Annotated in this window: 220 protein-coding genes, 1 tRNA gene, 2 pseudogenes and 2 riboswitches (1 of these 225 cut by a window edge); of the genes and pseudogenes, 136 read left to right on the top strand and 87 right to left on the bottom strand. The window is 51.7% G+C overall.

The features are described 5' to 3' along the window. The 7 genes from PMI41_RS08230 to PMI41_RS08200 form a co-directional block, all read left to right on the top strand. Positions 1–110, top strand: partial view of a thymidylate synthase gene (locus tag PMI41_RS08230; protein WP_008123662.1) — the end only. It extends 685 nt beyond the left edge of the window; the window shows 110 of its 795 coding nt (coding positions 686–795); its start codon lies beyond the left edge, outside the window; it ends in the stop codon at positions 108–110. A gap of 19 nt (positions 111–129) precedes the next feature. Continuing rightward, positions 130–1,116, top strand: coding sequence for a DUF4424 domain-containing protein (locus PMI41_RS08225; protein ID WP_008123661.1), 987 nt, complete (start codon positions 130–132; stop codon positions 1,114–1,116). Further along, entirely contained in the window at positions 1,113–1,616 is a 504-nt protein-coding gene (locus PMI41_RS08220; RefSeq protein ID WP_008123660.1) for a dihydrofolate reductase, read from the top strand. The genes PMI41_RS08225 and PMI41_RS08220 overlap by 4 nt, the downstream gene beginning before the upstream one ends. A 189-nt stretch (positions 1,617–1,805) precedes the next feature. After that, positions 1,806–2,915 carry an FtsH protease activity modulator HflK gene (gene hflK, locus PMI41_RS08215; RefSeq protein ID WP_008123659.1) on the top strand — a complete coding sequence of 370 codons (1,110 nt, stop codon included), beginning with the start codon at positions 1,806–1,808 and terminating at the stop codon, positions 2,913–2,915. Further along, positions 2,915–3,859 (top strand): protease modulator HflC, encoded by a 945-nt coding sequence (locus PMI41_RS08210; RefSeq protein WP_008123658.1) that lies wholly within the window; start codon positions 2,915–2,917, stop codon positions 3,857–3,859. Before hflK ends, PMI41_RS08210 begins: the two co-directional genes overlap by 1 nt. Positions 3,860–3,874: 15 nt before the next feature. Continuing rightward, a complete protein-coding gene (locus tag PMI41_RS08205) occupies positions 3,875–4,060 on the top strand; it encodes a DUF2065 family protein (RefSeq protein ID WP_008123657.1) in 186 nt (61 codons plus the stop codon). 293 nt (positions 4,061–4,353) lie between these two features. After that, positions 4,354–5,904 (top strand): DegQ family serine endoprotease, encoded by a 1,551-nt coding sequence (locus tag PMI41_RS08200; protein ID WP_008123650.1) that lies wholly within the window; start codon positions 4,354–4,356, stop codon positions 5,902–5,904. Between the two features lie 168 nt (positions 5,905–6,072). Here PMI41_RS08200 and serB read toward each other — a convergent pair whose 3' ends face one another. Continuing rightward, positions 6,073–6,960: a phosphoserine phosphatase SerB gene (gene serB / locus PMI41_RS08195; RefSeq protein WP_008123648.1), complete on the bottom strand. Its 888-nt coding sequence runs from the start codon at positions 6,958–6,960 to the stop codon at positions 6,073–6,075. 27 nt (positions 6,961–6,987) lie between these two features. Between serB and miaA the strand changes: the two genes are divergently transcribed. Beyond that, positions 6,988–7,869 (top strand): tRNA (adenosine(37)-N6)-dimethylallyltransferase MiaA, encoded by an 882-nt coding sequence (miaA, locus tag PMI41_RS08190; RefSeq protein WP_008123646.1) that lies wholly within the window; start codon positions 6,988–6,990, stop codon positions 7,867–7,869. Positions 7,870–7,873: 4 nt separating this feature from the next. On the opposite strand, the gene PMI41_RS08185 is transcribed toward miaA, so the two are convergent. Then, on the bottom strand, positions 7,874–9,733 hold the full coding sequence (locus PMI41_RS08185; RefSeq protein ID WP_040854343.1) for an ATP-binding protein: 1,860 nt from the start codon (positions 9,731–9,733) through the stop codon (positions 7,874–7,876). A gap of 360 nt (positions 9,734–10,093) precedes the next feature. On the opposite strand from PMI41_RS08185, the gene PMI41_RS08180 reads away from it, so the two are divergent. The 28 genes from PMI41_RS08180 to PMI41_RS08045 all read left to right on the top strand — a co-directional run bounded on the left by PMI41_RS08180 (position 10,094) and on the right by PMI41_RS08045 (position 36,058). Further along, positions 10,094–11,893, top strand: a complete 1,800-nt coding sequence (locus tag PMI41_RS08180) for an acetolactate synthase 3 large subunit (RefSeq protein WP_008123643.1) — start codon at positions 10,094–10,096, stop codon at positions 11,891–11,893. 17 nt (positions 11,894–11,910) lie between these two features. After that, positions 11,911–12,483 (top strand): acetolactate synthase small subunit, encoded by a 573-nt coding sequence (gene ilvN, locus PMI41_RS08175; RefSeq protein WP_008123641.1) that lies wholly within the window; start codon positions 11,911–11,913, stop codon positions 12,481–12,483. A 119-nt stretch (positions 12,484–12,602) separates the two neighbouring features. Beyond that, positions 12,603–13,196, top strand: coding sequence for a LysE family translocator (locus PMI41_RS08170; RefSeq protein WP_008123639.1), 594 nt, complete (start codon positions 12,603–12,605; stop codon positions 13,194–13,196). Positions 13,197–13,233: 37 nt separating this feature from the next. Next, positions 13,234–13,854, top strand: a complete 621-nt coding sequence (gene nthA, locus PMI41_RS08165; RefSeq protein ID WP_008123637.1) for a nitrile hydratase subunit alpha — start codon at positions 13,234–13,236, stop codon at positions 13,852–13,854. Continuing rightward, positions 13,851–14,510 (top strand): nitrile hydratase subunit beta, encoded by a 660-nt coding sequence (nthB, locus tag PMI41_RS08160; protein ID WP_008123635.1) that lies wholly within the window; start codon positions 13,851–13,853, stop codon positions 14,508–14,510. The genes nthA and nthB overlap by 4 nt, the downstream gene beginning before the upstream one ends. Further along, positions 14,497–14,853 (top strand): nitrile hydratase accessory protein, encoded by a 357-nt coding sequence (locus PMI41_RS08155; RefSeq protein WP_008123633.1) that lies wholly within the window; start codon positions 14,497–14,499, stop codon positions 14,851–14,853. Before nthB ends, PMI41_RS08155 begins: the two co-directional genes overlap by 14 nt. 8 nt (positions 14,854–14,861) lie before the next feature. After that, entirely contained in the window at positions 14,862–15,299 is a 438-nt protein-coding gene (locus PMI41_RS08150; protein WP_008123630.1) for a hypothetical protein, read from the top strand. Positions 15,300–15,360: 61 nt separating this feature from the next. Beyond that, positions 15,361–16,488 carry an ATP-dependent RecD-like DNA helicase gene (locus PMI41_RS08145; protein ID WP_008123629.1) on the top strand — a complete coding sequence of 376 codons (1,128 nt, stop codon included), beginning with the start codon at positions 15,361–15,363 and terminating at the stop codon, positions 16,486–16,488. Positions 16,489–16,586: 98 nt separating this feature from the next. Continuing rightward, entirely contained in the window at positions 16,587–17,327 is a 741-nt protein-coding gene (locus tag PMI41_RS08140; RefSeq protein WP_008123628.1) for a pyridoxine 5'-phosphate synthase, read from the top strand. Positions 17,328–17,467: 140 nt separating this feature from the next. After that, positions 17,468–19,393: a potassium transporter Kup gene (locus tag PMI41_RS08135; protein WP_008123627.1), complete on the top strand. Its 1,926-nt coding sequence runs from the start codon at positions 17,468–17,470 to the stop codon at positions 19,391–19,393. Between the two features lie 27 nt (positions 19,394–19,420). After that, positions 19,421–20,644, top strand: coding sequence for an NAD(P)/FAD-dependent oxidoreductase (locus PMI41_RS08130; RefSeq protein WP_008123626.1), 1,224 nt, complete (start codon positions 19,421–19,423; stop codon positions 20,642–20,644). Positions 20,645–20,729: 85 nt separating this feature from the next. After that, the gene (locus tag PMI41_RS08125; protein ID WP_008123625.1) at positions 20,730–21,368 is read left to right on the top strand and encodes a TetR/AcrR family transcriptional regulator; all 639 of its coding nucleotides are present in this window, start codon (positions 20,730–20,732) and stop codon (positions 21,366–21,368) included. A gap of 62 nt (positions 21,369–21,430) precedes the next feature. Continuing rightward, positions 21,431–22,450 (top strand): ketol-acid reductoisomerase, encoded by a 1,020-nt coding sequence (gene ilvC, locus PMI41_RS08120; protein ID WP_008123624.1) that lies wholly within the window; start codon positions 21,431–21,433, stop codon positions 22,448–22,450. Between the two features lie 424 nt (positions 22,451–22,874). Beyond that, positions 22,875–23,720: an AraC family transcriptional regulator gene (locus PMI41_RS08115; RefSeq protein ID WP_008123612.1), complete on the top strand. Its 846-nt coding sequence runs from the start codon at positions 22,875–22,877 to the stop codon at positions 23,718–23,720. A gap of 74 nt (positions 23,721–23,794) precedes the next feature. Next, entirely contained in the window at positions 23,795–24,781 is a 987-nt protein-coding gene (locus PMI41_RS08110; RefSeq protein WP_008123611.1) for an alpha/beta hydrolase, read from the top strand. Positions 24,782–24,909: 128 nt separating this feature from the next. Continuing rightward, the gene (locus PMI41_RS08105; RefSeq protein WP_040854134.1) at positions 24,910–25,146 is read left to right on the top strand and encodes a DUF1127 domain-containing protein; all 237 of its coding nucleotides are present in this window, start codon (positions 24,910–24,912) and stop codon (positions 25,144–25,146) included. Between the two features lie 472 nt (positions 25,147–25,618). Then, positions 25,619–26,734: an endonuclease/exonuclease/phosphatase family protein gene (locus tag PMI41_RS08100; RefSeq protein WP_008123609.1), complete on the top strand. Its 1,116-nt coding sequence runs from the start codon at positions 25,619–25,621 to the stop codon at positions 26,732–26,734. Positions 26,735–26,737: 3 nt separating this feature from the next. Continuing rightward, positions 26,738–27,451 (top strand): hypothetical protein, encoded by a 714-nt coding sequence (locus PMI41_RS08095; protein WP_008123607.1) that lies wholly within the window; start codon positions 26,738–26,740, stop codon positions 27,449–27,451. A 71-nt stretch (positions 27,452–27,522) separates the two neighbouring features. After that, positions 27,523–28,440, top strand: a complete 918-nt coding sequence (locus tag PMI41_RS08090) for a PhzF family phenazine biosynthesis protein (RefSeq protein WP_008123605.1) — start codon at positions 27,523–27,525, stop codon at positions 28,438–28,440. Between the two features lie 112 nt (positions 28,441–28,552). Next, positions 28,553–28,628 (top strand) — tRNA-Lys (locus tag PMI41_RS08085). 87 nt (positions 28,629–28,715) lie between these two features. Continuing rightward, positions 28,716–29,060, top strand: a complete 345-nt coding sequence (locus PMI41_RS08080; protein ID WP_008123603.1) for a RidA family protein — start codon at positions 28,716–28,718, stop codon at positions 29,058–29,060. Between the two features lie 285 nt (positions 29,061–29,345). Then, positions 29,346–30,758 carry a sulfatase-like hydrolase/transferase gene (locus PMI41_RS08075; protein ID WP_008123601.1) on the top strand — a complete coding sequence of 471 codons (1,413 nt, stop codon included), beginning with the start codon at positions 29,346–29,348 and terminating at the stop codon, positions 30,756–30,758. 253 nt (positions 30,759–31,011) lie between these two features. Continuing rightward, positions 31,012–31,287 (top strand): 30S ribosomal protein S21, encoded by a 276-nt coding sequence (gene rpsU / locus PMI41_RS08070; protein WP_008123600.1) that lies wholly within the window; start codon positions 31,012–31,014, stop codon positions 31,285–31,287. Positions 31,288–31,465: 178 nt separating this feature from the next. After that, complete coding sequence (locus tag PMI41_RS08065; RefSeq protein WP_008123591.1) at positions 31,466–32,035, top strand: NAD(P)H-dependent oxidoreductase; 570 nt, start codon at positions 31,466–31,468, stop codon at positions 32,033–32,035. A 45-nt stretch (positions 32,036–32,080) separates the two neighbouring features. Then, positions 32,081–32,201, top strand: a riboswitch (TPP riboswitch). A 101-nt stretch (positions 32,202–32,302) separates the two neighbouring features. Continuing rightward, on the top strand, positions 32,303–34,120 hold the full coding sequence (gene thiC, locus PMI41_RS08060; protein WP_008123589.1) for a phosphomethylpyrimidine synthase ThiC: 1,818 nt from the start codon (positions 32,303–32,305) through the stop codon (positions 34,118–34,120). A 1-nt stretch (position 34,121) separates the two neighbouring features. After that, positions 34,122–35,117, top strand: a complete 996-nt coding sequence (thiO, locus tag PMI41_RS08055; protein ID WP_008123588.1) for a glycine oxidase ThiO — start codon at positions 34,122–34,124, stop codon at positions 35,115–35,117. Further along, on the top strand, positions 35,086–35,283 hold the full coding sequence (thiS, locus tag PMI41_RS08050; RefSeq protein WP_008123586.1) for a sulfur carrier protein ThiS: 198 nt from the start codon (positions 35,086–35,088) through the stop codon (positions 35,281–35,283). The genes thiO and thiS overlap by 32 nt, the downstream gene beginning before the upstream one ends. A gap of 1 nt (position 35,284) precedes the next feature. Beyond that, positions 35,285–36,058 (top strand): thiazole synthase, encoded by a 774-nt coding sequence (locus tag PMI41_RS08045; protein ID WP_008123584.1) that lies wholly within the window; start codon positions 35,285–35,287, stop codon positions 36,056–36,058. A 9-nt stretch (positions 36,059–36,067) separates the two neighbouring features. Here PMI41_RS08045 and PMI41_RS08040 read toward each other — a convergent pair whose 3' ends face one another. After that, a complete protein-coding gene (locus tag PMI41_RS08040) occupies positions 36,068–36,667 on the bottom strand; it encodes a class I SAM-dependent methyltransferase (RefSeq protein WP_348225797.1) in 600 nt (199 codons plus the stop codon). 9 nt (positions 36,668–36,676) lie between these two features. Further along, positions 36,677–37,126, bottom strand: coding sequence for an Rrf2 family transcriptional regulator (locus tag PMI41_RS08035; RefSeq protein WP_008123581.1), 450 nt, complete (start codon positions 37,124–37,126; stop codon positions 36,677–36,679). Positions 37,127–37,429: 303 nt separating this feature from the next. Here PMI41_RS08035 and PMI41_RS08030 point away from each other — a divergent pair, with 303 nt between their 5' ends. From PMI41_RS08030 to cysW, 4 genes are all read left to right on the top strand, one after another. Continuing rightward, positions 37,430–37,621: a hypothetical protein gene (locus PMI41_RS08030; RefSeq protein ID WP_008123579.1), complete on the top strand. Its 192-nt coding sequence runs from the start codon at positions 37,430–37,432 to the stop codon at positions 37,619–37,621. Between the two features lie 246 nt (positions 37,622–37,867). After that, positions 37,868–38,875: a sulfate ABC transporter substrate-binding protein gene (locus PMI41_RS08025; protein WP_008123577.1), complete on the top strand. Its 1,008-nt coding sequence runs from the start codon at positions 37,868–37,870 to the stop codon at positions 38,873–38,875. Between the two features lie 98 nt (positions 38,876–38,973). Further along, the gene (gene cysT / locus PMI41_RS08020) at positions 38,974–39,816 is read left to right on the top strand and encodes a sulfate ABC transporter permease subunit CysT (RefSeq protein WP_008123575.1); all 843 of its coding nucleotides are present in this window, start codon (positions 38,974–38,976) and stop codon (positions 39,814–39,816) included. Then, a complete protein-coding gene (gene cysW / locus PMI41_RS08015) occupies positions 39,800–40,666 on the top strand; it encodes a sulfate ABC transporter permease subunit CysW (protein ID WP_008123571.1) in 867 nt (288 codons plus the stop codon). The genes cysT and cysW overlap by 17 nt, the downstream gene beginning before the upstream one ends. Here cysW and PMI41_RS08010 read toward each other — a convergent pair. The 5 genes from PMI41_RS08010 to PMI41_RS07990 all read right to left on the bottom strand — a co-directional run bounded on the left by PMI41_RS08010 (position 40,663) and on the right by PMI41_RS07990 (position 47,349). Next, positions 40,663–41,223, bottom strand: a complete 561-nt coding sequence (locus PMI41_RS08010) for an alpha/beta hydrolase (RefSeq protein WP_008123569.1) — start codon at positions 41,221–41,223, stop codon at positions 40,663–40,665. The genes cysW and PMI41_RS08010 overlap by 4 nt on opposite strands. 137 nt (positions 41,224–41,360) lie before the next feature. Next, a complete protein-coding gene (locus PMI41_RS08005) occupies positions 41,361–42,305 on the bottom strand; it encodes a lysylphosphatidylglycerol synthase domain-containing protein (RefSeq protein WP_008123567.1) in 945 nt (314 codons plus the stop codon). Between the two features lie 41 nt (positions 42,306–42,346). After that, a complete protein-coding gene (gene ybaL / locus PMI41_RS08000; RefSeq protein WP_008123565.1) occupies positions 42,347–44,110 on the bottom strand; it encodes a YbaL family putative K(+) efflux transporter in 1,764 nt (587 codons plus the stop codon). 183 nt (positions 44,111–44,293) lie between these two features. Further along, positions 44,294–46,828 (bottom strand): protein translocase subunit SecD, encoded by a 2,535-nt coding sequence (secD, locus tag PMI41_RS07995; protein WP_008123564.1) that lies wholly within the window; start codon positions 46,826–46,828, stop codon positions 44,294–44,296. 95 nt (positions 46,829–46,923) lie between these two features. Further along, positions 46,924–47,349: a hypothetical protein gene (locus PMI41_RS07990; RefSeq protein WP_008123562.1), complete on the bottom strand. Its 426-nt coding sequence runs from the start codon at positions 47,347–47,349 to the stop codon at positions 46,924–46,926. Between the two features lie 271 nt (positions 47,350–47,620). On the opposite strand from PMI41_RS07990, the gene PMI41_RS07985 reads away from it, so the two are divergent. The 4 genes from PMI41_RS07985 (at position 47,621) to PMI41_RS07970 (ending at position 52,117) form a co-directional block, all read left to right on the top strand. Continuing rightward, positions 47,621–48,250 carry a 2OG-Fe(II) oxygenase gene (locus tag PMI41_RS07985; protein WP_081497121.1) on the top strand — a complete coding sequence of 210 codons (630 nt, stop codon included), beginning with the start codon at positions 47,621–47,623 and terminating at the stop codon, positions 48,248–48,250. A gap of 64 nt (positions 48,251–48,314) precedes the next feature. Then, positions 48,315–49,547 (top strand): urate hydroxylase PuuD, encoded by a 1,233-nt coding sequence (locus PMI41_RS07980; protein ID WP_008123559.1) that lies wholly within the window; start codon positions 48,315–48,317, stop codon positions 49,545–49,547. Then, a complete protein-coding gene (gene guaD, locus PMI41_RS07975) occupies positions 49,540–50,847 on the top strand; it encodes a guanine deaminase (protein ID WP_008123558.1) in 1,308 nt (435 codons plus the stop codon). Before PMI41_RS07980 ends, guaD begins: the two co-directional genes overlap by 8 nt. Before the next feature lie 58 nt (positions 50,848–50,905). Next, positions 50,906–52,117 (top strand): FAD-dependent oxidoreductase, encoded by a 1,212-nt coding sequence (locus PMI41_RS07970; protein WP_008123557.1) that lies wholly within the window; start codon positions 50,906–50,908, stop codon positions 52,115–52,117. A gap of 1 nt (position 52,118) precedes the next feature. On the opposite strand, the gene PMI41_RS07965 is transcribed toward PMI41_RS07970, so the two are convergent. From PMI41_RS07965 to PMI41_RS07955, 3 genes are read right to left on the bottom strand one after another with little or no spacing between them, the layout of a single operon-like run. Then, a complete protein-coding gene (locus PMI41_RS07965; protein WP_008123556.1) occupies positions 52,119–52,706 on the bottom strand; it encodes a sarcosine oxidase subunit gamma family protein in 588 nt (195 codons plus the stop codon). Further along, positions 52,699–55,686, bottom strand: coding sequence for a sarcosine oxidase subunit alpha family protein (locus PMI41_RS07960; RefSeq protein ID WP_008123555.1), 2,988 nt, complete (start codon positions 55,684–55,686; stop codon positions 52,699–52,701). Before PMI41_RS07960 ends, PMI41_RS07965 begins: the two co-directional genes overlap by 8 nt. Continuing rightward, positions 55,686–55,961: a sarcosine oxidase subunit delta gene (locus PMI41_RS07955; protein WP_008123554.1), complete on the bottom strand. Its 276-nt coding sequence runs from the start codon at positions 55,959–55,961 to the stop codon at positions 55,686–55,688. The genes PMI41_RS07960 and PMI41_RS07955 overlap by 1 nt, the downstream gene beginning before the upstream one ends. A 263-nt stretch (positions 55,962–56,224) precedes the next feature. Here PMI41_RS07955 and PMI41_RS07950 point away from each other — a divergent pair, with 263 nt between their 5' ends. From PMI41_RS07950 to PMI41_RS07920, 7 genes are all read left to right on the top strand, one after another. Further along, on the top strand, positions 56,225–58,687 hold the full coding sequence (locus PMI41_RS07950; protein ID WP_008123553.1) for a mechanosensitive ion channel family protein: 2,463 nt from the start codon (positions 56,225–56,227) through the stop codon (positions 58,685–58,687). A 128-nt stretch (positions 58,688–58,815) separates the two neighbouring features. After that, the gene (locus PMI41_RS07945; protein ID WP_008123552.1) at positions 58,816–59,079 is read left to right on the top strand and encodes a hypothetical protein; all 264 of its coding nucleotides are present in this window, start codon (positions 58,816–58,818) and stop codon (positions 59,077–59,079) included. Positions 59,080–59,291: 212 nt separating this feature from the next. Then, positions 59,292–60,728: a UbiA family prenyltransferase gene (locus PMI41_RS07940; protein ID WP_040854128.1), complete on the top strand. Its 1,437-nt coding sequence runs from the start codon at positions 59,292–59,294 to the stop codon at positions 60,726–60,728. Further along, positions 60,725–62,047 carry an FAD-binding oxidoreductase gene (locus tag PMI41_RS07935; RefSeq protein ID WP_008123548.1) on the top strand — a complete coding sequence of 441 codons (1,323 nt, stop codon included), beginning with the start codon at positions 60,725–60,727 and terminating at the stop codon, positions 62,045–62,047. Before PMI41_RS07940 ends, PMI41_RS07935 begins: the two co-directional genes overlap by 4 nt. Before the next feature lie 85 nt (positions 62,048–62,132). Beyond that, complete coding sequence (locus PMI41_RS07930; RefSeq protein WP_008123546.1) at positions 62,133–62,561, top strand: EamA family transporter; 429 nt, start codon at positions 62,133–62,135, stop codon at positions 62,559–62,561. Positions 62,562–62,575: 14 nt separating this feature from the next. Further along, positions 62,576–63,574 (top strand): NAD(P)-dependent oxidoreductase, encoded by a 999-nt coding sequence (locus tag PMI41_RS07925; protein ID WP_008123544.1) that lies wholly within the window; start codon positions 62,576–62,578, stop codon positions 63,572–63,574. Positions 63,575–63,587: 13 nt separating this feature from the next. Continuing rightward, positions 63,588–65,024, top strand: coding sequence for an aspartate aminotransferase family protein (locus PMI41_RS07920; RefSeq protein ID WP_008123541.1), 1,437 nt, complete (start codon positions 63,588–63,590; stop codon positions 65,022–65,024). A 49-nt stretch (positions 65,025–65,073) separates the two neighbouring features. On the opposite strand, the gene PMI41_RS07915 is transcribed toward PMI41_RS07920, so the two are convergent. After that, entirely contained in the window at positions 65,074–66,765 is a 1,692-nt protein-coding gene (locus PMI41_RS07915; RefSeq protein WP_008123536.1) for a hypothetical protein, read from the bottom strand. Positions 66,766–67,009: 244 nt separating this feature from the next. Between PMI41_RS07915 and PMI41_RS07910 the strand changes: the two genes are divergently transcribed. Together PMI41_RS07910 and PMI41_RS07905 are read left to right on the top strand one after the other, a co-directional pair. Beyond that, positions 67,010–69,523, top strand: coding sequence for an FAD-dependent oxidoreductase (locus tag PMI41_RS07910; RefSeq protein WP_008123535.1), 2,514 nt, complete (start codon positions 67,010–67,012; stop codon positions 69,521–69,523). A 121-nt stretch (positions 69,524–69,644) separates the two neighbouring features. After that, positions 69,645–70,496, top strand: a complete 852-nt coding sequence (locus PMI41_RS07905) for a DUF1194 domain-containing protein (protein WP_008123534.1) — start codon at positions 69,645–69,647, stop codon at positions 70,494–70,496. 7 nt (positions 70,497–70,503) lie between these two features. On the opposite strand, the gene PMI41_RS07900 is transcribed toward PMI41_RS07905, so the two are convergent. Continuing rightward, positions 70,504–71,502 (bottom strand): GlxA family transcriptional regulator, encoded by a 999-nt coding sequence (locus PMI41_RS07900; protein WP_008123533.1) that lies wholly within the window; start codon positions 71,500–71,502, stop codon positions 70,504–70,506. A 218-nt stretch (positions 71,503–71,720) separates the two neighbouring features. After that, a complete protein-coding gene (locus PMI41_RS07895) occupies positions 71,721–71,981 on the bottom strand; it encodes a hypothetical protein (protein ID WP_008123532.1) in 261 nt (86 codons plus the stop codon). 139 nt (positions 71,982–72,120) lie between these two features. On the opposite strand from PMI41_RS07895, the gene PMI41_RS07890 reads away from it, so the two are divergent. Then, complete coding sequence (locus PMI41_RS07890; protein ID WP_008123531.1) at positions 72,121–73,029, top strand: LysR family transcriptional regulator; 909 nt, start codon at positions 72,121–72,123, stop codon at positions 73,027–73,029. Here the strand turns inward: PMI41_RS07890 and PMI41_RS07885 are convergent. The 9 genes from PMI41_RS07885 to PMI41_RS07845 form a co-directional block, all read right to left on the bottom strand. Further along, positions 73,019–73,741: a copper homeostasis protein CutC gene (locus tag PMI41_RS07885; protein ID WP_008123529.1), complete on the bottom strand. Its 723-nt coding sequence runs from the start codon at positions 73,739–73,741 to the stop codon at positions 73,019–73,021. The two genes, PMI41_RS07890 and PMI41_RS07885, sit on opposite strands and share 11 nt — an antisense overlap. After that, complete coding sequence (locus tag PMI41_RS07880) at positions 73,738–74,652, bottom strand: ROK family protein (protein WP_008123528.1); 915 nt, start codon at positions 74,650–74,652, stop codon at positions 73,738–73,740. Before PMI41_RS07880 ends, PMI41_RS07885 begins: the two co-directional genes overlap by 4 nt. A gap of 65 nt (positions 74,653–74,717) precedes the next feature. Further along, complete coding sequence (locus tag PMI41_RS07875) at positions 74,718–76,745, bottom strand: ASKHA domain-containing protein (RefSeq protein ID WP_081497120.1); 2,028 nt, start codon at positions 76,743–76,745, stop codon at positions 74,718–74,720. Between the two features lie 141 nt (positions 76,746–76,886). Then, on the bottom strand, positions 76,887–77,846 hold the full coding sequence (locus tag PMI41_RS07870) for a methyltetrahydrofolate cobalamin methyltransferase (RefSeq protein WP_008123525.1): 960 nt from the start codon (positions 77,844–77,846) through the stop codon (positions 76,887–76,889). A 10-nt stretch (positions 77,847–77,856) separates the two neighbouring features. Continuing rightward, positions 77,857–78,729: a methylenetetrahydrofolate reductase gene (locus PMI41_RS07865; RefSeq protein WP_008123523.1), complete on the bottom strand. Its 873-nt coding sequence runs from the start codon at positions 78,727–78,729 to the stop codon at positions 77,857–77,859. Positions 78,730–78,745: 16 nt separating this feature from the next. Continuing rightward, the gene (locus PMI41_RS07860) at positions 78,746–79,048 is read right to left on the bottom strand and encodes a virulence factor (RefSeq protein ID WP_008123522.1); all 303 of its coding nucleotides are present in this window, start codon (positions 79,046–79,048) and stop codon (positions 78,746–78,748) included. 117 nt (positions 79,049–79,165) lie between these two features. Next, positions 79,166–79,837 (bottom strand): exopolysaccharide biosynthesis protein, encoded by a 672-nt coding sequence (locus PMI41_RS07855; protein ID WP_157179336.1) that lies wholly within the window; start codon positions 79,835–79,837, stop codon positions 79,166–79,168. Between the two features lie 70 nt (positions 79,838–79,907). Continuing rightward, positions 79,908–80,483 carry a DUF4893 domain-containing protein gene (locus tag PMI41_RS07850; protein WP_008123520.1) on the bottom strand — a complete coding sequence of 192 codons (576 nt, stop codon included), beginning with the start codon at positions 80,481–80,483 and terminating at the stop codon, positions 79,908–79,910. 74 nt (positions 80,484–80,557) lie between these two features. Continuing rightward, the gene (locus tag PMI41_RS07845; protein WP_008123519.1) at positions 80,558–81,181 is read right to left on the bottom strand and encodes a DUF1638 domain-containing protein; all 624 of its coding nucleotides are present in this window, start codon (positions 81,179–81,181) and stop codon (positions 80,558–80,560) included. 68 nt (positions 81,182–81,249) lie between these two features. Between PMI41_RS07845 and PMI41_RS24600 the strand changes: the two genes are divergently transcribed. Further along, positions 81,250–81,405, top strand: a complete 156-nt coding sequence (locus tag PMI41_RS24600; RefSeq protein WP_008123518.1) for a hypothetical protein — start codon at positions 81,250–81,252, stop codon at positions 81,403–81,405. Positions 81,406–81,466: 61 nt separating this feature from the next. Here the strand turns inward: PMI41_RS24600 and PMI41_RS07840 are convergent, their stop codons facing one another. Then, positions 81,467–82,165, bottom strand: coding sequence for a cobalamin-binding protein (locus PMI41_RS07840; RefSeq protein WP_008123516.1), 699 nt, complete (start codon positions 82,163–82,165; stop codon positions 81,467–81,469). Positions 82,166–82,407: 242 nt separating this feature from the next. On the opposite strand from PMI41_RS07840, the gene PMI41_RS07830 reads away from it, so the two are divergent. Both PMI41_RS07830 and PMI41_RS07825 read left to right on the top strand, forming a co-directional pair. Then, complete coding sequence (locus PMI41_RS07830; protein WP_008123514.1) at positions 82,408–83,994, top strand: trimethylamine methyltransferase family protein; 1,587 nt, start codon at positions 82,408–82,410, stop codon at positions 83,992–83,994. A gap of 89 nt (positions 83,995–84,083) precedes the next feature. After that, the gene (locus tag PMI41_RS07825; protein WP_008123512.1) at positions 84,084–84,758 is read left to right on the top strand and encodes a hypothetical protein; all 675 of its coding nucleotides are present in this window, start codon (positions 84,084–84,086) and stop codon (positions 84,756–84,758) included. Between the two features lie 3 nt (positions 84,759–84,761). On the opposite strand, the gene bmt is transcribed toward PMI41_RS07825, so the two are convergent. Both bmt and PMI41_RS07815 read right to left on the bottom strand, forming a co-directional pair. Beyond that, a complete protein-coding gene (gene bmt, locus PMI41_RS07820) occupies positions 84,762–85,775 on the bottom strand; it encodes a betaine--homocysteine S-methyltransferase (RefSeq protein ID WP_008123511.1) in 1,014 nt (337 codons plus the stop codon). 89 nt (positions 85,776–85,864) lie between these two features. Beyond that, positions 85,865–86,701 carry a helix-turn-helix transcriptional regulator gene (locus PMI41_RS07815; protein WP_008123510.1) on the bottom strand — a complete coding sequence of 279 codons (837 nt, stop codon included), beginning with the start codon at positions 86,699–86,701 and terminating at the stop codon, positions 85,865–85,867. A 118-nt stretch (positions 86,702–86,819) separates the two neighbouring features. On the opposite strand from PMI41_RS07815, the gene PMI41_RS07810 reads away from it, so the two are divergent. Beyond that, positions 86,820–87,857, top strand: a complete 1,038-nt coding sequence (locus tag PMI41_RS07810) for a fatty acid desaturase (protein ID WP_008123509.1) — start codon at positions 86,820–86,822, stop codon at positions 87,855–87,857. A 9-nt stretch (positions 87,858–87,866) separates the two neighbouring features. Then, complete coding sequence (locus PMI41_RS07805; RefSeq protein WP_008123508.1) at positions 87,867–88,634, top strand: PhnD/SsuA/transferrin family substrate-binding protein; 768 nt, start codon at positions 87,867–87,869, stop codon at positions 88,632–88,634. Here PMI41_RS07805 and PMI41_RS07800 read toward each other — a convergent pair. The 7 genes from PMI41_RS07800 to PMI41_RS07765 all read right to left on the bottom strand — a co-directional run bounded on the left by PMI41_RS07800 (position 88,611) and on the right by PMI41_RS07765 (position 99,177). Beyond that, positions 88,611–91,187 (bottom strand): FAD-dependent oxidoreductase, encoded by a 2,577-nt coding sequence (locus PMI41_RS07800; RefSeq protein WP_008123506.1) that lies wholly within the window; start codon positions 91,185–91,187, stop codon positions 88,611–88,613. The two genes, PMI41_RS07805 and PMI41_RS07800, sit on opposite strands and share 24 nt — an antisense overlap. Positions 91,188–91,245: 58 nt before the next feature. After that, a complete protein-coding gene (locus tag PMI41_RS07795) occupies positions 91,246–92,826 on the bottom strand; it encodes a trimethylamine methyltransferase family protein (protein WP_052025870.1) in 1,581 nt (526 codons plus the stop codon). 151 nt (positions 92,827–92,977) lie between these two features. Next, positions 92,978–94,045, bottom strand: a complete 1,068-nt coding sequence (locus tag PMI41_RS07790; protein ID WP_008123497.1) for a glycine betaine/L-proline ABC transporter ATP-binding protein — start codon at positions 94,043–94,045, stop codon at positions 92,978–92,980. Continuing rightward, positions 94,038–94,925, bottom strand: coding sequence for a proline/glycine betaine ABC transporter permease (locus PMI41_RS07785; RefSeq protein WP_008123496.1), 888 nt, complete (start codon positions 94,923–94,925; stop codon positions 94,038–94,040). The genes PMI41_RS07790 and PMI41_RS07785 overlap by 8 nt, the downstream gene beginning before the upstream one ends. A 126-nt stretch (positions 94,926–95,051) precedes the next feature. After that, positions 95,052–96,056, bottom strand: a complete 1,005-nt coding sequence (locus PMI41_RS07780; RefSeq protein WP_008123495.1) for an ABC transporter substrate-binding protein — start codon at positions 96,054–96,056, stop codon at positions 95,052–95,054. Between the two features lie 1,036 nt (positions 96,057–97,092). Further along, the gene (gene mmsB / locus PMI41_RS07770) at positions 97,093–97,983 is read right to left on the bottom strand and encodes a 3-hydroxyisobutyrate dehydrogenase (protein ID WP_008123488.1); all 891 of its coding nucleotides are present in this window, start codon (positions 97,981–97,983) and stop codon (positions 97,093–97,095) included. 27 nt (positions 97,984–98,010) lie between these two features. Next, complete coding sequence (locus tag PMI41_RS07765) at positions 98,011–99,177, bottom strand: isobutyryl-CoA dehydrogenase (RefSeq protein WP_008123486.1); 1,167 nt, start codon at positions 99,175–99,177, stop codon at positions 98,011–98,013. A gap of 108 nt (positions 99,178–99,285) precedes the next feature. Here PMI41_RS07765 and PMI41_RS07760 point away from each other — a divergent pair, with 108 nt between their 5' ends. The 8 genes from PMI41_RS07760 (at position 99,286) to PMI41_RS07725 (ending at position 108,533) form a co-directional block, all read left to right on the top strand. After that, positions 99,286–100,746 (top strand): cobyric acid synthase, encoded by a 1,461-nt coding sequence (locus tag PMI41_RS07760; RefSeq protein ID WP_008123484.1) that lies wholly within the window; start codon positions 99,286–99,288, stop codon positions 100,744–100,746. Positions 100,747–100,803: 57 nt separating this feature from the next. Then, positions 100,804–101,037: riboswitch (cobalamin riboswitch) on the top strand. A 48-nt stretch (positions 101,038–101,085) separates the two neighbouring features. Further along, the gene (locus PMI41_RS07755) at positions 101,086–101,265 is read left to right on the top strand and encodes a CbtB domain-containing protein (RefSeq protein ID WP_008123482.1); all 180 of its coding nucleotides are present in this window, start codon (positions 101,086–101,088) and stop codon (positions 101,263–101,265) included. Positions 101,266–101,391: 126 nt separating this feature from the next. Beyond that, complete coding sequence (locus tag PMI41_RS07750; RefSeq protein WP_008123480.1) at positions 101,392–102,117, top strand: CbtA family protein; 726 nt, start codon at positions 101,392–101,394, stop codon at positions 102,115–102,117. After that, positions 102,117–102,641 carry a bifunctional adenosylcobinamide kinase/adenosylcobinamide-phosphate guanylyltransferase gene (cobU, locus tag PMI41_RS07745; protein ID WP_008123478.1) on the top strand — a complete coding sequence of 175 codons (525 nt, stop codon included), beginning with the start codon at positions 102,117–102,119 and terminating at the stop codon, positions 102,639–102,641. Before PMI41_RS07750 ends, cobU begins: the two co-directional genes overlap by 1 nt. A 3-nt stretch (positions 102,642–102,644) precedes the next feature. Then, positions 102,645–103,697, top strand: a complete 1,053-nt coding sequence (gene cobW / locus PMI41_RS07740) for a cobalamin biosynthesis protein CobW (RefSeq protein ID WP_008123476.1) — start codon at positions 102,645–102,647, stop codon at positions 103,695–103,697. An 11-nt stretch (positions 103,698–103,708) separates the two neighbouring features. Next, positions 103,709–107,440: a cobaltochelatase subunit CobN gene (gene cobN / locus PMI41_RS07735; protein WP_008123474.1), complete on the top strand. Its 3,732-nt coding sequence runs from the start codon at positions 103,709–103,711 to the stop codon at positions 107,438–107,440. Between the two features lie 26 nt (positions 107,441–107,466). Continuing rightward, positions 107,467–108,105 carry a cob(I)yrinic acid a,c-diamide adenosyltransferase gene (gene cobO / locus PMI41_RS07730; protein WP_008123472.1) on the top strand — a complete coding sequence of 213 codons (639 nt, stop codon included), beginning with the start codon at positions 107,467–107,469 and terminating at the stop codon, positions 108,103–108,105. Further along, positions 108,105–108,533 carry an EamA family transporter gene (locus PMI41_RS07725; RefSeq protein ID WP_008123471.1) on the top strand — a complete coding sequence of 143 codons (429 nt, stop codon included), beginning with the start codon at positions 108,105–108,107 and terminating at the stop codon, positions 108,531–108,533. The genes cobO and PMI41_RS07725 overlap by 1 nt, the downstream gene beginning before the upstream one ends. Here the strand turns inward: PMI41_RS07725 and PMI41_RS07720 are convergent. After that, entirely contained in the window at positions 108,530–109,321 is a 792-nt protein-coding gene (locus PMI41_RS07720; RefSeq protein WP_008123470.1) for a TSUP family transporter, read from the bottom strand. The two genes, PMI41_RS07725 and PMI41_RS07720, sit on opposite strands and share 4 nt — an antisense overlap. Positions 109,322–109,496: 175 nt before the next feature. Between PMI41_RS07720 and PMI41_RS07715 the strand changes: the two genes are divergently transcribed. From PMI41_RS07715 to cobM, 3 genes are read left to right on the top strand one after another with little or no spacing between them, the layout of a single operon-like run. Next, positions 109,497–109,925: a TerB family tellurite resistance protein gene (locus tag PMI41_RS07715; RefSeq protein ID WP_008123468.1), complete on the top strand. Its 429-nt coding sequence runs from the start codon at positions 109,497–109,499 to the stop codon at positions 109,923–109,925. Continuing rightward, positions 109,925–110,320, top strand: coding sequence for a cobalamin biosynthesis protein (locus tag PMI41_RS07710; protein ID WP_008123467.1), 396 nt, complete (start codon positions 109,925–109,927; stop codon positions 110,318–110,320). The genes PMI41_RS07715 and PMI41_RS07710 overlap by 1 nt, the downstream gene beginning before the upstream one ends. A 9-nt stretch (positions 110,321–110,329) precedes the next feature. Then, complete coding sequence (gene cobM, locus PMI41_RS07705; protein WP_008123466.1) at positions 110,330–111,091, top strand: precorrin-4 C(11)-methyltransferase; 762 nt, start codon at positions 110,330–110,332, stop codon at positions 111,089–111,091. On the opposite strand, the gene PMI41_RS07700 is transcribed toward cobM, so the two are convergent. Together PMI41_RS07700 and PMI41_RS07695 are read right to left on the bottom strand one after the other, a co-directional pair. Further along, a complete protein-coding gene (locus PMI41_RS07700; RefSeq protein WP_008123465.1) occupies positions 111,064–111,828 on the bottom strand; it encodes a cobalt-precorrin-6A reductase in 765 nt (254 codons plus the stop codon). The two genes, cobM and PMI41_RS07700, sit on opposite strands and share 28 nt — an antisense overlap. After that, a complete protein-coding gene (locus PMI41_RS07695) occupies positions 111,821–112,936 on the bottom strand; it encodes a cobalt-precorrin-5B (C(1))-methyltransferase (protein ID WP_008123464.1) in 1,116 nt (371 codons plus the stop codon). Before PMI41_RS07695 ends, PMI41_RS07700 begins: the two co-directional genes overlap by 8 nt. Positions 112,937–113,041: 105 nt before the next feature. Between PMI41_RS07695 and cobA the strand changes: the two genes are divergently transcribed. The 4 genes from cobA to cbiB are packed head-to-tail and all read left to right on the top strand — an operon-like array spanning position 113,042 to position 117,195. Next, positions 113,042–113,881, top strand: coding sequence for a uroporphyrinogen-III C-methyltransferase (cobA, locus tag PMI41_RS07690; protein ID WP_008123463.1), 840 nt, complete (start codon positions 113,042–113,044; stop codon positions 113,879–113,881). Beyond that, positions 113,878–115,176 carry a cobyrinate a,c-diamide synthase gene (locus PMI41_RS07685; protein ID WP_008123462.1) on the top strand — a complete coding sequence of 433 codons (1,299 nt, stop codon included), beginning with the start codon at positions 113,878–113,880 and terminating at the stop codon, positions 115,174–115,176. Before cobA ends, PMI41_RS07685 begins: the two co-directional genes overlap by 4 nt. Beyond that, the gene (gene cobD / locus PMI41_RS07680) at positions 115,173–116,180 is read left to right on the top strand and encodes a threonine-phosphate decarboxylase CobD (RefSeq protein ID WP_040854115.1); all 1,008 of its coding nucleotides are present in this window, start codon (positions 115,173–115,175) and stop codon (positions 116,178–116,180) included. The genes PMI41_RS07685 and cobD overlap by 4 nt, the downstream gene beginning before the upstream one ends. A 34-nt stretch (positions 116,181–116,214) precedes the next feature. Next, the gene (gene cbiB / locus PMI41_RS07675) at positions 116,215–117,195 is read left to right on the top strand and encodes an adenosylcobinamide-phosphate synthase CbiB (protein WP_008123460.1); all 981 of its coding nucleotides are present in this window, start codon (positions 116,215–116,217) and stop codon (positions 117,193–117,195) included. Here cbiB and PMI41_RS07670 read toward each other — a convergent pair. The 4 genes from PMI41_RS07670 to PMI41_RS07655 are packed head-to-tail and all read right to left on the bottom strand — an operon-like array spanning position 117,192 to position 121,767. Beyond that, entirely contained in the window at positions 117,192–118,025 is an 834-nt protein-coding gene (locus tag PMI41_RS07670; RefSeq protein WP_008123459.1) for an ABC transporter permease, read from the bottom strand. The genes cbiB and PMI41_RS07670 overlap by 4 nt on opposite strands. After that, positions 118,022–118,969 (bottom strand): ABC transporter permease, encoded by a 948-nt coding sequence (locus PMI41_RS07665; RefSeq protein ID WP_008123449.1) that lies wholly within the window; start codon positions 118,967–118,969, stop codon positions 118,022–118,024. Before PMI41_RS07665 ends, PMI41_RS07670 begins: the two co-directional genes overlap by 4 nt. Before the next feature lie 30 nt (positions 118,970–118,999). Next, positions 119,000–120,481, bottom strand: a complete 1,482-nt coding sequence (locus tag PMI41_RS07660; RefSeq protein ID WP_008123448.1) for an ABC transporter substrate-binding protein — start codon at positions 120,479–120,481, stop codon at positions 119,000–119,002. A gap of 14 nt (positions 120,482–120,495) precedes the next feature. Continuing rightward, positions 120,496–121,767, bottom strand: coding sequence for an acetylornithine deacetylase/succinyl-diaminopimelate desuccinylase family protein (locus PMI41_RS07655; RefSeq protein ID WP_008123438.1), 1,272 nt, complete (start codon positions 121,765–121,767; stop codon positions 120,496–120,498). 161 nt (positions 121,768–121,928) lie between these two features. Between PMI41_RS07655 and PMI41_RS07650 the strand changes: the two genes are divergently transcribed. The 3 genes from PMI41_RS07650 to PMI41_RS07640 are packed head-to-tail and all read left to right on the top strand — an operon-like array spanning position 121,929 to position 126,444. Next, the gene (locus PMI41_RS07650; RefSeq protein ID WP_008123437.1) at positions 121,929–124,781 is read left to right on the top strand and encodes a molybdopterin oxidoreductase family protein; all 2,853 of its coding nucleotides are present in this window, start codon (positions 121,929–121,931) and stop codon (positions 124,779–124,781) included. Next, positions 124,778–125,545 carry a 4Fe-4S dicluster domain-containing protein gene (locus PMI41_RS07645; RefSeq protein WP_008123436.1) on the top strand — a complete coding sequence of 256 codons (768 nt, stop codon included), beginning with the start codon at positions 124,778–124,780 and terminating at the stop codon, positions 125,543–125,545. Before PMI41_RS07650 ends, PMI41_RS07645 begins: the two co-directional genes overlap by 4 nt. Continuing rightward, on the top strand, positions 125,545–126,444 hold the full coding sequence (locus PMI41_RS07640) for a DmsC/YnfH family molybdoenzyme membrane anchor subunit (protein ID WP_008123435.1): 900 nt from the start codon (positions 125,545–125,547) through the stop codon (positions 126,442–126,444). The genes PMI41_RS07645 and PMI41_RS07640 overlap by 1 nt, the downstream gene beginning before the upstream one ends. Here the strand turns inward: PMI41_RS07640 and PMI41_RS07635 are convergent, their stop codons facing one another. The 6 genes from PMI41_RS07635 to PMI41_RS07610 all read right to left on the bottom strand — a co-directional run bounded on the left by PMI41_RS07635 (position 126,445) and on the right by PMI41_RS07610 (position 132,059). Then, positions 126,445–127,380 (bottom strand): lipid A biosynthesis lauroyl acyltransferase, encoded by a 936-nt coding sequence (locus PMI41_RS07635; RefSeq protein ID WP_040854108.1) that lies wholly within the window; start codon positions 127,378–127,380, stop codon positions 126,445–126,447. Positions 127,381–127,386: 6 nt separating this feature from the next. Beyond that, the gene (locus tag PMI41_RS07630) at positions 127,387–128,415 is read right to left on the bottom strand and encodes a zinc-binding dehydrogenase (RefSeq protein WP_008123433.1); all 1,029 of its coding nucleotides are present in this window, start codon (positions 128,413–128,415) and stop codon (positions 127,387–127,389) included. Positions 128,416–128,541: 126 nt separating this feature from the next. Beyond that, complete coding sequence (locus tag PMI41_RS07625) at positions 128,542–129,819, bottom strand: beta-ketoacyl-ACP synthase (RefSeq protein WP_008123432.1); 1,278 nt, start codon at positions 129,817–129,819, stop codon at positions 128,542–128,544. 11 nt (positions 129,820–129,830) lie between these two features. Next, a complete protein-coding gene (locus tag PMI41_RS07620; protein WP_008123431.1) occupies positions 129,831–131,015 on the bottom strand; it encodes a beta-ketoacyl-ACP synthase in 1,185 nt (394 codons plus the stop codon). 71 nt (positions 131,016–131,086) lie between these two features. Continuing rightward, positions 131,087–131,368, bottom strand: a complete 282-nt coding sequence (locus PMI41_RS07615) for an acyl carrier protein (RefSeq protein WP_008123430.1) — start codon at positions 131,366–131,368, stop codon at positions 131,087–131,089. 106 nt (positions 131,369–131,474) lie between these two features. After that, positions 131,475–132,059: a hypothetical protein gene (locus tag PMI41_RS07610; protein ID WP_008123429.1), complete on the bottom strand. Its 585-nt coding sequence runs from the start codon at positions 132,057–132,059 to the stop codon at positions 131,475–131,477. A 100-nt stretch (positions 132,060–132,159) separates the two neighbouring features. On the opposite strand from PMI41_RS07610, the gene PMI41_RS07605 reads away from it, so the two are divergent. The 3 genes from PMI41_RS07605 (at position 132,160) to PMI41_RS07595 (ending at position 135,823) form a co-directional block, all read left to right on the top strand. After that, complete coding sequence (locus PMI41_RS07605; RefSeq protein WP_008123428.1) at positions 132,160–133,116, top strand: AEC family transporter; 957 nt, start codon at positions 132,160–132,162, stop codon at positions 133,114–133,116. Between the two features lie 140 nt (positions 133,117–133,256). Then, positions 133,257–134,714, top strand: a complete 1,458-nt coding sequence (locus tag PMI41_RS07600) for an NAD-dependent succinate-semialdehyde dehydrogenase (protein ID WP_008123419.1) — start codon at positions 133,257–133,259, stop codon at positions 134,712–134,714. A gap of 89 nt (positions 134,715–134,803) precedes the next feature. Continuing rightward, positions 134,804–135,823: an aldose epimerase family protein gene (locus tag PMI41_RS07595; protein WP_008123417.1), complete on the top strand. Its 1,020-nt coding sequence runs from the start codon at positions 134,804–134,806 to the stop codon at positions 135,821–135,823. Here the strand turns inward: PMI41_RS07595 and PMI41_RS07590 are convergent. Continuing rightward, entirely contained in the window at positions 135,820–136,737 is a 918-nt protein-coding gene (locus tag PMI41_RS07590) for a sugar kinase (protein ID WP_008123415.1), read from the bottom strand. The two genes, PMI41_RS07595 and PMI41_RS07590, sit on opposite strands and share 4 nt — an antisense overlap. Before the next feature lie 131 nt (positions 136,738–136,868). Between PMI41_RS07590 and PMI41_RS07585 the strand changes: the two genes are divergently transcribed. Then, the gene (locus tag PMI41_RS07585; RefSeq protein WP_008123412.1) at positions 136,869–137,480 is read left to right on the top strand and encodes a pyridoxamine 5'-phosphate oxidase family protein; all 612 of its coding nucleotides are present in this window, start codon (positions 136,869–136,871) and stop codon (positions 137,478–137,480) included. A gap of 1 nt (position 137,481) precedes the next feature. Here PMI41_RS07585 and phnF read toward each other — a convergent pair whose 3' ends face one another. After that, positions 137,482–138,225: a phosphonate metabolism transcriptional regulator PhnF gene (gene phnF, locus PMI41_RS07580; protein ID WP_008123410.1), complete on the bottom strand. Its 744-nt coding sequence runs from the start codon at positions 138,223–138,225 to the stop codon at positions 137,482–137,484. A gap of 90 nt (positions 138,226–138,315) precedes the next feature. Between phnF and phnG the strand changes: the two genes are divergently transcribed. The 14 genes from phnG to phnN all read left to right on the top strand — a co-directional run bounded on the left by phnG (position 138,316) and on the right by phnN (position 150,339). After that, on the top strand, positions 138,316–138,810 hold the full coding sequence (gene phnG, locus PMI41_RS07575) for a phosphonate C-P lyase system protein PhnG (RefSeq protein WP_008123408.1): 495 nt from the start codon (positions 138,316–138,318) through the stop codon (positions 138,808–138,810). Continuing rightward, positions 138,810–139,421, top strand: coding sequence for a phosphonate C-P lyase system protein PhnH (gene phnH, locus PMI41_RS07570; protein ID WP_008123407.1), 612 nt, complete (start codon positions 138,810–138,812; stop codon positions 139,419–139,421). The genes phnG and phnH overlap by 1 nt, the downstream gene beginning before the upstream one ends. Before the next feature lie 3 nt (positions 139,422–139,424). Further along, positions 139,425–140,522 carry a carbon-phosphorus lyase complex subunit PhnI gene (locus tag PMI41_RS07565; protein ID WP_008123406.1) on the top strand — a complete coding sequence of 366 codons (1,098 nt, stop codon included), beginning with the start codon at positions 139,425–139,427 and terminating at the stop codon, positions 140,520–140,522. Next, a complete protein-coding gene (locus tag PMI41_RS07560) occupies positions 140,519–141,400 on the top strand; it encodes an alpha-D-ribose 1-methylphosphonate 5-phosphate C-P-lyase PhnJ (RefSeq protein ID WP_008123405.1) in 882 nt (293 codons plus the stop codon). Before PMI41_RS07565 ends, PMI41_RS07560 begins: the two co-directional genes overlap by 4 nt. Continuing rightward, positions 141,397–142,173: a phosphonate C-P lyase system protein PhnK gene (phnK, locus tag PMI41_RS07555; RefSeq protein WP_008123404.1), complete on the top strand. Its 777-nt coding sequence runs from the start codon at positions 141,397–141,399 to the stop codon at positions 142,171–142,173. The genes PMI41_RS07560 and phnK overlap by 4 nt, the downstream gene beginning before the upstream one ends. A gap of 2 nt (positions 142,174–142,175) precedes the next feature. After that, on the top strand, positions 142,176–142,886 hold the full coding sequence (gene phnL / locus PMI41_RS07550; protein WP_008123403.1) for a phosphonate C-P lyase system protein PhnL: 711 nt from the start codon (positions 142,176–142,178) through the stop codon (positions 142,884–142,886). Next, on the top strand, positions 142,883–143,497 hold the full coding sequence (locus PMI41_RS07545) for a DapH/DapD/GlmU-related protein (RefSeq protein ID WP_008123402.1): 615 nt from the start codon (positions 142,883–142,885) through the stop codon (positions 143,495–143,497). Before phnL ends, PMI41_RS07545 begins: the two co-directional genes overlap by 4 nt. Before the next feature lie 96 nt (positions 143,498–143,593). Next, positions 143,594–144,427: a phosphonate ABC transporter ATP-binding protein gene (phnC, locus tag PMI41_RS07540; protein ID WP_008123401.1), complete on the top strand. Its 834-nt coding sequence runs from the start codon at positions 143,594–143,596 to the stop codon at positions 144,425–144,427. Positions 144,428–144,507: 80 nt separating this feature from the next. Further along, a complete protein-coding gene (gene phnD / locus PMI41_RS07535) occupies positions 144,508–145,419 on the top strand; it encodes a phosphonate ABC transporter substrate-binding protein (protein WP_040854318.1) in 912 nt (303 codons plus the stop codon). Between the two features lie 70 nt (positions 145,420–145,489). Then, positions 145,490–146,458 (top strand): phosphonate ABC transporter, permease protein PhnE, encoded by a 969-nt coding sequence (gene phnE / locus PMI41_RS07530; protein WP_008123399.1) that lies wholly within the window; start codon positions 145,490–145,492, stop codon positions 146,456–146,458. Beyond that, positions 146,455–147,786: a phosphonate ABC transporter, permease protein PhnE gene (gene phnE, locus PMI41_RS07525; RefSeq protein ID WP_008123397.1), complete on the top strand. Its 1,332-nt coding sequence runs from the start codon at positions 146,455–146,457 to the stop codon at positions 147,784–147,786. The genes phnE (PMI41_RS07530) and phnE (PMI41_RS07525) overlap by 4 nt, the downstream gene beginning before the upstream one ends. A gap of 75 nt (positions 147,787–147,861) precedes the next feature. After that, positions 147,862–148,569, top strand: coding sequence for a DUF1045 domain-containing protein (locus PMI41_RS07520; protein ID WP_008123395.1), 708 nt, complete (start codon positions 147,862–147,864; stop codon positions 148,567–148,569). Between the two features lies 1 nt (position 148,570). After that, on the top strand, positions 148,571–149,713 hold the full coding sequence (locus tag PMI41_RS07515; protein ID WP_008123393.1) for an alpha-D-ribose 1-methylphosphonate 5-triphosphate diphosphatase: 1,143 nt from the start codon (positions 148,571–148,573) through the stop codon (positions 149,711–149,713). Further along, positions 149,713–150,339 (top strand): phosphonate metabolism protein/1,5-bisphosphokinase (PRPP-forming) PhnN, encoded by a 627-nt coding sequence (gene phnN, locus PMI41_RS07510; RefSeq protein ID WP_008123392.1) that lies wholly within the window; start codon positions 149,713–149,715, stop codon positions 150,337–150,339. Before PMI41_RS07515 ends, phnN begins: the two co-directional genes overlap by 1 nt. A gap of 82 nt (positions 150,340–150,421) precedes the next feature. Here phnN and PMI41_RS07505 read toward each other — a convergent pair whose 3' ends face one another. After that, a complete protein-coding gene (locus PMI41_RS07505; RefSeq protein ID WP_008123390.1) occupies positions 150,422–151,516 on the bottom strand; it encodes a porin in 1,095 nt (364 codons plus the stop codon). Positions 151,517–151,729: 213 nt separating this feature from the next. Between PMI41_RS07505 and dusA the strand changes: the two genes are divergently transcribed. Then, positions 151,730–152,743, top strand: coding sequence for a tRNA dihydrouridine(20/20a) synthase DusA (gene dusA / locus PMI41_RS07500; protein WP_162130119.1), 1,014 nt, complete (start codon positions 151,730–151,732; stop codon positions 152,741–152,743). On the opposite strand, the gene PMI41_RS07495 is transcribed toward dusA, so the two are convergent. From PMI41_RS07495 to PMI41_RS07485, 3 genes are read right to left on the bottom strand one after another with little or no spacing between them, the layout of a single operon-like run. Then, positions 152,740–153,441: a TIGR02281 family clan AA aspartic protease gene (locus tag PMI41_RS07495; protein WP_008123386.1), complete on the bottom strand. Its 702-nt coding sequence runs from the start codon at positions 153,439–153,441 to the stop codon at positions 152,740–152,742. The two genes, dusA and PMI41_RS07495, sit on opposite strands and share 4 nt — an antisense overlap. A 2-nt stretch (positions 153,442–153,443) precedes the next feature. Next, positions 153,444–153,671 carry a DUF1289 domain-containing protein gene (locus PMI41_RS07490; protein ID WP_040854102.1) on the bottom strand — a complete coding sequence of 76 codons (228 nt, stop codon included), beginning with the start codon at positions 153,669–153,671 and terminating at the stop codon, positions 153,444–153,446. 18 nt (positions 153,672–153,689) lie between these two features. Then, complete coding sequence (locus PMI41_RS07485; protein WP_008123382.1) at positions 153,690–154,463, bottom strand: adenosylcobinamide-GDP ribazoletransferase; 774 nt, start codon at positions 154,461–154,463, stop codon at positions 153,690–153,692. A gap of 122 nt (positions 154,464–154,585) precedes the next feature. On the opposite strand from PMI41_RS07485, the gene cobT reads away from it, so the two are divergent. Continuing rightward, entirely contained in the window at positions 154,586–155,605 is a 1,020-nt protein-coding gene (cobT, locus tag PMI41_RS07480) for a nicotinate-nucleotide--dimethylbenzimidazole phosphoribosyltransferase (protein WP_086003515.1), read from the top strand. A 41-nt stretch (positions 155,606–155,646) separates the two neighbouring features. Here the strand turns inward: cobT and PMI41_RS07475 are convergent, their stop codons facing one another. Beyond that, on the bottom strand, positions 155,647–156,087 hold the full coding sequence (locus PMI41_RS07475) for a DoxX family protein (RefSeq protein ID WP_040854099.1): 441 nt from the start codon (positions 156,085–156,087) through the stop codon (positions 155,647–155,649). A gap of 90 nt (positions 156,088–156,177) precedes the next feature. Next, positions 156,178–157,701 (bottom strand): HAMP domain-containing sensor histidine kinase, encoded by a 1,524-nt coding sequence (locus tag PMI41_RS07470; RefSeq protein ID WP_008123376.1) that lies wholly within the window; start codon positions 157,699–157,701, stop codon positions 156,178–156,180. A gap of 186 nt (positions 157,702–157,887) precedes the next feature. Here PMI41_RS07470 and PMI41_RS07465 point away from each other — a divergent pair, with 186 nt between their 5' ends. From PMI41_RS07465 to PMI41_RS07450, 4 genes are all read left to right on the top strand, one after another. Then, positions 157,888–158,502: a thermonuclease family protein gene (locus PMI41_RS07465; protein WP_052025855.1), complete on the top strand. Its 615-nt coding sequence runs from the start codon at positions 157,888–157,890 to the stop codon at positions 158,500–158,502. Then, entirely contained in the window at positions 158,499–159,110 is a 612-nt protein-coding gene (locus PMI41_RS07460; protein ID WP_008123371.1) for a glutathione S-transferase, read from the top strand. The genes PMI41_RS07465 and PMI41_RS07460 overlap by 4 nt, the downstream gene beginning before the upstream one ends. 23 nt (positions 159,111–159,133) lie before the next feature. Then, complete coding sequence (locus tag PMI41_RS07455; protein WP_040854312.1) at positions 159,134–159,745, top strand: uracil-DNA glycosylase family protein; 612 nt, start codon at positions 159,134–159,136, stop codon at positions 159,743–159,745. 107 nt (positions 159,746–159,852) lie between these two features. After that, positions 159,853–160,332, top strand: coding sequence for an Lrp/AsnC family transcriptional regulator (locus tag PMI41_RS07450; protein WP_008123367.1), 480 nt, complete (start codon positions 159,853–159,855; stop codon positions 160,330–160,332). A gap of 19 nt (positions 160,333–160,351) precedes the next feature. Here PMI41_RS07450 and PMI41_RS07445 read toward each other — a convergent pair whose 3' ends face one another. Then, entirely contained in the window at positions 160,352–161,221 is an 870-nt protein-coding gene (locus PMI41_RS07445) for an NAD(P)-dependent oxidoreductase (RefSeq protein WP_008123364.1), read from the bottom strand. A 59-nt stretch (positions 161,222–161,280) separates the two neighbouring features. Here PMI41_RS07445 and PMI41_RS07440 point away from each other — a divergent pair, with 59 nt between their 5' ends. Beyond that, positions 161,281–163,734, top strand: a complete 2,454-nt coding sequence (locus PMI41_RS07440; RefSeq protein ID WP_008123363.1) for a penicillin acylase family protein — start codon at positions 161,281–161,283, stop codon at positions 163,732–163,734. A 7-nt stretch (positions 163,735–163,741) separates the two neighbouring features. On the opposite strand, the gene PMI41_RS07435 is transcribed toward PMI41_RS07440, so the two are convergent. The 8 genes from PMI41_RS07435 to moaA all read right to left on the bottom strand — a co-directional run bounded on the left by PMI41_RS07435 (position 163,742) and on the right by moaA (position 170,201). Next, positions 163,742–164,362 carry a glutathione S-transferase gene (locus tag PMI41_RS07435; protein WP_008123360.1) on the bottom strand — a complete coding sequence of 207 codons (621 nt, stop codon included), beginning with the start codon at positions 164,360–164,362 and terminating at the stop codon, positions 163,742–163,744. A gap of 23 nt (positions 164,363–164,385) precedes the next feature. Further along, positions 164,386–165,222 carry an ABC transporter permease gene (locus PMI41_RS07430; RefSeq protein ID WP_008123358.1) on the bottom strand — a complete coding sequence of 279 codons (837 nt, stop codon included), beginning with the start codon at positions 165,220–165,222 and terminating at the stop codon, positions 164,386–164,388. Beyond that, a complete protein-coding gene (locus PMI41_RS07425) occupies positions 165,219–165,932 on the bottom strand; it encodes an ABC transporter permease (protein WP_008123356.1) in 714 nt (237 codons plus the stop codon). The genes PMI41_RS07430 and PMI41_RS07425 overlap by 4 nt, the downstream gene beginning before the upstream one ends. 103 nt (positions 165,933–166,035) lie before the next feature. Then, positions 166,036–166,827, bottom strand: a complete 792-nt coding sequence (locus tag PMI41_RS07420; protein WP_008123353.1) for an ABC transporter substrate-binding protein — start codon at positions 166,825–166,827, stop codon at positions 166,036–166,038. 234 nt (positions 166,828–167,061) lie between these two features. Further along, entirely contained in the window at positions 167,062–167,571 is a 510-nt protein-coding gene (gene mobB / locus PMI41_RS07415; protein WP_008123351.1) for a molybdopterin-guanine dinucleotide biosynthesis protein B, read from the bottom strand. After that, positions 167,564–168,196: a molybdenum cofactor guanylyltransferase MobA gene (mobA, locus tag PMI41_RS07410; protein WP_008123349.1), complete on the bottom strand. Its 633-nt coding sequence runs from the start codon at positions 168,194–168,196 to the stop codon at positions 167,564–167,566. Before mobA ends, mobB begins: the two co-directional genes overlap by 8 nt. A 2-nt stretch (positions 168,197–168,198) precedes the next feature. Next, positions 168,199–169,095, bottom strand: a complete 897-nt coding sequence (locus tag PMI41_RS07405; RefSeq protein ID WP_348225798.1) for a DMT family transporter — start codon at positions 169,093–169,095, stop codon at positions 168,199–168,201. A 116-nt stretch (positions 169,096–169,211) separates the two neighbouring features. Beyond that, complete coding sequence (moaA, locus tag PMI41_RS07400) at positions 169,212–170,201, bottom strand: GTP 3',8-cyclase MoaA (RefSeq protein ID WP_040854305.1); 990 nt, start codon at positions 170,199–170,201, stop codon at positions 169,212–169,214. 239 nt (positions 170,202–170,440) lie between these two features. Between moaA and PMI41_RS07395 the strand changes: the two genes are divergently transcribed. Continuing rightward, positions 170,441–170,818 (top strand): DUF971 domain-containing protein, encoded by a 378-nt coding sequence (locus PMI41_RS07395; RefSeq protein ID WP_008123343.1) that lies wholly within the window; start codon positions 170,441–170,443, stop codon positions 170,816–170,818. A gap of 3 nt (positions 170,819–170,821) precedes the next feature. On the opposite strand, the pseudogene PMI41_RS07390 reads toward PMI41_RS07395, so the two are convergent. Next, positions 170,822–171,229: pseudogene (locus PMI41_RS07390) on the bottom strand (L,D-transpeptidase); the annotation flags it as partial. A gap of 491 nt (positions 171,230–171,720) precedes the next feature. Here PMI41_RS07390 and PMI41_RS07385 point away from each other — a divergent pair. Both PMI41_RS07385 and PMI41_RS24195 read left to right on the top strand, forming a co-directional pair. Next, positions 171,721–173,637 carry a L,D-transpeptidase family protein gene (locus tag PMI41_RS07385; protein WP_008123339.1) on the top strand — a complete coding sequence of 639 codons (1,917 nt, stop codon included), beginning with the start codon at positions 171,721–171,723 and terminating at the stop codon, positions 173,635–173,637. Positions 173,638–173,693: 56 nt separating this feature from the next. Continuing rightward, positions 173,694–174,389: a sel1 repeat family protein gene (locus PMI41_RS24195; RefSeq protein ID WP_008123338.1), complete on the top strand. Its 696-nt coding sequence runs from the start codon at positions 173,694–173,696 to the stop codon at positions 174,387–174,389. A gap of 10 nt (positions 174,390–174,399) precedes the next feature. Here PMI41_RS24195 and PMI41_RS07375 read toward each other — a convergent pair whose 3' ends face one another. From PMI41_RS07375 to PMI41_RS07350, 6 genes are all read right to left on the bottom strand, one after another. Continuing rightward, a complete protein-coding gene (locus tag PMI41_RS07375; protein WP_008123337.1) occupies positions 174,400–175,137 on the bottom strand; it encodes a proteasome-type protease in 738 nt (245 codons plus the stop codon). Between the two features lie 30 nt (positions 175,138–175,167). Continuing rightward, positions 175,168–175,965 (bottom strand): transglutaminase family protein, encoded by a 798-nt coding sequence (locus PMI41_RS07370; RefSeq protein ID WP_008123336.1) that lies wholly within the window; start codon positions 175,963–175,965, stop codon positions 175,168–175,170. A gap of 5 nt (positions 175,966–175,970) precedes the next feature. Further along, the gene (locus PMI41_RS07365; RefSeq protein ID WP_008123335.1) at positions 175,971–176,912 is read right to left on the bottom strand and encodes an alpha-E domain-containing protein; all 942 of its coding nucleotides are present in this window, start codon (positions 176,910–176,912) and stop codon (positions 175,971–175,973) included. An 81-nt stretch (positions 176,913–176,993) separates the two neighbouring features. Further along, positions 176,994–178,406, bottom strand: a complete 1,413-nt coding sequence (locus PMI41_RS07360) for a circularly permuted type 2 ATP-grasp protein (RefSeq protein WP_008123334.1) — start codon at positions 178,404–178,406, stop codon at positions 176,994–176,996. Positions 178,407–178,633: 227 nt separating this feature from the next. Further along, positions 178,634–179,143 carry a BA14K family protein gene (locus PMI41_RS07355; RefSeq protein ID WP_008123333.1) on the bottom strand — a complete coding sequence of 170 codons (510 nt, stop codon included), beginning with the start codon at positions 179,141–179,143 and terminating at the stop codon, positions 178,634–178,636. A 134-nt stretch (positions 179,144–179,277) separates the two neighbouring features. Beyond that, positions 179,278–179,961 (bottom strand): HAD family hydrolase, encoded by a 684-nt coding sequence (locus PMI41_RS07350; protein WP_008123332.1) that lies wholly within the window; start codon positions 179,959–179,961, stop codon positions 179,278–179,280. Between the two features lie 139 nt (positions 179,962–180,100). Here PMI41_RS07350 and rpiA point away from each other — a divergent pair, with 139 nt between their 5' ends. The 3 genes from rpiA (at position 180,101) to gor (ending at position 182,966) form a co-directional block, all read left to right on the top strand. Further along, positions 180,101–180,820, top strand: coding sequence for a ribose-5-phosphate isomerase RpiA (gene rpiA / locus PMI41_RS07345; RefSeq protein WP_040854290.1), 720 nt, complete (start codon positions 180,101–180,103; stop codon positions 180,818–180,820). Between the two features lie 90 nt (positions 180,821–180,910). Further along, a complete protein-coding gene (locus tag PMI41_RS07340) occupies positions 180,911–181,456 on the top strand; it encodes a DUF2059 domain-containing protein (RefSeq protein ID WP_008123330.1) in 546 nt (181 codons plus the stop codon). Positions 181,457–181,574: 118 nt separating this feature from the next. Then, positions 181,575–182,966, top strand: a complete 1,392-nt coding sequence (gene gor / locus PMI41_RS07335; RefSeq protein ID WP_008123329.1) for a glutathione-disulfide reductase — start codon at positions 181,575–181,577, stop codon at positions 182,964–182,966. A gap of 6 nt (positions 182,967–182,972) precedes the next feature. Here gor and PMI41_RS07330 read toward each other — a convergent pair whose 3' ends face one another. The 3 genes from PMI41_RS07330 to PMI41_RS07320 all read right to left on the bottom strand — a co-directional run bounded on the left by PMI41_RS07330 (position 182,973) and on the right by PMI41_RS07320 (position 184,500). Continuing rightward, complete coding sequence (locus tag PMI41_RS07330) at positions 182,973–183,287, bottom strand: BrnA antitoxin family protein (protein ID WP_008123328.1); 315 nt, start codon at positions 183,285–183,287, stop codon at positions 182,973–182,975. Further along, positions 183,284–183,532 carry a BrnT family toxin gene (locus PMI41_RS07325; RefSeq protein WP_008123326.1) on the bottom strand — a complete coding sequence of 83 codons (249 nt, stop codon included), beginning with the start codon at positions 183,530–183,532 and terminating at the stop codon, positions 183,284–183,286. The genes PMI41_RS07330 and PMI41_RS07325 overlap by 4 nt, the downstream gene beginning before the upstream one ends. Before the next feature lie 86 nt (positions 183,533–183,618). Then, positions 183,619–184,500: an alpha/beta fold hydrolase gene (locus PMI41_RS07320; protein WP_008123323.1), complete on the bottom strand. Its 882-nt coding sequence runs from the start codon at positions 184,498–184,500 to the stop codon at positions 183,619–183,621. A 196-nt stretch (positions 184,501–184,696) separates the two neighbouring features. Here PMI41_RS07320 and PMI41_RS07315 point away from each other — a divergent pair, with 196 nt between their 5' ends. The 11 genes from PMI41_RS07315 to gltX all read left to right on the top strand — a co-directional run bounded on the left by PMI41_RS07315 (position 184,697) and on the right by gltX (position 198,404). After that, the gene (locus tag PMI41_RS07315; RefSeq protein WP_008123321.1) at positions 184,697–186,076 is read left to right on the top strand and encodes a 3-deoxy-7-phosphoheptulonate synthase class II; all 1,380 of its coding nucleotides are present in this window, start codon (positions 184,697–184,699) and stop codon (positions 186,074–186,076) included. A gap of 73 nt (positions 186,077–186,149) precedes the next feature. Next, positions 186,150–186,581, top strand: coding sequence for a GFA family protein (locus tag PMI41_RS07310; protein WP_008123319.1), 432 nt, complete (start codon positions 186,150–186,152; stop codon positions 186,579–186,581). Between the two features lie 97 nt (positions 186,582–186,678). Beyond that, positions 186,679–187,854, top strand: a complete 1,176-nt coding sequence (gene nhaA / locus PMI41_RS07305; protein WP_008123317.1) for a Na+/H+ antiporter NhaA — start codon at positions 186,679–186,681, stop codon at positions 187,852–187,854. A gap of 59 nt (positions 187,855–187,913) precedes the next feature. Then, positions 187,914–188,333, top strand: coding sequence for a GFA family protein (locus PMI41_RS07300; protein ID WP_008123315.1), 420 nt, complete (start codon positions 187,914–187,916; stop codon positions 188,331–188,333). Between the two features lie 61 nt (positions 188,334–188,394). Beyond that, positions 188,395–188,745, top strand: a complete 351-nt coding sequence (locus tag PMI41_RS07295; RefSeq protein ID WP_008123313.1) for a diacylglycerol kinase — start codon at positions 188,395–188,397, stop codon at positions 188,743–188,745. A 52-nt stretch (positions 188,746–188,797) separates the two neighbouring features. Continuing rightward, positions 188,798–190,474: an NAD+ synthase gene (locus PMI41_RS07290; protein ID WP_040854288.1), complete on the top strand. Its 1,677-nt coding sequence runs from the start codon at positions 188,798–188,800 to the stop codon at positions 190,472–190,474. Between the two features lie 281 nt (positions 190,475–190,755). Continuing rightward, positions 190,756–192,261 (top strand): DUF4173 domain-containing protein, encoded by a 1,506-nt coding sequence (locus tag PMI41_RS07285; protein ID WP_008123309.1) that lies wholly within the window; start codon positions 190,756–190,758, stop codon positions 192,259–192,261. A gap of 9 nt (positions 192,262–192,270) precedes the next feature. Further along, entirely contained in the window at positions 192,271–192,966 is a 696-nt protein-coding gene (locus PMI41_RS07280) for a response regulator transcription factor (protein WP_008123308.1), read from the top strand. Continuing rightward, positions 192,963–194,519, top strand: coding sequence for an ATP-binding protein (locus tag PMI41_RS07275; RefSeq protein ID WP_008123307.1), 1,557 nt, complete (start codon positions 192,963–192,965; stop codon positions 194,517–194,519). The genes PMI41_RS07280 and PMI41_RS07275 overlap by 4 nt, the downstream gene beginning before the upstream one ends. Before the next feature lie 403 nt (positions 194,520–194,922). Then, positions 194,923–196,737, top strand: a complete 1,815-nt coding sequence (locus PMI41_RS07270) for an ABC transporter ATP-binding protein (RefSeq protein WP_008123306.1) — start codon at positions 194,923–194,925, stop codon at positions 196,735–196,737. 293 nt (positions 196,738–197,030) lie between these two features. After that, positions 197,031–198,404 (top strand): glutamate--tRNA ligase, encoded by a 1,374-nt coding sequence (gene gltX, locus PMI41_RS07265; RefSeq protein ID WP_040854083.1) that lies wholly within the window; start codon positions 197,031–197,033, stop codon positions 198,402–198,404. On the opposite strand, the gene PMI41_RS07260 is transcribed toward gltX, so the two are convergent. Further along, positions 198,322–199,401, bottom strand: a complete 1,080-nt coding sequence (locus tag PMI41_RS07260; RefSeq protein ID WP_008123304.1) for a DUF2865 domain-containing protein — start codon at positions 199,399–199,401, stop codon at positions 198,322–198,324. The genes gltX and PMI41_RS07260 overlap by 83 nt on opposite strands. Before the next feature lie 66 nt (positions 199,402–199,467). Continuing rightward, the gene (locus PMI41_RS07255; protein ID WP_008123303.1) at positions 199,468–201,765 is read right to left on the bottom strand and encodes an NADP-dependent malic enzyme; all 2,298 of its coding nucleotides are present in this window, start codon (positions 201,763–201,765) and stop codon (positions 199,468–199,470) included. A gap of 203 nt (positions 201,766–201,968) precedes the next feature. Between PMI41_RS07255 and PMI41_RS07250 the strand changes: the two genes are divergently transcribed. Next, positions 201,969–202,790 carry a UDP-2,3-diacylglucosamine diphosphatase gene (locus PMI41_RS07250; protein WP_008123302.1) on the top strand — a complete coding sequence of 274 codons (822 nt, stop codon included), beginning with the start codon at positions 201,969–201,971 and terminating at the stop codon, positions 202,788–202,790. After that, on the top strand, positions 202,780–203,853 hold the full coding sequence (locus PMI41_RS07245) for a glycosyltransferase family 1 protein (protein ID WP_008123301.1): 1,074 nt from the start codon (positions 202,780–202,782) through the stop codon (positions 203,851–203,853). Before PMI41_RS07250 ends, PMI41_RS07245 begins: the two co-directional genes overlap by 11 nt. A 12-nt stretch (positions 203,854–203,865) precedes the next feature. Here the strand turns inward: PMI41_RS07245 and PMI41_RS07240 are convergent, their stop codons facing one another. After that, positions 203,866–204,669 carry an enhanced serine sensitivity protein SseB C-terminal domain-containing protein gene (locus tag PMI41_RS07240; protein WP_008123299.1) on the bottom strand — a complete coding sequence of 268 codons (804 nt, stop codon included), beginning with the start codon at positions 204,667–204,669 and terminating at the stop codon, positions 203,866–203,868. A 264-nt stretch (positions 204,670–204,933) separates the two neighbouring features. Between PMI41_RS07240 and PMI41_RS07235 the strand changes: the two genes are divergently transcribed. Continuing rightward, on the top strand, positions 204,934–206,136 hold the full coding sequence (locus PMI41_RS07235) for an MFS transporter (RefSeq protein ID WP_040854276.1): 1,203 nt from the start codon (positions 204,934–204,936) through the stop codon (positions 206,134–206,136). On the opposite strand, the gene dgcA is transcribed toward PMI41_RS07235, so the two are convergent. Further along, positions 206,133–207,116, bottom strand: coding sequence for an N-acetyl-D-Glu racemase DgcA (dgcA, locus tag PMI41_RS07230; protein WP_008123294.1), 984 nt, complete (start codon positions 207,114–207,116; stop codon positions 206,133–206,135). The two genes, PMI41_RS07235 and dgcA, sit on opposite strands and share 4 nt — an antisense overlap. A gap of 59 nt (positions 207,117–207,175) precedes the next feature. Between dgcA and PMI41_RS07225 the strand changes: the two genes are divergently transcribed. The 4 genes from PMI41_RS07225 to PMI41_RS07210 are packed head-to-tail and all read left to right on the top strand — an operon-like array spanning position 207,176 to position 210,910. Continuing rightward, positions 207,176–208,351, top strand: a complete 1,176-nt coding sequence (locus PMI41_RS07225; RefSeq protein WP_040854079.1) for an MlaE family lipid ABC transporter permease subunit — start codon at positions 207,176–207,178, stop codon at positions 208,349–208,351. A gap of 19 nt (positions 208,352–208,370) precedes the next feature. Then, on the top strand, positions 208,371–209,267 hold the full coding sequence (locus PMI41_RS07220) for an ABC transporter ATP-binding protein (protein WP_008123291.1): 897 nt from the start codon (positions 208,371–208,373) through the stop codon (positions 209,265–209,267). Positions 209,268–209,270: 3 nt separating this feature from the next. Continuing rightward, on the top strand, positions 209,271–210,263 hold the full coding sequence (locus PMI41_RS07215) for an MlaD family protein (RefSeq protein WP_008123289.1): 993 nt from the start codon (positions 209,271–209,273) through the stop codon (positions 210,261–210,263). 59 nt (positions 210,264–210,322) lie between these two features. Next, on the top strand, positions 210,323–210,910 hold the full coding sequence (locus tag PMI41_RS07210) for an ABC-type transport auxiliary lipoprotein family protein (RefSeq protein WP_008123287.1): 588 nt from the start codon (positions 210,323–210,325) through the stop codon (positions 210,908–210,910). Positions 210,911–210,993: 83 nt separating this feature from the next. On the opposite strand, the gene PMI41_RS07205 is transcribed toward PMI41_RS07210, so the two are convergent. Then, positions 210,994–211,416, bottom strand: coding sequence for a rhodanese-like domain-containing protein (locus tag PMI41_RS07205; protein ID WP_008123285.1), 423 nt, complete (start codon positions 211,414–211,416; stop codon positions 210,994–210,996). Between the two features lie 87 nt (positions 211,417–211,503). Between PMI41_RS07205 and ftrA the strand changes: the two genes are divergently transcribed. Next, positions 211,504–212,499: a transcriptional regulator FtrA gene (gene ftrA / locus PMI41_RS07200; RefSeq protein WP_202949290.1), complete on the top strand. Its 996-nt coding sequence runs from the start codon at positions 211,504–211,506 to the stop codon at positions 212,497–212,499. Positions 212,500–212,786: 287 nt separating this feature from the next. Here ftrA and PMI41_RS07195 read toward each other — a convergent pair whose 3' ends face one another. Beyond that, the gene (locus PMI41_RS07195; RefSeq protein WP_008123279.1) at positions 212,787–217,871 is read right to left on the bottom strand and encodes a hypothetical protein; all 5,085 of its coding nucleotides are present in this window, start codon (positions 217,869–217,871) and stop codon (positions 212,787–212,789) included. Positions 217,872–218,175: 304 nt separating this feature from the next. Here PMI41_RS07195 and PMI41_RS07190 point away from each other — a divergent pair, with 304 nt between their 5' ends. The 3 genes from PMI41_RS07190 (at position 218,176) to PMI41_RS07180 (ending at position 220,341) form a co-directional block, all read left to right on the top strand. After that, positions 218,176–218,544: an HPt domain-containing protein gene (locus tag PMI41_RS07190; RefSeq protein ID WP_008123277.1), complete on the top strand. Its 369-nt coding sequence runs from the start codon at positions 218,176–218,178 to the stop codon at positions 218,542–218,544. An 84-nt stretch (positions 218,545–218,628) separates the two neighbouring features. Further along, positions 218,629–218,949, top strand: coding sequence for a 2Fe-2S iron-sulfur cluster-binding protein (locus tag PMI41_RS07185; protein WP_008123275.1), 321 nt, complete (start codon positions 218,629–218,631; stop codon positions 218,947–218,949). A 366-nt stretch (positions 218,950–219,315) separates the two neighbouring features. Beyond that, positions 219,316–220,341 carry an NAD(P)/FAD-dependent oxidoreductase gene (locus PMI41_RS07180; protein WP_008123273.1) on the top strand — a complete coding sequence of 342 codons (1,026 nt, stop codon included), beginning with the start codon at positions 219,316–219,318 and terminating at the stop codon, positions 220,339–220,341. Between the two features lie 226 nt (positions 220,342–220,567). Here the strand turns inward: PMI41_RS07180 and PMI41_RS07175 are convergent, their stop codons facing one another. Beyond that, a complete protein-coding gene (locus PMI41_RS07175; RefSeq protein ID WP_008123272.1) occupies positions 220,568–221,194 on the bottom strand; it encodes a DUF922 domain-containing protein in 627 nt (208 codons plus the stop codon). A gap of 128 nt (positions 221,195–221,322) precedes the next feature. On the opposite strand from PMI41_RS07175, the gene folP reads away from it, so the two are divergent. Genes folP through PMI41_RS07155 form a run of 4 tightly spaced genes read left to right on the top strand, consistent with a single transcriptional unit; the run spans position 221,323 to position 223,409 of the window. Continuing rightward, a complete protein-coding gene (gene folP / locus PMI41_RS07170) occupies positions 221,323–222,162 on the top strand; it encodes a dihydropteroate synthase (protein WP_008123270.1) in 840 nt (279 codons plus the stop codon). Then, a complete protein-coding gene (gene folK / locus PMI41_RS07165; RefSeq protein ID WP_008123267.1) occupies positions 222,159–222,668 on the top strand; it encodes a 2-amino-4-hydroxy-6-hydroxymethyldihydropteridine diphosphokinase in 510 nt (169 codons plus the stop codon). The genes folP and folK overlap by 4 nt, the downstream gene beginning before the upstream one ends. A 53-nt stretch (positions 222,669–222,721) precedes the next feature. Further along, positions 222,722–223,087, top strand: coding sequence for a type II toxin-antitoxin system RelE/ParE family toxin (locus tag PMI41_RS07160; protein ID WP_008123265.1), 366 nt, complete (start codon positions 222,722–222,724; stop codon positions 223,085–223,087). After that, positions 223,077–223,409, top strand: a complete 333-nt coding sequence (locus tag PMI41_RS07155; protein WP_008123263.1) for an XRE family transcriptional regulator — start codon at positions 223,077–223,079, stop codon at positions 223,407–223,409. The genes PMI41_RS07160 and PMI41_RS07155 overlap by 11 nt, the downstream gene beginning before the upstream one ends. 3 nt (positions 223,410–223,412) lie before the next feature. Here the strand turns inward: PMI41_RS07155 and PMI41_RS07150 are convergent, their stop codons facing one another. From PMI41_RS07150 to PMI41_RS07135, 4 genes are all read right to left on the bottom strand, one after another. Beyond that, entirely contained in the window at positions 223,413–223,949 is a 537-nt protein-coding gene (locus PMI41_RS07150; RefSeq protein ID WP_008123261.1) for a hypothetical protein, read from the bottom strand. A gap of 122 nt (positions 223,950–224,071) precedes the next feature. After that, positions 224,072–225,148: a TIGR01620 family protein gene (locus PMI41_RS07145; RefSeq protein WP_008123259.1), complete on the bottom strand. Its 1,077-nt coding sequence runs from the start codon at positions 225,146–225,148 to the stop codon at positions 224,072–224,074. Next, positions 225,145–226,611, bottom strand: coding sequence for a YcjX family protein (locus tag PMI41_RS07140; protein ID WP_040854269.1), 1,467 nt, complete (start codon positions 226,609–226,611; stop codon positions 225,145–225,147). The genes PMI41_RS07145 and PMI41_RS07140 overlap by 4 nt, the downstream gene beginning before the upstream one ends. Before the next feature lie 240 nt (positions 226,612–226,851). Next, positions 226,852–227,367, bottom strand: a complete 516-nt coding sequence (locus PMI41_RS07135) for a histidine phosphatase family protein (RefSeq protein WP_008123253.1) — start codon at positions 227,365–227,367, stop codon at positions 226,852–226,854. Positions 227,368–227,750: 383 nt separating this feature from the next. Here PMI41_RS07135 and dksA point away from each other — a divergent pair, with 383 nt between their 5' ends. Beyond that, positions 227,751–228,167: an RNA polymerase-binding protein DksA gene (gene dksA / locus PMI41_RS07130; protein ID WP_040854267.1), complete on the top strand. Its 417-nt coding sequence runs from the start codon at positions 227,751–227,753 to the stop codon at positions 228,165–228,167. Positions 228,168–228,361: 194 nt separating this feature from the next. Here the strand turns inward: dksA and PMI41_RS24980 are convergent, their stop codons facing one another. Further along, on the bottom strand, positions 228,362–228,535 hold the full coding sequence (locus tag PMI41_RS24980) for a hypothetical protein (protein ID WP_008123250.1): 174 nt from the start codon (positions 228,533–228,535) through the stop codon (positions 228,362–228,364). A 34-nt stretch (positions 228,536–228,569) separates the two neighbouring features. Between PMI41_RS24980 and PMI41_RS07125 the strand changes: the two genes are divergently transcribed. Continuing rightward, entirely contained in the window at positions 228,570–229,214 is a 645-nt protein-coding gene (locus tag PMI41_RS07125) for a DUF1062 domain-containing protein (protein ID WP_008123247.1), read from the top strand. Between the two features lie 46 nt (positions 229,215–229,260). Here PMI41_RS07125 and PMI41_RS07120 read toward each other — a convergent pair. Next, positions 229,261–229,723 (bottom strand): annotated as a pseudogene (locus PMI41_RS07120) (hypothetical protein); the annotation flags it as partial.

Below are 229,723 nucleotides of genomic sequence, written 5' to 3'. Positions count from 1 at the left end.
TCATGCAGATCAATCCCGAGGTGACTGACCTTTTTGCTTTCGAGTATGACGATTTCCGTCTTGTTGATTATGTCGCCGAACCGGGTATCAAGGCGCCTATCGCAGTCTAGGCCATCGTGGAGAAGTAAGATGCTTGCCCGGTTCTGTCTCGCTGCTCTCTCGGCATTGCTGCTGTCATCGCCGGTTCTGGCAAATGATACAACGGCAGCGGTTGAAACAGGCGGGCTGGTTTACACCCGCAATTCGGTCATCTCCATGGAACAGGAAGACCTGTTCATTTCGGAAAATGAAATTCGCGTCGACTATGTTTTCAGGAACACCTCAAATGCGGATGTCGAGAATATAATTGCATTCCCGATGCCAGAGCTTCAGCCGGTCTATATGTCCGACATTGCTATTCCGGACATGGGGTCAGACAATTTTCTGGATTTCACAGTCACAATCGATGGCAAGCCAATCAAGCCGGAACTGCAACAGCGCGGCTATGTTGCAGGGCTCGATATAACCGATGTTCTTGTTGCCAATAATATCCCGATTTCCCCGCAAAATCCGTCAGTTAGGCAGGCTGTTGAAAATCTTGATTCAAGTTTGAAACAGGAGTGGGAAAATCGCGGCATTCTTCAGGATAATGATGAATATGCTCTGGCGCCCGCTTGGGTTCTGAAATCAACCTATTGGTGGGTCGGACATTTTCCTGCGGGCAAGGATGTCCGTGTTTCTCACCGCTACAAACCCAGTGTAGGTGGCACTGTAAGTCTGAATTTTGATCCTGATGATAATAGAACCCACGGGCCGAATTTTGAACACGCGCAGAAATATTGCCGTGACAAGAACTTCAATCAGAGCGTTGCGAAAATCGCCAAGAAGGCCGGACCTGAGCGAACCGCGCTTTACGAGAACTGGATATCTTACATTCTCACAACGGGCGGCAACTGGGCGGGACCAATAAAGAAATTCAAGCTCACTATCGATAAGGGCGATACGGACAATCTGATCAGCTTTTGCGGCGATAACGTGAAAAAGATCGGACCGACAACCTTTGAGATGACAGCGCAGGATTTCTGGCCGGAACGCGATCTGGAAATACTCCTGTTGAAGAGGAACAAGTTTGAATGATCAGCTTTGTGGTTGCCATTGCACAGAATGGTGTAATTGGCCGGGACAATGACCTGCCGTGGCGCCTGTCGTCGGACCTTAAACGGTTCAAGGCCATTACTATGGGAAAGCCCATCATTATGGGCCGCAAGACCTGGGATTCTCTTGGCAGGCCATTGCCGGGGCGTACCAATATCGTCGTCACCCGCGATGCTGCGTTTAACGTTGATGGCGTGATTTCGGCTCGTTCTGTTGATGAAGCATTGTTGATAGCCGGCAGTCATGCTGGCGCAGATCACGTCAATGAAATTTGCATTATCGGTGGCGGTGAGATTTTCCGGCAGAGCATTGGCCGTGCGGACAGGCTCTATGTCACATGGGTACTTTCAAACATTGAAGGCGATGTGCATTTCCCCGATATCGATCCGGCAGTCTGGTCGGAATTATCCAGCGAAGATTTCCCTGCTGGAGAAAAAGACAATTATCCGACACGTTATGTCGTCTACGAACGGCGTGCTTGATCCGGCTCTCACCGCCCATATTATGAAAATATTGTGATAACTGACGATAATTGTTCGGTTTTTCACCAAAAGGCCGAGAAAAACATCAGTGTGCGTTGAAAGCGCACCCCGCCATCCCTATAAACGGGATATTGGACTTGCGAGGGGTAGCCACAGGGTGGTGATTTTCGTTCAAATTAAGAGGTAGGAATGCCCTGGAGTAATCAGAACGGTGGCGGCGGCCCTTGGGGTGGCGGCGGTGATAATAATGGCGGCGGTGGTGGCCCATGGGGTCAAAAACCGCAAGGTGGCGGCGGCGGAGGCAAGACGCCCCCCGATCTGGAAGATATTTTCCGTCGCGGTCAGGATCGCCTGCGGCAAGCAATTCCCGGCGGTAGTGGCGGCAGCCCTGCAATATGGGGTCTGATCGGCCTTGCTGTCGTAGCCTTTTGGGTTTTCCAGTCCGTTTATACTGTGCAGCCCGATGAGCGTGCTGTTGAGTTGCGCTTTGGTCAGCCGAAGCCGGATATTTCCGAACCCGGTTTGCATTTCCACTTCTGGCCGATTGAATCCTATGAAAAGGTCGAGATCGTTGAAAAGCAGAAGAACATTGGCGGACAGGGTACACGTGGTGCCAAGGAAGGCCTGATGCTTTCCGGCGACCAGAACATCGTCGATGTTCAGTTCTCCGTGCTTTATCGCGTTTCCGACCCCGTTTCCTATCTTTTCAATGTCGAAAATCCAGAGAATCTGGTGCAGCAGGTTTCCGAAAGCGCCATGCGTGAAATCGTCGGTCGCAGTCCTGCCCAGGATATTTTCCGTGATAATCGAGCCGGCATCGCAAATGATGTTCGTAACATTATCCAGAAGACACTGGACGATTACGGCGCAGGCGTAGCCATTAATGCGCTGTCAATTGAAGATGCGGCACCGCCGCGTGAAGTTGCCGATGCTTTTGACGAAGTTCAACGTGCCGAGCAGGACGAAGACCGCTTTGTCGAGGAATCGAACCAGTATTCCAACCAGAAGCTTGGTCAGGCTCGTGGTGAGGGCGCTCAGATCCGTGAAGATGCCGCCGCCTATAAAAACCGTATCGTTCAGGAAGCAGCCGGTGAAGCCCAGCGCTTTACCTCTGTCTATGATGAATATGTGAAGGCGCCGGAAGTTACCCGTAAACGTCTTTTCCTTGAAACCATGGAGCGTGTGCTGAAAGACTCTAACAAGGTGATTGTTGATCAGAACGGGCAGGGCGTTATTCCCTATCTGCCGTTGCCGGAACTGAACAAGCAGGCGAAGCCAGCCACCGGAGGAGCACAATAATGAACCAGAATCGTCTCCCAATTTATGTCGGTGTGGTCCTTTTTGCTGCCCTTCTGATCTACGCGTCGGTGTTCGTCGTGCGTGCTGGCCAGCAGGCAATCGTGCTGCGATTTGGTGAAATCGTTGATGTCGAATCTGAACCGGGCATCTATTTTAAAATGCCTTTTGGCTTTCTTGAAGCTGACAATGTTCAGATGATCGAAAATCGTGCTCTCAGCTTCGAACTCGATAACATCCGTGTTCAGGTTTCGGGCGGCAAGTTCTACGAAGTGGACGCGTTTCTCGTTTACCGCATTACTGATCCCCGCAAGTTCCGTCAGACCGTTTCGGGTGACGTAACCTTGGCGGAGGCTCGTCTGCGTACACGTCTTGATGCTGCCCTGCGTGGTGTTTACGGTCTTCGTGGTTTCGAAGCTGCTCTGTCTGATGAGCGTGCGGGTATGATGCGTGAGGTGCGTGAACAGCTGCGTCCGGACTCAGAGTCACTAGGATTACAAATCACGGACGTGCGTATTCGCCGTACCGACCTCACACAGGAAGTTTCGCAGCAGACCTTTGCGCGTATGAGTGCAGAGCGTCTTGCTGAAGCGGAGCGCCTGCGTGCGCGTGGCCGTGAAGCTGCACAGCGTATCAAGGCTATTGCCGATCGTCAGGTTGTCGAAATCGTTGCAGAAGCCCGCAAGGAATCGGAAATAGCTCGCGGTCAGGGCGAAGGCGAACGCAGCCGTATTTTCGCGGATGTCTTCTCGAAAGATCCGGACTTCTTTGCCTTCTACAGGTCAATGTCTGCCTATGGCACTGCCTTGGAAAACACAGGAACGACGATGGTGCTATCGCCTAACTCCGAGTTCTTCCGCTATTTCCAGGATGCCGGTGGCGCATTGGCCCCGGTCAGCGGCCCAACACCGCCAGCGCCTGCCGCAACAACACCCGCCCCACAATAGGGGCGGGATTTTTCCATGATTGATTTTCTAGATGCTGTAGGGTTGTTCCTCGTTTTCGAGGGGCTACTCTACGGCTGCTTCCCGATTGTAGCCAAAAAGGTTGCCCGCGATGTCAGCGAGCAGCCTGATGGTTTTTTGCGCGTTGCAGGTGTTGCGTCTGTTGCGATTGGCGTCGCTGTTATCTGGCTTGTCCGGGGATAAAAGCCTCTGTGAATGCGCGCATAATCAGCAAAAATTGAGTTGAACTCTGGCAAAATAAACGCTGAAATGCCAGAGCAAGTTTTATCTATATACCGCCGCCAACCACTTTGTCAGGCAGCTTCGTCCGACGGATAAACGTCGATCTTGCTATCTTTCGCGAGGATCGTCTTGTCATCCGAGAAACAGAATTGGATGTATATAGACAAAATTTGCTCTACTCGGCCATACTTTCGACCATAGTGGTGGTTCTGCTGGCTCGAAATATTCCGACCTACCGAAAAAGGCCTGTTGTCATGGTTTCCAGCACTGCTCGCACCGCACTTCGTTCTGCCACAGCCGCTATTGCACTGACCGCCTTGGCAGCTACCGGATTTTCACCGGCGCTTGTTACCTCGGCCATTGCCCAGACGCAGGCACCCGCAGTTCCCAACAGTGCGCAGCCAAGGGCGCAAGGACCAGCATCAGTCGCTGACCTGGCTGAAGGCTTGCTGGGCGCTGTCGTCAATATTTCCACCTCGCAGACTGTCAAAGGACAGGATGGTGATTCCGGTCCGATACCCATGCCCAAAGTTCCTGATGGCTCGCCCTTCCAGGAATTTTTCAATGATTATTTCGGCAAGCAGAAGCCGGGTGAAAACAACCCATCAAGGCAAGTGCAGTCACTTGGTTCCGGTTTTGTCGTTGATGCCGTCGAAGGCATTATTGTAACCAATAATCATGTCATCGCAGATGCTGACGAAATTGAAGTCAACTTCAGCGACGGCTCGAAGCTGAAAGCTGAATTGGTCGGCAAGGACACCAAGACTGATCTTGCCGTTCTCAAGGTGGACCCGAAAAAGCATAAGCTTGTTGCTGTCAAATTCGGTGATTCCTCAAAGACGCGCATTGGCGATTGGGTCATGGCAATCGGTAATCCATTCGGTTTCGGTGGGACCGTGACAGTAGGTATTGTCTCGGCGCGTAATCGCGACATCAATTCCGGCCCATATGACAACTTCATCCAGACCGATGCTGCGATCAATCGTGGCAATTCCGGCGGCCCGCTTTTCGATATGTACGGTCAGGTTATTGGCATCAATACCGCCATCATTTCGCCGACCGGCGGCTCGATCGGTATCGGCTTTGCTATCCCGGCCGAACTTGCATCGGGGGTGATTGCGCAGCTTCGCGAATTTGGTGAGACCCGTCGCGGTTGGTTGGGTGTTCGCATCCAGCCCGTGACGGACGATATTGCCGAGAGCCTCGGCATGACAACCAGCAAGGGTGCGCTGGTTGCAGGTATCATTGATGGTGGCCCTGTAGCGAACGGGTCCATTCTGGCCGGTGATGTGATTATTCGTTTCGATGGCAAAGAGGTCGCTACCGTCAAGGATCTGCCGCGCGTTGTCGCCGAAAGTCCGGTTGGCAAGGAAGTTGATGTTGTTGTTGTGCGCAAGGGCAAAGAGCAGACCGTGAAAGTCACGCTCGGTCGTCTTGAAGACAGCGAGCAGGCGGCCAGCAAAAAACCAGCTGACGCCGACCAGGATGAAGATGGCGCAATTCAGGGCGTTGATGTGCTGGGCATGACCTTGGGCACATTGGATGAAGATACCCGCAAATCATTTGGTATCTCCAAAGAGGTTGAAGGTGTTCTTGTGACCGAAGTTCAGGATGACTCAGTTGCAGGTAACAAGCGAATACAAGCAGGAGATGTAATCGTCGACATCGCGCAGGAAACTGTTTCCACGCCGGAAGACGTTGCGGCGCGCATCGAAAAATTGCGGGATGAAGGTCGCAAGAATGCGCTTCTCATGCTGGCGTCGAAAACTGGTGAGTTACGATTTGTAACTCTGCAAATGGATTAAAACCCAAAAAACGGTTTGGCGGTGAAAATTAAAGCGCTTCCGGATTGAATTCCGGAAGTTTGCCGCGGCATTCTAGAGAAATTAGCAATTCTGCTAGCAAAACTTTCGATTTTGCTAGCAGAATTGCAACCTAGGCGTGAAAAATGGTTGTATCGACGCGAGTTTCGTTCAGATAACGAAATCTGTCTTCCTGTAGCCCTGTATATAGAGCAGGGCAGTCAGATCGCCGTGATCGATACGTACATTGGCCTGTTCTGCTACCACAGGTTTTGCGTGGAGTGCGACCCCTGTGCCCGCCAGTTGCAGCATGCCGAGATCGTTTGCGCCATCTCCAACCGCCATTGCCTCATTGGGAGTAAGGCCGAAACGTTCGCAAATACTGCTCAAGGCAGCCACTTTCGCAGCGCGGCCAAGAATGGGTTCCTTAACCTCGCCGGTTAGCGTTTCTCCGTTATCTATCAATATGTTGGCACTGTTTTCATTGAACCCGATCATCTCCGCAATACGCTGCGTAAACACGGTAAAACCACCGGACACCAGTGCTGTATAAGCTCCATGTTTTTTCATTGTCCGAACCAGCTCTGGGCCACCTGGCATCAAGGTAATGCGGCTGGCGATGACTTTATCAATGACCGAATAGGGCAGGCCTTTGAGCAGGGCGACACGTTCCCGAAGCGCTGGTTCGAAGTCAATTTCGCCATTCATCGCCCTTGCAGTGATAGCGGCGACTTTATCGCGTAGCCCTGCTTCTTCGGCGAGTTCGTCGATGCATTCCTGTTGGATCATGGTGGAATCCATGTCGGCAATCAGCACCTTTTTTCGCCTGCTGTCTTGATTTTGGATAACAATATCAATAGGTTCGCCATCAATTGCGTGTGCGATGAGGTGCCTTGCCGCGTTAAGATCGTCGGTATCTTTCAACGTTATATCGCAGGCAACTCCATCAGCCAGCCAATAAAGACCTGTTGCATTGACTGCTGCCGAGGCTTTAATCCCAAGCGATGGTGTCAGATTTGGCGCGGCAGGGTTTGCAATAAGTGTAGCCATCAGAGGCATGGGGGCGATTTCCATTTGGGAAGTGATTTGACGAGACAGATAATCCTGATAGCCGGACCGACGGCCAGCGGCAAGTCGGCTCTGGCGCTTCGGTTAGCCGAAGAAACCGGCGGAGTTATCATCAATACGGATTCTATGCAGGTTTATAGCGTGCTGGAACACCTAACTGCACGACCGGGCCAAGTTGAATTGAAACAGGTGCCGCACTATCTTTATGGGCACGTAGCGCCATCCATAGCCTATTCTACCGGGCGTTGGTTTGATGACGTTGAACAGGTGCTGGAAAGCCCGGAACTCTTTGAAAAGACATTAATTTTTGCCGGCGGTACGGGGCTCTATTTTCGCGCTCTCCTTGGCGGTCTTTCCACCATGCCGGCAATTCCCGACGATATTCGTTCTTTTTGGCGAATGCAGGATGCCGAGCTGGGAGCGGAAAAACTTCACGAATTACTTGTGAAGAAAGACCCTCTCGCCGCGGCATCGTTGCGCCCCACTGATAGCCAGCGGATTGTACGTGCGCTCGAGGTTTTTGACGTTTCGGGCCGCTCTATCGTCGAGTGGCAAAAGGAGAAGGGGCGTGCTCTTGTTGATTCCTCTGGCGCGAAAAAGATTGTCATTGAACCGGATCGGCAGTGGCTTGGCAAACGGATCGCAACGCGGTTTGAAACGATGATGGACGAAGGTGCGCTCGACGAGGTCAATGCATTGTTATCACTTGGTCTTTCGCATGAACTGCCTGCCATGCGCGCGATCGGTGTCAAGGAAATTGCAGAAGTATTGGCTGGGCGGTTGAAAGCGGAACAGGCCGCTGAGCTTGCGACAATTGCAACGCGGCAATATGCCAAGCGGCAGATGACATGGTTCCGCAATCAGCTTGGCGATGATTGGGAAAGATTACCATGTCCTTGATTATTCAGGTTTTATCGTTGCGGAATGTCCGGATCAGATCATTAGCCCTGAAGCCTTCGACAGTGGTCTGAGTTGGCTCCGGTCGCTGCGGTTTCGGTTCTGTACTGCGCCACTGAATCCTGTCCGGAGGTGTCTGAAGCTTCGGTGGCGAAGGTGGGGTGTTAGGGGTTTCGAATGCCATGCCTGGGTCATCCTTGGTCATGCCTTCAGCTGCATTCAGCTGGCGCATCCGCATGAGTATGACGTCTAAACTCAAATGTTGATCCCCGAGTTTTGCCAATTCCTGGTTCTTTGTCATATGGGCTGCGGGAAGATCTTCCGGGGGTATCGTTTCAAATACCATACGCATTGGCGTAGGAACTGCTTCACCAAAGGCAATCGCTTCACGGTTTGCAATTGATGAAAGAAAGCCGACAGTGCTCTGTGAAGCGCCTGTAATTGCACCACGAATAATTTCCTGATCCCGTTCATTTCCCAAGCGCATGGCAAAGACGGTACTGCATTGTGACAGGATAGTGGAATCGAGTTCACCCGGACGCTGGGTAATAACGCCCAGATAAACCCCGTATTTGCGGCCTTCCTTAGCAATTCGGGCGATAGCTTGCCGTGTCGGCCAGAAACCAGCGTTGGGGTTTGCCGGAATATAACGATGCGCTTCCTCACAGACGACCAATGTCTGTAGGCGTCCATCGCTTGATACCGCGAGATCGAACGCCATGCGGCAAAGGACAGATGCTACGGAATTGACAACTTCGGAAGGCAAGCCAGCCAGTTGGAAAACACAAATTGGCTTGTCATTGGCTGGTACGCGAAAAATATGGCCGATTATCTGCCGCATTGTATCCATAGTGGTCGGTGCGGTGAACATGAAACGATAACGCGGATCGGCAACCAGCGCCTGCAGTCGCTGTTTCAAAGCCTTCATGACTGGCCTGTCAGCTTTGCCTTCCAGTTGACCGATACGATCATCAATCAGTTTAATCAGGTCAGCTATACGATACGGTGCCGGTGTGTCAGCCGTCATTGATGAGTAATCGCGGTCTTTTCTCAGCAGTGAAGGTGATATGGACTGTTCTGAGTTGGCAAATTGATCTTTGGCGATGGGGATCAGATCACGCAGTGCGTCTACTTCTCCGGCTATAACCGGTCTTCCCCGAAATACAGCTTCCGCAAACTCTTCCAGCCGGAATAACCAGTAGGGAAGATCGAACGTATTGTAATCAATCGAGATTGCGTGTTTGGGGAATGCGCTGGCAAATTCGTTGTGCGGGTCAAGTATCAGGACACGCAGGTCTGGGCGTTGGCTGATGATTTTGCGTAAGAGCAGCGAAACTGCACTGGATTTGCCAACACCGGTGCTGCCAAGAACCGCGAAATGACGAGTGATCAAACTTTCTATGGAGATCAGAGCAGGAATTGATGAGTTCTGCGACAAATGTCCTATTGATACTGCGTTCTTGAGGCTAGCCGTGTAAATCGTCGCCAGATCGGTCGCGCGAATGCGGTGCGCGATCGCTCCCATATGAGGGTACGTAGCCACACCCGAGGCGAATGTCAGTTGATTGTTGGTTCCAACATTGACCTGCCCAACAAGCTCAACATGCACGTGCACATCCTGATCCGCACCAGAGACCCATCGGGTTTCCGGCAAATCGACCTTGAAGATCAACCCGACTATGCGCGCATTGTCGACCTGAATTGAGATGAGCTGCCCTACGGTCCAATAATCGTCGGAAGCGTTTATTGATGGGCCGGTCTGCGCGTAAATTATCGCTGTTTCGCCATTGCACTCAATGACGTGACCATCAGTTCTGTTGCGAACAAATGGTCTCGGTTCTGCTGCAGGCATGGCTTCAGCGCTCATCGGCTGTTCATTCCCAAGATTATTGCCCGTCGGATGACGAGGCGCCAATTCGCCATCATGCATAAAAGGAATTGAAAATACCTTAGCGTCCGCGATATAAATTGACTTGATCGCAATCACATACATTGATTTGCATTTTGCCCGTTGACGGATTGAAATCGCTAAATTATCGTCCGCGACCATGAAAACAGTTCTTATTGTCGTGGGACCGCGTATGGGCAGGGTGTTGTAAGCACCCGGCGAAAGCTCCCATGCGCGAAACACAGGCTCCCTCGGGGGCCTTTTTTATTTTCTACATCTCAGTTAAACGAAAGCATCTTCTGGAAGGCTACAGGCCGCAGAATAGACGGGAAGAGACCGATGACCGCAGATAAACAGGACAGCAAAACTTCGCAACGACGTGAAATGACCGGCGCTGAAATGGTTGTACAGGCCCTTATTGACCAGGGCGTGACGGACATTTTCGGCTACCCTGGCGGTGCTGTCCTTCCAATTTATGACGAGCTTTTCCAACAGGACAAGATCAACCACATTCTGGTTCGTCATGAGCAAGGTGCTGGTCACGCGGCTGAAGGCTATGCCCGCTCCACGGGCAAGGTCGGCGTTATGCTGGTAACTTCTGGTCCTGGTGCGACCAATGCAGTTACGCCCTTGCAGGACGCACTGATGGATTCAATTCCGCTGGTTTGCATCAGCGGACAGGTGCCCACCAGCTTGATTGGTTCCGATGCATTTCAGGAATGTGATACGGTTGGTATTACGCGCCCTTGCACCAAGCATAATTGGCTGGTGAAGGACGTAAACGATCTCTCGCGTATTTTGCACGAAGCATTTCACATCGCCCGCACTGGCCGTCCGGGTCCGGTGCTGGTTGACGTACCAAAGGATGTTCAATTTGCAACCGGCATTTATACACCGCCGGAAACAAGTCCCCGCACCAGCTATCGTCCTACGGTTCAGGCAGACCTCGAAGCCGTCAAGCGCGCTGTAGCTCTGATGATGACCGCAAAGCGCCCTGTCATTTATTCGGGTGGCGGCGTTATCAACTCGGGCGACGAGGCGAGCAAATTGTTGCGTGAGTTGGTGCAGTTGACCAATTTCCCTATCACATCAACATTGATGGGCCTCGGTGCTTACCCAGCTTCAGGCAAGAATTGGCTGGGAATGCTTGGCATGCACGGCACATATGAAGCCAATATGACCATGCATGATTGCGACGTCATGGTGAATATCGGTGCGCGTTTTGACGATCGTATCACTGGTCGTTTGAGCGGCTTTTCGCCGAATTCCAAGAAGATTCATATCGATATTGATCCGTCCTCAATCAACAAGGCCGTTCGAGTCGACATTCCAGTCATTGGGGATGTTGCTTCAGTGCTCGAAGATATGATCCGGCTGCTGCGTGCTTCTTCTACCAAGCCCGATGAGCGAGCTATCGATGCGTGGTGGTCACAAATCAACAGGTGGCGTGAACGAAAATCCTTGTCCTACACGCGTAACAAGGACGTCATCATGCCGCAATATGCGCTTGAGCGTCTCTATGCTTTGACCAAAGATCACGACACGTACATCACGACTGAAGTTGGCCAACATCAAATGTGGGCGGCGCAGTTCTATGGCTTTGAGAAGCCAAACCGCTGGATGACATCTGGCGGACTGGGTACTATGGGATACGGATTGCCCGCAGCGCTGGGCGTGCAGATCGCTCATCCCGGATCGCTGGTTATCGATATTGCGGGCGACGCCTCGGTCCAGATGACCATGCAGGAGATGAGTGCAGCTGTCCAGTACGAAGCACCGATCAAGATTTTCATTCTGAACAACCAGTACATGGGCATGGTGCGCCAATGGCAGCAATTACTGCATGGCAATCGCCTTTCGCACTCGTATACTGAAGCACTGCCGGACTTCGTTAAGCTGGCGGAAGCTTATGGCGGCCACGGTATTCGCTGCGAAAAGCCTGGTGATCTTGATGATGCTATCCAGGAAATGATTGACGTCAAAAAGCCGGTGCTTTTCGATTGCCGCGTTGCCAATCTCGCAAACTGCTTCCCGATGATACCATCAGGCAAAGCGCACAATGAAATGCTTTTGCCAGACGAAGCCACTGATGAAGCTGTTGCAAACGCTATCGATGCCAAGGGCAGACAGCTCGTTTAAGAACCCGGAGAATTAGAATGAATGCTCAAAACCTAGCCTCCGGATCGGCATATTTCATTGCCAAGGAGACTGAACTACCAGTCACGACTGTCCTGTCTGTGCTTGTCGACAATGAGCCGGGCGTGCTTGCCCGCGTCATCGGATTGTTTTCTGGCCGTGGCTATAACATCGAGAGCCTTACTGTGTCCGAGACAGAGCACGAGCAGCACCTGTCGCGCATCACCATTGTAACACGGGGCACCCCCCATATTCTTGATCAGATACGTCATCAGTTGGAGCGGATCGTCCCTGTACATCGCGTAGTGGACCTTTCAGTCCGTGCCGATGAGCTTGGTCAGGTCGGCCCAATCCAGCGTGAACTGGCGCTGGTGAAGGTTGCCGGGCAGGGCGAACATCGTAATGAAGCTTTGCGCCTTGCCGATGCCTTTCATGCGAAAGTCGCCGACGCCACAACGGAACATTTTATCTTTGAGATCACAGGTAAAGGCTCGAAGATTGATCAGTTCATTGCGATCATGAAGCCACTTGGCCTCGTTGAAATTTGCCGCACCGGCGTAGCTGCAATGAACCGTGGCCCTTTGGGTATGTAGGCGGAGTATTCAGATTTCAACCACATCTTGTCAGGGCAGAATTGTATCCCTGACAAGATGCGTATTGAGGGTCTGCAGCGCCAATCCTATCGTTGGATTTTCATTGGTTGGTTCTTTAAATGACGCTCGATGTTTTCTTGACGCTGCTCCTGTTCGCTTTTGTAACTTCGGTAACGCCGGGGCCCAACAATCTGATGTTGCTGACGTCAGGGGTCAATTTCGGCTTTCGCCGCTCCATACCGCATATGCTCGGAATTGGCTCAGGCTTCTTCACTCTGTTGATCGGAGTGGGTTCCGGCCTTGGCGCGTTAATTGAAACCGTACCCCTGCTTTATACGGTTCTCAAATTCGCTGGGGGTGCTTATCTTCTTTACCTCGCTTATAAAATTGCGATGTCACGATCGATCAGCAATGTTGATGACAAGGCGCGGCCAATGACATTTCTGGAAGCTGCTGCTTTTCAGTGGATCAACCCTAAAGCATGGGTGATGGCGGTGACCGCCATGGCCACCTACACATCTGCAAACGCCTATTTTACAACGATGTTTATCGTGGGGTTTGCCTTTGCCGTGGTCAACATACCGTCAGTTTCCAGCTGGGCAGCGTTTGGACAGATCATGCGCAGCTGGCTGGCAGACCCCGTTCGACTAAAGTGGTTCAACATCACAATGGCCCTGTTGTTGGTAGCGAGCCTCTGGCCAATGCTGAAGTAGGCTTGCATCAAAAGTCGTAGAGCCATAGGATTTTGCCATGCCACACGACCACGATGACCACCAGCACGATAATGAACTCGACCCGATGGCGGCGAGGGTGCGTGCGCTGGAAACTATCCTGACCGAGAAGGGGCTTATCGATCCACTGGCAATAGATGCCATAGTCGAGACCTACGAAACCAAGGTCGGCCCGCGCAATGGTGCCAAGGTTGTAGCAAAAGCGTGGAGCGATGCCGGGTTTTCCGAATGGCTTAAGCGTGATGCCACAGCGGCGATCGCTTCGCTCGGATTTTCTGGTCGGCAAGGCGAGCACATGCAGGCGGTATTCAATACAGAGGAGACGCACAATCTTGTCGTCTGCACACTCTGCTCCTGTTATCCATGGTCTGTACTCGGGTTGCCTCCGGTCTGGTACAAGTCCCCTCCTTACAGGTCGAGAGCTGTTATTGATCCTCGGGGTGTTCTGGCTGAGTTTGACGTAATTTTGCCTGAGACAACGCACATTCGCGTGTGGGACTCGACTGCAGAGCTTCGATATCTTGTCGTGCCGGTACGCCCTGAGGGCTCTGATGATCTGAATGAAGAACAGTTGACCGACTTGGTTACACGCAATTCCATGATCGGGACCGGATTTGCTTTGCCGCCGGTAAAGCCATGAATGGCCCGCAGGATCTCGGTGGGCAAATGGGTTTCGGTCCCGTTGCACCGGAAATTGACGAGCCATTGTTTCATGCGGGCTGGCAGAAGCGAGCGTTGGGTTTGACGTTGGCCGCTGGGGGAATGGGCCACTGGAACATTGATGAAAGCCGCCATGCACGTGAAAGCCTGCATCCGGCAGATTATTATTCATCAAGTTACTATGAAATCTGGATTAAAGCCCTGGAGGTCTTGCTTGAGCGGCATGGTTTTGTTTCGTTTGACGAACTCAATGCGGGGAAAAGCATCAGCAAAGGTACGACACCAAAGCGCATCCTTGGAGCAAGCAATGTAACCGCTGTTCTCGCCAAGGGCGGTCCTTGTGACAGGGAGATGGCGATCCCGCCTCGGTTCAAATCCGGGGATCGTGTCCGAACACGCAATTTAAACCCGCAGACGCATACACGTTTGCCACGATATGCGCGGAACAAGCTTGGTGTGATCGAAGCTGTTCATAATGGTTTTGTGTTTCCTGATAGCAATGCGCATGGCGAGGGTGAAAATCCCCAATATGTTTATACCGTGGTTTTTTCAGCCACAGAAATCTGGGGCAATGCCGCAGACCCCCAATTGACCGTCAGCATTGATGCTTGGGAGAGCTATCTTGAACTTGCATGATCCGGTTGATGCGCCTGCTGGTTCGGCGACTGAAACGCCTGTTTTTGCAGAGCCTTGGCAGGCAGAAGCATTTGCAATGGTGGTTGCATTGCATGAGCGAAAATTATTTACCTGGAGCGAATGGGCACAGGCTCTGTCGTCTGAAATCAAGAAAGCCGAAACGCGGGGGGAGGCGAGCAATTATTACCAATGCTGGCTTGCCGCTTTGGAATCACTCATCACGGGAATGAATATTGCACCGAAGTCTGACATAGATTTGCTGACGCGCGCTTGGCAACGTGCTGCCTTGGCAACGCCACACGGACAGCCTATCAGGCTGGAAAATGATCCTGATCGGTTATGAGACACACCATGCTGACACTGATACGACGAACCATAGTTCTTGCCTTGCTCGTGTTGGGGTTTGTGGGAACACATGCTTTTGCGCAGACTGACATCTGGCCTGCACCCAATGAGGAAGAACTGCGCAAGATCATCACAGGGGCAACCTTGACGGGAGAAGTGAAAGCGCAACCGCCGTTCAACTTCAGTGAGTACCTTGGCGCAGACGGAACGTCGCGCGGCAAGATGATTGAATGCTGCAAACCAGAGCAGCTGGCAACAAAGGGAATGTCCTATTCGGGTGAATGGGCACTCGACCAAGGTAGCCTTTGTTTTACCTACGAAGGCGAAGAAAAAAAGATCTGCTGGAAGTTGCAGGTAAAGGGCGATCGCTTCCGGATGCTCGATCAGCAATTCGGGCTAGCGGGTGAAGGACAGATACGTTCGGGCAACCCGGATAATCTATAGTCTAATGTGGTTACCGAGCATTTTCCTTGCCCTTTGACTACGAATCCTGTCTCTCAGCACAATGCAACTGTCACCACAACAGGATGAGGCCCTACAGGCCGTTTCAAAATGGCTGAAAGGCGGGCGGAGTCCGATTTTCAGGCTGTTTGGCTATGCCGGTACCGGCAAGACTACACTCGCTCGCTATTTTGCTGAACACATTGAGGGTGATGTTCAATTTGCTGCATTCACAGGCAAGGCAGCGCAAGTGCTGCGTTCAAAGGGTGCGAGAAATGCCCGCACGCTGCATTCGCTGATATATCGTCCGCGCGGTGAAGAAGCAGTTGAGAACGAGACGACCGGCAAAACTAGTATAGCGCCAACGTTTTCCCTCAATCGCCAGAGTCCTGTCGCGAAGGCGAAATTGATCGTTGTGGATGAGTGCTCAATGGTTGATGAGCAGCTCGGGCGCGATCTAATGAGTTTTGGAACACCTATCCTTGTTCTTGGAGATCCGGGGCAGTTGCCGCCAATATCTGGTGGGGGCTTCTTCACTGAGCACGAACCTGATTTCCTGTTGAGTGAGATTCACCGGCAAGCACGGGACAATCCCATTTTGCGTTTGGCACTGGATGTTCGTGAGGGACGCGACTTTGACTTGGGAGACTACGGCGCCGCAAAAGTGATTGCCAAATCGGACGTTACGCAGGAATTGGTGCTCGGTGCCGATCAAGTTCTGGTAGGTACCAACCGCACTCGTAAGCGCTATAACCAACGTTTGAGGGAGCTCAAGGGCTTCTCCGCCGCTTTTCCGCAAGCTGGCGATAAGCTGGTTTGCCTGCGGAACGACCCGGCCAAAGGACTTTTGAACGGTTCACTTTGGAAAGTAATGACTTCCTCGCGTGAGACGGTGAAACCCGGTATCAATCTCCTCATTGCACCGGAAGATGAAGAACCAGGGCGCGGCGTTGCTAAAATCAAGTTGCTGAAAGCGCAGTTCGACGATCCAGATGTGGAAATTCCCTGGCAAATGAAGAAGCGTTTCGATGATTTCGATTACGGTTACGCTTTGACGACCCATAAGGCTCAGGGCTCCCAGTGGAATGAAGTTGTTCTATTTGATGAGAGTTATGCGTTTCGAGATACGCGGGATCGTTGGCTTTATACGGCTATTACGCGTGCGGCAGAACGACTGACTGTTGTGCGGTAAGGATCACTTTGCTTTTTGTCGGTGTGGCAAGATAACCATGTCTAGCCTCGCCAAACTCATGTACAACAACGCTCTGCACACTGTTCCGGATACTGTTCATGACCGCATCATTGTCTGTTAATCTCAACGCGATTGCCATGTTGCGGAATCGTCGTGACCTGCCTTGGCCTAATGTTATAGGCATTGGCCGCATCGCCTTAGCTGCGGGAGCCGCTGGCCTGACGGTACACCCCCGTCCAGACCAAAGACATATTCGTTTCTCCGATCTGCCGCTCATCCGTGCACTTATCGATGACGAGTTTCCCGAAGCAGAGTTCAATATTGAAGGATACCCAACCAGCGGGTTTCTGGAATTAATTGCCAGGAATGAGCCCGAACAGGTTACACTGGTGCCCGACGATCCAGCACAGTCCACTTCTGATCATGGGTGGGACTTGAAACGCAATGCCGATTTTCTCGAGCCCATTATTCGGAGGCTGAAGAACCAAGGTGCCAGGGTTTCCCTGTTCATAGATCCGGACCCTGAAGCGCCCGAAGCAGCAAAGAAGCTGGGCGCGGATCGAGTTGAGCTTTATACCGGTCCCTATGGCGCTACGCATGATGACGCTAAACGTGCAGCGATTGAACTTGAAAAGCTGACCTTGACCGCCGTCGCAGCAGAAAATGCCGGTGTAGCGGTTAATGCCGGACATGATTTAACTGTCGCCAATCTACCTGCGCTGGTCGAGAAAGTGCCAAATCTGGTTGAAGTTTCAATTGGACATGGCCTCACCGCCGATGCCTTAGTGCATGGAATGGCAGGGGCTGTGGAAAGATTTCTTGATGCACTCAAAGTATAATGCTTTGATTTGGCACATTAATCTTTTGCCATGCATTTTTGCATAACATGAAGGGTAAGTTATGTTAAAATGGCGATTGATATTGCGGTGCAACACGACTAACTCGTCCGCCCACGCTGTAGGAGCGAGGGAAAACTTTTATGAATGACCACCAAACGGTCGGTGATGATTGCGACAATGGTTCGGTGAACTATGAACCGGAGCCGCATCACAAAGAAGCTTTTCCAGTATTGGTTCTGGGCGCTCTAGGTGTTGTTTATGGCGACATCGGAACGAGCCCGATCTATGCTTTTCGAGAAGCACTGCACGCCGCATCGCTGGATGGCAGTTTAAGCCGCACCGACGTTCTCGGCGTTGTTTCGATGATTTTCTGGGCACTGGCACTCATCGTTACCATCAAATACGTCATCTTTGTACTGCGCGCCGATAATGACGGTGAAGGCGGTATTCTTTCTCTCATGGCACTGGCACGGTCGAGCTTTAAATCACGACCGCAACTAATTCTCGGGCTTGGAATTATCGGAGCGTCGCTGTTCTACGGCGATGCCGTGATCACCCCGGCGATCTCCGTCCTCTCTGCAGTAGAGGGGCTTGAGATAGTAACGCCGACTCTAAAACCGTTTATCGTCCCCATTACGATTGTCATTCTTCTAACACTGTTCTCTATCCAGAGATTTGGGACGGCAAGTGTAGCGAAGATATTTGGGCCAATCACGTTGATCTGGTTTCTGGCAATCGGATTCTTCGGACTGTTACATATCGCGGATGATCTCAGCATATTTGCTGCCGTTAATCCCTATTATGCGTTCGAGTATATCATCAACAACCCGCAAACAGCCTTTCCGACGATAGGCACTGTTTTTCTTGCTGTGACCGGGGCGGAGGCACTCTATGCCGATCTTGGGCATTTTGGGCGTAAGCCGATCGCTACAGCATGGATGTGGGTGGTTTTCCCATGTTTGCTGCTGAATTATTTTGGGCAGGGTGCATTCATTCTCGCCTATCCGGATGAAGCAAAGAATCCCTTCTTTGAGATGTTCCCGCATTGGGCGCTTTTGCCGATGGTGCTACTTGCAACCATGGCAACTGTAATTGCCAGTCAGGCAGTCATCTCCGGTGCCTATTCCCTGTCTCGCCAGGCGGTGCAACTCAATCTTCTGCCACGATTGAACATAGAGCACACGTCGGAGAAGCAGTCGGGTCAAGTCTATTTGCCCAAGGTTAATGTGCTGCTCGGTATCGTTGTCGTACTGCTTGTATTGGGCTTTGAGCGCTCGTCGAACCTGGCTTCTGCCTACGGTATTGCCGTAACCGGAAATATGCTTGTTACGACGATATTGCTCTTCATTGTCATGACCCGCATCTGGAAATGGAGCCTGTGGTTGGCAGCAAGCTTGACCGGATGCTTCCTGATCATTGATCTGACATTTGTCAGTGCGAATCTGATCAAAGTGGTTGATGGTGGCTGGGCATCACTGGTGGTCGCCTTTCTGGTTGTTCTCATCATGTTTACATGGGTTCGCGGCAGCCGGAAGCTCTTCGAAAAGACTCGCAAGGGAGAAGTTCCGCTTGCTCTGATCTCGAAGAAAATGGCCGAGAATCCACCTACGCTGGTGCCGGGCACTGCCGTTTTCCTGACTGGTGACCCGAAAAGCACTCCAACCGCTCTCATGCACAGTCTCAAACACTACAAAGTTCTGCATCAGAACAATGTCATTCTGACGGTAATTACTGCGCCATCACCACTGGTCAAAAAGAGCGATCGGGTTCGGATCGAACCGATCAACGACCTATTCATGCGTGTAACATTGACGTTCGGTTACATGGAGCGTCCGAATATCCCGCGGACACTCGCTATTTGTCGTAAGCAAGGCTGGAAGTTCGACATTATGACGACCTCGTTCTTTCTTTCCCGCAGATCTTTGAAGGCATCTGCCCGCTCCGAAATGCCCCGATGGCAGGACCGCCTTTTCATTGCTCTGGCGAGAAGCGCAAGTGATGCAACGGAATATTTCCAGATTCCAACCGGTCGGGTGGTCGAGATCGGGACGCAGGTCAATATCTAGTTTGTCCTGTATTGGAGAGCCGGCCTCGTGAACAAACTCCAAATCGCGATTGTAGGCGGTGGACCAGCAGGATTGGCAGCTGCGCTCTATCTGAAGCGCGCAAACCATCACGTTACAGTATTCGAGCGTTTCGCTTCGCCATCAGCGGTAGGGTCAGGACTTATCCTGCAGCCGACAGGGCTGACAATATTGGACGATCTTGGGCTTTTTCAGAATATTCAGTTACTGGGCAACAGGATTGACCGGCTTTACGGTGCAGATGCGCACTCCGGTCGTACTGTGCTCGATGTGAGATATTCCGCGCTAAAAGGTGGAAGGTACGGAATTGCTGTCCATCGTGCAGCCTTGTTTGATGTGCTCTACAATGCAGTCAGGAAAGAAAACATCGATATTGAAACAAATGTTGATATTCTCTCTATGGAGGTTGGAGCTGGCTCAAATTCACTCATCGCCGATAATGGCCGCCGCATAGGAGCTTTTGACCTCGTTGTTGATGCAAGCGGCTCGAAATCAAAGATCAGGAGTTTTGCAAATAAAAGCTGCGAACCTAAGCCGCTTGTTTATGGCGCTTACTGGGCAACCCTCAATTGGCATTCAGAAGGTTTTCACCAGCATTCCCTGCTGCAGAGGTACCGTAAAGCGGGAGTAATGATTGGAGTATTGCCGATAGGCAAAGCAGGTGCCGACGGTCCGAACAGCGCTGCCTTCTTCTGGAGTACCAAGCCGGGAGAAGAATCAAGCCTGCGCAATGCAGGAATTGAGCAATGGAAAGATCATGTATTGTCACTTTGGCCAGAATGCTCGGCCTATGTCGATCAGATTGATGACTTTGGTGACATGACATTGGCCCGTTATGGCCACCATACATTGCCAATGCCGATTGGACGAAATCTTGCGGTAATAGGCGATGCAGCGCACTCCACCAGTCCGCAATTGGGGCAGGGAGCCAATATGGCTCTGCTGGACGCCAAAGCGCTGGCTCACGCGCTGGTCACCACAACGGATGTTACCTCAGCTTTATCCCGATATGCTCAATCCCGACGCTTACATATTCGTGGATTTCAAACCCTGTCGCGTGCGTTCACCCCATTTTACCAATCAGATTCGAGGGTTTTGCCTTTCATCCGCGATCGTGTTGTACCAGTTGTTTCACGCATTCCCCCTGCGCCGCATTTATTGGCGTCCATGGTTTCAGGAACTCTTGTCGATCCTTTTGAACCGATAGGATTGAAAGAGAAAATCTGGATATAAATTTTTCTCGGTAACGCTTGTCAAAGGACGTTACCTATAATAAAAACCAACCGTAACGTACGGTACGGTACGGTTGGAGCGCGTGTTGAAATCAGACTTGGAAATCAGCGAGACCGCATTAACAGAACGTCAAAAAGATGTTTTGGACGCTGCGCTTGCTCTTCTGGTGGAGGCTGGCGACAAGCTTACGATGACAAGCGTTGCCCGTCGCGCAAGCTGCTCAAAGGAAAGCCTTTATAAATGGTTCGGCGACCGTGATGGTTTGCTGACTGCAACAGTCCAATGGCAAGCCTCCAAGGTGAGGGGCGTTCCCGTCAGTCGGGATGCTTTTGATCGTGATGCGCTAATCATTGGCCTGGAGCGGTTTGCAGCTGATTGGCTGCGCGTTCTGTCGGGTAAAATCTCTGTTGCGTTGAATCGTGTAGCGGTGACGCATGCCGGTACCGACAAGCATGAGCTTGATCGCGATCTTGGTGGTATCGTTCTTGAGAACGGCCCGTTTGCGATGGCGCGCAGACTCGAACCCGTCCTGCTGCTCGGTCGCGAGGCGGGGCTACTTAAGTTTGAACACGCAGATGAAGCGTTCCGTACATTTTTTGGACTGGTGGTTCGCGACGTGCAAATCCGCCTGTTGCTCGGAGACCGTTACGAGTTGAGCGAAACAGCGATTGAACGTGACGCAAAGCGGGCCACTGAACAATTTCTCATTCTCTATAAACCCTGAGGAAAACCGGTCAGAAAATGATCGGAAACAATACTGATTGAAACATAGGAAGGAATAAACCAATGCGCGTATATTATGACCGGGATGCAGACATCAACCTGATCAAGTCAAAGAAGGTTGCCATCATTGGCTACGGCTCCCAAGGTCGCGCCCATGCGCTAAATCTGAAAGATTCCGGTGCAAAGGACGTGCGCATCGCTTTGCGTCCTGGCTCTGCTACTGCAAAAAAGGCTGAAGCCGATGGTTTTCAGGTCGTCAGTGTTGCAGATGCGGCAAAATGGGCCGATCTCATGATGATGGCGACGCCAGACGAATTGCAAGCCGATATCTATAAGGACCATATCGCTGATAATATTCGCGATGGTGCCGCTATCGCTTTTGCCCATGGTCTCAATGTGCATTTCGGTCTTATTGAACCGAAGAAGACTGTTGATGTTGTCATGATTGCGCCAAAAGGTCCGGGCCACACTGTGCGTGGTGAGTATCAGAAGGGCGGCGGCGTTCCTTGTCTTATCGCAATTCATCAGGATGCATCCGGGAATGCACACGATCTTGCTTTGTCTTATGCCTGCGGCGTTGGCGGCGGCCGCTCAGGCGTTATCGAAACCAATTTCCGTGAAGAATGTGAAACAGATTTGTTCGGTGAGCAAGTCGTTCTGTGCGGCGGCTTGGTAGAGCTGATCCGCGCGGGTTTCGAAACGCTGGTCGAAGGTGGATATGCGCCTGAAATGGCTTACTTTGAGTGCCTGCATGAAGTTAAGCTGATTGTTGACCTGATTTATGAAGGCGGTATCGCCAACATGAACTACTCAATCTCGAACACTGCAGAATGGGGTGAGTATGTGTCCGGTCCTCGTATTATTACAGCTGAGACAAAGGCAGAGATGAAGCGGGTTTTGACTGATATCCAGACAGGAAAGTTCACCTCCGACTGGATGCAGGAATACAAGGCTGGTGCATCGCGCTTCAAAGCGATCCGCCGCAACAATGACAAGCACCAGATTGAAGAAGTTGGTGAGAAGCTGCGCGGCATGATGCCTTGGATTGGCAGCAACAAGCTGGTCGATAAGGCAAAAAACTAAGAATATTCAAGCATGAGGAAAAAGGCCGCCGGAGAAATCTGGCGGCTTTTTCTTTGGTGAGTTTCGCAGTTGCCCGAACAGATCGCTAAAGATTTTGATAGTGCGGCCACCATAAAGATGGTTCTACAAGCGACGTTGTAAACTCTCGGGAGAGGATTGATCCAATGGTAGCAAAAACATGTGCGGCTTGCGATTGCGCGCTGGACTCCGATATCATCAAAGTAACAGTCGGCGGTAAAACGGTGGAAGTCTGCTGCGAGGAGTGCGCTGTAGCCCTCGGCGAGGCATTTAAAGCAAACGTAACTTCGGAATAAAATCGAATTCCGAAGCGTCGAGCTTTATTGTACTTCTGTATTAGCTGGATTTCTGATCCTCCCAAAGATTATTTGGTGGGATCAGATTGTTTTATGGTCAGGCAACGCACATGTCCCAACTGACTGTCAGAACTTTGCTTCAGACCGAGACGGTTACCATACGGGACGTCATATGCCGAGGCGAATGCCGTCATAAGAGCGAAGAGGAGCGTTCAGAGCTAACGCATCTCGTTTTTCCTTATCGTGGTGTTTTTGTTCGTCACGTGGGTAGCAATGACGCTGTCGCAGAAGCCAATCAGGTTCTGTTTTTCAATCAGGATGAGACCTATTCTGTCAGCCATCCCGTTCAAGGTGGGGACGCGTGCATATCACTCACCATAGACCCGAAGTTGCTGCGGGAACTTGCTCCTGCAAAACTTTTGCATGAGGGTGAAGCTGTCATATTCCGCGACAAGCATCGGCGTATCGATCCGCGAGCGCAAGCGCTTGTAGCGCTATTACGGCATAGCCTGAACAGCAAAATCATCGAACCTTTGGAGGCTGAGACGCTCGCACTTACATTGGTGCGTCGTTCATTAGGCGAACGTACTTCGCACAGTAAAGCCGCCAGTTACGGGCGTCAAAAGCTTGTTGATCGTGCCAAGCTTGTTCTTTCTTCTGATTTGGCGCGGCGATGGACATTGGCGGAAATCGCTTCCGAGACTGGCGTATCGCCTGTTTACCTTACGCAAGTGTTCCAGCAGGTGGAGGCTGTGCCGCTTTATCGTTATCAATTGCGTCTCAGATTGGCTCGTGCGCTGGATCAGCTCGCACATTATGATGATCTTACAATGCTAAGCCTTGACCTTGGTTTTTCAAGCCATAGTCATTTCAGTGCTGCGTTCAAACAAAGCTTTGGCCGTACGCCAGCTGAATTTCAACGGTCAGTTCAACCTGTCATTGCTGCAGAACGCTAAATATCTCGATAGCGATAACAGTCTGCAAAATGGTCTTTTCCACATGCCCTTGAGTGGCTGTGAAGGAGACGAAAATGACAGACCGAATTTGTGCTGCCTGTGGTGATGCACTTTACACAACGACTATTGAATTGGACATCGACAATGAAGTTGTTGAAGCGTGTTCTGATCAATGCGCTGAACAGATCATCAAGAACAATAAATCGTACAAACCACAATTTGAAGCTGCGAAGAAATATGTCGATACGTCATCCGGGCGCATCTACTATGCTGAGTCTGGAGAAGGACCCGTTGCTCTTTTCGTCCATGGTGTTCTTGTAAATAGCTATCTTTGGCGGCATCAACTGGCTGGTCTGTCGGATATTAGACGCTGTATTGCGATTGATACATTGGCCCATGGCGCAACAGAGGCAATTGCTGGGCAAGATTTATCAACAGCCGCGCAGGCAGACATGCTGGTTCAGTTTCTGGATGCATTGCAGATTGAGCAAGTAGACCTCGTTGGGAATGACGGGGGTGGGGCCGTATGTCAGATTTTTGCGGTCAATAATCCAGGCCGCGTTCGCAGCCTGACACTGACCGATTGCGATACCCACGATAATTGGCCACCTGTGGCATTTCAGGGCTTTGTCAATATGTGTGCGTCAGGTGGCTTGCGAGGAACTTTGACGGCCATGGTTTCCGATAAGAACATTTTCCGCTCGCCGGATGCTCTGGGCCCTTGCTATGAGAATACCGAAAGCATTTCGGACGACACGATTGATGCTTATCTTCAGCCCTACCTTTCAAAGCCGGGCGGTGTTGGCGGGCTGGAACGATTTGTTGCTGCATTCGATTGTTCGCAAACAGTGGCAATTGAATCAAAGCTGAGGCAACTTCAGGTCCCAACTTTGATCGTCTGGGCTACGGACGATGTCTATTTCGATAAAAAGTGGGCGCATTGGCTGGCCGAGCATATTCCCGGCACACGCAAAGTTGTTGAACTCGAAGGTGCTCGTCTGTTCTTTCCTGAAGAGCGCTTTGCATCATTCAATGACGAGCTGCGTGCGCACTGGTCATAGCATCCCGACCATTACCCGTTGTGATCGTCAAATGCGTTCACAGCGGGCGATAGGCATAAAATTCAACATTCAATTTGCTAGAAAGGACGCTTCGATTGCGGAGAACGCAATCGAGCGAAGACAAGCACATGATCAATATTGAATACAGAATTGGTTGGTTGTCACAGACAATGAAAAATCTAATAAATTCGTTTCGTATTGCCCGGACTCGCCAACACTTGGATGAACTGGATGAGTATCTCTTGAAAGATATAGGTTGGCCCATCGAATTTGATGCTCAGTTCAAACCTGAAAAGCATCGCACCCCAACGATGCGACCCTTTCAAATTATTCAGCAAACAGAAGCGTTTATTCGTGTTGTTTAACTGCAATTAAAGGTTGCAACGTTCTCTAGGGCGATTGAATGGTTTGTAGGTGTTGTCAAATGCTCGATACGACTGATAGGCAGCGCGACACTTCTCTACCTGTGATGGACCGCTGTTTCCTGTTGGGCGATTGGCACGCCCATTGTAACAATTTCCGGTAGAGCAATCACGCAGGCTATCCCGATAAGGACTGTTATTGCGTAGTATCGTCGGTGTTCGCGGCACTATATCCAGCCCCCGCGGAGCCGGTCGATATGTTTGGATTTCGCGTGCTGACGTCATCGATATGGGGCTGGCAGTAAGGACGAATAAAACACCCAAGGCAATCTTTAGAATTTTCATCTTCCCGCATTTCCCGTTTCCGTTTACCTGATATAGGCACTCGCTTTGTCGATCGCTACTGGAAGTGACGAGTTAATACAGATAGGGTTCCGGAAGAAGCTGTTTTCTTGCCACAATTTCAGGTTTTTGCATGTCCGTTCGTATTGCTACCTTCAATGTCGAAAATCTGATGAACCGTTTCGACTTTTCCGGTTTCAAGAACAATCTCAATAAAGACAGGACTTTGCAGCTTTTCCAAATTCAGGATGAGGCGCAATACAGGCAGTTGGAGCAGGCGCGTGCAATTGCCCATGCCGATGACACTCGGCAGTTGACAGCGTTGGCTATTGCAGAGACCCACGCAGATATTCTTTGCCTTCAGGAAGTCGATAATCTCGGTGCGCTGAATGCCTTTGAGTTCGGTTATCTCTTCAAGATGGTTGGAGAGGGTTACCGTCACAAATACATGGTCGAGGGAAATGACAGCCGCGGGATCGACGTGGCCGTGTTGATGCGAGATCAAACACGCGACGGCTTGCCGATCGAATTCGTTGCAATGACGAGCCATGCCCATCTCACCTATAATGATTTCGGGCTTCATAATTCTGAGCTGGCAATGCTGGGCCTCGAGTCGTACGAACGGATATTCAAGCGCGACTGCCTCGAGATCCACGTACGTATTGGCGGTAAACCGCTGACGCTTTTCGTCAGTCATTTCAAATCTATGGGTACGCCACGAAACGGTATGGATGGGCGGACAGCGTCCATGCCTGTTCGAGTAGCGGAAGCAAAAGCCGTACGCCGTATCATCGAAGATAAGTTTGCCGGGAGCGGGGGATCAGCTGACAAGAGCTGGGTTATCTGTGGTGATTTCAACGATTATCGTGAGCGCGTGCTGATAAAAGGCGATACACTTTCCGGATACAGGTTTGAACCTGTTGGAGAGGCGGAGAGCAGCGTAAACGTTTTACTGGAAGGCGGGTTCTGCGAAAATCTCGTTGAACGACGCCCTGTCATGGATCGATGGACGCTTTATCACACTCGCGGACCCGATGAGCGGCACTTGTGCCAGCTAGACTATATCCTCGCCTCTCCAGCATTGGCGCGTAACAATGCGCGATCCATTCCCGATATTGTCAGGCAAGGGCAGCCATTTCGTACAATCTTTCCGCCGGATCAAAAGACCGAGCGTTTTCCTCGCATCGGCTGGGATCGTCCCAAAGCCAGTGATCATTGCCCAGTTGCAGTTACGTTTGGCGTGGTTTGAGCATTGAAAACCTTTCCTGAAAAGACAGTGATAGAGCTTAATGAGGCTCTGGTTCGAATAGTTGACGGCAAGTTGGCTTATGAACAGGAAAACAAGCTTGAAATAGCGAGAAACTGGGAGGATGAGTGCAAGGCAAATCCTGCTCTTTTCAATGGCGATTTCTTCATGGCCGAACAGGCCGATATCAGTTCTGGCGTTTTTGAAGCTGTTTACAAACGCACACGTTTTGAAACGATGATGCACTGGAAGAAGAATCGAACATCGATAAAACCATGGCACATTTTTGCAGTAGGTGTGATCGTTTCCAGCGATAATGCGCTAATCGCGGGTAGAATGGCCCCATCGACAGCTGCGGCTGGTCGAGTCTATTTTCCTGCAGGATCCTTCGATGAAGGCGATGTGCGCGACGAGGTCATAGACATAGATCGAAACATGCAGAGAGAGGTTATGGAGGAAACCGCTATTAATCTGGCGGATGCTCACCGCTCCGACAGTAATATATATCTCGTCACAGCCGATAGCAGCATTGCGTTGTTTCGGCGTTTTTATTTTGATTTGAGTTCGCAAGAATTGTTGGCCAGCATACGCCGCCATATTGCGGATGAGGTCAACTCTGAGCTTGATGACGTGATTGCCGTGTCTAGATCTGCAGACATGAGCGATACGACGCCAGCCACATTCCGGACCTTTGGTGATTGGCATTTCAGCCAAATGTAACCGTCACAAGGTTTGACTTGAAGCACTAGAAGGTTGCTCTATTTTCACTAAGTTTAATAGGAGCATTGCCGATGACTGGTCGCCGTTATGAAATATATGACGTTTTTACCTCTGAGGTACTGAAGGGGAACCCGTTAGCAATCGTCCATGATGCGGAAGGTCTCGATGACGAGGCAATGCAGCGGATTGCTCGTGAGTTCAATTTATCTGAAACAGTTTTCGTGCTTCCAGCCAAAAACCCTGCACATACGGCGTGGGTACGAATTTTCACTCCAGATTATGAAATGCCTTTTGCAGGGCACCCAACTGTAGGAACGGCCATATCGCTCGCTCAAAACCGGTTTGGTGGAGCGGAGAGAGAGCAGGATGCATTGATCATTCTGGAAGAGCAGGTAGGGCCGGTTCGTTGTGGAGTGAGGCTTTCAGAGAAAAATGTTTTTGCCGAATTCGATCTGCCTAAACTGCCCGAGCGGGTGAGTTACAGTTACGATAAGGTAGCGATTGCAATGGCATTGCGGCTGGAGCCCAGTGAAATTGGCTTCGAGAATCATGTTCCAAGCATTTGGAATGCAGGCGTGCCATTCCTTCTGGTGCCGATCCATGGTCTTGCTGCGGCTGGCCGAATTCATATCGACCAGACTGCTATGCGCGAGATCGCACCTCGAATCGGTCATCGCCAGTTGCCGGTTTATGCCTATTGTCGTGAAACCCTTCTGCAAGGCAGTAATTTTCATGCCCGCATGTTTGTAAGTGACGATGGCACCTATGAAGACCCGGCAACCGGTTCAGCCACAGCAGCATTTGCTGGAGCTATCCATTCGTTTGATGAGCCACTTGATGGTCTGGTGCGACTAAAGATTGAGCAAGGGTATGAAATGGGCCGACCGTCAAACCTTCAACTGGAATTGGACATTCAGGATAAAAAGTTAATCGGCGCAAGGATTGGTGGCTCGGCGGTAAGAGTTGCTGAAGGAAAATTGTTCGTCTGATAGCGAAAAGCTCAGGTTCTTGCCGATCTGTGCGATAAAGTTTTGTGAAGGGCTGGACAGGCAAGATTTGCGCCGTTATAGAGCGCTCACTGTCGTCGCGGAAGCGGCTGACGGGCACATAGCTCAGTTGGTAGAGCAGCTGACTCTTAATCAGCGGGTCGTAGGTTCGATCCCTACTGTGCCCACCACTTCTTCTGAAACGAGGGCCGTATGGCCCTTTTTTCTTGCACTAAAACAAGCATTTGTTTGTCCCCACACTTCCACAGGAGATTCTCATGAGCGTTCGTCGTATTGAAGCAGGGCCCCGTATGAGCCAAGCTGTTATCCATGGCAATACAGTCTATCTGGCTGGTCAAGTCGGTGGTCCCGGCAAGAGCGTAACAGAACAGACCAAAGACGTATTGGCTTCGGTTGATCGTCTTTTGAAAGAAGCTGGTACAGACAAGTCCAAATTGTTGCAGGCGATTATCTGGCTCGATGACATGAAGGATTTCGGCGAGATGAATGCAGTCTGGGATGCTTGGGTCGATCCGGCAAACGCACCTGCACGTGCAACTGGCGAGGCCAAACTCGCAACGCCGGAATACAAGGTTGAAATTATTATCACTGCTGCAATCTAAGCAATACTCCCACTATAATCCGGATCATTCTAATTGGCGTCGGCCCACCAGCCGACGCCAATTTTGTTTATATAATAAACGTGATACGTCCAAAAAAGTAGCTGTTGATCGTGTGTGTTTTTATTGATCAGAAAACGCATTATTTTTCTTTTATTCTTCTAAATACCAGTAACCGTTTTCTTGTTAAGTGCTCAAAATTCTCGCTAATAAAGTGTGTTTGCTGCCAGTCGAGAATGAGACGTTGGCACTTAAGTATTTATTTTACTACTTTATAAGGTATTGATTGTGTTAAAGAAAATATCTCGTCGTGCTGTGCTGCAAGGTGCAGCGATCGGTACAGTATTGGCCACTGGTGCGAGCGGAAAAGCTGCAGTTAAACTCAACAAAAAACCAAATATAATTTTCATTCTTGCCGATGATCTAGGCTATGCGGACCTGTCGTCCTATGGACATCCGACGATCAGAACTCCTGCCATAGACAAGATTGGAAATGATGGTGTTCGCTTGCTGCAAGCCTATTCCAATTCCCCGGTTTGTTCGGCAACCAGGACCGCAATTATGACAGGTCAGTATCAATACCGTCTGGCTCTTGGTTTAGAAGAGCCTTTGGCTGGACGTGATATAGGGCTGCCACCTTCACAAACTACTCTACCCTCCTTACTAAAGCAGGCAGGTTACGAGACAACGTTGATCGGCAAATGGCACTTGGGGGCTTACCCCAAATATGGTCCGTTAAAGAGTGGTTACGATCATTTTTACGGCTTTCGCGGATCGGCTCTTAGTTATTACAATCACGGTAAGGATTTTTGGGAAGACGATGCGCCGGTGGAAAAGGCTGGTTATTTTACTGATCTTCTTGGCGATAAAACCGTGGAGCTGATTCAGAAAAGTGATAGCTGCGAGCGGCCATTTTTCGCCAGCGTACATTTTAATGCACCGCATTGGCCTTGGGAGGCTCCGGGCGAACAAGGGAAAAAGGAGGCTGCCCGCAAAAAGAATAGTCTGGCCGCTTTTGATGCGGGAACCCAGGACGTGTATCGTCAAATCGTTGAAAGGATGGATTTTCAAGTTGGACGAATATTGCAAGCGCTCACCGACAAGAAAATTCGTGAAAATACGATCGTTGTCTTCACAAGTGACAATGGCGGTGAGCGATTTTCAAATACGTGGCCGTTCTCCGGTAAGAAATCTGAGTTGCTCGAGGGCGGGATAAGAATTCCCTCTCTCATATGTTGGCCAGCGAAAATACCTTCTGGCCAAACAAGTGAGCAAGTCACCCTGAGCATGGATTGGCTACCCACTCTACTGGAAGCCGCGGAAACGAATGTCGACCAGAACCACCAGTCTGATGGGCTATCCATACTGCCAATGTTAAAAGGGGACGAGGGAGTTAAGTCCCGTACTGTGTTTTGGCGCTATAAGGGAAATGCTCAGCGTGCTGCGCGTATGGGAGACTATAAATACCTGAAAATTTTGACCAATGAGTTTCTTTTCAATGTCGTGGATGACCCACTAGAGCGGGCGAACCTTAAAAATCTACTGCCAGACGTTTATGATGAAGTTCGACTTAAGTGGAAAAACTGGAACAAGAACATGCTGCCAGAGAGTGCTGACAGCCAAACCTATGGTTTTACTGGGGCAAACTTTGCAGACCACATCGGCGCACAGGCAGTAACGACCACACCGAATAATAAGTAAATTCTAAGTTGAAGTAATTCCGGTTTCGATGATCATGCAATTCCAACCGACATCTTATAATTATGGATTGCGTATTTTGAATAATTGCATTGGCTACAACCAAGTTAATTGATTGGTGCACTGGATTTTTGGCGCGGGAATGAATAAAGTCCGCGCTTCTCCGGGTTGCCGTAGGGGCAATTCTTCAAACGCTTGTCTGGTTGTGGTCAGTTTCGTCTCCGCAAGACGAGGCAAGCATGGGTAAGGAAAACGATTGCAAGTTCTCGTCCGTGATAACAATGTTGAACAGGCCCTTCGGGTTCTGAAGAAGAAGATGCAACGCGAAGGTTTATTTCGCGAAATGAAGGCCCGTCAGGCTTTTGAAAAGCCATCAGAACGCCGTGTCCGTGAAAAAGCAGAAGCGGTGAGCCGCGCTCGCAAGGCTGCCCGCAAACAAGCACAACGCGAAGGCTTGTTACCTGGACCAAAGAAAAAAGAACGTGTTGCACGTCCCGGCGCGCCAGCAGGTAATGATTACAACAACCGATGATTGATGGGCATCTATAGCCCGTTGTTTTGACGATAAACCCGCATAGCTGAAGAGCTGTAGCGGGTTTCGTTATTTCCAGGTTGCACGTTTATAGCCGGTTTCAAAAAAGTGCCTTCTTGCGCGCGTTGTCGATGCATTTACTTATCGATCATTAAAGTTTTTTGGAGATATGACCGCAATGGCACTCAAGCTCAATATCATTATAGCAAGCACACGGCCCGGGCGTGGCGGCCCTGCTGTAGCAAAGTGGTTTAACGAATTTGCCAAGCAGGATGGCAATTTTGAACCAGTGCTTATTGATCTCGCCGATTTTAATTTGCCGATCTATGACGAACCGAATCATCCACGCATGAGAAAATACGAGCATGCTCACACGAAAAAATGGAGCGAGGCCATTGAGCCCGGCGATGCTTATATTTTTGTGATGCCTGAGTATGATTATAATGCGCCGCCTTCACTCATAAACGCGCTGGTGTATCTATGGAATGAGTGGAACTATAAGCCCGCGAGCTTTGTAAGTTATGGCGGTGTTTCTGGTGGTTTGCGTGCGACAGAGTCGGTGAAAGGCCTGCTAACAGCCCTTCGCATGGTGCCGCTTGGTGAAAGTGTGCCGATTCCTGCATATCAGCAATTTATCAACGATGACGGCGTGTTCACGCCGAACGAACTCATCGGCACCAGTGCTACGACTGTATTGTCTGAACTTGCCAAATGGGCTGGTGCGTTAAAGCCGCTCCGCGGTTTGTGATTTATACCACCGCTTGACAACACCGTGCTGAGCGGTTCACTTTAGGCCATTCACCAGGGGAGTCCCGACAAGGGGCTGAGATACTGCTTCAGGCATCGCCAAGCGCAGTGACCCGTTGAACCTGATCCAGTTCACACTGGCGTAGGGACGGTGCAAAGGTTGTCGCGTAGGTGCATTCGCACTGAATCCATATTTGGATTCGCGAAGCTTCTTTTCATCCTTCCGGCACAGAACTGGGTTTCCTGCAGAACGCAAAGGAACCTGACGATGACTGCTGTAACAAAAATTATCGAGGCCCCTAAAGTTTCAACGGGACCACTTCCTGCATCAATAAAAATTTATAAACCAGGGAAAATTCATACCGATATTAGCGTTCCCTTGCGCGAGATTGCGGTTCACCCCACCGCCGGCGAACCAAACCTTGCTGTTTATGATTCATCGGGTCCCTACACTGATCCAGCAGTGAGCATTGATATCAACAGGGGTATTTCGCGTGTTCGTGAAACATGGAAGGTCGGGCAACAGGCCGATAGCAATCCCTATGAAGGTCGGCAAATCCAGTCTGCTGACAACGGCTTTGCCACGGGCGAACGGCTTACACGAGAATTTCCTCATCGGCACCAGCCACGCCGAGCCCATGAGGGTAAAGCGATTACGCAGCTCGCTTATGCCCGTGCCGGCATTATCACGCCAGAAATGGAGTATGTCGCGATTCGTGAAAACCTTGGTCGGGAGGCGGCCAAAGGATTGATACGCGATGGAGAGTCGTTTGGAGCGTCAGTTCCCGATCATGTCACTCCTGAATTCGTGCGGGACGAAATCGCTCGCGGTCGAGCGATCATACCCGCAAACGTAAATCATCCTGAACTCGAGCCCATGATAATCGGCCGGAACTTTCTTGTTAAGATCAACGCCAATATCGGCAATTCCGCCGTTACTTCCTCAATGGAGGAGGAAGTGGAAAAAATGGTTTGGGCCATTCGCTGGGGTGGCGATACGGTGATGGATCTGTCGACCGGCCGCAATATCCATAACATTCGCGAATGGATTATCCGCAATTCTCCTGTACCGATCGGGACAGTTCCGCTTTATCAGGCGCTCGAAAAGGTGGGTGGCATTGCGGAAGATCTGACTTGGGAAGTTTATCGCGATACCCTGATCGAACAAGCAGAGCAGGGGGTCGACTATTTCACTATTCATGCGGGTGTCCGGCTTCATTATATTCCACTGACTGTGAACCGGGTTACAGGCATCGTTTCACGCGGTGGCTCGATCATGGCAAAGTGGTGCTTGCATCACCATCGCGAAAGTTTCCTCTATGAGCATTTTGATGAGATTTGCGACATCTGCCGCGCTTACGATGTGAGCTTCTCACTAGGCGATGGGTTGCGCCCTGGTTCAATAGCTGACGCAAATGATGCGGCACAGTTTGCAGAGCTAGAGACCTTGGGTGAACTGACGCAGATCGCCTGGGCCAAAGATTGCCAAGTCATGATCGAAGGTCCCGGTCACGTACCGATGCACAAGATCAAGGAGAATATGGACAAGCAACTGGCCGTTTGCGGGGAGGCACCATTTTACACGCTGGGGCCGCTCACTACAGATATTGCTCCCGGCTATGACCACATCACTTCCGGTATAGGCGCTGCGATGATCGGCTGGTTTGGCACAGCAATGCTTTGCTACGTCACTCCCAAAGAGCATCTGGGATTACCCAATCGCGATGACGTCAAGGTCGGGGTCATTACCTATAAGATTGCTGCGCACGCTGCGGATCTGGCAAAGGGCCACCCAGCTGCAAAATTGCGGGACGATGCCTTATCGCGGGCGCGCTTCGAGTTTCGCTGGGAAGACCAGTTCAATCTGTCTCTCGATCCAGAGACAGCAAGACTGTATCACGACGAGACCCTGCCAAAAGAAGCACATAAAGTGGCGCATTTCTGCTCCATGTGCGGACCTAAATTCTGCTCAATGCGTATATCGCATGACATTCGGGCCGAAGCGCAGAAAGAGGGCATGGCTGCAATGGCAGAGAAATTCCGCGTCGGCGGAGATCTTTATATGCCACTGAGTGCTGGGGAGTGACGTGGCGAACGTTTTAGTAAAAGGGGCCGGCGTCGCCGGCCTCACGGTCGCTTATGAGCTTCGGATGCGCGGAGCGGAAGTAACAATTGTAGATCCCTGCGAGAATGGGAATTCTACCGCTTCCTGGTATGCTGGTGGTATGCTCGCGCCATGGTGTGAGAGGGAAAGTGCTGAGCAGGCAATTGTCGATTTAGGATTGAGTGCCGCAGATTGGTGGGAAGAGGTGCTTCCTGGATTAGTGACCCGCAAGGGAACGCTGGTGATTGCTCCAGCGCGCGATGTGAAAGAGCTGGATCGGTTTGCCGCACGGACATCGGGTTTTGTGCGGATTGGAGAGGAAGCAATATCGCTTTTGGAGCCGGACCTTAATGGTCTTTTCCGTAAGGGGCTATTCTTTGAACGCGAGGCCCATCTGACACCGCGTAGGGTCTTGACCGAATTGAAGGCAGTGCTTGCTGCTTTAGGTGTTCAATTTGAAACTGAAATTAGCGCTACCAAGACTTCCGATTTTGAATGGATTATCAATTGCACAGGAATGGCAGCGGCAGACCCTGCTTTGAGAGGGGTGCGGGGTGAGATGCTTTTGCTACGTAGCAAAGACATAGCCCTATCGCGACCCTTACGCCTAATTCACCCCCGGTTTCCGCTTTATGTTGTCCCGCGTTCAGATCACATATTTATGGTCGGGGCGACTATGATCGAAAGCGATGCGAGTGGTCCGGTAACTGCTCGTTCGGTCATGGAGTTGTTGAACGCTGCGTATAGTGTTCATCCTGCATTTGGCGAAGCCGAAGTCATCGAGACCGGGGTCGGCGTTCGCCCGGCCTACCCGGATAATCTTCCACGAGTGGTTAAAACCGAAAACCATATCAGCATCAACGGGCTTTACCGGCACGGTTTCCTGCTTGCGCCAGCAATGGCGAAACAAGCTGCAGACATTGTTCGGAAAGAGAGGAGGGTAAGTCGTGAAACTGATTGTGAACGGGCAGGTCTGTGATGTGTCAGCGAAGTCGCTTGAAATGTTGTTGTTTGAACTGGGGTTTGAAGGCGATTGGCTGGCAACAGCAGTCAACAGCGAACTGGTAAGGGCGACCGAACGGAACAGTCATTCTTTAAAAAATGGTGATCGCATCGAAATACTGACCCCGAAACAGGGTGGATGATATGTTAAAACTTTATGACGTTGACATATCGTCCCGTCTTCTTCTGGGAACGGCACAATATCCATCTCCCGCAACTCTCATGGACGCTATTAAAGCATCACAAACAGAAATCATTACCGTGTCGCTACGCCGGGAAATGTCTGGATCAAAGTCCGGGGATGGATTTTGGGGTTTATTGCGCTCCCTTGAACTGCGTGTGCTGCCCAATACGGCTGGCTGCCACACCGTGAAGGAAGCTGTGTTGACCGCACAAATGGCAAGGGATGTCTTTTCAACCGACTGGATCAAACTGGAAGTTATCGGCAATCATGACACGTTGCAGCCAGACGTGTTCGCGCTAGTTGAGGCAGCGCGGATTCTTGCCAAAGATGGTTTCAAGGTGTTCCCCTATACGACCGATGATCTTGTCGTGGCAGAGAGATTGCTGGAAGCGGGGTGTGATGTTCTCATGCCTTGGTGCGCGCCAATTGGTTCGGCGATGGGCCCTCTGAATGTCCATGCATTGCGTTCAATACGTGGACATTTCCCCGGCGTTCCAATCATTGTCGATGCGGGAATTGGCCGCCCTTCTCATGCAGCGGCTGTAATGGAGCTGGGATTTGATGCAGTCCTGCTAAATACTGCCGTAGCAAAGGCCGGAAATCCGGTATCAATGGCCTCTGCTTTCGCCAAAGCTGTCGGTGCCGGGTATCAGGCTCATCATGCGGTCATGCTTGAACCACGCGATCTTGCAGTTCCATCCACCCCTGTAATAGGAAAAGCAGTCTTTACATAGTGCGCAAAGCTATAGCGATTTAGTTGCAACGACGTGAAGCCATTCGGTCGGCTCATTGTCGTAACCGCTACCCATGACGGTATTTATCTCTAACGAGCGCCAAGTTGGGCCATAGGTTTGTTTTAGCCACGCAACGGTAGGATAGTTGTAGTAGCGGCCGAACTTGTCGCGGCCCTCCTGCTTTCCGGCCTTATAGCTCGCATAAAACAGACCATCAATTTTAAGCGATCGTTCGATTCGCTTAAGAACAGTTTTAAGATCGGATCGTGGAATATGAAGTAAGCAGGCATTAGCCCAAACAGCATCAAATTTGTTTCGATACACGATTTGATCGAATTTCAACACTTCTGCCGGAACGCCAAGTCGCTTCTGCGCTTGATAGGCAAGCTCTGGGCTACCATCTGTTGGTGTAACATCAAATCCTCTCGCAAGCATGTACGCACTGTCGTCACCGCCGCCGCAACCAAGTTCAAGAATAGAGCAACCGGGCGTGAGGCGAGCCAGAAATAAATCGAGGTGTTCATAAGACCTGTCGTCATTGCGGTTCGCGTATGCTTCCGCTTCTTCAGAGTAAAATCGAAGCGTATTTTGATCCTCGCCAACCATCATAAAATCCTTTCACATGTCTAATATGGCTGGCGTTTTGCTTTTTTCACCATGCACAAGACAATCGGCGATTGTAGTTCGGTCGAGAACACCGCGCGTAACATTCGCGACTTCATTGAAAACATGACGGATTTCACAGGTTTCTTCACTCGTGCAGTCCTCGCAACGTCGATAAGCGATTTTGCTCAGACATGGTAATGAAGCTATTGGGCCATCGATCAAACGCAAGACTTCACCGAACGTGATGTCATCAGCACCTTTAAGAAGCAAGTAACCTCCCATCTTACCGCGTCGGCTCATAACAATGCCTTCGCGCTTCAAATCCAAAAGGATCTGCTCAAGAAATTTTTTCGGAATATTTTGCTCTTCCGCGATATCCGAAATGAAGAGCGCTTTTTCGGAGTTTGCGCGTGCTAGCACGACGAGTGCCCGCAGGGCATATTTAGCTTTTTGCGATATCATTTTTTATTTGCCTGACAACCGGTTGGATGCAGTCATAGTCCCTCGCCAGACATTATCTAGTGTAAAAGCGTTAAAAAATTGAGTTTTTTTGTGGCAGCGAGATGTCTTAATAATGACGTGTAAGGCTCTGAAAAATAAACATTCATTAATTTTTGGATACTTCACGGCTGTGCAAATCAAGATTTTGATACACGATTAGATCGGTAGTGATTGTTGACAAATGATTTCAACCCGTCATCATCTGGTTACAGTTGACCATAATTGGCAACTCAACTCTGCAACCGAATTGTTCAGGAGGTCGCAATGTACAGTGAAGTATCAGGCATTTTTAATCGGGCGGAGCGCTTATGGCGCGAGGTTTTCACGCCAGACGCGCTTGAATTCGACACTCGTGATCCGCAAAAGCGCGACAGCGAAGAGGCTTCTGCAAAGAAGCGCCGTAATTGGACCGAGGAAGATTTTTTGTGGTGCTGGCAGCATCGCGGGTTCTGGTAATCAGACCTCTAAGCTTCATCACACCAGGTTAAGGCAAACGGCATTGGATATCTTTTGCCGTTTGCCTTAATTTACTAGGATTGTAGTATTTGATTTCTATTTTACCCAAATCATTGGGCAAATAAATCTTTCTTATAGCTATTTTTATCGCCAATCTCGCAAAAATTATTCGTTGGGCAGAAGAGCTAGCGAATGGGTGTGGCATCGAAATTCGGGGCGCGATCGCCTTCGGCTTGGGAGAATTCTATGAAGAAATTAGTTGCCTATGCGATATTAGCGCTGGGATTTGCTTTGACTCCGGCACAAGCAGCAGACGAGCCTACGGAAATTCTCAACGTTTCCTATGACATCTCTCGTGAACTCTACGAGCAGATCAATAAAGCTTTTAGTGCGGCCTATAAGGAACAGGCCGGTAAGGACATTACAGTCAACCAATCGCATGCGGGTTCGTCAAAACAGGCTCGTTCCATTCTCGAGGGTCTCGAAGCTGATGTCGTAACGTTCAACCAAGTTACTGATGTGCAGGTCTTGCATGATAAGGGCGATTTAATCCCAGCTGACTGGCAGTCTCGCTTGCCAAATAATTCATCGCCATATTACTCACTTCCTGCATTTCTCGTGCGGGCGGGAAATCCGAAAAATATCAAGAATTGGGATGACCTTGTTCGTGAGGATGTGAAGGTGGTTTTTCCGAACCCGAAAACATCCGGAAATGGGCGTTACACTTATCTGGCTGCTTATGCCTACGCGCTTGAGGCGAACAACAAGGACGAAGCAAAGGCGCAGGAGTTTGCTAAGAAGCTGCTCGCGAACGTACCTGTGTTCGACACTGGCGGTCGTGCTGCCACCACGACTTTTGCAGAACGCGGCATCGGCGACGTGCTAGTAACATTTGAAGCCGAGGTTCTTGGTACCCGCAAACAGCTCGGTTCCGACAAATATGATGCGGTTATTCCTCCTGTGAGCCTGCTTGCTGAGTTTCCTGTTTCCGTGGTCGATAAGGTTGCTGACAAGCGAGGATCCCGTGCAATCGCCGAAAGTTACCTGAAGTTTCTTTACACTCCTGAGGGGCAGGACATCCTAGCGCAGAACTATAACCGCGTGCACGACGACACGGTCAAAGCCAAATATGCCTCCCAATTTCCTGAAACTCGGCTTTTGACTGTTGAGGACGTATTTGGAGGATGGACCAAGGTCACTAAGGAGCATCTGGCTGAAGGCGGCATTCTTGACAAGGTATTCACCAAGCGTTGAGCCGGAACTGCAAATCCCAAACGGCGCGGGCTGCTGCCCGCGCTTTTTCGTTGCATAGATCGCTTGCGTTAAAGCTCGGATGAATTAAGAACCCTGCAATGTCATTGTTTTCGAAGTCCAGCCAGCGCGGCATACTCCCCGGATTTGGTCTCACTCTTGGAGTGACGCTCCTGTACTTTGCGATCATTGTGGCACTACCTCTTCTGGCAATGCTCTATAAATCTGTTAATCTTGGTTGGTCTGACTTTTGGACAATCGTTTCATCGGACAGAGCTGTCGCTACCTATCGCATAACGATAAGCGCGGCTCTGCTGGCAACGTTGTTGAATGCACTTTTCGGAGTGTTGCTGGCTTGGGTGCTGGTACGTTACGAATTTCCGGGTAAACGTCTTCTGGATGCCGTTGTAGATTTACCGTTTGCTTTACCAACAGCCGTGGCCGGGCTTGCACTGGTGACCGTTTTTTCCGCTAATGGCTGGTTTGGTCGATTTCTTGAACCGTTTGGCGTCAAGGTGGCGTACGCCCCACTTGGCATCGCACTTGCCATGATGTTTACCAGCATTCCTTTTGTTATTAGAACAGTTCAGCCCGTGCTGGAAGATGTCGCGACAGATGTTGAAGAGGCTGCCCGTTCACTGGGTGCTACGAATTGGCAGATTTTCGCTAACATTATCTGGCCAGCCATTTTACCCGCATTCGTTGCCGGATGTAGTCTGTCTTTCGCCCGAAGCTTGGGCGAGTTCGGTGCTATCGTCTTTATCTCGGGAAACCTGCCTTTTGAAACCGAAGTCATGTCTCTCCTGGTATTCATCCGGCTTGACGAATACGACTATCCGGCAGCTGCAGCCATTGCAACGGTGATGCTGGCAATAGCGTTCGTCATGCTTTTCATTACAAATTCAATCCAGGCTTGGCAGCTCAGATATGCAGAACGTAACTGATCTCGTCCGCCCTGTATCAGGATCGAAGCCATCAAAGCGCCATGGCAGCAAGCCTGTACGGATTTCGCAACGTATTTTGATCATTTCGGCGGTGCTTTTGTCAGTGTTACTGATTGGCGTGCCGCTATTGGTAATTTTTACCTATGCCTTCCGTGAGGGCTTGGCAATTTACCTGACCCAGATAAGTCAACCTGCAACACTGCATGCAATATGGCTCACTGTGCTTACGGCTATCGTTGTTGTGCCCATAAATATGGCGTTCGGAATTTGCGTGGCATGGCTTGTAACGCGTTTCAGGTTTTTCGGACGTCGGCTGCTGATCACCTTTATCGAGATACCTTTCTCAGTGTCACCAATCGTTGCCGGTGTAACCTATCTGTTTCTTTATGGCAGCCAAGGCCTGCTAGGCCCGATACTGGAAAGCTATGACATCAAGATCATGTTCACAATACCGGCGATATTTCTGGTCAGCCTATTCGTAACAAGTCCATTTGTTGCGCGTGAGCTTATTCCGTTGATGCAAGCGCAGGGCAGCGAAGACGAAGAAGCAGCGATTACGCTGGGCGCGAACGGATTACAGACATTCTTTTATGTGACATTACCAAATATACGCTGGGCCCTTCTTTATGGTGCGGTGCTCTGCAATGCGCGTGTAATGGGGGAATTTGGTGCCGTTTCCGTTGTTTCGGGTGCGATCCGCGGACAAACCAACACTTTGCCTTTGCAGATTGAATTGTTGTTCAACGACTACAATGTTACCGGCGCATTTGCGGCATCGTCAACGCTGGCATTGATTGCCGTTGTAACTCTTGTCCTGAAGTACTTGCTGGAAAGAAAACAGTTAAGTTAGGCCGCTCGTTGTGTGCCAAACGCCTGCTGGGGTCGACGCATTGAGTCAGCAAGAATATACCCTTCAGGCCACGACCCAAAACCGCTTTCAATATTAATGTGTCCCGAATTCTTCATGTCGACGAAGCCTGACCCCCAGACATTCGCCAATGCCTGTGCCTTGTTGAACGACATGTAGGGGTCATCACGGCTTGCCACCACAATTGACGGGAAGCTTAGTTTATGGCGGGGCAGGGGCGCAAAACTTTGAAACTTTTTATCCCACGTGGCCATGCGTTCAGTGTCTGCCGGTGCGACTAGAACGGCACCCGCGACATGAGCAGCGGAAGGTCGACTAGCCAGATGCGCAACCAGTATGGACCCAAGACTATGAGCAACGAGAATGGCACCGGGCGCTTCAGCAAGAGCGGCTTCGAGTACGTGAAGCCATTGCGAGAGCACCGGGTTTTCCCAATCATCCTGTTCAAGCAGTCGTGATGTTTCATCCTCAAGCAGCCATTGACGTTGCCAATGTCCGTTTTCAGATCCACGATAGCCCGGAATAATCAATGTTGTCATTGTGTCACTCCACGTTGAAGTCTGCCCTCAAAATAGAGTGTTGAGTTCCATCCTTGAAGAAACTCATCACTAAAGACAGGGATATCTGGAAAATATTTCCTGCGTGAAAGCGTTCCAATGTGAAAATGCCGTGACGCTTAATCGTCCTTTTTGTACCAGCGCAAGAGTAATTGAGAACGCTCGAAGACGAGCACCACAACAAGTGAAAGAGCAAATGGAATCAACAAATAGAACAGTCTGAATATAATGAGGGAAGCCAGGACATCGGCTTGGTTCATGTCTGGCAGACCAGTCAGGAAAACAAGTTCAAGCACACCCAATCCACCCGGGGCGTGCGATATAAGTGCAGCGGAAAACGACACCAGAAATATGCCAAGGATGATCATGAACCCGGGATTTCCGGCTTCCGGCAGTGTGAAGTATATAATTGCTGCCGCGCCGATGAGTTCCAGCGGGCCCACAATCAACTGTTGGGAAACGACTGTCAGGCGAGGGTATTCAAGAGTGAACTGGCGAATGCGTAGAGGTTTGAAGTGAAGCCAACTCCCAAACGCATAAAGCAGGATGATAGCCAGAGCGCCAAGGCCGAGAACATAGCTGAGCGATATTGGCAGCTCAGAATTAAATCGTTGTAGAATTTCCGGCTCAATCAAAAGAACAATGGCACTCAGGGTCATAACGCCAATAAGAAAAGTGAATGAGCAAAAGGCTATGAGGAGTGCGATCTCTGGCCCGCTCATCCCTTGCGAGGAATAAGCGCGATAGCGCACGACTGCACCTGAAAGTACGGAGGCACCTATGTTGTGTGATAGCGCGTAAGTTGTGAATGAGCACAGGGCAATAAACAGCCATGAAATCCTGCGACGTAAGTGCAGGAGTGCAATTCGGTCATAGCCAGCGAGAGCGGCGTAAGCTACCAATGAGGCCAACGCTGCCAATACCCAGCGATGCATCGAGATGGCTTTAAGGCTGTCGATAACATCGTCGAGAGAAATACTGCGCAACTCCTTGTATAGGAGCCATGCGGATATACCGACCGCAGCCAATCCTACGACCGGCCATATATAATCCTTGAGCTTCATATTCTTTCCTGCCCGGCCTTTATAATCATCATTTTTTGGTTTCAGGTTTCGGTCAGTGGTCCCTCTGGCTTCGGTTCGTCCAAACTAAGTATATGCGAAACAATTCCCCGCGCTATCTCACGTTCTCCCATGATAACAGCATCGGCGCCCAAATCCTGCAAATGCTGCACTTCCGCGTCTGAATGAGCCCGAGCAAGAATACTGATAATTGGATTGGCAGCCCGGGCCTTGACTACGATCTGTCCCGCTTCGAATGCATTTGGTATAGCGAGAATTAATTGCCTTGCGCCTGACAGATTGGCCGCGGCCAGAATGTCGCCATTTGCGGCATTGCCGACGATTGTCTCTATGTTGTCGTCCCGCAATTTGGCTACAGTCTTGTCAGCGTCTTCGATAACAAGAAATGGTTTCCCTACCTCTTTTAATGCATCGCCAACCAGGCTGCCGACCCTGCCATAACCCACAAGTACCGCATGGTCAGTAAGCGAAGTGGGACGGATTTCCTCCACGTCGACTTCTTCCGTTTTCGGAGCATCAGCTTCGGTATTGGTTTCTGCCGCCGCGGGTACGCGCTTTTCAAGCCAAGGTTTAAGATAGGTTACTCCAGCGAAGACTAAAGGATTCAATAGGATTGACAGGATCGCGCCACCAAGAATGAGATCTCGCCCTTCCTCAGGTAGCATCCCCAACCCTACGCCGAGCTCTGCAAGAATGAATGAGAATTCGCCAATCTGCGCGAGGCTTGCTGAGATTATAAGGGCTGTGCCCGTTGGGTATCCAAACGCCAGCACGATAAAAAATGCCGCCAGTGATTTGCCGATCACGATAATTGCGAGCGTGGCGAGCAGGGGCAGTGGGTCGTTGACGATGGTCATTGGATCAAACAGCATGCCGACTGAAACAAAGAACAAAACTGCAAAGGCGTCGCGGAGAGGCAGAGACTCTTCTGCAGCCCGATGGCTCAGCTCAGATTCGCTCATGATCATGCCAGCGAAGAATGCACCGAGAGCAAGCGACACTCCAAAAAGTTTTGCAGCCCCGAACGCAACACCGAGGGCAATGGCTAAAACAGCTAAACGGAAAAGCTCGCGTGAGCCAGTATGAGCAATGGCATGAAGGGTCCAGGGAATAACACGACGTCCAACAATCAGCATGACTGCAACGAAAGCCGCAACCTTACCCAGCGTCAGAGCTATGACACCGCCAATGCCGAGATTAAAATAAGTTGCTATCGGGTCAGCGTTTGCGTGAATGGGGCCGCTAGGTGTCTCGCCGCCATTGAGTGCACCTGCAATTGCAGGCAGCAGAACAAGTGCGAGCACCATTGCAAGGTCTTCAACGATAAGCCAACCGACTGCAATACGGCCACGTTCGGTTTCGATTAGTCGGCGCTCTTGCATGGCACGGAGGAGAACGACCGTACTGGCAACAGAAAGTGCCAGACCGAAAACGAAGCCCGCTTGCATGTCCCATCCGAGAATCCATGCAAGACCCATACCAAGAAGTGTAGCGGCGAGGATTTGAACTATGGCGCCTGGAATGGCGATTGCTCGCACAGAAAGAAGATCTTTAAGGGAGAAATGTAGACCGACACCAAACATCAAAAGGATGACGCCGATTTCGGCGAGTTCAGCTGCCAGGTCCTGATCGGCAACGAAACCGGGAGTGTGAGAGCCAGCGAGAACACCGGCAACAAGATAACCGACAAGGGGAGGAATACGCAGGCGGTTGGCAATCGCACCAAAAATAAAGGCTAATACAAGGCCTATGACGATTGTCGCAATCAGCGGCGTTTCATGAGGCATATGTCGGCTTCTCCCCCTTAAGGCGTGTTATTTGATGTACTCGTATTTTCTAACAATCTTGTCTCATGACAGTATTGCCTACCAAGTTTGGCTTGCAAACCGTTTTCATTGGTTTGCGGCGCAAGGAAGACGATTTTTTCTATGCGCCGCAAATATTTAGCATCAAACGCTAAGTTGGAATTATCAGCCTTGAGTGACAGCCTTTTCGGTGGAACCGATGCGGTGGGCGTGGTTCTTTTCCCACCATGTTCCAAGAAGCAGCAAGATCGGAGCTGCGATGAACAGCGACGAGCTTGTCGCGATAATAACGCCGAACAACATAGGCAGTGCGAAGTTTTCTACGGCTTTGCCGCCCCAGATCGCCATCGGAAGCATGGCGAGGAAGACAGTCAAGGAAGTGTATATACAACGTGCAAGTGTCTGGTTGATCGACAGATCGATAATCTGACGCAAAGGCATCTTCTTGTGAATGCGCAAATTTTCACGCATTCGATCATAGACGACAACCTTGTCGTTCACCGAATAACCGATGATCGTCAACAATGCGGCAATGGCTGTAAGGTTGAAATCCAGGCCCAACAGCGCAAAGAAGCCGACAGTCTTAGTTGTATCAAGGATCAGGGTTGCAATGGCACCCAAAGCAAAGTGCCATTCGAATCGCCACCAAATGTAGAGCAGCATAGCCAAACTGGCGAGCACCACTGCTATAACACCGGAGCGGGCCAATTCACCACTCACCTTAGGACCCACGACCTCAGAACGTTCAATTTTCACACCAGGATCAAGCTCTTCAACAGCTGCCTTAACCTTGGTTACGGCAATGGTTTGCGCTTCTTCGCCGCCTTCCTGACGCTGTACACGGATCAGAACTTGGCTATCGCCACCAGCTTGCTGCAAGGCCACTTCACCTAACCCCAACCCCTCCAGCTTTTCGCGCATGGAAGCAAGGTCGGCAGGTTTGGACGTTGAGACTTCGACCTGGATACCTCCCTTGAAGTCGATGCCATAATTCAGGCCCGGGTGAATAAACAGTACCACTGATGCAATCGACAAGAAGATCGAAACACCGATACCGAAGAACCGTGCGTTCATGAACGAGATGTTGGTGTTTTCCGGCACAAGTTTGAATAGATGCTCGATATGGATCGTCTTCATCTTGCGACGGCGGACGATCGCCATCGTAATGATGCGAACGACTGTAACCGCGGTGAACATGGACACGAGCGCGCCAATGATCATCGTGATTGCAAAACCGCGTACCGGTCCCGTGCCGAAGAGAAAGAGCAGGAAGGTCGCAATAAGATGCGTCGCATTGGCGTCGATAATGGTCGAATAAGCCAGTTTAAAGCCGCGATCGACTGCGGCCATTGCACCAATGCCTTTACGAGCCTCTTCACGAATACGCTCGTTGATCAGGATGTTGGCATCGACGGCAAAGCCAATACCGAGAATGATAGCGGCGATACCGGGTAGTGTTAGAGTGGCCCCTATCAAACTCAGAATACCAAATGTCAGAATAACGTTAAGCGCGAGCGCGAAATTGGCAATCAATCCCCATCCGCTATAGAGAATGAAGATAAAGCCGACGACAAGCGCAAAGCCGATCAGGCCAGTTAGAAGCCCCATCTTGATGACGTCACCGCCAAGGTCAGGACCAACGGTTCGCTCTTCAATGACAGTTAGAGGTGCAGGCAGCGCACCAGCGCGTAGCAGGGCAGCGGTTGTAACCGTATCCTGAACGGTGAAGTTACCCGTTATTTGACCAGAGCCGCCGGTAATTGGAACCTGAATGACGGGTGCTGTAAGAACTTTTCCATCAAGTACGATCGCGAAGGGGCGACCAACGTTTTGACTCGTTATCTCGGCAAACTGACGTGCTCCAATATTGTCGAACCGGAAGGAAATAATTGGTTGGTTGGTCTGCTGATCGAAAGCGGCGCGTGCATCGGTGAGCCGTTCGCCGCTCAGCGCTACGCGGTCCTCGACTGGATATGTCACGCCAGGTTCTTTGGCGTCAGGCAAAATTGAGACGCCGGGAGGTGGTGCTTCGCCAGCGTTGCGATCTGCGACCATGTGGAATGTCATTTTGGCCGTACTACCGAGCAGAGCACGTAACTGGCTTGGGTCTTGCAGTCCGGGAAGCTGCACTACAATACGGTCTGAACCGACGCGTTGAATGGAAGGCTCGGCAACACCAACCTGATCGACGCGGCGACGGACAATCTCAAGGCTCTGCGTCAGTGCGTTGTCTAGCTTGTCTTTCATGCCAGCTTCGGTAAGCGTGAGCCGAATTTGATTGTCATTCGTCGAAATGTCGATATCGCTGACAGGAGCAGCAAATCCGATTTGGGCTACTTGAGTAGTCAACTCGCGAAGTGCGGTAACGGCTGCATCCCGCTGTGTTGCGTCCGCAATTGTAACCACAACGCTATCACCAGCCACTCGCACAGATTGCGGTTGAATCTTTGCCGTGCGCAAACGACCGCGTGCATCATCCAGAATAGAGCGTACACGATCTCGTTTCAGCGCAGCTGCGTCTACCTCAAGTACAAGGTAGGAGCCGCCACGAAGATCAAGGCCGAGCGCAACCTGTTTCTTTGGAAGCCAGTTCGGCATTGCGTCGAGCTGTGCCTTGGTGAACATATTCGGAAAGGCAAGAACAATGCCCGCAAGAATGATAAAAATATAGGTCCAGAGAACCCATCTCGAAGTGCGCATATCTGTGTTCCATTATGAAAAAGTGGGCACGCTGCCTTGGTGGATAGCCGCTGCCGGAATTTAGTGCCGTCGTTTCCTGCCGGGAAACGGAAGTATCAAGCTACGAAAGGTGGAGCTCGAGCGCTGAAGGATGAATTATAGGTTGGAATCAACCGGTATCCAAGCGATGACGCTGTCGTTACAAGTTTCTCGACTGCAAAGACCGCAGGTATGCTGGAAAGAAGCCCATCGTGCGGGTCAGAATCGGCACGCAATCCGCTTTTGATTTTCAGATGCAGAGTTTCAAGAGCAGCAATTCGCGTTGGTCGTTGTGCAGGTGCCGTTGAGCTATCGGCATCGCGAGCAATCCGCGTTTCGTTTTTTAGCGGGTTCCCTATATCTGTTGACGCGATATTCGCATCCCTATCGGCAAAGTAGCCAGCGCCCAACGTCGCGCTGAGAGTAGAAATGAGCCAGAAAATAGAAATCAGTAGCGGCGCCGCGCCGCGCCTTCCTGTCTTTCTATTCCTGAACAAACCCATAATCGATCCCAATATAAGCTATCGCGACGCAAAGCACCTCGTTGCGACTCTATTTATGAATTCTGATCCGCTGAGTCACTTAAAATCGTCGTGTAATATGCAAATGTCGGCAAAATATGGCTTCCGGCAGGAAACGGGTGGAAGAATACTCAGGATACGGCACGCTGGTCTCAACTAATGATTGAGGAGATGTAGCGTGTTACCCAAAATTTATAACCCTATCGATTGGACGTTTCTAACAACCGAGTTGAATGATTTTGGTTGCGCAGTAATGCCCGGATTATTGTCTGAAGCAGAATGCCAGAGGATTGCTGCTGGTTATACAAAGGATGATCAATTCCGAAAACGTATTGTCATGGCGAGACACGGCTTTGGTCGCGGCGAATACAAATATTACAGCTATCCCTTACCAGATATTATCCAGAACCTGCGCTCTGCGTTTTATCCGCCACTGGCGAAACTCGCAAACCGTTGGAATGAGTTGATGGGGATTGATGTGCGTTATCCCGACGATCATGTAAGCTTTCTTGAAAGATGCCATTTGGCAGGGCAGGACCGACCGACGCCGCTGCTTCTGCAGTATGAGGAAGGAGACTATAATTGCCTTCATCAGGACGTTTATGGAGAACACGTGTTTCCGCTGCAGGTTGCTATTCTCTTATCGCAGCCATGGGATGATTTCACTGGGGGTGAGTTTGTTCTCACAGAACAACGCCCACGGATGCAATCTCGGATTGAGGTAGTTCCGCTTCGACAGGGTGATGCGGTAGTCTTTCCGGTAAGTCAGCGACCAGTAAAAGGAGCGCGTGGATATTATCGCGTCAATATGCGTCATGGTGTGAGTCGCTTGCGCAGCGGCGTGCGAAACACATTAGGTATTATTTTCCACGACTCCAGATAACGGGACCAGTTGCATCACCATGCGAACGACCGCATTGTAACGGCGTATATCATGTGGGGCGTCGATGGATTATCTGATTTTCTGGGAATGGCTAAGTTTTGCTGCCCGCTGGTTGCACGTCATTACAGCCATTGCATGGATAGGGTCATCGTTTTATTTTATCGCTCTTGATCTTGGACTGCGTCGACACACTAACTTGCCCAAAGGGGTGAATGGTGAGGAGTGGCAGGTCCATGGCGGAGGTTTTTATCATATCCAGAAATATATGGTCGCACCGCCCAACATGCCGGAGCACTTGATCTGGTTTAAGTGGGAATCCTACGCTACCTGGCTTTCCGGATTCACGCTCCTTTGCATTGTCTATTATGCTGGTGCAGATCTCTATTTGGTCGACCCTAACGTTCTGGACGTTTCGACGCCTACCGCGATCGTAATATCTATCGTATCGCTTGCGATTGGTTGGTTGGTTTATGACCTGCTATGCAGATCGCCACTCGCATCCAATGATACTGCACTGATGATTATCCTTTACGGGGTGATCGTTTTTATGGCGTGGAGCTACACCCATCTTTTTACCGGGCGTGCTGCGTTTCTTCACCTTGGTGCATTCACCGCGACTATTATGTCTGGCAATGTTTTTCTTCTGATCATTCCCAATCAGAAGATCGTTGTTGCGGATTTAATCGCTGGAAAAACTCCAGATCCCAAACTTGGAAAGCAGGCAAAACAGCGCTCTACGCATAACAATTATCTGACGCTTCCGGTTATATTCCTGATGCTGTCAAACCATTATCCGCTTGCACACTCCACCCAATTTAACTGGATTATTGCAGCTCTGATTTTCATCATGGGGGTTCTTATCCGTCACTACTTCAACTCCCAGCATGCCGGCAAAGGCAATCCGCATTGGACATGGTTAATCACCACTATTCTTTTCATAATTATCATTTGGCTATCGACTGTTCCCAAGGTCCTGACGGGAGAAGAAAAGGTTTCCGGCGCTGCCCAACCTTTTCTTGCAGCACGAAATTTTGAGCAAGTTCGAGATACTGTTATGGGGCGTTGCTCGATGTGCCATGCTGCAGAGCCGTCTTGGGATGGCATTTTAATGCCACCGAAGGGTATCCGTCTTGATACAGCCGAGTTAATTGCTACCCATGCCAACGAAATTTACATTCAGGCCGGAGTTAGCCATGCGATGCCACCGGGTAATCTTACGAGGATTACAAATGAAGAACGTGCGCAAATTGTTGCGTGGTATCGAGATGGACAGTTGAGCAAGCCGGCCCATGACTGAGACATTACTACGCGGGCGTGTTCTGAGTTTTCACGATGAGCCTCTAGAGGGGGATGCCAGCTCAGAAGCATTTACCTATATCGAAGAGGGTGCCTTGTTAATTCGGGATGGCAAGATTGTTGCCATGGACAGTTATGAGGCTCTCCGGTTAGGCGAGGGCCGTAATGTCGAGGTGATTGATCATCGTCCTCACCTCATAATGCCTGGGTTCATCGATTGCCATATTCATTATCCGCAGATGCAGGTCGTGGGTTCCTACGCAGGCGCACTTTTAGAGTGGCTGGACAAGTACACGTTTGTCGAAGAGCAGAAGTTTTCCAATCAGGGACATCCGGAGCGGATTGCTTCAGCTTTCTTTGATGAACTGATCCGACACGGCACTACAACTGCAGCGGCATATTGCTCGGTTCATAAAGCTTCAGTCGATGCATTTTTTACAGAATCGCATAAACGCAACATGCGGATGATTGCCGGTAAAGTAATGATGGATCGCAATGCACCGCCCAATCTGCTTGATACACCGCAATCGGGCTATGAGGACAGTAAGGCGCTTGTCCAGAAATGGCATGGCAAAGGAAGACAGCTTTACGCGATAACGCCAAGGTTCGCGCCTACATCGACGCCTGAGCAATTGGAAATGAGCGGCACACTGGTGCACGAGTTTCCGCAATTGCATGTTCAAACACATCTGGGTGAAAACCCCGCGGAAATCGCTTTCGTGGCAGAACTTTTCCCATGGAGTCGCGATTACACCCACGTCTATGAACATTATGGTTTGTTGGGCTCAAAAACGCTGCTTGGTCATTGCATCCATTTGACTGATGCAGAGATTGGTTCAATTGCTGATAGCAAATCCGTTGCAGTCTTTTGTCCAACGTCAAATCTCTTCATAGGAAGCGGCTTGTTTGACCTTGGTCGATTAACAAAGTCCAATGTTAGAAACGCAATTGCCACGGACATTGGCGGAGGAACGTCCTATTCCATGCTGCGCACCCTTGATGAAGGGTACAAAATCTTGAATATCCAAGGCCAACGATATCATCCGCTAAGATCTTTCTATCAAGTGACACTTGGCAATGCCCGAGCCTTATCTCTCGATAATGTCATCGGATCATTCAAGCAGGGAGCTGAGGCTGACTGTGTTGTTCTCAATGCCGGTGCCACAGCTGCCATGCGTGTCCGCATGGAGACAGTCGAAACGCTCGTGGAGGAGTTGATGTTATTGCAGACCATGGGGGATGACCGCAGTATCGCTGAGGTTTATGTAGCAGGCAAAGCATCCAAAACCGCATTGGACTAGGGAACGAAGCTGCATTCTGACCGTTTCGGAGCGTCACTGCCTTCGATTTGGAAACTTCATGACAACACAACATCGGAATTTGAGAACCGGACAGCCAATTTGGCTGGGAAAGGCTGCAACTGGTATAAAGTTTGATGCGTTGATGGATGACATTAGCGTCGATGTAGCTATTCTCGGCGCCGGGATCAGTGGAGCGTTGGTGGCTGAGGGACTGACTGAAGCGGGCTACAGCGTGGCAATATTTGATCGACGAAAGCCTGTGATGGGGTCTACGCCTGCAAGTACTGCACTGTTGCAATTTGAAATTGATATGCCGTTACATCATTTGGCAAAACATATTGGGCTGAATAATGCCGAGCGCGCTTGGCGACGTTCCAAGCTAGCAGTGGATGCGCTGCGGGAGCGAACGAAAGATTTAGGCATCTCGTGCGAAATGAAAGATAGGGATTCACTTTATATTGCTGGTGATGTACTGGACGAGAAGGGATTGCAGAAGGAATTACTTGCGCGTCAACGTGCTGGTTTTGAGACGAGATTCCTTTCTAACGACGATCTTCAATCAAGATTTGGCATAGATCGCACGGCGGCTTTAATGAGCTTCAACAACATCGAAGCCAATCCCCGCAAGCTTGCACTTGGATATCTGAATAAGGCAATTGATCGCGGGGCCCGTATTTATGCTCCAGTGGAGGTTACTTTTGTCGAGCCGAGATCGCGAGATGTATTGGCGATAACCAAGGATGGGCGGAAAATCCGCTCCAAATATCTCGTATCAGCCACGGGTTATGAGCTACCCGATTATGTGCCGAAAAAAGGCCACAAGATCATTTCGACATGGGCACTGGCGACAGCACCACAACGCGATAAGCTTTGGCCTGAGCGCTGCCTTATCTGGGAAGCTTCCGACCCTTACCTTTACATGCGAACGACACAAGATGGTCGAATAATAGTTGGAGGCGAGGACGAGGAATTTGAGAATGAGGAAAAGCGGGACGCCAAGCTTAAATCAAAAACCAATTCTATCCTGAAAAAGCTCAAAAGGATGTTCCCCAAGATTACTGCAGAGGCCGATTATGCCTGGGCGGGAAGTTTTGGCTCAAGTTCGACGGGTTTGCCTTCCATAGGTGCTATCCCTGGTATGGATCGGTGCTACGCCATTCTCGGATATGGTGGCAATGGAATTACCTTTTCAATGGTTGCATCTCAGCTTGTACGCGGCCTGATAACCGGCACTGGCGATCCGGACGAAGACCTCTTCGCATTCAAATAAGCTATTCTACCAGATAGCCAACCTCTTCTGCTGCATGACCCAGTGTTAACCAGAACGAGCGTGCAAATGTGCGGAACACGTAGATATCAAAGGTCTGAGAGTCTATTCGTTGGATTAATGCATGGATATCATGATGTAATGTTGCCCGACCAGCCCCAACGGGAAATGCGTGTTCGGAAAAGTCGATGGCAAATAATTTTGCCAGTACCCATTCTACCTGCTCCCCACTTATACGGAAAATCGTACGACCATGCGTTAGTGCAATGACTGTACCAAGATCGGTTGAAATCGCAGCACGCAAACGCTGTTCAAGATCGGGCGTGGCTCCAACAACCATGAAGCGCCCGGGGGCAAAGCCGAAAACAGATTTCTCGCCCGCCACACGACCGCTGCCGGGCGTGTTCTGAATTATGACGCCGGTTGCGCTGCCAATCGCAGTCAGCACCGTTGAAATTGTATTGTTCCAGGCTGTCACTTGGACAAGAGAAATGCCTTTTCGCTCTTGCAGTGTTACACCAGTACCGCCCGCAGCGTTGCCATGGTTTCCCGGGATAAATGTAACGCCGAGTGGTGATTGAAGATCAGCCATGCATTCGGCTCCCGTCCTTGTCGAACATATGGTGGCTGACGATTTCCACCGCTCCATGCTTATCGCGTAGGAGGTCGGTGGCGAAGGCCCGTTTGCCGATCATCGATGTTCCATGTTTGACCAACGCCAATCCGATGTATTTTCCGAGCGCGGGGGAGTAGCATGCAGCGGTTACATGACCAAAGCTGTCCGCAGGCTCGCGAGGTGTTTTGTCCGACACTATATGGCTGCCGCCGTTGATAGACTGGTTGTCTAATGAGATCAGACCGACCAATGACAAACGGTGTTCATCCTTAAGGCCTGCCCGATTAATCATCGCTGAACCAACATAGGCCTTTTTTTTGGAAAGCATCCAGTCAAGGTGAAGATCATGCGCTGTGGTGCGCCCATCAATTTCGGCCCCAGTTACATGGCCTTTCTCAATACGCAAAGTGCCGAGTGCCTCTAGCCCGTAGGGAATTATGTTGAATTGTTTGCCTGCAGCGATCAATGCTTCCCAAAGCTGTGTTCCATATCCCGCACCGGTGTAGACTTCATAAGCAATCTCGCCGGAAAAGGAGAGGCGGCAAACCATAACGGGAATATCGTCAATTCGGCCATGGACAATGCCCATAAAAGGCAAGGTCGTATTGTCTACCTTAGTGCCAGTAACGCATGTTTCGAGAACAGCTCGCGATTTGGGGCCAGAAATGGCGGCTCCAGCCCAAACATCCGTCACTGATGTCAGGTGCACCCGCAAATCCGGCCAGACACAATCGAGATAATACTCGAGATGTTGCATGACTGGTCCGGCATTCGCCGTCGTGGTTGTCATTAAAAATTGAGTTTCGGTCAGGCGCCACGTAGTGCCGTCGTCAAAAACAATGCCGTCTTCACGCAGCATCAGGCCATAACGTGCCTTTCCGACGGGCAGGGTAGAAAACATATTGGTATAGACGCGGTCGAGAAATTCTGCGGCGTCTGGCCCCTGAATATCGATCTTGCCCAATGTGGACACATCAACGATACCAACGCTTTCACGCACTGCGCGTGCTTCACGCGTATAAGCTTGTTCAATCGTCTCGCCGGGGCTGCCATAGATCATAGGACGATGCCAAAGCCCGGCCTCATAAGTCTTGGCACCGTTCGCAATGTGCCAATCATGCATTGGCGTCAACCGGTGAGGGCGAAGATCGCCATAACGCTCTCCAGCAATGACTCCCATGGATACGGGTGTGAAAGGCGCGCGAAACCGGGTAGTGCCAGCCTCAGGAATTGAGATGCCACGTATATCGGCCATAATTGCTAGGCCAGGCACGTTGGAAGTCTTGCCTTGGTCCGTTGCCATACCAAGAGTTGTGTAGCGCTTAAGATGCTCGACCGAATGAAAGCCCTCGCGATAGGCGAGACGAATATCACTTGCAGTCACATCGTGCTGAAAGTCGACAAAAGCTTTTTGTGATTTCCCCGCGGGCTCGATCTCAAAGATTGGCGCTGGAGAGCTATCCAGCATGGATGCCTCTATAGTTGGCAAAATAAGTCTGCTATTGGCCGACCCTTTGGTGGCAGCATCCGAGAGAACGCTTACCGTATCCATGTATCCGGCAGCTGAACCGGTAACCACCCAATTCTGATTAGCCTCGGGTGCGAGGAAGGCTTGCAGATCCTCGTCCCATTCCGGCTTTCCTCCTGCTTGGCTTGCAAGGTGGATGGCCGGTGACCAGCCTCCAGACACACCCAGACAGTCGGTTTTGATTTCACGTGGAGCGCCGGATATCCGTCCGGTTTCCGCATTGAAATGCTGAACGGTGATTGAGCTCAGAGTTTTGCCGGCATGGGTGCCCGTAACAGCTGATCCCAGCAGCAACTCAGCACCAATCACATTGGCTATATCGTTGCAAGTTCCTGAAACGTCTGAGCGAACATCAATGATCGCGCTGATATTAACGCCAGCCATTGATAAGGCACGTGCCGCATCGTAGGCGCTGTCATTGTTGGTAAAGAAAGTAACGTTTTTGCCTGCGCCGACACCATATTCCACTGCAAAGCGACGCACAGCATCGGCAAGCATCACGCCGGGGCAGTCATTGCCAGGAAAGACGATAGGACGTTCAAAAGCGCCTGTTGCGAGAATGGTTTTACCCGTGCGGATCACCCAGTGACGTTGTCTGGGCTGACCTCTGGTCCGATTTGGCTTGTGATCGGATACGTGCTCGACGGCAGTTAATATGTTGCCATCGTAATATCCCCAGACAGAAGTGCGGGTGAGAAAACGAACATTCGGAAGGCTGGCAAGCGCGTCCACTTTTTCGCGAGCCCATACTGCTGGGTTGCGCCCGTCGAAAGTTTCGCCCGATGCCAGTAAGGAGCCCCCGGCTACCGGGCGCTCCTCGGCAACGATCACGCGTGCTCCAGTTGCCGCGGCGGCTTCAGCTGCAATAAGCCCTGCCGGACCGCTGCCCACTACCAGAACATCACAGAACGCATTCATGCGTTCGTAGCGGTCTGGATCTGCAACGGTGCCTGCCTTACCAAGCCCCGCAGCGCGCCTTATGAATTTTTCACAGAACATCCAGAAGCGCGTGCTCTTCAGCGGACCAATTGCTGGTCCCATAAATGTTTTATAGTAGAAGCCAGCCGAGAGAAGCGGGCCTGCCAGTTGATTGACGGCCATAAGATCATGTTCAAGCGACGGAAAACGGTTCTGGCTCTGAACGATAAGACCATCGTAAATCTCTAACTCAGTGGCGCGTACGTTAGGCTCACGCACGTCGCCAGAAATGATCGTAACAAGTGCGTTGGGCTCATCACTGCCTGCTGCTAACACCCCGCGAGGGCGGTGATACTTGAAAGAACGGCCAAAAAGCGTGATCCCGCTGGCAAGCAATGCCGAGGCAAGCGTATCGCCCTGATGTCCCCTGTAGACTTTCCCGTCAAAAGTGAATCCAACAGATTTGGCGCGTTCGATACGCCCTCCATTTGGGAGACGCCAACTGGTCATTATTTGCCACCCGCATGAATGTAGTCACGTGCATACACAACTGACGAAATTATATGAGTTGAAATATCGCGTGTAACCACCAGGTGCTGACGGCAGCCACCCCCATGCAGCCAAAACTCCCGATGGGATTTTGCAGGATTGGACCGATCATAAACATAAGCATTCCATGTATCTTGGTCGGTCGATGCCGGATTTGGTCTCGTTCGAGTTGCATCACCTTGATAGGTAAACTCAATAACGTCGCGCGGACCACAATAGGGGCATTTGATAATCATGGTGTTACTGTCCGATAAGCGAATCGATGATTTTGCGATGCGATGGTGGCGTGAATCGTGTGCAAACAGAAGACAGGATATGTAGCCTTTTGCAAAGACATGAACAGCCCTGTTAACAATATGCTATTGTCAGGCGGGCATAATCATCAGTATAGCGGCGATCACTGTCATTGAACCGACCCGGTTTTCTTGATCGCGCCTTGATTGTGCCGAGATGAGCGGGCAAGTCGACTACGAAACTCTCCTTACATGGATTTGAACCAGTGATTTCTTCATTTCGGCAGTTTATTCTAGCCTTGGCACTATTTTTTATCGTCGCAATGCAGATGCAGCCGACGAGCGCGCAGACTCCCGCTCAACCGGCCGCTCCTGTTGTTACCTCTGGGATAGTTGCCGAACAACGCCCAGTCATCGACGATCTGAAGAAACAAATCAGCGCGTATCAGCAAAAGTTCAAGGACAAGGCAGACGCAGATGCGGCCTTGGCCGACCTGCGTCTTGATCTGGAAGGGACGGCGAAGAAGCTTCTTGAAATTGGTGTATCCTTCCGCCCACGCCTCACTGAGATCAACTCGCGGCTCGAGCAATTAGGACAGCCGCCAGCGCAAGGACAACCAGCCGAAGCGCAGATTGTTACGGATGAAAGAACAAGGCTTACAACTGAAAAAGCTGAAATTAATGCTGTTCTGGGGGAAACCGAAGATCAACTTATTGCCGTCAACAAGATGGTTGATGCTATTGGCGATGCCCGGCGTGAGCTTTTTGCGAACACTTTGTCTCAACGCGTAGATATAAACTATTCACTCGGAAGCGAGGTTGCAGACGCGTACGGCCGCGAACTGCAAACCATGAACCAACGCATATCCTCATGGTGGCGCTTCGTTATCGCGTTTAAATGGCAATCGATGCTTGCAGCTGCTGCGATGGCCGCAGTAGCAGCGCTGGTTCTGCTCATTGGAGGGCAACGTGCGCTAGGACACCTTTATCTGCGTGATGCCTCAGTGGACGCACCATCCTACCTCAGCCGATTGGCCGTCGCCTTCTGGTCCACGCTTATGCGTTCGCTGACGGTGGTTGTCTTTTTGGCCACGACCTATTTCTTTCTAGACTATTTTAAAGTGCTGAGAGCGGACATTGCTTCGCTATTCTACACATTGTTCAGCGTTATCGGGATTGTTTATTTTGTTCACGCGCTCGCGCAGGCAGTTATTTGTCCTGGTGCTCCCAACTGGCGGCTTGTGCGGGTTGCTCCTCGGCCTGGCCGGATACTGATGGTACTGATAACGGCCACGGCAACGATCACGGGTCTTGATTATCTGGCTGATACAATCAACCAGATTGCAACATCGCCTTTGTCGCTGACGGTTGCCAAAAGCCTTTTCGCTACAATTTTAGTTGGCCTGCTAATCTTTTCCATCGCCTTGCTAAAGCCTTTGGAAGACCAGGAAACCGGCAAGGTAAAGCCATGGCCGAAGACGATAAGATTTTCTCTTTATGTGATAGCTTTGGTCCCTGTGGTAGCAGCATTACTTGGTTACATTGGGCTTGCCCGCTTTGTGTCCCAGCAAGTGGTGATCAATGGCGCGGTTGTTGTCACCATGTACCTTGGCTTCCTTACAGCACGTGCTGTATCGGATGAAAATGCGCTGTCGGGGACGGTGTTTGGGCGAGCAATCCAAACCCGCTTTGGGATGGATGAAACAACGCTGGATCAGCTTGGCCTCGTTGCCAGTATTGTCATCTACGTCTTTGTCCTTTTGCTCGGCATACCGGTCATATTGCTGCTTTGGGGTTTTCAATGGAGCGAAATGACGGCATGGTTTCTCAATGTCGCTATCGGCTTTCAGATCGGCTCAGTTAATATTTCGCTTGTTGCTATTGCCATCGGTATTCTGCTTTTTGCATTGTTTTATGCATTTACGCGATGGTTCCAGGGCTGGCTTGATACGAAAGTCATGGCTCGAGGCAAGCTCGATTCAGGCGTGCGCAACTCCATCCGTACTGCAGTCGGTTATCTCGGCCTTGGCGTAGCCGGAGTTATCGGCATCTCAGCCGCAGGCATTAACCTTTCAAGTCTTGCTCTGGTGGCCGGTGGTCTTTCATTGGGTATCGGTTTTGGTATGCAGGCAATCGTATCCAATTTCGTATCCGGCCTTATTCTTCTGGCAGAGCGCCCGTTCAAGGTAGGAGATTGGATCGAGACAGCGGGTGTTGGTGGTATAGTAAAGAAGATCAGTGTGCGCGCGACTGAGGTGGAAACCTTCCAACGTCAGTCCATTATCATTCCAAATTCATCGTTCATCAACGGTAACGTTGGCAATTGGACTCACCGCAACAAGCTTGGCCGCGTCGAAATACCCGTTGGTGTCTCCTACAAATCAGATCCCAAGCGCGTCTATGATGTGCTGATGGAGATCGCACGGTCGCAGCCTTTAGTTCTCAAGAACCCCGAACCGTTTATTGCTTTCAAAGCCCTGACATCTTCCACAATGGATTTTGAACTGCGTGTTCATCTTGCCGATCTTTCAAATTCGGGAACGGTCCAAAATGACATTCGCTTCGCAATAATTGATCGATTTGCAGAGGAGGGTATAGAAATTCCTTATCCTGCACGCGATGTGAAGCTCAATCTGGAAGAGGCAGATGTTCTGATCGAAGCTTTGACAAGCCGAATCAAAGCTGAAATCGCTGCGGATACAAAGAAGCCAAAACCCAAATCCGAATAGACTTTGGTTAAATGAAGGCAAAATAACGAGGTGTTCAGTTGCCGTTCAGTTTGTTACCGCTATAACTGTTTATGAAAAGGGCAGATTTGGCCCTTGATAACAGGGGCGGTGGCGACACCGGAGCGGATATGAAAAAGTTTGCTGTTGCTATTCTTATGAGTGCCATCTCTGCCGGTTCAGCGTTTGCTGCCAGTGTTACAAACGGCGATGCATCTGCTCAGACAATCGTCGTCACCGAAGGTTCCAGCAAGACGGAACTCCAAGTCGGTGCAGGCGAAACCGTGGAATTTTGCAGCAATGGTTGTTTTGTCACGTTCTCAAATGGCGATCGTGAAGCACTTACTGGTGGCGAGACTGTGGAAATCAAAGGCGGTAAGGCTACAATCAAATAAGTATTGCGACTTTCTAATCTGTGACGCTATCAACCGGCTGGTTTTTCCAGCCGGTTTTTTAATGGTTGGTTTACTGTGGTTATTACTTTCAGTATTAGCAATAATGTCGATGAGAATACGTTCATTCTTCATTTCTTCTTTTCCAGTAAGCCCTGCACTGATAAATAATGTAATACTGACCGATCGGTGCAGAACTTTAGGGATTTGTTGTGGTGGATTCTCGTTCTGGTAACAAAGTTCTGGACTTGGTGGTAGACCTTGATGGTACGTTGATAGCGACTGATCTTCTTTGGGAAAGTGCTTTTCAGCTGCTGAAGAAGAATATGCTGTACATTTTTGTTATGCCCATGTGGTTACTCAAGGGCAAAGCCAATCTCAAACACCAGATATCTCTTCGGGTTGTTGTTGATCCTGCAACGCTACCTTATCGGCATGAGTTTATTGAATATCTGAGGCAGCAACGTGATCAAGGGCGCAGACTCGTTCTTGCCACCGGTTCGGCACGTAGGTTTGCCGACAGTATCGCCGCATATTTGGGGATATTCGATGCGGTCTATGCAACGGACGATAGCCGTAATCTGACGGCTCACAAGACTGCCTTTCTGCTGGAAACTTATGGTGATGTGAAGTTTGCTTATGCGGGCAACAGCCGCGCCGATGTGCCTGTTTTCAAGGCAGCAAGTGAGGTCATTGTGGTCGCCCCCGACAGGGCAGCGCGTAAATGGCAACAAGCACATTCTGCAAAACTGTTTGAAGCACCAAAAACCAACCTCAAAACCTTTCTGAAAATGCTCCGTGTTCATCAATGGATGAAGAATACGCTAATTTTTGTTCCTGCTACTCTGGACCATCAGCTCACGGAATGGCCGATACTCTTTAATTCTGTCATCGCATTTTTTGCATTTTCCGCGGCTGCCTCGGCAATCTATATTATCAACGATCTGTTTGATCTGCCGTTGGACCGACAGCATGTTCGTAAAAAGAACCGTGCTTTCGCCAGCGGGGTTTTTTCTATACGTTTCGGTCTTTTAGTTTCGGTGTCGCTTATTCTGATCGCGGCGTTGCTTGCGGTACAATTGCATTGGACATTTGGCGTTGTACTCATTGGCTATCTTATCGCAACAACAGCTTATTCACTTTCGATCAAGCGTATGCTTCTGATAGACGTTTTGACGTTGGCTGGTCTTTATACATTACGAATTCTAGCGGGTACTGCGGCCAATCAAATTGAAGGCTCGTTTTGGTTGCTGGCGTTTTCGTCTTTTTTCTTTCTATCGCTGGCCCTCGTCAAACGTTACGTCGAGCTGCAAAACTCTGTCGCTGATGATAATAACCGTATAGCTGGAAGAGGCTATCGCCCTGCGGATCGGGAAATAATTGCGCAATGCGGCGTTGCGTCGGCGTTCGCCGCGGCCCTCGTTCTTGCGCTGTACGTCGACAGTGACGCGGTTGTGAGCTTGTATGCCTATCCTTGGATGATCTGGCCCCTCTGCCCCATTGTGCTTTATCTCAATATTCGCATCTGGATATTAGCTTACCGCGGTGAAATGCATGACGACCCAGTTGTTTTCATTATCACGGATTGGCGCAGTCAGGTCGTTATAGCCATCGGAGCGGTGCTTCTGCTTTATGGCGGCATGCGCTCGTGACCGACAGTTACAACAGTTTTGGTTTGATTGAGCGGCGTCAACGTTCCGCTATCACGCTTGAGGAAGTTCGCGAAATCTTCACTGGACCATTTCCAAATCCAGGAAGTTTTCTAGCCTTTGGCAATGGCAAATCTTACGGAGACACGTGTCATAACGACCTAGGTACATTGGTCGTTATGCGCGGCAGCGACGAACTCGTTTCGTTCGACTCCGCGACTGGCCTTCTCACTGCTAAAACAGGGATTTTGCTTTCCGAAATGATAGCCATTGGAGCGGAGCACGGCTATTTTCTGCCAGTCACGCCGGGTACACGTTTCGTGACACTCGGAGGCGCGATCGCAAATGATGTGCACGGTAAAAACCATCATCGTCGCGGAACTTTTGGCTGTCATGTCAAAAGATTTGAGCTTCTAAAATCCGATGGTCTGGTGATTGAGTGCTCACCTGTCTCAAACCCAATGCTCTTTAAAGCAACAATAGGTGGAATGGGTCTTACTGGAATCATCCTTGAGGCAACGATTCAACTCATGAAAGTCGGCTCACTTGATATAGTTGAGCGAATCCAACCGTTTGGCGATCTTGATGAGTATTTTTCTCTTGCAGAGGAAGTGGATGAAGATAACGAATATGCTGTAGCATGGGTGGATCAAATTGGTTCCGGTACCTATGCAGGAAGAGGCGTTCTTATAAGCGGTAATCATTCCGATAACGGAAATTTTGCTGTCAGAACAAAAGCTGGTCGACTGGGCGTTCCTTTCGAGCTACCGATCTCAGCACTCAATTATCCTAGTCTAAAGCTTTTCAATGCGGCTTACTACCATCTCAAAGGCCGCAAGCAGCAACCCCACCTCAGCAATTATGAAAGCTTCTTTTATCCGTTGGATCGGGTGTCCAATTGGAACAGGCTTTACGGCCGAGCGGGCCTCTATCAACATCAAAGTCTTCTTCCCGAGAAAGCAGCCCAAGCAATTATTCCACAAATGTTAAAGGTAACACGGGAAGCTGGACAAAGTTCATTTCTTACGGTGCTGAAACGTTTCGGCGATATAAAATCACCAGGAAGCTTATCGTTTCCACACGCAGGCTACACACTGACTGTGGACTTTCCAAATCGCGGAGCACGCACGCTCGCATTGCTGGGGGAATTGGATCGAATGACGATAATGAATGGGGGTAGGGTGAATCCTTATAAAGATCAACGCATGAGCGCTGAAGCTTTTAAGGCCGGTTACCCGAATTGGACAAAGCTTGAGCAAGAGCGTGACCCTGCAATCAATTCGAATTTCTGGCGACGAACTGCTTTGGCGGGATCAGTGTGATGGAAGTGTTAAATTTTACCAACTCGTTTGGGGGCTTCTTAAGACAGGGGTTGGTATTTATCGGAGAATTCAAGGGGCAATCTCAATGACTAAGTATATACCGTTTATCCTGTTTACGGTGATGACAAATGCGGCTGCACAGGTTCTTCTGAAATACGGAATGATCAATTTGGGCCCGATAAGTTTTAGTGCTGACACGATCATACAGCGTGTATTTCAGATCGTCTTCAATCCATGGGTATTTGCCGGTCTTTTCATGTTTGTAATCTCCATGGCATCACATCTTTTCGTGCTCTCCAAGGTTGACCTGTCATTTGCCTACCCATTCCTCAGTCTGGCTTACGTTGTTGTGGCGCTTGTCGCTTGGGCGCTTTTCAAGGAAGAGCTCGGGATTTACAAAATTGGTGGGATCGCCTTTATCATGATTGGCACCATCCTGATTGCTCAAAGTGGCCATGGCGATAGCTCCGCTACTGGTCCTTCGACCCCAACAACCTTGAACACACCGTCATAAGTGGACCTTAAAAGATGAGACATATTATTTTTGGTGGGGATGGATTTGTCGGGCGGCATCTAGCACCCAAGCTTGCGGCCGAAGGGGAGGAAGTAATTGTTGCGGACATCGTCAAAAGCAATCTTACACATTATGGCGATGTTCATTTCACGGAATGTGATGTTACTGAACCTGCAGCAATAGCGAATGTCGGTATCAAGCCTGATGACATGGTCTACAACCTGTCCGCCAAGATGTTATCACCGCTGCAGGTCAGAGCGAAACGCCACGACTTCTTCTTTCCAGTGAACTATTACGGAACCGAAAACATCATCAAAGCGCTAGACGATGCAGGTGCCAGCAAGCTGGTGCATTACACGACAGACATGATTTATGGCCACACATATGTTTGGCCACAAACTGAAGAGCATCCAGCTGCGCCACTGGGCGAATATGGTTTGTCGAAGTGGAAAACCGAAGAACTGGCAGCAGAGTGGCGCAAGCGTGGAATGAATATATCTCTGTTTCGCCCGCGCCTGATTATCGGCCCCGGCAGATTGGGTATTTTGGAAAAGCTCTTCAAATTGGTTGATTATAATCTGCCTGTCCCAATGATCGGTTCCGGTAAAAACCCTTACCAGTTCATTTCTGTGTTCGATTGTGCAGATGCAGCTTATGCGGGCTGGAAAGCAGGCGTTCCGAATGAGGCCTACAATCTCGGTTCGCTTAATCCGCCGCCTGTACGCAAACTCTTGGGCGATCTGGTTAAATTTGCTGGTTCAAAATCCTTGCTTCTGCCAACTCCGGCTTGGGCAGTGAAACGCACGCTTGATCTTTTTGATGTGATTAACATGCCAATCATGGATCCAGAGCAGTATCTGATAGCGGATGAAATGTGCGTGCTTGATGTGTCGAAAGCAGAGCGGCAGTTGGGTTGGATACCGAAGCACCGGGACGAAGACATGCTGATTGCGGCCTATAAAGAGTATCGGCTTGTTAAAGAAGGCAAGGTAGCGCCATCGGCAGCGCACTAAACGGGGAACGGCGATGAACAAGGTTCAAGAAATGACAAAAACCACCGCGCCGACGATCCGGCCCGATTTGCTATCGGTGGACGATGCGAAGGCAATGACTTTGCCGCGGATGACGGAAATTTTTACAAAGCATCTCAATCCAGGACAGTTGCACTTCATGAAACTGTTGGGTTTTCACAAAGTGAAAATCGAGCGAGCAGATGGCATGTACTATTACGACCAGAATGGGCGGGCAATTCTCGATTTCTTCGGGGGATTCGGATCGCTTGCTTTCGGCCATAATCATCCAAGGATTGTGGAGGCGCGGAAGAAATTTCAAGATGAGAAGCGTCAGGAAATCGCAATCGCCTTCATGTCGCAATATGCCAGCGCCCTTGCCCATAATTTGGCAGCATGTTCACCCGGCGATTTGGATATGGTGTTCCTCGGCTCCTCAGGTTCAGAAGCGATGGAAGCTGCGATCAAGGTAGCCGAGCGCGCAGCAGGTCCGAAAAAGCCCAAAATTGTCTACGCTGAAAATTCTTTCCACGGCAAGACCAAGGGCGTTCTCTCAATTACAGACGGCTCGCTTTACCGGGGCGATTTCAAATTGGTCGACAACACGATCCGCGTGCCTTTTGGCGACATTAACGCGATTGAGAGCGTGTTCAAGTCAGATCCTGAGATCGGCGTTGTTGTCCTTGAAACCATTCAAGGCGGCGGTGGAATTATTCAAGCGCCTAATGAATATTGGCAGAAATTGCGGGCGCTTTGTGATCAGTATGGTGTACTGTGGGTTGCCGACGAAGTTCAGTGCGGATTTGGGCGCTCGGGTAAATTCTACGCTTTTGAACACGCCGGTGTCGTGCCGGATGTTACTGCCTTGGCAAAGTCGCTTGGAGGCGGCAAAGCTGCGGTGGGGGCAATGATTGCTCGGCGTGAAGTCTACATGAAAGCCTACGGTACGCCGAAGACTGCGATGATCCACGCCATGGCGACTTTCGGCGGTATCGGTGAAGCATGTGTGACATCCATAGAAGCAATCAATATTCTCTATGATGAGCATCTGATTGATAACTCGGCGGAAATCGGTGAATACCTACTCGGTAAGTTGGGGGAACTTAAAGCAAAACATGCAGGAATGATAAAGGATGTGCGCGGCAAAGGCCTGATGGTCGGTCTTGAGTTCCATGATTTCTCCAAAACTGTTCCTATGGTATTACGTCCGGTTCTTGCAGTCCTTGACGACAAGCTGAAAGGGTCGCTTCCGGGCTTTATCGGAAGTCACCTGCTACGCGACCATGGTGTGTTGGTCGCCTTTACGGAGTACAATCGCAACGTGGTGCGTCTCGAGCCTCCGCTCATTTGCGGACAAGAGCATGTTGATGCGTTTATAAAGGCGCTTGATGAAGTTCTTTCACGTGGCATCGTGCGGATAGTAAAAGACTTTGTGAAAGCTCAAGTGAAGTAGCTTATCTTATTATTTCGGATAAGCCGGTTTGCTCCGGCTTATCCGTCTATCATTTTACAGCTTTTAAGTCTGGCCTGAGCAATAAATCCCAACAATCATTGAGTTTGACAACTGTGCGGTCGTCCAGTGCTTTTGCATATATATCTTGCAGATAGCGGCGCGCCGTTGTTATCGGGCAAGTTGGGCGTAAAACACCGTCTGTCGCGCGAACAGAAGCCTCCACGACTGGAGTAAGCCTCTCTACCGTTCGGAACGGATCCGCGCCAATCTGAATATGGCGCGTCGCATCCCGGTCCAATATCCACGGGAAGGGGTCGGTAAAGTCTAGGTTCATAAGGCTGTTGAGGCGAATGTTATTATCAGATTCAAACTGCTTGATCGCTTTCACGGCATTGTCGAGCGATAACAGCCAGAACATTTGATAATCAAGTTCTGCGTATAGACGCCAGCTCGGTAACTGCCCCGCTACAGCCAATTGTCGATAGGTCTCGGCGTTCTGAATATAATGGTTTTCCAAGAGAAGTACTCGTTCCATTATATCTGCCCGCGTCGAAACGAGCCCCATTGTCTTGATATCGCTGACCGGAGCAGAGACATAATGAGGGGCAACGGCGATGAAACGCAAAGTGCCGTGCACAACCTTCGTCGTCGTTGGAATGATTGTAAGGGCAACGAGACAGTAAACTATAAGGCGATGTATCTCATTCATAGCTGTTGTCTTGTACAATACAGCCAGTAAGACCGGCCAAATGAAAATGAATTCCTGACTACCGGTGTTTTGTGTTTCCAGGAAAGTCCCAGCAACCATTATAACGCCTGCCCACAGCCAATCCCTATCGAGATAAAACTTGTCTTTTCGCCACGTCGAATGATCAGAACGATCGAGCCAAAACAAGAAGAAGATCAAACTTGCAGCAGCTAACATAACGTCGAGCTTGATTGAAAATACTGTAAGAAAGCGTGGAATTAACAAGCCCTCATTCAAACTGACGAGGGTGATGATGTTTGCCATATAGGCCGATACCATACCATTATTGAGCTCGAATCCGGCGAGGATGATAACGAAAACGGCAAGCGCTAAAAGCAGGTGGCGTAATAAGAAGCGGCCTGCAATTACTGCGTAGAGGCCAATCAACCCACCAGCGAGAAAACCAGTGATTTTGGTGAAGAACAGCGCCAGCATTGTCAGGGCGGCTACGATGGCCAGAGAGCGGCCTCTAGGCAAGAATATCAGGGCGCTCGTTAATACATAAAGAAGTAGTGACGTATGCCGGTTATAAATGCCAAACCCGCTTACTCCTGGATATGAGTGGAATGTCTGGGTGTTCATCGGACAGAGTGCAAAGATCAGGAATGGTACCAGAATTGCTATTGCTGTCTTGCGATTATCTTTTTCGATGATAGCAACAACTGCTGCCATTAGCGGGGCAGAAGAAATAAGTACTGACCATTGTGCCAACAATGTCGGTTGCCCGCCCGGAAAAAGCGTTTGCAGCCAGTAGAATTGATAATATTCCAAAGCACCAACCGGGGCTGAAAAATCTACCGCGGGAATTTGGCCAAGTTTGAGCCTTTGCGCTGCATCCAAGTATATATATGTGTCCCAGTACATGGGGCCAATCGGAATAGTGAGTGGCAAGCTCAGAAGAATACACAGAACCAGAAGGACGAAAATGAGCAAGCTCAATGGTGAAAAAAGCCACGAAGCCGGTTTTTTGCTGCCAATTATCGCGTCTGCCATTTGCTTCCGTTTCAGCTAGATCGGTAATCGAGCTTCATGATTAGCCTGCACTTATCGATATTGCGTTAAATTAGACAGATAATCTTCGTGTTTTTTAGTCGAATAGATCAGTGTCTACCATGCGTCGCGGCATGTTTTGGCCATGTCGCAAACAGGCCTTAGCAAGAGGCTTGCTGAACGGCATAGTGCACGAAATTCGCAGACGCTGTTCTAACCATCGATCGATACCAAAGGATATTACGAAATGAAGACTGAGGCACGTGTTGTCGTTATCGGCGGTGGTGTGGTGGGTGTTTCTACACTCTACCACTTGGCAAAAAAAGGCTGGAGCGATGTTGTTCTGATTGAACGAAAAGAGCTGACATCCGGCTCGACCTGGCATGCTGCTGGTTTGTTGCCTCTATTCAACATGAGCTATTCCGTCGGTCAGATTCATAAATACTCAGTCAAATTCTATCAGGAACTGCAGGAAGAAACTGGCATGAATGTCGGTTTCACAAATTGCAGCAATATTCGTCTTGCTCGCACCAAAGATCGCTGGGACGAGTACATGTACTATGCGGGTGTCGCTGAAACGATTGGCGTTCCGGTCAAACTGCTGACTCCCGAACAGGTCAAGGAAATTTGGCCACTTGCAGAGATTGACGGCATTCTTGGCGCGATTCAGCACCCGGAAGATGGTTATATTCAACCCGCAGATTTGACGCAGGCACTAGCCAAGGGCGCTCGCGACCGTGGCGCGACAATTTATCGTTACACGACCGTACTTGGCATTGATCAACTGCCGACAGGTAAATGGCTGGTCAAGACAGATAAGGGCGATATTACAGCCGATCACGTAGTTTCAGCTACCGGCAATTTTGCACGTAAGACCGGCAAAATGGTGGGGCTCGATGTGCCGGTCATTCCGGTCGAACACCAGTACATCGTCACGGAACCGCATCCCGCTATCGTTGAACGTAAAGCGAAAGGCCTTCCGGAAATGGGGGTTCTGCGTGAAAGTGACAGCTCATGGTATATGCGAGAGGAAAATGGGGGACTATTGCTCGGACCTTACGAGCGCGGCGCTCCTGTTTGCTATGTCGATGGGCCATCGGACGGCAGTGAGTACGAACTTTTCCAGGAAGATCTGGATCGGCTTGAGCCTTATATTGAAACAGCGATTGCCCGTGTTCCCGCCTTTGGTGAAGTGGGTATCAAGAAAGTCTATAATGGCGCGATTGCTTATACGCCGGATGGCTCACCGATCATCGGACCAGCCCCGCGCCTGAAGAATTTCTGGCTCAATGAAGGTCACTCTTTTGGTGTTACTGCGGCTGGCGGTGCGGGCTGGCAATTGGCTGAGTGGATTGTTGAGGGTGAGCCATCCATTGATATGATGGGCGTCGATCCTCGCCGTTTTGGTCCTTATGCAACGGAAGGGTATCTGAAGGAGAAGAACGAAGAAGCCTATGCGGAAGTCTTTTCGGTTCACTATCCAGACGAAGAGCGTGGCGCCGCCCGTCCGCTGAAGCGTTCGCCAACCTATGACCGTCAAAAGGACCTCGGTGCCGTGTTTGGCACTGTCTATGGTTGGGAGCGAGCCAACTGGTTCGCACCAAAAGACTATGGCTTGGATGTATCAAAGCTTGATAAGCCCGATGTTCTGATGAACCACAACCATCCAAATCCGATAGATGGCAAGGTTAAGGAAGTCTGGTCATTCCGTCGTTCAAATTATTTCGAGCATGTGGGTAATGAAATCAAGAACGTAACCAACAATGTTGGCCTGCTTGATATGTCAGCCTTTGCCAAGATGGAAGTATCTGGCCCCGGTGCACGTCAATGGCTGGATTCAATCCTGGCGAACCGCATCCCCAAAAAACAGGGCCGCATCGCGCTGTGCCATTTGTTGACGAAAGAAGGCGGTGTGCGTTCCGAATTCACCGTTTATGAATGGGTGCCAGGTAAGTTCTATCTGGTTTCCGCAGGTGCTTATGAAAATCACGACCATGACTATCTCTACAAGCTTCTGCCAGATGACGGCTCGGTATCACTGCGTCCGATAACGTCCACTTATGGCGTTTTGGTTCTGGCTGGACCAAATAGCCGAAAAGTTCTGCAAAAGCTGACCAGGGCCGATCTGTCCAACGATGCATTCCCATGGTTATCCGGCAAGGAAATCAGTGTTGGAACCGCTACAGCGCATGCCTTGCGCGTAAATTTCGTGGGTGAACTTGGCTGGGAATTGCATCACCCTATTGAACAGCAAAGCGCCATTTATGAGATGTTGCTGGATGCCGGTGCTGAGTTTGGTATCAAACCATTTGGTATTCGTGCGATGACAGCCATGGCTGTGGAGAAGTCCTATCGCCTCATTCCTCGCGAGTTGTCGATTGAGTACAACGCTTTTGAGAGTGGTCTCGACCGCTTCGTGCATCCCAATAAGGGCGAGTTCATTGGCCGCGACGCTGTTGTCAAGGCCAAGGAAGATGGATTGAAGTGGAACTTTGTAACGCTTGAAGTGCATGTTCCGGGAGTTTCAGACGTGGATGCGCGCGGAAGTGAGCCCATTTACCTTAAAGGACAACTGGTTGGCCGCGCTACTCATGGTGGCTATGGCTGGCGATTGGGCAAAAGCCTTGCTTTGGGTATGGTTAAACCCGAACACTCAGCCTTGGGCACAGAGCTGGAAATCAAAATTCTTGGCAGGACACATAAGGCAACCGTTATTCCGGAGTCACCGTTCGATACGGACAACGAACGGCTGAAAGCCTAAAACGTCCATCAAAGAATTAAAATGGCGCTGTTTCAGCGCCATTTTCTTTGTTTTTATTCAACTGAGCGTGAACAGCTCCAAACGCACTTTGCGTTGCAGAGTTTTGCGATACACTCTTCAAATGTTATCGCGCAAGAAAGCTCTTGGAGGTTTTCTGATACTGGCGACACTGGTGGCCAGTTCCTTGGCGCGATCCCAATCTGGCGAGATGGATGTTGATGTTGAGCTTGTTCTCGCTGTCGATGCATCGCGCTCTATGCAAAGTTTCGAGCAGAGAATTCAACGGGATGGTTATGTTGCCGCCCTTCGACAGAAAGATGTGATCCGAGCTATTCGGGACGGTGCTCATGGCAAAGTTGCAATTACCTATGTCGAATGGGCTGGTTCGACTATGCAACGCGTGATCGTGCCATGGATGGTTATAGAAAGCGCAGAAACAGCTGAAAAGTTTGCTTCCTTGTTGGCGGAACCAATTCCATCAACCCAAAGTAGAACGTCGATTTCAGGCGCTATCGATTTTGGTAGCAGCCTATTTGATGGCAATGGTTTCAAAGGGTTACGCCGAGTAATAGACGTGTCGGGGGATGGAGCTAATAACAATGGACGCCCCGTCCTCGAGGCCAAAGAGCAGGCCATTGCGAAAGGCATAACCATCAACGGTCTCCCGCTCATGACAAGAGGAGATTTTTATTCTGATTGGGCGATTGAAGATCTCGACGTTTACTACACCAACTGCGTTATTGGTGGGCCAGGCGCATTTATGATCCCAGTAAACTCTTGGGATCAATTTCCCGAAGCGGTGAGACGCAAGCTTGTCCTCGAGTTAGCAGGAGATGAAGGTGAAATACAAAAAGCCGCTTATCGTTCGCCAACCGCTCCACCCGTTTTGCTAGCGCAAAACAAACAGAGCTATGATTGCTTGTCAGGCGAGCGGATATGGCAGAGGCGAATGCAGGACTGGGAGGCTCGCTAGGGCGGTATCAAGCCGCCATAAGCTGTTTGCGATCTGCACGCTCCTGCTGCGGGGAGCGCCCATATAATTCGCGGTAGCATTTCGAAAAATGAGATGCGGAAACAAATCCGCATGCTACCGCGACTTCAACGATGGGCATTGAAGACTGGATCAACAAATGCCGTGCTCTATCAAGCCGAATCTCCAGATAATATCGGGCCGGAGAACGGCCCATTTCCTGACGAAACAGGCGTTCGATCTGTCGGCGGGATAATCCGACATGATCAGCAATTTCGATCAAGGACAAGGGCTCGGACAGCCGTGCTTCCATCAGTTCGATTATTGTAAGCACTTTTGAATTCTGCACACCAAGACGCGCTCGCAATGGCAGACGCTGACGGTCATGTGGGCTGCGAACACGATCTGTAAGCGCCTGCTCACACACTCTATTGACGATGTTGTCACCAAAATCGTCACCGATGAGTTTAAGCATCATATCGAGCGCGGCAGTACCGCCAGCGCAGGTATAAATATTGCCATCGACCTCGAAGAGGTCGGCGTATACGTCAGCTTTTGGAAATGCTTCAGCAAACCCCGGCAAGTTCTCCCAGTGAATAGCACAGCGTTTACCTGAGAGTAGGCCAGCAGCAGCCAATATATGTGCACCTGTACAAAGGCCGCCGACAGCCACGCCTCGGTTGAACTCTTCACGGAGCCAAGCAAAAACAGATTTATTCTGGAATTTTTCGACATGAACGCCGGAACAGACGAAAACCATCGAGGGGCGTTCTTCACCAGTCAGATAACGCCGCTCGTCCTCCAGCGAAGAGTTGGCTGCACATTCAACACCATTGGATGCTGTTACGGGTTTCGCATCCACTGATGCTAGACGCCAGCGATAGGCTTCGTAACCCAACATGCGATTGGCAATACGCAAAGGTTCAATCGCAGTCGCAAAGGCGATCATCGAGAAATTTGGGACGAGAAAAAATACGAAAGAGCGCTTGGTGAGACCGACTTGATCCATGTTGACCTATGTTCCCGTATCTGGCTTTAAGGCCATGTCGCACCTGAAGCAGCTAGTTCAGGCAGCGGGCGTGGTCTCTAGAGCTTTTTTTCAGATACAACCATAGAATTATTCTAAATGGAAGTGGTCGTCCCTGTGTCGCAAAAGCGCAGGCGTCACTAATATTAAAGGGAGCAGACAGTTTGTTATCTGCTCCCTTTTCCAGTGTGCTCACGCATTTAATTCGACCGGTATTTCAATTCATGGCATTCCTGAACTTGGCGCTCATACAAGTCGGGCCAGCCAATATCTTCGCGAATACCTTCTGGCAGCGAATCAAGTGCGGTTTCGGTCGCATGCAGCCTACGGATGCGAACTATTGAGGCACGAACGCTAAAGACAGCGCGTGAGAGTTTTTGTACATGCTCAATCATAAAGGCTGTAATTCGCTCGGATAACCCGATTTCACGTTCTGCATAACTTTCGTTGCAAGTGCTCATTTCTCTTCTCCTTGTCTAACAAAGGCGAGTGGTGCTTAGTTGCCTCCCAATAAGGTTGACTATCGGCGCTATTTAATGTTCAATCAAACGAAATTAGATAATGGTATGATTCAGAAAAATTGATGGAGGAGGTGACGCCATGTCAGCACCAATGCATCATCCGATACCTATCCTAGACCTGGACGTTTTGCGTACATTTGCAATGATTGCTGAGACCGGAAGTTTTTCCAGCGCAGCGAATGCAGTTTTCCGCACGCCATCAGCAGTGTCTATGCAGATAAAAAAACTGGAAGAGATCCTTGGGCACGTGCTTTTGGAGCGGGATGCGAGGTCAGTGAAGCTGACACCAAGCGGTGAAATACTGCTTGGTTATGCCAAGCGTATGCTGTCTCTCAATCGCGAGACAGTGGCCAAATTCATCGCTCCTACAGTCTCGGGTGTCGTACGTCTCGGTGCTCCCGATGACGTTGGAGAAAGGGTTCTCCCGTTCGTACTGAAGCGTTTCGCTGAATCACACCCGGACGTAACCGTTGATGTCGTGATCGATCAGAGTAACAATCTTCGCAAGCGACTGGATGAACAACGCCTTGATGTCACCTTGGTGAACGTTAATGAAACACTGGCGAGGCTCGACGAAATCGAAGTCTTGATGACTGAGGATATCATCTGGGCAGGCGCTAAATGCGGCAATGCCCATGAACGTACACCTTTACCATTATCCATGTGGGAGGAAGGGTGCATCTGGCGCGCCAATGCCATTGAAGCGCTGGAGAGCATGGGTAGAGATTACCGTGTGGCCTATATGAGTGCTCACACCATGGGACAGCGTGCCGCCATTGTGGCTGATCTCGCAGTTGCCCCTTTCTCAAAATTTCTTCTGGATGAGAATATGGTGCAGCTTGGACCAGAACATGGACTGCCTGAACTTGGAGAGTCCAAACTTGGTATGCTTGTGACAAAGAACGCTGGTGCTCACATAAAGGCTGTCGCCCAGCATCTTAGGGTTTATTTTGAAGGTTATGAGCGTACTGGAAAGCTTACCTGCTAAGGCAAAAGTCCTTTAACGCCCGAACGGCATCCTTGCTGGTTTGTTTTTGCGATGCGGTTTCAAATCCGAGCCGCTTCGCAGCATCACTTGTAGCCGGCAGGGAAACTGAGCATGACGAATGGATTTCCGAGAATGGAATGCAATCAAGCAGCATCCCGGCATTGCTGATGTTAACGCCTGAGCCGGGCATGATTTTTATTTTACCCTCAGCAAGCTCAAATATCAGCTTCAGATCATCAATGCCTTCAACAGAGGTGAGCGCTCGCCCGGAGGTTAGAATTCGCTCAAAACCCAGCTCGATAGCGATGTTGATGGCTTCTGCGATATCAGGAACAAGGTCGAATGCGCGATGCAACGTAACTTTCAGTCCATCACACTGCCGGATTAAACGCCCAAGCGTTTTGTAATCCAAGGCACCGTTAGCCAGATTGGCTCCAAAAACCGCGCCCGTAAGGCCATTGGATCGGATGGTGTCTATCTCTCGCAACATCGCATCAATATCGGTTTCACTAAAAACAAAATTGCCGGGCCGCGGACGGATCATTGCATAGATCGGGATTGGCGACGCTTTGGCTTGTCCAATCAGACCAGGTGTAGGCGTCAAACCTCCAAGATCAAGTGCCGAGCAAAGCTCTACACGATCAGCACCGCCTTGAATGGCAGCAGCCAATCCTTCTGGATTGTCCACGCAAACTTCAAGTAGAACAGTCATTTTTCCAAATCCATTAACCCTAAAACCCCAGCACCGATTAGGCCGGGTTCAATTTTCAACTCTGCAGGGATTACCAGCGCTTTATCGGTTTGCCGCAAGATGCGCGCTCGAACTGCCTCGTCTAATCGCCTGATCAGTGGGAGTGAATTGGCTAGTCCTCCCCCAACCGGTACAACTGACGCTCCAACGATATTGATTGTCATCGCCAAGGGCCCGCTGACTACGTCGATATACACATCAATTGTTCGGGTAGCTTCGTTGTCGCCGGCATCCCATGCAGCTATAATCTCTGTACTGGGAAGGGAAACGCCATGGATATGTGCATGAAGCCTTTCCATGCCGCGAGCCGCACCCACCGCGTCCACGCAACCGATTTGACCGCAGCCGCAAGCATAACGAGGGATGGTGACGGGAGGATTTCCCGCGAGCGTAGCTGAAACAGGACCATGACCCCATTCACCGGCAAAACCACCAGCACCTTCATGAATTTTGCCATTTATAACCAAGCCACCACCGACGCCTGTTCCCAAAATAACACCGAAGACAATTCGATGTCCGCGTCCAGCGCCAAGCACGGCTTCGGAAAGCGCAAAACAGTCAGCATCATTTGCCACTAAGACAGGCCGGTTAAGTTTTTCGCTAAGGTCTGCAACCAATCGACGTCCATGTATGCATGGGATGTTGGCACACGTAATTCTGCCGGTATCTGAATCAACGACGCCTGCGATTGAGATGGAAATAAGACTTCCCGGATCAACCCCGCCGTCGTGTGCTATTTGTTCGATTGCTGTGGCAAAGAGGTCGAAATCATGAAGCGGAGTAGGTACTTTCGGCAATGGCCGAATATCCTCTCGAGAATAAGCTACTGCCCCCTTGATGGCCGATCCACCAATATCAAAACAGGCTATCATAAGTGATTGTTTCCAGAATCAAGCATCTCGGCTGTTTGATAGCGGAAATTCCCGAAGGTACAAAGCTAATCGCGACTTCTACGCGCGGCACGGTCTTCGCGAGAGCGGCGGCGTGGTGTGGCGTCACCCACAATGCCGTCTTCGCTAACATTTTTTCGTTGTGGCAGAGTTACAACTTTTGAAAGTTTGGGGAAGGGGTCGACCTTGTTTGGCATGGCCATTGCGTAAACGAAGTGCTCCTGAAACTTTGGTTCGAGCGCGGTTTCGATCTTTTCAATGCGCGTAACCGTATCTTCTATTTCGCGACGGTAGTTGCGATTGAGCAAAGCCATTCGAGCGCCGGTGCCTGCCGCATTGCCAACCGCTAGAACCTTATCAAGATCGCAGTCGGGGATAAGACCAAGAACCATCGCATATTTGGGATCAATAAATGACCCAAAGGCTCCAGCAAAACGGATTTGGTCGACATGATCTATTCCGAGCTTGTCCATGAGCAGCTTGACGCCAGCGTAGAGCGCCGCTTTCGCTAATTGAATAGCGCGCACATCTGTCTGAGTAATGGTTATCGTCGGCGCGCCTTCACGCAACAGATAGGAAAAGGTTCGGCCTGTAGCCATGACGCGTGAGGATCGGGCAGCAAGACTTCCATCAATCACACCATCCTCGGAGATTATTCCGGACAGGTACATTTCGGCGACCACCTCGATAATGGCTGAGCCGCATATGCCAGTAATGCCGCTGATTTGCACAGCTTCGCCAAAGCCGGGTTCGTCGGACCATTGTTCTGTACCTATAACGCGAAAACGAGGCTCCAGAGTGATGGGATCTATGCGAACACGTTCAATTGCGCCCGGCGCTGCCCGCTGACCGCCAGAAATTTCCGCACCTTCAAATGCGGGGCCGGTGGGAGACGACGCTGCGACGGTGCGATGGCGATTGCCAAGAACGATTTCCGCGTTTGTGCCAACATCGACAAGCAGCATCATCTCATCTTGACGATGAGGGCCTTCCGCAAGTGTTGCTGCGGCAGCATCGGCACCAACGTGCCCAGCAATACACGGGAGCATATAAACGCGTGTTCCCGGGTTCATGGGAAGACCAATGTCGGACGATTTGAGATGAACTGCACCGGAAACAGCAAGCGCGAATGGTGCTCCACCGAGCTCCGTAGGGTCAATACCCAGAAAAAGGTGATGCATAATGGGATTGCCCACGAAAACTGCATCGAGAATATCTTCCCTGGCTATGCCGCCTTCAGCGCAGACTCTGTCAATTAATTCGTTGATGGCTCCGCGCACGGCGCTTGTCATGCCCTCACGTCCATCGGGGTTCATCATGACATAAGAGACGCGGCTCATAAGGTCTTCGCCGAACCTGATCTGTGGATTGGAAGTACCTGCAGAAGCAATCGTGCGAACAGACAATAGCGATGACAGATGCATCGCTATTGTCGTGGACCCGATATCGCACGCAATACCATATGCTTCGTTCTTCAACCCCGGCCAAAGGCCGATCATGGTTGGGCGTGATGTCTCTTCATCGTGATGAATAGCAGCCGTGACGCCCCACTCACCCTTGCGCAATATTTTCTGAACGTCTGCGAGAAGATGAGTATCCACGTCAATGTTATGAAATCCCCACTCATTTTCGAGCGCTATTTTCAGCCGGTCCAGATCGCCAAGCGGCTTGTGCATGTCAGGCTCTTCAACCTCGACATAGCACATGCGGATTGCAGGGTTGCGTTCGATAACGCGTGTATCAACATCCTTGCGTACGACTTGAGCATTGACCTGCACATCCTGCGGAACATCAACTACAAGATCGCCAAGGATTGTTGCGGAGCAAGACAGGCGTCTGCCTTGCTTCAGGTCGCGCTTTTCGGCGTAACGCTGCTCTTTAGGTCCAAACTCTGAAATATGATCATTTGAAGAAGTTATGCCGTGTTTGGCGAAACGACCTTCCTGCACTTCAACTTGGCAACGCCCACAAATACCACGCCCGCCGCAAACACTTTCGACGTAAACGCCGAGCGTGCGTGCAGCTTCCAATACTGGTGTGCCAACAGCAAAACGGCCGCGCTTGCCAGAAGGCATAAAAAGCACAAGCGCTTCTTTTGCTGAGGCTTCAGGCGTTTTGACGGGTGCATTCACGATCGGTGCTCCAAAACTTTCGAGGTGAGGGGCGTTTCCGCCCTTCGCCTTTCTATGTTAGGCTTGATATCAGGTGCAAACCGTTCAGCTTGCGACCCCGCGTCGCGCATCACGTCCACCACGTCGACGACCACCCCCGGAATCTGCTGGAACTGAAACTGCCGGTGCAGCGCCGCCCGCCGCCGGTTGGTGGTCGCGGTATTTCTTGATCCAATAGGTACAATTGGCATCCGTGCCATTCAAAACATTGGCGGCGTGAACAGCTTCCATTTCCTGCGGACGGCAAGGGTTCATGATTGCTGACGTCATGCCCGCACCGATAACCATTGGAATAAATCCAGCATTAATGCCATGACGATGCGGCAGACCGAAAGAGATGTTTGATAGGCCGCAGGTCGTATTGACCTTCAACTCTTCGCGCAGGCGGCGAAGTAGGGCAAAGACTTGACGCCCGGCATCTCCGAGAGCCCCAATGGGCATGACTAGCGGATCAACGACAATATCATGAGCCGGAATGCCAAAATCGGCAGCCCGCTGGACGATCTTCTTGGCGACGGCGAACCGCACGTCTGGATCCATTGAAATACCGGTCTCATCGTTCGAAATAGCTACGACAGGGACATTATACTTCTTGATGAGAGGCAGAATTGCCTCAAGCTTTTCTTCTTCGCCAGTGACAGAGTTCACCAGAGGACGCCCCTTGGCAACACGCAAGGCAGCTTCGATGGCCGCCGTTACCGAACTGTCAATCGACAAAGGTACATCAACAAGATTCTGCACGATTTCTAGTGTCTTAACCAGAAGATCCGGTTCAGTTGCATTTGGATCAACTGCTGTGACGCCAGCATTTACGTCCAACATGGTTGCTCCAGCAGCAACCTGTTCCAAGGCATCCTTGATAACCGTGTCGAAGTTCCCGGCCACCATTTCAGCAGCAAGTTTCTTGCGCCCGGTTGGATTTATCCGCTCACCAATCACACAGAAGGGCTGATCAAAACCGATGATGATCTCTCTGGTCGCCGAGGCGACGATCGTACGGGTCATTCAAGAATCCTTAATTCGCGGCCGAGTTTGCAGCTTGGAAATGTCTTGTATTCAAATCCCATGAACCGCGATCCGTTAGCCATTCTGCAGATTTCTTCAAGCCGCCAAATGGAAAGACGTGTATCTGCTTGATCGCAGATGAGGGGTTAGCGATTGCATGTTGCTCGATCGGGCCCACGACCCCTTCAGGGGAATGACTTGTGGCGAGCGCAGTCAGAGAAAGAGCATTCTTTTTCAGAAAGCTGATGGAATTGCCAACACCACACATTGCAGCATATTTGATCAACGTCGTGATTTTTGCTGGTCCGGCAACTCCAAGATGTACTGGCAAATCTACTCCGTGCTCGCGTAGCGATTCTGAGTATCGAATGAAGCGGTCGGCATCAAAACCAAACTGTGTCACGACGCGCAGGTGGGCACCCGTACGTTCGCCGAAGTTCTTCTTAAGGCGGAGGGCTTCAAGAGCAACCGCTTCAGAAAATTCTGGGCTGCCCTCCGGGTGACCGGCAACACCCATTTCAGTAATGCCGTATTTGTCAAAAAAACCGGTTTCGAGCACCTGCATTGTGGAGGAGAATTCACCAGCCTGACGCTCAAGGCCACCGCCGATGACAAGCACATCCGTAACACCCGCTTCCTCTGAAGCGCGGCGGATACGGGTTTCCAACGCGGACTTGGTCGAGAGGCGGCGAGAAGCAAAATGTGGAATAGGCTTATAGCCAAGATCATGAATACGCTTTGCTGCGGATGTCAGAGTATCAACGCTGTCGCTGCCCATATCGGTAATATAGACCCTTGTACCAGCCGGAAAAAGTCCTGGAAGGTCTTGGGATTCGATAGCCTGGCGCGCTGCGACTTCAATTGATGCTGCGATTTTCGTCATTGGCTTCGCTCTCAACTCATGAATTGTCATGTCCACCTGCCTTTACAAGCGCCACAAGGCGTTCCCGGTCGTAATCATTGTCAATGCGGGCGAGGGCTGCATCAGCCTCGGTCTCAAGATCATCACTCACAGGCACTGGCGTGCCGCGGCGCCATTCCGCAAGATAGGCGTCTGAATCTTTGGCACCTATGCGCATCGCGCACATATCTATAGCTTCAGTAAAGCGAAGGGGGAGCTCGCGTTTAGCTGCCTGGCGTCCTTTTTTGACGGTTACCTGAGCAGGTATGTCCCGCCAATAAACGACAATGAGATCAGCCATGCAATCTATCCTCCGACAAGGACGGTTTTGCCGGAAAATACGGGGGAAAGCTAGCTATCTCACGACGCCCGGGCACTCAAATGCGACGTATCGGGGTGGCGTTTTTGCGACGAGCTATCAGAACGGCCAAAAACTTGCAGCATAAGTAATTACACTGGCAGCAACGAAGGCAAACCCGGCAACTATACCTATGGAGACTATGCCTATCGTGAGACCGGCAAACAACAATCTCCCATCGCGTTCGCACAAGGCTATGCCGACAATAGCAGTTGCAAGTGCCGGCAGCCAGTTTGAAAGAGGCATTGGTAGAACGACTGACATGCCCAAAATCGTGGTGAAAGCACCAAGCCAGCGATCGCCTTGTTTGCGCCCAAACGGCCAATTACGAGGTTTTATAAAGCGTTCAAGCCACTGTAACCAAGGCACAACTTTGTCTGAAACCTGTTTGAAGCGCTCAGGCGAAATTGATTTGGAGCGTAAAAAAGAAGGCAGCCAGACGGATTCTCGTCCCATGACCATTTGGACCGATACAAGGACAAGCGGTATCCCAGTTACGATACCCGTGCCTGGCGGTAATGGCAGCAAATTCAAAATTGCAAAGAACGTCAGCAGTGCAGCAAAACTGCGATCAGTAAATGCCTCTTCAAGCTCCGTGAAAGAGACGGGGGCCTTTGCCGAAAGGGAGAGATCCTTGAATACCTGCGAGAGGGGACGCGGATCGTTATCAGCTTGAACCCCGTCTACTGCATCGTCAGCGATCAGTTTTTCATTTCCATCAGTTGCAGTCATCGTTTCGTCTTTGCCCATGCTTTCGACGCATATGGCGTGAGCTTGGTGACATTGCAATGACGAAAGGGATTTAACGCTTCAACTCCAAAATGTCCAAAAGTGACTCTCGTGCTGGTGCCGGAAACTCGATCCTGAAAGAATCCTTTGATGTTCTGTAAGCATACCCCACCTCGTCAGTGTCGGCACCCGCACCATATTTTTTTGGCTGTTCTCCCGCGACATAACCACTCCCAAGATAGGTTAAGCGAGTGTCGCTATCGGTAAAGAACCGGCCCTTAGTGCGTTGTGATCCACTTATCTTTTCGAGTAGCCAACCGGCACCGTCGTCAGTAATCCGGCATTTAAACCAGCCATAAATTACGAGAGGTGTTGTCTTTCCAAGTTTGGTAGTGCGGCACTGCCAATTTCCCGTGAGATCGAAATCTTCACTAAAGCCAAGCGTCGGCGTTGAGAGAGTCTCGTTGAGTTTTGCCACATCCGCTGGCTCGCCGCCCTTTCTGGCTTCGTCCAATGCCTGCGATTTCGTTGTTTCGTAAGTTTCAAGACGCGCCTTGTCAGACGCGGTAATGATACTGTTAATCGCGCCGTCCGCATAAGCAGATCCGGCAACACAGATGATGAAGAATGTCAAAATGGGAAGGCGCATACAGAGAAATTTCCTGTTGGAATCATCTACAGCAGAAATGATTTGAACCCGCCCATATTATGGCAAGGATGTGTTTAGTGATTTGCTGCGGCCCTGAGGGCGGGTACGAGGTCACCATATCCGGTCAATCGCCGCTCATAAGCCAGTCCCAAAAACTCAGCAGCCTTTTTGGCCTTGATGCTCAATTCCGGATCATCCGTCTGCGCCATGTAGATCATCTTCCTATAGTTGCCGAAATACATTTCGCGCAGCTCAGGATGACGATCCAAGCCTAAAGGTCTAACCATGAAGGCATCGAAATGTCGCGCCAGAAAATCTGTCATGAAAAATGACGTCATGTCCTCATCCCATTGCGCCGCAAAAAGATCATTGCCCGCATAGAAAGAAAAGCAATGAGGACCAGCAATGCGCTCGACACCATGCTTTTCGCAAACACGGTCCAGAAGCCCGCCTGTTCCGCAATCCGCATAGCCGATAAAAATATTCTTTACACCTTCAGCCTTGGCCTTTTTTATCGCCTGTTCCACCGACGGCGCAATTTTGTCGGGGTAATGATGATACTCTGCCGGGAGACAGGTGAGTTGCAAATGCTCCAAGTCAAATTGTTGACGTATAGCCAAGATCTCGCGCGCAATCATGCCGCAAGCAATGACCCTAACAGTCTCAGGTCGAATTTTCTGGTTTCGGCTAACATTCATGGAACCGATGTTGCTCCATCGCGTTATGCGAACGTTGGATTTAATTTATCAGAACGGGAGACATTTCCATGAAACTATCACACCTTGCTCCGATTGCAGCTATCCTTGCTGTTGTTACACTTGCAGGCTGCGCTAACACTATCCGAGGTGTTGGAGCAGACACAGCAAATACTGTAAATGCTACCCAAAGTGCTGGTCAGCGAGTTGCCAATTCTGCCCAATAAGGGCGTATACCATCTTTCCCAAGAACCGGACGGCCACAATAAAATGTGGCCGTTTTGTTTCTCATGCTCCAGACATTTGATTGTGCTTGCGTTTCATGAATGATTTGGCGGTTTCAACAGCTACCGCCGCATCGCGACAATAGGCGTCAGCGCCAACTGCCTTGCCAAATTCTTCATTAAGAGGAGCGCCGCCGACCAAAACAACGTAGTCTTCGCGAATACCTTTTTCCTTCATCGTATCGATAACGACTTTCATGTAAGGCATTGTCGTGGTTAGAAGGGCAGACATTCCAAGGATATCCGGCTTGTGTTCTTCAATTGCCGCCAGATAATTCTCGACGGGATTGTTGATGCCCAGGTCAATGACATCAAACCCTGCACCTTCCATCATCATGCCGACAAGGTTCTTACCAATGTCGTGAATGTCCCCCTTGACGGTACCAATAACTAGCTTGCCCTGTTTGGGTGCGCCTGTAGCTGCAAGAAGGGGGCGCAGGATGAACATTCCCGCTTTCATCGCATTGGCTGATAGCAGCACTTCAGGTACGAATAGAATACCGTCGCGGAAATCCTCGCCGACAATACGCATTCCCTCCACAAGTGCCTCGGTGAGCACTCGATATGGTACCCATCCGCGCTCAAGCAGAATATTGGTGCCTTCTTCGATTTCTTCCTTTAGGCCATCGTAAAGATCGTCGTGCATTTGCTCGACAAGTTCGTCGTCTGAAAGCTCCGAAAGAATGATTTCATCGTCGGCCATTTCTATGCTTCCTTTCGCGCCTCAAGCAGATGTCAACAACGGTTCTGGCGTTTATCTATCATATCGGGCAAGTTGCTGAAAACACATTGCTTAAATGCGACCTCGTAAATGACGAAAACGACTGTTGGTTGTCTCCGATGCGCCACCCGGTGCCGCACACGGAAACGCTCTTGCAAGCTGTGCCGCTAGGATTTGATGAGTTGAAGAAAAATCTGCGCTTGTGAAGCGCTGAGGAGAAGAAAATGAGTGAGGATACGTCAGTTGATGCTTCCGCTGAAACGGAAACAGGCAGTGGCCGTCGCGGACGGGGCGCTGGTGCGGGTGCCGCTGCGCGTCGTGCAGCGCGATCCGGCGGCGGCCCTGGTAAATCGCTGACCTATATTACCCGCAAGATCAATACCTATGAAGTGCTGGATGAAGAAGGATTGGCGATCATCGAAGCCAACGCCGACACGGTGCTGGAAGAGATCGGTATTGAGTTTCGCGACGATGCAGAAGCCTTAGCGCTTTGGAGAGAAGCTGGCGCTGATATCAAAGGTGAACGTGTCCATTTCCCCAAAGGCTTGCCACGATCGCTTCTGAAAACGGCGCCTTCAATCTATACGCAGAATGCGCGTAATCCGGAACGATCAGTGCAAATTGGTGGTAAAGCGACAGTTTTTGCGCCTGTATACGGTCCCCCTTTCGTTCGCGATCTTGATGGCAATCGCCGATATGCGACAATCGCCGATTTCCAGAATTTTGTGAAACTCGCCTATATGGCTCCATCCATCCATCATTCAGGTGGTACGGTTTGCGAGCCTGTGGATGTGCCGGTAAATAAGCGTCATCTTGATATGATCTATGCTCATATCAAGTATTCTGACAAACCGTTCATGGGTTCCGTCACCGCCCCGGAGAGAGCGGAAGATACGATATCAATGTGCAAATTGGTGTTCGGTGAAGATTATCTTGACCAGAACACCGTGCTGACCAGCCTTATCAACGCAAACTCGCCTATGGTCTTCGATGAGACCATGTTGGGCGCACTAAAAGTCTACGCTCGTAACAATCAGGCCTGTATTGTCACGCCGTTCATTCTTGCCGGCGCAATGAGCCCAGTAACTGTTGCTGGGACATTGACTCAGGTCTTGGCGGAGGTTTTGGCGGGTGCTTCGTTTACACAGCTTATCCGTCCCGGTGCGCCAGTAATTTTCGGAACATTTGCCTCATCAATCTCGATGCAATCTGGAGCACCGACGTTCGGTACGCCAGAACCGTCGCTTGTGTCTTACGGTGCAGCACAACTTGCACGGCGGCTCGGCTTGCCATTCCGTACAGGTGGCTCACTTTGTGCTTCGAAAGTCTCTGACGCGCAAGCGGCATACGAAAGTGCTAATACTTTGAACTCAACACTCTTGGCAGGTACAAATTTTGTACTGCACGCAGCAGGCTGGCTGGAAGGTGGACTGGTTTCTTCCTATGAAAAGTTCATGATGGACATCGATCAGCTGGGGATGGCTCAGAAAATCGCTGAAGGCGTCGATCTTTCTGAAAATGGTCAGGCCATGGATGCAATCCGGCAGGTCGGACCCGGAAGCCACTATCTTGGGTGTGACCATACCCAAGCGAACTTTCAGACGGCCTTTTATCGGTCGAACATCGCGGATAATAATTCCTACGAGCAATGGCTCGCTGAGGGCGAGAAGCGTGCCGATCAACGCGCTAACGAGCTTGCTCGTCGCTGGTTGGAAACATATGAAGCGCCATATCTCGATCCATCAATTGATGAATCCTTGAAAGAGTTCATTGCCAAGAAGAAGGCGTCAATGCCCGACGCCTTCACCTGAAAGAAGCCCGAAGATGGCCGGGCTAAAGTGGCCGATCTTATCCATAAGGATGTCTGGGCCTCGGCAGTAAAGGGGTAGGATATCAAGGGATGAGTGCTGATGAAATGCTGAATAGAGTAGCTGCCGGATTGGGACCTTTTGGTCTCGTTCCGCGTGGCTGCTTTGTTTTTGATCAGCAAACACAAGCACCGACCATGATTGGTCACGTAGCATCAAAAAGTGTGATCATGGTAGGGCACTTCGGATCGGCGATATGGCCGCATTTCGTAGAATGGCGACGAACTCATTCAAATGTAACTGATCCGCTCGACACCTGGTCAAAAGAAGTACTGTTCAATGTCGCCAGTCAAGTTGGTGCAATCGCCGTTTTTCCTTCAGATCAGCCCTATCAACCATTCCAGCAGTGGGCGAAGCGGGCAGAAGGACTTACTGCATCACCTCTCGGATTACTGATCCATCCCCAGTACGGGCTTTGGCATGCTTTCAGAGGTGCATTGCTGTTTGATTACGAAATAGAAATGCCACAGCCAAGTTCGCTTACACATCCTTGCGATATCTGTCTGGAAAAGCCTTGTCTTTCTGCCTGCCCCGTTAATGCCTTTAGCGAAAATAGCTTTGAAGTGGGTCGTTGTCGCGATTATCTTTCAAGCCAAGGCTTTGAATGTATGGATAATGGCTGCAAGGCACGACTTGCGTGCCCTGTTGGTCAGGAACATGCTTATTTGCAGGATCAACAACGCTTCCACATGTCTGCGTTCGCTTGAAAATTAACCGCGTCTGCCACGCCGCTCACGTTTCGGCATGTCATCTGCATGGGCGGCAAGCTTGTTGCGCATTGGCCCGATGATCTCGATGATCTCTTCGACTGTCGGGCGGGCGCCTTGCTTATGCCCGTCCAGCGCCTTGCGCATTGCTGCTAAGTGTTCGAATGACGTACCGCAGCAGCCACCAATGATTTTTGCGCCGCCGTTGATCGCCAGACGTGTATAATCCGACATAAGTTCAGGAGTGCCTGAATAAAAAATCTCGGCGCCACGAAATTCAGGAATACCGCAATTTCCTTTTACTATGATCGTTGCAGATGGATCTGCTGCGGTCATGTCGAGCAGTGACGCCAAAATATCAGACGCGCCAACGCCACAATTGGCACCGACCGCTACCGGACGCTCCGCTAAACCATCAACTACACCGTGAATCTCTTTAGGTGGCAGACCCATCATGGTTTTTCCGGCCGTATCGAAAGAGCCGGTGTAAACATAAGGCAAGCCGACTTTAACAGCTGCCTCTGCCGCTGCACGTATTTCACCGGGTGCAGACATGGTCTCAATCCAAGCCACGTCGACTCCGCCAGCCTTTAATCCCTCCAGCTGCTCGGTGAAGGCTGTGACTGCTTCTTCTTCAGTAAGAGCACCAAGTGGAACGAGCAGCTCGCCCGTGGGGCCAACAGAACCCGCGACAATAACTTTTCGCCCAGCCTTATCAGCAACACTGCGTGCCAATTCTGCGGCTGCCTTGTTCAAGTCAAAAACGCGGTCCTGCGCGTGATGCAACTTTAGGCGATGACGTGTTCCACCAAATGAGTTTGTAAGTATGATATCGGCACCGGCGTCGACAAATCCTTGATGCAACGCAATGATCTTATCAGGCTGTGCCTCGTTCCAAAGTTCCGGCGCTTCACCCGCTTCGAGGCCTGTGGCGAATAAATTCGTACCTGTGGCTCCGTCTGCCAGTAGTATACCTTTTTCAGTAATCAGGTCGGCGAGCGGATTTGCAATGGTCATGAGAACGTCCTCTGGATCGATAGTATATCGATATAAAGAAGTCTTTATATGTGGTCAATTCTCATTTGCGACAAGGTTTGACGCTGGGATTATTTGATTGCCAGTGACGACACATAATCGGCAATCTCATGGGCATTAATCTTGGCAACGCGGATCAAACCATCGAAATGCCGCTGCATGGTCAAAACGGCTTCCGTGGTATTAAGCACCAAGTACATACCGCCTACGAAAAGGGCGACCCGATAAGGTCCGAAAACCGTATAGGGCACCGAGAATTTTTCTCGCCCATCAAATAGGTATAGACGGAACGAAGGATAAAGCTCGTTCAGCAAACCAGACATATGTTCAAGCTGTTCGGCTCGAACCTCTTTGGTCAGTTCATTCCAAATGCCGTATCCCGATGCAAAATCATGCAAGGTCTGGATGGGCATGCAGACTTCCATATCTGTTCCTGGCTGTCGATTATAATCGAGGCGAAAAGCAGTTTCGCTCATCTGGGCGGCAGGGTCGCGATGGACCATTGATGTTTCGTAGGCAATAACGGCTGGTGTTCTTAGCAGGTCAGGGATACGTGCAGGTACATACCGTATTTTGCTGCCGGTGGCTTCGGCATGCCAACGCACCAGAAGCGTGCGTTCGAAATTATCGGGTCCCTCTTCTATCTCCATGCTTGGACGCAGTTCGCCGGTAATTCCTTCATCTTGGCTGAGGCCAAGCAACCAATCCAGCGAAACGGAATGGCGCTCCGCAATATTAAGTAAAGTTTCTACCCTCGGCAGACGCGTCGACTGACCCGACAAAAGTTGTGAAAGTGCGGATCTGTCAATGCCAACGGAATGGGCAAAAGCCGACTGGTTATCGCCGCTGCGATTAAGGAGGCTTTTTATTCGCGCTTGAAATAGACGTGAAAGGTCGCGCTTATCCATGGTGTTGGTCGCCATTTGTTTACAATATACCACAATTGCATTATTTGGTGCGCAAAATCAACACATAGGCGCAATTGTATCATTGCTGACAGTTCCTGACAGTGAGACCATGAAAAACATGGAATCAGAAAGACATACCTCAACTGCATCATCTGTAGCTGCAAATCAGAAACGGCGCCGTACTGTTGAATGGCCTACCGTAAGCTTAATGGTTTTATGTTACGGCCTTTGGTTTTTTGCCGGACTTTACCTTTATGCACTAATGCCCGTTCTGGCACTTATATTGATGGCGGTTGCTGTCGCTTTTCATTCCTCGTTGCAACATGAAGCTCTGCATGGCCATCCGACACGCAATGGCACGATCAACGAGTTACTCGTTTCACTGCCTTTGGGTCTTTTTTATCCTTTTCGGCGGTATAAGCATCTGCATCTCAAGCACCACGCTGATGAGCGCTTGACTGACCCTTATGACGATCCTGAAAGCTATTTTCGTGCTTTAGGGGATTGGGAGAAACTGCCAAAGGCTTTGAAAATCTTGCTGAATTGGAACAATACGCTGATAGGGCGGGTGGTGATTGGCCCAGCTTTAATGGTCGTCGGATTTCTTATTAGTGAATTCAAGTTGATCAAGGGTGGGGAACGTAAGACACGCAATGCTTGGGTTCTGCATCTGCTGGGTTTAGCGCCAATGCTCGCTATAGTGTGGTTCGCATTTGGTATACCTGTCTGGATTTATGCCTTGACCGCTGCCTATTTGGGATTGTCGATCATTGCCATTCGCACCTATTGCGAACACCAATGGTCCGAACGCCCGGACGGGCGAACCATCATTGTAGAGAAGTCGCCTCTTGCTCTGCTGTTTCTCAACAATAATCTGCATTTCGTCCACCACAAACGTCCAACGGCGCCTTGGTATGATCTACCACAAATTTATGACGAACAGCGAGAAGAATGGCAGCGAATGAATGGCGGTTACGTCTTCCGCAATTACTTTGAAATCTTGCGTGCTTACGCATTTCATAAGAAGCAGGAAGTGGTCCACCCTGTATTGCGCCGCGAGCCGGCAACTGCTCGGGCATTCCGTCCCCGCCGTCATGGCATCAGCCTGCAAGGTGGCACGACTTTGCCTATTCCCGCCGAGCCGCCTAAAGACTAAGTGTAGCGCATGACACTTATAGCCGCTTTGCCAATGTATGATTGGCCCGAACGACGCGCAGAAGTTGACGCACAATGGTTCTTATTGCGGGATAGTCTACGCTCCAGCGGTTTCGATGCCCCAGCGTACCTTACAAGGCGTAATGCCGATCTCCCTGCTGTTCCGGGTGGCATCAAGGATGCAACAGGAACCATTATCGCTCCTGATCCGGAAACATTGCCACCAGAAGAATTGGATCTTTCGGTGCTTTGGAGACACCCCGCATTATTACTAGCGCAGACTTGCTGGGGGCCGATGGAACTCGGACTACAACAACATGTGTATGTTGCTGGCCAGGATGACTACTCTGCCATTGAAGGTGGTGATGGGCCACTCTATTCAAGCCCAATCGTAATGAGACGCGGAGAGGGGAGCAGCATTGCTTCACCACGTGATGGTGATCCGCGACTGCCTATCGAATTAATGAGGCGCAAACGCCTTGCATTTAACAGTCACGATTCAATGTCAGGTTATATTTCATTGAAACGCGATCTTGAGGCTGGTGGTGAAACGCTTGAACTGTTTAATGGTCATTACGAAACAGGCGGTCACCGGAACTCAATTGAAGCGGTCGCGTCTGGGCGTGCTGATGTAGCGGCCATAGACTGCAAATCATGGGAACTGGCTCAGCGATATGATGGTTTCGCCAGCGCTCTGATTGTTGTGGGTTGGACGGGCAGGCGCAAGGGCCTGCCCTTTATTTCAACGCAGAAATTACCCGCGCATCTTTTCGCCTGATGGGTCGAATGGCGGCTCGATATTAATACGGGCTGCACGGCGGCGGCCAAGGATTTCTATCTCAAACAGGCCGTGGCTTTCATTGTCTGCCAGTTCTGCAGGTACATATCCCTGCGCCATAGAGCGTTCAACATAATGGGCATAACCGCCGGACGTAACCCAACCCACGACACGCCATTCGCCTTGTACGGCACCGATATCACCAGTATTCGCAACGACTTCGCCCTTTTCGTTGAAACGAGGTGCGCCAACTCCATGGCTGGCCTGAACAACACCGTAATCCTTTAAAACTTTTGCCCATATTGGCTCATCGCCCATTACATCTGCTGCATCATCTCCTGGCGGTACATCAACGATGAGTGACACACGCCGCAATTTTGTGCTCATTCCAGAATCAAAATCGTTTTTTTCTTTCGATGCAGCATCGCGACCAATGAAATCACTCTTGGCAAGTTTGATGAAGCGATCCATAGACCCTTCATATGGACCGTAGATCGGGCGCAACTCCCGATACCATGTCGGGAAATTCTTTTCGAGACGCATGGAAAGCAGTGCACGCATGCCAAAGTCAACTATTCCATATTCTGCTCCAGCATCCTTAATCGCTCTGTACACGAGGCGCTGATAAGCTGGCTCCATCCATATTTCGTAACCAAGGTCGCCAGTATAGGAAATGCGGTTTACCTTGCAGGGCGCTCCTCCCACAGCCATTTCGCGATAATCCATGAAGCGGAATGCAGTATTCGAAACATCCTCGTCGACAAGTTTGGCAAGTACGTCCCGAGCTCGCGGCCCGGCGATTGAAAGGCCGACCAAAGTTTGGTCGAAGCGATGAATAGAAACCGAGCCATCCTTAGGCTGCTGCTTCTGGAACCAGCGCATATGATAGCGCTGAGCTGCGGATGAACCCCAAATAACGAACCGATCATGAGCGGCCTTGGCAATAGTAAAGTCACCAATCAACTTGCCTTCGTGATTAAGCATGGGTGTCAATACCAAGCGCCCGATTTTTGGCATGGTGTTAGTCATGAGGTGCGATAAAAATGCTTCAGCGCTGGTCCCCGTAATCTCATATTTAGCGAAGTTGGCAATTTCGGTAACGCCGACACGCTCACGCGTTGCCCGCACCTCATTGCCGATATGTTCGAAATCATTGGAGCGGTGATAAGAAACTACATCCTTTGCTTCTTTACCTTTCGGTGCAAACCAAAGAGGGGTTTCCAGCCCCCAGGAATCTCCCATCACGGCGTTCTGCGAAAGCATTGTTTCGTAAAGAGGAGTTGTCTGCTGAGGGCGGGCGGCGGGCAACTCTTCATTAGGAAAACGGATGGAGAAGCGGCGAGAGTAATTCTCACGTACCTTTGCGTTGGTATAACGCAGCGTTGCCCATTCACCAAAGCGGGCAACGTCCATTCCCCAGACGTCAAAGCCCGGTTCGCCGTGTACCATCCAGTTGGACAGTGCAAGGCCAACGCCGCCGCCTTGGCTGAATCCAGCCATAACAGCACAAGCCGTCCAGTAATTTGTCAGGCCGGGCACTGGGCCAACGAGCGGGTTTCCGTCGGGTGCAAATGTGAAAGGCCCGTTTATTATTTGTTTAATTCCGGCTTTTTCGATACCCGGAAAATGTTTGAAACCGACTTCAAGGGATGGAGCGATACGGTCAATATCCGGTGCGAGCAGTTCGTGACCAAAATCCCAAGGCGTATTGACGGGTGACCAGGGTTTGGCTGCCTTTTCATAAGTACCCAGCAAGATGCCATTTCGTTCTTGCCTGGTATAGATCTCACCTTTGAAATCCATGACACCAATCAGTTCACGACCTGTGCTTTGATTGAACTCCATTACCTCCGGAACATCTTCCGTCAGTAGATACATGTGCTCCATTGCAAGAACCGGAAGTTCCAGTCCTACCATCCGTCCGACTTCACGAGCCCAAAGCCCACCGCAATTAACAACGTGCTCCGCTTTCACCGTGCCTTGTTCAGTGATGACATTCCAGGTGCCATCCACTTCCTGCGTCAATTCAACAACGCGATTGCGCAGTGATATTTCGGCTCCAAGCTTGCGGGCCGCTTTAGCATAGGCGTGTGTCGTTCCAGATGGATCGAGATGGCCTTCAACTGGATCCCACATTGCGCCGACGAAATTGGTTTCATCCATCAGGGGGAACATTGCTTTCGCCTCGGAGGGAGTTATAAGCTCGGTATCCATGCCGAGATAACGCCCACGCGCATGGGCGAGGCGCAAGAAATCCATACGTTCAGGACTATCCGCCACCATGACGCCGCCAGTAAGGTGCAGGCCGCATGACTGACCAGAAAGTTCTTCGATTTCCTTGTAGAGACTAACTGTATAGGCCTGCAGTTTGGCGACGTTTGGATCACCGTTCAGAGTATGAAAACCGCCAGCGGCATGCCACGATGAGCCGGAGGTCAGCTCGGAACGTTCAATCAACAAGACATCAGTCCAGCCTGCTCGGGCAAGGTGATACAGAACGGAGCATCCGACAACACCGCCGCCGATGACAACTGCTTTAACGTGCGATTTCATGCAATTAAGCCTCTTAGATGCAGATGTGATTCAATATATTGAGAAACTGATTCAACGTTCAGAAGTCGGTTGGCGCGCCGCCTTCAGACTTACGCCTGGCTACGAAGGCATCGATTTCTTCTTCAATTGCTGGATCGATAGCGGGTTTAACATAAGTTGCCAGCCGTTCCTTCCAGATGCGATTTGCGCGCTCAATCGCTGTGGGAGAGCCAGCTTCCTGCCAGCTTTCGTAGTTACGCCAATCTGAAATTATCGGAGCGTAAAAAGCAGTTTTGTAGCGTGATTGCGTGTGGGCGGTGCCAAAGAAATGTCCCCCGGGACCAACGTCGCGCATTGCCTCAATGCCCAGTGCATCATCGGAAAGATCCAAAGGTGTCAGAAACTCCGCAACCATCTGCAACAAATCGAAGTCGAGGATCATCTTTTCGTATGAACAACACAGTCCGCCTTCGAGCCAGCCGGCGGAGTGCAGCATAAAATTTGCACCGCCCTGAATGGCACCCCACAAGGAGAAGACTGATTCATACGCGGCCTGAGCGTCGACCGTATTGGCCGCGCAAACGTTTGAAGTGCGATAGGGAATGCCATAACGACGGGCCAATTGTCCACCAACCATCTGGGCCTTCATATACTCAGGGGTACCAAAAGCAGGTGCACCGGACTTCATGTCGACATTGGAAGTGAAGCCTCCGTAGCCCACTGGTGCACCCTTTTTGACCATCTGGGTGAATGAAATGCCGGCCAATGCCTCAGCATTTTGCTGCACTAATGCACCTGCAATGGTGACTGGTGCCATGGCGCCGGCAAGTGTGAATGGCGTTACAATGACTATCTGACCATTGCCCGACATTTGGATAATGCCCTCCATCATCGGAATATCGAGCTTGAGCGGTGAGTTGGTATTTATGATCGTATAGCAGGAAGCTTCTTCCTGTAGTTGTTCGCGGCTAATCCCCCGGGCAATCCGCGCGATCTCTATGCCATCTTCATTACGCTCTTTGCCGAGAGAGTAGATGTGAAATGGTTTATCAGTGAGCGTTGCAAGATCTCGGATACATTCCAGGTGCCGCACCGAAGGGTGGATATCTATCGGCTCTACCGGATAACCACCTGTCGCATTGATGATATTGTGCATCTGCGCCAGTTTCAGGAAATTCCGGAAGTCCGCCTGATTGCCCGATCTCCGTCCATTGTCTGTATCAGAACAATTCGGAGCGGAGCCCATTTGGGCAAAGATCAGGTTATTGCCACCAAAGCGGACATTGTGTGCTGGATTACGTGCATGGAGGGTAAATTCGGATGGCGCATGCCCGACATATTCGAGGATCATATCTTTGTCGAAGTGTACGCGAGCTGTACCGGGGCGTACGTCAGCGCCTGCCTGCTTCATGATATCCCGAGCGCCATCGTGAAGAACATCAACGCCGATTTCCTGCAAAACTTTTAGCGACGCATTATGGATCGACTCCAGCTCATCGTCCGAAACCACTTTCGTGGGTGTCAAAGGGATTTTGAGTTGGCGAAAAGGTGGTTGGTCGAAAGCACCACTTTCAAAGCTGCGTGGACGGGAGCGTCCTCCGCGTCTGCCGTGATCTCGCGATGAACCAGTATTGTCTATCTCGATCGCAGGTTCGCTCATCATGCATGCCCTCTATTACACCCTTGACGGGCGATAGGGCCACTATTGCCAGAGGTTCAAAAAGGATGCGCGGCGTGAGCGACTCCTTGGGCAAAGTAAACGACATGAGGCGTTATAGAAGCGCCGTTCAAGACGCTTCTATTTATGCATTTTATTCTGCAGCAGCTGTCAGGTGACTGATTGGCGTAACCATGGCCTGAATGAGATTATTCATGGTCAGCACGCCCAATGATTTTCCGTTTTCATCAATGACCGTCGCATATTGCTGATTGGCATCTGTCATTGTCTTTGCGGCTTCCTCAAGAGTGGTTCCACTCGTAACTGTAACCTTGCCGACATCGGCGGGCACCCCGGTCTTTGTCGCAATGGTATCCACCATAATGACGCGTCCACGATTAACTTCTTTGACGAAACTGGAAATATATTCGTCCGCGGGCTGCAGAACGATATCCTGTCCGGTCCCTTGCTGCACAACTTCACCGTCGCGCAAAATGGCAATTCGGTCACCCAGACGAAGCGCTTCATCAAGGTCATGAGTAATGAAGACAATGGTTTTCTTGATTTCCTTTTGGAGATCGAGCAACACGGTCTGCATGTCCATACGGATCAATGGATCAAGCGCTGAAAACGCCTCGTCCATAAGGAGGATTGGTGCATCGTTTGTCAGTGCGCGCGCAAGACCAACGCGTTGCTGCATACCACCCGAAAGCTGATTTGGGTAATTATCCTCAAAGCCCTTGAGGCCAACACGTTCAATCCATCGGCGAGCTTGTTCTTCCTGTTTTTCACGGGAAAGTCCTTGAATTTCAAGCCCATACACTGTGTTATCCAGTACTGTACGGTGAGGCAACAGGGCAAATTTCTGGAAGACCATCGCTGTTTTATGGCGACGGAACTGACGCAGGTCGCTCTCATTCATCTGGCAGACATCGGTACCATCAATGATGACTTCGCCAGCCGTGGGATCGATCAGGCGATTAATATGCCGGATGAGCGTGGATTTTCCCGAACCGGAAAGACCCATCACAACTTGTATTCCACCCGCTGGCATGTCGATGTTGATATCGCGCAGACCTAGCACATGGTGATGCTTTTCGTTTAGCTCAGTCTTCGTCATGCCATTTTTGACGGCTTCGACGTAAGTAGAGCCGCGCTGACCGAAAATCTTGTAGAGATTCTTAATCTGGATGCCTGCGCCTTGAACGGTTTGATCAGCCATGGACGACCTCCTGATGTTTCTGAAGACGCTTGCCATAGGCCTGACTAACGCGGTCGAAGATGATGGCAATGCCGACGATAGCAAGGCCGTTGAAGAGACCAAGGGAGAAGAATTGTCCGTTAACGGACCGAAGCACGGGTTGTCCAAGTCCCTGTACCCCGATCATGGAAGCAATAACTACCATGGCCAAAGCCATCATGATTGTCTGATTTATACCTGCCATGATGGTAGGGAGGGCCAAGGGTATTTGGACGTTTTTCAAGCGCTGCCAGCTCGATGAACCGAATGCATCGGCGGCTTCAAGAACGTCCTTGTCTACCAGTCTGATACCCAGATTTGTTAGGCGGATCATCGGTGGTATGGCGTAAATCACGACCGCAATAAGACCCGGTACTTTGCCGATGCCGAGCAGCATGACCACTGGAATAAGATATACGAAGCTTGGCATTGTCTGCATGACGTCAAGGATTGGGTTGACTATTCGTTGGAATCCATCCGAACGGGCCATGATGATGCCAATGGGAATGCCCACGACGATGGAAACGACAGTGCCGACGAAGATCATGGCGATGGTTTTCATCGCATCGCTCCACATGTCGAAATAACCGATGAGAAGTAGGGTAACAACGGTGCCCGCAACGATCTTCCAATTGCGACTGGCTATCCAGGCAATGCCTGCGATCAGCAAAACCATGATAGGCCATGGCGTTCCTGTCATGAATCGCTCTGCCTGGATCAGAAAATACTGCAGGGGTTGAAAGAACGATTCAATGATATCGCCATATTCCCGCGTAAAAGCCTTGAAGCCTTCGTCCATGGCTTTCTTCAGGTTGCGCAGTGTCTCATCATTCATATTCGGGAATGAGTAGAACCAATCCATGCGTTGGTACCCCCTTCTAAAGTCAGAAAAAGCCATGCTTTTTCATACGACCTTGCTGGCTGAACGCTTCGACGCTCAACCTGTTCCAGACTACGTGCGGCGGAGCATGCCCCGCCGCAGTTTTAACTATTGGACAGCAGCCTTGATTTTCTCAGCGGCTTCTGGCGAAACCCATTTTGACCAGGTTGCTTCATTGTTTTGCAGATAGTACTTGGCACCGTCTTCGCCGGTTGCCTGATTGTCGACCATCCAAGCCAGGAGCTTATTGGCATCCTCTGTCGAAATCTGACGCTTTTTCAGATACTCGAATGCTGGGCCTGCTCTGTCAGCAAATTTCTTGGTGACGACTGTGAAGATATCGGCGATTGGCCAGCCATTTGGCTTGGGGTCCGGGCAATCAGCAATCGCATTGCAACGGTTCCACTCTTTTTCGTCCCAGGCAACGCCATTGTCCAACTTGACCATGGGATACTTGCCGAGGATAGCTGTTGGTCCCCAATAATAGCCAAGCCATGGTTCTTTGCGCTCATAGGCTTTGGCGATTGAGCCGTCGAGGCCTGCAGCCGAACCAGTGTCGACAAGCGTGAAGCCATTCTTGTCGCCTTCATAGGCCTTGTAGAAGTTGGTAGTCGTGATCTGGCAAGCCCAGCCTGATGGACAATTGTAAACGGCCCCCTTCTTAGGATCTTCCGGTGAAGGGAAAAGCTCAGGGTGCTTCATTGCATCTGCAATGGTTTTGATATCCGGGTGAGCCTCAGCGAAATACTTTGGTACCCACCAGCTTTCGGTACCGCCTTCGGTTATTGCCGGTGCCGCGTAAACCAGCTTTTCTTCCTTTACAGCTTTTTGCAAAGGTTCGCGGACAGCATTCAGCCAGCCTTCCGGAGCAACGTCGGGTTGGCCCTTTTCAATCATGGACGTAAAAGTTGGTACCGTATCGCCTGCAACCAGTTCCGCGTCGCAGCCATAGCCTTCGGACAAGATAATCTTGTCGAGGTTTGCCAATGCCTCGGCGGACTGCCAGTTCATATTTGCGATAGTAACTGTACCACAATCTTCCGCAGCGGAAGCCGATCCAGCGTAACCGAAAAGCCCTGCGGCCAGTATTGTTGAAGCAAGTAGCTTCTTCATGTTCTTAGTCTCCCACTCTCTTCGACAGTTCACCCGAATGCGAATTTACCGGAACTGCCATTACCCAGTCATTCGCTTATGTGCCATTTGGCATTGTTGTCTTGGCAGAATGCAATGGTTTGACTGAATAAATGCGGTGTATCGCGACAAGGCTTATCGATAAAACGACGCCGAAAAAATGAATGAGGTGCCAAAATAACAATGCTCATGAGGACATCGTAACAAACCAATAGATGAAAGATCAACGCTTTCAGTGATTTTCTTTCAGAAGTTGGTGTCGGCATGTGCTGATATCATCCCGATACGTTTTTTTAGCAGCAACGACATATGGCGTTAAACATAGACACCGTGGGCGGTTATTGTCTTTCCTGTTAGCGCCATGTGCGTACTAATGGATTTTCTGTTGAAAACGCCTGTGTAAAGCCATTGGCATCACAAAATTTCATGGCAGCTATGCATTTTTGCTTTGACGACTAACGCAAATGCGACAGGGTGTGACGAATTCTCATGATCAAACTTTAAGCAATAAGCGCATTTGGAGTGCAACAACAGTTACTCTTCGAGGTGCAGAAATGCTCTACATTTTTAATCGTAATAATCGCGTTCACATCGCATGGAATGCAACGGAAAAGCGCGACACACCGCGCACTAATGCCAAAAGTGGTATTGCTTCGGCCATGTCATTCATTTGGACGCGTTCTGCAGGCTGATTTCCAGTTTCACCATTTGTGAAAGTCGTCGCCTTAACCGGTGGCGGCTTTTCACGTTGAAAGGGCAGTTTGATTAGAAAGAACAAAAAAACCGCCCTGTCCGATATGGAACAGCACGGTTTTTTTGCCAAACTACAAATGGCACTGCCGATTGATAAATTCGGCAGAAGATACAGCCCCGGTACGCAGTACTTGATCCGGAGTGGTGAGCAGGGTCTTGATCTACTCACCCGCCAAGTTTTAACCGGACATCGTTACCGCTAGGTTATCGAGAACTTAAACAAATCTAAATTTTGCAAATTTTGGTATGTAATCTTGAATTTAGTTTAATCTTCGCGCCGGGCAGTTCGAAGGTGATTGATGATACCGGAAAAATCCGATCCCTCATTCCCTGCAGCACCAAACTCTTCATAAATTGCTTCTGCGTGAGCACCTAACGGAGTGGCAGCTCCGACGCTTTTTGCCGCGTCTTGGGAAAGCTTCAAATCCTTCAGCATTAATGCCGCTGCAAATCCCGGCTTGTAATCATTGTTGGCAGGAGAGGTGGCTACAGGGCCAGGGACTGGACAATATGTTGTCAATGACCAGCACTGGCCCGATGAAGTGGAGGCAACGTCAAAAAGTGACTGATGAGACAGTCCGAGTTTTTCGGCCAATGTGAAGGCTTCGCTGACACCGATCATTGAAATGCCGAGGATCATGTTGTTGCAGATCTTTGCCGCTTGGCCGTTGCCAGCATCTCCGCAGTGAACAATTCTTGCTCCCATTTTTTTTAGAACGGGTTCCGCCTTTGCAAAGGCATCAGCGCTACCACCCACCATGAATGTCAGTGTGCCCGCTGCCGCACCACCGATACCCCCGGACACGGGCGCATCTACTGAAAGCAATTGGTTCTTTTTCGCAATGTTATGCGCTTGACGTGCGGAGTCCACGTCTATGGTGGATGAGTCTATGAAAAGTGCCCCGACTTTTGCGTTTTTTATCACGGATTCATAAACGGATAGAACGTGTTTGCCGGCTGGCAGCATAGTGATGACGACATCGGCGTCTGCAACGGCCGCCTCTGCACTTGACGCCACGGATACCCCGTTTTCCGTAGCTACTGAAAGATTATCCGGCAACAGATCAAAGCCCAGAACTTTGTGTCCGGCTTTGACAAGGTTTGCGGCCATCGGATTGCCCATATGTCCCAAACCAATGAAAGCGATTGTTGTCATCGCAGCACTCTCCCTGAATATTCTACTTTATTGTTTGATCATATGCCGCGCGATGATCACTCGCATTATCTCGTTTGTGCCTTCCAGTATCTGATGCACACGCAGGTCGCGAACTATTTTTTCTACGCCGTAGTCATGCAGATAGCCATACCCGCCATGGATCTGAAGTGCATCATTGGCGATATCGAAACCCTTGTCGGTGACAAAGCGCTTGGCCATCGCTGACCATTTTGATGCATCGTGAGCCTTGGCATCAAGTTTCGAGGCAGCCGTGTACAGCAGCATGCGAGCTGCTGAAAGGTCGGTCTCCATATCAGCAAGTTTAAACTGCAATGCCTGAAACTGGTTGATTGCCTTGCCAAATGCCTTGCGCTCCGAAGCATAGGCGATCGCTTTGTCCAGTGCAGATTGGGCTCCACCTAAAGAACATGCTGCTATGTTCAGACGGCCGCCATCAAGGCCGCCCATGGCAATTTTGAACCCATCGCCTTCCGCGCCAAGTCTGTTCGCAACAGGGACTCGACAGTCATCGAAGATAACCGTGCGGGTTGATTGTGCATTCCAACCCATCTTGAATTCATTGGCACCAAACGAGAGACCGGGAGCGTCTTTGGGAATCACAAGTGCGGAAATGCCTTTCGGTCCCGATTCTCCGGTTCGTACCATGGTAACATAGATGTCGCTGTCACCCGCCCCGGAGATAAATTGCTTGGTTCCATTCAAAACATAATAGTCGCCGTCAAGGACGGCAGTTGTTTTCAGCGCTGCGGCATCGGACCCAGAGTTTGGTTCGGTTAAGCAATAGCTGCCAAGCCATTCCATGGATGTCAGCTTGGGTACAAATTGTTGTCGCTGAGCTTCTGTTCCGAACAGATCGATCATCCATGTCGACATATTGTGGATTGATACGAACGCTGAAAATGCCGGGCATGCCGCAGAGAGTGCTTCAAAAATCAGAACGGCATCAAGCCGCTTCAGACCCGATCCACCAAAATCTTCGCGAACGTAAATGCCACCCATGCCTAGCGGGCCCGTTTCCCGGATCACGTCAGCAGGAAAATGTTTGTCGCGGTCCCAAGCTAATGCTTGAGGCGTGACGCGATCAGCCGCAAAGGCACGCGCCATATCCTGAATTGCCAGTTGGTCTTCATTCAGTTCAAATTGGCTAGCCGTCGAATCTACGACTGCATCCATTATAATTCCTCCCGAATATTTCTGTCTGTCAGTGTATCGAATGCGCTCAAGCGCGCAACGGTTTGGATGGGGCTAGGAAGAGAAAGACATATCCGCTACTCAAAGCCCATGACACACGCAATCATGTTGCAAGGAACTGGCTCAGACGTTGGCAAATCCGTTTTGGTGGCGGGATTGTGCCGCCTAGCGCGAAATCGTGGTTTGAGAGTTATGCCCTTCAAGCCGCAGAATATGTCGAATAATGCGGCGGTCAGCGATGACGGGGGCGAGATCGGTCGCGCTCAATGGCTGCAGGCGCTGGCATGCGGCGTTCCATCATCAGTCCATATGAATCCAGTTCTATTGAAACCTCAATCGGAAACCGGCAGCCAGATTATCGTACAGGGAAAGGTTTGGGGACAGGCCAAAGGCAAAGATTACCAAAAGCTCAAATCCCAACTGCTGGATGCCGTTGTGCAGTCGTGGGATATTGTTCGAGCGGGTGCCGATATCGTGATTGTAGAAGGTGCAGGATCACCCGCAGAGATCAATTTGCGTGCCGGTGATATTGCTAATATGGGCTTTGCCATCAAAGCAAATGTGCCGGTTGTTCTTGTAGGAGATATTGATCGGGGCGGCGTCATCGCATCAATAGTAGGGACCCATACGATCTTGCCTGCAGAAGATCGTGATATGATCGCGGGCTATATCATCAACAAGTTTCGCGGAGACGTTTCGCTGTTTGATGACGGCCTGAAGTCAATTACGACCTTCACAGGGTGGCCCTCGTTTGGAGTGGTGCCGTGGTTGAAGGATGCGTCACGCCTGCCGGCAGAGGACTCGGTAATATTGGAACGCCTTGTCAAACATGATAGGCGGGCATTGAAAATCGCGGTGCCTATCTTGGACCGCATCGCCAATTTTGATGATTTTGATCCGTTGATAGCTGAACCTGATGTCGATGTTGTTATGGTCAGAAGCGGCGAAAGACTGCCCACCGACGCAGAATTGATCATTATTCCAGGTTCCAAGTCTACAGTTGGTGATCTTCAGCGTTTCCGTGAAAATGGTTGGGAAGTCGATCTTCAGCAGCACCGGCGTCATGGAGGCCATATTATCGGTATTTGTGGCGGGTATCAGATGTTGGGTAAAACCGTATCTGATCCTTACGGAATAGAAGGCAGTGCCCAGACTGTGGCCGGGCTCGGTTATCTGGATGTCGATACAGTTATGGAGCCGGAGAAAATTGTACGCAATGTGGAAGCGCATTCATACCAGTTTGACCTTCCGTTGAAAGGTTACGAGATTCATCTCGGTCAAACGACTGGACCAGACTGTGCTCGTCCAACGGTAAGAATTAACGGCAAGGCCGACGGAGCAATATCCGCTGACGGCAAAGTTTTCGGTACTTATATGCACGGACTTTTCAATGCAGATGCGTTTCGGACAGCATTGCTACAGTCCATGGGAATCTCGGCCTCTGCAGTTGATTATCATGCGGGTGTGGATGCGGCACTCGACTCAATAGCCGCGCAATTGGAAAGAGTTCTGGATATCGACGGGCTATTTGCCCTTAAACGCGCTGGATGACGTGGCTAGCGTTACTTGTGTCGCAGATTCGTTTGACTTTTCGGAAGCTTGGTGGATAACGTTTATATGATGATTGGTTCCCGTATTGGCCAAAGGCCAAGGGATCAAAAGGGAATGCGACGGTCGTACCCATCAGGGCGACCTAACCGCAGCCGACCCCGCGACTGTAGAGCGGTTAGGACAATGCCAATGCCGGAGCAAATGCCTGCGGCAGTCACTGGGAAACCGGGAAGACGGCATTGATCTTGTGACCCGCGAGCCAGGAGACCTGCCAGTCATAGGGTAATAGTGCCCAAAACCGAAGGGGATTGTCCCTTCCGGCCCTGCACGGAGGTTGTTATGGCTACCGCTCGTACTTCAGATACGATTTCTCTTCCACTCGCATCACGTCTGACAACCGCTGTTGTTTCGTTGCTGCTTGGCGTCTTCATTATTTATGGCGTAGGTCTTTCACATTCTGAGACACTGCATGACACAGCGCATGATACCCGCCATTCATACGGATTTCCCTGCCATTGAGTTTTCTGACGGCTGGATAAACTGATTCAGCTATCAGCGCTTAAGCATTGAAAAATTGAAGATTGTTTGGTCCGGGGACTTTCAGGTGCCCGGCGTCGCGTTTTTGCGAATGGGGGAGTGAATTCCATGTTGGTCAAATATCTTTTGGCTACTATCGTAGCTGGCCTGTTTGCCGGTATTCTTTTGACACCGGCCATGTATGTTAAAAATGTGCCGCTCATCTTACACGCTGAAGAGTATGAAAATGCAGGTGGTGAAGGCCATTCTCACGACGCTCCAGCGGCAACGACCGAAACCGTTCCTGCAGCAGTAGCGCCACATGAGCATGCTGAAGAAGCAGGTCCTGAACTGCCTTTCGGGCGTTTTGGTAATACTTTGCTTATCAATCTTGTGGCCGGAGCGGGGTTTGCCCTGATTACTGGTGCTGCCGCACTTTTCCTTGGTCGTCGCATTACAGTACAGAATGGGATCTATTGGGGGCTTGCCGGCTTTTTCATCTTTAATTTTGCGCCTGCGTTCAGTCTGGCACCGGAGCTACCCGCAATGCCAGCCGCTGATCTGGCCACGCGTCAAGCCTGGTGGCTGATTACTGTGGTTCTAACAGCAGGCGGTGTTTATCTCATCGTGCTTCGCGACCAGATATGGGCAAAATTGCTTGGTTTCGTACTGATTGTTGCCCCCCACATTTATGGTGCTCCTGAGGCGGAAGATTTGACCTCGGCAGTTCCTCCCACGCTAGCCTCGGAATTTGCAGTTTCCACGCTGACAACAAACCTTTTCTTCTGGGTTGTACTCGGCACTGCACTTGGCTGGGCGATTCAGAATTATGCCTCCTCGGAGCTAGAGGCCTGATGTATTTGCTGGAGCGTGAGGTTACCTTCATTCTGGGGGGGGCGCGTTCCGGCAAATCTTCCTTTGCCGAAAGTTTGATTGAGGCTTACGGATCGGAGGCGATTTATCTCGCCACTGGCAGAGCTTGGGATGAAGAAATGTCCGAACGGATCGGGCATCATAAATCAAGGCGTGGATCGCAATGGATAACGGTCGAAGAGCCGCTTGATCTGGTGGGTAAACTTGAAAGTCTCGCAGGTGGCGAGACAGCAATTCTGGTTGACTGCCTTACGTTATGGCTGACCAATTTGATGATGGCTGAACGCGATATCGATGCGGAAGCGAAACGCTTGACAAATATACTGGGTCACTTCGAGGGAGCCGTTATATTAGTCTCCAATGAGGTCGGGCTCGGAATTGTACCGGAAAACCGAATGGCGCGGGAGTTTCGCGATCACGCAGGCCGGTTACATCAAGCCGTGGCAGCAGTTGCGGCAAAAGTCTATTTCGTGGCAGCAGGACTGCCACTCAAAATGAAGGGATAAACAATGCAGGGTCACAAGATTCCGGCTACAGTCATCACTGGCTTTCTCGGCTCGGGCAAAACGACAATGATCCGCAACCTGCTCGAAAATGCCAATGGTAAGCGCATAGCGCTGATCATAAACGAGTTTGGTGATCTGGGCGTTGACGGTAATTTGCTTAAAGGTTGCGGTATAGAGGCCTGCCGCGATGAAGATATGATCGAACTGAACAATGGCTGTATTTGCTGTACAGTAGCCGATGATTTTATTCCGACAATGACCAAACTTCTGGATCGGCCTGAACGGTTCGACCACATTGTAATCGAGACGTCTGGCCTAGCATTGCCGCAACCGCTTGTTGCAGCCTTCAATTGGCCCGAAATCAAGACACAGGTTACCGTCGATGGTGTCGTGACAGTTATTGATGCTGCTGCCGTCTCCGAAGGCCGTTTTGCTGATGACCATGACAAGGTTGATGCTCAACGCGAGCAGGATGAATCGCTTGATCATGAAAGCCCACTTGAGGAGTTATTTGAAGATCAGATACGCGCTGCTGATCTCATTGTCCTGAATAAGACCGATCTTATCGACGATACGCAGCTTGCTGGCGTCAAGGGTGACGTGCAGAGTCGCTCATCACGTTCGCTCAATATGGTGTCGGCAAGTTTCGGTAAGCTCAGTAATGAGCTTTTGCTCGGTCTTGGCATCGGAACTGAGGAAGACATCGCAAACCGAAAGTCCCATCATGAGATGGAACACGAGGCTGGCGAAGAACATGACCATGACGAGTTCGAAAGTTTTGTTGTTGGCTTGGGGCCTGTCATCGAGCCAAAATCTTTTGTTGAGAAACTTAAAGGCGTAATCGTCGATCACGATATCCTGCGATTGAAAGGCTTCGTTGATGTGCCTGGAAAGCCAATGCGTCTGGTAGTGCAGGCCGTCGGGTCACGTATCGAACACTATTTTGATCGTAGCTGGAACGATGGTGAAGAGCGTCAGACCCGTCTGGTTGTGATAGGCTTACATGACATAGACACTGCAGCAATTACATCAGCTGTTACTGCTGCTGCCGCCTGATCGGATATTGAATGCATCTCCTGTTGGCCCAAAAAGGCACGATAGCTGAAGGTAGCGAGGCCATTGACCTCGGCCAGACGCCGGGAGACGTACTGTTCCTTTCTGCTGCGGATACCGAGCTCGCCAGCCTCGGCATGGCTCAACGGCAAGCTTCGAATGGCATGTCGTTGCGCTTGGCTAATATGATGGCGCTCGCTCATCCAATGTCTGTGGATGCCTATATTGAGCGCACAGCGCGACATTCAAAGCTCATCGTTGTCAGGATCATCGGCGGCGAGAGCTACTGGCCTTACGGACTCGAAGCGCTTCATGCGTGTGCCCTGAACTACAAGGTTCAACTCGCAGTTTTGCCCGGTGACGATAAACCGGATCCCGGCCTTGATCGATTTTCTACAGTGCCGCGCCAAGACAGGGAAGCTCTATGGCACTATTTGCTGGAGGGCGGAGCGCAAAACGCACAACGCTTCCTCGATTATTGCGCGGTAATGACAGGCGGTGGAGAAAAACCGCAGGAAGCGGCCCCACTATTGAAATCTGGCCTTTGGTGGTCGGGCAGTTCTGCTCCCTCGTTATCTGAGTTGCGCGCGCATTGGAGAGAAGAGGCACCTATCGTTGCGATCTGCTTCTATCGCGCACTTGTGCAAAGCGGGCAGACGCAGCCGGTTGATGCTCTGGTTCAGGCGTTGTTGGGCAAGGGCCTCAATCCTCTGCCAGTGTTTGTTTCCAGCCTGAAAGATCCAGTTTCGGTGGCGACGCTGACAGGAATTTTCGAAGACGCTGGACCGGCAGTCGTTTTGAACGCAACCGGTTTCGCAGTTTCGGTGCCGGGGGTATCTCGCAAGCCTACCGTGCTTGAACATGACGGTGCTATCGTCTTGCAGGTGATTTTTTCGGGATCAAGTGCGGAACAGTGGCGTAATTCGGGCCAAGGTCTGTCTGCGCGCGATCTGGCAATGAATGTCGCCTTGCCGGAAATAGACGGACGAGTTTTATCCCGGGCTGTGTCGTTCAAATCTGCCCGCCATTTTGACGAGGCTGTACAGGCGAATATCGTTACGCATGAGCCTTTGGCAGACCGCATTAATTTCGTTGCACAACTGGCAGCAAATTGGGCAAAGCTCCGCTTGACAAAACGTGCTGATCGTTCGGTCGCTTTGATCATGGCAAATTACCCTAACCGTGATGGCCGTCTTGGCAATGGCGTTGGTTTGGATACGCCCGCTGCCACGTGGCAGATACTCCAAGCTATGCGCCGACAGGGATATGCGGTTGCAGATGTACCTGTCGATGGTGACGCGCTCATAAGTCACTTGATGGCTGGTCCAACAAATGCGGCCATAGACGGGCGCGAGGTGCGTGAAACGATTTCACTGAGTCATTACAACGAGTTCTTTGGACAACTTCCGCAAACGATTCAATCGGCAATAGCAGAACGTTGGGGCACGCCAGAAGCTGATCCATACTTTATTGCTAGCGCCAGTGCTTTTGCTTTGCCGCTGGCAAGATTTGGTGAGACTCTTGTCGGCATTCAACCGGCGCGTGGTTACAATATCGATCCTAAAGAAACATATCATTCGCCCGATCTCGTTCCGCCACATGGATATCTCGCCTTCTATGCATATCTGCGGAATTCTTATTGCGCCCATGCCATTGTTCATGTCGGCAAGCATGGAAATATGGAGTGGCTACCCGGCAAATCACTTGCGCTATCTGAAACATGTTACCCTGAAGCCGTCTTGGGGCCGGTTCCGCATATCTATCCCTTTATCGTGAACGATCCGGGTGAGGGCACTCAAGCGAAGCGCCGCTCGTCTGCAGTTATAATCGACCATTTGACACCGCCGCTGACGCGTGCCGAAAGCTATGGGCCGTTAAAAGACCTCGAAGCGCTGGTCGACGAATATTACGAAGCGTCAGGCGTTGATCCACGCCGCCTTATACGTCTCAAAGCACAAATACTCGATCTGGTGCGCGATATCGGTCTCGACAATGACGCGGGTATTCATGATCACGATACGGATGATCTCGCCTTGCAGAAACTTGATGCTTATCTTTGCGATCTGAAGGAAATGCAGATCAGAGATGGGTTACACATTTTCGGGAAATCACCTGAAGGTCATCTTTTGACTGATCTGGTTGTAGCATTGGCCCGCGTTCCGCGAGGAGCGGGGCGGGACGCTGAACAGAGCCTGCAGCGGGCCATCGCGCACGATCTGAATCTTGGTGGGTTTGATCCGCTAGACTGCCAAATGGCCGAACCCTGGAATGGTTTGCGTCCAGATAGCCTTAAAGCAGTTTCCGACGAGTCTTGGCGCATTTCCGGCGATACGGTGGAGAGGATTGAGATTCTGGCTGCAAAACTGGTTGGTGGTGAAACTCCGTGTCCCGAAAACTGGATTGCGACCACAAACGTTATGGAAGGCATTCGAAAAAATCTGCTTCCGGCTGTCTCCATGTGTGGAGATGCCGAGATGAATGCGCTGCTAACAGCACTCGACGGTCGCTTCGTTGCGCCGGGACCGTCTGGTGCCCCAACACGTGGGCGACCGGACGTCTTGCCAACGGGCCGCAACTTCTTTTCCATTGATACGCGAGCCGTGCCAACTCCGGCAGCATGGGAGTTGGGCCAGAAGTCAGCCGAACTTCTGATCCGCCGCTATACCCAGGATCATGGCGAATGGCCTACTTCGTTTGGCCTTACTGCGTGGGGCACGTCGAATATGCGCACAGGAGGTGACGATGTCGCGCAAGCGCTGGCGCTGATTGGGGCAAAGCCCATTTGGGACATGGCGTCCCGCCGAGTTACTGGCTATGAAATTATCCCGGTTGCTTTGCTTGGTCGCCCGCGCGTCGATGTGACTTTGCGCATATCAGGATTTTTCCGTGATGCATTTCCCGATCAGATTGCTTTGTTTGACACTGCTATACGGGCGGTCGGCGCGTTGGAGGAAGATCAGCACGACAATCCAATCGCGGCTCGCATGCGCGCAGAACAAGCACGTATGATTAGCGAAGGAATTGGCGAAAAACTTGCCAGACAACGAGCCGGATTTCGTGTTTTCGGCTCAATGCCGGGAGCTTATGGCGCTGGTCTACAAGCACTCATGGATGAGAATGACTGGGCCAAGCGGGATGATCTGGCAGAAGCTTGGCTTGTCTGGGGTGGATATGCTTACGGGGCAGGTGAAGAAGGAAAGCCAGAGCGTGGACTTCTTGAGGAGCGACTGCGGACAGTCGATGCAGTTGTCCAAAATCAGGATAATCGCGAGCACGATCTCCTCGACTCAGACGACTATTATCAATTTGAGGGCGGAATGTCGGCGGCGATTGAGCTCGTTTCAGGCGATCGGCCAACAATTTATCACAATGATCATTCACGCCCTGAAAAACCCGTTATCCGCACCCTTGAAGAGGAAATTGCGCGAACCGTTCGAGGCAGAGTGACCAACCCGAAATGGATCGCGGGTGTTAAGCGCCATGGCTATAAGGGTGCTTCCGAAATGGCGGCTACAGTTGATTATCTGTTTGCTTTCGCTGCAACTACGGGGGCAGTGGGGAGCCATCATTTCGAAGCTGTTTATCAAGCATTCTTGGTTGATGAGGACGTACGGGCGTTTCTGACAGAAAAAAACCTACACGCGTTGAAGGATATTGCAGAAAAACTTGAAGCAGCCGTTGAGCGTGGGTTTTGGATGCCACGGTCCAATTCTGCACGATTTGAATTAAGCAAGCTCGCAGCTTGAGATCATGATTCGGGAGGACATGCCAAATGGCTGAAAAATCACAAAAATTACAGAATCTGACCGAAGAGGAAATTAACGAGCGGCACGCTGACAAGATGCGTAAGAAGAAGGCCGTTCGAGACAAGATTCAAGCAACGAAGACTGATGAGAAAGGCCTAATCATCGTCAACACTGGAAAAGGCAAAGGCAAATCCACGGCGGGTTTTGGCGTTGTTTTCCGTGCGCTTGGACATGGCATGAAAATCGGTGTTATCCAATTTGTCAAAGGTTCATGGGATACGGGTGAGCGCTGGGTACTTGAAAAATTTCCAGAACAGGTGACGATCTCTGCCATGGGAGAGGGGTTTACTTGGGAAACACAAGACCGGGCACGTGACATCGCAATGGCACGAGATGCGTGGGAACAAGCGAAAGCCATGATCCTGGACGATGAAACTGAACTGGTCCTTTGTGACGAATTAAATATCGCGCTTCGTTACGATTATCTTCCGGTGGATGAAATCATTGAGGTTCTTAAGCAGAAGCCACATATGAAACACGTCATTATCACTGGTCGTAATGCCAAGGATGAGCTTATCGAGTTTGCAGATTTGGTGACAGAGATGGAAATGATCAAGCATCCGTTCCGCGCAGGTATTAAAGCGCAAAAGGGCATCGAGTTCTAATGGCGGAAAGCTGGCAATTCTGGGCAGTCGTTTCAGCAGTTTTTGCAGCTTTGACTGCCATATTTGCCAAGGTTGGCATTGAAAACATCAACTCTGATTTTGCCACGCTGATACGCACATTTGTTATTATTGGTGCGCTCTGTCTCTTTCTCACGGTGAGCGGCCAGTGGCAGGGCCTTTCCACCATTTCTGCCAAGACGTGGACATTTCTTGTCTTGTCTGGTTTGGCGACGGGAGCGTCGTGGCTTGCCTATTTTCGGGCATTGAAAATTGGTGATGCAGCCCGCGTTGCGCCAATCGACAAACTATCCATCGTAATGGTTGCAGTATTTGGCGTAGCGTTTCTGGGTGAACGGTTATCGGCGATAAATTGGCTCGGAGTTTTATTTATTGCCGGTGGCGTTATTCTATTAAGCATCCGGCTCTAAAGAATGTCGGACAACCAGATGCGGAGGGGATTGTCAGCATCAAGCAATAGCTTGGAGGCGAGGGCAAGGCACACGATTATAAGGAGTGGCTTGATTATTTTCGCTCCGTTTTTCATTGCCATACCGGCGCCGACACGGGCACCGATAAACTGAGCTATGCCCATCAGAAGGCCGATTTTCCAGTTGATCGCACCAAGAAAAGCGAACGTTATAAAGCCGCCAAGGTTTGAAGAAAAATTGAGCAATTTTGTATGTGCTGTTGCTTTCAGCAGACCAAAACCTGCAAGTGAAACGAATGAGAGCATAAAGAATGAACCCGTGCCCGGCCCAAAAAGCCCATCGTAAAAACCGATCAAAGGAACAATTGTCAGGCCGAAAATAAACGGCGTTAAACGCTCTGCACGATCAATGTCATCCATGTTGGGCTTTACAGCAAAATAAAGCGCAATAGCTATAAGCAACAGCGGCAGGAAGGCGCGTAGAACGTCTCCAGGCAAGAAGCCTGCCAGCAATGCTCCTCCAACTGCCCCGATTGCGCCCATCAAAGCCGATGGCAGTTGTTTTTTCAGATTGACATGGCCTTTTTGCGCATAAGCAATAGTTGCAGATGCAGATCCGAAGAGGGACTGCAGCTTGTTAGTTCCGAGAGATTCTATCGGTGACATGCCCGCCAATAGCAATGCTGGAACCGTCACGAGGCCGCCGCCTCCGGCTATCGAGTCGATAAATCCGGCAGCAAAGGCGGCAGCGATCAAAACAAGATGAACATTATCGAAGAATGCGGACATTGGCGGGGAGACTCGTTGGAACGCCGCGGACAATAGTTGGATTTTGGTGTTTGGCGAGCAAATTTGCGCAAGGTTTGTACCCTTCAGTGCGATTAGCCTGCTGCTGTGTTGTTTGCGCACTTGAATTTGCAAGGTGGCGCTGCAATCAATCACTTCGAATACTTTTGGGGGTACGATGAGCGAAAGCATTTTTGATCGCATTACGGCGTTTCTGGGCACGAAAAGTGCCGTGCAAAAGGTAGCGGATGATCCGGTGCTCACAGCCGAGCTTCTCTTGCTTTTGCATGTGGCTTTGGCTGATGGGAAAACCGAGAAAGCCGAATATGCTGCAATCATGCGGATAGCTTCGACTGATTTTGGCATCTCTCCCGACGAGTTTGGAGAAGTTGCCGAATACCTCAAAGATTTTGGTTATGAGACGACAAGTAGCCAAGCCGCTTTAGCGTTTGCCGATGTTCCTTTTGAACGCAAGGTACAGTTGTTGCGCCATCTCTTGACGATTGCGAATGCAGATAATGAGCTTGATCCCAAAGAAGCCAATCTCATTCGCAAGACGGCCGAAATGTTGGGGGTGACACCGGAAGAATTGCATAAGCCGCATTGATGGTTACGAGTTACGCCCTTGGTCTTGGGTGTGAGCAAGGCTGCGACCCCGCTGAACTACAAGCTCTTGCAGAGAAAGTTTTGGGAGAAGTCTCAAAGAGTAGCTTGCTGTTAGCTGGTGTATTCACCATCGACCAACGACTAATGGAGCCAGCGGTTAATAGTGTGGCCAGATGGCTTGGTTTACCGCTAAAAGCCTTTGATGCCGACACGTTGGAGCAGGAAACACCGCGTTTGCTCAACCCCTCAAAGCAGGTTTTTGAACTTGTTGGATGCCACGGTGTAGCAGAAGCTGCAGCACTTGCCGGCGGCGGACCAAAGGCACGCCTTGTTGTAGGTAAAACAAAGTCTGCGCACGCCACTGCAGCACTTGCAATTTATGATCCAAGCCAATAGCGAGTTTTCATGGTTGTTCATTTCATAGGCGCGGGGCCAGGTTCTCCGGATTTAATAACGGTCCGCGGGTTAAAGCTCATCCAGTCCTGCCCGGTATGCCTGTATGCAGGTTCTCTTGTTCCACCGGAAATGGTTGCTGAAGTTCCGGTGGGTGCGCGGGTCATTGATACTTCTTCGCTTAATCTCGAAGAAATCATTGCAGAATTTGAGATGGCCCATGCCGAGGGCAAAGACGTGGCGCGGGTTCATTCCGGTGACCCGTCAATTTATGGGGCGGTTGCTGAGCAAATGCGGCGACTTGATGCACTCGGAATCGAGTACGATGTTACACCCGGCGTACCTGCCTTTGCTGCAGCAGCGGCTGCACTTAAAAAAGAACTTACTGTTCCCGAAGTATGCCAGACCATTATTTTGACCCGGACATCGATGAAGTCTTCTGCGATGCCGGAGGGCGAAGAGCTTGCTACGCTAGGTAAATCGGGCGCCACTTTGGTGATCCATTTATCAATCCGCAATCTGAAACACGTCGAGGAAGAGCTTCTGCCTTTATATGGCGCAGACTGTCCCGTAATCATCGCTTATCGTGTGGGATGGCCGGATGAGCAGTTTCTTCACGGTACGCTAGCTAATATTGCCGATAAAGTCGCGATTTCTGGTTTGACGCGGTCTGCAATGATTTTCATCGGGCGGGGACTGTCTGCAGACGGCTTCAGGGATTCAGCGCTATATCACAAAAGCCATAGTCACTCATTGCGTGCTGGTTCAGAATAACTCAAGGTTTTCTCGGTAAAGATTACTATGCTTTCCACATCCGGCAATGTACGGATGGTGGGGCGATGTGGCCGCTCGATCATAATGACGGGAATGCCAAGCTCGCGAGCAGCCTTTACCTTGGCATAGGAAGCTTTGCCGCCGGAGTTGCGGCACACAACATGACTAATCCGTTTGGCGATCAGGAAATTGGTTTCGCTTTCGGTTGTTCCCGGTTTAGACAATTCGAGTTCGAAGTCGACAAGCTCGAGCGGTACTTCCGGTGGATCAATCATGCGAACCACAAAATGTACCCTGTTCCGCTTGGAAAATGAAGAAATGTGCTGTTTGCCAAGCGCTAGCAGAACGCGCGCTTTTGGCGGAATAGCTTCGGCTGCTTGTGCCAGTGTGTCGACTGAAATCCATTTATCTCCGGGTTTTTTCACCCATGCAGGGCGCTCCAATCTTACGAAAGCTGTGCTGATTTCTGTCGCCGCAAAAATAGCATTGTCCGATATCTGTGTAGCGAACGGGTGTGTCGCATCAATCAGCAGATCGACGCTTTCGTTCTTGAGATATTTGGCCAATCCCTGAGCACCGCCAAAACCGCCCACGCGAACTTCACCTTGGATTGGTGCGGGGGCAAGTGTTCTGCCGGCAAGTGAGGAGATTACACGGCGATCGGGAGCTTGTAGAAGGGATGCGAGCTTTATTGCTTCGGCTGTACCACCCAGAATAAGAATTGTAGTTTTATACACGGGCAAGCACAGTCCCTTTGCGATCCGTTACGATCACTTCTAGCTCAATTGGAGTACCCCTAAGCGTGTCGTTCGCGACTTTCTTTGCTTTTAAGGCAATTGAACCAGCGAGATCAAAGCCAAGACTCTGAGTTAGTTCAAGCACTTCCTGGGCTGTGTTCGCATTTAGAATCCGGTCTCTGAAGACCGTATCAAATCCAAGTTTTTCTGCTTCATCGGCAAGGAAAGTCATGCTGACTTGACTGCGACCGGAATGGAGGTCGAGGGCGCCTTGCGCAAGTTTGGTTAGTTTTGCGAATCCACCAGCAATTGTAAGCTTGTCGATTGGATGAACACGCATATATTTGAGCAATCCACCCGCGAAATCACCCATATCCAAAAGTGCGATCTCCGGCAGATTGTAAATCGCTTGTGCGGCATCTTCGGATGTTGAGCCGGTTGCGGCGATTACGTGCTTCAATCCTGCCGCACGGGACACGTCGACGCCTCGATGAATCGAATGTATCCAAGCCGCGCAGGAAAACGGATGCACGATACCGGTCGTACCCAAAATTGAAATACCGCCGATAATGCCGAGGCGGGGGTTCCAAGTATGTTTGGCAAGTTCCTCGCCTTCCGGCACCGATATCGCGATAAGCAAATCCGCAGGTAAATCATACTGAGCGCAAATTTCTTCGCAGACTTTTTTCATCATTTCGCGGGGCACCGGATTTATTGCTGCTTCGCCGGGAGGAATGGGCAATCCGGGCAGTGTTACTGTACCGACACCTTCGCCAGCGACAAATTGTATGCCGCTTCCTGGCGGAGCTGGAAATATCGTCGAGATTATAGTCGCGCCATGAGTGACATCTGGATCGTCCCCTGCATCCTTAACGATACCCGCCATTGCGTAACCCACGCCAATCGATTCGATGGCAAGCTGGAAATGCGGAACTTCACCTTTTGGCAGAATGATTGCGACAGGATCGGGAAATTCGCCCGTTATAAGTGCGAGCAATGCTGCTTTCGTGGCCGCAGTTGCACATGCGCCAGTGGTCCAGCCACGGCGCAAAGATTGTCCGCCGGCATCATGTGGTTTGCGCAAAACTGCTTCAGGCTCGTCATTCATTTCGACCTTATAGACCAGCTTCTGCAATCATTGCATGATTTTTCCGACAGGTGCATTCTTGCAGAGAGAAAATTTGTGCTATGCGCAGATAAGTGGGGTTAATCAATGCGCGCAAAGCGGAATAAACTGCCAGAATTCGAAGCGGGACATGTCTGGCTTGTTGGAGCAGGGCCAGGTGACCCGGGGCTTTTGACGTTGCACGCAATAAACGCACTCGAGCAGGCTGATATCATCGTCTACGACGCTTTGGTAAATGAAGAGTGCCTTTCGTTCGCTGGCCCTGCCGCCGTTCTCGAATACGCAGGCAAACGTGGCGGCAAACCATCTCCCCAGCAGCGCGATATCTCTCTTCGACTGGTTGAACTGGCACGCTCAGGCAAGCGGGTGTTGCGTCTCAAAGGCGGCGATCCTTTTGTATTTGGTAGGGGCGGCGAGGAAGCTTTAACGCTCGTCGAGCACAATGTTCCTTTTCGTATCGTGCCTGGTATCACGGCGGGTATAGGCGGGCTTGCCTATGCTGGTATTCCGGTTACCCACCGGGAAACGAACCAAAGCGTGACTTTTCTGACAGGACATGACGCAACAGGTCTGGTTCCGGATTCTATGGACTGGCAAAGCATTGCAAAAAGTTCTGCCGTTATCGTCATGTATATGGCTATGAAGCACATTGATATCATTGCTTCCCGTTTGATTGAGGGCGGTCGCGAGCCCGACGAGCCTGTCGCTTTTGTTTGCAACGCCAGCACATACGACCAGAAAGTTTTGGAAACAACGCTTGGCAGGGCGGCGTTCGATGTGGGGGCGGCGAACCTGAGACCGCCAGCTATTGTTGTTGTGGGACAAGTTGTACGATTGCGTAGTGCGTTGGACTGGTTGGGCGCCTTAGAAGGTCGCGTTCTGGAAAAAGATCCGCTTGGTACGCGCCACGAAAAGGATGCGGGATGACAGGGCTTTTAATCGCTGCGCCATCTTCAGGTAGTGGCAAAACGACTTTCACGCTCGGCCTCTTGCGTGCGCTTCGCAATGCGGGGCAAGACATTGCACCAGCAAAAGCTGGACCCGATTATATTGATCCCGCATATCATGCCGTTGCAAGTGGTGTTCCCTGTATCAATCTTGATCCTTGGGCAATGCGTCCGGATCTCATCAGCGCGCTTGCGTCGCGACACATGGAAGGCGGCAGAACACTTATCGTCGAAGGGATGATGGGGCTTTTCGATGGTGCTTCGGATGGTACAGGCTCAGCGGCTGATCTGGCACAGCATTTATCCTTGCCGATAGTGTTGGTTGTTGATTGTGCACGTCAATCTCACTCAATTGCAGCATTGGTCAGCGGATTTCGTGATTTCCGGCGTAATGTCATGATTGCCGGTCTCATCCTCAATCGGGTTGGCAGCGAACGTCATGAAGCGATGTTAAAATCGGCTTTGAAATCTGTTGGAATTCCGATACTTGGGTCTTTGCCAAAGAGTGAAGAACTGCAACTGCCAGAACGGCATTTGGGGCTCGTGCAGGCTGGCGAACATCGCGACTTGGAAGGTTTTATTGAGAATGCCGGTTCGGTCGTTTCTGATCGGGTAGATATTCGCAGAGTCAGTGAAATGGCTGGGCGGTATGGTGCCAAGGAGTCAATGGCCAATGTCGGTCGCCTTCCGCCTATGGGGCAGAGGATAGCAGTTGCTCGGGATGATGCTTTTGCATTTTCCTATGTTCACCTGCTTGAAGGCTGGAGAAGACAAGGAGCTGGGATTAGGTTCTTTTCTCCACTCGCCGATGAAGCTCCTGCTGCCGATAGTGATGCTATATATCTTCCTGGTGGCTATCCCGAATTGCATGCAGGGCGATTAGCGGCGGCCGGTCACTTTGCTGAGGGGATAAGACAGGCCGCAAATAAAAGCATCCCAATCTACGGCGAATGCGGAGGCTATATGGTGCTTGGTCAAAGCATTGAGGATGGAACAGGCAAGACGCATGAGATGCTGGGCTTATTGCCAGTCGAAACAAGCTTCGCAAAACGGAAAATGCATCTCGGCTATCGCCGAATGGAGCCTCTTGAGGGATCACCATTTAAAAGCGCTCTAAGAGGCCATGAGTTTCACTACGCAAGCATTGTTCGCGAAGGAAAGGCCGAGCGCCTGTTTCACGTTCGTGATGCTTTGGGTGACAATCTAGGGAACGCTGGCCTGCGAGTGGGCTCTGTCAGCGGCTCCTACATGCATGTAATTGATTTGGTTGGATGATGCAGATTGAACATGGTGGTGCGCTTGATCGCGCAATGATGCGATTTGGTGGTAAGCCTGAAGATTGGATGGATCTTTCGACGGGTATAAATCCAGAACTTTTTCCTTTATCAGCAATACCACCTGAAATCTGGAACAGATTGCCAGACCAGAAGCTTCTGGACACAACCGTCAACGCAGCAAGACAATATTATGGCGTTGAGCGGGATGCGGGTATCGTTGCCGCTCCCGGTACTCAGGCTTTGATCCAAATACTACCGCAACTTGCGGCTGTTGGTGAGGCTGTGATTATCAGCCCGACCTATCAAGAGCACGAGCTGTCATTCAAACAGGCAGGGTGGAGTGTTTCGCACTGCCAAGATGTTAAGGAGATCTCTCAATCTGCAAAGGTTGCGGTTGTCGTCAATCCCAACAATCCGGATGGGCGCATTGTCGAAGCGAAAATCTTGCTTGATCTTGCTGAAGAATTGCATGCAAGAGGCGGTTTCCTGATCGTCGATGAAGCTTTTTCTGACCCGCATCCGGAAACAAGTATTGCTTCCCATGCGGGTATGGATGGGCTGATTATCCTCAAATCATTCGGCAAGTTTTTTGGACTTGGCGGATTACGTCTGGGTTTTGCACTGACAACTCACGCGAATGCCGAGCGATTGAAGACACGTCTGGGGCCATGGGCAGTTTCTGGTCCGGCGCTTTTCATAGCTGCGAATGCCTTTTCTGATTCACGTAGTTTAGCGGATTACAGATCACGACTGACTTTCCGGCGGAAAATGCTTGCCGATGTTCTGGTCGAGGCAAAGCTATGTGAGATTGGAGGAACCAGTTTGTTTTCTCTCGTCAAATTTGATCAAGCCACCGCGCTTTACGACAAATTGTGCGAGCAGCATGTTCTGACCCGAAAATTTGCCTATGCTCCGCAATGGTTACGGTTTGGTTTGCCATTAGATGCGAAAGCCGCTGATGTTTTAAGCAAGCGAATTGCCAAGGCCTTTGCCGCTAATTAAAGCTGATGTTCTGATTCAACAGGATAAATCTGGTATGGAAATCAATCTTTTGATCCTGTTTCTTGCCTTGTTGGCTGATCGTTATTTTGGTGACCCTGAATGGCTGTGGCGAAAGATTCCTCATCCGGTTGTCATGTTTGGCAAGGCCATCTCTTTCGTAGATCAACGCTTTAATATTCCGGGAAATTCTGACTTGCAGCGCCGCCGCGATGGATTCCTCGCTGTTCTTGCGCTGTTGTTGCTGTCAGCAGCTGCCGGTTTCTTTTTCCATCTTGCACTGCGAACGATTCCACCCTTTGGAGGGCTCGTCGAGGCGATCATTGTCGCTGTTTTGCTGGCACAAAAAAGCCTTGGCGAGCATGTGGAGCGTGTAGCAGTGGCTTTGCGTGAAGAGGGTTTGGTGGGCGCTCGCCGCGTTGTTTCGATGATCGTCGGACGTGATCCCGAGGTTCTTGATGAGCCTGCGATCAGTCGTGCTGCAATAGAAAGTCTTGCAGAAAACACCTCTGACGGCATCATCGCACCGGCGTTGTGGTATGCCCTATTGGGGCTTCCCGGTTTGTTTGCTTATAAAATGCTCAACACAGCTGACTCGATGATCGGCCATTTGAATGATCGCCACCGCGATTTTGGCAGGTTTGCTGCAAAACTGGACGACGCTGCCAATTGGATACCAGCGCGGTTGACCGGCCTCCTGATCGCTGGCAGTGCATGGTTTGTTTATGGATATGGGGCAGCCAAGCAGGCGTTTGATGTCATGATGCGGGATGCGCGTTTGCACCGGTCGCCAAACGCAGGTTGGCCTGAGTCGGCGATGGCAGGTGCAATTGATGTGGCATTGGCTGGGCCACGCATTTATGGCGGTGTTGTTGCCAATGAACCAATGTTGAATGGTGCCGGTCGGCGCGATGCAGGGCCAGAGAATATTGAGGATGCTCTCCACATATTTTGGGTTACGAATGCGATTTTTGCAGCTCTGGTTGTGTTCATTTTTATTTTGGGTCTGTTTCTTTAACGCATATGCCGCAATTTCGGATCGAGAACATCTCTTAAGCCATCGCCCAACAAGTTAAGTCCGAGCACTGTTGCTACGATGGCAAGGCCTGGAAATAGCGCCATATGTGGTGCAAGGCCGATCATCGTTTGGGCCTCAAACAGCATCCGGCCCCAACTCGGCGTTGGAGGCTGCGCACCAAGCCCCACGTAAGACAAACCAGCTTCCGCCAAAATGCCAAGTGAGAATTGGATCGTGCCTTGTATAATCAGTATGTTTGCCATGTTCGGTAAAATATGATCGAGCGTAATGCGGCCTTCGCTTTTGCCGATGGCACGGGCGGCCAGAACAAATTCCCTTACCCATAATGACAATGCCGCTCCCCGAGCGACGCGTGCGAAAACCGGTATGTTGAAAATTCCGATGGCGATGATGGCGTTAATGGCTCCGGGACCAAAAATCGCAGTTATCATAACTGCTGATAAAAGTGCCGGGAAAGCAAAAACAAGATCGTTAAAACGCATAAGCATTTCATCGACAATGCCACCTCGTGCTGCAGCCCAAAGGCCAAGTGGAATGCCAATTCCCGCTCCAATTGCTACAGAAACCAGTGCTACGAAGATTGAAGCTCGGCTGCCGACCATGATCATGGAAAGAATATCGCGGCCGAAATGATCTGTTCCCATCCAATGTGCCGGGGACGATGGCTTCAGTTTTGCCACTATATCCAATGCGGAGACGCTGTAGGGCGTCCATATGAACGATAGACCAGCCGTAAGTGCCACGATGAGCGTAATGACCGCACCGATCAGAAATGATCTGTTAGTAAACAGGCTGCTCGTACGCTTCATGAACGGCTCCACAAACGTGGATCGACAACAGCATATCCAAGATCAACCAGCAAATTGATAATGACAACGATGGCTACAAGCATAATAACAACGCCTTGTACGACGATTAGGTCGCGCTGAGTTATGGCTTGAAAGACCAGGCGTCCTAAACCCGGAAGATAGAAAACGTTCTCAATAATGATTGTACCTGCAAGCAGAAAGGAAAACTGCATGCCAAGAATGGTCAGGACTGGTATCAACGCATTGCGCAAAGCGTGATAATAAAGCACTTTCCGGCGGGACAGACCTTTAGCACGGGCAGTTCTGATATAATCTTCGCCAAGTACATCCAGTAAAGATGAGCGCGTTACACGGGCAAGAATAGACGCCTGTGGTAGCGCCAATGCGAGCGAGGGTAATATCAGTGATTTGATACTTGGCCAGAAGCCGTTTTCCCATCCTGCAAAACCGCCAGCCGGCAAGAGTCGCAGAACAATCGCGAACAGATAAACGAGAAGCAAAGCAAACCAGAAGTTCGGGATTGCCACTCCAATTTGTGCAATTCCCATTGCCGCTGTATCCGTGGCACTGCCGCGTCTTGATGCCGCAAATATTCCAACCGGTATTGCGATTATCGTGGAAATAACCAGGGAAGTCATGGCCAAAGGCAAGGACACCGCCATGCGCTCTTTAATCAGATCAAGCACCGGAACCGAATAGGTGTAGGATTTGCCAAAATCGCCTGTAAGCAAACCGCCGAGCCAATTGAAGTATCGCGTAAGCAGAGGTTGGTTGAATCCCATCTGCTCTTGCAAGGCTCGTACAGCGTCCTCGGTAGCATTCATGCCCAGCATCAATCTGGCAGGATCTCCGGGCACCACTTCTAGCACGGCAAAGACGATGATCGATGCTGCGAGCAAAGTAACCAGACCAATCAAAACGCGCTTTGACGCATAAGTCAGCATTTGAATGCTCGACCCAAACGATCAAACACCTCAATCAGTCCATTTCACAGCGGTCAGATCATTAGCCTGAATGGGGCCGTTCTCCCAGAGTCCCTCAATCTTTGAGTCCCATATTCCGGTTTTCGGCAATTGGAAAAGGAATATAGCGGGTTCGTCGGTCGCCAGCAGCTTCTGGGCTTGCTGGTACAATTCCGTACGCTTTGGCCCGTCGGACGTTGCTTCGATCTGCTTGATCAGTTCCTTGAATGGTGCACTGTCATAATTGAAATAGTAATCGTCGCGGGAAAATATATTCAGGTCGTTCGGCTCGGTATGGGAAACGATAGTCATGTCGTAGTCTTTGTTCTTAAAGACCTGATCCAGCCATTGCGCCCATTCCACAGGGATGATCTCTGCCTCAATACCGATCTCACTCAATTCCGCCGCGATTATTTCGCCGCCCCTTCGTGCGTAGGTGGGAGGTGGCAATTTGAGAGTGGTTTTGAAGCCATCCGGGTGACCTGCTTCCGTTAAAAGCTTCTTGGCAAGTTCAGGGTCGTAGGCAGTTTGAGTCGTCAAATCCAGATAAGCTGCATGATGTGGCGGAAAGAATGAACCAATAGGCGTCCCAAACCCGAACATGGCTCCATCGATGACTGTCTTGCGGTCGATTGCATGAGCGATTGCCTGCCGCACTTTGGGATTATCGAACGGTGGCTTTTTATTGTTCAAACCCATCACCGTTTCGCCCTCGGTCGAACCAATAACGACTTTGAAGCGTGGGTCCGCTTGAAATTGGGCTATGGTCTCATAACTGGGAAACACTGGAAATGCCTGAACGTCACCTGCCAGTAAAGCCGCGGTTGCTGCCGCCGGGTCTGGAATAATACGAAAAGTTGCCTTTTCCAGCGTTGCAGGTGTTCCCCAGTAATTCGGGTTTTTAGTAATGACGATCTGGGAACCTTTCGCCCAGTTGTCCAACTTGAAGGGGCCAGTACCTACAGGTTTATCCTTGTTGGTATCTGCACTCTCCGGCGCTACGATTACCGCATCACCCCAAGCCATATTGTATAGAAAGTCTCCATTTGGCTGCTTCAACGTCACCTTGACACTCAGCGGATCAAGTATCTCGACTTTATCTATTGCAGCAAACAGACCCTTTTGCGCATTGGTTGATTTATCACTGCGTGGCCGCTCCAGCGAAAATTTCACATCCTCTGCATCAAATGCCGTGCCGTCTTGAAATTTTACATCCTTATGCAGCTTGAACGTATAGGTCTTGCCATCTTCCGATTGCGCCCAACTCTCAGCCAGAGCAGGTAGAACGTCGCCTTTCGGTCCAATTCGGGTTAGTCCCTCAAATATATTGGCGTAGACAATTTCATCGATAGCGGCTGCCGCCCCGGCTGTCGGATCAAGATGCGGGGGTTCCAGCACTATCCCAAGAACGAGATCGGTTTTCGCAGCAAATGATGCAGTTGACGTGAGTAAGGCAAGCGCCGCGCCGAATAAACATGACTTCCAGATATTCATTCGACATCCCCCATTTAAATCGAACCTAATAATAACACTTTCAGACCAAGCGCCATCACCTTGGCTGACTCTACCATATCGTCAATACCCACATACTCGTCCGGTCGATGAGCAAGATCGAGTATCCCCGGGCCGTAAGCAATGCAGTCATGCAGAAGCCCGATGCGAGCAATATGCTTCTGATCATAGGTGCCGGGTGAAATCACATAATCGGGTTCTTTGCCAAAAATTGAACGAATGCCTTGTGCAACCGCTGTGACGACCGGAGCGTCGCGCTCTGTCATTAACGGCTGGACTTCCATGATGTCGCGGACTTGATAACGAAACTTGGGTCGCTCCCACTGCAGCCGGTCGAGAATGGAAACGACTTCGCGTTTGACTTCAACAATATCTTCTTCAAGCAGAAATCGCCGGTCTATCGTCAGGCGGCATGAATCCGGCACGTTGGGCGAGGGCAGTCCCGAATAATCATCCGTCTGTCCGCCGTGGATGGAATTGATATTCATGGTGGAGCGCCTTGCGCCTTCCGGCACCACAGGCATGCGCGTCTCTTTTTGGTCCAATGCAGGGAACAGTTCCCTTTCAAAGGCATCTAATACGGCACCCATGTGCCGAACCGCGCAATCACCAAGAAAAGGCATTGAGCCGTGGGCAATCTCGCCTTTAGTCTCGATTTCTGCCCACCAGACTCCGCGATGACCCAGACAAATGCGATCCTTATTCAGCGGCTCGGGAATGATCACATGATCTACACGTGGCTTGGAGAAAAAGCCCTTGCTGGCAAGATAAGCGACGCCTCCAAAGCCACCTGACTCTTCGTCTACAGTGCCGGATATCTCGATGGCACCAGCAAAGTCCGGATAGACTTCAAGAAAGGCATCCACAGCGATGATTGATGCTGCCAAGCCACCTTTCATGTCGCAAGCCCCGCGACCATAGACCTTTCCGTCTTTCACGACACCCTCAAAAGGATCAACAGTCCAACCTTCACCTGTATCTACGACATCAATATGCGAATTGAAGTGCACGGTCTGGCCAGGAGTGCGGCCATCGAAACGCGCGAGCACATTGGTCCGCGGATATTGATCGGTATCACCCGGACTACCTTCTGCGCGAATCAGTTGTGTTTCGAACCCAGTTGTCTGCAACCGCCGCGCGATAAATTCCGCGCAAGGGGTGTAGGCTTCGCCAGGTGGATTGATTGTTGGAAAACGTATGAGATCCTGCGTCAACGCGATGAGATCATCACGTCGTTTATCAATTGCGCGGGAGAGCTTTTCGTCCATTTCTCCATCAAATCAGGCGGTATCCTGATTTGGCAAGAGGCAAGTTTCTGATTGATGGCAAATTGCCGCTTTCTTGCTGAGATGTCGTTTGAGTGTTTGGTAGATTGGAATTGTTCTTATAAAACAGCAGTCGAAGCGGATATGAAGCGGGGCGACAAGATATGAACACCGAACCACGCCTTGCCTTGTCGTTGCCGGTCGGTGACGAAATCGCCAAAACCACATGTTATATGTGCGCCTGCCGCTGCGGTATTGATGTCCATCTGAAGGATGGCAAGGTTCGCTATATCGAAGGCAATCGCGATCACCCGATCAATAAAGGCGTACTCTGTGCCAAAGGTTCTGCGGGCATAATGCAGCACTATTCGCCAGCGAGATTGCGCGCACCATTATTGCGAACGGGGCCGCGCGGGTCTGGCGAGTTTAAGGAAATCAGCTGGGACGAAGCTTTGTCGCTGGCAGTTGATTGGCTGCACCCCATACGGGAAAGCGCGCCACAAAAACTGGCTTTCTTTACAGGACGTGATCAAAGTCAGGCGCTGACGAGCTTTTGGGCGCAAAATTTTGGCACGCCCAATTATGCAGCTCATGGCGGATTTTGTTCGGTCAACATGGCCGCAGCAGGTATCTATACGATCGGTGGTGCTTTCTGGGAATTTGGTGCGCCTGATTGGGACAAAACCAAGCTTTTTATCCTGTTCGGGGTGGCTGAAGACCATGATTCCAACCCGATAAAAATCGGTATCTCCAAACTCAAAAAGCGCGGCGCGCGTTTCGTGTCAGTGAACCCTGTTCGCACCGGATATTCTGCTATAGCTGATAACTGGATCGGCATTCGACCGGGAACAGATGGACTGCTCATCCTCAGCATCATTCATGAACTTTTCCGGACAGGCAGGATCGATCTTGATTATCTCGCTCGTTATACCAACGCGCCTTGGCTGGTAATCGATAACGAAGGACATGAGGATCATGGGCTGTTCCTGCGCGATGATCTCGGAAAGGCACTTATAAGAGATCGAAAGACGGGCGCCACCGCACGTTTTGACGAGCCGGGCCATGTCGCTGATCTTAACGCGGATTTCATCACAACCGATGGTTTGAAGGTGCGCAGCGTTTTGCGGCTGATGGCAGAGAAATATCTCGATCCGAAATATTCTCCTGTGTCCGTTGCTGCGGAAACAGGTATTTCTGCTGCAACGATAAGTGGGCTTGCGGCGGAAATTGCCCGTGTTGCCTTCGAAGAAGAGATTATTGTCGAGCAGCCTTGGACTGACATGAAAGGTGAGCAGCACGAGGTGATGATCGGACGCCCTGTGAGCTTTCATGCCATGCGTGGTATCTCTGCCCACTCCAACGGTTTCCAGTCTGCTCGGGCTCTACACGTCTTGCAGACGATTATAGGTTCCATCGACTGTCCGGGCGGTTATCGCTACAAGCCACCATATCCCAAGCCTGCTACGGCACATCCGCGTCCTCATGGACGCAAGGAGCATGTAACGCCGGGTAAACCGCTCGGCGGCCCTCATCTGGGGTATCCGCTTGGGCCTGAGGACTTGCTGGTAGATGCCGAGGGCAGGCCGCAACGGATTGATAAGGCATTCTCGTGGGAGGCGCCCCTTTCTGCTCATGGCATGATGCATATGGTTATCGCCAATGCTTGCGCCGGTGACCCATACCCCGTCGATGTCCTGTTCCTCTATATGGCAAATATGGCGTGGAATTCCTCAATGAATACGCGCGGCACGATCAAAATGCTGGAAGAACGCGACGAGGTAACAGGCGAATATAAAATCCCAAAAATCATATACTCCGATGCCTATTCGTCGGAGATGGTGGCTTATGCCGATCTCGTTTTGCCGGACACCACCTATCTGGAGCGTCATGACTGTATCTCATTGCTGGACAGACCGATTTCGGAGCCCGAGGCTGTATGTGATGCAATACGCTGGCCTGTCATCAAGCCTGATCGGGATGTTCGCGGTTTTCAGTCTGTATTGATCGATTTGGGTGCCCGATTGAAATTACCGGGCTTTGTCGATGATCAGGGCAATGCGCTTTACAAAGATTATGCGGATTACATTGTGAACCACCAGCGCAAGCCTGGAGTTGGCCCGTTGTCGGGTTGGCGCGGTGTCGAGGCCGAGAGTGAGGGCAGGGGTGCTCCCAATAAAGATCAAATCAAAGATTATGTCGATAATGGTGCATTCTGGAAAAAGCATATTCCGCATGAGGCCTTGTACTTTAAACATCACAATGCTGCGTATCAGCAGTTTGCCATTGATATGGGCTTTTTCGACGCGCCACAGCCTGTAACCATCCAGCTTTATGTCGAAACTCTGCAGAAATTTCGCCTATCGGCGCAGGGCGTTCGTAAGCCTGTCGCCCCGCAGCAATATCGACAACGCCTGCTTGATTGTTTTGACCCGCTGCCGGATTGGTATCGGCCGTTTGAAGAGCAGGGTATAAATACGGCCGAATTTCCATACCACGCGATTACCCAACGCCCCATGGCCATGTACCACTCATGGGGTTCACAGAACGCCTGGTTGCGCCAGATACACACAAAAAACCCGCTTTATGTGCCAGGCGTTATCTGCGATGACCTTGGCTTGCGAGATGGAGATTGGGCATGGGTCATTTCCCACCATGGCCGGATCAAATGTGAAATCGCTCGTACAGATGCGGTAAATGGCAATACCATGTGGACGTGGAATGCCATCGGCAAACGTGGTGGCGCTTGGTCACTTGCTCCCAAAGCACCTGAAGCTACGAAGGGATTTTTGCTGAATCATCTTATCCATGAACTATTGCCACCAAAGTCAGATGGCATGCGCTGGTCAAACTCTGACCCTATCACCGGGCAGGCAGCTTGGTACGATTTGCGTGTAAGGATCGAGAAAGCGGAAATAGGTGAGGGCATAACTGAACCCCATTTCAACGCTATAAAACAGCCCGGTGGCCAGAAGCAGCCTGTTGATGAAGTGCGATATGGGCAGGAGTGGGCAAAATGACCAGCCTGCCACAAACCCGCAGCTCAAAAAAGCTTGGTCTTGTCATTGATCTAGACGTTTGTGTCGGCTGCCACGCCTGCGTCATCAGTTGTAAGGAATGGAATACCGGTGGTTACGGGAATGCTTTGTCGGACCAGCACGCGTATGGCGAAGATGTATCCGGCACATTTCTAAACCGCATCCACAGCTTCGAAGTTACTCCAGAAGGCGGCCAGATCATTGGCCAAGCAGGTGATGCGCGCGTCGTGCATTTTCCAAAGTCTTGTTTGCATTGCGAAGATGCCCCTTGCGTAACCGTTTGTCCGACAGGGGCGTCTTACAAACGCTCCGAGGATGGTATCGTTCTCGTGGACGAGGATAAATGTATTGGCTGCGGGCTTTGCGCTTGGTCTTGCGCCTATGGTGCACGTGAGATGGATCTGGCGGCTGGCGTGATGAAGAAATGCACGCTTTGTGTTGATCGGATTTACAACGAGACGTTGAAGCAGGAGGATCGTGTGCCTTCATGCGTGAGAACTTGCCCGGTCAATGCGCGCCATTTCGGTGATCTGGGCAATCCGAATTCCGATGTTTCGATCATGGTTGCCGAGCGGGGTGGTTTCGATCTCATGCCGGAACAGGATACAAGACCAACGAACAAGTATCTGCCACCACGCCCCCGCAGTTCGTTGAGCGATGTCGCTCCGATAGTCCCGCTTGCAGAGAACACTGAAGGTGCCCGCGGCTTTTTCGCATGGCTTGACAAAACGCTGGATAGAATCTGATGCATCCAGCCTTTTCTATGATCATCTTCACGACTTTGTCGGGACTAGGTTATGGCCTTGCAGTTATTCTCGGCCTCGGGTTTCTTGACCCTGCACTGATTTCTACCAAGTTTGCCTATCTGGCCTCTCTGGCTCTGATTGGAACTGGTTTGATCGCCTCGCTTTTCCATTTGGGAAATCCACAACGCGCTTGGCGCGCCTTAAGCCAATGGCGTTCCAGCTGGCTTTCTCGCGAGGGCGTGATGGCAATTGCAACATTTATTCCTTTGATGTTAAGCGCTGGCCTGGCTATTTTTACGAGCAAGCATGACGTGATTTTGGGTTTGATAAGCGCATTCGGTTCGCTGCTAACAGTCTATTGCACATCAATGATTTATGGTTCGCTCAAGACCATAGACGCCTGGTATACATGGCTAACACCAGTTTGTTTCCTGCTGCTATCGCTCACAGGCGGGCTTGTATTGGCAAGCGTTTTTTCCGGTAAGCTTGTACTCCAATTGTTAGCGGTAGCCTTCTTGCTTTCGGGGCTGGTTACCAAAATGATGTGGCGCAATCGCATGTTAACTCAAGCACCTCGTTCAACACCTGAAAGTGCTACGGGTCTTGGCTTCATAGGGAAGGTGCGGCTGTTTGAACGGCCACATTCGCTTGGTAATTACCTTACGCGCGAAATGGGCTTTCGTATTGCCCGTAAACACGCAGCCAAGCTCTGGATGATTACATTGCTGAGCGGCATAGTTTTGCCAATTGTTGCCTTGCTGGGGGCTATGGCACTGGGATCTGGCTTAGCGGCACAAATTGTATCGCTCATCGCCCTTGCCGGTTACGCACTGGGTGTTTTTGTAGAGCGCTGGTTGTTTTTCGCGGAAGCAAAGCACGCGGTCATGAACTACTATTGATTACGATTTATTCCAGCGCTTGTGGAACCACATCCATTGGCCGGGATATTCACGGACCCAGCTCTCAACCTTGTCGTTTAGTGCTTGTGCTGTCGCGGCAAGGTCAATAGCGCCCTTAGCATCGCGTGGCAGTTCCATCTTTTCCTCAAGTTCCAGACGGAAGCGACCGCCCGGCAAGCGTACACAGCGCGCCGGGTAAACATCGCACTCATATTGCCGCGCAAGCTTCGCCAACAGGGGGTTGGTTTTGCACGGGCGATTAAAGAAAGTCGTTGGAATTCCCCGATGGAATTTTTGATCGACGAGCATGCCGACATTGCCGTCAGCGTTGAGAACGCTAGCTAACGACCACGCCGCGCCGGCTTTTGACGGCACGAGATGGCCCATATTCGTGCGGCGTGCACCAAGGATTTTTCTGGCAATGTAAGGATTGTTCGGTGGACGGAAGAGGGCCGTTACGTTCAATTCAAATGTGGCGGCGCAGATCGGAAGCAGTTCGAAATTGCCAGTATGGCCGGTAAAGAAAATATGCGGCCGATCTTTCTCGTCGCGGATACGTTCGAAAATTTCCCGTCCCTGTACTTCGATCAATCCCTGCTTGTCGCTGTGAGGGTCATAGTCAAAGATTGCATCCAGGAAGACATATTCTGCTGTCAGCCGTGCCATGTTGCCCCACATGTCACGGGCGATCTGCTGCAGTTCTTCTTCCGGTTTTTCCGGATAGGCTTTGCGCAGATTGGTCATCGCAACACGATGGCGACCCATCAGCGGGCCAATCTTGCGGGCAGACGCGTCGATGAAATCCATCGCTGCCCTTGCGGGCAGCTGACGTAATAACCAGAGTATGCCGAAGATAACGTTTGCCGACAGCCAGTAGTTGACTGACTTCACCTTCTGGCTCCAGCGATACAGAGCTAGCTTTCTATCGAGTTTCATCCGTGATCAGTTAACGCGCAAAATGATCTTGCCGAAAACGTCCCGCCCTTCCATCCGCTTCAGCGCGGTGTCGATATCGTCGAAACTGACCTCGGTATCGATGACGGGTTTAATCAGACCGCGCGCCATCTTCTGCATGGCATCGGCCATGTTTTCCATACGGCAGCCAAACGAACCGAGCAGCTTCAATTGCTGCTGGAAAAGCATCATCAAATTCATGCTGGTGGAAACACCCGAAGTTGATCCGCAGGTTACGAGGCGTCCACCACGCCGCAGCGATAGCATTGAACCAGCCCAAGTATCAGCGCCAACATGTTCGAAAACAACGTCGACCCCCTTTTTCTTGGTAAGCTTGCGGACAACGCCTTCAAAGCGATCTTCGCGGTAATTGATAACGTGATCCGCTCCAAGTTCCTTGGCTTTTTCGATCTTGTTATCTGAACCGACAGTTGTGATGACCGTACAGCCCATTTTTTTTGCAAGCTGGATCGCTGCTGAACCGATGCCTGATCCGCCCGCATGTACGAGAATAGTTTCACCGGGTTCGAGCTTTGCATTGTCAAACAGCATATGTTCGACAGTTCCAAACGTAACGGGGGCGACCGCTGCACCGATTTCATCTACCCCTGGAGGTGCAGGAACCAGAAGCCGTGCCTTCAGATTGACCTTCTCTTGAGCGAAACCATCAAGATGGAAGCCATGGACGCCGGAGACATGCTCGCAAAGATTGTCCCGTCCTTCACGGCAAGCACGGCAAAGGCCACAGGTCTGTGCGCCGTAAATCGAAACCAATTGCCCCGGGAGCAAATTACTGACGCCGGGTCCAATAGCATCGACGACACCGGATGCTTCTGCGCCGATTGTCAAAGGCATTTTGCGCTTGGCGAAAGCCATGCCGCGCCAGCCCCATACGTCGATATGATTGAGCGCAACCGCCTTGATATTGACCGTCACTTCGCCCGCATCTGGTGGAGGCGGCGGAGCAACATCAACGATTTCGAGTTTACGATCTTCAATCAGCTGTAGTGCGCGCATGTCCGTTTCCTGGAGCTATTCGGCTGTTAAAGAAGCAGTCGAACGCTTGTTTTTTTGGTTTGTGCAATTCCAATTGGAAAATTGGTTTCCATATTTTATTGGAATTGCTCTAATTCAGGTCCCGGATTAGTTTGGTTCTGCTGTCATTACAAGACACGTATTTTGTCCACCAAATCCAAAAGAGCTTGAAAGCACCGCTGAAACGCTTGCTTCACGCTTCACATTGGGGACAACATCAAGCACGATTGCAGGATCCGGATTATCATAATTGATAGTTGGTGGAATTGTCCCGGTCTGAATTGTGAGAACTGAAAAGACTGCTTCAATCGCACCGGCAGCGGTCAGAGTATGACCAATCATCGATTTGTTCGAAGAAACGGGCAGTGATGAAATGCGCTCGCCAAACACTGTCGAGAGAGCGAGATACTCCATCTTGTCGTTCTCCGGAGTGGAGGTACCGTGCGCATTAATGTAGTCAATGGCGTCTTCCTTAATGCCGGCATCATCTAAAGCTGCGCGAACAGCCCCGATTGCTGGCGACCCATCTGGCTTTGACCGGGTACGATGGAAGTCATCGGCCTTTTCGCCGCACCCACGCATGATACCGAGAATATTTGCACCACGAGCAACCGCAGTCTCCAGCGATTCCATGACAAGTGCACCCGAACCTTCCGCCATGACGAAACCATCACGGTCCTTGGAAAATGGCTTTGCCGCTTTGTGAGCAGGCTCGTTGTGCGTGGAAAGTGCCGACAGCAGCGAAAAACGGATAAGGGCTTCCGCCGATACCGAGCCGTCGGTTCCGATCGACAGAACCCGGTCACTTTCACCGCGCCGAATTGCTTCTACCCCAAGCTGAATTGCAGTTGCACCGGAAGCGCAGGCCGTTGATAGAGTAATCGGCAATCCGCGCGTTCCAAACTTGTCAGCAATGCATTCAGCGATAAATCCAAACTCAGCCGTGTTGAACATGGCATTTTGCGGTGCGCGACGGCACGCTGCAAGCAAAAGGTCGTAACCTGGCTCTCCTTCGGCCTTTACAAGCGCATCAAGAATGAAGCGATTGCGCCATTCAAGTTCGACAGGTGGTGCTGCGAGAAACAACGGCCCGCCAAAATCGTCGACAGGTAGACCGGCCTGGGTAATAGCTTCTTCTGCTGCAAGGGAGGCGAGCTTCTGTGATAGCGCGGATGCTCCTTGGCTGCTCTCTTCAAGAAAATCGACAGTTCCGGCAATTTGCGTGCGTAGATTATCAAGCGCAAAACGCGTAATCGTATGAATGCCGGATGTACCGGATGTAAGAGCTGCCCAGTTTTCTTCCTTACCTTGGCCAAGGGACGAGACTACGCCAAGGCCGGTAATTGCGACAAGAGGGCGGCCTAAATGATCAGTATATTTGGACATCTGAATATCCTTTAAACCTTGCTCAGGCGGGCAACGCCTTCACTGCGGGTCGCGCCAATCGAAGTCGCGAGTGCACTGGAGATATTTGCCGGACCAGTTGCCTCATTTTCGCTATCGAGCGGAGGAAAGGTAGCCCCGTTGAAAACACTCAATGCTGCGATTGCAACAGCAAGAGGAAATTGCGCTTCGCGCAAATGTCCGGTTTTACTGGAGAGACCGCGCACTGTCGCACTAGAGAAGGCATCAAGCGCCGTCTTCTCCGCAGCGGTGGCTGCCTTTGCACCGGTCGAACCCGAAACAATCAGATCGGCCGCCTGTTCGGCACTTGCTGCACCCAGGAGCTTGGCGATTGTTTCGCTTAGATTTTCGCGGTTGCGGCGGATTTGCGAGCTATAAATACCGTCAATAGCAGCGTAGGCTCGAACGCCACGCTTCTTTGCATGATCCGCGCTTTCCAGCACAAGAAAGGCGCCGCCCGATCCCGTAACAATTCCTCCACCTGCAGAGGTTGCTCTTTGCCAAACGGGCGACCAGCCGTCGGTCTTCAGCATCTGGTTCAACTCGAAACCCAGCAGCATATCGGGGTGCTCGGCATTGTATGAACCGCCCACGAGAGCGTGGGTGCTCTGGCCCGAACGAATGCGCGATACGGCTGTATCGATAGCCGAAATACCGGCACCTTCCTCACCCATGAATGTGCGCGAAGATCCCGTCACCTTGTGTACAATGGAGATATTGCCTGCGAGAAGATTGGAAAGCTGTGCGAGGAAAAGCGTTGGGCGCAATTCCGTTGAGAGCTTTTCATTCAGCATCGTTCCAAGATCATTGCGAACACGCGCCTCGGCGAGAATTTGCGTATCGACAGTTACGTCACGTTCGCCGCCGCCAGCTGCCACAACCATATCCATGGTTGCGCATAAAGCTTCATCGTCCTTTATACCTGCATCCTGCAATGCCAAGCCGGCAGTATAGGTACCAATGCGCTGCCACGTTTCCATCTGCCGCTGATCGCCGCGTTTTGGAATTTGGGCATTCCAGTCGACTTCACCCAGCGGATGCACTGTGTAGGGCTGAAACCGCTCGCCATCGATGTGAGGTTTTGCTCCATCGTTGAAGGCCTGCCAATGTGCATCGACGCCTTCTCCTAAAGAGGAGATGAGTCCGATGCCTGTGATAACGACGGTGTTGTTTTGCATTGTCTCGCAACACCGTTGTTACGGTGCATCCGGTTAATGGCTATGTTTCACTATCCGCGATGGTCTGCGGATCAGGCCTTTTTGGCAGCGACGAGTTCGTCGATCTTGGCGCAGAGGTTCTTCAACACGAAATATTCTTCGGTCGGAACTTTGCCGTCATTGACTTCCTGTGTCCACTGCTCAAGAGGAATCTTGATACCGAATGCCTTGTCGATTGCGAAAACGATATCCAGGAAATCCAGACTGTCGATGCCAAGATCGTCGATTGTATGGCTTTCCGGCGTAATGCTGTCGCGATCGATTTCGCTGGTTTCAGCAATGATATCGGCGACTTTGTCGAATGTGTCGGACAATTGATTTTCCTTTGGTTTCCGGTGTCTGGTCTAAGACACTGCTATCTGATGAGCCGGTATCTAGCTTTTTTCGCAGGCTAGGGAAAGACCCAACAGCAAGTGGTGATTAGTCGAATATGATTCTTCCAGCAACGTGAATGGTTTCTCCGTCTTCAGCGGGTGCCGTTACAACAGCTTCAGTCGGTCGGGGCGTAACTCCTGTTAGCGCCATTATATTGGTACGATCCGTGAGTAAAACGAGATTTCCGGAGCCTTTAAAAGTAAGGATAGTCGTCCGAATCTGTTCGAGTTGTGTTTTGCGTGCGGAATCATCACCGTCTGCTTGATCAAGTGGCGCGAATATTTCTGTTGGGGAAGAGCCAAAAGAAAGGCGAGCTGTCTCACGGGCATTGCAGGTTGAACTGGTTAGTACCCTGTCGATTCGCACACCGCGAGCGGCAAATCGCGCGCCGAGCTTCTGTGCCAGCTGGTGTCCGCGATCGGATAAAGTGCGTGTGGTGCAATCTGCCGACACGTCAGATGCAGGGCTAAGTGCACCCGAAGCATCGCCGCCCTGAATGAGAATTGTATAACCGCCGCGCTGAACACGAGCCCAAGCTGCGTCTGTCGCATGCGCGGGCAGTAACGTCGGGGTGATGCCAAATGTCAGCACCAATGCAAAAATGAGCCATAGACCTGATCGATATATCATTCATTCTCCTTAGCAGGCAGATGGGGATTCGGCTCGCAAAAATAAAGTGATGATGTTCCGGACTTGCTCCGTGAAACTTCCGGGCTTATTCCGGAAGACCATGAGTCTTATTCAAACAATCATTGTTGTCTTTGGCGTCATTGCTATCGCTTATGCAGCAGCCCAGTTCAAACTGCTCGATGAGCGGGTGGGTGACGGTCTTTCCGATTTCGTATTTATGATCGCCGCGCCACTGCTGCTGTTCAGAACAATGGTTACCGCCGATTTCCATGGCGCAGCTCCGTGGACCTTGTGGATTGCCTATTTCAGCGGTGTCATTGTTGCTTGGGCCGCGTCAGATCTGGTGATCAAGTATATGTTTGGAAGAGACAACCGAGCTGGTGTCGTTGCGGGTGTTTCCGGATCCTTTTCCAATCTTGTGTTTCTGGGAATGCCGCTTGTACTCGGCGTTTTTGGGCAAAATGGCTTTGCAATCCTCTCTTTGATCGTTGCCATTCACATGCCAATCATGATGGCAGCGTCCATAAGCCTCCATGAAATCGCAATGCGGCGTGACGGAGTTTTTAACGGCGAGGGGCATTTGACTGCGGTCGTGCTTTCGTTCTTCAAAAGTCTGCTGCGCAATCCGTTTGTCTTGGGAATTCTGGCCGGATGGGTTTGGCGGCTGGTTGGTCTGCCAATGCCACAGACTATAGACGCGTTGATACAAACCTTGGCAAGTGTTGCAGGGCCCGTTGCGCTATTTGCAATGGGAATGGGACTGAAGAAGTTTGGTGTGTCAGGCAATATTGCTGCGGCTCTCGTCATGTCCGTCATCAAATTGTTGCTGATGCCTGCAATTGTCCTTGGAGCGGTATGGTTGCTGGGATTGGCGCCGTTTACCGCAAAAATTGCTGTTGTGTCAGCTGCTTTGCCTGCCGGAGTGAACTCCTACCTCATAGCAACGCGCTTCGGAACGGGGCAAGCGCTGGCGTCAAATTCAATGGTAATGGCCACCGCTTTATCTGCAGTGACCCTCGCATTCTGGGTTTCCATTGTTACCTATATATTTGGTTAGCGATACCGTTGCAGCTTTTACCAAAAAGGAGCAGGGTATAGTCGCGGCCTTACTCAAAGGCTCAGTTGCCACGCGCAATATGGTTATCCTTCACGGACCTCACCAAAAGAGCATAACCCTTCGAACACAGGGAGAATATGATGTTGCAGAAATCCAGCCAGTTCATGAAGCAGGCGAATCTCATCAATGGCGAATGGGTCGCGGCAGATTCGGGCAAGACGATAGACGTCATCAATCCCGCCACAGGACTCGCTATCGGTACGGTTCCCAATTCCGGCAAGGCTGAAACCAAGCGCGCCATCGATGCGGCGGCAGAGGCCTTTAAGACTTGGCGCAAGACTTCAGCTCTGGAGCGTTCCAAGCTTATGCGAAAGCTTCACGATGCCATTCTTGAAAATCAGGATGCGCTTGCCGAATTGTTGACCCTCGAACAAGGCAAGTCCCTTGCAGAATCCAAGGGCGAGGTCGGCATGTCTGCCGCTTACATTCTTTGGTACGCTGAGGAGGCACGCCGCACGTATGGCGATACTGTTCCTTCTCCATGGGCCGACCGTCGGATCATTATCACCAAAGAGCCGGTAGGCGTTATCGGTGCGATCACTCCCTGGAATTTCCCGTCATCCATGCTTGCACGTAAGATTGGGCCTGCTTTGGCTTCCGGCTGTACAGCTGTCGTCAAGCCTGCAACCCAGACCCCATATTCCGGACTCGCTTGGGGAATTCTGTGTGAACAGGCGGGAATTCCGAAGGGTGTGGTCAATATCCTGACCGGCTCGGCAAGCGAAATCGGCGGCGAGATCACCAGCAATCCAATTGTGCGCAAGATTACGTTTACGGGATCTACCGAAATCGGCAAGATTCTGATCAAGCAGGCTGCTGACACCGTCAAGAAGGTCTCGATGGAGCTTGGCGGAAATGCGCCGTTTATCGTATTCGACGACGCAGATTTAGATCGCGCCGTCGATGGTGCGATCATGGCAAAGTTCCGTAACTCGGGTCAGACATGTGTCTGCACCAATCGTTTTTTGGTTCAGGCAGGCATTTACGATAGCTTTGTCGAGAAGTTCGCGGCAAAGACCGCCAAACTCAAGATCGGTAATGGACTTGAGAACGGAACCGAGCAGGGGCCTTTGATTGACGAAAAGGCCGTTGAAAAGGTCGAGGAATTTATCGCAGACGCCAAGCAGAAGGGTGGCAAGATCATTACCGGCGGCAAACGCCATTCGCTGGGCGGCAGCTTTTTTGAGCCAACTGTCATTGGTGATGCGAAGCCGGATATGCTCTTCACCACCGAAGAAATCTTTGGCCCTATTGCACCGATTTACAAATTCGAGACTGAACAGGAAGCTATCGATCTGGCCAATAACACTCAGTTCGGGCTCGCTGGCTATTTCTACACTCAGGACCTTGGACGCGTGTTCCGCGTCTCTGAAGGCTTGAAGTATGGCATGGTTGGCGTCAATGAGGGCTTGATCACCACAGTGGAAGCGCCTTTTGGCGGCGTTAAAGAGTCGGGGCTTGGCAAAGAAGGCGGACATCAGGGCATCGAGGATTATCTCGATACGAAATATGTCTGCATTGGCGGCCTTGGACTTTAAAAGGAATAGAACTCGAAACCCGAAACACCCGTTGCCCTGTGCATCGGGTGTTTTGTTGGGCAGTCGCATATGAAAAGGTTTTAAATCAAATGGATACGGAAGTTTTTGGCCATACTGATTCAGGCGAGCCCGTTCATCGCATTACGATAACTGGTGGCGGGCTTACGGCCAAAGTGTTGACGTGGGGCGCGGTGATTCAGGACTTGCGACTGAAGGGGCATGAACAACCGCTTGTGCTCGGCTATCAGGAGTTTTCCGATTATCCCGCTTATTCGCCTTATCTGGGAGCGACGATTGGACGTTCCATCAATCGTATTCGTGATGGTGAATTGACGATCGATGGCAAAATTTACGAGTTGCAGAAGAATTTCCGTGGCTTACACAATATTCATGGCGGAAGCGAAGGGGCAGGTAAACGCCTCTGGCAGGTTGTTGCTGTAGGCCCGGATTACGTAACCCTGACGATCCAACTGGCCGATGGCGAGATGGGTTTTCCGGGGAATCTGAATATCACCTGCACCTATATGTTAGAATCCAAGGGCACTTTGGCCATTCGTATGGATGCAGTGACAGACAAGGCGACGGTCTGTAATCTTGCGCATCACAGTTACTTCAATCTGGATGATGGCGGAGCAACCGACGCACTGGACCATCAGGTTCGGATTGATGCGTATGCATATTTGCCGACTGATGTCGACCTCTTACCGGATGGACGGGTACTCCCTGTTGCTGGCACTACGCATGATTTCCGCGAATTCAGAACGGTGAGGCGCGAGGAAAACGGCAAGCAGGTCACTTACGACAATAATTTTTGTCTAGCGAGCCAGCGGCGGCCTCTATGCGCGGTCGCTTGGGCCAAAGGAGCAAGCTCAGGCGTTGAAATGACTGTATCGACAACTGAACCCGGTGTGCAACTTTACGCGTCCAACACGCTTGGCGGAAAACCCGCAATTGGTCTGACGGGCAAGACGTATGAAAATCATGCGGCGCTATGTTTTGAAGCGCAAGTCTGGCCGGATTCGACGCATTTTCCATACTTCCCGCAGGCGATCCTTCGTCCCGACGAGACTTATAGTCAAATGACCAAATACAGCTTCAAAAAGCTCTAGCCTATGAAGGCTGCGCGCGCCTCGCTCATGGGAGCGAGTGCGCCGTGGAATTCTACAACTCGGGCTGCCACTTTGTGGGCACTTGTGGCTGCTTCCACAGGACTGAGGCCACCCAGACGCGCAGCGATATACCCGCCATTGAAACTATCGCCTGCACCAGTGGTGTCGACAGCTTTTGCGATTGCTGCTGGTACGCTGGTTCGACTGCCCTCGACGACAACAAGCGCGGGCTCTGTCCCATCTTTGACGACGATTTCCCGCACACCATAACTGGCAATGCGGTTGGCTGTATCGTCAGGTGTGGCGTCGCCAAAAAGCGCGTTCTCATCTGGAAATGTGGGCAATCCGATATCTGCCACGTGGAACGCATTACTGAGTACCTGCCGCGCGGTTTCAGCGTTTTCCCATAGGCGAGGGCGGTAGTTTGCATCAAACACGACAAGAGCGCCTTGCCTGCGAGCATTGCTGACTGCGTTCAAAACGTTCTGGCGATTTTTAGGGCTAAGTATGCCCATCGTAATACCGGAAAAGTAAATCACTTCGCGGCCATCCAGGCTCTTTGCCAATGCGTCGGTATCGTCTGCAAGCTGGCGTGCCGCTGCATCATTGCGCCAATAGGTAAATGAACGTTCGGCTCCGGTCAGACTGATCGCGTAGAGGCCCGGTCGCGCACCTACGATCACGGGACTATTGGCAGTGTGAATACCATTGTCGTTCAAGAAAGAGCGCTGCTTGATGGAAAAAGGATCGTCACCAAAAGCGGTGACGTAATCGACGGGATAATCAGCTTTGGTCAGAGCGCGGACATACCAGGTGGTGTTAAGCGTGTCGCCGGCAAAACCCATGCGCCATTGGTCGCCATTTGCGCCGGACAGCTCAATCATACACTCCCCAATTGCCGCAAATCCGCTCATACTTATCTCTCCCATTTATGGTCGAGCGACTGATATACTAGTGCGGTTCCTCTGTCATTTCGAAAGTGAAGGCTGTCATAATCGTTTCGCCATGGCATGTTAGTCGGCGAACGCGCATGCAGGAGAAAATGATGACCCGAATTACCTCGATAGAACAACTTGAAGCGATTTATAGCGGCGTTACGGAAGCTTCGACGGCCAAAGTGGCTGATCGAATCACCCCGGATTATCGTTTGCTAATCGAGGGCTCGCCATTCGTGGCTTTTGCTACCAGTGGTCCGGAGGGATTGGATTGTTCCCCGCGCGGCGATCTTGCCGGTTTCATCCGGGTTCACGACGAGAAAACTTTGATAATGCCGGACAGACGAGGCAACAATCGCATTGATTCTCTGCTTAATATTGTTCGTGACCCGCGCGTGGCGTTACTTTTTCTCATCCCCGGATTGACGACGACGTTTCGCGTCAACGGCAGCGCTTATATCGAGACGGATCAGACATTACTTGAGAGCTTCAATGTGGATGGTAAGCCGCCGCGCTCTGTTACTGTCATTGAAGTCGAAGAGGCTTATTTCCAGTGCGCCCGCGCGCTTATTCGTTCGGAGCTTTGGAATCCTGCAAAACATCGCTCACCGAAAGAATTCCCGACTCCGGGTCAGATTTTGGCTGCATTGAGCGAAGCTCGCTTTGACGGCGACACCTATGATCGCGAATGGCCGGAACGGGCCGCCAAGACGATGTGGTAGTTCAGGTCTTATTGTTGCCGATCGCAATCTCCATACGGTCGGCAGCAAAGCGTGTTTTCGCATACTCGACAGGATGCCCATCCATATCGACATTTATTGCGGTAGCGACCAGGACAATAGCGCCGGGAGACAGTTGCAGGTGTCGTAAATCCTCCGCATCCGCATGGCGAGCTCCAATAATTGTGGATTTGCGCAGATAATCTTCAATTCCGGCTTGTTTGAAAGCTGCCGTGACAGAGCCCGATGCGCTGTAATCCTGTATTATGTTCGGAACGCGAGAGGCATCAAACCATGACGTCGCGCACGATATCGGATTACCGTCTGCCGTGTGCATTGTGTCGATTTTGATGACCGTGCCAGATTGCATTCCGAGGGCCGCCGCGATCTCCGCTGTGGGTTCTTCCACGTTCGAACCAAGAAGGACACCTTTTGTTTCACGGACCTGTGTGGAAAGGATTTCCGAAAATCTTGTTCGCTCGCCAATGCGGTAGGTCAGTTTTTTTGCATTGGCGACAAAGGTTCCGCGTCCCTGTTCTGCCCTGAGAACACCTTCCTTGGTCAATGCAGCTATCGCACTACGGATTGTATGGCGGTTTACCGCAAAGCGCGTCGCCAATTCAATCTCTGGTGGCATACGCACACCGCTGGCCATTTTGCCGGCAGAAATGTCACCTCTGATTTGATCAGCGATCTGCCGCCACACGGCCACGCCGCTGTTTCTCGTAATCAAATGGCTTGAGCGCATAGTTTGTCATGCTCCTGTCATTGACGGGTATTATAACCATGGTTATTGTCTAGTTGTGTAGATAAATAGACAAATTGTTGCGAGGTGTCAATGAGCAGTTCAAATTTGGAAACAGGTACGCATCCGGACGTGAACCTTGAGGCTACTGATCTCGGCCGCAAGTCGTCTATGGCGCTTCTTGCGCAGGCAACTGCGCAAGAGTTGCGGCAGTTCTGGAACGACTGGGAAAACAAGCCTGAAGTCGAAACATTGCGTGGTCCGGAAACGGGACTGGTCATGGTTCGGGGACGCATTGGTGGTGGCGGTTCTGCTTTTAATCTGGGTGAAGCCACAGTGACACGGGCGACTGTGCGGCTGGGTAACGGTGCTGTTGGGCACGCCTACGCACTTGGACGTTCGAGCGAAAAGGTCAGGCTGGCGGCTGTCTTTGATGCGCTTTGGCAGGAGCCGGTTCATCGCCAGGCCGTTGCAGATGAGGTGCTTGCTCCCATCGCCAAACGTTTGGGTGAAAGTCTTGAGCAAAAGCGGGCTGAGACCGCTGCGACCAAGGTTGATTTTTTTACGATGGTACGGGGAGATGATTGATGCGTGCTGCAACTCAGGTTTTTGAAGGTGGTTTCGCTGATAGCGTTCTTGGTTCGCAGGAAATATTTCGTGCGTTGATGGATGCAATGGCCAATCCCGGCCGCATCGTTTCTGTGGGTGATCTGGCTCAGGCTCCGTCACCTTTGACGCCGGTTGCGGCATCAATAGCTGCTACATTGTTCGACCACGATGCTACAGTTTGGTGTGACAAACCGATTAAAGCATCGGAAGCCGCATTAGGGTGGCTGAAGTTTCACACTGGTCTTGAGCTTACGAATGACCCTGCGGGTGCTGATTTCGCATTGGTCACCGATATTGACAACATGCCGTCGTTTGATGCCTTTGCCAAAGGCACGTCCGAGTATCCTGACCGCTCGACGACCATCATTTTACAGGTCGCCGGTTTTGAGGCGCAGACTTCGCTAACTCTGGAAGGGCCCGGAATAAAGGGCACGCAAGCGTTTTCCCCAAGCCAACTCCCTAGAATGTTTACTGAGCAATGGGCGGCAAATCGTGGTGCATTCCCTCGTGGCATTGATCTGATCTTCGCAGGAAACGGCTTGCTGGCCGCTTTGCCTCGCACCACTCGAATTTTAAATAAGGAGGCTTGAGCCATGTATGTAGCTGTTAAGGGTGGCGAAGCCGCTATCCGCAATGCTCATAAGCTTCTGGCGGATCGTCGCCGCGGCGACCGCTCGGTCCCTGCCATAGGACTGGATCAGATTGTCGAGCAGTTGGCACTGGCTGTCGATCGCGTTATGGCCGAAGGCTCGCTTTATGATGCTGAACTTGCCGCGCTTGCCGTAAAGCAGGCGCGTGGTGATATGATAGAAGCGATTTTCCTTGTCCGTGCGTATCGCACAACCTTGCCTCGCTTCGGTTACACCAAGCCTGTCGAAACCTCGCAAATGATGATTGAACGGCGTATTTCTGCGACATTCAAGGATTTGCCCGGCGGACAATTGTTGGGACCAACGTTCGACTATACCCATCGTCTGCTTGATCCTGAGCTTGCTGAAGACATGCCCGTTGAAATGCCGGACAAGCGTGTGGAGGCACATGAACATACGCCACGTGTGACCGACATTCTTGGTCATGACGGCATGATCGAAGCCGATGGTGACATGCCGGACGGCAGCGAAATAGGTGATCTGACGCGCGAGCCGCTGACTTTCCCGCTGGAGCGTGATTTGAGGCTTCAGGCGCTAGCGCGTGGTGATGAGGGTTTTCTGCTTGGATTGGCTTACTCTACACAACGTGGATACGCACGTAGCCACCCTTTTGCCGGTGAAATTCGCATCGGCGAGGTTGAAGTTGAGCTTGAAGTCGCTGAACTCGATTTTCCCCTGACACTTGGCCGGATTCGCCTCACCGAATGCCAGATGGTCAATCAGTTCAAGGGATCATCGAAGCAACCGCCGCAGTTTACGCGCGGATATGGACTCGTTTTTGGTCAAAGCGAACGCAAATCGATGTCGATGGCTCTTTGTGATCGCGCATTGCGGGCGAGGGAGCTTGGCGAGGATATCACTGCGGCTGCACAAGACGAGGAATTCGTCATTTCACATAGTGACAATGTTCAGTCGACCGGGTTCGTCGAGCACTTGAAGTTGCCTCATTATGTGGACTTTCAGGCAGAACTTGATCTCGTGCGTCGTATGCGCGGTGAACATGAAAATCAAAAAAGTCAGATCAAAGAGGCCGCAGAATGACCGAGCTTGCGACGTATAATTTTGCCTATCTTGATGAGCAGACCAAGCGCATGATCCGCAGGGCTATCCTGAAGGCTATCGCTATCCCGGGGTATCAGGTGCCTTTCGCCAGCCGTGAGATGCCTATGCCCTATGGGTGGGGTACGGGCGGTGTTCAGGTCACCGCCGCGATTATTGGCCCAAACGACACCCTGAAGGTTATTGATCAGGGCGCTGACGATACGACCAACGCTGTTTCAATCCGTGCGTTCTTCCAGAAAGTCGCGAATGTTCCGGTAACAACGAAAACCACCGAAGCAACGATCATACAAACACGCCATCGTATTCCCGAAACTGCGCTGCAGGCGGGACAGACATTGGTCTATCAGGTGCCTATCCCGGAACCGCTACGGTTTCTCGAACCACGTGAGACTGAGACGCGCAAGATGCATGCTCTTGAAGAATACGGGCTCATGCATGTGAAACTCTACGAGGATATTGCTCGCCACGGCCATATCGCGACCACCTATGCCTATCCGGTGAAGGTCGAGGGGCGTTATGTGATGGACCCATCTCCCACGCCAAAATTTGATAACCCCAAAATGCACAATTCTCCGGCGCTGCAGCTTTTCGGAGCAGGGCGGGAAAAACGCATTTACGCGATCCCTCCATATACGCAGGTTGTCAGTCTCGATTTCGAGGATCATCCGTTCGAAGTCCAGACATTTTCCCAGCCCTGCGCTTTGTGCGCCGCTAAGGGCAGTTATCTCGATGAAGTCATACTGGATGACAAAGGGGGCAGCATGTTTGTCTGTTCCGATACGGATTTTTGCGAAGAGCGGCAGGCTGCGGGACATCGCGGTCATTTATCGCCGGCACAAGCGGAGGCAGCAGAGTGAGCGATACACCTCTTTTGAAAGTTGGAGCGTTATCCAAGTTTTACGGAAGCCGCATCGGTTGCCAGAACGTCTCGTTCGAGCTGTTTCCCGGTGAAGTGCTTGCCGTCGTTGGTGAATCTGGTTCTGGCAAGACCACATTGCTCAACTGTTTGGCAACGCGACTCGCTCCGTCAGCAGGAACAGTCGAGTACCGGACGCGTGATGGAAACTTCCGTGATCTTTACCGGATGGGTGAGGCGGAGCGTCGCTTTCTCATGCGCACGGATTGGGGATTTGTCCACCAAAACCCGGCGGACGGCTTGCGAATGACCGTGTCTGCAGGCGCAAATGTTGGCGAAAGATTGATGGCCATCGGTGACAGGCACTATGGCAATATTCGCGCCACTGCCACCGATTGGCTTAGCCGTGTCGAGATCGCCGGTGATCGCATTGATGATCAACCGCGCGACTTTTCCGGTGGCATGCGTCAACGTCTACAGATCGCCCGTAATCTGGTGACCAATCCGCGCCTTGTTTTCATGGATGAACCGACTGGCGGGTTGGATGTCTCCGTACAGGCAAGGCTCCTCGATTTGCTGCGCGGTCTCGTCAGCGATCTTGGCCTGGCGGCAATCGTCGTGACCCACGATCTTGCTGTTGCCCGCCTGCTGTCGCATCGCATGATGGTTATGAAGGATGGTCACGTCATTGAAACCGGTCTTACCGACCGCGTTCTGGACGATCCGCAAGCGCCATACACACAGCTTCTTGTTTCCTCCATTCTACAGGTTTGATTATGCCGACACCTCTCGTTGTCTCCGATGTCGCCAAGAGTTTCACCATGCATCTGCGGGATAGTATCCGCTTGCCTGTGGTCGCAAACGTCTCTTTCTCCATAAAAGCAGGGGAATGTGCAGTACTGGGTGGGCCGTCAGGCGCTGGCAAAAGCTCGATCCTCAAAATGATCTATGGCAATTACGCTGTTGATTCCGGACAGATCATCGTGCCTTACCGTGACCGGCTGGTCGATGTTGCATCTGCCGACCCGCGTACAATGTTGGGCATACGTCGTGATCTGATTGGCTATGTAAGTCAGTTTCTGCGCACTGTGCCACGTGTTTCAGCGCTTGACGTGGTTGCAGAACCACTTATCGCACGTGGTATTGACAGGGATGAGGCACGGGGCAGGGCTGCTGCACTGCTTGCTGGGCTAAACCTGCCGGAACGCTTGTGGTCATTGCCTCCAGCAACTTTTTCGGGCGGCGAGCAGCAACGCGTCAATATTGCGCGGGGCTTCATTACGGATCATCCGATCCTGTTGCTTGATGAGCCAACTGCATCACTGGATGCCAAGAACCGCGATGTTGTAGTTTCGATGATCCGTGACAAGAAAAACGCTGGCGTCGCAATGCTCGGCATCTTCCACGACGACGATGTTCGTGAGGCCGTTGCTGATCGGATTATCGACGTGACGGCTTTTGCTGTTCAAAACGGTATAGCAGCATGAGCCGCTTGTCAGAAACACCTCTGGTGCACGAAACTGCCACGGTTCATGCATCTGAGCTCGGACTTTATACGGAAGTTTCAGAGCGTTGCCGCATCAGTGAGACCATCCTTGGGGATTATTCCTACATTATGCAGGACGGCGCCGTCTGGTGTGCGAGAATTGGTAAGTTTGCCAATATTGCAGCCAGCGTTCGGATTAACGCTACCAACCATCCAACATGGCGGCCAACGCTCCACCACTTCACATATCGCTCATCAGAATACTGGGATGACGCTGGTGTTGATGAAGAGTTTTTTGACTGGCGCCGATCAAATCTTGTCACCATCGGCCACGATGTATGGATTGGTCACGGCGCAACAATCCTTCCTGGTGTAAATGTCGGAGACGGCGCGGTTATCGGTGCCGGAGCTGTAGTCTCGAAGGAAGTTGCTCCTTACACAATTGTGGGTGGTGTTCCGGCCAAAAAGATCCGCGACCGGTTTGATTCAAAGACTGCCGAACGGTTGCAGTTGCTTGCTTGGTGGGATTGGGATCACGCAGAGTTGCGTGCTGCGCTTGAGGATTTTCGCAAACTGGACATCCAGGAATTCCTCGAAAAACATGGCGCTTAACAACTACCCACAGTTGTCATGTAACTGAGATAAAAGTGCCATCGCAGGTTCACACAATCCCTCTACGACAAGCTGACGCCAACAGAGGTTAACTGGATGCTGAAAATCGAAAACGTGACGCGGCGCTTTGGCAATAACATTGCCATCGACAACGTCAATGTAGAAATTCCGCAAGGTCAGATGGTTGGCATTATCGGCCGGTCGGGTGCAGGCAAATCTACTTTGCTGCGCATGATCAACCGGTTGATTGACCCTTCGGAGGGATCAATAATTTTCGATGGTACGGATGTTGCCCGACTGCGGGGAACTCCATTGCGCAATTGGCAGCGCGATTGCGCAATGATCTTCCAGCAGTTCAATCTGGTGCCACGCCTTGATGTTCTTACGAACGTGCTGCTTGGCCGTCTCAATCACCGCTCCACAATTAAAAGCCTTCTCGGCATCTTTTCCCGTGAAGAGCGTGCCATGGCGATAGCCGCGCTTGAACGGTTGGATATAGCTAAAACAGCTCTTCAGCGTGCTGGTACGCTTTCCGGCGGTCAACAGCAGCGAGTGGCAATTGCGCGGGCGCTCATGCAAAATCCCAAGGTCATTCTCGCAGATGAACCGATTGCTTCGCTTGACCCGCGCAATGCTCAGGTTGTGATGGAATCGCTGCGCGACATCAACGAGCGCGAAGGACTGACAGTTATAACCAATCTGCATACGCTCGATACCGCGCGTCATTTTTGCCAGCGGATCATCGGCATGCAGGGTGGCAAGCTCGTTTTCGACGGAGGACCGGACGATCTGACAGAAATGGCTGCGCGCCGTATTTACGGTGCGGATGGCCTGAAGGACGCATTTTCAGAAGCAATTACATCGACAAGCATTTCGCGCACTGCGCCGAAGCCCATTCCCGAGCTTGAGGCCATTCTGGCCGCTCGCTGAAAGAGATCGTCTAGCCCACGTTACGGGCAACCATGAACAGATCACAAACTCAAACAGAAGTTTGACAGGAGAGACCAATGTTGCTCAAAAAAGCCCTTCTTGGCGCTATCGCAATCGGCGCAATGGTAGCCGGTTCAATGGCTCGCGCAGAAAATCTTGAAACATTTCGCGTTGGCATTATCGGTGGAGAAAACGAAGCTGATCGCCTGCGCAACTACCAGTGCATTGTCGATCAGCTGCCGAAGGTTCTTGGCGTCAAGGACGTCAAGCTTTTCCCGGCAACTGATTATGATGGCGTTATCCAGGGTCTGCTGGGCGGTACCCTTGATTATGCTGAGCTTGGTGCCTCGGGTTTTGCAAAAATCTATCTGACTGATCCGAAGGCTGTTGAGCCAATTCTGACCACAGTACAGACTGATGGCGCAACGGGATATTATTCCATCATGGTTGCCCGCAAGGACAGTGGCATCAAGACACTTGCAGACATGAAGGGCAAGAAGCTCGGCTTTGCTGACCCTGATTCAACCTCAGGCTACCTCATTCCTGTTACCTCTTTGCCAAAAGACATCAAAACCTCGGTAAAGGAATACTTTAGCGAAACCGGTTTCGGTGGCGGTCATGAAAACCTCGTTCTCGCAGTTAAGGACGGCAAGTTCGACGCAGGTACCACTTTCGGTTCGGGTGTTGGTAAGTTTGACGAAGGTTATACTTCCGGCAATCTGCGCAAGATGGTCGATAAGGGCATCATCGACATGAAAGATTTTGTCGAATTGTGGAAGTCGCCACTTATTCCTAACGGTCCAATTGTTGTTCGTACTTCTCTCGACAGCGACACCAAGACAAAGTTCAAGAACTTTATGCTGGAGCTTCCAAAATCTGATCCGGCCTGCTTTGCTGCAACGATGGGCGGTGATTTCAAGAGCTATACCGAAGTGAATACTGAATTCTATCAGCCAATCATCGACGCTCGCAAGGCGCAGATCGGCGGTTAATTCCATCACTCCATCACGGCCGGGTCTTATGATCTGGCCGTGATTTTTTATGCTCGGGAAGGATATGCCCATGAGCCGCGCTAACTCGACAGAACTGACGCCTGACGGCATTGAGATCGAGCGTCACTGGCAGGAACTTGCCGGTCGCCGCCGTGCTTATTCCTGGTTGATCGGGATTGGTTTGCTCGTTGCTGTCTCCGGTTCGCTGTGGTTTGCGAACGAGTCAAACGCTGGTAAATTTTTTGACCGGCTTCCGCATTTCTTCGATTTTGCCGGTGATCTTATCCCGCGGGACGGCTGGGAGGTTTGGCGGGCGCTGTTCGATTTACCATCTCCCTATTTTGACGGCAGCCTCAAGTTCGACTATCCCGAGGGGCGCGTATATGTCTTTGGCGCGTTCTACATTCCCGAATATTTCTACAAAATGCTGGAGACGCTGAATATCGCCATTATTTCCACTTTGGTGGGGGCGTTTTTTGGATTTCTGCTTTGCTTCCTGGCCGCAAAGAATCTCGTAAAGAGCAAGCTCATCAGATTTTTTGCGCGCCGTTACATGGAAATTTTACGCGCGTTTCCGGAAATCGTCATTGCCGGATTTTTTGCTGCAATCCTGTCGCTTGGGCCTATACCGGCCATGTTTGCGGTTGGCATTCACACCGTTGGCGCGCTTGGCAAACTATTCTTTGAAGTGGTCGAGAATGCCGATATGAAGGCAGATGAAGGGCTGCGTGCGGTGGGAGCCAACTGGTTTGAACGCGTCGGCTTCGGCATCGTCCCGCAGGTAATGCCGAATTTCATGTCCTATGCTCTGCTGCGTCTTGAAATAAATGTGCGTGCTTCAACAATCATAGGAGCCGTTGGTGGCGGTGGTATTGGTGAAGAACTGCGTTTGTCAATCGGGCGCGGCCATCAAGCCAAGACATTGGCAATAATACTATTGCTTCTTGCGACAATAATTGCGGTTGACCAATTTTCCGCTTGGCTACGTCGACGCCTGATCGGCAATCAGGCTTTCGCATTTGGCGGTAAACAGTCATGAGCACTATGACCTCTTTGAGCATTGCAGACTTTGAGTCCCGCTATCCGGATGTTTTCAACCCGTCAATATTTAAGCGCTTCATGCCGCTTATTATTGGGGCAGGGGTCGTGCTTTATCTGGTTTATTGCTGGTGGTTCTTTTCCATCGGAACCGTGCTCGCAACCGGGCAATGGCAGCGTGCAGAAATCTATGCACGTGATTGGATTTCCTACGCAATCCGCACCACCGTCCGCATGAGTCCAGAAGGAACAACCATTACTTATCCGAGGTTTTCCGAGCTTGGCGATAATCCTAAACCAGACTGGGCAATACAGCAGGGCAATGAAGTCACTGTAACATTTGGTGCTGGCAAATCACTGCAGATCAGTCCGACACAGGTTGTTGCAAAGCGGAGCGGCGAGGAGCTTCTCGTTTTGATTGAAGCTGATGGCGCTAAACCTCAAGGATCGTTGCCTGAGTGGGCAACGCTCAAGGAAGATCAGGTCACCGTCAATTTTGGTTTTGCCGGAACAGCAGATATTATTCCGGAACGCGTCGTTGTCAGCCGCCGTTTTCTTGGCTGGGCAAATTTCGTTTTCGATACCGCTTCGCCATTCTGGAACAAATCAATAAGCGAAGTCGCGTCCATGATCGTTAGTGGTGAGCGCATCAAGCCGGAAATGTCCAATGCCGCGTTGGCTTTCGATAATATCTGGTACAATTCGTCGTGGCAGCATGGCGACGTCTGGACAAAGCTTTTACAGACAATCGTTATGGCATTCGTCGGGACTTTGCTGGCAACACTGGTGTCATTTCCATTGGCATTTATCGCCGCTCGTAACATCATGCCGAACTTCTTTGCCAATCAAATAACTAAGCGTTTCTTCGACTTCCTGCGCTCGGTAGATATGTTGATCTGGGCACTGTTTTTCACGCGTGCATTTGGTCCGGGACCACTCGCAGGTATTTCGGCGATCTTTTTCACCGATACGGGTACACTGGGTAAGGTCTATTCCGAGACACTGGAAAATATTGACGACAAGCAGCGCGAAGGCGTCAAATCTGTCGGTGCTGCTCCTGTGAACGTTCAGCGTTACGGCGTTCTGCCGCAGGTGTTGCCGGTATTTGCCAGCCAGGCGCTTTACTTCTGGGAGTCGAATACGCGTTCGGCTACCATTATCGGCGCAGTAGGTGCCGGGGGTATCGGTCTGAAACTATGGGAGGCAATGCGCACCAATACCAACTGGCATAATGTTGCCTATATGGTCGTGCTTATCCTCGCTGTGATCTTTATCTTTGATGGAATATCCAATGCTCTGCGTTCACGCCTGATGGGAAAACAGCATTGAACGCGGTGATATAGGAAACATTCAAAGGCTTGTCATAATCGGAGCGTAACGCGACACTGCTCCGGAGGAATCAAAATGCGCTATGCAATCTATTTCACTCCACCTTCAAGCGACCCGTTGCTTAAAGTTGCGGCTAACTGGCTGGGCCGTAATGCGTTTACCGGGCAGCCCGTACGCGCACCCCAAATCCGTAACCTTGCCCATGAGGAAATAACGAAGCTGACGGAGTCGGCGCGCCGATACGGCTTCCATGCAACGCTTAAAGCACCATTTCATCTTGCTGATGGGTTGGAGGAGCGCGAGCTTCTATCGGCATTGATGCACTTCGCTTCGTCGATGAAGCCGGTGGAAATTCCGAAACTCAAGATTGCAAATCTGGATGGATTCTTCGCGCTGATCCCTGATGAGCCCGTCGCAAAACTAAACCAGTTGGCCAACGATATCGTGGTCGCATTCGATCGTTTTCGCGCGCCTCCAAGCGCACAGGAAGTTGCAAGGCGCAATCCTGAGAGAATGAGTGTGTCCGAACGAAGAAATCTCGAACAATGGGGCTATCCATATGTATTCGATGATTTCCGCTTCCACATGACCTTGACGAATCCCGTTGCCGAACCTGAGCAGGAGCGAATTTCCCAAATGCTCAGCGAATTTCTGGAGCCGGTCCTCGAAGAGCCCGTTGAAATCAACAACATCGCATTATTTACCGAGGCAGAGCCTGGTGCCCCATTCGAGGTACACTCCCTGCATCCTCTTGCAGGAACGAACATAAGAAAGACCGCGTGAGATGTCCGCCGAACTTATATTGAACAATGCTAAAATCGTTCTCGAAAACGAAATCGTTTCGGGAACTGTGCTCGTCCGCGATGGTAAGATTGCGGATATCTCCAATGGCTCCGCTTCTGTTGCGGGGGAAAATTTCGAGGGTGATTATCTTATCCCCGGTTTGATTGAACTCCACACGGATCATCTCGAAGGGCATTATATGCCTCGCCCGAAAGTCCGCTGGAATCCGATCGCTTCCGTACTTGCCCATGATGCGCAGATTGCTACATCGGGCATCACGACTGTGCTTGATGCCTTGCGCGTCGGTATGGATGAAGATGCTGAAATGACGCCGCAGGAAATCCGCAAGCTTGCCGATGCGATAGAAGATAGCGTTCAGCAGGATCGTTTGCGTGCTGACCACTATTTCCACTTGCGGTGCGAGGTTTCGGCCGCCGATTGCCTTGATGGATTTGCATTCTTTGAGAATGACAACCGCGTCCGCCTTGCCTCCCTTATGGATCATGCGCCGGGTCAGCGGCAGTTCGTCAACCTTGAAACTTATGCAACTTACTACCAACGTAAGCTGAAATTGTCGGACGTCGAGTTTAATGCTTTCTGCGAAAAGCGAATGGCCCAATCTGCGGAAAACTCAGGTCCGCACCGCAAGGCGATTGCGGATTTTTGCCGAACTCACGGGATTGTCTTGGCCAGCCATGATGATGCGACGACCGCCCATGTGGATGAGGCGGTAGAGCAGGGCATTCAGGTTGCGGAGTTTCCGACAACTCTTGAGGCTGCAGCTGCATCCAAACGTGCAGGACTGTCGGTGTTGATGGGAGCGCCCAACGTGGTTCGCGGCGGGTCGCATTCCGGCAATGTGTCGGCGCGCGAACTTGCCGAGCATGGGCATCTCGATATCCTGTCTTCCGATTATATTCCATTCAGTCTGATTCAATCGACGTTCTTTTTAAGTGAGGCTGTTGACAAAATAACGCTTCCGGAAGCTATCCGGCTTGTTACCAAGAACCCAGCAGAAGCTGTCGGTTTTGATGATCGCGGTGTTATTGAAATTGGGAAGCGTGCGGATCTCGTACGTGTTCGTGTCGACGAACATATTCCGGTTGTGCGTACAGTTTGGCGTGAGGGGCGAAGGGTAGTCTGATGACGGCTTCGGCTTCAATAGAGCGCCTGTTGGAACCCGCTGGCTTCGTAGGGAATGGTGTGTTCGTTGCCGTTGTTGGCCCAAGTGGCGCTGGCAAAGACACGATTCTCGACTATGCGCGAGTTGCCCTCAAAGATCAGGCCGGATTTCATTTTGTACGTCGTGTCGTAACCCGTCCATCGTCAGTAGACGCGGAGGATCACGATACATTAAGTAGGGAAGAGTTCGCCATCGCGTTGCAGTCAGGGGCTTTTGCCCACCAATGGCAGGCACATGGCTTGTGCTATGGTTTGCCGGTATCCATTCACGATGAAATCAGGCGTGGAGCAGTTGCAATAGCAAATGTGTCGCGCGGGATTATTCCGGCGTTGCGCGCGACCTATGGGCAATTCGTTGTCGTGCACATCACCGCGTCTCACGAAGTTCTCGCACAACGGCTCGCTGCACGCGGCCGGGAGAGCGCCAAGGAGATTGAATATCGCCTTTTGCGTGCAGGTACAAATCCCTGCGATCCTTCTGATGCCATTATGATCGATAATTCAGGGCATATGTCGCGCGCTGGAGATGAATTCGTTACGCTTTTGAAGAAAATCGCGATGAAGGCCGCTATCTCAGAGCAGATTTAGTCGGACATGGAGTATAAATGAAGAAAGCCCGGCAGGATCTGCCGGGCTTTCTTGTTATGTTCGACTGTACACTATCAGGGTATCAGAAATTACGCTGGAAGCGTATGACGCCGCCAAATGCCTCATCATCTCCACCTTCTGCCAACGCCTTGTCTTTCCGGCCACCGTCAAACTTGGTGTAGTTCACTTCAGGCGTGATCATGAAGCCCGGAACGAGTTCATAACCTACGTTGAGTGCAAAGGCATAAGTCCCTTCAGACTCATACGCACCTTGGCCATTGATGGTTGCCTTGTCAGAAACCTTAGCGGCAAATCCGGCCCATGCTGCCCAATCACCTTCCCACTGACCATACCAGCTGCGGTTGTCGTTCGTACCGAATGCGTCAGCATCATAGTCAGACTGATAGCCCCCCATCGCCCAGACAGAGAATACGTCGTTGAACTTGACGTCCAGACGCGCCTTGACACCCACCGACTCCTCAATTGAATCGTATCCCACGACACCGGCAATGCCGCCCCAAGCCTGCTCGAACTTGGCGCCAGCAACGAGGTGAGGCAGATAGTCTTCAATTACGTAGTCATAATCGCTGTCACTGTGACCCTGTTCCGCTGCAATGATTGCCGAAAATCCGTTGCTGCCTGTGAAGGTATATCGAATTTCATTGGTCGAGAAGCTGTCGCTACCATACTGAATGACGTCGTCATTGATGATGTCACCGGCGTCGCCAAGCCAGGAACCAAACACGGGATCGTTCAAGCCGACCTGAAATCCGCCCAGTTCGATATAGGCCTGATGTATGGTTGCATTATCATTCGATCCATTTGTGAACTGGATGCGGCTGTCAATGTAAGAACGAAGAGTTCCAAGTTCTGTCTCTGACCGTGCATCGAAGCGAACTTCTGCACGCGACCGGCTGTACCATGTGTCATTATCTCCGCCGACGTGCCCCCCAGTATAAACGTCGTCGCCACCTGCGGCTTCGAAGCGGACATAGCCACCGATTTTCAAGCAGGTTTCAGTACCAGGAATGTAAAAGAAACCTTCGCCGTAAGTGTCGCAAACACGGACATATTCAACTGGTTCGGGCTCGGCAATGACAACTGCATCAGCAGCCTGAGCGCCAGTTGATACGATAAAGGCAGCGGCTGAACCAAGAAGAAGGCCTTTGATGGTCATTTTGAGCTCCAGTAACGGTTGCAAAATTCAAATCCTCCGTTGAATCTTTAGTCTGGTTCGGCGTGACGTGCAAAAGCCATCTTCCATCGAACCGACGGTTCGCTGTTTGGTGTTGCGGTTTTAACACGCAACCACATCTCAGGTTGCAAATTTGCCGGAGTGGACAATCTCGTCGCGGGACATTATGTGAAGCCAGGAACCTCAAACAGGACAATGGCGAAAATGCCGATCAGCGGCGCATATGGTGCTCACCGCTTTGCTGTAGCACCGATGATTGATTGGACAGACAGGCATTGCCGGACTCTGCATCGTCAATTCACGCGCCATGCTCTGCTTTACACCGAAATGGTCGTAGCGGATGCGGCCATCCATGGAGATCGCGAGCGTATATTGGGGTTCGCTGATGCTGAACATCCTGTAGCTCTGCAGTTGGGTGGGTCGGATGCTACCAAGTTGGCGGAAGCTGCGCGCATCGGCGAGGCAATGGGATATGTTGAAATCAACCTCAATGTAGGATGTCCGTCAGACCGTGTGCAATCTGGAACGTTCGGTGCGTGTCTGATGAAAACGCCGGATGTTGTTACAGAAGCTGTCTCTGCCATGAAGCGGGCGGTTTCTGTTCCGGTCACGGTCAAGTGCCGGATAGGCGTCGATGATCAGGACACCGACATAGCGCTGGATGAACTTGCGAAAGGCGTGTTTGACGCGGGTGCAGATGCTTTATGGGTACATGCCCGCAAAGCTTGGCTGAAAGGCCTTTCGCCAAAAGAAAATCGCGATATCCCGCCATTGGATTACGATCGCGTCTATCGGCTTAAGCGGCAATATCCGAGTCAATTCATTGGGATAAATGGTGGTATTCAGACCATTGACGAAGGCCTTCAGCATTTGAATCACGTTGATGGTGTGATGCTTGGCCGCGCCGTTTATCACAATCCGATGATGCTTTCTGGTGTCGATCAGGCGATATACGGTTCGGAGCGCAACCCACCTTCAATCGACGCAATTATCGATCACATGTGCCTCTATGCCGATGCTCACTTGGCCGCTGGGGGACGCGTGTCGCATGTGGCGCGTCACATGGTGGGAATGTTTCATGGCGCTGCGGGAGCGCGTCGCTGGAGGCAAAGCCTGTCAAATGAAGCGAACCAGACCGGCGCGACGAGCGATGTTATCCGCCGTGCCTACGAGGCTGTGCAGACTGCTGCGATTGACAAAGCTGCTTAATCGGTCAGGATCAGCCGGTCACCACGCACTGAAAATCCACTGAGCGTATTCAAGAAATTCATGCCGAGCAGGCTACCGTCCATACGGCCGTCTTGAGTAACCATGGCGCGTATGTTGCGCCGTTCAATCTCGCCGATCCTGATACTATCGAGTGTAATGTTTGCTGCATTTGCAAGGCCATTGGCTGTCATCACCGGCGTACTGTAGGTGAGTTTATCCGGGTTGATGCCTGCTCTGCGCGCATCATCGGCGGAAAGCACGATGGATGATGCGCCAGTGTCGATCATGAAGGGCACGGTTTCCCCGTTGACCTGCCCGCGCACTTCAAAATGCCCGTTTTCCGCCTTGGCCAGTGTGACTGAGATCAACCCCGCATTGTCGCGCGTGGAGATAGGACTGCCCGGTATCAGGCCTGCTGTAATCCGGTGCCCCACATCCTGCAGTTCATAGCGATATTGATATCCGGTCACGAGGGCAAGAATGATGACAAGCCATACGGCAAGATTACGCAATGAATGGCTTAGTGGAATTCCCGAACCCAACAGGGCTGAACCGACGACAACGCCCAATATGCCGAAATAAGCCAGGCGCGCGAACGAGTCATTGGCCATGCCGAATGTTGAACCGGCATCATTGTTTGTAACCAGTAACAGCAGGACAATGCCGATAAGAGCGATGGCGATCCAGAATAAGCGCATTGCTATTGCTCCTGCTTTTCCCGTGCCATGCGATTACGACGCGTTTCGCGGCGCGGACGACGCTCTAATGTTGCGAGCCGGGCAGGGAGCGATGTCATAATCGAGCGGCGGCCTTCTGCGGTCATCATTATCCATCCTGCAATCTCATCGCGCGTGCGGCCGCAGCCGAAACAATAGCCGGTTTTAATGTCTATGGCGCATACGAGGATGCAGGGCGATTCAATGCTCATACGGCAAATCTGGTATGGTTAGAGGGCAATGACAAGACCAAGTTGCAGTGTAATTGTTGCCAATTGTTGTGCGGCTCCCAATGTATCGCCCGTATATCCGCCTATTTTTTGCTGACATAGTCTGCTGAAGCCGAAAAACATGAGTGCGGTCAGTACAGTTGCAAGGACGATTGCGAGCAATCCACCCGCGAAACCGAATGCAATCGCGCCTGCGATGATGGCGGAAAGTAGTGCAAAATTCGCTGCTGACTCTTGTGGTGAACCGGCAGTATCGGCGACTCCGCCTTGGCGGGCTGAAGGCAGGACCTGCCAGAACTTGGCCAACAGTCCCCGACTGACCGCCTCCGTTGCGATCAGGACAAGCAAAGCCTGCAATAAATTGGCCTCGTCGAGGATGTCTCCAAGCAAAATAACCCGTAGGAGGACGATCAGGATCAAGGCCAATGTGCCGTAGGAACCAATATGCGAATCTTTCATGATCTCAAGGCGCCGTTCTGTTGTACGTCCGCCGAAAAACCCGTCCGCTACATCCGCAAGACCGTCCTCATGCAATGCACCAGTAGTCATGATCAGCGTCGCTACAACGAGAATTGCAGTAGCAATGTCTCCAAGGTCAACAATCCTGCAGAGAATGAGAATGGCAGCCGCGGGTAAAGACAGGAGCACACCGGCAAACGGGAATCCGCGTACGCTATCTGCAAGCCTCCCGTCATACCCTTCAAACCACGCAGGAAGGACGCTTATGCGGGAAAGAAATGCCAATGAGCGCATCGTGTCGGTAATCAGGTCCATGCAGCATACCCTGGTTGGCAGGTCGCGACACTCTGCGCAGAATGTTGACCTTTGCGTTTTCCCATACAGCGCTTATAGGACGGGTAGTTCTGATTTGCCATGAAGAGTTGACCGCAAGGAACATCATGACCACTGGCCTGCCTTTTGACGATTTCCGTACCCTTATCGAAACTTTGCCCGGACCGGACAATGCAGCTGTAGCGGCTGTTCGCAAACGCGATTCCATGTTGACCAAGCCTCCGGGGGCACTGGGCCGTATGGAAGAAATCGTCGAATGGCTTGCAGCTTGGACTGGAAGGTCGCTGCCGCAGGTTACGCGTCCACTTGTCGCTGTTTTTGCCGGTAATCACGGAGTGACTGCCAAGGGTGTTTCGCCATATCCTTCCTCGGTGACTGCGCAAATGGTAGAGAATTTTGCGGCCGGTGGTGCTGCCATCAACCAGATCTGTATCGCTAATGATCTTGGGTTGAAAATTTTTGATCTGGCGCTGGAATATCCGACTGCGGATATCACAGAAGACGCTGCGATGGACGAAAAGACCTGCGCTGCAACCATGGCATTTGGTATGGAATCGATTGCGGGTGGCACCGATCTGCTTTGCATCGGTGAGATGGGAATCGGCAATACAACGATTGCAGCTGCGATTTTCAATGCGCTCTATGGCGGAACCGCCGAAGATTGGGTGGGGCCAGGTACCGGGTCCAATAGCGAAGGCTTGAGACGCAAAGCCGATGCTGTGCGGGCGGCTGTTGCTTTGCACGGATCACATCTGCAGGACCCGCTGGAAGTATTGCGTCGGCTCGGTGGTCGTGAAGTGGCAGCAATGGCCGGTGCGATACTGGCAACGCGTGTGGAGAAAATCCCCGTTATCATCGACGGCTATGTCGCGACTGCTGCTGCCGCGATCCTTCACGCCGCCAATCCTGAAGCGATTGATCACTGCTTGGTCGGGCACGTATCGGCGGAACCGGGCCATCGTAAAGTGCTTGAGCGGCTTGGAAAAAAACCTCTGCTTGATCTGGGAATGCGGTTGGGCGAGGGCACCGGTGCTGCACTTGCCGCCGGTATAGTCAAGGCCGCAGCGCTTTGCCATAGCGGCATGGCTACCTTTGAGCAGGCAGGCGTGAGCAATCGCGACTGACTATGAAAAAAGAAAAGGCCCGCCGAAACGGGCCTTTCGGATTAGAATTCTTTGCCGATTTTTGCGTCAACTGAATGTGCATTGGCACCGCGGAAAAGGAAGAACAGAAGAACAAAGGTCCAAAGGATTGATTTCTCAGCGCCGAAATAACCCTGTCCGGCTGTAACCCAATGGAAATAGATCGTTACGATCAGGACAATCGTTGTTGCGAAAGCTGCGGGACGGGTAAACAATCCGAGCACCAGCAAAATGCCGCCGAAGAATTCCGTAACGGCCAATAGGGGCGACCAGAAAGCGCCGGGATAAAAACCAAGACTCTCGACCATTTCGATTGAGCCGAATGGATCCGTGATTTTGCCGGAACCATGAACGACGAGCAAAGCGCCTGCCGCTACGCGCAAAAGGGTTTCGGCTAACGTGCCGAAGTTTGAATAGATCGCGCCAAGCGCTGGTATGAAAAGAGGGCGGTTATTGACAGCCATAGGTTTCGGGTCCCCGAATTGTTGCAATGCAATAAGCAATGCAGACCTGCTAAGCCACTATCAAATAACAATAAGTTGAACTTGACTTTTTTAGGATACTTTTTGCTTTTGTGCAGCCAATCTGCTCTTAGGGCTGCCTGATACGACACGGCTTCGTGGAAAAGTGGCCAGCGCCTCGGTGCCTTCGCGAAGCTTTGAGAAGAGATGAAACTCCCCATCATGAACATGAACCAGCGCCTGGACGATGGGTAATCCAAGGCCAGTACCCTGTTCAGCGGATTTGATTGCAATCGATCCTTGACCAAAAGCTGACAATACGACGGGAATTTCGTCGGCGGGTATGCCAGGTCCGGTGTCACGGACCGACAAATATTGGCCACCACCAGCAGTCCAACCAATTTTTACGTGCATTTTACCATTCGCTGGTGTGAATTTTACGGCATTGGCCATCAGGTTAAGCAATATCTGCCGCAATGAACGCTCATCCGCCATCATCGGAAGCATGCCGTACTCAAACTGCGAAATGATTGTTATGTTCTTATTGCGTGCCTTCAGAGTCATCATGCGGATGCACTCATTGGCTACGTCGGTCAACATCAATGGTTCTTCACTCAATGAATGGCGGCCAGCCTCAATACGGCTCAAGTCGAGAATCTCATTGATCAGGTTGAGAAGGTGCTCGCCCGAAGCATGAATATCACCCGCATATTCGCGGTACGTGCCATTCTCAATCGGTCCGAGTACTTCCTTGGCCATGACTTCCGAAAAACCGAGAATTGCGTTCAGTGGCGTGCGGAGTTCGTGGCTCATCGAAGCGAGAAAACGTGATTTTGCCAGATTGGCTTCCTCCGCCCTTCGTCTGCCTTCGTCGGACATGGCGTTTGCGGTTTCAAGTTCGGCAATCAGAGCGTCCTTTTCAGCCTGAAGCGCCAAAGTCAGCACCACAGAGTAGTTGAGGCGTGTGGCAACAAGGTAGAAAAACGTCAGGCCGGCAAGCAGCATGACAACCATGGTCGCCTGCACCGGGTTGGCGAGACTATCCCAAGCCGTACTGATATAGGCCACCACCGGCAGCAGGAAGGCTACAGGTACAGTTGTGCGCAACGCAGAGGTGAATACTGCGGTGATTGCCATTGCGAGAATGAGCACAACAGCCTTGATGATCGAAAACTGACTGACACCACACTGAGCACAGTCGATAAGAATGAAATAGGTCCAGCCGATACCGGTCAGAAAGTGACCGGACAAATACACTAGTTGCCATTGGCGAATCTGGTCATCTCGGATGCCGCTTCGATCAATTTGCCGTGCCAACAGCCCAAGCAGAGCATAAAGCCCAATACCAAAACATGCCCACGCAATCATTTGCTGGCCGAATCCAGCAAAAATGCTGGTCACAGTGACAATTGCAATGAGCAGGGGAATGGTTGCAGCGTTGACGATCAGAGCGCGCGTATGCATGAAAAGCAATTCGCGGTCGAAACGCTCGGTCTTTGTATGCTGCATCAGGCGATCCCGCGCGCTGCGAACGACAACAGACATATCCCGGTTGCGCGACTGTTTGCGCCGGTCAACTATGTTCTTGTCTGCATGGCTTGCGTCGAGTAGTGCCATAGGCCTCATTCCGGTGGATTAAAACGGCAAGTAGCCGCATTGCACCGCAAGCCCGTTCATAAATGATTAAAGTGCCCGTGATTGCGGGCAAAAAGCGAATCTATTCTTGGCGATAAAGGTAATTATGAAACAACTTTATCAATCGGGCGGATGGTGAGGGGACGGTTTCAGCCTTCGCGAAGACGGGTGGCAAATCGACCAGCTCCGCGTTCTGCTATCCGCAAGCTGGCTGATGTCTGTCTTATGCTTATTTTTTTCGGATTGGTGGCGCTCCTCATTGCCCGGATCAATCAAAAACCCGCTGCGGTCAGCTTGTCAGGTAATGCCTATGTTATTGACGGAGATACGCTGGTCATTTCGAAGCAGCACATTCGTCTCCAAGGTATTGATGCGCCGGAGCTTGCTCAAACTTGCGGTAAACCCCCATTGTTGCGCGATTGTGGGCAACAGGCCCGGGAAGCTCTGCAAAAACTTGTCACAAAAACAGAAGTGCGATGTGAAGAGCAGGGGCGCGATAAGTTCAACCGCATTCTCGGCACTTGTTTTTCTGGCCAAAACGATCTCAACCGGATGATGGTCGAAACCGGGCAGGCCATAGCATATGGCGATTATCGTGACGCGGAGATGATTGCTCGTGGGCGCAAGCTCGGCATATGGGCTGAAGCATTTGAAACGCCTCAAGAATGGCGTAGAACACATCATCAAGAGACCGAAACATCACAACCGGACCGCGATCCCGTGGCGGAGGTTATGGATCGGTTTGTGGATTGGATTACTCGATTACTGGGAGGTATCTGGTGAGATTGTTCGATGGTGGCCGCGCACCCAACCCACGGCGCGCACGCATATTTTTGGCCGAAAAAGAGCTTAACATACCTCTTGTACCCATAGATATGGGAGCGCTGGGGCATCGTTCAGACGAAATACAATCGCTTAATCCACTACAACGGCTGCCAGTGCTGGAACTTGACGATGGCACCGTAATTACAGAATCCGTCGCAATCTGCCGCTACTTCGAAGAGCTTCACCCGGAGCCGCCACTCTTCGGAGAAGGGCCGCTGGGCAAAGCGCTGGTAGAAATGTGGAACCGTCGTGTGGAATTCCACTTTCTGGGACCTGTTTCCACTGCATTCCGGCACACTCATCCTGCCATGAAACAATGGGAAGTTCCGCAAATCCCGGAATGGGGCGAGGCCAATCGACCCAAAGCGGTAGAGTTTATGTCGTTGCTGGATCAGCAACTGGCAACAAACACATTCATTGCCGGAAACAGGTTTTCCATTGCCGACATAACCTTGCTCGTTAGTGTCGACTTTCTAAAACCTGCTAGGATAACTATGCCCGATGAACTCATCAATTTGAGGCGTTGGCATGAGGCGGTTTCCAGCCGTCCCAGCGCCAAGGCCTGACAGTGAGTTTATCCGGCGATCAATTGGAGCTGGAGAATTTAGGCGCGGCTATAAAAAATTGCCGGATCTGCCGTGATGATCCGAAATATGGCTTGCCATTGCCACATGAACCAAACCCGGTCTGTGTGTCATCATCCATCGCGCGCATATTGATCTGCGGGCAGGCGCCCGGTATTCGGGTTCATAACACCGGCATTCCGTTCAACGATCCATCCGGAGTGCGATTGCGTGAGTGGCTGGGTGTTGATCCTGACACTTTCTACAATCCCGACAAATTCGCCATTGTGCCGATGGGCTTTTGCTTTCCGGGTTACGATGCACATGGCGGGGATTTGCCGCCGCGCCGCGAATGCCGGGAGACTTGGCACGATCAGCTCTTTGCGTCGATGCCACAAATCGAACTGATCCTCACTATCGGACAATATGCTCAAGCCTACCATCTTGGCGCGCGGCGCAAATCCGGCATGACCGAAACCGTGCGTAACTGGCGCGAGTATTTCAACGATCAATCAGGACCCGCAATTCTGCCCTTGCCTCATCCATCTTGGCGAAACAGCGGGTGGCTGAAAAAGAATCCATGGTTCGCGGAAGACGTTCTACCTTTGCTCCGGCAGACGGTTGAAAATCTAATTTGATCAGTTTTCGGATGAAAATTTTTCACAATTGCAAAAGATTGGAATAATTTTCTTGTACGCTGGTAGTTTATCAGCTCATAAAGTATCCCATTCCAAGGGGATGACAAATGGACAGACTCGATCGTAAAATTCTTCGCCTTCTTCAAGAAGACGCCACGCTTGCTGTAGCTGATGTTGCCAAGAAAGTGGGACTTTCAACGACGCCATGCTGGCGCCGTATCCAGAAGCTTGAGGAAGATGGCGTGATCCAGCGCCGGGTGGCCATTCTCGACCCCGTTCGCGTCAATACACGGGTTACGGTCTTTGTCTCCATCCGCACGGGCGCGCATAACAATGAATGGCTCAAGCGCTTTTCAGAAGTTGTGCAGGAGTTTCCCGAAGTGGTCGAGTTTTACCGCATGAGCGGCGATGTCGACTATCTGCTGCGGGTTGTCGTGCCGGATATTGCAGCTTACGACGCCGTTTATAAGCGTCTCATAAGCAAGATCGACATTCGGGATGTATCATCTGCTTTTGCTATGGAGCAGATTAAATACACCACCGAATTGCCGCTGGATTATATGAATATCGACAAGGAATCGAACTGATTTCCTCTGGTGCGGCTGGTTACTTTTCCAGCCGCGCAAGCAGGGATGAAGTGTCCCAGCGCTTGCCACCCATGACCTGAACATCCTTGTAGAATTGATCCACAAGCGCCGTAACCGGCAGTTTCGCATTGTTGCGGTCAGCTTCCGCAAGGCAGATTCCAAGGTCTTTGCGCATCCAGTCAACGGCAAAGCCAAAATCATACTTGCCGACATTCATCGTCTTATGCCGGTTTTCCATCTGCCAAGAACCCGCTGCGCCTTTGGAAATGACCTCAATGACTTTCTCGATATCGAGCCCGGCTCTTTTGCCAAAGTGGATGCCTTCCGCCAGACCTTGAACAATACCGGCGATGCAAATCTGGTTGATCATCTTGGTCAATTGACCGGCGCCTACGTCCCCCATCAAGCCTACCATCTTTGCGAAGGCTTCAATGACCGGCTTGGCTTTGTCGAAAGCTGCCGATTCGCCGCCCACCATGACAGTCAGAGCGCCATTTTCAGCACCAGCCTGACCGCCGGAGACCGGGGCATCCAGAAAATGAAAGCCACGTTTTGTAGCTTCTGCGCTCAGTTCTCGTGCAACTTCTGCGGATGCAGTCGTATTGTCGATGAAGATCGAACCCTTCTTCATTGAGTGAAAAGCGCCGTTCTCGCCTATAGTCACCGAACGCAGATCATCGTCATTTCCGACGCAGCAAAAGACGAAATCCTTGCCTTCTGCCGCTTTTTCAGGTGTTGCGGCATGCGATCCGGAAAACTGTTCTGCCCACTTGCTTGCCTTTTCTCCACTGCGGTTGAAGACAGTCACTTCATGGCCACCACGCGTCTTCAAATGCCCTGCCATAGGATAACCCATGACGCCGAGACCAATAAATGCAACACTTGCCATTCCGTAATTTCCTCTGTCTTATGGGCCTTTAATCAGGTCGATTTGCGGAGGTTAGAATATTGCGGCGCATCATCAAAGGCCTGCTTTGGATTGTTTTTTCTCTTATACCTCTCGCTCTTCTCGCATTCATCGTCGCATATGTCTGGCTGGCAGGCTCTGTTGCACCGGCAACGGGCGAAACGAACATTGCAGGCCTATCGGCGCCAGTAACAATTACGCGCGACAAGAACGCAGTGCCCCACATCAGTGGTACGTCTGTTGAAGACGTTTTCAGCGCACTCGGCTTTGTCCATGCGCAGGAGCGCCTCTGGCAGATGGAAGTTACCCGCATGGCCGGTCGTGGCCGCCTGTCGGAGCTTTTTGGCGATAAAACCATATCTACTGATACTTTCATCCGCACACTTGGTCTGTATGAAGCAGCTCAAAGTTCGGCAGATTCGCTGGCTCCGGATGATCGTGCCAAAGTCGATGCCTATGTTCGCGGTATCAATGCCTTTATAGATGGCAAGGGTCCGTCGTTTGGTTCGAAGTACTCGCCCGAATTCGTAATTCTGCAACATTTCCCGGAGCAATGGACTGCTGCCGACGTCATTGTGACATTGAAGCTTATGTCCGTTACGCTCGCGGCAAATATTGATGACGAAGTGCTGCGACTGAAATTTGCCCGTCTTGGTATGAATGAGCAGGAGATTGTAGATCTGCTGCCTCCAGTTGCTGGCGATACGCCGCCACCATTACCGAATTTGCAGCAATTGCTGGGATTGCCGACAGGAACCATCAAGACAGGTTCCATTGAGGCCGAGAAACAATTCGCCGCGCTTGATGAAATCATGTCGACAGGTGCATCCAACAATTGGGTTGTTGGCGGAGCTCGTACTGCAACGGGTAAGCCAATCCTCGCCAATGACCCACATCTGGGAATGACCGCACCCGCCATCTGGTATCTCGCACATCTTCAGGTCAAACAGACGGATGGGACTTCCAAAAATCTTGTGGGCGTGACGCTTCCTGGTGCTCCGCTGGTCCTGCTTGGCCGTAATGACAGGATTGCTTGGGGCTTTACCAATACTGGCTCGGACGTTCAGGATATTTTCATTGAGAAAATCAATCCTGCCAATCCGGATGAATATCAGACACCCGAAGGTTTTCGTCCATTTGAGAAAAAGCGGGTGGAAATTCGTGTCAAAGGCAGTGAAACAGTCAGTTTTGACCGCCGTATAACCCGTCACGGTCCAGTGCTTCCCGCTGATTATCGCGGGCTCGATCACTATCTTGCTGATGATACACTTGCGTCGCTATCGTGGACTGTGCTCGGTGGTGACGACAAGACGATTTCCGCGGGATTCAAACTTTGGGATTTCGCCAGTGTTACAGATTTCCAGAACGGCATGGGCGATTATGTAACGCCTATGCAATCGATGGTCATTGCTGATGTTGATGGCAATATTGGTATGATTGCACCGGGCCGGATTCCCGTCCGCGATCCTGCAAACCAGATAATGGGCCGCACTCCATCTCCGGGCTGGGATGCGACCTATGACTGGAAAGGCTATATTCCTTACGAGGAGTTGCCACGCGTTTATAATCCTGCTGAAAATGTCTTTGCCACTGCCAATACCAAGATGGTTGAAGCCGGTTACCCGCACTTCCTGACATTCGATTGGGATGAGCCATGGCGGTTCGAACGGATCAAGTCACTGATCTACAATGCCAACCAGCAAACACTTGAAACCAACAGGGTGGTCCAGGGTGATGTGTATGCTGGTGCATATGCAGCACTGGCACCAATCATGCTGAAGGCTCTGGAAGGGCGCAGCGATGTTGATCTTGCCGCCGTCAAGCAGTTGAAGGAATGGGACTTTATCGAGGATCGTGCGCGCACCGAGCCGCTTTTGTTCAATGCGTGGCTGCGCTTTGCCATGAAGCGCATTCTTGAAGATGATTTGGGTGATGCCTTCCCGTCCTATTGGCAGGGTAGGGTGGATGCAATGTTGCGCTGGCTTGGTCCAAATCCGGGGCGCAACTGGTGCGATGATGGCAGAACACCTGAGAAGGAAAGTTGCGGCGATGTGCTGGCACTTTCGCTCGCCGATGCGCTCAAAGATATCGAAACGAGGCTCGGTAGCGATCGCTCAAAATGGAGTTGGGGAGCGTTGCACTACGCCTATAGCGCACACCGTCCTTTCGCTCAGGTCAGCCCGCTCGACAGGTTATTCAATGTTACGGTTCCCGCGTCGGGTGGTGCCTATACGCTCGATAGAGGCAAATCGACGTTTACCGATGAGAGCAATCCATACCGTGCAACACATGGTTCAAGCTATCGCGGTCTGTTCGATCTCGCTGATCTCAATCGCTCGACCTACATTCAGACAACTGGCCAGTCAGGGAACGTGTTTTCGTCGAACTATCGCGATTTTGCCGAAAAATGGTCGAACATCGAAGCAATCACAATTTCCACTGAGGAAGCTGTCTATCAGGACGGTCTGCAAGGCATCTGGCGTTTGAAACCGTGATGATTTCTCAGGTGAGGGGAATCATCACTGCCTTCTGATAGGCGGGGCGTGTTTTAAGTTGTTCATACCAGTTTTTGAGATGCGGCAGGTCGGGACGATCAATAGCCATCTCAAACCACGCATAGGCAAAACAGCCGACAGGAATATCGCCAATGCCGAATTGCTCTCCGGACAAATAAGGTTGTAGCGCCAATGTTTCGTCCACCATGGCGAAGAGTTTGCAGCAGGTCTGTAACCCTTTTTCCTTGGCTGCATGATCCTGCTTGTCCGGTGTAAGACGCACAACATTCCAGAAAACATCACGGAACGGTAAAGCCAGTGATGATGTTGCCCAGTCCATCCAGCGCTCGGCTTGAGCACGTTGCCCAGCATCTGCGATAAAAAGCCTCGAGTCACCGTACTTCGCGGCGATATAGCGGACGATCGTGTTGCTTTCCCACAGAACAAGATCGCCATCTTCCAGCGTAGGAACAAGGCCATTCGGGTTTTTAGCGCGATATTCTGGATTGCTGACTATGCCAAAAGCGCCACCCGCTGCGATATTCTCATAGGCAACGCCCGTCTCCTCGGCAGCCCATAGCACCTTCTTGACGTTGGTCGAGTTTGTGCGACCCCAGATTTTGAGCATGAGATTCTCTTTGCGATTGGTTTTCAGCGGATCAAATGGCGGGTAATACGACGTTCCATCCAGTCCCACAGGTGACGCAAAACTTCAACCAGCAACAGATAGATGATTGCAGTCCAGAGATAGGTTTGGAAGTCAAAGGTGCGTGAGTAAGCAAGCTTCGTATAGCCCATGAGGTCATAGACCGATATCAGTGCGACAATTGCCGAACCTTTGATCATGAGGATCACTTCGTTGCCGTAGGGGCGCAGAGCCACGATCAGCGCTTGAGGCAGAATGATTTTACGGAAGGTCACAAACTTGGAGATGCCCAGCGAGGCCGCGCCTTCCCATTGCCCAGGTGACACGCTGCGAATGGCCCCGCGCAGGATTTCCGCCTGATAAGCGGCCGTGTTGAGTGCAAAAGCAAGCAGCGCGCAATACCATGCTTCCCGAAAGAATCCCCATAGTCCAATGGCCTGAAGCTCCTTGCTGAATGATCCAAGGCCGTAATAAATCAGGAAAACCTGAGCAATAAGCGGTGTTCCTCGGAAGAAGTAGACGTAGAAATAAGCGATAGACGAGATGATACGGTTCTTGGTCATACGCCCGAGGGCGATAGGGATGGAGAGGACTGCCCCGATGATGATCGAAGCAAATACAAGGCTTATCGTTGTCCAAAGTCCGGAAAGGTAAGTCGGAGCATATTTGTCGACAAGTTCACGGTCCCAAGCGCTATAGAGAAAATACAGCAGGCCTATGATCAACGCGGTCCAAAGCCCAACCAGCACATGGCCGGTGATGCGTGTTTTCGTCCAAGGCTTTGGCGGCGAAGGCGGGCGGCGAACGGCTGCCACAGAGGGGGAGATCACATTATCGGTCATCGCTTTGCTCCACTCTTTGCAGCCCAACGATCAATCCCGTTGATTGCGAAAGAAGACAGAATGCCGAGTACGAGGAAAATGAGACATGCTGTTCCATAGAACATGAAAGCGTGCTTCGTCACACGTGCTGCCACGGCAGTCTGGCGCAGAATATCCGCAAGGCCAATGGCCGAGACAAGCGCGGTGTCCTTGAGCAGTATAAGCCAAAGATTCCCTAAACCCGGCAGCGCAATGCGGACCAGTTGCGGCAGGATTATTTTGCGCATTGTTTGCCCGTAGGAAAGTCCAATGGCATAGCCGCCTTCATATTGACCTTTGGGGATAACGCGAAAAGCAGAAAGGAAAACTTCACTGGCATAGGATGAGAAGACTGTACCCAGTGCAAACATTCCGGCAATGAAGGAGTTGATCTCTATGGCGCCGGTATAGCCGAGCAATTTTCCCAATTGCTGAATGCCGATCTGGCCGCCGTAATAAACCAGAAACAAGGTAAGCAGTTCCGGCAGGCCACGGAAGATAGTCGTGTACATATTCGAGGCGAGTCTGACCGATGGTTCTTCGGATTGTTTGCCAAGAGCAACGAAGAAACCGATCGCCAAGCCCAATGGCAGCGTGGCAAGCGCCAGTGTAACCGTGACAAGAATTCCGCTGGCTATGCTCCAGCCCCATCCGCCTTCGCCAAAACCCAAGAGCGCTATTGAGCCGTCCATAGGCAACTTTCATATCTTGCGGGCAATTCCCCAACCCGTCATTTTTGTAAGTTCGCAGATGGCAGTTTAAACCGCCATCTGCATTTCAGATCAACTTTTAATCTTAGTTTTCTGCACCATATACGTCGAACTTGAAGTACTTGTCGTTGATTTCCTTGTACTTTCCGTTTTTGCGGATTGCGACGATGGCTTCGCTGAACTTGTCTGCCAGAGCTGTATTGCCCTTTTTGACAGTTACACCAGCGCCAGGACCATGAATGGCAACATCAGGTGTAATTGTGCCGAGGATTTTGCAGCATGCACCAGCATCGCTGTCCACCCACTGGCTGAGCACCACAACGTCGTCCATTACAGCATCGATACGGCCATTGGACACATCGAGTTTGTACTCATCAGCAGTCGGATACATCTTGATGTCCGAGCCGCTATATTTGGCTTCGGCGAAATTGGAGTGGCTGGTCGAGCCTTGAACGCCAAGCGATTTACCCTTGAGTGACTCGGGAGTAACATCTTTGATGTCCGAATCCTTTGGTACAGCGATTGCCGGAGGCGTGTTGTAATACTTCTTGGAGAAGTCGACCTGCTTCAGGCGTTCCGGTGTAATCGACATGGAAGCGATGACCGCGTCGAACTTGTCAGCCTGCAGCGCGGGGATCATCCCGTCCCAATCCTGCGTGACGAAGGTGCATTCTGCTTTCATCTGTTCGCAAAGTGCCTTGCCGATATCGATATCGAAGCCTTCAAGTTTGCCATCCGGCGTCAAATTGTTGAAGGGCGGATAGGCACCCTCGGAAGCAATCTTAATCTTCAGTGCGTCCTGTGCATGAGCTGCGCCCATTGTTAAGGCGAGGGCTGCAGCAGAAATCGCGATTGCGAGACGCTTGGTTGTACGCATTTATTTGAACCTCTCTTTTATGGCCCGGCTGTTCCCCTGTTTTTCTGGACAGCCTTCCGGGCAAGGTCGCAGTTTACGTTACTGCTCCTGACACGGATATTCCCACTAGTTTTCAATGAAAAGCAACCGGGAATCGTGTGCCGTTTAACGAATTTAACTGTAAAAAATGCCGAATGTTTCGGCGTTTTTACTTTTGTTTCGCCCTCATGAGTTGAAAGGGCATTTTCGAACACCTTACGCGCGAAGGCCCGTTTCATGTTCAATCAAGTCAGCTAGTCCGGCGACATCATCAAGATCAAAAACCGGGACTGTTTCGTCAGCAAGAGCATGATCGCTGGCAACAGCAACTATAGTCGGATCGTTCACCGTCAGGCGCTCGGCGCTACGGCCTTCAAGCCGACGTGTCTCGATTTTCTTATGTGCTTCGCGTTTGTATCCCTCGACCAATATGAGATCGCAGGGTGAGAACCGTTTTAGTATGTCGCTTAAGGCGGGTTCCTGTTCTGCCTTGAGTTCATGCATCAGAGCCCATCGGCGATCAGATACAATTGCGACTTCGCCAGCTCCAGCCTTGCGGTGGCGATAAGAATCCGTACCTTCCTTGTCGATATCGAAATCATGATGAGCATGCTTGATCGTCGAGACATTCCACCCGCGTTGCACAAGTTCAGCAACAAGCTTGACCGCCAGCGTCGTTTTTCCGGAATTTTTCCAGCCGGTTATTCCAAAAACGCGATTAGTCATATGAACCGGTCCATTGTTCCCGTGCTTCCAAAATATCGTCCTGAGTATTTATGTTGAAGAACGGGTCAGTTGGCTGGCCCGTTTGCGTCTCTGTCAGAGGAAATTCAAAGCTGCAATGAGGATGAGACTCTATCCAGTTCATCACTCTGCGGTTCTGATCATTCGCCAACCATTGGCGCAGTTCGCGACGGGAGGAAATTGGCCATAGACCAAAGACTGGGTGGAGACGCCCGACTGAAGATGCAATTGCTATGACTTCCGGTGTGCCTTCGACTTGGCGGCTAAGCTGTTCATAAAGAACCTCGGGAAAGAAGGGGGTGTCAATGGCAACAGTCATTATGTGTGAAAATGCCCCGCTCTGCTTTGCTGCCCATTCCATTCCCGCAAGTATTCCGGCTAGTGGCCCCGCATAGCCTGGAATATCGTCACGTATGACCGGGCTGCCAAGATCATGAAAATCGCTTGAGTCGCTATTGGTGTTGAGTGCGACAATCGGAAGTTGCCGAGCGAGGCGGGCATGAACGTGATCGATAAGTCTTCCATTACCAAATGGCAGAAGAGCCTTATCCAACCCATTCATGCGGCGGGATTGTCCGCCTGCCAGGATTATACCCGCTGTTTTCAATATTAAACTCCGTCGGGTGATGACGCCGCTGCCGTTGCTGCCGGTTTGATGCGGCTCACCTTACGTTCACGGTAAAGCGTATAAAGACCGCTGCCAATGACTATGATCGAGCCAATAATCATTGGTATGTCAGGCAAGTCGCCGAAAAACAGGAACCCCAGTAAAATCGCCCAAAGCAGGCTGGTGTACCGGAATGGAGCTACGAAGGAAATCTCGCCTTCGCGCATGGCGAGGATAAGGAAATGATAGGCAACCATGACGCAACAGGCGGCAAGGACCAGCAGCAGGATGTTGGTTGTCGACATTGGTGTCCAGCCGCCAAGTGGCACAATCATTGCAGCGCCAGCAATGCCGACTCCGACCGACGTCAAAGCTGAAATCATGAGTACCGGAATGGTTTTTGGCACTTTGCGAGTGGCAAGGTCACGCAACGCTGCAAAAATCACCGTAATGACAATCAGCAGAATATAGGGGCTCATTCCGGCTTGGCCAGGACGGACAATTATAAGCACGCCTGCAAGCCCGATGACGATTGCAACCCATCGCCGCCAGCCGACCGGCTCTCCAAAGAAAAGTGCGGCGCCTAGCGTAACAACCAGAGGTAGCGCCTGCAGGATGGCGGATGTCAGTGCAAGGGGAACGTGCACCAGCGCAACAAGAAAGCTGACAGTTCCCACCACTTCGCCAAGCACACGCAATATCGTCATTTTGTGCAGCGCTTGCCGCAATGGGATGAGCATGCCTTGGTAACAGGCAAGACTCACGATCAGAAACGTTGCTATGGAACTGCGGACCAGCATGACCTGACCCATGTTCATTTCTTCGGCGACAAATTTGACTGTCGCATCGTTGAAAGTGAAGCACGCCATGCCAATGGCCATGGATATACTTCCGCGCAAGTTGGGAGATAGCGCCAAGATTATTCACTTCCGCCGGGCAGGACGATTCTCCTCCAGAATCGCTTCCATTGATATATCAATGAAAACAACTTTGCGCATGCGGAATATTTGGATTTTCAGCCGCCAGTAACGCTCATATGGCGAGAAACGGCAGGCCGGTTGTGCCGCCGGTCAATAATGAAATCGTGACCCTTGGGCTTGCGACCGATTGCTTCATCAATGGCGCTGCTCAAAAGCTCATTGCCTTCCGAGGCCCTCAAAGGCTCCCGCAAGTCTGCTGCATCTTCCTGACCAAGGCACATATACAGCGTGCCCGTGCAAGTCAGGCGGACGCGATTGCAGCTTTCGCAGAAATTGTGCGTCATCGGCGTAATGAAGCCGACACGACCGCCAGTCTCGGAGATTTCAACGTATCGGGCAGGGCCGCCGGTCTTGTAAGGAATATCATTGAGCGTGAATTCTTCACGCAGTTTTGCCCGGAGCAGTGACAGTGGCAAATATTGATCCGTCCGGTCCAGATCAATCTCGCCCATCGGCATCGTTTCGATCAGGGTCAGGTCCATACCTCTTCCATGCGCCCAGCGGATCATGTGCGGGATTTCTAGATCGTTAAAGCCTTTCAACGCGACGGCATTCAGCTTGACCTTGATGCCGGCATCCCGAGCGGCATCAATACCTTCCATCACGCGGCTAAGGTCGCCCCATCGTGTAATCGCCTTGAACTTTGCTGCGTCGAGTGTATCCAGCGAAACATTGATGCGCTTTACGCCGAGATCGGCCAGTTCTCGAGCAAACCGCGCAAGCTGTGAACCATTTGTCGTCAGCGTCAGCTCTTCCAACGCACCCGAACGCAAGTGACGTGAAAGCTCGCTGATCAGATGCATGATGTTCTTGCGAACCAGCGGCTCTCCGCCCGTCAGCCTGAGCCGCTTTACACCCTTTTCGATAAAGGCCGTGCATAAGCGATCCAGTTCCTCAAGTGTCAGAAGCTCTTTGCGCGGCAGGAATGTCATGTGTTCCGACATGCAATAGGTGCAGCGGAAATCGCAGCGATCCGTTACTGACACGCGCAAATAGCTGATCGTCCGCCCGAAGGGGTCAATCATCGATGTTTGTGTTGCTGTCTGGTCGAATGCTGCCAAATGATCCAAGAGCTTCCTCCTTATCCAGAGATAGTGCGGCATCATTGACTTGTCCAGTTATCGCCTGGTGCCTTGAAGTCCAGTTGTCTGAGGCGTTTGCGCGCATTTCACGGCATTGGTTGGTAAAATTATGAGCACCCGTCCAGCCGCTTGCGGCAACCAGCGGCAGCGCCTACACAGAAGAAAACGAAGGATTTCAGTTTATGACCGATGCCTGGCCAAAAGAACTGCGCGTCAGCAAAGACCGCAAATCTCTGTCGATCACCTTTGACAACGGCGAGAAGTATGATCTGGCTGCGGAGCTTCTGCGTGTAGCTTCACCCTCAGCGGAAGTGCAGGGGCATTCTCCGGAGCAGCGTGTAACGGTACCCGGCAAAATCAACGTGGAAATCGCCAAGATGGAACCCATCGGCAATTATGCGGTACGCATCACCTTCGACGACATGCACGATACAGGTCTTTTTAGCTGGGACTATTTGATTGACCTTGGCAGAAACAAGGGTGCGCGTTGGCAGGCCTATCTTGATGAGCTCGCAGAAAAGAGCCTTTCCCGCGAGCCCATAAGGCTGAAACGTTCCTGATTGCTACCGAAGGACGACGACGCGTGTTCCAATGCTGACATTGGCGTACAGGTGTTTCACATCATCATTTGCCATACGTATGCAGCCTGATGACATAGCCTGACCAATCGTCCATGGCTGGTTGGTTCCATGGATCCGATAGATCGTCGAGCCGATATACATGGCACGAGCACCAAGCGGATTGTTCGGTCCACCCGGCATATAGGCGGGAAGGATACGACCCTTCTTTGCCTCGCGGGCTCGCATGCGAGCTGGCGGTGTCCAGCCCGGCCACTCTGCCTTACGCGAGATTTTATTGCTGCCGCTCCATGTAAAGCCGCTTTTTCCGACACCGATTCCGTAGGCTGTCGCGCGACCGGATGATGTCACATGATATAGCCGTCTCTCGCCGGTTCGGATGACGATCGTTCCCGCCGAATATTTGGCAGGAAATGAAACACTTTTTCGTGTAATTGGTGAAAAATCAGATTGATATTTTGCAGGCTGAACTTGAGTTCTGTTGCTGTTGAAAATTTTCTTGCCCAAATGATCTTGTGGTTTTGCTGTTGCGCCGAAGCAACTCAGACAAAAAACGCCAAAGAACAGTAAAACCATGCGATAAAATCTAATCATCGTATCCCCCAATTCGATGTTTCGACTGCTTCTACTGTGACATTATTGCATATTCGAGAAAAGAACGCCTATGATCAACTCGTCGTGTAGTGAATCAAAATGAAATTCGGGTTGAATCACGTTAACCTCTGAACAGAGGCGAACGTGCACAGATGCGTCGCTCAAGAATAATCTGCCGGGGGCGTGGCATTGTTAAAACATTCTAAACAAGATGCGTCGAAACTGGAACGACACCAAATTGACGGCCCGTGTTTGATTACGGGCGAGACTGTTCCAGCTGGGCGAGCATCATGATTTCTTTCTCGAAAAAACGCGCACTCTTTTTGGCAGCAATGCTGTCGGCGACAGCAGGAGCTGTGCCACAGGCATCGGCTGCCAACAATCTGATGGAACTGCTGTTCCCCAGCCGGCGCATTCAGTCCCAGCCGGTTCTTCCTCCAGAGCCAGCTATGGGAGTTGGTCAAAGTTCTGCTCCGGCTCAACGCGCGCCGGTAAAGCGTGTAACCGTCACAGCGCCGAAGAACTATGATTACAAGCCGCAAGCACTCGTGCAGATCGATCTGACCAAGGTTGATCCGCAGCTGACAGCATCTTCCCATCCAAGCGTTGGCGCTGCGCCATCGATGGAAATGGACCAGTTTGGTTTGAAGATTGATCACCTTCGCGAGGCGCATGTGAAGGCGGAGAAGGACATTGCCGATGCGATTGTCGCTTACTACGCATCCGGCCAGCATCCGATTTGGACTGTATCTTATGATGTCGCACCAAAAGCCAAGGCAGTGATTGGGCTGTTTGCCAAGGCTTCCGAAAGTGGTCTCGACCCGCAGGATTACGCTGTCAAAGTCCCGGGCGACGAATATGACCGAGGCGATATTCCTGCTCGCTTGAAGGAACTGGCTGAGTTTGAGCTTTCACTCTCGGCCCGCGCACTTCGCTATGCGATGGATCAGGGGGATGGTCGCGTCAATCCTAACCGTCTTAGCGGCTTCCACGACCTCAATACGGATAATGTCAAACCACGCGCAGTCATTGGGCAGCTTGCATCCGCTGGTGATCCAAGCGCAGTTCTTGCCGGTTTCGAACCGCAGAACAAGTGGTTCACCGAGCTGAAGCAAAATCTGCATGCCATTGCTGATACGGCCGGTCCCTCCGTTCACATTGCGCCCGGCACACTGATCCGTCCGGGCGAAAGCAATGCGGAACTGAAGAACATTGTCGCTCTCATCAGGGCAAAGGCGCCGAAGGATTATCTCGCCCAGCATGATGCGATCCTGCAGGCAAACGAAACCTCAGAAACTTATGATGTTAGTCTTGTCGAGGCGGTAAAGGATTACCAGAAATCGCAGGGGCGACAGGCAGATGGCGTTATTGGCAACGCCACGATCAAATCCCTTCAGGGGGAGAGCAGCGCGTCGAAGCGCGACCGGATACTCTATTCGATGGAGCGTATGCGCTGGATGCCGCGTGATTTTGGCAGCCGCTATGTCTTTATCAACCAGCCTGCCTATCGTGCTCAGTATTTTAGCGATAATGCAGAAAAATTGGCGATGAATGTTGTTGTGGGGTCGCCGACCAACCAGACTTACTTCTTCAACGATACGATTGAAACAGTGGTGTTCAACCCTTCATGGGGCGTGCCGCGTTCCATCATTCTCAATGAAATGATGCCGAAGATTCTCAATAACCCGTCCTATCTCGAAAACAGCGGCTATGAGGTCTATGACAAATCCGGACGTGTGGTTCCTTCGAGTTCAGTCAATTGGGGGCAGGTTGCCTCGAATGGCGGCGGCGTGGGCATTCGTCAGAAGCCAAGCTTGGACAATGCGCTTGGCGAATTGAAAATACTGTTCCCGAACAGTCACGACATCTACATGCACGACACACCGGCAAAGTCATACTTCAAAAAAGATATGCGTGCGCTGAGTCATGGTTGCATTCGCTTGGAGCGTCCACGGGATATGGCGGCCGCAGTGCTTGAAATGCCGGTTGAAGAGCTGACGCAATATTTCGGCAAGAACGAGCGGAACGTAAAGGTGAAATCACAGCTTCCGGTCTACGTGTCCTATTTTACAGCTTGGCCGGATGCCGCGACAGGGCAGATTCACTACTATGATGACGTCTATGAACGCGATGCTTATCTTGAAAAGGCACTTGTGAAGACGCATGCCGTCCGTCAGGCGGAAACTGTGCAGACCGCAAATCTCTAATATCGAAAAAGACTAGTTGAGGTTTCACAAGATAGCTGGGGATTAAACTGAATGCGATGAAGGCGATTTCATTTTTTCGATCCCTTGTTTTCCTTGCAATTACTGTGACAACACCGGCTCTTTCCCTAGAAAACTCGGTTCAAAGGGATGAGTTCTTACAGCTTCAAGAGGGCTTGCGCGAGTCTTCCAATAAGTATGAACTGCAAACGCTCTACGGTGCCTGTCCTGCTGATATATGGAAGACAAAAATGTCTTTCTGGAAGCCGTTCACGACACGTTTTGGGATGAATTTGAACGCCTGTCGTAACGATCCCAAAATGTGCCTCCGCAATTGTCTAGGAGAGCAGGACAGCGTGGCATGTTTTTCGCTCGCCGTTGTTTGGGAAATGAATGGAGAAAGCAAGGATTATCCCAACTGGCAGAGATTATTTGCTCTTAGCTGTGCATTGGGACATCCAGGTGGATGTACCAACCGCGCCGCAAGCATCCTGAGCGATACACATGAAAGCGATCCATTTCCGGACCCAAACGAGCCTGAAACTGCTCGCTGCCTATTTCGCTCTTTTCAAGAAACATGCGCTGCAAGGGATGCATGGGGCTGTGCAATGCATGGCGCATCATACCAATTCGGGAATGGCGTCCAGAAGAACAACGCTCTTGCACGACGGTATTATGAGCAATCCTGTGAAATAGATCGAGATTTCGCCGCTTGTTATATGGGGCGAGATTTTATGAAAAAAATGGACGAGTAACCTTCCAGCATTAGTCCTGTTTAATCTCGAATGGTGGCAGGCTCTGGAACGCCAGTTTCAGGGCCTGTGACCAGCCTTCGGAGACGACCTCATAATAGGGGTCGTTGCGTTCGATGCGCTTTTCGAAGCCAAGCCGGAAGCTATCAGATTCATAGAACTGCAAATCAAGTGGCAGGCCGACAGACAGGTTTGATTTGAGCGTTGAATCAAACGAGACGAGCAACAATTTCGTCGCCTCTTCAAAAGTCATCGCAGGATCATAGGACCGCACGATGATGGGCTTGCCGTATTTATGCTCGCCAATCTGAAAGAAAGGCGTGTCCTGCGTTGACTCGATGAAGTTTCCTTCAGGATAAATGAGAAAAAGTCGTGGATCGCCGCCCTTTATCTGGCCACCGAGTATGATCGAAGCGCCGAAAGAGTCGGCGCGCTGGCCACCGCTATCAACCTGATGGATTACATCGCGAATCGTATCGCCCACCAGCCTTGCAGTCTGAAACATTGAGGGCATTTCGTAGATGGAAGGCGAGCGCTCCGATGGCATTTTGGTTCGCTCATTGAGAATGCTGATAACTGCCTGCGTGGTCGCAAGATTGCCAGCAGACAGAAGCGTAATCACCCGATCGCCGGACTTGGCCCAAGTGTACATTTTCTTGAATGTCGAAATATTGTCGACGCCCGCATTGGTCCTTGTGTCAGACATAAACACAAGTCCACGGTCCAGTTTGAGCCCGACGCAATAAGTCATAGCGAATCCCAAGTTCGAATATCAGAGCGATTACTGCTCTACATTGACCTCGACGGCAAGAGATTCAATTGACGGTCCAAAGCGTATTCCGGAAACAGGGGCTGCTTCGCGGTAATCCAGCCCGCAAGCGATACGCACATAAGTCTCATTCGGGCATATATCGTTGGCGGCATCAAAGCCGACCCATCCAAGCCCGTCAATATGGGCTTCCGCCCAAGCATGGCTGGCTGTCTGTTCGATTGTATTGTTCATCATCAGATAGCCGGAAACGTAGCGCGCAGGAATATGCAGTAACCGCGCCGCTGAGAGAAATACGTGTGTGTGGTCCTGACAAACGCCGGTGCCAAGCCGAAGCGCCTCCTCGGCCGTGGTATCGATCGTGGTCGTTCCGGGCGTGTAGACCAGTTTTTTGTTCAATGCGCCCATAAGTTCATGCAGAATCTCAAGTCTGTCAGATTTTGCCGGCAGTCCTGCCGCAAGTTCGCGGACTGCATCGCCCGGAGCTGTCAGATCCGTCTCGCGTTCGTAGAGCCATATCGGCATGAAATTGTAGACTTTGCCGTGAACGCCCGTTCGATCTTCAGTCTCCACATGCCCGGCGGCGCGAATAACCAGTTCTTGCGTTCCGCGCTCAACACTGATGAGCAGCGTGCGATTTCCATAGCCATCCCGATAGCTGGCTTCCTGTGTTGCTCCTTCGATTGTCACATTCCAGTCGATGACTTTCTGACCGGGTGAACTCTGCGGATGCAAACGTAAACGCTGGATAGCGTAGTGCACAGGGGCATCATAGCGATAGTGTGAATTATGCTGGATATTCAATAGCATGGGGCTCAATCAAAATTGTAGGCTTTGGCAATCTTTCTGCTCAAGCCGGTGGTTTGATAGATGAGGTCACTCAGGAATTCATGCAGTCCGTTGTCGAAGATCGTACGGATGTTATTGTTCTCAAGCCGCGTCATTATGTTCTCAGCCATATCGTGGCACTCATGGCGAGCACCATAATCAACCGCCAGATGTTTCAGGTTGTCGACAATATTCGAGTAACAGAAGTTCAGTGAACGCGGCATTCGCGAGTTGAGGATCAGATAATCCGCAATGTTAACCGGACTATATTCGATGTCGTAGACCCAGCGATAAGAACGATGCGCGGAAACTGAACGCAGGATCGATTCCCATTGGAAATTATCAAGTGTTGTGCCGACATAGGATATTGATGGCAGCAGCACATAATATTTCACGTCAAGAATGCGTGCCGTGTTATCCGCCCGCTCGATAAATGTACCGATACGCGCGAAATTGAAGATTTCATTGCGAAGCATGGTGCCATGGAACGCACCGCGGATGATGGCCGTCTCACGTTTGATCTGGTCGAGTACGCGTGGCAGGTCGGTTTCCGGAATGGGGGAGGCAAGGGTTGATTTCAACACCATCCAGGTTTCATTGACGCTTTCCCAGGCTTCCCGTGTCAAAGCGGTACGCACCATGCGTGCATTGGAACGTGCAGTCTCGACGCATGACATGACGCTCGAAGGATTGTTCAAATCGCGCAAGAGAAAATCGGAAACAAGGCTGGCGTTGTATTCCTTGTATTTGTTGTCATACCCGATTTTTACACCGGCACTCATCAAGACAGACGACCATTCTTCCGGTGCATCGGAGGTCTTTGTAAGCGCCATGCGCAGTCCGGCGTCGATCAGTCGAGCCATGTTTTCAGCCCGCTCTATATAGCGGAACATCCAGTAAAGACCATTTGCGGTACGCCCAAGTAGCATTTCTAATGAATTCCCTCTTTTATATATCGGGAGCCTTATGAATGGCCCTTATTCCCGCAATTATCAGCAATTTTCCGGATCTCAGTCGTCCAGTACCCACGTATCCTTTGTTCCGCCTCCCTGGCTTGAATTCACCACCAACGACCCTTCCTTCAGCGCAACACGTGTCAGCCCGCCGGGGGTGATGCGGATGCGATCCGAAACAAGGACGAAAGGCCGTAAATCCACGTGGCGTGGCGCAAGGCCTTTTTCCGTCATGATCGGAGTGGTCGATAGCGCTAATGTCGGCTGCGCAATGTAGTTTTTTGGATTGGCCTTGAGTTTCAGCGCAAACGCTTCGCACTCTTTCTTTGAAGCTGCCGGACCGACCAGCATGCCATAGCCGCCTGAACCGTGTACTTCTTTGACCACCAGCTCACTGAGATGTTCCAACACATATTTCAACGTATCAGGTTCCGAGCAGCGATGTGTTGGTACGTTTTCCAATATCGCTTTGCGTCCCGTATAGAACTCGACAATTTCCGGCATGTAAGAATAAAGCGCCTTGTCATCGGCAATGCCGGTACCCGGCGCATTGGCGATGGTGATGTTTCCGGACCTGTAAACATCCATGATGCCAGCAACGCCAAGGGCGGAATCGCGCCGGAAGGTAAGAGGGTCGAGGTAAGAATCGTCCACCCGACGGTAGAGCACGTCGATTGCCCTATTGCCTTCGGTCGTACGCATGACGACCTTGCCATTCTCCACCTTCAGATCGCCACCCTCAACGAGTTCAACACCCATCTGATCCGCCAGAAACGCGTGTTCGAAATAGGCCGAATTATAGATGCCGGGCGTCAATACGGCGATTGTTGGTGTTCCATTACATCCGGGCGGTGCCACTGCTGCAAGGGATTGCCGCAACATTTTCGGATAGGTTTCAACTGGCCGGACTTTGATTTGCTGGAACAGCTCCGGAAAAAGCTGCATCATCGTTTCGCGATTTTCCAGCATGTAGGACACGCCGGAAGGTGTTCGCGCATTGTCTTCAAGCACGTAGAACTGGTTCTCGGCTGTCCTTACAATGTCGACGCCGATAATGTGGGTGTAGACGTTCCCCGGTGGGCGAAAACCAACCATTTCAGGTAGATAAGCATCATTATGCGTGAATAGCTCACGCGGAATACGCCCAGCGCGGATAATTTCCTGGCGATGATAGATATCATCGAGAAATGCGTTGAGCGCCATGACGCGTTGCTCAATGCCTTGAGAAAGGCGGCGCCATTCATTTCCGGTAATGATGCGGGGGATAATATCGAAAGGGATGAGCCGCTCGGCAGCTTCTTCATCGCCATAGACGGCGAAAGTAATACCGGTTTTCCTGAAAACATTCTCGGCATCGAGAGCTTTTTGCGCCAGCCGGCCTGGGTTCTGTGTATCGAGCCAGCTTTTCAACTGGTCATAAGGCTGACGGACCTCGTCGCCGGTTTTGATCATCTCGTCAAATGGCTTCACTCAAATCCCCCTTTATATAAGTGTCATTCAAGCGCGTTCGGGGAAAAATGCAAGCACATTCCGTAAGCAGCGCGCGGCACACGCGGCACCGATTAAAAACTAGGCAGCTATAACGTGACCTGTGCAGGGGCAATAAGGCCTTCGTCTAATATCGAGGCAGAAAGCTTATGCCGACTAATAAAAGGCCCGGCTGTTTGACAGCCGGGCCGCAGAATCAAGCTGCGATATCAATATGGTGAGTTACATTGACGGCGCGGACCATAATTGGGCTGATATGTGTTGTCATATGCACGATATGAGCGATAGCGGTCATAGCACCATTGAGTGTGGGAGCGAACACCGCGATAGGCGGGACGATTAACAGTGCTTCCAATGATCACGCCAGTTCCAAATGCCGCTAATGGAAACCACGCACCGTTGTGATAACGATAGCCGGGGCGATGGTGGCGCCATCCGCGATGACCACGCCAGTGCCTGTCACCTCTCCAGCCTCTGTCTCCGCGCCAGCCGCGATCGCCACGCCAGTGCCGGTTGCCACGCCAGCCGTCACCACGGCTCATACGTTGCTGGTGCTTGTTGTAAAAGATGCTTCTTTGGTCGCGTACTGTTTGCACATTGGCATTGCCGGTTTCTACAGTTACAGGCGCTAAAGGAGCAGCGCTGGCCGGAATGGCACCTGCCGTCATCATGCCAACGGACATGGCCATTGCTGTCAGAATAGAAGTGAGCTTTTTCATAATTCCTCCAGAGTTTCCCGAAGTATCAAACACTTCGTTCTGATGACGAACCAAATTTTGTCGGCATCATTCGAAAACAGAAACGCGCAGTCACTCTTTTGGTTCCGGCAGATCAGAAGCTCAATTGCAAGGTATTACGCGTTTACAGCGGCGATCAAATCCTCTGCCAATTTTACAGTCAGCTCTCGGAAATGTGAAATGACCCGGCTTGGATCGTAAGTCGCTACCGGCATGTCGGAATAGCCAAAATCGACAGCTATAACCGGGATGCCTGCGGCTTTGGCAGTATTGATGTCAGTGTGGCTGTCCCCAACCATTATGGCTCTGTCCGGGTCGCCTCCAGCCATTCGGATTGTCTCCAGAAGGTGCCGCGGATCGGGCTTGCGAAAAGCAAACGTATCGCCGCCAGTTATGGCAGAAAAGCGGGACGTTTCTCCAAGCTTGTCCAGCAAGGATACTGCGAGACCTTCGAATTTGTTCGTACAAACGGCAAGTAGATATCCCGCATGGGCAAGATCATCCATCGCTTTGGCAACCCCTTCATAAAACGCTGAATGCCCGGGCATGTTGGCACCGTAGTGCTCAATGAAGAGGCCGAGGAGCCAATCGAGTTGTTCCGGACTCAACAGCTTTTGTTGCGCCTCGAAAGCACGTTCGATCATGACGCGACCTCCCTGACCGACATAGCGGCGCAGGGCAACCGGGTCGACCTTCTGCATTCCTGCGGCACTCAGGCAATGATTGAGACTGTCAAGGAGATCGGGAGCTGTATCGACCAGCGTTCCATCCAGATCAAATACAATTATAGGTTGAGGCATTTTATTCCCGCAATCGTTCCAAGGGTGCACTAGCCCGCCAAAAATCAACAGGCGAGTCTTGACCCTTTTGCCTGACGTGTTAGGGAGCCCAATGTCAATGCAAAAAGATGGCAAGTCAAAGCTACAAGAGGGCGCATCCATGGATCCAAAACAACTGAAGATCGAAGCCGCAGCCGTGGCATTGACCCATGTTGAGGACGGTATGCGTCTTGGTATCGGGACTGGCTCGACTGCCGAAGAATTCGTTCGCCTCTTGGCAAAGAAGGTTGAAGCGGGGATTTCGGTTATCGGCGTGCCTACTTCCGAACGCACAGCCGCGCTTTGCCGAGAGCTTGGCGTTCAACTCTCGACACTCGAAGAAACACCTCAACTTGATCTGACCATTGACGGTGCGGACGAAGTTGACGGGGAACTCAGCCTTATCAAAGGTGGTGGCGGTGCGTTGCTGCGTGAGAAAATAGTTGCCGCCGCCTCTGACCGAATGATCGTCATTGCCGATGCTTCCAAGTTTGTCGAAACTTTGGGTGCTTTTCCACTACCCATTGAAGTCAATCGGTTCGGATTGGCCGCAACCACGCTTGCGATAGAGCGGGCTGCTGCCGGGCTCGGTCTTTCCGGAGCTGTTACATTAAGGGTGACGCGAGGCGATGCATTTGATACAGAGCCATTCGTGACAGACGGGGGGCATTTGATCCTGGATGCATCTTTTGGCCGCATTCCGGATACAAGAGCCTTATCTGATGCTTTGCATGCCATTCCCGGCGTTGTAGAGCATGGTCTGTTTTTGAATCTGGCGCATACAGCCATTCTGGCGGGTGCTGACGGTATTCAAACATTGCTGAGTGATAAATCTGCCTAGGTACGCAGTGGCATTAGAATCGGTTGTTTTGCCCGAGCTTGGAGATGGTTTGGGTAAAACGCATACAACGAAAAACGGAGCGATAAATTCATGAACCGAGCAACTGGCTTTCGCCGCTTGATTGCACCCTTGTCCGTCGCAATCATGCTAGGCGGTGTATTTTCTGCACAAGCGCAAGAAATCACTCCCTCACATTTGGCCGCTGCACGGGCCGCTGTTACTGCAATCAAGACGACCGATCAGTTCGACTCGATTTTGCCAATGGTTGCTCAGCAGCTCAAAGCTGAGCTGATCCAGAAAGACCCAAACCTGGAATCGATCATCAGCTCTGCTGTTGATGAGCAGGCTCTGGCTCTGGCCGCTCGCCGTGGCGACCTCGAAAATGAAGCAGCGCGCGCATATGCGGTTTCCTTTACCGAAGAAGATCTGAATGCAATCACTGGCTTCTATAACTCGCCGGCAGGTAAAAAGCTTCTTTCGGAAGGTCCAATCGTGACCCGTGAGGTCCTCAAGGCTGCTGGTATCTGGCAGCGTGGCATTGCCCGCGATCTGGCCCAGGCTGTTGCGGAGAAGGTCGTTGCTGCAGGTGCGGCGACATCTTCCACCCCAGTGACGCCGGAAGCGCCAAAACCCTGATTTCCCGTATGTATCGTTAGTTGATTTTCAAAGCCCGGTTCGTCCGGGCTTTGTGCTTTTAAATTGCCACCGTAAGGCCCATATAGATGGGCCAGTACAGATTCGGAGCGCTTCTGCCATGACAACCTATGACTATGACCTTTTCGTTATCGGGGGAGGGTCCGGTGGTGTTCGCGCTGGCAGGCTTGCAGGTGCCATGGGCAAGAAGGTTGGCCTCGCTGAAGAATACCGCATGGGCGGTACCTGTGTGATCCGCGGCTGTGTTCCCAAAAAGCTGTTTGTTTATGCCTCGCAATTTCCTGAACATTTTGAAGCCGCAGCCGGTTATGGCTGGAGCGTAGGTGAGACGAAGTTTGACTGGGCTACACTCATTGCCAACAAGGATCGCGAAATCGAAAGGCTCGAAGGACTTTATCGCAAGGGATTAGACAATTCCCACGTAGAGATATTCGACAGTCGCGCGCAACTGATCGATGCTCATACGATTGAAATACTCAAAACAGGCAAGCGCGTCACGGCTGATCAAATTCTGGTGGCTGTTGGCGGTCACCCCAATCCGCATGCAGCATTACCCGGCTATGAGCTTTGCATCAGCTCCAATGAGGCGTTTCATCTTAAAAAACTGCCGGAAGCAATCATTATTGCCGGCGGCGGCTATATAGCAGTGGAGTTTGCCAATATTTTCCATGGGCTTGGCGTAGATGTGACGCTGGTCTATCGCGGCAAGGAAATATTGTCCCGTTTCGATCATGATTTACGGCACTTGCTGCATGAAGCCATGGAAGCCAAAGGCATTAAAATCCGTTGCGGCGAGATTTTGAAAGAGGTCAAGCGCAACCCCAATGGCCGTCTTGATGTGCACTTGTCATCTGGCGATGAACTTCCGGCAGATCAGGTCATGCTGGCTATCGGACGCGTACCGAACACAAAAATGCTAGGTCTTGAAGAGGCTGGCGTTGAAGTAGACGAGATCGGCGCGATCAAGGTTGATGACTATTCCCGCACAAATGTTGCCAATGTCTGGGCAGTGGGCGATGTGACAAACCGCGTGCAATTGACGCCGGTTGCTATTCACGAAGCTATGTGCTTCCTCGAAACTGCCTTCAAAGACAATCCCACTAAGCCTGACCATCACGATATTGCCACAGCCGTGTTTTCACAGCCGGAAATCGGAACTGTTGGGCTTTCGGAAGAGGAAGCCGCCAAGGAATTTGACGAAATCGAGGTCTATCGGGCGCTTTTCCGGCCGATGAAAAACACCCTTTCCGGAGCCAAGGATAGGATGTTGACCAAGCTCGTTGTTGACGCCGCGAGCCGCAAGGTAGTGGGCGCACATATCATTGGGCCAGATGCAGGCGAAATGGCACAGCTTCTCGGTATTACGATAAAGGCAGGCTGTACGAAGGATGATTTTGACCGGACTATGGCTGTTCATCCTACAGCGGCGGAAGAGCTGGTTACCATGTACAAGCCGAGCTATCGCATTGTGAAAGGCGAGCGCATCGACTGAGTGCAGTCAGACCTTCGCCTCTCTCAGCACTTCATTGATCCGTGATTGCCAGCCTCGCCCTGTTGCCTTGAATTTCGCAATGACATCAGGGTCGAGGCGTATTGTTACGGGTTGTTTTGTAATGGCTGAATGCGGCCGACCACGCTTGGCGATTTCCTCGCGGATTTTTTCTGCCAGCTCTGGGAAGACTTCGCGAAAAGGACGGGCGTTTTTAAAGTCTTCTTCAGTCCATTCGGGATTGTCGGAGACTTCATCCCAATCCTTTTGAGAATAGCCCTGACCTTCCTTAAACTCTTGCTGAATATTCTGTTTTGCTTTCATAGCACGAGCGCTCTTTCCTTTGGGTTGGCAGGTCGCATGGAAATGATAGACCAGCCTTCACTACCAAGTTTAAAAAAGATAACTGATATCATCCCGTTATGCAGGTGCCCGATTGCTTGAAGTCGTTGTCTCTTGGCGGGTCGAATAACTGCTCCAAGAAAGAAACCGATATCTAGAGCCAAAAAATCCAGCCCATGCTTTTCAATATTCGCGATACGCTTTGGTTCGTCCCAAATGATTATCATATATTGTACGTACAATAAATAAGAGAAATCAAAATAATGGGATGATAATAAATAGTGTCTTTCAGATTGATAGAGCGACCTTAGTCTCAGGCGGCTTGTGCGGTTGGCCGGCGTATTGCACCGTCAGGCAGTGTGCCATCCAATAACCAGTTCGTAATATCCGGCCACAAGGTTTCGGCTCTGGTTTTACGGAAAAAACCAAGATGGCCGATCTGATCAGTGCGATTGTCCGGCGAAAGCCATATTTCGCGGACGTCGGCATTTGCCAGCCTTTCCAGAAATAAACCCACCGCCCTTGGCGTTCCCCAGGGATCGTCCGCAATCCCCACGCCAAGCACTGGAATCTTTACCGCGCTGAAATGCCTTGCTTCGGGAACTTTGGGGTCTTCAAACAGAAAGTTGGGATTGCGGCACCAACGTGCCCAATCACGGAAAATACTGCCGGGAAGAGCTTCGCCTATACCACTCCATTTGGGAAGCTTTCCAAGAGGATATGTCAGAGGAACACCCAGCAGATTCATTCGAGCAAAGACTGCGAAGGGCTCGGCAGTATTGCGGTAATAACCGGAAAGCGAGGCGAGGGTGGTATATCGCTGAAACTCAGCGGAACGGTTGCAAAGGCCAATCGCGACGCCACCAAAGGAGTGACCAATGCCTGCTATCGGTGCGCCACCAGATAGTTTTTTCAATTGGTCAAGCGCAGCAGGCATATCCAATACCGCCCAATCCTTCATATGAAGGCGAGGCTTCCAGCCCTTTGGAACGGCGGATTTTGCAACGCCGCGATAATCGTAGGTAAGCACATACGATGCGCCAAGCTCGATCAGGCGATTGGCGAAATGCCGGTAAAAACTGTCGGGAACTGCGGCGGCTGAAGAGATCAGGACCGCCGGTTTTTTACCTGGTCCGCTGAAGAGATTTCCGCGCAAGGGAAAACCGTCTGCTGCTTCAAAAGCAATCTCTTGCATCGCTGCCTCCCATAATTACTTTTACGTTAAAGTAATATAAATTTACTCGCGTCACAACGGCCAAATCGGATGAGAGGCTCAATCGTCAACAGGACTGGTATCCCAAGCATAATTGGACTATATGAGCGCCTTCCGGCAAGACCGGAAAATCTCAAACAAACGCTACCAAAGTGGAAAGCAAGTAACAGGTGCAATAATGACCAAGAACTGGACACCGACTTCCTGGAGAGGCAAACCGATCAAGCAGGTGCCTTTTTATCCGGACGCTCAGGCTCTGAGCGATGTCGAGGCCCGTCTTCGGACATATCCACCACTCGTTTTTGCAGGTGAGGCGCGGAAGCTGAAAAAGCAGCTCGCAGCCGTTTCCCGCGGCGAAAGCTTCCTTTTGCAGGGTGGTGATTGCGCTGAAAGCTTTGCCGAACATGGCGCGGACAATATTCGCGACTTTTTCCGTGTATTCCTGCAGATGGCCGTCGTCCTGACTTTTGGTGCCTCGCAGCCAATCGTCAAGGTTGGCCGGATCGCCGGTCAGTTTGCCAAGCCGCGCTCCTCGGACACGGAAACCAAGAATGGTATTGAGCTGCCAATTTATCGCGGCGATATCATCAATGGTACCGAGTTCACCGAGCAGTCGCGTATTCCTGATCCTGCGCGTCAGGAAATGGCCTACCGTCAGTCTGCGGCAACGTTGAATCTGCTGCGTGCGTTCGCACAGGGCGGCTATGCCAATCTTGAGAACGTCAACCAGTGGATGCTTGGCTTCGTTGCGGACAGCCCGCAAGGTGAACGCTATGGCATGCTTGCCCGCCGTATCGCTGATACGGTTGATTTCATGCGCGCCGTGGGCATTACAGCTGAAACCAACGCTCAATTACGTGAGACCGATTTCTACACCAGCCATGAAGCATTGCTCCTTGGCTATGAAGAAGCTTTGACACGTGTCGATTCTACCTCTGGCGACTGGTACGGCACTTCCGGTCATATGATCTGGATCGGCGATCGTACACGTCAGGCGGATCATGCGCATATTGAATATTGCCGTGGCATCAAGAACCCGCTCGGTCTCAAGTGCGGCCCGACATTGGAGCCAGACGATCTGTTGCGTCTGATCGATCTGCTTAACCCTGCCAACGAAGCTGGTCGCCTGACATTGATTGCCCGCTTTGGTCACGACAAGGTTGGCGATCACCTGCCAAAGCTTATCCGTGCAGTGCAGAAAGACGGCCGCAATGTCGTCTGGTCCTGTGATCCGATGCATGGCAACACGATTACTGCCAATGGCTACAAGACACGTCCGTTTGATCGTATCCTCAAAGAGGTCGAAGGATTTTTTGCAGTTCATCATGCCGAGGGAACCTATCCCGGTGGCATCCATATTGAGATGACCGGCAATAATGTCACCGAATGCACAGGTGGTGCGCGCGCCATTTCTGCGGAAGATCTGCAGGATCGTTACCACACCCATTGCGACCCGCGCCTCAATGCGGATCAGGCTTTGGAGTTGGCGTTTCTTGTTGCAGAGCTTCTCAAGAAGGAACGTGACAGCCAGCCACAGAAAATGGCTGCAAACGGCTGATCTCCCGGACGTTTAAAAATTTAATGGCGGTCCTCGTGGCCGCCATTATTGTTTTCAGGAGGCAGGAGAGCGGATGGACAAGAATATTGATGAGATTGATGGTTCGTGCCATTGCGGCGCTGTCCGCTTTCACGTTCGCCTGAAAAATGGCTTGCATGGCGCCAGAAGATGTACCTGCTCTTATTGCCGGATGCGTGGCGCTGTTGCCGTCACCGCCAATGTCGGTGATATCACGATACTCGAAGGCGAAGACGCGCTGACGCTATACCAATTCAATACAAATACGGCCAAACATTACTTCTGCTCGACATGCGGGATATATACGCATCATCAGCGACGCTCAAATCCGCAGGAGTATGGTGTGAACGTTGCCTGCCTTGAAGGTATCAGCCCTTTCGATTTCGAGGAATTGCCTGTCAATGATGGCACGTCTCACCCCTCCGACAGGGGCAACAATGCGGGATCGGGACTTGCAGGAATTTTGAGATTTATCCCGCTCAAGTAGTGCCGCTTTTGCAGAGAATAATTCGAACGCTCACAATCACGTCATAACCAACCGCTTTGGGGTGGAGTTTTAGGCTTTCGGATTCTATCAAGGCAATATGAATACGAAAGCGCCCCGCCGAGCCCGCCTATCCGCATCGTTCCGTTCGTTCATGGCGAGTGAAGCCGCTGGCGGCATCATTCTCATGGTGGTCGCCGCTCTGGCGCTGATTGTTGCCAATTCCCCTTTAAGCCAGGCTTATTTCGACCTGCTGCATATCGATCTTGGAGGGCTGAGCGTTCTTCATTGGGTCAATGACGCACTGATGGCCGTGTTCTTTTTGCTTGTTGGCCTGGAGATCAAGCGCGAAATGGTCAGCGGCCAATTGTCGAACTGGTCACGGCGGGCTTTGCCCGGCTTTGCTGCAGTCGGCGGCATGGTTGTTCCAGCGCTGATTTTCCTTGCGTTCAATGAGGGCGAGACAATGCGCGGCTGGGCCATTCCGTCGGCCACCGATATCGCATTTTCGCTGGGTGTCCTTTCATTGCTTGGGTCACGCGTTCCGCTGTCGCTGAAAGTCTTTTTGACGGCGCTGGCAATCATCGATGACCTTGGGGCTGTCATCATTATAGCGTTGTTCTACTCAGAAGGTTTGAACGTTCCTGCACTGGCCGGTGTTGCCGTGGTCTTTGCCATACTCGTGGCCATGAATCTGATGGGAATGGTCCGGCTCTGGGCATATATCGTGCTTGGCGTCATCCTTTGGATACTGGTCTTCAAATCCGGCATACACGCGACGATTGCAGGTGTTCTACTTGCACTGGCCATTCCCATGAAGAGCGAGAAGGGAGAGGCAGGTTCGCCGCTTCTCAAACTAGAACATGCGATCCAGCCATGGGTCGGGTTTGTAATCGTACCGATATTCGGCTTTGCCAATGCTGGCGTTTCATTCACTGGAGTGTCGCTATCAAATCTTGCTGATCCCGTGCCGTTAGGCGTCGCTGCCGGCCTGTTCGTGGGCAAGCAGCTTGGCGTATTTTCCTTTGCCTGGCTTGCCATCAAAATGCGTCTTGCCGAGCGTCCCGCAGGTTCCAATTGGACGCAAATGTATGGAGTGTCTGTTCTGTGCGGGATTGGATTCACAATGAGCCTCTTTATCGGACTCCTGGCTTATGCCAATTCGCCGATGCTGCAGGATGAAACCAAACTTGGTGTTCTGCTTGGCTCTTTGCTATCAGCACTGTTTGGCGCACTGCTGCTTGTGTTGTCGTCAAAACAATCAGCCAAGGCGTGAACGCGAAAGCGGGTTGAGCAGGATTACTTAAGTTAAGACAATGTATGGAAGGGCAGCTTATGAGCGAAATGCATACCGGCTCGTGCCTTTGCGGCAAAATCCACTTTGAAACGCGCGGTCCATTGCGCGGCATTGTCTATTGCCATTGCTCACAATGCCGCAAGCAATCGGGGCATCACTACGCTGCTACGAATGTCCAGGATGATTGCATCGACATTTCAGGGCGGGAAAATATCAGTTGGTACGAGGCCAGTACGCACGCCAAGCGCGGTTTTTGCAAGAACTGCGGCTCGGTACTGTTCTGGAAGCATAATGACCTTGATTATATTTCCGTCATGGCTGGCGCGTTCGACGATTCTAGCGATCTGAAAGGTGAAGTTCATATCTTCGTTGCCGACAAGGGTGACTATTATGAAATCGACGATGGTCTGCCGCAATACGAGAAGAGCAGCAGCGACATTGTCGTTGCGCCATCCTAAGGATTGACGAAGGCCATACGGGTCTTATAGCTGACTTGTCTAAGATATTCAGGGGCAAGGCATGCATCGGCTGGTAATGGCATTCATCAATTCAATGCGGGCGCTTAGGCATCTTGCAGTTCATGAAAAAGCGGTCCAACAGGAACTGGTGCTGTTTCTGCTCTCCATTCCGGTTGCTGCCTTCGTGGCACCCACAGCACTGGCTTTTCTATTCCTCACCGGCTCCATCCTGTTTCTCATCATGGTTGAAGTCTTGAATACCGGCATTGAGGCTGCCTGCGATGCGGTTTCCCGAGATTTTCATAAGGAAATCCAGATTGCCAAGGATTGCGGGTCACTGGCCGTATTGATCTCGGTTATTCTCGTCGCGACCGTCTGGCTTTACACGCTCTGGCACGTATTTTTCTTATGATACGCACCACGGCGACATTGTTTTTCCATCAACGAAACGATATATGTTCATTATGAGCAAAAATACCGACATTCTGCGTATCGCCATTGCCCAGCTCAATCCTGTACTGGGTGATATCAAAGGCAATCTGGCCAAAGCGCGTGAGGCGAGAGCCGACGCAACCCGGCAGGGCGCTGATCTCATACTCTTCACCGAATTGTTCATTTCCGGTTATCCGCCTGAAGATCTGGTGTTGAAAAAGGCCTTCATCGAAGCATGCGAAAAGGCAGTTCAGGAGTTTGCCAAGGATACCAGCGACGGTGGCCCTGGTGTGATCATCGGCACGCCGCTGCGGCGGGAAACCGGCCTGCACAACTCGGTCATGGTTCTTGATGGCGGAGAGGTTATCGCAGAGCGTTTCAAGGTCGATCTGCCGAATTACGGTGAGTTTGACGAAAAGCGCGTGTTCCAGCAGGGGCCAATGCCCGGTCCGGTTAACTTCCGGGGCGTTCGTATCGGCATACCCATCTGTGAAGACATCTGGGGTGATTTGGGCGTTTGCGAAACACTGGCGGAAAGCGGCGCAGAAATACTCTGCGTCCCGAACGGCTCTCCCTATTACCGTGGTAAGGTCGATGTGCGCCATCAGGTGGCGTTGCGTCAGGTGATCGAGACCGGTCTGCCGCTGGTTTTTGCAAACCAGCTTGGCGGGCAGGATGATCTGATTTTTGATGGTGCTTCGTTCGCCTTCAATGCCGACAAGAATCTCGCATTCCAGATGTCGCAATTCGAAGAGCAGCTAATCGTCACCACGTGGAGACGCGGCAAGGATGGTTGGGCGTGCGGCGAGGGGCCCATGTCGCGCATTCCGGAAGGCGAGGAGGCGAATTATCGCGCCTGCATGCTTGGCCTTCGCGACTACGTCAACAAGAACGGCTTCAAGGATGTTGTGCTCGGCCTTTCCGGCGGTATCGATTCTGCAATCTGCGCAGCTCTGGCCGTTGATGCGTTGGGTGAAGAGCGCCTGCGCGCCGTAATGATGCCCTACACTTACACATCAAAAGATTCGCTGAAGGACGCCGAAGACTGTGCAAGATTGCTCGGCTGTCGTTACGATATCGTGCCGATCTTCGAACCTGTTGAAGGGTTCCTCAAGGCGCTTGGTCCGACATTTGAAGGCACGAAGGAAGGCATAACCGAAGAAAACCTGCAAAGTCGCGCCCGTGGCACGATCCTGATGGCCATCTCCAACAAGTTCGGCTCGATGGTGGTAACAACGGGCAACAAGTCGGAAATGTCGGTTGGCTATGCCACGCTCTATGGCGATATGAATGGCGGCTATAATCCTATCAAAGACCTCTATAAAATGCAGGTCTATTCCATGTCCGAGTGGCGCAACAAGAATGTGCCTGCGGGTGGTCTCGGGCCATCCGGTGAGGTAATCCCGGTCAATATCATCAGTAAGGCTCCTTCGGCGGAGCTGCGCGAAAATCAGACAGATCAGGATTCGTTGCCGCCTTATCCAGTGCTCGACGATATTCTCGAATGTCTGGTCGAAAACGAGATGGGCGTTGATGAAATTGTTGCGCGTGGCCATGAACGCGCAACTGTAGAGCGTATCGAGCACCTGCTTTACATTGCTGAATACAAACGCCGCCAGTCGGCTCCGGGTGTGAAGGTCACCAGGAAGAATTTTGGTCGGGACCGCCGCTATCCCATTACCAATCGCTTCCGCGACAGACAGCAATAGCTACCCATCCATTTGCAGATCACAGACTTGCTCTGTGATCTGCACAATTCCTGCACAAAACTCCTGAAATCCTCCGCATCTAGGGCACGGGGAATCCTTTATGCGTCCGCATAACGGGGCATGCGTCCAATAAATCCCAACATCGGCTTTCCGTTTCCCGCTTTGCCCGCTCGTTTGCTGCGCGATGGCTGGTGGATTGATGATCCAAAGACAGATGCCGGTGCGGTGATAATTCCATTTCGGCGCAGAGCCACTGAAGACAAATCAATCAGGATAAGAGAATGACCGCTTCCGTTTACGCACAAAAATGGAGTTTCCCTGCACGTCTATCGATAGTCATGTTGCTCACTGTCGCGGCAGACTTCCTGTTTTACGATCACTCGGCAGGCATATCGGTGTTCATTTTTACTGCGTTGTTGGCCATGGCAATCACTGTGGTTCACGCAAGAACAATTGCGAAGCGGGGCTTGCTGATACGGTGCACTTTTCTGTTTGCTGGCCTTCTGCCACTTGTTGAGGAAGTCACAGAATTATCGCTACTCATAGCGCTGTTTTCACTGACGGCCTTCGCGCTGTCGATGGCAAAACGTCTGCGTTCCCGCCTGGATGTTGCGACAAAACAAATAATTCGGTTCATTTCGGTCATTCCAGCAAGGCTGATACGCGACATCTTCCGTTGGCGAAAAGCCGTTCGACGTACAGGCACTGGTAAAATCAGGTTCTCTGGCCTCGCCATCTGGCTGATGCCTGTTGTGCTCACGGTTTTCTTTATCAGCATGTTTGGTCTTGCCAATCCGGTCATTGAGCACTGGCTTTCACTGATTGATGTTTGGGCGATATTCAAGCATATCGAGATCATACGCATCATATTCTGGGCCATCATTATCGTTGGCTGCTGGGCATTTATCCGTCCACGCGTACGTCAGCGTGCGGGCCGCAAGATCAGTCTACCACGCTATAAAACCGTCACCACGATTGAGGATGTTGTATTCGGCAAAGCGGCAATTCTGCGCGCGCTCGTAATGTTCAATGTGCTTTTTGTAATCCAGACAGTGCTGGATGGAGCTTATCTCTGGGGTGGCATTGCCCTACCGGACGGCATGTCTTATGCGCGTTATGCCCATAGCGGTGCCTATCCCTTGATCGTCACCGCGCTTCTGGCTGCACTCTTCGTGCTCATTGCCATGCGTCCGAGCAGTGCCAGCGCCGGTGATAAGTATATCCGGCTTCTGGTCTATATGTGGATTGCCCAGAATGTTGTGCTTGTCGCTTCGTCCATATTGCGGCTGGAGCTCTATGTCAGCATCTATTCGCTGACCTATTGGCGCGTTGCGGCTCTCATATGGATGGTACTGGTTGCAATCGGTCTTTTGCTGATCCTTGCCCGCATTGCACTTGGAAAAACCAATGAATGGCTTTGCACGGCCAATCTTCTGACGCTTTTTGCAACGCTTTATCTGTGCTGTTTTGTGAATTTTGCTGCCTTGATTGCCGATTACAACATTCGACACAGCCGCGATCTTGGCGGGGAGGGCGTAGCGTTGGATACTTATTATCTTAAACAGTTGGGACCAGCAGCCGTTCCGGCCATTCGAAAAGCGATGCTTTCGCGAAAAATCAATCTTCCGATGCTCTCAAGCGAATTGGCAAGTATTGTCTACCTTTATGAGCGCTATAATGGCGATTGGCGCGAATGGAGCTTTCGCGGATGGCGACTTTCCAGCTATCTACAGCCTGTTCCATTTATCGTTGATTTTCCCCATCTCGAACGCAACGCATATGAGTAGTACATTGTAATGAGCCATCGCATCCTAGTCGTCGATGACGATCCGCATATTCGCGAAGTCATATGCTTTGCATTGGTGAAGGCTGGTATGACCACGGAAATTGCCGGTGACGGCATCACTGCGCTGCGTCAGTTCGAGAAAATGGCACCGGATCTTATCGTTCTCGATGTAGGTATGCCGGAATTGGACGGACTGGAGGTTTGCCGGGAATTGCGTAAGAAATCCGATGTGCCGATACTGTTCTTATCGGCGCGTGATGAAGAGATTGACCGTATTCTCGGACTGGAAATTGGCGGCGATGATTATGTCACCAAGCCTTTCAGTCCACGCGAACTGACTTCGCGCATCAATGTCATTCTGCGCCGCGCTCGACCTTTGCCAGGTGCGGGCGCGGAGCCGATGTCCATGAGCCATGGGCTTTTGAAACTCGACCCTGTAAGGCGATCCACAAGTTTTTCCGGCAAGGAAATTGATCTTACCTCAATCGAGTTTTCAATTGTCAAAAGCCTGCTGACACGACCAATGCACGTGCTCAATCGCCTTCAGATACTGGACGCAAGCCACGCGGCAAATGTTCATGTGTCCGATCGCACCGTAGACAGTCACGTGCGCAATATACGCGCCAAATTTTCCGCTGCTGGCTGCCCGGATGTGATCGAAACGGTGCATGGTATCGGTTTCCGGCTCGGCCGATGCGGCGCATGAAAGACAAGTTTCGCCCACGTTTGCGTCTGGTGGTGTTGACGCTCTTGCTTTCAGTCATGTTGCTGCCACTTGCCGGACTGTTTTTCTTTAGAATTTATGAAAACCAACTGGTGCGTGAGACTGAGGCTGAACTGATTGCGCAGAGCGCGGTCATAGCAGCCATCTATTCCCAAAGTTTGCGGGAAGCGGCTGTTTCTCCTACTGAATTCGGTGCCATCGTCAGTGCGCGAAATTCCCGAGGGGTGCGCTACACGCCTATCGAGCCTCGCCTCGATCTGGCTACTGATCCCATTCTTCCGAGCCGCCCGGATGCCGTTCCTGCTAGCACAAACCCTCGATTCATGGCGATAGGCGCAGACCTGTCCGCCATTCTTGATGAGACAAAGAGCACCACCTTGGCTGGTATCCGCCTGCTCGATCCAAAAGGCGTAGTGATTGCTGGCGGCGGTGATGTCGGGATGTCTTTTGCTGAGGTAGAGGAAGTTCGCTCGGCGCTTGGCGGGGATTATTCCAGCGTGATGCGCACGCGTATGCTCAACGAGCCTGCGCCATCACTTTATTCGATCAGCCGCGGCACCCGTATCCGCATATTCGTGGCACTGCCTGTTGTTCTTGATAATCGCGTCGCAGGCGTTGTTTATATCGCGCGCACGCCCAACAACATCGTCAAGCACCTTTATAGCGAGCGTGGCAAGGCCGCCTTGGCGGTGGTCGTCATAGTAGGCGCGACACTTCTTATCGGCCTCATTTTTCTGCGTACTATCAGCCGACCGATCTACGAGCTGATGGATCGTACCGCGCGAATTTCCGCAGGCGAGAGAAATGCAATACGTCCGCTTAGCCATCACGGCACGCGGGAAATGGCAGAATTGTCCGAAGCGTTCCTTGATATGGCGCGCAAGCTGCAGGCGCGGTCGGACGCAATACAGACCTTTGCGACGCATGTTTCACATGAATTGAAATCTCCGCTAACCGCAATTCAGGGGGCTGCGGAGTTGCTGCGCGATTCCGGCAATGAGATGGACGAGGCACAACGCCTGCGCTTCTACGATAATATTGCGGCGGATACGCAACGTCTCAATCAGCTTGTGCGCCGCCTGATCGAACTGGCCCGTGCAGAAAGCGCTGACCTGACAACTGAAACCACATCACTTGCACAAGCTTTGCAAAGCGTGAAAGCGCCCGTTAATTTGGCAATTGAAATTTCGCATGGCGGGGAATTGCCGTTTCGCATGTCAGGCGAACATGCTTCCATAATTTTTTCCAATCTTGCAGAAAACTCTGCTCAACATGGTGCGCGTCGGCTTGTTATCGATGCGCGGTCTGAAGATGATGCGATCATCATTACCTTATCAGATGACGGCAGGGGTGTTTCCAGCGGTAACAGGGAGCGAATTTTTGATCCCTTCTTCACGACAAGGCGTGAAAATGGCGGGACGGGCATTGGGCTCGGAATCGTTGCAGCCCTGCTTAAAGCACACAATGGAACGATCAGGCTGGTCGATTCAGCAACCGGCGCGCGTTTTGAAATGATCTTGCCAAAATCAGCCTAGGTCCATGACAACCCATGCATGTCACGTTGTGCTGTAGCTCACGTTCACTGTTGCAATCTGGCCGCACTGGAAGATCAAACCCGCCTGCACAAAAAATAGGCGCTTGGCGTGGCAAAACGATTCGCCTATAAGCCAATCTCCGGCAATTACGACCGGGAGGTTCACGAATGGCAGCTCTCATCATGTCCCCACGGGGCGGCGCCAGTTCCTGATATGTGATGACGGAAAGCATTCAAGCTTTCCTATTGGCTTCACAAGTCAAGAACTCATCGCCGACATTGGCCTTGTCCGTATTCGGCCAAGTCGCCACACCACAATGCCGCACTGATTCACTTTCTTTTACGCGGCATCTTCTTTCTGTAATTCCTATTGAGGCCGGTGCTTTGTGTGCCGGACAATCGTCATGGCTTTTTTACGACTCGCTATCCGAGGCGGAGCTTTCCGCAGCGTTCTCGGATTCACCTGGAAACACTGGAAGGCGCAGCCCGTGCGCCTGTCGCTAACACTTGTTGCCGTGTTGTTTTCGACAATGGCCGATGTGTTGACGCCGCTTTATTCCGGGCGGCTTGTTGATGCTATCGTCAAGGGCAGTCCGCAGGACGAAGTAACGTGGAATGCCGCAATGACGGCGTTCTCCGCACTGATTACCCTGTCTTTCGGGGCAATTGTTCTGCGCTATGTCATCTTCATGACAGTGGTCAACCTGACGCTGAAGATGATGTCCGACATCGCTGCGAATGCATTCTATCGCATTCAGCGTTTTTCGACCGACTGGCACGCAAACAGCTTTGCGGGCTCGACCGTGCGTAAGGTTACGCGTGGTATGTGGGCGCTTGACCTGTTGAATGACACGCTGCTTCTGGCACTGTTTCCTTCTGTAATCATGCTCATCGGCTCGACAGCGTTGATGACGTGGTACTGGCCGGTCATGGGTATCATTGTCGGCCTTGGTTCATTGCTGTTCGTGGTGGTCACGGTGCTGATGTCGCTTGGCTTCGTTGCTCCAATGGCCAGCCTTGCCAATCGCTGGGATACCAAGCTCGGCGGTGCCTTGGCCGATGCGGTCAGCTGCAACATGGTCGTCAAGGGCTTTGGTGCGGAAAGCCGCGAGGATGCCCGTCTTGCCAAGGTTGTTGCCAAGTGGCGTGACCGTACAGCCCGTACGTGGCGGCGCGGTACGATCAACGGAACGACACAGGGTTCGATGCTTCTCATCCTGAGAGGCTCAATGATCGGCGCGGCATTACTGCTTTGGTCAAATGGACATGCGAGTGCGGGTGATATCACTTTCGTGCTCACCTCGTTCTTTATCCTGCAGGGCTACTTGCGTGAAGTTGGCATGGACATTCGCAATTTGCAGCGTTCTGTCAATGACATGGAAGAGCTGGTTGATATTCAGAGTCAGCCACTCGGTATTGATGATCGGCCCGGCTCCAAGCCGATTCAGATCACCAATGGCAAGATCGAGTTCGATAATGTGACGTTCCATTATGGCGCACACAGGCTACCGCTTTACGACCGGTTTTCGGTAACGATCCGGGCAGGTGAGCGTGTTGGTCTGGTCGGGCATTCCGGCTCGGGCAAGTCCACATTCGTCAAGTTGATCCAACGTCTGCACGATGTGCAGTCTGGTCAGATCAGGATCGACGGGCAGGATATTGCCGATGTCAGGCAGGCATCGTTGCGCCAGCAGATCGCCATTGTGCAGCAGGAGCCGATCCTGTTTCACCGGTCGCTGGCGGAAAACATTGCCTATGCGCGGCCAGGAGCAACGCAGGCTGAGGTGGAAGAGGCTGCTCGTCAGGCAAGTGCGCATGATTTCATCATGGGCTTGCCGAAAGGCTATGGCACGCTTGTTGGTGAGCGTGGTGTGAAGCTTTCGGGTGGCGAGCGCCAGCGCGTTGCCATTGCCCGAGCATTCCTTGCGGATGCGCCGATTCTTATTCTGGACGAGGCGACTTCAAGCCTCGATTCAGAGTCAGAAATGCTGATCCAGCAGGCCATGGAACGCCTGATGCTAGGCCGGACGACATTGGTGATTGCTCACCGGTTGTCGACCGTTCGCTCCCTCGACCGGCTTCTGGTCTTCGACCATGGCCGCATCGCCGAGGAGGGCAACCACGAGGCCTTGATAGGGCTCAAGGGCGGCATCTATCGCGGTCTGTTCGAACTGCAGGCGATGGAGCTGACCAAGGGCCTGATGCTTCAGGACAGCTAATAGCGGCGACCACTTATCTCTCCCCTTGTGGGAGAGATAAGTGCAAGAGAAGCGTAGTGCATAAAAATTGCATTCGGGTCGCTGCGTGGTTCGACGGGGCTCACCATGAGGAAGGTTGTTATTTGCAGGGAGTTGTTTCCGCAAGGTTTGCAACTAATACGCAATCAACCACTTTCCTCATGGTGAGCCCCGTCGAACCACGCAGCGACCCGAATGCCGATTATATCTGCCCTAGGAGAGAGGACATACCAACCCATATTGCCATTCCACACAGCATCCGATATTCCCCGATCATGACCCCAATCGTACGTTTTGCACCATCACCCACCGGCTATATCCATATTGGCAATACGCGCACCGCCTTGTTCAATTGGCTGTTTGCGTTGAAAAATGGCGGGCAAATGGTCCTGCGATTTGACGACACGGATGTCGAGCGGTCCAAGACCGAATATGTCGAGGCTATAGCCGAGGATGTGGAATGGCTCGGTATCAAGCCTTTCCGCGTTGAATATCAGTCGAAGCGTTTTGCCGAATATGCTGCTGCAGCTGAAAAGCTGAAGGCTGCCGGTCTGCTTTATCCATGCTATGAAACCGCCGAAGAGCTTGATCTGAAGCGCAAGCTTCGGCTCGCGCGGCGCTTACCACCGGTTTATGGTCGCGATGCGCTGAAACTGTCCGACGAAGACAGGGCGAAACTGGAAGCTGAAGGCAAGCGCCCGCATTGGCGTTTTCTCCTGCCAAATTTCAAGGATGATCCTTTTGCCCCTGTACGCACCGAAGTGCACTGGGATGATCTGGTTCGCGGTCCGGAAACCGTCGATCTCGCGTCGTTGTCGGACCCTGTGCTTATCCGTGAAGACGGCACCTATCTTTATACATTCACGTCTGTGGTCGATGATATCGACATGGATATTACTCACATTATTCGCGGCGACGATCACGTCACCAATAGCGGCGTCCAGATTTCCATATTTGAGGCGATGGGCGCAAAATCACCTCAGCTCGGTCATCACAATCTGCTGACCACTGCGAGCGGCGAGGGCCTTTCCAAACGCACCGGCGCATTGTCGGTGGGTAGCCTACGGCGTGCCGGCTACGAGCCCATGGCGGTTGCCAGCCTTGCAGTGCTGACAGGTACATCTGAAAATGTCGTTGCCATGCCTGACATGGATGCGCTTGCTGCGATTTTTGATCCGGCGGCTACATCGAAATCATCTTCGAAGTTTGATCCTGCCGATCTTGATGCGCTGAACCGCACGCTCATCCACGCTATGCCGTTCTCCGAGGCAAAGGAAAGGCTCTTGGCGCTTGGTATTGATGGCAGTGACGCCGAAGCATTCTGGCTGGCTGTACGCAGCAATCTTACCTTCGTCTCGGATGCATTGCAGTGGTGGGAAATTGTCAGGAATGGCCCTGCCGGCGATGAGTCTTTAACCGATGAAGATCATGATTTCATTAGTGCAGCCTTCGACCTCCTGCCATCCGAGCCATGGAGCCGCGAGACTTGGAAAGAGTGGACGGATGCTGTGAAGACGCAAAGCGGTCGGAAGGGCAAAGGCTTGTTTATGCCTTTGCGTATTGCGCTTACGGGCCGGGCTTCCGGTCCTGAGCTTGCGGATCTGTTGCCCCTCCTTGGTCGGGAAGGAACGTTGGCCCGACGACCCTGACCTTGCGGTTTGGATCGATAGGCTTGTCCTCGCTCAAGGGTTTTGGCAAAGGCGCTTCAGCCGCAGCAGGCTTTCCCAATTCAATGATCGAAGAGGGCTTTTCCTCTGCTTTCGGGGCTGGCAACGCAGGTTCTGCCTTTGTCTGAACCGGCTGCTCTTTTGGCTTAGCTGGTTCTGTCACTGCTGGCTTTGCCGGCTCGACTACCGGGGGCTTTGCCGGCTCGGTTGGCGCTGGCGCAGTCGGCAATGGCTCTTGCTTCGTCACCGCAGGTTGTTGCGGGTCCACAGCGATAATCGATGGCGTTTTGGGCGTAGCAGGCTGGGCTGGTGCTGGCGGTGACACCGGCTTTGGCGGCTGTTTTGCCAGTTCGCGCGGGTTGCCCATGGTCGAGAAATTGCCAGCGGTTTTCTGGCATGTGCATTGCGGCGTGCCATTGGCACCTGCCTTGCGGAATTTGAACGCGTTCGGCATATCCCGATACGCCTGACCGCCCAGCGAAATCATTGCTTCCGGTCGCTCTTCGCCTGTCGGCTTAAAGAACAGCTGCGCACCGGGGCACTGGGCCTGACATTGTGCCTGATCCCGCGGAAAGTTTTCTGCCCCAGTCTCATAGGTCAGCGGGAAGTAATAGCCGTCGCAAGTGCGCACGCACATGGTTTGATATTGGCCCCCTTCAATAGGAACCGGAATTGATCCCGGGCCAACAGATTGCGGCTCACGCCCCCCATAAATTTCGTAAGAGCCGGGTTCTTCTTCGTCCAGTCGCGGCAAATCCCGATACTGGTAGTCATTTATCGGGCAATTATTGGCATCAAGTGCCGCTTCAATGCGATCCCGGCGCAAGTTGAATTCATACTCATCCAATGTCGGATCATTGTTCAACCTGTCCAGACGGCTTTGCATGCGCGCGCAATTGTCGCTCTGCGCACGGGACAACCCTGTTGCCGCCAGCAAAGCGGCAAATGCGGCAAGAATGATCAAGGGTGTCCGGAGCATGGATGGTCTCATATTGGAGTGTTGATGAAACCATCCACGATCATGCGGCAGCAATAAGACGAAGGTCTATTCCACCCGCTGCGAAGCTTCTACTACGGCCAATGCCGTCATGTTGACGATACCGCGCGATGTTACCGAAGGCGTCAGTATATGGGCTGGCTTGGCGGCTCCGAGCAAGATCGGGCCGACGTGCAGCGCATCCGTAACAGTCTTGACGACATTCAGTGTGATGTTGGCCGCATCAAGATTGGGGAATACCAGCAGGTTGGCTTCATCCGTCAGCCGTGAGTGTGGCAGCACACGCTCCCTCAGCACTTGCGAAAGCGCGCTATCACCGTGCATTTCGCCATCCTGTTCAAGTTCTGGCGCCTTCACACGCAGGATTTCAGATGCGTTGCGCATTTTGGCAGCGCTTTCGGAATCGCGAGAGCCGAAGTTCGAGTGCGAGAGCAATGCAGCTTTTGGTTCGATACCGAAGCGGCGGATTTCGTTTGCCGCAAGCACGGTCTTTTCAGCAATCTCTTCCGCGCTCGGATCGATATTCACATAGGTATCGGTCAGGAAGAGCACACCGCGCTGCGAGATAAGCAGGCTGAGTGCGGAGAAGTTGCGAATACCTTCCGACTTGCCGATAATCAGCTCGACATTGCGCAAATGCCGCTCAAAACGGCCTTCCAGTCCGCAGATCATGGCATCGGCTTCACCGCGCACGATTGCCAGCGCAGCAATCACCGTACCGCTGGCACGGACCATTGTACGTGCAACTTCCGGTGTCGTGCCGCGCCGTCCAGTCAGGCTGACCAGAAGATCGACATAATCGCGGTAGCGTGGATCATCTTCCGGATCGATGACGTCAAAATCTTTCCCGAGCTTGATTTTAAGGCCATAGCGTTGAAGCCGTGTTTCGATAACTTGAGGGCGTCCGATAAGCGTTGGAATGGCAATGCCTTCTTCGAGCACGACCTGCGCTGCACGAAGCACGCGCTCATCTTCACCATCAGCGTAAATGACGCGCTTCTTCTCCGCGGTTTTCGCTGCAGTGAAAATCGGCTTCATGATGAGGCCGGAACGGAAAACAAAGCGGTTGAGCCGATCAAGATAGGCGTCGAAATCTTCTATGGGCCGTTCGGCAACACCCGTTTCCATCGCAGCCTTTGCCACTGCTGGCGCAATGCGCAGGATAAGACGTGGATCGAAAGGCGAAGGGATCAGATAGTTGGGGCCGAATGTCGGTGTTTCGCCGGAATAGGCGCGAGCGGCAACATCGGATGGCTCTTCGCGGGCAAGCGCCGCAATGGCCTGTACCGCCGCCATTTTCATTTCTTCGTTGATGGCACTTGCACCGCAGTCCAGTGCCCCACGGAAAATATAGGGGAAGCAAAGAACATTGTTTACCTGATTGGGGAAGTCCGACCGGCCCGTGCAGATCATTGCGTCAGCGCGAGCAGCGCGCGCTACTTCCGGCATGATTTCCGGATTAGGGTTGGCAAGCGCCATGATCAGCGGGTTTGGTGCCATCTGCTTGAGCAGTTCAGGCTTCAACACGCCCGCTGCCGATAGACCAAGAAACACGTCTGCGCCGCCAATGACATCAGCCAGAACGCGCGCATCGGTCTTCTGTACATAAACGGACTTCCAGCGATCCATAAGCGTGTTGCGGCCTTCATAGACCACACCATCAAGGTCGCAGACCCAGATATTCTTACGATCCGCGCCAAGCTTGACGAGAAGGTTCAGACAAGCAAGCGCAGCCGCGCCAGCGCCGGAAGCAACGATCTTGACCTTCGATAGGTCTTTGCCCGCCAATTCCATGCCGTTGATGATTGCGGCAGCAACAATAATCGCTGTGCCATGCTGATCATCATGGAAAACCGGAATGTTCATCTTCTCGCGAAGCTGCTCTTCAACTTCGAAACATTCAGGTGCCTTGATGTCTTCAAGGTTGATGCCGCCAAAGGTTGGCTCCAGAGCTGCGACGACATCAACGATCTTGGTAATTTCCTGCGCATCAATCTCAATATCAAAAACGTCGATATTGGCGAATTTCTTGAAGAGAACCGCCTTGCCTTCCATGACCGGTTTGGAGGCGAGAGGTCCGATATTGCCAAGACCGAGCACCGCAGTACCGTTTGACACCACTGCAACCAGATTGGCGCGGCTCGTATAATCGGCGGCCGTAGACGGGTCCGCATGGATGGCAAGGCATGGTGCGGCAACACCCGGAGAATAGGCGAGGGCAAGGTCACGCTGGTTGCCAAGCGGCTTGGTCGCCTGAATTTCCAGCTTACCCGGCATGGGAAAGCGATGATAGAACAGTGCGCTTTCATCAAGTTCTGAATTGCCGGGTGTATTGTCCTGAGCCATGAAGTGGTTCCTTCCGGAGTATCCGTCTGCGTCGTCGGTCTGAAATTCACGTGTCCATCTGAGGCATAAATGAACCCAGATTTGATACAAGTCTTTATCGCGTAAGTCTGCAATTTTCCTTGCCGTCATAAGACTGTGACATGAATCGGGTTTGTGTCGCGCAGAAGACGCATATGCGTCAGCGCGATACGGAGATCCGCATCATGGTCGAGGTCGAACCCAAAAAGTTTCGCACGCTGTTTCTGTCCGATGTCCATCTTGGTTCCAAGGGTGCCAAGGCCAGCTTTTTGCTGGATTTTCTGAAACACCATGATGCTGAGACAATCTATCTTGTCGGCGACATTGTCGATGGTTGGCGTTTGCGCCGTTCATGGCACTGGCCGCAGGAGCACAATGATATTGTACAGAAATTGCTGCGCAAAAGCCGCAAGGGCGCGACTATTCATTACATTGCCGGCAATCATGATGAGTTCCTGCGCGATTTTCAGGGTACGCATTTTGGCGGAATAGAAGTCACGGACCGGATGATGCACGAGACGGCCGATGGCCGTAAATTCCTTGTGATACATGGCGATCAATTCGATGTCGTTGTCCGCAACGCCCGTCACATCGCATATCTTGGTGACTGGGCCTATGACGCAGCGCTTGCCATCAACACGGTGATGAACAAGGTGCGCCGCCGTCTCGGACTGCGTTACTGGTCATTCTCTGCGTGGGCAAAATTTCGCGTCAAGAAAGCGGTCAATTTCATTGGCTCATTCCAGACTGTCGTTTCTGACGAGGCACGCCGCATTGGAGCGGATGGCGTCATTTGCGGCCATATTCACCACGCCACCATCGAACAGATCGACGGCATCGAATATATCAATACCGGCGACTGGGTGGAAAGCTGCACGGCTATTGTCGAGCATTTCGACGGCCGGATGGAACTTCTGTCGTGGACACATCTCATCAGCGAGCAAGCCGGTTTTGCTCCTGTGATCCAGATTGCCGACAAACGGCCAAAGGCGGCGAATGCGGCGTGACGAGGTAAAACGGCTCGTCATCGTTTCGGATGCTTGGCATCCGCAAGTGAATGGCGTCGTGCGGACCTTGACCAAGGTGCGCGAGGAAATGGAAGCGCGGGGCTTCGAGGTGACGATCATCTCTCCCGCGGATTATCCCTCAGCGCCTTGCCCTACATATCCGGAAATCCGGCTTGCGCTGACACTGCCATCCGCTGTCAAGGCGCGCATTGAGGCGATACAGCCCGCCTATGTGCATATCGCCACGGAAGGCCCACTTGGCATGATGGCGCGCCGCGCCTGCATCAAGAATAACTGGCGCTTTACGACCAGCTTCCATACCCGGTTTCCCGAATACCTGCGCAAGCGCCTGCCTGTACCATTATCATGGTCCTACGGCTGGTTGCGACGCTTTCACAATGCCGCCGAATCCTGCTTGGTGCCGACGCAGTCGATCCATGACGAGTTGGTCGCACGTGGATTTGAGACCTTGAAAGTGTGGACGCGCGGCGTTGATCGGCAACTGTTCCGACCACGACCAGATGTCGATTTGCATTTGCAGCGCCCGGTTTTCATCTGTGTTGGCCGCGTTGCCGTCGAGAAAAATCTGGAAGCGTTTCTGTCACTGGATTTGCCGGGTACGAAGTTGATCATTGGGGATGGTCCTGATCTCGATAATCTGAAGCGCCAATATCCAAAGGCTGTCTTTGCCGGGAAACATGAAGGCGAAGCACTGGCGAGATATTATGCCGGCGCTGATGTCTTCGTCTTTCCGAGCCGCACCGATACATTCGGACTGGTGCTGCTTGAAGCCATCGCCTCCGGATTGCCGGTGGCGGCCTATCCAGTGCCGGGATCGAAAGACGTTATCGATGCCACTGGTGCTGGTGTCCTATCGGAAGATTTGGGCGAGGCGGCAATGGCAGCTCTGGCCATGGGCAATGTTGATCCGGAAACGACCTTGGAAGGATTTAGCTGGAAAGCCTGCGCCGATATATTCGAAAGTATCCTGACAAGGATCGGCGTGTCCCGCGAAGTTCCAGGACATATGGCCAAGCCCGGTCGAACTATTTCGGTGCGGTAATTTCGCTTGGCTCTAATGAGTCTGAGCAGGTTTAAGCCGAATGCCGACACCTTCGGCCTCGCCATTGTTCTTTACGATAATATCAACAGGAAGCCCATTCAATTCAGCGTCGTGCAGTACATTGGAAAGCATTTTGCTTACTTCATCCGCAGGCTTGGACGACCGGACATCAATATACCATGACCTTCCGTCGATTTCCGGCCAGATTGCCAAGGCAAACCATGCCTCTGAAATTTCTGGCTCGCTGTCCAGCGACCTTCGCAAAGCTTCTATAAGCTGCTCTGGAGGTTCGGAAGGCGTGCCCAACATAATTTGGGTGGCTTTTTCGATTGTACGCCGCACCGGCAGGCCGAGCAGAGCAGCTAAAGCTTCTGGCGTCCAGTGTACCCCATAGGCGAGGCCGGGGTTAAGCACCGCGCCATCGTTCACCAGAATTTTCAGAAGATCGGCACCACTCATCCGCATAAATCCGGTACCCGTGCCGAAAACTTCTGCAATTCTTGCTTCCGAGGAAAAGACAGCAGGTATTTGACCGCCGTCGGGGCGATTGACCGTGCGGATATGCAAGTTTTCCGAGGTCTGTATTGTCCGTAACCTTGAGTTTTCGGGAGCTTCGGGCGTGGCAATGAAAAGATCGCCGTTAAGCATTTCCTGTTGAAATTCATTGCGCTTTGATGCGTCATCAGCCGCGAGAACCAGCAATTGCTCAAGCTCGTTTTGCGGTGTGAATTCGCTTTGCGCATTCGGCAAGCCTGCGCCCGATTCTGGTTTTTCTGGCGCCTGTTCCTTCGAGGTGGATTGTTGCCCTCCAAACACGGAGGAAAGCCTATTCAGGAATTTTCTCATAACTGATAAATGGCGGAATATTATCGGTTGATCAATCTAGCAAGAATGAAGGGTATACACGCGGCCTGTGGAACCAATCGCGTTTTTGTATAAACATCAGGACTGCAATGATTTTATGTGCTTAGCCAGTTCTGTTTCTATGAACTGGTTGAAATTCGTGCTAATCGCGAATCTCAAGGCGACGCATGGTTGCGATTCTGCCTGACAATCTCCGAACTTCCGAAAGTTCCACCAATGACAGCCGCCGTTGCGGATTTAAGCCAAGGCAAACCGTCTCGCTTCGAGCTGCGGATAGCATTGACCTATTTCGCTATTTTCATGTCGAGTGGTTTGCACTTGCCATATTTTCCGCTCTGGCTTGAATATCGTTCGCTGACACCAACGGAAATCTCCATCGTCCTGTCGATGCCGCTGTTTGTACGGGTTATTGCGGCACCGTTGGTTTCGATGCTTGCAGACCGGTCCAATGATCGCGCGCATATCCTCACCATGTGCACGGTTCTGGCGGTTGTTGTCGCCGCGTTCTATTTTGTGCCCTTTGGTTTTGTCGGCATTCTCGCAGTGTCGCTGTTGCTGTCGCCGCCATGGACATCGCAAGTGCCGGTGGCCGATACAATTGCGTTGTCTGGCGTCCGGCGCTACGGGGCTGATTTCGCCAAGATGCGCGTTTGGGGCTCAATTTCATTCCTGCTGACATCATTTGTCGCTGGTATGTTTATCCAGCGTTTCGGCGAGCATATCATTCCGTGGGCTTTGCTTGGCGCTCTTTTGCTGGCATGTGGTATGAGCTTCATCGTGCCCCGGATAGGCAAACCACGCCGCCTTTCGCCGCTTTCCGATGTAGATATAGCTGATGCGGGCAGGGCGCTGCGCCGTCCCGCTTTCGTCACCTTTCTTATCGCCACAGGTATTACTCAGGCGAGCCATGCCTATGGCTACAGTTTCTCGGCAATCTACTGGAAATCGATTGGCATAGAAGAAACCGTTATCGGTGCTTTCTGGTCCATTTCCGTTGTCGCGGAAGTGATCATGTTCACCTGTTTCCGGCGCATCTTCGGCAATTTTCATCCGGCAAAAGTGTTGATGATCGGATCTGCCATTGCCATGTTCCGCTGGGCGGTATTTCCGCTGATTGAGCCTGCTGGGCTTGGCGTCGGCGGATTTCTGGTTGTCCAATGCCTGCACTGCTTCTCTTTCGCCCTTTCATTTCTCGGCATGCAGAAAATGATCGTCCTGACCATTCCCGAAGAACGGGGCGGAACGGCCCAAGGGCTTTCGACATTTTTCATCGGCACATCGCTGGCAATCGCCACCATGGCATCGGGGCCGCTCTATGCGGCTACCGGCATCTATGGTTTCTACGCAATGGTGGTGCTGGCTGCGATTGGCCTCTTCCTCGCAGTCGTTTCATTGAAACTCGAGCGGAGAGAAGCTTAGCCCCACAGTTCGGGTTTTGGTGGCGAAACCCGGCTTCCAGTGAATTCAAGCCCCGGCGCGCGGTCCTCTTTGAGGATCAGCGGCCCATCCAGATCGACGAAATCCGCGTCCTGTGCCACGATCACGGCTGGTGCCATGGCCAATGACGTTCCCACCATGCAGCCGACCATGATACCAAAGCCAAGCTCCCGCGCGCGTTTCTGCATGCGTAGCGCTTCAGTCAGTCCGCCGGTCTTGTCCAACTTGATGTTGATGCTGTCATAGCGACCGAGCAGCATATGTAAGTCATCAGTGCCGTGGGCGCTTTCATCAGCGCAGATTGGCACAGGATGCGGTATCTTCGCCAGGATATCGTCATTTCCTGCAGGCAATGGCTGTTCGATAAGCACTACGCCTGCCTTGGCGCATGCCAGCATGTTTTCCACGATATTTGCGTCGGTCCAGCCCTCATTGGCATCGATTATGATGCGGCTTGAAGGGGCAGCCTCGGCCACAGCACGAATTCTTTCGGCATCGTTCTCGCCGCCAACCTTGACCTTGATCAAGGGTCTGTCGGCAAGGCCCCGCGCCGCATCTGCCATTGTCGAGGTATCGCCGAATGACACGGTTACGGCGGTTGTCAGGTCATGCAACTCGTTCAGGCCCAGTATGGAAGTTACGCTTTTACCAGCCTGTTTGGCCTCCAGATCCCACAGGGCACAATCCACCGCATTGCGTGCGGCACCGGCATGGATCAATACGGCCAGATCATTGCGAGTCGCGCCTTTTGTCAGAGCGTCGCGCAATGTTTCAATTTCCGCGACCACCGATTCTATGCTCTCGCCATAACGGGCGTAAGGCACGCACTCGCCCCGTCCACGGTGAACCCCATCAGTCACAGTGCAAATGACAACTGCTGCTTCAGTTTTGGAACCTCTGGAGATTGTAAACGTTCCGGCAATCGGCCAGCGCTCTACCGCTATATCCAGATTAATCATCATTGTTTGCGCCTTAATTGTTCAAGTGACATCGGCCTGGAGACTCGATATGTGTGGTGGTGATGTTGACCGATAGAGCAAACAATTCAAGTGCTTCTACTGCAGCGCCTCCAGATGTTGAGATCAGCAAAGACGGAGACCGCGCCACAGTTACACTTACCGGCGCCTGGACCACACGCAATGTTCGCCGCGTGGACGAAGCCATGCGCGAGATTGCCGAAGATAATGGCTTTTCGAACGCGGTTATCGACCTTTCGGGCGTGGAATTGCTGGATACAGCTGGCACTTGGCTGGTTGAGCGCCTGCGAACTGCTCTGGAGAAATCTGGCAAGCAGGTCACTATAGAAGGGCAGTCGGAAAGCTGGGGTGCCCTGTTCGAAGCTGTGGGCGAGATTGCTGCAACTCCTCCAGAAGTTGTTCATATTGATCGCGCGCCTTTGATCACTCGATTCTTCGAATCAATTGGCCGTACGGTCTATGCTTTCGGTGATGATTTCATCAAGGCCATGCACATTCTGGGCGCCACAGTGCGCGGCGCACAGATGAAGGGTGGCAGCCGCAGTGGGATTCGCCCGGCAGCAATTGTGCACCAGATCGATAGTATGGGTATTGGCGCTGTGCCGGTGGTTGTACTCATGTCGACAATCATCGGGGCAATTATTGCGCAGCAAGGCGCGTTCCAGCTGCGCTATTTCGGTGCCGAGATTTTCGTGGTTGACCTAGTGGGCATTCTGGTGCTGCGCGAGATCGGCGTGCTTTTGACGGCGATCATGATCGCTGGCCGTTCGGGCAGTGCCATCACCGCCGAAATCGGTTCGATGAAAATGCGCGAGGAAACCGATGCACTGACAGTCATTGGCCTCAATCCTGTTGGTGTTCTGGTATTCCCGCGTCTGGTAGCGCTGGTGATATCCCTGCCATTGTTGACCATTATTGCCGATTTTGCGGCGCTGGCAGGCGCGATGGCGATCACATGGGCTTATTCTGGAATACCGCCGGATGCGTTTATCCAGCGCCTGCGCGATGCAATCGACCTTTCAAGTTATCTTGCCGGTTTGATCAAAGCCCCGTTCATGGCGATGATTATTGGTGTGATGGCGTCCGTAGAGGGTATGAAGGTAGGCGGCAGTGCTGAATCGCTGGGTCAGCGGGTGACAGCATCTGTGGTTAAATCGATTTTCGTTGTCATTGTGGTCGACGGCATTTTTGCCATCTTCTACGCATCAATCAATTTTTAAGACTTCAGAACCGAGGCGCATGAACCCGAAAGATAACAACCAGAGCACCGATGGAAAGGCTGATGACGTCATCCTTTCTGTAAGGGATGTCAGCGTGTCATTTGGCCGCTCGACTGTGCTCGACAATCTCGATCTTGATGTCTATCGCGGCGAAATTCTCGGTTTCGTTGGAGCATCAGGCACGGGTAAATCTGTTCTGATGCGGACAATTCTCGGACTTAATCAAAAACAGAAGGGCAAGATCAGCATCTTCGGCCATGATATTGACGAGGCGACCGATCAGGACAAGCTTGCCGTCGACATGCGCATGGGCGTTCTGTTCCAGCACGGTGCACTGTTTTCATCATTGACAGTGCTTGAAAATATTCAGGTGCCCATGCGCGAATATCTCGATATTCCGCACAAGCTCATGGATGAACTTGCGCGGCTCAAGATTGAACTTGTGGGGCTAAAGCCCGATACGGCAGATAAATTTCCTTCAGAGCTGTCCGGCGGCATGATCAAGCGCGCGGCTTTGGCCCGTGCTTTGTCTCTCGACCCGGAAATTGTCTTCCTTGATGAGCCGACTTCCGGCCTTGATCCCATCGGTGCGGCAGACTTTGATCAGTTGATCGCCGATCTGCGTGATACGATGGGGCTGACCGTCTATATGGTGACACATGATCTCGACAGCCTGTTCGCCGTGTGCGACCGAATCGCTGTATTGGGAAACAAGAAGGTTCTGGTTGAAGGAACCATTGAGGACATGTTGGCGTTTGACGATCCGTGGGTGAAAGAATATTTCCGTGGAAAGCGCGCGCGCCAGATTGTATCCAATGGTGACAACAGGCGGCGTTCGTCGCGCGGGGAAGCCGCGCCAGCGCCTAGTGCACCACCGCAGAACAGGCCAGCGGAACAACAGGGTCGGGCAGAGTAATTCATGGAAACCAAAGCCAATTATGTTCTGGTCGGTATTTTTACGCTTGCTGTGTGCGTGCTCGCCTTCGGATTCGTTTATTGGATTGCGCGCTATGGCGACAAGACCGAAACCGCAACGCTGGAAATTCGTATTCTTGGCTCAGTGACAGGTTTGGCTGAAGGCAGTCAGGTTCTGTTTAACGGTATTAAAGTCGGCACTATTCGCCGCCTTTCCATTGACGATAAGAATCCTGACGCTGTTATTGCGCAGGCAGAAGTCAATGCGACAACGCCGATTACGCGCTCAACACAGGCAACGTTGGGTTTTGCCGGTCTTACCGGACAGGCCTTCATCGAGTTGAAGGGCGGTAAGCTCTACGAGCCGATGTTGCTGGAAGAGGCGGCAAAGGAAGACCAGATTGCCCGTATCGATGCTGATCCGTCTGTGGTGAACAACCTTTTGCAAAAGGCCCAGACCATCCTCGAACGCGTCGATGGCGCAGTGGGATCGATTGAAAGTTTCATCACGGAAGTGAAGGGGCCTTTGGTCGATACTGTCAACAATACCAAGCAGTTCACCGACGCTCTTGCCAAGAATTCAGACGTTATTGAAAAGTTCAGCCGCAGTGCAGAAGACGTTCAGGTTGTTGTTAGCGAAGCCCGTGAGATGATGGCCAAGCTCAATAATGCCTCCACCCGTGTCGATGGTGTTTTGGCCAAGCTTGATAAACAGCTCTCCGATGAGGATGGCAGCGTTGTGCGGGAAGCACGCCAGACATTACAGTCATACAGATCGGTCGCCGACAATCTCAATGCACGTCTCGGACCGATTACCGATAATCTCAATCGCTTTTCGGGGCAGGGATTGCGTGATGTGCAATCGCTGGTCAATGAAAGCCGGCAGTCGGTTCAGCGCATTGAGCGCGCCATTACCGATCTTGAAAAGAACCCGCAGCGTGTGATTTTTGGCGGCAGCGGCAATGTTCCTGAATATGACGGGCGTACGCGCCGTTGACTTTGACGGATTCGCACCGCATGAAAGTTAATGAATAGTTACGCGTCGGGATTGGTTAAGTGGTAAAATCTAAATCAGTAGTTGCTGCGTTGGTTCTCGCATTGTCTTTGTCGGCCTGCGCCAGTTCAAAGAAGCTCGACACGTTCGATCTTTCCAGCCCATCGCCAGAAGTTACTTCGTCACGAAAGCAAGGCCGTCAGATTTTGATCGCTGCTCCGTCGGCATTGAAGGCGTTGGACGGCGAAAATGTTGTCGTGCGCTCCGGCCCTAACTCGATTTCGTTTTTGAAGGGTGCCCAGTGGGCAGACCGCCTGCCGAATATCGTGCAATCGCGTCTGGCGCAGGCATTTGAAAGCACAGGTCGCCTCGGCGGCGTTGGTCGTCCGGGTGATGGCCTTGCCATTGATTATCAGGTGATCAGCAATATTCGTACCTTCAATATCGATGCTTCGGGCAATGAAACCGCTGTTGTCGAGATCGCCGTGAAGATACTCAATGACAAGAACGGTACAGTACGCGCAACGAAGGTCTTCCGCTCTACCACCCCAGTGAGGGGCGCTGGCAATGCATCTTATATTGCCGCACTGGACAGTGCCTTCGACAATGCTACCAGTGATATCGTGAGCTGGACGCTTTCGGTTATTTGATCTGCCCCGTAGAGTAAAACACCCTCTTATCTCTCCCACAAGGGGAGAGATAATCGGCATCAATCTTTAGCGTTAAGCGGCAATCAAGCCGCCAGCTTGAAATCTCCAGCTTCCGGTCCTGTGGCAAATGGCAATTCTTCGTCGGCCCAGCCGGTTATGCCACCGATCATGATCTTGACCGGCCTGCCAAGTAGCGCGAGCTTGAGCGCGGCCTGATCGGCACCATTGCAGTGCGGTCCGGCGCAATAAACAACAAAGATCGTATCCTGCGGCCATTCGGCCATACGCTCGCTGGAAATATCCCGGTGATTGAGGTGTATGGCACCGGGAATGTGACGGCGTTCATAGGCAGCGCTCGTTCCCACAACGTGGAGCAGGACGAAATCCGGACCCTGATTCAACGCGTGTGCAACATCGGCGCAGTCTGTTTCAAGCGATAATAGCCGTGAAAAATGCTCGATGACATGTTCCGCAGGTGCGGGGGCAATCTCGGTTACGTAGCTCATTCCTGTTCTCCTTGAGTTGACAGGCAAGAATTAGAACAAGGGATAAATCGCTGGTAGTTGGCAAGAATGCCATATATGATCAATATCATGTCAAATCTTGCTTCACGCCTGAACAATCCGAACGTTGTTGCTGTTGCCTATGACGGCCTCTGCACCTTTGAATTCGGTGTTGTGGTGGAAATGTTCGGGTTGCCCCGGCCGGAGATGGGGCAGGATTGGTACAAGTTTGCGGTCGCCAGTATTGAAACGGGCGAGCTTCGGGCTACGGGTGGCGTGCGCGTTCTCGCAGATGGTGGGCTTGATCTGTTTGAGCAGGCAGGAACCATCATCATGCCGGGCTGGCGGGGTGTGGAACATTCTGTACCTCAACGGCTCGTGGAAGCACTGCAGAAGGCTCATGCCAATGGTGCCCGCATTCTCTCTATCTGTTCCGGTGTTTTCGTTCTTGCGGCAGCAGGGCTGCTGTCAGGCCGCCGCGCAACCACTCATTGGCGTTATGCTGATCTGCTGACTGAGCGTTATCCGGATATCCGGTTTGAGCCGAATGTACTTTACGTGGACGAGGGCAGCATTCTCACCTCGGCGGGCAGTGCGGCGGGAATAGATCTTTGCCTGCATCTGATCCGCCGTGATTTCGGCACGGAGGCCGCCAACAAGGTGGCACGGCGCATGGTTGTTGCGCCACATCGTGATGGCGGGCAGGCACAATTCGTCGAACAGGCGGTACCCGCCGCTCATGAGGGCGCGCGGCTTTCTCCGTTGCTGGAATTGATGCGCAACAATATCCAGAAAGAGTTTTCCATTGCCAGTCTTGCCAAGGCTGCTGGTATGAGCCCGCGCACGTTCCTGCGCCGCTTCGATGCGGCTACGGGGATGACGCCCGCCAGATGGCTTCTGTCTGAACGGTTGGGAAAGGCGCGGGATCTTCTGGAAAACTCGCCGCTCTCTGTTGAAGTCATTGCTGCAAATACCGGTTTCGGTACTGCTGCCACGCTGCGTCATCACTTCCGCCAGCAACTGGCTACGACGCCAACAGCGTATCGGGATATGTTCGGTAAGATACCGGAGTTGGAAGGGGCTTGATTGTCAATTCATCCAGATAATTGCATTTTGCTCATGTGTGGTTCGACGGGGCTCACCATGAGGAAGGTAGATAATTGCATATTAGTTACCAACCTTGCCGGAAATAACTCCCTGCCAACAACAACCTTCCTCATGGTGAGCCCCGTCGAACCACACATGAGTTGGCTGCAATTGCGTTGAAATAAATGAGCAGTGAATGAACTAAACTATCAACCGATAGGCTATCTTAAACAACATAAAAAACGCGGCTCGAAGGCCGCGTTTTTCAGATCCGTACCTGCTCTAATTTAGCGCAGGCGATTACTTGCGTGAGCAAGCATGGTGTAAACCTTGCCTGTATCAGAAGTCAGGTAGGCCTGTGTCGTTGTGTTGTCGCGGTCGTTGCGTGTCACATCTTCGAGCAAGCGCTCAAAATCGTCCATGTAACGGTCAACAGCACGTTTGAATTCACTGTCCGACGAATATTTGCGCTTGATCTCGTCAAAGGTCTGTTGGCCCTTCAATGTATAGAGACGGCGGGTGAACACGTTACGTTCACCGGCACGGTAACGCTGCCAGAGTTCAACGGAAGCCTCATGATCGATAGCACGGGTGATATCGATCGACAGAGAGTTCAGCGACTCGACCACCTGGCCGGGTGAGCGGCCTGCCGGTGCCTTCGGAGTCGCCTCGGCCTCATCGGTCGAAGCGCGACGAAGAAGATCGGACACCCAGCCATTGCCTGCAGGGCGGGTCTGTTCAGCATTGCCACGTGTGTCGAGTGTCCCACGCATTGCCGGAGCCTGAGGCGCCGGAGCAGCAGGTGCTGCCGGACGTGGTGCCGGAGCGACTGCTTCGGTACGCTGAGGTTGTGCGGCAACTGCTGCGGTTGCGCGGGCTGGTGCAGCGCGCTGCGCCCGTGCTTCACCGACATCGGTAAGGCGGCCGGATTTCTGCACGATTTCCGACAGTTCCTTCAACGCGTTGATCTGTTCGGAAACAGCTTTGCGCATCTGGGCGGTGGACTGCTTGGCTTCTTCCGGCATGTCCATAACACCGCGCTGCAGTTCGGTGCGGGTCTGTTCAAGCTCGGTGCGGATCGCTGCGGAAGAGCGACGGATTTCGTCCGTTGCATTTGCAAACTTCTGCGATGCCTGTTCGACAACTTCGGAAATCGAATTGCGGATTTGCTCGGTTGTCTGGCTTGCCCGGCCTTCAGCCCGGTCGAATGCCGAAGAGACAAGCGATTCGAACGAACGCATGGTCTTTTCGATGGTTTCCGACTTGGCAATGAGACCTGATGCCAATGCCTGTAGCGCTTCCTGGCGCTCGTCAAATGTCGAGGCGAGGTTGGTCTGCGATGCATTGATCAGATCGGAAGCCTTGCTTAGCATGTTGCCATGCTCGTCAAAGCGTTGGGCGATGGAAGCAATATCGGTCAGCGTGCTGTTCGACAGTTGCGAAAGCTTGCCAAGGTTACCGTCGATCAGGCGAGTTGACGTCTCGAACGATTCAGCAGCCTTGGTTGCGTTTTCGGCAAAGGCAGTTGTCGTATCGAGAAGGCGTCCGTCAATGTCACCCAGGTTCTTGGTAGCCATGTCGATCAGTTCGCCAAGCTTCGCGTTGGAAGAGGAGAGGCGGTCGATAAGGTTGCTGACATCGTCGGTCAGACCGGCCTTGGCTGCCTGAACCGCGGTTATTGTTTCCGCTGTACGGCTGGCGATGGCATTGATCAAAGCCGCATTTTCAACACGCAGGCGTTCGGTAGCGGATGTTGTTGCTTCCACCAGCTGCGAGGCAAGCGTACGGCCATTATCGGCAAGGCTTTCAACAAGTGGCTGCGCCGTATTGTCGAGAATGCTGATAATTTCCTGCGAGCGGGCCGAGAGAACCTCGTTCAGTTCGCGGGTGCTTTCTGCAAGCTTGGATGCTGTTGTATCGGTGGCTGCAGAGAAGCGCGCTTCCAACGCTTCAAGGTTGGCGGCGGCTTCCGTCGCACGCTGGCCAAGACGCTTTTCGGTTTCGGCAAGGCTTTCGTTCATGCGCAGGCTGAATGCCTCGCCGTGACCGTCAAGCGCTTCACCGGCTTTCTGGGCCTCACCTGTGAGGGTGGAAGCAGCCTCGGTGATCTTTTCGCGCAATGTGCGGGCAACGACCGAAGCGCTCTGTTCGAGCGACTTGCGCACATTGTCGACGCCGATAGCCAGTGCGTTCTGCATGGTTGATGTACGCTCGTCGATTGTACCACCATGGTTTTCGAAGGCTTTTGCGAGCACATCTGCGCTGTCCTGCAGAACTGCCTGCAAGGCAACGGTGCGGTCGCCGATAGCGCCGGCCTTATCGTCCAGTGTCTGGCCGAGAGCGACATTGCCCTGTTCCATAGCTGCACGAATGGCTGCAATGCGCTGGTCGAGAATGCTGGCGTGGTCGTTGAGTGTTTCACCGACGCGGGTGTCGCTGTCTGCCAGTGCCGCGCGGATAGCGGCTGCGCGGTCATCAAGCGTCCCGATATGCGAGGCCAGCGTATCGCCGATCTGCATATTGCTGCTGTCGAGAACAGAGCGGATACCTGCGGTGCGCTCTTCGATATCGCTTGCATGCTGCGCAAGGGTCTCACCGATGCGGGCATGGGTGTTTTCAAGCGCTGTCTGGATACCTGCCGTACGCTCATCCAGCGAAGAAGCGTGCGAAGCCAAAGTCTGGCCGATACGCTGATCGCTATTGCTCAGCGCCTGCTCAATGCCTGCCGTGCGATCATCAATCGAACTTGCATGCGAGGACAGGATATTGCTGATGCGCGAGTCACTATCGACCAATGCCTGACCGATACCGGCTGTACGCTCTTCGATGGCACTGGCATGCGAAGCCAGAACATCGCTGATGCGTGAATCGCTGCTGGTCAAAGCCTGTTCGATACGGCCTGTACGGTCATCAACACTGTCGATAAAGCCGCTCAACGTACCATCGATGCGTGTGCCGCTGTTGAGCAGGGTAGCCTGAATTTCGGCGTTGCGTGCATCAATGGCCTGCGTATGCGCGGCAAGCGTTTCACCAAGTCTGGCATCGCTGCCTGTAAGGGCCAGCTGGATTTCCTGATTACGCTCGTCCAGACCCTTATTGTGATGATCGAGTGTCTGCGCAATCTTGGCATGTGTTTCAACGAATGCCGCACGCATTCCGATGGTGCGCTCATCAATGATTTTGGCATGGGCATCAAGTGTCTGGCCGATGCGTGTGTCCGTGGCATTGATAGCTGTTTCGATGTTAGCGCTACGCAGATCAATACCGCGTACATGCTCATCCAGCGTCTCACGAATGCGGGAATCGGTTTCTGCAAAGGCGGCATGCATGCCGGCTGTGCGATCTTCAATAGCCTTGGCATGCTGTTCGAGATGAGCGCCGATACGGGCGTCATTATCCTCAAGCAGCGTATGAATACCGGCGGTGCGGCCTTCAATAGCCTTGGCATGCTGGTCCAGCGTTGCGCCAATACGGAAATCATTGTCCTCAAGCGAAGACCGCAAGCTGGCGGCACGCTCTTCGAGGGCGGAACCATGGCCGTCGATGATCTGGCCGATTGCAGAAGTGCTGCTTTCCAGAATTGTCTTGAGGTTCGATGTATGGTCGCCAATCTGGCCGGCCTGATCGCGAATGACGATGGCGGCGCGGTCGGTTTCCTGAACCAGTGTTGCAGCAAGTGCCTCGCGCTCTTCTGCAAGTTTGGCGGCAAGAGCCTCCCGGCTTTCGACAAGGCGGTCGGAGAGGGCAGCTGCATTGGATGAAAGCAGGCTGCCGACCTGATCGGAAAGGCTGGAAAGATCGTTGCCGATCTTCGCCTTGGTCTCGTCGACAATACCGTCAATAGAGGCGCGGCCATCCGTAAAGGTCTTGGCGATATCGCGTGTACGTTCGATCAACTGCTCGTTGATCTGGCGTGCACGCGCTTCCAGAGCAGAATTGAGGCGCTCCGTGCTTGTATCCAGCGACTGTGCGCGGGTTTCAAATTCAGCCAGCAATGAACGGCCGCGTTCATTGATTGTTGTGTCCAGCCCGGCGAGACGCGAGTCAAATTCACCGACCAGCGTCTGCGTGGCATTGCCCAGCAACGACAACATGCTGTTGGTGCGGCCATCCAGCGTATCGGCCAGCTTCATCGTAACGGAATCTGTCTGTTCTGACAGGGCGGCGATACGCATTTCCAGAAGGTTTGCAAAGGCTTCGCCGGAAGTGCTGATCTTGTTTGAGATATCGTCCGAGCGTGAAACGATCTGTTCGGAAATGACCTGTCCGCTCTGCGTGAGGCGCTCGATCAGCGACTCGCCGGACTGGTTGATGGACATGCTCAGATTGGTTGAAGCGCTCGAGATATTCTCGCGCAGCGACTCTCCAGCCAGGGACAACTCATCCTTCAACTGTTCATGCGCGCTGGAAATAGAAGCGCGCACACGTTCCGCGTGGCCAATCACCGATTCACGCTCACCGCCAAGACGGTCAACAAGGGTGCGGATGCGATATTCATTGTCCGTGTAAACGCGTTCAAGCTGGTTTACTTCTGTCTGAACCAGCGTTTCCAGTTCAACCGCGCGGGCCAAAGTACGCTCAACGCCTTCGCTCATAGCGGCGACTTCGCGGCGTACTGCCTGACCAAGCGAGGCCACGCGATCAGAAGAGAGCATTTCCGGCTCGGAAAGGCGCATTGCTGCTTCCGCCATGGAGCGGGCGGCATATTGCATTTCCTGACCGCGGCGGATCATGATCGCAAATGCCCAGAAGAGCATGATCGGCACAATGATTGCGACTGCAAGGCCGATTGCATGGGGTGCTGCGGCGAAATCCGAAAAGGAACGGATCGACCAGATGGATGAACCGTAAAGCGCATTGCCGAGAGCCAGTACGCCACCAGCCCAAAGGACACTGACGATGCCGGTGATCAGGCTATAGGATTTTGGCTGCGTAACAGAACTCGTGGCACGTGTTGCCTTCGACGTTTGCAACAGATCGTCATTGGCCGGCCGGAATGATGGCTGTGCCGGTATCGCAGGAGCCTTCGGAGGGGCGGGCGGCGCGGCAGGAATCGGGTTGGCAGCCTTGATCTGCGGCTTTGGTGCCGGCAACGGAATGGCCGCAACTGGAGGCGCGGTTACCTCCGGTTCGGGCAATTTTACGGGTTCGGCCACAGTGGGCGTCTCAAATTTCTCAGCGGCCAGTTCCTGTGCTGCCTGTGAAATTTGTGCCTCAAGATCGTTCAGAGATAGCAGATCGTCATCTATTGGAGACAGATCCATATCCATCCCGAGCGTCGACTCGTCGAAATCGATTTCTAGAGCCTTTTCAAGCGCTTCACCGAGCTCGTCTTCGGCTTTTAAAGCCTTGCTTTTCGGGGCTGTGGCCATGTTTTCCTCACAATATTGGGCGGCAACCACATGTGGGGCTGACCGCGCCATACTCTTTACGCCGCTACTCTAATGTACTGGCACATGGTTTGGAAAGAAACAATGGATTCGGGAAATGCTTAAAAGTTTAAACACAAGGTTAATTTTTGGGCCTCTCAGGAAATTTCAATTGTAGGCAAAAATTTACCGGGCGTTCACCATAAGGCACCATTTAGGCGCTGTTTCTGCCTCGTTTTAACCTTGAATCAGGTTCATCAGCCTAGCCTTGTTCGTTCAACAGTAAAAGCGTTCAGGAGAATACCCAATGGCCCAACAGGCATCGATGGCATTTGCTTCGCCCGGCGGCGAACGATCGAAGCCAGCACGCAAGCGTCCGATTGATCTTGTTCATCTTACGCGCGAAACATTCGGCAACCGTGCACTCGAAACTGAAATTCTCAATCTGTTTTCTCGTCAGACCTGCGGCATCGTGGACAGACTTATCCACGCAAATCCGGATGATCGTGTCCGTCTTGCGCGTTCGCTTAAGGGATCGGCGAATGCAATCGGTGCATTTCGCGTGGCCGAACTTGCCGAAGCAGTCGAACAGTCGCCAAGCGATTCGAAGAAGGTCAGGGACCTGCGCCCCGCCATCGATGATGCGCGTGATTATATCGCAGCGATCACACGCTGAAGTATAGGCTGCGTCAGGGCGTACAATTGACTTACGCCTTCAAAGCCCTATGTCAGCGGTAAGTTGATCACTGGGGCTTTATTTATGGCAAAAATCACCTTTGTCACACATGGTGGCGAACGCATAGAGGCGGAAGCCGAAAACGGCTCAACCGTTATGGAAAGCGCGATCCGTTTTGCCGTGCCCGGTATTGATGCGGAATGTGGCGGTGCCTGTGCCTGCGCCACTTGTCACGTTTATGTTGATGAAGAATGGACTGCCACAACGGGTGAGCCCGAGGCGATGGAAGAGGACATGCTCGACTTCGCCTATGATGTCCGCCCCAATTCCCGCCTTTCCTGCCAGATCCACGTTTCCGATGAGCTGGATGGCCTTGTGGTTCACGTACCAGAGCGCCAGTCTTAGTCTTGCAGTAGTGTCGTGCGCCCTTCGACAAGCTCAGGATGAGGGAGGGTTTTGATTGCAGGGAGTTTCCTGCTAGCTTGGCGAGTGTCTTTGCAAACAATACACTTTCCTCATGGTGAGCCCCGTCGAACCACGCAATACAGAAAAGCAATCGTTGGAAACTGCACGAGTATCCCTGATATTTTCTCATCCACCTATTAGAATTGAGCCGTAGAACCGCTTTTCGCGGCTTGAAGTGCTGCATTGTCTTGACCTTGCGGAAAGCAATCGTTACGCGCATGGCAGCCCGCGTGTCATGAATACGCCAGCCATTACCCCTTTTTCTATCTGCACGGCATGCAGACCGTCCGGCATGAGGAATTTGCGATGAGCGAGACTATCAAAACCGATGTTGTCATCATTGGCGCAGGCCCCGTTGGCCTGTTTGCAGTGTTTGAACTTGGTCTTTACGACCTGAAATGCCATCTCATCGATATTCTTGACCGCCCGGGCGGCCAGTGCGCCGAACTCTATCCGGAAAAGCCGATCTATGACATTCCGGCATGGCCAATCATCAGCGGTAATGAATTGACTGAAAAGCTGATGGAGCAGATCAAACCCTTCTCGCCGCAGTTCCATTTCAACCGCATGGTGACCAAGCTTGAGCGCCTTGAAGATGGAACATTCCGCGTCGAAACCGATGATGCTGAAGTATTTGAAGCCAAGGTTGTGGTGATTGCTGCTGGTGGTGGATCGTTTCAGCCTAAGCGTCCGCCGGTTCCCGGGATTGAGGCTTTTGAAGGCAAGAGCGTCTTTTATTCCGTGCGCCGCATGGAAGAGTTCCGTGATCAGGACGTGCTGATTGTCGGGGGTGGCGATAGTGCTCTCGATTGGGCGCTCAACCTTCAGCCGATTGCGCGCAGCCTGACAGTTGTGCATCGCCGCGCCGAATTCCGTGCTGCACCGGACAGCGTCAAGAAAATGTTCGAGCTGGTAGAAAGTGGCAGTGTCCGTTTTGAACTCGGACAGGTTTCCGGTCTGAAAGGCGAAGATGGCGAGCTTACCCATGCGGTAATCAAAGCCGCCGAGGGCGAAATCGAAATTCCGGTGACACGCCTCCTGCCATTCTTCGGCCTGACAATGAAGCTTGGTCCGATTGCCGATTGGGGTTTGAACCTCCACGAAAATCTCATTCCGGTGAATGTCGAAACATTCGAGACATCGGAGCCGGGCATTTTCGCTATCGGCGACATCAACTGGTACCCGGGCAAGCTCAAGCTTATCCTTTCCGGCTTCCATGAGGCAGCATTGATGACACAGGCGGCAAAGCGCATCGTCAATCCGGGTGAGCGCGTTGTGTTCCAGTATACAACGTCCTCAACCAGTCTTCAGAAGAAGCTCGGTGTGAACTGAGTTTTGAAGACGTGCGAGACGTTATCTCCCCCCTTGTGGGGGAGAACGGATTTTCTTGGGTTTAGCGTCTTGCTAAATCCTTAGAAAATCCAAGAGAGGGGGTACTATGAGGATTAGAAATCCCCTCTCTGGCGATTTCTAGCACTTAGCCAAGAGGCTAAGACGCTGAAATCGCTTTCTCTCCCACAAGAGGGGAGAGATAATAGGCATCAAATTTAGCGAGACCTCAAGGCTTGGCTAATTCCCGGACCATGCGGTAAGTCAATAATCGCTCGAACCGCGCTTCAAAATTGACTGTCTCCACGCGATCAAAGCGCACCTGATCCGCATCGTGCTTCTTGAGCAGTTTTGCTGTCAGCGCATCAATATCCGCTTTCATTTTCATGCAGTCGCTGCGCCAGGGCAGGGCTTTTACCTGACGCTCCATATCGCCCGCAGCGGTGCGGGCGATGACAATGTGGCTTTCCTCGTGACGCTTGATATCGGCTGACAATGTGTCCCATACGATTGCAAGGTCACGCTTTGCGGTGCGGCGCTGTTTCCAGCGTGGCAAGTATACCGTGGCACGTACCACGATATTCGCATCTACCACCTGACAGGTTTTTCCGTTTGAACCGAACTTCACCTTGCTGTCGAAACGCATCCGGGTCATGCCGGGGTGCCTCGCGCCGGTCTTGGCCAGCATCGGACCTCTGCGGCTCAATTCCTTGTCAAGCTCCGCCGCGCTATGCGCATTCAATGTGAAATATTGATATTTGCGCAACACGGTCGCCGCACTGGCGGGTGCTGTGATCATCATTGAAGCAATGGCGATAGAGATAGAGCTGGCGGCTAATCTGGCCAAAATATGCATTCAGCTTTTCCTTTTCTTCGGCCAGTGTGCATCATCGGAACTCTATCGTCAAAAACGTTGCAGATGAATTGACGTTCCGGACAATCTGTTAAAAAACGAACCAGCGGATAATCAACGGGAGCGCATGCATGCTGCGGGAATGGCAATTGGCACATGGCCGGTCTTTGACGCTGGGCCCGCGGGCGCTGATTATGGGCGTGCTCAATGTAACGCCCGATTCGTTTTCCGATGGCGGCATTCATTATTCGCTTGATCAGGCGCTGAAAGGCGCACGCAAGATGATTGAAGAAGGTGCTGCGATCATTGATGTGGGTGGAGAATCCACGAGGCCAGGTGCCGAGCGGGTGGAGCCCTCTGTTGAGCAATCCCGCGTGCTGCCCGTTATTGAGACCTTAGCGAAACAGGGTGACATCGTAATATCTGTCGATACCTACCGCGAGGAAACGGCCCGCCTTGCTGTTGAGGCCGGCGCGCATATTGTCAATGATGTCTGGGGCGTTCAGCGGGAACCTGCCATCGCGGACCTTGCCGCCCGGACCGGTGCTGGTCTTGTCATCATGCATACCGGTCGTGAACGCGAGCGCGATCCGGATGTTATTGCGGATCAGTTTGCATTTCTGAACCGCTCGCTCGAAATCGCAAGGCTTGCCGGCGTTTCGGACAATCAGATTGTGCTTGATCCCGGCTTTGGCTTTGCCAAGGATACGGAAGAGAATATTGCCTTGATGGACCGTTTTTCTGAATTGTCGGCCTTTGGCTATCCTTTTCTGGCGGGAACGTCGCGCAAGCGCTTCCTCGGTGCTGTTTCGGGCGGCGAGGCGGAGGAGCGCGATATTGTTACGGCTGCAACCTCGGCAATATTGCGGCTTGCGGGCGCTGATATTTTCCGTGTTCACGACGTTTCGATGAGCCGCCGCACACTGGCGCTTGCCGATGCCATGTTGTCTGCACGTGGTAAGCGGCAATGACCAGAAAAGCATGGTTGGGGCTCGGCGGCAATCTTGGCGATCCGGTTGCTGCCATGGGTCGGGCATTGCGTGCACTCGATAGTCGCGATGACACGTCGGTCACGTCCGTTTCGCCGGTCTACTACACGCCGCCTTGGGGCAAGGTCGATCAACCTTCATTCTTTAATGCCTGCGCGAAGGTTGTGACCGAGCTTGGGCCGGAGGCATTGCTTTCCGCATGTCTCGATATCGAACTGGAGATGAAACGCGAGAGGCTGGAACGTTGGGGACCGCGCATCATCGATATTGATGTGCTGGCCTATGAAGGAGTCGAGAGCCTTGAAAGTATCAGCCTGATATTACCGCACCCGAGAATGACAGAGCGCGCCTTTGTGCTTGTCCCGCTAGCTGATATTGCGCCGGAACTCGTCATTGAGGGTAAACAGGTGGCGCAGTGGGCTCAGCTGGCAGACAAGGCCGGAATGACAACAGCCCGGGATGACGCGGGCTGGTGGAGGAAAAACTGAAATAATTTTAGCCATATAGATTTGCATTATTCCCTGGAAGGCATAATATTGCTATGTATTGGATTGTCGAGTTTACAGATGAGTTTGGTGATTGGTGGGGTAGGCTTAGCGAAAGTGATCATGTGAGCATTGTTGCTCATGTGGAAAAGTTGGAGCAGCGTGGTCCAAATTTGCCATTTCCATATTCAAGCGGTGTGATTGGCTCGAAATATGATCACATGCGAGAATTACGAGTACAAAGCGGTGGGAAGCCGATCAGAATATTTTATGCTTTTGATCCGCGTCGTGCGGCCATTCTCCTCATCGGTGGCGACAAGACCGGGGACAAAAGATTCTATGATCGAATGATACCCGTTGCAGATGATCTATACGATGTTCATCTTGAAGAACTGAAAAAGGAAAAAGACGATGGCAGGTAGGCATTCATTTGCGAAACTACGGGCTGAGATGTCTCCGGCACAACTAACGCAGGTTGAAGTGGCTTCCAGCCAATTGGAGACGGAGATGGATCTTGCTGAGGTAAGACGCGCGATGAAATTATCGCAGGACGAACTGGCACAAACGCTTCAGATTGGGCAAGCTTCAGTAGCCAAGATGGAGCGCAGAGCTGACATGTATGTCAGCACTTTACGACGCTTTATCGAAGCAATGGGCGGCGAGCTGGAAATAACTGCCAAATTCAATGATCACATTGTGAAGATCAAAAGCTTTGGCGATCTATCCGAAAAGCGGGGTTTATAGGCTCTAGTTCTTCGCGACGCTGCCTACAGCAGTGGTATCAACGCGCTTCAACGACATGCCAACGACAGGGATCAACTGGTCTTCCAGATGAACGGAGATTGTCACGTTCATGCTGTTGTCATTGTTGAATTTCGCCTGCATGGCCCCGCTCAGCTGCCTGCGGTTGATAGCCAGAACAACCCGGTTGCCTGAAACATTGCCGCCGGTGATATCCAGCCCCTTGCCGGCAGAACCATCAAGGAATTGCCCTTTGTACGTATTGCCGCTGCGGGTGATCGTGGCCTTCATCGGCTGATTGAAGATGCCGACGCGGCAACTTCCATCCAGCGTCATGCCGGTTGCGTTGGCTGGCGTTGACCCATCAAGCGTGCAGGTAAACTTCGTGCCCTTGTATTTCCCCGCGACGATTTCGCCGGGTCCAACCCATTGGCCTTCGACATTCTGGAAGAATTCCGCGTCTTTATCCTTGGCTTGCGCCGGCAACGCGAATAGCGCGCAGGCGAACAGGGACAGGGCGGCGACTGCTGCGCTTGTTTTCATCGACACGGACTCAAACTCTAATTATTGGAATGGCTGCTTCGGGCCAATCATGGGTTGGAATGGTTAACGGATGGTTGCCAATGCCATAAAACTTGGGGACAGGGAAAGCAGTAAATGCCTTCCTATGGCTTTTTCGCACCACCGATACGTGCCAGATCGCCAATGAAATCGCCTATTCCCGGGCGTTTTTCTGCGTTGAACGGGAAGGGGCGCACAAGATCCATCGCTGAAATGCCAATACGGGCGGTCATCAGGCCGTTGATGACACCTTCGCCAAGCCGCGCTGAGAGTCTGGCGGCAAGTCCGTGGCCCACTAACTGCTGAATAATACTGTCACCCATGGCAACAGTGCCCGTCACCGCCAGATGTGCGATGACATTGCGCGTGAGCTTGAGAAAGCCGAGCGTACCCGGCCTGCCACCATAAAGTTCCGACAGGCGGCGGATAAGCCGAGCTGATTCGAACACTACATAGCCGATATCGACGAGGGCGCGGGGGCTTACCGCCGTGACGATTGATACACGCTTGGAGGCGGCGAGAATCATTTCGCGTGCCTGCCGGTCGAGCGGGCGTAAAAGTTCTGTCTCCGAAAGGCGTATCAGATCACGCCCGTCTATAACATCGTCGCGCAGATCGTGCAGCAGTGCACGGCCTTTAGCCGTCGCGGGCAATGTTTCGGCTATGCTTACCAACTTGGCGACTGCAGCTTTGGCTTGAACCGGGTCGTTTTCTGCCGCCGCCTTGGCTGCTTCATCGCGCAGATGCTGCACTGAGGAGAGGCGGCGCAAAGCCAGCGTTTCGCGAATGACAATGGCGATCAGTGCCAGTGCACCGAGGATCGTCACCCCAAGCGCCACCCAGCCAAGCCATGGTGCGCGCTCAAACAGCGTGCGAATGAGGTTATCGGCCCAGAGGCCGAGTGCCAGCGAGACAAGTATTCCGAGAGCACCGGTGAAGACCGAAGCAAAGGAAAAGCGCTTCTTGTTTGCCAATGCAGGCGGCGGCGTCAGTGCATCAAGCTCATTGGCCGCTTCAGGATCAAGGTCAAAAACGTCGACGGCTGCGGGCGTTACGACTGCAATATCCTTGATTGCCGTTGGTCTGCGCTGCGGAGCGGGTGCCGGTTCTGCGATCCTTGCGGGTTCATCCGCTACAGGCTGATCCACGCGAAACGAGGCTGGCTTGCGTTTTTCACTCATGCGAGGCGATCTCCAATGAGGAACTGTATTGCCCGGTCGAGCCTGATATGCGGCAAAGACAGCGTGAAACCTTCCGCTGTCTTCTCCAGTTTGGGCGGGCGAAAGCGGACAAAGCGTATTGCCGGATCTTCAGAAACCGATTCCGGTCCTTCAAATATTGAATCCGGTTTTTCAGGTAAGTCACCGGGAAATATGGCTGTTTCTGTTTTCCCGTCGAATTTCTCGCCGTCGATTGTCTCGCCTTTCAGCGGAGTCCCGACGATAACCGGCAAAATGTCCTTGCCTTGAGTAACCGTTGCTTCGCGTGTGGTGCGCACAGCTGCCATGGCCAGTACCTCGACGCTTGCGCTGGTAAAATCGGCACGGCTGATGGCGCGGTCGACAAGACGGCGCACAATTGCCTGCAGCCGGTCGTGGCTTTCATGGTGCAAGTGGTCTGCCTTGGTTGCTGCAACCAGAATGCGGCTAATGCGCCTTTGCACCAATCCGGTCAGGAAGTTTGTGCTGCCGGGACGGAAGCACGAAAGGATTTCAGTCAAGGCACGTTCAAGATCGGCAACTGCGGAAGGCCCGGCATTCATGGCCTGCATGGCATCGACCAGCACAATCTGCCTGTCCAGCCGCGCGATATGCTCGCGAAAAAATGGTTTCACGACGTGTGTCTTATAGGCCTCATAGCGCCGTTCCATCATGGCACCCAGTGAACCGGGCTTGTGTTTCTCCTGCCCAAGGCCCGGTAGCGGCGCAAATGTCAGCGCTGGAGATCCTTCCAGATCTCCCGGCATGAGAAAGCGGCCAGGCGGCAACGTGGATAGCGCCCGTTCATCGGCCTTCCCAGCCTTCAGGTAGGCGGTAAAGCTCTTCGCCAGTCTTTGCGCAGTCATCTCATCGGCATCCGCTTTGGCATCGGCTATTATGGATGACTTGAGCCAATCCTCTGCCAGATCTTGACGGCTTTCCAGCTGTGCCAACTCGAATGAATCGCGTGAGAACTCATTATAGCTTTTGCCAAGCAAAGGCAGGTCGAGCAGCCATTCGCCCGGATAGTCGACAATATCCACCGAAAGCTTGCCACCGGAAAACATGCGGCCCCATGCAGAGGCTGACTCATATTCGATTGTGAGGCGCAATTCGGAAATCGCTCTGGTTGAGTCCGGCCAGATACGATCTTCGATCAATGCCTTCAAATGATCTTCATACTGAAATCTTGGGACAGCATCATCCGGCTGCTGTTCCAGATAGGCTTTGGCAATACGTCCGGATTTTTGCGCTTCGAAAAGCGGCAGGCGGCCGCCATGGATCAGATTGTGAACCAGCGCTGTGATAAACACAGTCTTGCCCGCGCGCGAAAGTCCGGTCACGCCTATGCGGACAGAAGGAGAGGCCAGCGATACTGTTCGCTCAGTCAGCGTATCGAGGGCAATCCTCGCCTCGTCAGCCCAACTCGTCAGTCCAGTGGTCAATATGGCCAATCGATAATCCTATCGCAGTATTCTTCGTCACCCATTTGGGTGCTGCATGTGTCAAACTCAAGGTGGCGTTATTTGCATGTGCTTTGTGCGTGGTTCGACGGGGCTCACCATGAGGAATGTGGTCTGATCGCAGGGAGCCACCCATTGAAACGGCAGTGCCGATGCAACGCATTCAACTTCCTCATGATGAGCCCCGTCGAACCACGCACAAAGAATTACGCAGCCCAAGCATCACAAATGTTCGGAGGGTGAAAAGAACTCCCGCAGCGTGCCTTTGCCGGGGCGAACTTCGGCCAATGGTCCGTCAAATTCAATCACTGCCAGACCGGCCGTTGGAAATCCTGATACAAATGTCGGATGGGTGGGAGGATCGCCACGCCCGGACAGCGCCATTGCCACTTCCTCCATCATCGGATTGTGCCCAACCAGCATGACCGAATTGCTGCCCTCATGTTCGAGGCCGGCCATGCGAATGGACATGAGGTAAGTGTCGGGGCCACCGGAATAGAGCTTTTCGAGTTCCTGCAGGATAAAAGGCGGCTGCAGGCCCACATATTCCAATGTCTGGCGAGCGCGGATTGCAGTTGAACATAGAACGACGTCAGGTTTCAGTTTCGCGCGCCGCAACTCCAGCCCAAGGATTTTGGCGGCCTCGATGCCGTCTTTTTCCAGTGTGCGGTCAAAATCCTTCTGGCTCGGTGTCGGCCAGACCGCTTTGGCGTGACGGAGAAGATAGACGAGACTCATTTACTTATCTCCGTTCTGGAACAGGTTTTGAAAGTGCCATGCTTCACCTTTCGAAGCAAATTGCCGCTTCAGACCATGCGGCAAATGTGCCATTTCTCAAATAAGTGTGCAAAACCGGCCTGCGAATATTCTGTGCAGGGCGCAATTTTACAAGGCATAGCGCAACCACAAGTAGAGCCAGAATGGCTGAAAATGCCAATTTTTAGCCTCATTTCCGTATGCTTGGAGGCGCAAAATTCGATTTATCCGGCTTAAATGGCGCTATTTTGAGCGATTTCGGCGTTGTTTTTTATTAATTTGCTATGTCTTTTTGTAGTTGTGCGGCCATCTGACACGACCTATATAGGCCTCCTCGCGTCTCAAAGGTGCAGGGTGATTCAATGATGAATAAACTTATCGATCTTGACTATAAGCCCACGGATGACGAGCCTTTCATGAGTGATCGGCAGAAATCCTACTTTCGTGAAAAACTGATTGACTGGAAAAACGACATTTTGCGGGAAGCCCGTGAAACGCTCGAGATCCTGCAGCAGGAAAATGCAAACCTGCCGGACATCGCAGATCGTGCTTCGTCTGAAACAGACCGTTCCATCGAGCTGCGTGCTCGTGATCGTCAGCGCAAGCTGATTTCAAAGATCGATGCCGCTTTGCAGCGCATTGATGATGGAACATATGGTTTCTGCGAAGAAACAGGCGATCCTATCAGCCTGAAGCGGCTTGACGCCCGCCCGATTGCTACATTGTCCATCGAAGCTCAGGAACGTCACGAACGACGCGAGAAAGTTTACCGCGACGATTGAGCTTAAGTTTCAAATAAAGAGCCCGGGAAACCGGGCTTTTTATTTATAAGACAGCATTGCCACCGCCACGGGGTCACCCTCGCGGATGCCTGGCCTTGAAATCGAAAACCCATCTGTTATTGGTGACGCCAATAGCTTGGCCAATTTGAGGTCTCACTTTGCCGTCGTAAACACCGGTCTCATCCAATTTCGCCCTACATAACAGCATGACGAGCAGTTGTGCTGGTGTAACGCATGTTCACGGGGTGGTGGTCAGAGACCGGTATGGCAATGTTGAGATGTGCCACGCGCAATATTTGCGGCCTTCGCTTTTCCACGACCTGAGACATCGCCACACCACGCCCGTAGAGGGTTTCTCCTGCTGCCATCTTGGTGAACTTCCTTTCGGAAGACCAAGACGCCATGTGCAAAACTCTAAAAGTCCATTGGACACTCGTTACCCGAAATGCCCCTCAGCCCTGGATCATATGCAATGGATGCGGCGGGTACAGACGTTTCAAATCCAGCGATAAGCTTCGCCTTAATGCCAATGGCAAAAAGCTTGATGCCTGGCTTATCTATAAATGCCTGAATTGCGATAAAACCTGGAATCGAACGCTCTTCGAACGTCGGAATGTGAAAAACATTGAGCCGGCAACACTGCAGGCACTGCAACTCAATGATCCTCAGTGGATACGGCAACACGCTTTTGATGTCGTGGCGCTGAGGCAAAAAGCTCAGCGTGTCGAAGAGTTCGCCGAGTTGGATATTGAAAAGCAGGTTTTAAGTCACGCGGAAGATTGCAGTGAAGTGGAAATCCACCTTTCGGTTCCTGTCATGACCTCCATGAGGCTCGACAGATTGCTGGCAAATGAACTGGCGATGTCGCGCTCCCGGCTTCAAACACTTTATGAAGCAGAAAGACTGCGGATTGATCCGGTGCGAAAAGGTGCTTTGCGAAGGCCTTGCGGTGAAGGCTTTCGAATAGTGTTTGATCTTTCGTGTGAGGAGGATCGCGCTGCGATCCTCCGATCCGCCTGTTCCACCCACGGTGATCATGGCATCTGAATGACAAAGGCCCGGGAAACCGGGCCTTTCTCAGTTCGAAATATACTTATCGCCTGTCAGGCCGGGAAAGATCGCCGAGCAAACGCTCCATCTCATCTTCAATATCGTCTGACTTGGTTGGCGTTTGATCCTCTTCGGTTTCCTTGCCGGGAGCAATATTCAGTTCGCTCGCCAATTCCGGATCAAAAGCATCGGAGAAATCGGCATCGCTCAATGTGATCTCGGGCTCAGAAGTCTCCTCAGGCTCAATATTGTCCAGTGATGGCTCACGATAGACCGGCTCATTGCGGGCGGCAAACGGGAATGCCGCCGCCGTGCTTTCCCTTTGTTCGCCGGCAAACTGGCGGACAGGTTCCGGAGCTTCGATTTGGGGTTCGGGCGCTTCTATGACTGGCTCGGCACGCGTTTCACTGCCGAAGGAGGGAGAAGCAGTCCGTTCCCAACCATTGCTGGAATCGCGAACTGGCGCCGTAATAGTCGGGGCTTCTTCGACTGCTATGGCGGCTGCC

Origin of the sequence: Phyllobacterium sp. YR531, from assembly GCF_000282595.1 — a bacterium.
Taxonomy (GTDB): domain Bacteria; phylum Pseudomonadota; class Alphaproteobacteria; order Rhizobiales; family Rhizobiaceae; genus Phyllobacterium.
This window is presented reverse-complemented; position numbering and strand designations above follow the sequence as displayed.

What these genes read in the sequence shown, in the direction of transcription:
- PMI41_RS08225 (WP_008123661.1), top strand. Translation starts at nt 130, where the DNA reads ATGCTTGCCCGGTTCTGTCTCGCTGCTCTCTCGGCATTGCTGCTGTCA.
- PMI41_RS08220 (WP_008123660.1), top strand. Translation starts at nt 1,113, where the DNA reads ATGATCAGCTTTGTGGTTGCCATTGCACAGAATGGTGTAATTGGCCGG.
- hflK (WP_008123659.1), top strand. Translation starts at nt 1,806, where the DNA reads ATGCCCTGGAGTAATCAGAACGGTGGCGGCGGCCCTTGGGGTGGCGGC.
- PMI41_RS08210 (WP_008123658.1), top strand. Translation starts at nt 2,915, where the DNA reads ATGAACCAGAATCGTCTCCCAATTTATGTCGGTGTGGTCCTTTTTGCT.
- PMI41_RS08205 (WP_008123657.1), top strand. Translation starts at nt 3,875, where the DNA reads ATGATTGATTTTCTAGATGCTGTAGGGTTGTTCCTCGTTTTCGAGGGG.
- PMI41_RS08200 (WP_008123650.1), top strand. Translation starts at nt 4,354, where the DNA reads ATGGTTTCCAGCACTGCTCGCACCGCACTTCGTTCTGCCACAGCCGCT.
- serB (WP_008123648.1), bottom strand. Translation starts at nt 6,960, where the DNA reads ATGCCTCTGATGGCTACACTTATTGCAAACCCTGCCGCGCCAAATCTG.
- PMI41_RS08185 (WP_040854343.1), bottom strand. Translation starts at nt 9,733, where the DNA reads ATGAGCGCTGAAGCCATGCCTGCAGCAGAACCGAGACCATTTGTTCGC.
- PMI41_RS08180 (WP_008123643.1), top strand. Translation starts at nt 10,094, where the DNA reads ATGACCGCAGATAAACAGGACAGCAAAACTTCGCAACGACGTGAAATG.
- ilvN (WP_008123641.1), top strand. Translation starts at nt 11,911, where the DNA reads ATGAATGCTCAAAACCTAGCCTCCGGATCGGCATATTTCATTGCCAAG.
- PMI41_RS08170 (WP_008123639.1), top strand. Translation starts at nt 12,603, where the DNA reads ATGACGCTCGATGTTTTCTTGACGCTGCTCCTGTTCGCTTTTGTAACT.
- nthA (WP_008123637.1), top strand. Translation starts at nt 13,234, where the DNA reads ATGCCACACGACCACGATGACCACCAGCACGATAATGAACTCGACCCG.
- nthB (WP_008123635.1), top strand. Translation starts at nt 13,851, where the DNA reads ATGAATGGCCCGCAGGATCTCGGTGGGCAAATGGGTTTCGGTCCCGTT.
- PMI41_RS08150 (WP_008123630.1), top strand. Translation starts at nt 14,862, where the DNA reads ATGCTGACACTGATACGACGAACCATAGTTCTTGCCTTGCTCGTGTTG.
- PMI41_RS08145 (WP_008123629.1), top strand. Translation starts at nt 15,361, where the DNA reads ATGCAACTGTCACCACAACAGGATGAGGCCCTACAGGCCGTTTCAAAA.
- PMI41_RS08140 (WP_008123628.1), top strand. Translation starts at nt 16,587, where the DNA reads ATGACCGCATCATTGTCTGTTAATCTCAACGCGATTGCCATGTTGCGG.
- PMI41_RS08135 (WP_008123627.1), top strand. Translation starts at nt 17,468, where the DNA reads ATGAATGACCACCAAACGGTCGGTGATGATTGCGACAATGGTTCGGTG.
- ilvC (WP_008123624.1), top strand. Translation starts at nt 21,431, where the DNA reads ATGCGCGTATATTATGACCGGGATGCAGACATCAACCTGATCAAGTCA.
- PMI41_RS08115 (WP_008123612.1), top strand. Translation starts at nt 22,875, where the DNA reads ATGTCCCAACTGACTGTCAGAACTTTGCTTCAGACCGAGACGGTTACC.
- PMI41_RS08110 (WP_008123611.1), top strand. Translation starts at nt 23,795, where the DNA reads ATGACAGACCGAATTTGTGCTGCCTGTGGTGATGCACTTTACACAACG.
- PMI41_RS08105 (WP_040854134.1), top strand. Translation starts at nt 24,910, where the DNA reads ATGATCAATATTGAATACAGAATTGGTTGGTTGTCACAGACAATGAAA.
- PMI41_RS08100 (WP_008123609.1), top strand. Translation starts at nt 25,619, where the DNA reads ATGTCCGTTCGTATTGCTACCTTCAATGTCGAAAATCTGATGAACCGT.
- PMI41_RS08090 (WP_008123605.1), top strand. Translation starts at nt 27,523, where the DNA reads ATGACTGGTCGCCGTTATGAAATATATGACGTTTTTACCTCTGAGGTA.
- PMI41_RS08080 (WP_008123603.1), top strand. Translation starts at nt 28,716, where the DNA reads ATGAGCGTTCGTCGTATTGAAGCAGGGCCCCGTATGAGCCAAGCTGTT.
- PMI41_RS08065 (WP_008123591.1), top strand. Translation starts at nt 31,466, where the DNA reads ATGGCACTCAAGCTCAATATCATTATAGCAAGCACACGGCCCGGGCGT.
- thiC (WP_008123589.1), top strand. Translation starts at nt 32,303, where the DNA reads ATGACTGCTGTAACAAAAATTATCGAGGCCCCTAAAGTTTCAACGGGA.
- PMI41_RS08045 (WP_008123584.1), top strand. Translation starts at nt 35,285, where the DNA reads ATGTTAAAACTTTATGACGTTGACATATCGTCCCGTCTTCTTCTGGGA.
- PMI41_RS08040 (WP_348225797.1), bottom strand. Translation starts at nt 36,667, where the DNA reads ATGATGGTTGGCGAGGATCAAAATACGCTTCGATTTTACTCTGAAGAA.
- PMI41_RS08035 (WP_008123581.1), bottom strand. Translation starts at nt 37,126, where the DNA reads ATGATATCGCAAAAAGCTAAATATGCCCTGCGGGCACTCGTCGTGCTA.
- PMI41_RS08030 (WP_008123579.1), top strand. Translation starts at nt 37,430, where the DNA reads ATGTACAGTGAAGTATCAGGCATTTTTAATCGGGCGGAGCGCTTATGG.
- PMI41_RS08025 (WP_008123577.1), top strand. Translation starts at nt 37,868, where the DNA reads ATGAAGAAATTAGTTGCCTATGCGATATTAGCGCTGGGATTTGCTTTG.
- cysT (WP_008123575.1), top strand. Translation starts at nt 38,974, where the DNA reads ATGTCATTGTTTTCGAAGTCCAGCCAGCGCGGCATACTCCCCGGATTT.
- cysW (WP_008123571.1), top strand. Translation starts at nt 39,800, where the DNA reads ATGCAGAACGTAACTGATCTCGTCCGCCCTGTATCAGGATCGAAGCCA.
- PMI41_RS08010 (WP_008123569.1), bottom strand. Translation starts at nt 41,223, where the DNA reads ATGACAACATTGATTATTCCGGGCTATCGTGGATCTGAAAACGGACAT.
- PMI41_RS08005 (WP_008123567.1), bottom strand. Translation starts at nt 42,305, where the DNA reads ATGAAGCTCAAGGATTATATATGGCCGGTCGTAGGATTGGCTGCGGTC.
- ybaL (WP_008123565.1), bottom strand. Translation starts at nt 44,110, where the DNA reads ATGCCTCATGAAACGCCGCTGATTGCGACAATCGTCATAGGCCTTGTA.
- secD (WP_008123564.1), bottom strand. Translation starts at nt 46,828, where the DNA reads ATGCGCACTTCGAGATGGGTTCTCTGGACCTATATTTTTATCATTCTT.
- PMI41_RS07990 (WP_008123562.1), bottom strand. Translation starts at nt 47,349, where the DNA reads ATGGGTTTGTTCAGGAATAGAAAGACAGGAAGGCGCGGCGCGGCGCCG.
- PMI41_RS07985 (WP_081497121.1), top strand. Translation starts at nt 47,621, where the DNA reads ATGCCCGGATTATTGTCTGAAGCAGAATGCCAGAGGATTGCTGCTGGT.
- PMI41_RS07980 (WP_008123559.1), top strand. Translation starts at nt 48,315, where the DNA reads ATGGATTATCTGATTTTCTGGGAATGGCTAAGTTTTGCTGCCCGCTGG.
- guaD (WP_008123558.1), top strand. Translation starts at nt 49,540, where the DNA reads ATGACTGAGACATTACTACGCGGGCGTGTTCTGAGTTTTCACGATGAG.
- PMI41_RS07970 (WP_008123557.1), top strand. Translation starts at nt 50,906, where the DNA reads ATGACAACACAACATCGGAATTTGAGAACCGGACAGCCAATTTGGCTG.
- PMI41_RS07965 (WP_008123556.1), bottom strand. Translation starts at nt 52,706, where the DNA reads ATGGCTGATCTTCAATCACCACTCGGCGTTACATTTATCCCGGGAAAC.
- PMI41_RS07960 (WP_008123555.1), bottom strand. Translation starts at nt 55,686, where the DNA reads ATGACCAGTTGGCGTCTCCCAAATGGAGGGCGTATCGAACGCGCCAAA.
- PMI41_RS07955 (WP_008123554.1), bottom strand. Translation starts at nt 55,961, where the DNA reads ATGATTATCAAATGCCCCTATTGTGGTCCGCGCGACGTTATTGAGTTT.
- PMI41_RS07945 (WP_008123552.1), top strand. Translation starts at nt 58,816, where the DNA reads ATGAAAAAGTTTGCTGTTGCTATTCTTATGAGTGCCATCTCTGCCGGT.
- PMI41_RS07930 (WP_008123546.1), top strand. Translation starts at nt 62,133, where the DNA reads ATGACTAAGTATATACCGTTTATCCTGTTTACGGTGATGACAAATGCG.
- PMI41_RS07925 (WP_008123544.1), top strand. Translation starts at nt 62,576, where the DNA reads ATGAGACATATTATTTTTGGTGGGGATGGATTTGTCGGGCGGCATCTA.
- PMI41_RS07920 (WP_008123541.1), top strand. Translation starts at nt 63,588, where the DNA reads ATGAACAAGGTTCAAGAAATGACAAAAACCACCGCGCCGACGATCCGG.
- PMI41_RS07915 (WP_008123536.1), bottom strand. Translation starts at nt 66,765, where the DNA reads ATGGCAGACGCGATAATTGGCAGCAAAAAACCGGCTTCGTGGCTTTTT.
- PMI41_RS07910 (WP_008123535.1), top strand. Translation starts at nt 67,010, where the DNA reads ATGAAGACTGAGGCACGTGTTGTCGTTATCGGCGGTGGTGTGGTGGGT.
- PMI41_RS07905 (WP_008123534.1), top strand. Translation starts at nt 69,645, where the DNA reads ATGTTATCGCGCAAGAAAGCTCTTGGAGGTTTTCTGATACTGGCGACA.
- PMI41_RS07900 (WP_008123533.1), bottom strand. Translation starts at nt 71,502, where the DNA reads ATGGATCAAGTCGGTCTCACCAAGCGCTCTTTCGTATTTTTTCTCGTC.
- PMI41_RS07895 (WP_008123532.1), bottom strand. Translation starts at nt 71,981, where the DNA reads ATGAGCACTTGCAACGAAAGTTATGCAGAACGTGAAATCGGGTTATCC.
- PMI41_RS07890 (WP_008123531.1), top strand. Translation starts at nt 72,121, where the DNA reads ATGTCAGCACCAATGCATCATCCGATACCTATCCTAGACCTGGACGTT.
- PMI41_RS07885 (WP_008123529.1), bottom strand. Translation starts at nt 73,741, where the DNA reads ATGACTGTTCTACTTGAAGTTTGCGTGGACAATCCAGAAGGATTGGCT.
- PMI41_RS07880 (WP_008123528.1), bottom strand. Translation starts at nt 74,652, where the DNA reads ATGATAGCCTGTTTTGATATTGGTGGATCGGCCATCAAGGGGGCAGTA.
- PMI41_RS07875 (WP_081497120.1), bottom strand. Translation starts at nt 76,745, where the DNA reads ATGCCTTCTGGCAAGCGCGGCCGTTTTGCTGTTGGCACACCAGTATTG.
- PMI41_RS07870 (WP_008123525.1), bottom strand. Translation starts at nt 77,846, where the DNA reads ATGACCCGTACGATCGTCGCCTCGGCGACCAGAGAGATCATCATCGGT.
- PMI41_RS07865 (WP_008123523.1), bottom strand. Translation starts at nt 78,729, where the DNA reads ATGACGAAAATCGCAGCATCAATTGAAGTCGCAGCGCGCCAGGCTATC.
- PMI41_RS07860 (WP_008123522.1), bottom strand. Translation starts at nt 79,048, where the DNA reads ATGGCTGATCTCATTGTCGTTTATTGGCGGGACATACCTGCTCAGGTA.
- PMI41_RS07855 (WP_157179336.1), bottom strand. Translation starts at nt 79,837, where the DNA reads ATGACTGCAACTGATGGAAATGAAAAACTGATCGCTGACGATGCAGTA.
- PMI41_RS07850 (WP_008123520.1), bottom strand. Translation starts at nt 80,483, where the DNA reads ATGCGCCTTCCCATTTTGACATTCTTCATCATCTGTGTTGCCGGATCT.
- PMI41_RS07845 (WP_008123519.1), bottom strand. Translation starts at nt 81,181, where the DNA reads ATGAATGTTAGCCGAAACCAGAAAATTCGACCTGAGACTGTTAGGGTC.
- PMI41_RS24600 (WP_008123518.1), top strand. Translation starts at nt 81,250, where the DNA reads ATGAAACTATCACACCTTGCTCCGATTGCAGCTATCCTTGCTGTTGTT.
- PMI41_RS07840 (WP_008123516.1), bottom strand. Translation starts at nt 82,165, where the DNA reads ATGGCCGACGATGAAATCATTCTTTCGGAGCTTTCAGACGACGAACTT.
- PMI41_RS07830 (WP_008123514.1), top strand. Translation starts at nt 82,408, where the DNA reads ATGAGTGAGGATACGTCAGTTGATGCTTCCGCTGAAACGGAAACAGGC.
- PMI41_RS07825 (WP_008123512.1), top strand. Translation starts at nt 84,084, where the DNA reads ATGAGTGCTGATGAAATGCTGAATAGAGTAGCTGCCGGATTGGGACCT.
- bmt (WP_008123511.1), bottom strand. Translation starts at nt 85,775, where the DNA reads ATGACCATTGCAAATCCGCTCGCCGACCTGATTACTGAAAAAGGTATA.
- PMI41_RS07815 (WP_008123510.1), bottom strand. Translation starts at nt 86,701, where the DNA reads ATGGATAAGCGCGACCTTTCACGTCTATTTCAAGCGCGAATAAAAAGC.
- PMI41_RS07810 (WP_008123509.1), top strand. Translation starts at nt 86,820, where the DNA reads ATGGAATCAGAAAGACATACCTCAACTGCATCATCTGTAGCTGCAAAT.
- PMI41_RS07805 (WP_008123508.1), top strand. Translation starts at nt 87,867, where the DNA reads ATGACACTTATAGCCGCTTTGCCAATGTATGATTGGCCCGAACGACGC.
- PMI41_RS07800 (WP_008123506.1), bottom strand. Translation starts at nt 91,187, where the DNA reads ATGAAATCGCACGTTAAAGCAGTTGTCATCGGCGGCGGTGTTGTCGGA.
- PMI41_RS07795 (WP_052025870.1), bottom strand. Translation starts at nt 92,826, where the DNA reads ATGAGCGAACCTGCGATCGAGATAGACAATACTGGTTCATCGCGAGAT.
- PMI41_RS07790 (WP_008123497.1), bottom strand. Translation starts at nt 94,045, where the DNA reads ATGGCTGATCAAACCGTTCAAGGCGCAGGCATCCAGATTAAGAATCTC.
- PMI41_RS07785 (WP_008123496.1), bottom strand. Translation starts at nt 94,925, where the DNA reads ATGGATTGGTTCTACTCATTCCCGAATATGAATGATGAGACACTGCGC.
- PMI41_RS07780 (WP_008123495.1), bottom strand. Translation starts at nt 96,056, where the DNA reads ATGAAGAAGCTACTTGCTTCAACAATACTGGCCGCAGGGCTTTTCGGT.
- mmsB (WP_008123488.1), bottom strand. Translation starts at nt 97,983, where the DNA reads ATGACAACAATCGCTTTCATTGGTTTGGGACATATGGGCAATCCGATG.
- PMI41_RS07765 (WP_008123486.1), bottom strand. Translation starts at nt 99,177, where the DNA reads ATGGATGCAGTCGTAGATTCGACGGCTAGCCAATTTGAACTGAATGAA.
- PMI41_RS07760 (WP_008123484.1), top strand. Translation starts at nt 99,286, where the DNA reads ATGACACACGCAATCATGTTGCAAGGAACTGGCTCAGACGTTGGCAAA.
- PMI41_RS07755 (WP_008123482.1), top strand. Translation starts at nt 101,086, where the DNA reads ATGGCTACCGCTCGTACTTCAGATACGATTTCTCTTCCACTCGCATCA.
- PMI41_RS07750 (WP_008123480.1), top strand. Translation starts at nt 101,392, where the DNA reads ATGTTGGTCAAATATCTTTTGGCTACTATCGTAGCTGGCCTGTTTGCC.
- cobU (WP_008123478.1), top strand. Translation starts at nt 102,117, where the DNA reads ATGTATTTGCTGGAGCGTGAGGTTACCTTCATTCTGGGGGGGGCGCGT.
- cobW (WP_008123476.1), top strand. Translation starts at nt 102,645, where the DNA reads ATGCAGGGTCACAAGATTCCGGCTACAGTCATCACTGGCTTTCTCGGC.
- cobN (WP_008123474.1), top strand. Translation starts at nt 103,709, where the DNA reads ATGCATCTCCTGTTGGCCCAAAAAGGCACGATAGCTGAAGGTAGCGAG.
- cobO (WP_008123472.1), top strand. Translation starts at nt 107,467, where the DNA reads ATGGCTGAAAAATCACAAAAATTACAGAATCTGACCGAAGAGGAAATT.
- PMI41_RS07725 (WP_008123471.1), top strand. Translation starts at nt 108,105, where the DNA reads ATGGCGGAAAGCTGGCAATTCTGGGCAGTCGTTTCAGCAGTTTTTGCA.
- PMI41_RS07720 (WP_008123470.1), bottom strand. Translation starts at nt 109,321, where the DNA reads ATGTCCGCATTCTTCGATAATGTTCATCTTGTTTTGATCGCTGCCGCC.
- PMI41_RS07715 (WP_008123468.1), top strand. Translation starts at nt 109,497, where the DNA reads ATGAGCGAAAGCATTTTTGATCGCATTACGGCGTTTCTGGGCACGAAA.
- PMI41_RS07710 (WP_008123467.1), top strand. Translation starts at nt 109,925, where the DNA reads ATGGTTACGAGTTACGCCCTTGGTCTTGGGTGTGAGCAAGGCTGCGAC.
- cobM (WP_008123466.1), top strand. Translation starts at nt 110,330, where the DNA reads ATGGTTGTTCATTTCATAGGCGCGGGGCCAGGTTCTCCGGATTTAATA.
- PMI41_RS07695 (WP_008123464.1), bottom strand. Translation starts at nt 112,936, where the DNA reads ATGAATGACGAGCCTGAAGCAGTTTTGCGCAAACCACATGATGCCGGC.
- cobA (WP_008123463.1), top strand. Translation starts at nt 113,042, where the DNA reads ATGCGCGCAAAGCGGAATAAACTGCCAGAATTCGAAGCGGGACATGTC.
- PMI41_RS07685 (WP_008123462.1), top strand. Translation starts at nt 113,878, where the DNA reads ATGACAGGGCTTTTAATCGCTGCGCCATCTTCAGGTAGTGGCAAAACG.
- cobD (WP_040854115.1), top strand. Translation starts at nt 115,173, where the DNA reads ATGATGCAGATTGAACATGGTGGTGCGCTTGATCGCGCAATGATGCGA.
- cbiB (WP_008123460.1), top strand. Translation starts at nt 116,215, where the DNA reads ATGGAAATCAATCTTTTGATCCTGTTTCTTGCCTTGTTGGCTGATCGT.
- PMI41_RS07670 (WP_008123459.1), bottom strand. Translation starts at nt 118,025, where the DNA reads ATGAAGCGTACGAGCAGCCTGTTTACTAACAGATCATTTCTGATCGGT.
- PMI41_RS07665 (WP_008123449.1), bottom strand. Translation starts at nt 118,969, where the DNA reads ATGCTGACTTATGCGTCAAAGCGCGTTTTGATTGGTCTGGTTACTTTG.
- PMI41_RS07660 (WP_008123448.1), bottom strand. Translation starts at nt 120,481, where the DNA reads ATGAATATCTGGAAGTCATGTTTATTCGGCGCGGCGCTTGCCTTACTC.
- PMI41_RS07655 (WP_008123438.1), bottom strand. Translation starts at nt 121,767, where the DNA reads ATGGACGAAAAGCTCTCCCGCGCAATTGATAAACGACGTGATGATCTC.
- PMI41_RS07650 (WP_008123437.1), top strand. Translation starts at nt 121,929, where the DNA reads ATGAACACCGAACCACGCCTTGCCTTGTCGTTGCCGGTCGGTGACGAA.
- PMI41_RS07645 (WP_008123436.1), top strand. Translation starts at nt 124,778, where the DNA reads ATGACCAGCCTGCCACAAACCCGCAGCTCAAAAAAGCTTGGTCTTGTC.
- PMI41_RS07640 (WP_008123435.1), top strand. Translation starts at nt 125,545, where the DNA reads ATGCATCCAGCCTTTTCTATGATCATCTTCACGACTTTGTCGGGACTA.
- PMI41_RS07635 (WP_040854108.1), bottom strand. Translation starts at nt 127,380, where the DNA reads ATGAAACTCGATAGAAAGCTAGCTCTGTATCGCTGGAGCCAGAAGGTG.
- PMI41_RS07630 (WP_008123433.1), bottom strand. Translation starts at nt 128,415, where the DNA reads ATGCGCGCACTACAGCTGATTGAAGATCGTAAACTCGAAATCGTTGAT.
- PMI41_RS07625 (WP_008123432.1), bottom strand. Translation starts at nt 129,819, where the DNA reads ATGTCCAAATATACTGATCATTTAGGCCGCCCTCTTGTCGCAATTACC.
- PMI41_RS07620 (WP_008123431.1), bottom strand. Translation starts at nt 131,015, where the DNA reads ATGCAAAACAACACCGTCGTTATCACAGGCATCGGACTCATCTCCTCT.
- PMI41_RS07610 (WP_008123429.1), bottom strand. Translation starts at nt 132,059, where the DNA reads ATGATATATCGATCAGGTCTATGGCTCATTTTTGCATTGGTGCTGACA.
- PMI41_RS07605 (WP_008123428.1), top strand. Translation starts at nt 132,160, where the DNA reads ATGAGTCTTATTCAAACAATCATTGTTGTCTTTGGCGTCATTGCTATC.
- PMI41_RS07600 (WP_008123419.1), top strand. Translation starts at nt 133,257, where the DNA reads ATGTTGCAGAAATCCAGCCAGTTCATGAAGCAGGCGAATCTCATCAAT.
- PMI41_RS07595 (WP_008123417.1), top strand. Translation starts at nt 134,804, where the DNA reads ATGGATACGGAAGTTTTTGGCCATACTGATTCAGGCGAGCCCGTTCAT.
- PMI41_RS07590 (WP_008123415.1), bottom strand. Translation starts at nt 136,737, where the DNA reads ATGAGCGGATTTGCGGCAATTGGGGAGTGTATGATTGAGCTGTCCGGC.
- PMI41_RS07585 (WP_008123412.1), top strand. Translation starts at nt 136,869, where the DNA reads ATGACCCGAATTACCTCGATAGAACAACTTGAAGCGATTTATAGCGGC.
- phnF (WP_008123410.1), bottom strand. Translation starts at nt 138,225, where the DNA reads ATGCGCTCAAGCCATTTGATTACGAGAAACAGCGGCGTGGCCGTGTGG.
- phnG (WP_008123408.1), top strand. Translation starts at nt 138,316, where the DNA reads ATGAGCAGTTCAAATTTGGAAACAGGTACGCATCCGGACGTGAACCTT.
- phnH (WP_008123407.1), top strand. Translation starts at nt 138,810, where the DNA reads ATGCGTGCTGCAACTCAGGTTTTTGAAGGTGGTTTCGCTGATAGCGTT.
- PMI41_RS07565 (WP_008123406.1), top strand. Translation starts at nt 139,425, where the DNA reads ATGTATGTAGCTGTTAAGGGTGGCGAAGCCGCTATCCGCAATGCTCAT.
- PMI41_RS07560 (WP_008123405.1), top strand. Translation starts at nt 140,519, where the DNA reads ATGACCGAGCTTGCGACGTATAATTTTGCCTATCTTGATGAGCAGACC.
- phnL (WP_008123403.1), top strand. Translation starts at nt 142,176, where the DNA reads ATGCCGACACCTCTCGTTGTCTCCGATGTCGCCAAGAGTTTCACCATG.
- PMI41_RS07545 (WP_008123402.1), top strand. Translation starts at nt 142,883, where the DNA reads ATGAGCCGCTTGTCAGAAACACCTCTGGTGCACGAAACTGCCACGGTT.
- phnC (WP_008123401.1), top strand. Translation starts at nt 143,594, where the DNA reads ATGCTGAAAATCGAAAACGTGACGCGGCGCTTTGGCAATAACATTGCC.
- phnE (WP_008123399.1), top strand. Translation starts at nt 145,490, where the DNA reads ATGAGCCGCGCTAACTCGACAGAACTGACGCCTGACGGCATTGAGATC.
- phnE (WP_008123397.1), top strand. Translation starts at nt 146,455, where the DNA reads ATGAGCACTATGACCTCTTTGAGCATTGCAGACTTTGAGTCCCGCTAT.
- PMI41_RS07520 (WP_008123395.1), top strand. Translation starts at nt 147,862, where the DNA reads ATGCGCTATGCAATCTATTTCACTCCACCTTCAAGCGACCCGTTGCTT.
- PMI41_RS07515 (WP_008123393.1), top strand. Translation starts at nt 148,571, where the DNA reads ATGTCCGCCGAACTTATATTGAACAATGCTAAAATCGTTCTCGAAAAC.
- phnN (WP_008123392.1), top strand. Translation starts at nt 149,713, where the DNA reads ATGACGGCTTCGGCTTCAATAGAGCGCCTGTTGGAACCCGCTGGCTTC.
- PMI41_RS07505 (WP_008123390.1), bottom strand. Translation starts at nt 151,516, where the DNA reads ATGACCATCAAAGGCCTTCTTCTTGGTTCAGCCGCTGCCTTTATCGTA.
- dusA (WP_162130119.1), top strand. Translation starts at nt 151,730, where the DNA reads ATGGCGAAAATGCCGATCAGCGGCGCATATGGTGCTCACCGCTTTGCT.
- PMI41_RS07495 (WP_008123386.1), bottom strand. Translation starts at nt 153,441, where the DNA reads ATGCGCTTATTCTGGATCGCCATCGCTCTTATCGGCATTGTCCTGCTG.
- PMI41_RS07490 (WP_040854102.1), bottom strand. Translation starts at nt 153,671, where the DNA reads ATGAGCATTGAATCGCCCTGCATCCTCGTATGCGCCATAGACATTAAA.
- PMI41_RS07485 (WP_008123382.1), bottom strand. Translation starts at nt 154,463, where the DNA reads ATGGACCTGATTACCGACACGATGCGCTCATTGGCATTTCTTTCCCGC.
- PMI41_RS07475 (WP_040854099.1), bottom strand. Translation starts at nt 156,087, where the DNA reads ATGGCTGTCAATAACCGCCCTCTTTTCATACCAGCGCTTGGCGCGATC.
- PMI41_RS07470 (WP_008123376.1), bottom strand. Translation starts at nt 157,701, where the DNA reads ATGGCACTACTCGACGCAAGCCATGCAGACAAGAACATAGTTGACCGG.
- PMI41_RS07450 (WP_008123367.1), top strand. Translation starts at nt 159,853, where the DNA reads ATGGACAGACTCGATCGTAAAATTCTTCGCCTTCTTCAAGAAGACGCC.
- PMI41_RS07445 (WP_008123364.1), bottom strand. Translation starts at nt 161,221, where the DNA reads ATGGCAAGTGTTGCATTTATTGGTCTCGGCGTCATGGGTTATCCTATG.
- PMI41_RS07435 (WP_008123360.1), bottom strand. Translation starts at nt 164,362, where the DNA reads ATGCTCAAAATCTGGGGTCGCACAAACTCGACCAACGTCAAGAAGGTG.
- PMI41_RS07430 (WP_008123358.1), bottom strand. Translation starts at nt 165,222, where the DNA reads ATGACCGATAATGTGATCTCCCCCTCTGTGGCAGCCGTTCGCCGCCCG.
- PMI41_RS07425 (WP_008123356.1), bottom strand. Translation starts at nt 165,932, where the DNA reads ATGGACGGCTCAATAGCGCTCTTGGGTTTTGGCGAAGGCGGATGGGGC.
- PMI41_RS07420 (WP_008123353.1), bottom strand. Translation starts at nt 166,827, where the DNA reads ATGCGTACAACCAAGCGTCTCGCAATCGCGATTTCTGCTGCAGCCCTC.
- mobB (WP_008123351.1), bottom strand. Translation starts at nt 167,571, where the DNA reads ATGACTAATCGCGTTTTTGGAATAACCGGCTGGAAAAATTCCGGAAAA.
- moaA (WP_040854305.1), bottom strand. Translation starts at nt 170,201, where the DNA reads ATGATTGACCCCTTCGGGCGGACGATCAGCTATTTGCGCGTGTCAGTA.
- PMI41_RS07395 (WP_008123343.1), top strand. Translation starts at nt 170,441, where the DNA reads ATGACCGATGCCTGGCCAAAAGAACTGCGCGTCAGCAAAGACCGCAAA.
- PMI41_RS07385 (WP_008123339.1), top strand. Translation starts at nt 171,721, where the DNA reads ATGATTTCTTTCTCGAAAAAACGCGCACTCTTTTTGGCAGCAATGCTG.
- PMI41_RS24195 (WP_008123338.1), top strand. Translation starts at nt 173,694, where the DNA reads ATGAAGGCGATTTCATTTTTTCGATCCCTTGTTTTCCTTGCAATTACT.
- PMI41_RS07375 (WP_008123337.1), bottom strand. Translation starts at nt 175,137, where the DNA reads ATGACTTATTGCGTCGGGCTCAAACTGGACCGTGGACTTGTGTTTATG.
- PMI41_RS07370 (WP_008123336.1), bottom strand. Translation starts at nt 175,965, where the DNA reads ATGCTATTGAATATCCAGCATAATTCACACTATCGCTATGATGCCCCT.
- PMI41_RS07365 (WP_008123335.1), bottom strand. Translation starts at nt 176,912, where the DNA reads ATGCTACTTGGGCGTACCGCAAATGGTCTTTACTGGATGTTCCGCTAT.
- PMI41_RS07355 (WP_008123333.1), bottom strand. Translation starts at nt 179,143, where the DNA reads ATGAAAAAGCTCACTTCTATTCTGACAGCAATGGCCATGTCCGTTGGC.
- PMI41_RS07350 (WP_008123332.1), bottom strand. Translation starts at nt 179,961, where the DNA reads ATGCCTCAACCTATAATTGTATTTGATCTGGATGGAACGCTGGTCGAT.
- rpiA (WP_040854290.1), top strand. Translation starts at nt 180,101, where the DNA reads ATGGATCCAAAACAACTGAAGATCGAAGCCGCAGCCGTGGCATTGACC.
- PMI41_RS07340 (WP_008123330.1), top strand. Translation starts at nt 180,911, where the DNA reads ATGAACCGAGCAACTGGCTTTCGCCGCTTGATTGCACCCTTGTCCGTC.
- gor (WP_008123329.1), top strand. Translation starts at nt 181,575, where the DNA reads ATGACAACCTATGACTATGACCTTTTCGTTATCGGGGGAGGGTCCGGT.
- PMI41_RS07330 (WP_008123328.1), bottom strand. Translation starts at nt 183,287, where the DNA reads ATGAAAGCAAAACAGAATATTCAGCAAGAGTTTAAGGAAGGTCAGGGC.
- PMI41_RS07325 (WP_008123326.1), bottom strand. Translation starts at nt 183,532, where the DNA reads ATGATAATCATTTGGGACGAACCAAAGCGTATCGCGAATATTGAAAAG.
- PMI41_RS07320 (WP_008123323.1), bottom strand. Translation starts at nt 184,500, where the DNA reads ATGCAAGAGATTGCTTTTGAAGCAGCAGACGGTTTTCCCTTGCGCGGA.
- PMI41_RS07315 (WP_008123321.1), top strand. Translation starts at nt 184,697, where the DNA reads ATGACCAAGAACTGGACACCGACTTCCTGGAGAGGCAAACCGATCAAG.
- PMI41_RS07310 (WP_008123319.1), top strand. Translation starts at nt 186,150, where the DNA reads ATGGACAAGAATATTGATGAGATTGATGGTTCGTGCCATTGCGGCGCT.
- nhaA (WP_008123317.1), top strand. Translation starts at nt 186,679, where the DNA reads ATGAATACGAAAGCGCCCCGCCGAGCCCGCCTATCCGCATCGTTCCGT.
- PMI41_RS07300 (WP_008123315.1), top strand. Translation starts at nt 187,914, where the DNA reads ATGAGCGAAATGCATACCGGCTCGTGCCTTTGCGGCAAAATCCACTTT.
- PMI41_RS07295 (WP_008123313.1), top strand. Translation starts at nt 188,395, where the DNA reads ATGCATCGGCTGGTAATGGCATTCATCAATTCAATGCGGGCGCTTAGG.
- PMI41_RS07290 (WP_040854288.1), top strand. Translation starts at nt 188,798, where the DNA reads ATGAGCAAAAATACCGACATTCTGCGTATCGCCATTGCCCAGCTCAAT.
- PMI41_RS07285 (WP_008123309.1), top strand. Translation starts at nt 190,756, where the DNA reads ATGACCGCTTCCGTTTACGCACAAAAATGGAGTTTCCCTGCACGTCTA.
- PMI41_RS07280 (WP_008123308.1), top strand. Translation starts at nt 192,271, where the DNA reads ATGAGCCATCGCATCCTAGTCGTCGATGACGATCCGCATATTCGCGAA.
- PMI41_RS07275 (WP_008123307.1), top strand. Translation starts at nt 192,963, where the DNA reads ATGAAAGACAAGTTTCGCCCACGTTTGCGTCTGGTGGTGTTGACGCTC.
- PMI41_RS07270 (WP_008123306.1), top strand. Translation starts at nt 194,923, where the DNA reads ATGGCTTTTTTACGACTCGCTATCCGAGGCGGAGCTTTCCGCAGCGTT.
- gltX (WP_040854083.1), top strand. Translation starts at nt 197,031, where the DNA reads ATGACCCCAATCGTACGTTTTGCACCATCACCCACCGGCTATATCCAT.
- PMI41_RS07260 (WP_008123304.1), bottom strand. Translation starts at nt 199,401, where the DNA reads ATGCTCCGGACACCCTTGATCATTCTTGCCGCATTTGCCGCTTTGCTG.
- PMI41_RS07255 (WP_008123303.1), bottom strand. Translation starts at nt 201,765, where the DNA reads ATGGCTCAGGACAATACACCCGGCAATTCAGAACTTGATGAAAGCGCA.
- PMI41_RS07250 (WP_008123302.1), top strand. Translation starts at nt 201,969, where the DNA reads ATGGTCGAGGTCGAACCCAAAAAGTTTCGCACGCTGTTTCTGTCCGAT.
- PMI41_RS07245 (WP_008123301.1), top strand. Translation starts at nt 202,780, where the DNA reads ATGCGGCGTGACGAGGTAAAACGGCTCGTCATCGTTTCGGATGCTTGG.
- PMI41_RS07235 (WP_040854276.1), top strand. Translation starts at nt 204,934, where the DNA reads ATGACAGCCGCCGTTGCGGATTTAAGCCAAGGCAAACCGTCTCGCTTC.
- dgcA (WP_008123294.1), bottom strand. Translation starts at nt 207,116, where the DNA reads ATGATGATTAATCTGGATATAGCGGTAGAGCGCTGGCCGATTGCCGGA.
- PMI41_RS07225 (WP_040854079.1), top strand. Translation starts at nt 207,176, where the DNA reads ATGTTGACCGATAGAGCAAACAATTCAAGTGCTTCTACTGCAGCGCCT.
- PMI41_RS07220 (WP_008123291.1), top strand. Translation starts at nt 208,371, where the DNA reads ATGAACCCGAAAGATAACAACCAGAGCACCGATGGAAAGGCTGATGAC.
- PMI41_RS07215 (WP_008123289.1), top strand. Translation starts at nt 209,271, where the DNA reads ATGGAAACCAAAGCCAATTATGTTCTGGTCGGTATTTTTACGCTTGCT.
- PMI41_RS07205 (WP_008123285.1), bottom strand. Translation starts at nt 211,416, where the DNA reads ATGAGCTACGTAACCGAGATTGCCCCCGCACCTGCGGAACATGTCATC.
- ftrA (WP_202949290.1), top strand. Translation starts at nt 211,504, where the DNA reads ATGTCAAATCTTGCTTCACGCCTGAACAATCCGAACGTTGTTGCTGTT.
- PMI41_RS07195 (WP_008123279.1), bottom strand. Translation starts at nt 217,871, where the DNA reads ATGGCCACAGCCCCGAAAAGCAAGGCTTTAAAAGCCGAAGACGAGCTC.
- PMI41_RS07190 (WP_008123277.1), top strand. Translation starts at nt 218,176, where the DNA reads ATGGCCCAACAGGCATCGATGGCATTTGCTTCGCCCGGCGGCGAACGA.
- PMI41_RS07185 (WP_008123275.1), top strand. Translation starts at nt 218,629, where the DNA reads ATGGCAAAAATCACCTTTGTCACACATGGTGGCGAACGCATAGAGGCG.
- PMI41_RS07180 (WP_008123273.1), top strand. Translation starts at nt 219,316, where the DNA reads ATGAGCGAGACTATCAAAACCGATGTTGTCATCATTGGCGCAGGCCCC.
- PMI41_RS07175 (WP_008123272.1), bottom strand. Translation starts at nt 221,194, where the DNA reads ATGCATATTTTGGCCAGATTAGCCGCCAGCTCTATCTCTATCGCCATT.
- folP (WP_008123270.1), top strand. Translation starts at nt 221,323, where the DNA reads ATGCTGCGGGAATGGCAATTGGCACATGGCCGGTCTTTGACGCTGGGC.
- folK (WP_008123267.1), top strand. Translation starts at nt 222,159, where the DNA reads ATGACCAGAAAAGCATGGTTGGGGCTCGGCGGCAATCTTGGCGATCCG.
- PMI41_RS07160 (WP_008123265.1), top strand. Translation starts at nt 222,722, where the DNA reads ATGTATTGGATTGTCGAGTTTACAGATGAGTTTGGTGATTGGTGGGGT.
- PMI41_RS07155 (WP_008123263.1), top strand. Translation starts at nt 223,077, where the DNA reads ATGGCAGGTAGGCATTCATTTGCGAAACTACGGGCTGAGATGTCTCCG.
- PMI41_RS07150 (WP_008123261.1), bottom strand. Translation starts at nt 223,949, where the DNA reads ATGAAAACAAGCGCAGCAGTCGCCGCCCTGTCCCTGTTCGCCTGCGCG.
- PMI41_RS07145 (WP_008123259.1), bottom strand. Translation starts at nt 225,148, where the DNA reads ATGAGTGAAAAACGCAAGCCAGCCTCGTTTCGCGTGGATCAGCCTGTA.
- PMI41_RS07135 (WP_008123253.1), bottom strand. Translation starts at nt 227,367, where the DNA reads ATGAGTCTCGTCTATCTTCTCCGTCACGCCAAAGCGGTCTGGCCGACA.
- dksA (WP_040854267.1), top strand. Translation starts at nt 227,751, where the DNA reads ATGAATAAACTTATCGATCTTGACTATAAGCCCACGGATGACGAGCCT.
- PMI41_RS24980 (WP_008123250.1), bottom strand. Translation starts at nt 228,535, where the DNA reads ATGGCAGCAGGAGAAACCCTCTACGGGCGTGGTGTGGCGATGTCTCAG.
- PMI41_RS07125 (WP_008123247.1), top strand. Translation starts at nt 228,570, where the DNA reads ATGTGCAAAACTCTAAAAGTCCATTGGACACTCGTTACCCGAAATGCC.